The following is a 226,092-nucleotide window of genomic DNA, read 5'->3' as shown; positions in this document are numbered from 1 at the left end:
ATTTTCGTCCCGATGATCCCGGCCATGCTGGCCGGCGTGGTGGCGATCCTGGCGATCGCCTATCTGTACGGCAAACGTGAGCGCGCACGCCTGGGTGAACTGCACCTGGCGGGCGATGAGATCGACCACAGTGAAATCAGCGTCTCGCAGTACCCCGACGCTCGTCGTCCGAAGCTGATCTGGTTCAACGGTGCTCTGACCTTCGCCCTGATGTGCGCGCTGATCGCCGGGCTGCTGCCGTTACCGGTACTGTTCATGGTGGCCTTCAGTATTGCCATGATCGTCAACTACCCCTGCCTGCAGCAGCAGAAGGACCGGGTTGCGGCCCACGCCGGCAGCGTGCTGGCAGTGGTCGGGCTGATCTTTGCTGCCGGTATCTTCACCGGCATCCTGTCCGGTACCGGCATGGTCGACGCCATGTCCAAGAGCCTGCTGGCAGTGATCCCTGACGCCCTGGGTCCCTATCTCGCAGTGATCACCGCGCTGGTGAGCATGCCGTTCACCTTCTTCATGTCCAACGACGCCTTCTACTACGGCGTATTGCCGGTGCTGGCAGAAGCCGCCAGTCATTACGGCATCACGGCGGTGGAAATGGCCCGCGCGTCGATCGTCGGCCAACCGGTGCACTTGCTCAGCCCGCTGGTACCCTCGACCTATCTGTTGGTGGCCCTGGCCGGCATCGAGTTCGGCGATCACCAGCGCTTCACCCTCAAGTGGGCAGTGCTGGTCTGTCTGTGCATAATGTTCGCCGCTTTGCTGATGGGGATTTTTCCGCTGTTCAGCACTCTATAAAAGCAATGATTCTTCGCTCGGGCCGGCTTCCCGGCCCGGGCCATAACAACCGCTCAAAGGAATACACATGGAATGGCTGACCAACCCGGAAATCTGGGTTGCCTTCTTTACCTTGACCGCCCTGGAAATCGTCCTGGGCATCGACAACATCATCATGATTTCGATCCTGGTCAGCCGCATGCCCAAGCACATGCAGGCGCGCACGCGGATCTTCGGTCTGGCGCTGGCCATGGTCACGCGGATTCTGTTGCTGCTGTCGATCACCTGGGTCATGCGCCTCACGGCCGACCTGTTCGTGGTCTTCGGCCAAGGCATTTCCGGACGAGACCTGATTCTGTTCTTCGGCGGCCTGTTCCTGCTGTGGAAAAGCTCCCAGGAGATGTACCACGCCCTGGAAGGTGAAGACGAAACCCTGGATGAACCCAAAGGCAAGGGCGGCAACTTCCTCTACACCATCATCCAGATCGCGATCATCGACATCGTCTTCTCCCTGGACTCGGTCATCACCGCGGTGGGCATGGTGTCCCATGTACCGGTCATGGTGGCGGCGATCATCGTCGCGGTCCTGGTGATGATGCTGGCGGCCGGCACCATCAGCGAATTCATCGACAAGCACCCGTCGCTGAAGATGCTCGCGCTGTCGTTCCTGCTGGTAGTCGGTACCGTACTGATCGCCGAGGCCTTCGAAGTGCACGTACCAAAAGGCTACGTCTACTTCGCCATGGCCTTCTCCCTGGCGGTGGAAGCCATCAACATCAAGATGCGCACCGCCATCGCGAAGAAGAAAAAACAGCAGGACCCGGTAAAACTGCGCAAGGACGTTCCTGGTCAATAAACCGCGAACGCACTCAAGCAAAAGGGGCTTTCGGGCCCCTTTTTCACGTCTGCAGGCAGCTGTTTTCATGACAGTTTTGTTTCAATCACCGGTTTAGCTATGCGATGCTGGCGTCCTGTGCGTTAGCCAACTACAGCTTAAATACATAACGTAGAACCTCGCGCAACAACGTCCACTGGCCCCGCTTGGGGCTCTTCACCCCAGGGGGGGCCTCTCATGCTGACCCTGCTCAATCTGCTTTCCGCCGTGGCCCTGCTGATCTGGGGCACGCACATCGTCCGTACCGGCATCCTGCGGGTCTACGGCTCCAACCTGCGCCACGTGATCGGTCAGAACATGGCCAGGCGACCGCTGGCCTTCGTCGCCGGCATCCTGGTGACCGCCATGGTCCAGAGCAGCAACGCCACGGCGATGCTGGTGACCTCCTTTGTCGGCCAGGGCCTGATGGCACTGACCCCGGCGCTGGCAACCATGCTGGGTGCCGATGTCGGCACCGCATTGATGGCCCGGGTGCTGACCTTCGACCTGTCCTGGCTGTCGCCGCTGCTGATCTTCCTCGGGGTGATTTTCTTCCTGTCGCGCAAGCAGACCCGCGCCGGTCAGTTGGGCCGGGTTGGCATCGGCCTGGGCCTGATCATCCTGGCCCTGCAACTGATCGTCGAAGCCGCAGCGCCGATTACTCACGCTCAAGGGGTGAAGGTGCTGTTCGCCTCGCTTACCGGCGACATCCTCCTGGATGCGCTGATGGGCGCGGTGTTCGCCATGGTGTCCTACTCCAGCCTGGCAGCGGTGCTGCTGACCGCCACCCTGGCCGGGGCCGGAGTGATCAGCCTGCCGGTGGCCATCGGCCTGGTGATCGGCGCCAACATCGGCAGCGGGGTGCTGGCCTTCCTCAGCACCAGCATGCAGAACACTGCCGGACGCCAGGTGGCGCTGGGCAGCCTGCTGTACAAGCTGATCGGCCTGCTGCTGATCATTCCGGTACTCGACCCGCTGGCCCACTGGATGGACAGCCTGGACTTCAGTCCCCAGGAAGTGGTGATCGGCTTCCACCTGTTGTACAACACCGCCCGCTGCCTGTTGCTGCTGCCCACTGTCGGCCCCATGGCGCGATTCTGCGCGTGGCTGATGCCCGAGCGCCCCCAGGACAACGGCCGTGCACGACCACGGCACCTCGATCCCACTGCCCTGGCCACCCCGAGCCTGGCCCTGGCCAACGCCGCCCGGGAAACCCTGCGCATCGGCGACCTGATCGACAATATGCTGGAAGCCATGCGCGATGTGCTGCGTGGCAAGCAGACCGCCATTACCCAGGAAATGCGCGCCCTGAGCGACGATGTCGAAGCACTGTACAGCGCTATCAAGCTGTACCTGGCGCAAATGCCCCGGGAAGACCTCAGCGAGCAGGACAGCCGGCGCTGGGCGGAAATCATCGAACTGGCGATCAACCTCAAGCTGGCCAGCGACCTGATTGAACGCATGCTGCGCAAGGTCCAGCAGCAGAAAACATCGCAACGCCGCTCCTTCTCCGAAGTGGGTCTGGAAGAACTGACCGGGCTGCACGCGCAACTGATCGCCAACTTGCGCCTGGGGCTCTCGGTATTTCTCAGCGCCGACCCGGAAAGCGCCCGCCAACTGCTGCGGGAGAAACGCCGCTTCCGCGCCCAGGAACGGCGTCTGGCCCACGCCCACGTCAGCCGGCTGCAGCGCAAGATCGTCCAGAGCATCGAGACCAGCTCCCTGCACCTGGAACTGATTGCCGATATGAAGCGTCTCAACTCGCTGTTCTGCAGCAGCGCCTATGTGGTCCTGGAAACCTCGGATACCGGGGCGCTGGAAGTCGAGGACATGGCTGACATCACCCATTCACCCTGAACGTCCAGCGTTATCTGAAGTCTCTAAAACTTACGCACGCCGTAAGGAAGCTTGTTATGCGTTGTCTGTTATTCGCCTGCCTGTTGCTGGGCAGTGCACAAGGATGGGCCCTGGATCGCTTCCAGGTCGAAGGCTACACCCTGCCCAACGGCCTGCAGCTGCTGCTCAAGCCCGGCAGCGAACGCGGCCACGTGGCGATCCGCCTGGTGGTGGGCGTCGGCCTGGACGATTTCGCCTGTGCCGACAAGGAACTGCCGCACCTGCTTGAACACTTGCTGTTCAGCGGCATCGACGCCGACGGCGAAGGCGGCCTGGAAGAGCGCATGCAAGCCTTGGGCGGCGAATGGAACGCCTATACCAGCAATGCCGACACCACCTTCGTCATCGAAGCCCCGGCGAAAAACCAGCGCAAGGTCCTCGACCTGCTGCTGTCATTGCTCACCCGCACCCGCCTTGACGACAACGCCGTGGCCGCCGCCAAACAGGTGGTGGAGCGCGAAGACGGCGGTCATTACTCGCACCTGCAGCGCTGGCTCGACCGCCAGGACCTGGGCCACAAGGCCGGCAACCAGTTGGCGGTGGAACTGGGGCTCAAATGCGCCGAGCGCGCCGAAGTCGAGCACCTGACCCTGGCCCAGCTGGAGCAAGTGCGCAAAGACTGGTACGCCCCCAACAACATGACCCTGATCGTCGTCGGCGAACTGGATCGCCTGTTGCCAGCTTATCTGGAGCGCACCTACGGCGCCCTCGAGCCGGTAGAACCCAGCGAGCACCGCGAACTGCCGCAGATCCAGGGTACGGCCGCCGCCGAGCGCGACTTGATCCATGGCTGGGTAGGGCAGAGCGCACAATTGCACTGGCTGTTCCCCGAACCCCTGCTGGAACAGCAGCACGACGAGACCTTCGACCTGCTCAAGGACTATCTGGACTGGGCGTTGTACCGTCAGTTGCGCCTGGAGCATGAGCTGTCCTACGGTCCCTGGAGCGACCGTGAGGTGTTTGGCGGCGTCGGTTTTCTCAGCCTCAATGCCGACCTCGAACGCGATGACCTGCCCCAGGCCCGACAGGTGGTCGAGCAGCTCAAGGCGAAGCTGCTCAAGGACGGCCTCGACCCCGCGACTTTCGAGCGCCTGAAGCAGGCCGCCATCGATCGCCAGGCCTGGGCAGTTCAGGGCAACAGCGCCCTGGCGGACTACTACTGGAGCGCCCTCGGGGACTTCGACAACGGCCGTTTCAGCGACCCGGCCAAGCGTCTGCGGGCGGTGAGCCTGAAGCAGGCCAACCTGGCCCTGGGGCAATTGCTGCAGCAGCCGGGCTACGTGCGAATCGAAAAACCGCTGCTGGGGGACGAGCAACTGCTCTGGCTGACCGGCGGCCTGCTGGCCCTGATCGTCCTCGGCAGCCTGGGCGGCTACCTGCTGCACCGCCGGCGTAACCTCTAGCCGGTGTGGCGAGGGAGCGTGCTCCCTCGCCACAGGCAGCGGCCAACAGGTATCCTGTCGCGGTTTTTTCCTGCCAAGACTGTGACCCCACCCGATGCCTAACCTGACCCACTATATTCAGCGCATTCTGGAACTGATGAAGCGCTACCCGGGGGTCATTGCGCTCGGCGGTTTCATCTCTGGAGTCGGCAGCTTCATCCTGGTGGATCGGCAACAGAGCCTGGCCTCGTGGATCGCCGTGATCCTGCTGGTGAGCTGGGTCTGGCTGATGCTGGAAAACAGTCTGACCCAACTGTTCACCAAGGTCTTCAAGCGCGAGATCCCGCAACCGCTGCTGCGCTACGCGACGCAAATGATCCACCAGGAAAGTCTGTTCTTCGTCCTGCCGTTCTTCTTCATCACCACCAGCTGGAACAGCGGCCAACTGGTGTTCACCGGGCTGCTGGGAGCGGCGGCGCTGATTTCCATCACCGACCCGCTGTACTACAAGTGGCTGGCGCCGCGGCGCTGGCTGTTCCTCGCCCTGCACACCCTGACCCTGTTCGCCGCCTTGCTCACGGCCCTGCCGCTGATCCTGCACCTGACCACGGCCCAGAGCTTCAAGCTGGCCCTGGGCATCGCCATGCTCCTGTCCTTCCCGAGCCTGGCGTCGATCCTGCCGATCCGCAGCGTGCGCAGCGCACTGGCGGTGCTGTGCATCACCCTGGCCATTGGCAGCACCGGCTGGCTGCTGCGCTCCTGGGTGCCGCCGGCCACTCTGTGGTTGACCGAGGACGCCATCAGCACCCAACTCCAGGACCGCACGCCCGGGGACAGCCTGGAGCAGTTGAGCGCCAGCCAGGTACGCAGCAACGGTTTGTACGCCTACACCGCGATCAATGCACCCCGGGGCCTGGACGAGCGCATCTATCACGTCTGGCAGTTCAACGGCAGCGAAGTGGACCGCATCGCCCTGGATATTCATGGCGGACGCAAGGAGGGTTACCGCGCCTGGTCGCACAAGCAGAATTTTCCCGGCAACCCAGCGGGAAAATGGCAAGTGCGGGTGATCACCGAGGACGGCCAGGTAATTGGCGTGTTGCGCTTCGAGATCACCGATCCAGATCAAGACGCCGCCAAGAGCGGCGAGGCAAAGTAGTCGGGATCGTGCTATTACGTAGCACTGCGTAATCGCCACACAAGCTCGGAGCTTATGACTACCAGCGTGACGCCCGGCACCGCTCAACTGGACCTTGCCCTCTCCCCGGCGCAACTGCGCATCTCCGGGGACTGGACGCTGGCGCACTACGGCGAGCTCAAGCGTCTCAGCCAAACCCTCAGCGGCCGCTATGACAGCAGCACCCACATCGACCTCAACGGCCTGGGAGCCCTGGACACCGCCGGCGCCTCGCTGCTGGTAGAACTACTGGGAGCCGAACGCCTGGGGCGATCCGCCGAACACCCTGATTGCACCCTGTCCGCCGCCGACCGCGCGTTGCTGCATACGGTCTACAGCTCGCTCAACGATTTCTGTGTACCGGTCAAGGAACCGGAGATTTCCGTCAGCGTGCAACTGCTCTCACGCATTGGCAGTGCGGTCTACACCGTCTGGCAAGACAGTCTGAAAGTCCTCGGCTTTATCGGCCTGATCCTCGAAACCCTGGCCCGGGGCCTGCTGCACCCCAAGCGCTGGCGCATCACCCCGGTGGTGGCGCATATCGAGCAGACCGGACTAGATGCCGCGCCCATCGTTGCCCTGCTGACCTTCCTGGTGGGGGCGGTGGTGGCCTTTCTCGGGGCCACGGTACTGGCCAACTTCGGGGCCAGCATCTTTACCGTCGACCTGGTGGCGTTTTCCTTCCTGCGGGAATTTGGCGTGCTGCTGACCGCGATCCTCATGGCCGGGCGCACCGCCAGCGCCTTCACCGCGCAGATCGGCTCGATGAAGGCCAACGAAGAGATCGACGCCATTCGCACCCTGGGCCTGGACCCGATGGAGTTGCTGGTGCTGCCCCGGGTGCTGGCCTTGCTGGTGGCGCTGCCGATGCTGACCTTTCTGGCGATGCTCTCCGGGATCATCGGCGGCGCCGTGGTCTGTGCCCTGTCCCTGGATATTTCCCCGGCGATGTTCCTTTCGCTGCTGCATTCGGACATCGGCGTTAAGCACTTTCTGCTGGGCCTGGTCAAAGCGCCGATCTTCGCTTTCCTGATCGCCGCCATCGGCTGCCTGGAGGGTTTCAAGGTCAGCGGCAGTGCCGAGTCGGTGGGCGCCCACACCACGTCCAGCGTGGTGCAGTCGATCTTCGTGGTGATCGTCATCGACGCCGTGGCCGCGCTGTTCTTCATGGAGATGGGCTGGTGAGCCGCCCGACGCGCCCGCCTGCCGAGGCGGTGATCGAAGTCCGTGGCCTGTGCAACCGCTTCGGCAAGCAGAGCGTGCACGAAAACCTCGACCTGGACGTGTACAAGGGCGAGATCCTCGGCGTGGTCGGCGGCTCCGGTAGCGGCAAGTCGGTGTTGCTGCGCAGCATCGTCGGCCTGCGTCAGCCCAGCGAAGGCTCGGTGCGGGTTTTCGGCCAGGACCTGCCAAGCCTGCCGGAGCAGCAACGCTCACTGATTGAACGGCGCTTTGGCGTGCTGTTCCAGAAGGGCGCGCTGTTCACCTCGCTGACGGTGACCGAAAACGTCGCCCTGCCGCTGATCGAGCATGCGGGCCTGTCCCGCAGCGACGCCGAACACCTGGCGGCGGTGAAACTGGCCCTGGCCGGATTGCCCCTGTCGGCAGCGGACAAGTACCCGTCCTCGCTCTCCGGCGGCATGATCAAGCGTGCGGCCCTGGCCCGCGCCCTGGCCCTGGACCCGGACATCCTGTTTCTCGACGAACCCACCGCCGGCCTCGACCCGGTGGGGGCTGCAGCCTTCGACCAACTGATCCTGACCCTGCGCGATGCCCTGGGCTTGAGCGTGTTCCTGGTCACCCACGATCTCGACACCCTCTACACCATCACCGACCGGGTGGCGGTACTGGCGCAGAAAAAGGTGCTGGTGGCGGACGCCATCGACATCGTCGCGCAAACCCCGGACGAATGGATTCACCAATACTTCCATGGCCCACGCGGCCGCGCGGCCTATCAGGCCGCTACACAGACCAACGAGGGATGACATGGAAACCCGAGCCCATCATGTACTGATCGGCCTGTTCACCGTGATCGTGGTGGCCGGCGCCTTGCTGTTCGGCCTGTGGCTGGCCAAGTCCAGCGTCGACAGCGCCTTCCAGGACTATCAGATCGTGTTCAATGAAGCGGTCAGCGGCCTGTCCAAGGGCAGTGCCGTGCAGTACAGCGGGATCAAGGTCGGCGACGTAGTCAATCTGCGCCTGGACCCCAAGGACCCGCGCCGGGTACTGGCGCAGATCCGCCTGGGCAGTGAAACCCCGATCAAGGAGGACACCCAGGCCAAGCTGGCCCTGACCGGCATCACCGGCACCTCGATCATCCAGCTCAGCGGCGGTACACCGCAAAGCCCGGTGCTCAAGGGCAAGGACGGCCAACTGCCGACCATAGTCGCCTCGCCATCGCCCATTGCCCGCCTGCTGAACAACAGCAATGACCTGATGACCGGAGTCAACCTGCTGCTGCACAACACCAACCGCATGTTTTCCCCGGACAACGTGGAGCGGGTCAGCAGCACTCTGGATAACCTGCAGAAGACCTCGGCCAGCATCGCCGGACAACGTGACGATCTGCGCCAACTGATGCAGCAACTGGGTTCTATCAGCAAGCAGACCAGCGCCATGCTGGAACAGACCACCGCGCTGATGCGCAATGCCAACGGCGTACTCAACGACCAGGGTAAGCAGATGTTCGGCAGCGCCGAGCACGCCATGCGCAACCTGGAACAGAGCAGCGCCACCCTGAACAAACTGCTGAGCGACAACCAGGACTCGCTGAACAATGGCATGCAAGGGCTCAACGGCCTGGCGCCGGCGGTGCGCGAGCTGCGCGAGACCCTGAGCTCGCTGCGAGCCATCACCCGTCGCCTCGAAGCCAACCCTGGCGGTTACTTGCTGGGTAACGAGAAGAACAAGGAGTTCACGCCATGAAGCGTGTCTGTCATCTGCTGGCGCCACTGGCCCTGGGGACCGCCCTGGCCCTGACCAGTGCCTGTTCGATCCTGCCCAAGGGCGAACCATTGGATATCTATCGGCTGCCGGTGAGCCAGAGCACGCCCCCCGCCACGGGCCAGGCGCTGTCGTGGTCGCTGCAGTTGCTCAAGCCCCAGGCCGGCGATGCCCTGAACAGCGCGCGAATCGCGGTGATTCCCCAGGGCAACCTGATCAGCAGCTACAAAGCTTCGCGCTGGAGCGACCCGGCACCGATCCTGCTGCGCAACCGCCTGCTGGACGGCTTCCAGCGCGATGGCCGGGTGCAGCTATTGAGCACCGACGACAGCAACCTGCAGAGCGACCTCGCCCTGGGCGGTGACCTGCAGGCCTTTCAGACCGAGTATCAGGGCTCTGACGCCCAGGTGGTGATTCGCCTGGATGCGCGACTGATTCGCGGCTATGACCAGAAGATCCTCGCCAGCCGACGCTTTGAAGTGCGCCAGCCATTGGCGCAAACCCAGGTGCCGGCGGTGGTGACAGTATTTGGCCAGGCCAGCGATGCGCTGACCCGGCAGGTGGTGGATTGGGCAGTGGGGCAGGGCAACCTGGCGCTGAAACATTGAGGGCCCTTTTGCCGGCAAGCCGGCTCCTACAACGTCTGTAGGAGCCGGCTTGCCGGCGAAGGCTCGGTCAACTCAACCAAAGAACCAGTAGCAAACCGCAATCGCCGCCACCACCCCGGCGAATTCCGCCAGCAAGGCACAGCCCACAGCGTGCCGCACCCGCTGGATACCCACCGCACCGAAGTAGACCGCCAACACATAGAAGGTGGTCTCGGTGCTGCCCTGGATGGTCGCCGCCGCCAGGGCCGGGAAGCTGTCCACGCCTTGGGTCTTCATGGTCTCGATCAGCATCGCCCGGGCCGCACTGCCGGAGAACGGCTTGACCATGGCGGTGGGCAGGGCGTCGACAAAGCGCGTATCCCAGCCGGCCCAGGCCACCAGATGACGAATCCCGTCGAGGCCAAAATCCAGGGCCCCGGAAGCCCGCAACACACCAATCGCGCAGAGCATGGCCACCAGATACGGCAAGAGGTTCTTGGCGACGTCAAAGCCCTCCTTGGCCCCTTCGACAAAGGCCTCGTAGACCTTGACCTTGCGCAGCGCACCGATCACCAGGAACAGCATGATCAGACCGAACAGGGTGAGGTTGCCGAGGATCGATGACAGCGACGCCAGGGCCGTGGCCGACAGGGTCGCCAGCAGTGCCATGAAGGCGCCCAGCGCCAGGGCCCCGGGAATCAGATAGGCCAGCACTACCGGGTCCCAGAGACGCAGGCGCTGCATCACCGCCACCGACAGCAAGCCCACCAGCGTCGAGGCACTGGTCGCCAGGAGGATCGGCAGGAACACCAGGGTCGGGTCCGCCGCGCCTTGCTGGGCGCGGTACATGAAGATAGTCACCGGCAGCAGGGTCAGGGACGAAGCGTTGAGCACCAGGAACAGGATCTGCGCGTTGCTGGCGGTGGTGGCGCTGGGGTTGAGTTCCTGCAGGGCGCGCATGGCCTTGAGGCCGATCGGCGTGGCGGCGTTGTCCAGGCCCAGGCCGTTGGCGGCGAAGTTCAGGGTGATCAGCCCCAAGGCCGGGTGCCCTGGCGGCACTTCCGGCATCAGGCGCTTGAACAGCGGCCCCAGGACCTTGGCCAGCCAATCGACGATGCCGGCCTTTTCGGCGATCCGCAGAAAGCCCAGCCACAGGGTCAGGGTGCCGAACAACAGCACCATCACCTCCACCGACAGCTTGGCCATGGCGAAGATGCTTTCCACCATGGCGGCGAAGATCCCGGCGTTGCCGCCCACCAGCCACTGCGCCAGGGCGGACACGGTCGCTACGATAAAGAAGCCAAGCCACAGGCCATTGAGCATCGGTCATATCCCTCGGAAGATGCGGCGAATGATAGCGGGGCGGGCAGAAACGACAAACCCCGGATTAACCGGGGTCTGTCATCTGTAGGAGCCGGCTGGCCGCCGAAGGCGCGTCTGAGCCGTGTAGAGGACTTGAGGGTCTCTTCGCTGGCAAGCCAGCTCCTACGTAGTAGGCGCTTAGCCTTTGGAAGCTTCGCCAGCCGGCAGCTTCTCTTTGCTGCGCCAGTGCGGCAGGGAATTCCAGTAGCGCTGGCCCTTGGCATCGTCGTACATGCCTTCCCAACGGGAGATGACCAGGACTGCCAGGGCGTTGCCGATGACGTTCAGGGCGGTACGCGCCATGTCCATCACACGGTCGACACCGGCGATGAAGGCCAGGCCTTCCAGGGGAATGCCCACGCTGCCCAGGGTCGCCAGCAGGACCACGAAGGACACACCCGGAACCCCGGCGATGCCTTTGGAGGTGACCATCAGGGTCAGCACCAGCAGCAGTTGCTGGCTGATGGACAGGTCGATGCCGTACAGCTGGGCGATGAAGATCGCCGCGATGCTCTGGTACAGGGTCGAGCCGTCAAGGTTGAAGGAGTAGCCAGTGGGCACCACGAAGCTGCAGATGGCTTTCGGCGCACCGTAGGCTTCCATCTTCTCGATCACCCGCGGCAGCACGGTTTCCGAGCTGGCGGTGGAGTAGGCGAGCACCAGCTCATCCTTGAAGATGCGCATCAGCTTGATCACCGAGAAGCCGAACAGGCGGGCGATCAGGCCGAGGATCACGAAGGCGAAGAAGGCGATGGCTACGTACACCAGGATCACCAGCTTGGCCAACGGCAGCAAGGAGGCGAAACCGAAGTTGGCGACGGTCACCGAGATCAAGGCAAACACACCAATCGGCGCGTAGTTCATGATCATGTGGGTGACTTTGAACATGCTTTCCGAGACGCCCTGGAACATCTTCACCAGCGGCTCGCGCAGATCCGACTGCAGGCTCGACAAGCCCAGGCCGAACAGCACCGAGAAGAAGATGATCGGCAGCATCTCGCCACGGGCCATGGCCGCGAAGATGTTCGATGGGATCAGGTTGAGAATGGTCTCGATGAACGCGTGTTCATGCTGCACTTCGGCGGCGGTGGCCTGGTACTTGGAAATGTCCACGGTCCCCAGGGTGCTCATGTCGATGCCCGCACCCGGATGGAACAGGTTGGCCAGCAGCAGGCCCACGACGATGGCGATGGTGGTGACGATTTCGAAGTAGATGATGGTCTTCAGACCAATACGGCCAAGTTTCTTGGCGTCGCCGACACCGGCAATGCCGACGATCAGCGAGGAGATGACGATCGGGATCACGATCATCTTGATCAAGCGGATAAAGATATCGCCTGCAGGTTGCAGAACGTTGCTGATCCACCAGGCCTTTTCAGCACTGAAATGATTGAGCAGCGCGCCAATCGCAATCCCCAGGACCAGACCGATGAGGATCTGCCAGGCGAGGCTTAATTTTGCCTTCTTCATATCATTACCCTTACTTCAGTTGGACTCGGGCTGATGCGCGAACTGGAACGCTCAATGGCGGAAAAGTTTGTGCATCGGCCCCCGTATAAGGTCATCCCGAACGAGCATTTACGGCTCTCTGCGGGCGAAAAAAGGCGCAACTATTCCGATGCAAGGGAGGCGCGTCTAATGCCGTAAACGCCTACCCTATGCCGAATCGGCATGAGTTTTTACAAACAAAACGAGCGTCCCAACCGGTTCGAATACGACATTTCGGCAGGCAAAAATGCCGTGAAACGGCCATTTCAGGCGGTGTGCAGGCTTGTCGGAAGGGTCAGGAAAAAGTCTAAAAAAGTTTAGGATTGCTCTGATTCGGGCGCCCGGAAAGGTTGCGCAAGTGGCGCAAAGTTTCTCGATATACGGTCGCAGAGAAACACTAGGAAACGTTTGACCGGAGTCAAAGGAAGATTTTTTCCTGGGGGAGTCACGAAAATGACGGACGGATGGCTCTAGGACAAGACTTTGCTCTTCAAGCACGCCGCAAGCTCGTCAAGTCGATGCTCGACCTGGGAGCTTACGCCGCAGCTCTTTCCTGACCCGGCCCTTGCGGAGGCACTCCCTGTACCCCTAGGTCACTCCGATCATCAGTGGATCAGAACGTCCCGACCCCATGGTCATGCACTCACCCTCCTCGGGTGGTGCAACAGTCGAAAGCGCCAGGGCGGCCCTTTCTCCTATCTGTTATGCAGTATCGGCACCTCGAACTCAGTACCAGTTCGGATCTTTGCGCAACTGCTCCTGAAGCAACGCCTGCATCCCTTCATCGGGTTTGCCGAGGAAGCGGTAGTTCGCGTGACGGGTCGGTGACTTGTCCGCAGGCAAGCCCACAGGCACCTCCACCAGCATCGCGTAGGCATGCTTCTTGTCGAAGCTGAAGGCCAGGATCAGGCGCTGGTTCTGGCAACTCTGCGCAGTCTCGCAAAGTGGTCCCACCAGGTACTGATCGCCGTCTTCAGTCACTGCATTCATCTGTTGCTGAGCATCGCCCGACAAGTCCATCACCCATTCGGGCAAGCGCTCTTCCTTGTGCACAACCCCCTGCCAGGTTTCACGAAACTGCGGGTCCGAACTCAGCAGTTGGTTGGCACGTGCCTGGCCATCATTGGCCGCCGACGCCAGGGCGCTGACGCCCAGCAGCAGCGTGGCAGCCAATGTCTTCAACGAAAGACTCATGGTCAGCCTCGGCCACGACGGCCAAAGAAGAACGAAGCAATGAACATCACCAGGAACACGACAAAGAGAATCTTGGCGATACCCGTGGCGGTGCCCGCGATACCACCGAAGCCCAGGACCGCAGCGACAATGGCAATGATCAGGAATGTGATTGCCCAGCTCAGCATGATGATTCTCCTTACTCTTCTATTAGTGGTGCTGCCTATGAAGCCGGCCGTGCGCCGCCGAATGCGGGCCAGGCCTTGGTGCCTAGAACACCCAGCGTTCCTGACGCGGCGCTTCAAGCGCCGGCTGTGCCTGATCGACGGCCATCAGTTGCACTGGTGTTGCATCGTTGAGCTGACTGCTCACCGAACTGAAATGGGTCTGGGTGAAGTGATGAGCCGGTACGCGCGGGGCGGGCACCTGGCTATCCTCCCAACGCTGCAACTGCTGCCCGGCGATCAGGGTGACCAGTAACGCCAGGCTGGCGAACAGGCCTTGCTGGAGATGCAGTGGCGCGATACGCAATTGGGCAAGACCTTGGCGATTCATCCTGAAACTCCTCCCACACTGTGGTGATGTTGTTATGGAAGCCCTGAGTTGCGCTTCACGATGAGAGGGTTATTGCAGTCTGCATGCCAGCTTTTAAACAGACTATAAACTCAATAAAATCAATGACTTAAAACAATACAAAAACACTGACTCATACGCATCCTGCACGATGCCCCCCAGTCAACCGTGCGAAATGCACGATCGGACCGGCCAGCGTCCATGGCTTTTTGATCGGAGGGGGAACTTTGCCCAGTGACGGACAGCCTGATACAGACCCATTCAAGGACTAGCCTTGGCAAAACATTTGGGATTTCAGTCTGTTAGCCATTTCCGGCGGAGATATCTAACCTTCAAGCCGTGGAATGGATCAGAATCAACCTTGCAACTTGCCCGATTTATCCGGGACTAAATAAGATCATTCATTAAAGGAGCCTGGGAAATGGAGTCAGCGCCGGAGAATCAAGGCCGCATCCTTCTGGTGGATGACGAATCCGCCATCCTTCGCACCTTCCGTTATTGCCTGGAAGACGAGGGCTACACCGTAGCCACCGCCAACAGCGCGGCACAGGCCGATGCCCTGTTGCAACGCCAGGTGTTCGACCTGTGTTTCCTCGACCTGCGCCTGGGGGAAGACAACGGCCTTGATGTGCTGGCCCAGATGCGTACCCAGGCGCCCTGGATGCGGGTGGTGATCGTCACGGCCCACTCCGCCGTGGACACGGCGGTGGACGCGATCCAGGCCGGTGCCGCCGATTACCTGGTCAAGCCCTGCAGCCCCGACCAACTGCGCCTGGCCACCGCCAAGCAACTGGAAGTGCGCCAGCTCTCGGCGCGCCTGGAAGCCCTGGAAGGTGAAGTGCGCAAACCCAAGGACGGCCTGGACTCCCACAGTCCGGCGATGAAAGTGGTATTGGAAACCGCCCGCCAGGTGGCCAGCACCGATGCCAATATTCTGATCCTCGGCGAGTCGGGTACCGGCAAGGGCGAACTGGCCCGGGCCATCCACGGCTGGAGCAAACGGGCGAAAAAGTCCTGCGTGACCATCAACTGCCCATCGCTAACCGCCGAACTGATGGAAAGCGAGCTCTTCGGCCACAGCCGCGGCGCTTTTACCGGGGCCAGCGAAAGCACCCTGGGCCGGGTCAACCAGGCTGATGGCGGCACCCTGTTCCTCGATGAAATCGGCGACTTCCCCTTGACCCTGCAGCCCAAGCTGCTGCGCTTTATCCAGGACAAGGAATACGAGCGCGTCGGCGACCCGGTGACTCGCCGTGCCGATGTCCGCATCCTCGCCGCCACCAACCTCAATCTCGAGGACATGGTGCGCGACGGGCGCTTCCGTGAAGACCTGCTGTACCGCTTGAACGTGATTACCCTGCACCTGCCGCCCTTGCGCGAACGCAGCGAAGACATCCTGACCCTGGCCGACCGCTTTCTCGCACGCTTCGTCAAAGAGTATTCGCGGCCGGCCCGAGGCTTCAGCGACGACGCCCGGGAAGCACTGCTCAACTACCGCTGGCCGGGCAACATCCGCGAGCTGCGCAACGTGGTGGAGCGGGCGAGCATCATCTGTCCCCAGGAACGGGTGGAAATCAGTCATCTGGGCATGACCGAGCAGCCCACCAACAATGCCCCGCGAATCGGTGCCGCGCTGAGCCTGGATGAGCTGGAAAAAGCCCATATCGGCGCCGTCCTGGCCACCAGCGATACCCTGGACCAAGCAGCCAAGACCCTGGGCATCGACGCTTCGACCCTGTACCGCAAGCGCAAACAGTACAACCTGTGAGCATCACCCTATGAAGTTAGCGATGAAACTGCGGACCCGGCTGTTTCTGAGCATCTCGGCCCTGATCACCGTGGCCCTACTGGGGCTGGTGCTCGGGCTGGTCAGCGTGATGCAGATGGCCAGTACCCAGGAATCGCTGATCCGCAACAATTTCATCACCCTGGACCTGGGGCTAAAGCTGCGCCAGACCCTGGGTGATCAGTTGATCATCATGCTCAGCAACAAGCCCGACCCCGCGGCCCTGGAAGCCTCGCGGCAGCGCTATCTGGACCTGCTCGACGAGGGCATCGTCCACGAACAGCAGAACCCGTCCGTGGGCGGTTTCAAGCAGGCCCGCAGCGATTACCTGAGCTTCTACCAGGCCTTCGAGCACAGCAACACCGCCGCCAGCCTGAATAACAACGAGGCGCTGACCGAGCGTTTCAATACCTTGCGCAACGGCCTGATCAATGAACACAAGCGCGCCCTGGACAACATCAGCCAGGTCGAGCGCCAGGCCCGGGACCGCGCCTTGCTGGTGGCCGGCTTGCTGGGCCTGGTCGGCCTGGCGGTGCTGATCATCGGCTTCATCACCGCCCATGCCATTGCCCGGCGCTTTGGCGGACCGATCGAAGCCCTGGCCAAGGCCGCGGACAAGATCGGCCAAGGCAATTTCGACGTCACCCTGCCGATCTCGGCAGCAGCGGAAATGAACCTGCTGACCCGACGCTTCGGCATCATGGCCGAAGCCCTGCGCCAGCATCAGGCGACCAATGTCGACGAACTGCTGGCTGGCCAGCAGCGCTTGCAGGCGGTGCTCGACAGCATCGACGACGGCTTGTTGATGATCGACCGCCAAGGCCGCCTGGAACACCTAAACCCCGTGGCCCAGCGGCAGTTGGGCTGGGATCAGGAGCGCCTCGGCCAGGGCCTGGGCAGCGCTCTGCAACGCCCGGAGCTGGATGAACAGCTGCAGCTGGTTCTGCGTGGCGGCACCCTGGAACGAGCCCCGGAAGACCTGAATATCGAGGTCGACGGCGAATCGCGCCTGCTGACCTATAGCCTGACCCCGGTGAGCCACACCCAGGGCCATATTCTCGGCGCGGTGATGGTGCTGCATGACGTCACCGAGCAGCGGGCATTCGAGCGGGTGCGCAGCGAGTTCGTATTGCGCGCCTCCCACGAGCTGCGAACACCTGTTACCGGCATGCACATGGCCTTCGGCCTGCTCCAGGAACGCCTGCACTTCGCCGAAGAGTCCCGGGAAACCGACCTGCTCAATACGGTCAACGAAGAAATGCAGCGGCTGATGCAACTGATCAACGACCTGTTGAATTTTTCCCGTTATCAGAATGGCCTGCAGAAGCTCACACTCGCGCCCTGCCCCCTGGAAGAGTTGCTGGAGCAGGCCCAGGGCCGCTTCAACGAACAGGCGCAGCGGCAGGACATCAGCCTGCTGCTGGAGATCCAGGCGCCACTGCCGCGCCTGCACGCCGACCGACCGCAACTGGAACGGGTCCTGGACAATCTGATCGACAACGCCCTGCGCCATACCGCCAGTGGCGGCCAGATCCGCCTGCAGGCGCGACGCCATGGCGAACGGGTGATTGTCAGCGTCGAGGACAATGGCGAGGGCATCGCTTACGGTCAGCAGGGTCGAATCTTCGAACCCTTCGTTCAGGTCGGACGCAAGAAAGGCGGTGCCGGGCTCGGACTGGCCCTGTGCAAGGAAATCGTCCAGCTCCACGGTGGACGCATGGGCGTCTACTCAAGGCCGGGGCAGGGCACCCAGTTCTATCTGGCCCTGCCGCTCTAGAGGTTCACGCCTCATCATCCAGGCGCCGGGCCACCAGACGCCGACCGCGGGTGATCAGCTCGGTGAACTGCAACGCACTCAGGGCGTGGGCAAACAGCCAGCCCTGACCGAAGTTCACCCCCTCGCTGCTAAGCAGCGAGGCCTGGTCCTCGAACTCGATGCCCTCGGCGATCACCTTGAGCTTCAAGGCGTGGGCCATGCGAATGATGTGGGGCGCCACGCCACTGCTGGCAGCATCGTGGCCTAGGGCGTCGATAAAGGCCTTGTCGATCTTCAGGCAATCCACCGGCAGGCTTTGCAGGTAGGCCAGGCTGCAGTAGCCGGTGCCGAAGTCATCGATCAGCACCTGATGCCCGACATCCCGCAGGGCCTGCAGGTTGTCGCGCGCCACCACCACGTCGATCAGGCCGCGCTCGGTCACCTCGAAGGCGATCTGTCGCGCCGCCACCCGATGCAACGCCAGGAGCCGGGCCATGACCAGGCCGATCCGCGGCACCATGACATCGCAGGCCGCCAGGTTGACTGATATGTACAGCTGGGGATTGGCTCGCAGCACGTGTCCCAGTTGCTCCAGCAGGCGTTGCAGGACGAAGTCGGTGATCTGGCGAATCTGTCCGGTGTTCTCCGCCAGGGGGATGAACAGATCGGGGCTGGTCAGAGTGCCGTCCGGACGCCGCCAGCGCAGCAAGGCTTCGGCCCCGACACAGAGCCTGCTGTTGAGGTCGAAGATCGGCTGGTACAGCACCTGCAGCTCACCGCGTCGCAGGGCCCCTTGCAGCTCTGCTCCCAACGACTGGCGCTGCCGCACCAACTGATACACCAGCCCGCCGATAAACAGCGCCATTAGCAGGCTGACCGGCAACAACCACCACCAGCCATCGAGCATTTCCGCCTGCATGCTGGCCCGGGGGCTGATCATCACCAGTTGGTATTCGGGGTTACGGGTCGGCATGCGATAGATCAACAGATCCTGGGTGACCTGCAAGGGACCGTCACGGCCGGCCCGCCAAGGTTCCACCGGTGGCCAGGCCCGAGCCTGACCCAGTACCGGAATCGCCCGAACACCGTGGTCGACCACCACCATAAGGCTGCCACCGGCCGGCAGGTCGACCACGTCGGTCAAGTGCCCACGGGAGGTGGCCACGCGAAAATTGCCTCGTCCCAGCATCAGAGCGGCGAGATTTTCGTTGGGTTGGGTCGAGGTGTTGAGCCAGTAGCTGTAGGTCGGCCCACGGATATCCGGAGCCCTGGGCGAAGGCAGGAGATTCTGCTGCGGCCAGTTTGAGCAGGTCTGGGTGGCATCCATATAGGCCGCTTCATAAATGAAGCGATAGCTGTAGCTAACCTGCTGCAGGGCAGCGATCAGCTCGGCGCTGCACTCGCGCAGCGGCTGGGCCTCCAGTACATCCAGGCCCTCACGCAGTTGCCCGAACAGTTGCTCCAGACGTTCCAGGAAACGCTGGCCCTGGGCGTTCATCTGTTCGCTTTCTCGCTGCTGGACCTGATGCATGGCCACTCCGGCACTGCCCAGCAACAACACCGCCGCGCTCAGCGCAGCCGCCAGCATCGCCAGCAACCAGGGGCGATGGAACCAGGTGCGCAGGGTCTGGCGAGCGGCCGGCATCATGAAAGATCCGAAGGATTACCAATGAGTTATAGCAACTGATTGAGTAATCGGCCCGAACCGTCCGGCGGCGTCATTATTTTGTCTGGTTGAGCACCTGGAGCATGGCTGCGCTTTCTGCGTCCGGGGTGCCGTCGAAACGACCCGGGCGATAGTGCATCTGGAAGGCCGCCAGCACATGGCGGGTAGCCGCATCCAGTTCACCAGTCTGCGGCGTGGCATAGCCCAGGACCGCTAACTGTTGCTGGAACCAGCTGATGCTCGGCAGGCTCGCGGCAAAAAACGCCTGCTGGCGTGCCACAGCCTGAGCGTTTGGCCACAAGCCGAGTCCGGCGTCGGCCAGGCGCTTCCAGGGGAACAGCGGACCCGGGTCCAGCTTGCGCTGGGGAGCAATGTCGCTATGGCCGATGATGTGGCGCGGGGAGATGTTGTTGCGCTTGCTGATGTCCTTGAGCAGCACGATCAGATTCTGGATCTGCGCCTCGCTATAGGGATACCAGAGTCGTCCGCTGGGGCCATCACGAAAGCCCGGGTTGACGATTTCAATGCCGATAGAGCTGGAGTTGAGCCAGGTCCGGCCCTGCCACTGGCTCTCGCCGGCGTGCCAGGCGCGGTATTGCTCGTCCACCAGTTTGTAGACAGTGGCGGACTTGTCGTCGCCGATCAGGTAATGGCTGCTGACCTGACCGTGGGTCAGCAAGGCCAGGGAGCGTTCCAGGGATGCCGAGGTGTAGTGGACGATGATGAACTGGGCGCGCTGGTCGTAGTTGACCGAAGGGTGACTGGTGTCGATGCGCGGACCGCTGGCACAACCGGCGAGGACCAGGAGCGAAAAAGCAAGAGCAAGGAGTTTCATGGCAAAGGGCAATACGCTGATGAAAAGAATGCAACAGTGTAACGTACTGCTCCCAACGCCATGGGCAAAACCGAGGTTTCAGACAGGAATCGGCAAGCGTCTCAGCCTGCCTCTACCCGGTTGCGACCCGCATCCTTGGCCCGGTACAACGCCTGATCGGCTCTTTTTATCACCAGATCGCTGCGATCACCGGCCTTGAAGGCGCTCAGTCCGACGGACACGGTAATGGTCACTGGCTCGCCCTTGAAGTGGAACGGACATGCCTCGACCGCCGCTCGCAGCGCTTCCACTATCCGCGCGCCCGCTGGCAACGGGGTATTGGGCATCAGCAGGACAAACTCCTCGCCGCCGAAACGCGCGATAAAGTCGCTGCCACGCAGGCGCTTGCGCAACACGTTGGCGATGATCTTCAACACCTTGTCCCCGGCCAAATGGCCGTAGTTGTCGTTGATCCGCTTGAAGTGATCGAGATCGAGCATGGCCAGCAGCAGACTATTGCCATGTTGCTGCCATTGGCCGACCTCGTGTTCCAGACGCTCGGTCCAGGCGGCGCGGTTCGGCAGGCCGGTCAGCGGATCGATCAGGGCCTTTTGCCGTTGTTCTTCCAGGTGCTCACGGTAGCCCTGGGCCTCCTGCTCCATGCTCGAAACGCGTTCTGCCAGACTTTGCAGGCGGGCCGCCACTTCCTTCTCACGCTCATCGCGCTGTTTCTGGTGGTGGTCCATGGTACCCAGCAGGCCTTCCAGGTGGCTTTCCAGCACCTGCTTGAGGTCATCCAGGTCTGCCGCCTCCTGCACGCTGCTCTGCAGGCCATCGACCTGCTCACGAATCTGGGAGTCCATGGCCCGTGCCGCCGAGCTGCTGTCGGCGTGGCCATCACTGGCCGCCTGCAGATTGCTCTGGAAGGCCTCGAGGCGCTCGTTAAGCTGTTTGAGGTACGTCTCGAACTCATGCTGGCCCGAATCGGTAATTGCCAGCATCAGCACTGCCAGGTCATCGAGGATTGGCAGCAACTCGTACCAGTTCAGGCCATGTTGCAGACGATCACGCATGGCTTCGGCCTGAGGCCGATGGCGTTCCGGCAGACTCAGGTCATCGAGCAGCCCCAGCAGGGTGTGCTCGATATGCTTGGCCACCGAGCTGTAGGAGGGCTCGGGAGAGTCCGGCAGGGCGTAAAGCACATCGTGCTCGGATTGCTCCGGATCGATGGCCGCCAAAGCCTCGGCCATGACCGGCGGCAAGGGCAGGCTGTCGAGCAGCACTGCCGGGGAAACCGCGGGAAGCGGCAGCAACTCATCGGGGTTGAGCGGGACGGGCTTGCTCTGAAGTGCGGCAGGCACTTCTGCCGACGGCTCCGGGGGCGCTAGCGGTAAAGCATCGACAGGTGCAGAGGCAGGAGGCGCGACCTCGACCTCGGTCGGAGCCGGAGCCGGAGCCGGAGCCGGAGCCGGAGAGTCAATCTCGACCTGGGGCACTGGCTCAAGGGGTTTTTCCTGCGCCAGGACTGGCGGCACGAATGCCGTCACCGACGGCGGGACCGGTACGCTGCCGGCTTCGGGCTCAACCTTGGCCGGGGCCTCGGAAACGGGCGGCGCAACGGGAGCTGGCTCGGGCTTGGCCGGTGTCACGGCGACGGTCGCCGGAGGGACCTGGGCGACTTCCGGCAAGTCAGTGGTAGGGGTCTGATAATGCTCGCGAACCACTTCGTCCGCTTCTGCGACCTCTTCAACCTGGGGACGGGAATCCACCGCGGGAACGGGGCCAGGGACCGCAGGCGTAACCGCTTCTGCCTGGGGAACATCGGCGGCGTCACGGGCCCCGAACAGGCGCTGCAGCAGACTCGGGCGACCTGGCTCGGCAGGGGTTTCCAGCTGGCTCAGGGCCTTGCCCTGGAGATTGCTCAGCTCACCCAGCAGCAGGGGGATCTCTCGCGCCTGACTGACCCGGCCGTCCAGTTGCTTGGCGAAGGCCTTCAACGGGCGACTGACTTCCCGGGGCAGGGGCAGGGATTGCAATTGAGTGACCAGTGCCGTCAAGGCGCTGCTCATCTGGTCGACCCGGGTTTCACGCCGCTGCTCGGAGTCCAGCACGGCTTTTTCCAGGCGGGGCAGCAGCGCCGCAAGCCCAGCATCCATGTCATCGGTGCGCACGACCTCGCGCATCTCCTTCATGCACTGGTCGACCGCGCGATCGGTGCCCTCCGCCGCCAGGGTGCTACGCACCAGGCCACGACGCAGCAAGTCCAGGCGAGCGGCCCAGCGGCGCTCAAGCTTTTCCTGCTGTTCGATGCTTTTGAGGTATTTCTCTTTCCAGCGTTGGGCGTCGTCGCTCATTCATCGGTTCCGCGAGGTGCAGGACTCAACGCGGGCAATGCATCGGCCGTGAGCGAACCCGGCAGACGAATCTCTACCGCGACCGGCAGGTGATCGGATATGGGTTGGGCCAGGACTTCGACTCGCTCCAGGGTCAGGCTGGGGCTGAGCAGGATATGGTCCAGGCAGCGTTGCGGACGCCAGCTGGGGAAGGTCGCCTGCAGTTGCGGCGCCAACAGGCTGAGGTCACGTAAAGGGGAGTGCTCCAGCAGATCGCTGGCGTGGGTGTTCATGTCTCCCATCAGCACTTGATGCTTGTAGCCACCGATCAACTCGCGGATGTAAGCCAGTTGCCGGGTTCGGGCCCGGGCGCCAAGCGCCAGGTGCATCATCACCACCACCAGCGCCTCGGGGCCTTCGCCAAATCGCACGAGGATTGCGCCGCGCCCCTTGGGGCCGGGCAATGGATGGTCTTCGATGGCCCAGGGGCGCAAGCGACTGAGCACACCATTGCTGTGCTGAGCCAGGCGTCCCAGATTGCGATTGAGCTGTTGGTACCAGTAAGGGAAGGCGCCCAATTGGGCCAGGTGTTCCACCTGATTGACGTAGCCTGAACGCAGGCTGCCACCATCGGCTTCCTGCAGGGCTACTAGATCGAAGTCCCCCAGCAGATTGCCGATTTTCTGCAGGTTGTCCGCACGCCCGTTATGGGGCAGCAGATGCTGCCAGCCACGGGTCAGGTAATGGCGATAACGCTCGGTGCTGATGCCGACCTGAATATTGAAACTGAGCAAGCGCAGGCGACTGTCCGCCGGCAGGCCGGTCGACGCCAAATGGTGCTCGTTGACCTGCGGATCATGCAGGCCAACGATGCGTTCCGAGCCCCAGCGCGGCATGGCGGCGGCGCTTACTTGGCTGCGCGCTCTTTGGCGATCAACTGGTCGGCGACGCTCAGCGCGCCTTCAGGACCACCGGCGGTACCCAGGTCGAAACGGTACTTGCCGTTGACCACCATGGTCGGTACGCCAGTGATCTGATAGGCCTGAGCCTTCTTCTTGGCATCTTCGACCTTGCCTTTGACGGCGAAGGAGTTGTAGGTGCTCAGGAACTTGTCCTTGTCGACGCCTTCGGCTACCAGGAATTCGGCCATCTCTTCTGGAGTGGCGAGTTTCTTGCCGCTATGGATGGCTTCGAATACGGCCTTGTGAACCTTGTGCTCTACGCCCATGGCTTCCAGGGTGATGAACAGTTGGCCATGAACGTTCCAGATACCGCCGAACATCGCCGGGATACGCACAAAGTTGACATCGCTAGGGAGTTTTTCAACCCAGGGATTGATGGTCGGCTCAAAGGCGTAGCAGTGCGGGCAGCCATACCAGAACAGCTCCACCACCTCGATCTTGCCAGGCACGGCAACCGGAACGGCGCTGCTCAACTCGACATATGTTTTACCGGCTTCAAGCGGTTCGGCGGCTTGAGCGGTCACGCCAAACAGGCTGGCGGTGACGAGAGCGGCGCTGAGAATCAGATTACGCATGCTTTACTCCTGGACAATTTTGGCGCCTCGCGCGACCTGAATTCAGACAGATCATGGCGGGCTTGAGTTCGCTAGTGTAGCGGCAGACGCCATAAAAAAGGGCGGCCTGAGCCACCCTTTATGCTTGCACCGTCAGATTAATCGATCATTAACGTTGCCGCGGCTCAACACCCTCGGCAGCTTGATCGAGCTGGCCTTAGTGCAGGCCCTGAATATAGCTGGACACCGCCTCGATGTCTTTGTTGCTCAGCTTGCCGGCGATGCTGCGCATGACCATGGTATCGCCGTCGTTGGTGCGATTGCCTTCGCGGAAGTCGGTCAACTGCTTGGCCACATATTGTGCGTGCTGCCCACCCAGATGAGGGAAGCCGGCCGCTGCGTTACCCGCGCCATTTGGCGAGTGGCAGCCGGTGCAGGCAGGCATGCCCTGGTCCAGTTTGCCGCCACGGAAGAGTTCTTCACCACGGGCCACGACTTTAGGATCGGCGGCGCCGACGCTGCCTTTCTGGCTGGCGAAGTAGGCGGCGATGTCAGCCAGGTCCTGATCGCTCAGATTGGTCAGCAGACCGGTCATTTCCAGCACTTGCCGCTTGCCGGACTTGATATCGTGCAACTGCTTGTCCAGGTACTTTTCCCCCTGACCCGCCAGCTTGGGAAAGTTTGGCGCCATGCTGTTCCCATCAGGGCCGTGGCAAGCGCCACATACTGCGGCTTTCGCCTGACCGGCAGCAGCGTCGCCTGCGGCATGGGCGACACCTGTGATGCCCAAGGTCAACAGCAGACTCACGAGTAATTTGTTCATCAGCTAATCCAACTACGGCTAAGGGTTAAGAGTTATGGACCGGGATCACTCGCTCATCCAATGGATGATGACTCGGTAATCCTCGGCACTGCAGTCCATGCACAAACCACGCGGCGGCATCGCCTTGAAACCCTGGGTCACGTGTTGCACCAGCGTCTCCATACCTTGCGCCAACCTCGGCGCCCAAGCTTCCTGGTCGCCCTTGCGGGGCGCCGTGGGTAGTTGGCCGGAATGACAAGCCCCACAAACACGGTTGTACACAGCTTCCGGATCCTGTGTAGCCTGAGCGCTGTAAAGCGGCATCAAGACACCGGCAGCTAGCAGCCATTTCGTCATAAAACGACCTTTTCAGGGTTGAGAGCGTGCTGCGTTCTAATGCGCATTCAAGGTTTATCGCTCTCGTGAACTTCATCCTACGCTGGGACAAAGCGCACACAAAATCTGCGGCATTATATACTGGCGTTACTGAAACGGAAACGACACCGCTCGCCGCGTCCACTCTCGGCATCGCCCCTATCGGAAATCCCATGCAACTCAAGAACCCCATCCTCGGTCTGTGCCAACAGGCTACGTTCATGCTCAGCGCCGCCAAAGTCGATCAATGCCCTGACGATGACGGCTTTGAAGTGGCCTTTGCCGGGCGCTCCAATGCCGGTAAATCCAGCGCCCTGAACACCCTGACCCACGCCAGCCTGGCCCGTACCTCGAAAACCCCGGGTCGCACGCAGTTGTTGAACTTCTTCAAGCTAGACGACGATCGCCGTCTGGTCGACCTGCCGGGCTACGGTTACGCCAAAGTACCGATCCCGCTGAAGCAGCACTGGCAGCGTCACCTGGAAGCGTACCTGGGGAGTCGCGAGAGCCTCAAAGGCCTGATCCTGATGATGGACATCCGTCATCCGATGACCGACTTCGACTTATTGATGCTGGACTGGGCGGTAGCCAGCGGCATGCCGATGCACATCCTGCTGACCAAGGCCGACAAGCTGACCTACGGCGCGGCCAAGAACACCCTGCTCAAGGTGCAGTCGCAGATCCGCAAGGGCTGGGGCGAAGCGGTCACCATCCAACTGTTCTCGGCCCCCAAGCGCATGGGCCTGGAAGAGGCCTACACCGTGCTGGCAGGCTGGATGGAGCTGGCCGACAAAGGCGCTGAAATCGAGGCCTGAGGGACGTAGGGAAAACTGTCTGGGGGTTGATCAGGCAAGGCAAAAGCGCGGTGCGAAAACGGAGTTTACTGGCTGTAAATGAGCATTTCGCGCCGCGCTTTTAACGCCGCATGATCATTTCCCAGGCAATTTTCAGGCAAAAAAAACCCCGGACTTCGTATGGGGAGGGGGAAGTTCGGGGTTCAAGTTCTAGACCGCTAGGGCGGGGTCCAGATATCTGCCAACACTTAACACAACATAGGAGCATCGAAGGGCTTCACCAGCCATTCAGTAACTCTGAGTGGGCTTTCACCGATTTAGTTCCGGCGCGTTGCAAAAACTATTGGCAATAATCGATGAAATTTTCTGTGCTAATAGCCCCTCGCCAGCTTTTACCGCGACACTATGCCGCGGCAAAAACCGCTTAAAAGAGCCCTTAGTGGGCCTCATCCCAGTTATTTCCCACCCCGACTTCAACCAATAACGGCACATCCAGGGTTGCGGCGCCGCTCATGTGCCCGCGAATCTCGTCACGTACTTGGTCCACCAGGTCCTCACGCACCTCCAGCACCAGTTCGTCGTGTACCTGCAGAATGACCCGTGCATCCAGACCCGAGGACTCCAGCCAGTTGTCCACCGCCACCATGGCCTTCTTGATGATATCCGCCGCCGTGCCCTGCATCGGCGCGTTGATCGCGGTGCGCTCGGCTCCGGCACGCTCTTGCGGCTTGTTGGAGTTGATCTCCGGCAGGTACAACCGGCGCCCGAAGATGGTCTCTACATACCCTTGGTCCGCCGCCTGGGCACGGGTGCGGTCCATATATTCGCGAACACCCGGATAGCGGGCGAAATAGGTATCGATGTAGGCCTTGGCCTGCTTGGTATCGACGCCGATATCCTTGCCCAGCTTCTGCGCGCCCATGCCATAGATCAGGCCGAAGTTGATGGCCTTGGCACTGCGACGCTGATCGGACGTAACGTCCTTGAGCTCCACCTTGAACACTTCGGCAGCCGTGGCGGTGTGCACATCCAAGTTGTTGCGGAAGGCATTGAGCAGACCTTCGTCCCGCGACAGGTGCGCCATGATCCGCAACTCGATCTGCGAATAGTCCGCTGCCAGCAGCTTGTAGCCGGCCGGGGCGATAAAGGCCTGGCGAATACGCCGACCTTCCGCGGTGCGCACCGGAATGTTCTGCAGGTTCGGATCGCTGGAGGACAAACGCCCGGTAGACGCCACGGCCTGATGATAGGAGGTGTGGATACGCCCCGTGCGCGGGTTGATCTGCTCCGGCAGGCGATCGGTGTAGGTGCTTTTCAGCTTGCTCATGGAGCGGTACTGCATCAACACCCGAGGCAGCGGATAGTCATCTTCCGCCAGCTTGGCCAGCACCTCTTCAGCGGTGGAAGGTTGACCCTTGGCAGTCTTCTTCAGCACTGGCAGGCCAAGTTTGTCGTAGAGGATCGTCCCCAATTGCTTGGGCGAACCCAGGTTGAACTCCTCACCGGCGATCTCGAAAGCCTCGCGCTCAAGGGCAACCATCTTGTCCCCCAATTCGATGCTCTGAACCCCCAGCAGCTTGTCGTCCACCAGAGCACCCTGACGCTCGATCCGCGCCAGGACCGGCACCAGCGGCATCTCGATATCGGTCAATACGCTGGCCAGGCTCGGAATGGCTGTCAGTTTCTCGAACAGCACCTGATGCAGACGCAAGGTCACATCGGCATCTTCAGCAGCATACGGCCCCGCCTGCTCAAGGGGGATCTGATCGAAAGTCAGCTGTTTGGCGCCCTTGCCGGCGATGTCCTGGAAACTCACGGTGCTGTGGTCCAGGTACTTCTGCGCCAGGCTGTCCATGTCATGGCGAGTGGCGGTGGAGTTGAGCACATAGGATTCGAGCATGGTGTCGAAGGCAATGCCGCGCACGGTGATGCCGCTGGCCTGATCACCACCTATGGCGCAATTGGCCAGGATGTTCATGTCGAACTTGGCGTGCTGACCGACCTTGAGCAGTTTGGGATCTTCCAGCAACGGCTTCAAAGCCAGCAGCACAGTGTCGCGATCCAGCTGCTCCGGAACACCCATATAGGAGTGGGTCAACGGAACGTAGGCCGCTTCCCCGGCCTTGACCGAGAAGGACAGCCCCACCAGTTGCGCCTGCTGTGCATCGATACCGGTGGTCTCAGTATCGAACGCCATCAGCTTGGCGTTTTTCAGTTTCTCCAGCCAGACCGCAAAACGCTCCTGGTCGAGGATGGTTTCGTACTGCAACTCAAGTGGCGCCTGCTCCGCTGCTGCCGGTTGCTCTGCCACCGTCTCAGGCGCCTCGGCAGCGCTGAGCTCGACGCGCTTGGCGTCACGCTGCAAATCATCGAGCCAGCTCTTGAATTCCAGCAGGCTGTAGAGCTCCGCCAGTTTCTCGCGGTCGGGCTCGCGCAGGTGCAGGTCATCCAGCCCCACATCCAGGGCCACATCCACCTTGATGGTCGCCAACTGATAGGAGAGAAAGGCCATCTCCTTGTGCTCTTCAAGCTTGGCCGGCAAGGTCTTGGCGCCGCGAATCGGCAGGGTCGGCACGATATCGAGCTGCTCGTAGAGCTCCTTCAGGCCGCCATTGACCCCAACCAGCAGCCCGGAAGCAGTCTTCGGACCAATACCCGGTACGCCCGGAATGTTGTCGGAAGAATCGCCCATCAGTGCCAGGTAATCGATGATCTGCTCGGGAGCGACGCCGAATTTCTCCTTCACGCCCTCCACATCCATGCTGCTACCGGACATGGTGTTGACCAAGGTAATGTGCCCGTCGACCAACTGGGCCATGTCCTTGTCACCGGTGGAAATCACCACCGGGCGATCCGCCGCCGCGCTGCTGCGGGCCAGGGTGCCGATCACGTCATCGGCCTCGACCCCTTCCACACACAGCAGCGGGAAGCCCAGGGCGATCACACTGGCGTGCAGCGGCTCGATCTGCACCCGCATATCGTCGGGCATGCTCGGGCGGTTGGCCTTGTATTCGGCGTACATGTCATCGCGGAAGGTCCCGCCCTTGGCATCGAAGACCACCGCGAACGGGCTGTCCGGGTACTGCTTGCGCAGGCTCTTGAGCATGTTCAACACGCCCTTGACCGCGCCAGTAGGCAGGCCTTTGGAGGTGGTCAGAGGTGGCAACGCGTGAAACGCGCGGTACAGATATGAAGAACCGTCCACCAGGACGAGGGGGGCTTGGCTCATGAGCGCGATCAACCTTTTCGGCGGGTCCGGCGCTAGAATAGCGGGACCGTTGACGACAAAGGGACAAGGTTATCATGCGCACACTAAATCGCTTGCTGCTGACCGGCTTGATTGCAATCGCTCCATTGGCCGCGATCGCCGCAGAAGATGCGCCATCCGCGGACCCGGAAGTGACCATTCGCACGGAAGGCGACAAGACCATCCAGGAATACCGGCAAAATGGCTTTCTGTACGCCATCAAGGTCACGCCCAAGGGTGGTAAACCCTACTTCCTGGTGCGCGCCGATGGCTCCGACGGCAACTTCATCCGTTCGGATCAGCCGGATATGCTGATCCCTTCGTGGAAAATCTTTGAGTGGTAAACCACTCCGACTTCAACTCAATGGCGCTGGCTGGATAGCGGCGCCCGTACTGGCAGTTTTTAACCATGTCTGTGTTCACCCCCCTGGCTCGGCCCGAGCTGGAAACCTTTCTCGCCCCTTATGGGCTCGGCCGCCTGCTTGACTTCCAGGGGATCGCCGCTGGTAGCGAAAACACCAACTTCTTCATCAGCCTGGAACAGGGCGAGTTCGTCCTGACCCTGGTGGAGCGCGGCCCGGTCCAGGAAATGCCATTCTTCATCGAACTGCTGGACGTACTGCACCAGGCCGACCTGCCGGTGCCTTATGCACTGCGCACCACAGACGGCGTGGCCCTGCGGGAACTGGCATGCAAGCCGGCGCTGCTGCAACCGCGCCTGGCGGGCAAGCACATCAAGCAAGCCAACGCCCAGCATTGTGCTCAGGTGGGTGAGTTGCTCGGGCATCTGCACGTGGCGACCAAGGACAACATGATCAAACGCAAGACCGATCGTGGCCTGGACTGGATGCAGGAAGAGGGCACCCAGCTGCTGTCGCACCTCGATGCTCGCGCTCAGAACCTGCTGCAGCGGGCGCTGGATGAAATCACCGAGCAGAAGATCAGGATCCTCGCCCTGCCTAGGGCCAACATCCACGCCGATCTGTTTCGCGACAACGCGATGTTCGAAGGTACCCACCTGACCGGCCTGATCGATTTCTACAACGCTTGCTCGGGGCCGATGCTCTACGACGTGGCCATTGCCTTGAACGACTGGTGCTCCGACGCCGAAGGCGTGATCGACGGCTCGCGGGCCCGGGCCCTATTGGGCGCCTATGCGGCACTGCGGCCATTCACTGCCGCCGAGGCAGAACTCTGGCCGACCATGCTGCGGGTGGCCTGCGTGCGCTTCTGGCTGTCACGGCTGATTGCCGCCGAAAGTTTCGCCGGGCAGGACGTACTGATTCACGATCCGATGGAGTTCCAGCAGCGCCTGGCACAGCGGCAACAGGTCAGCCTCACGCTGCCGTTCGCCCTGTAAACCCTTCGCGGGCAAGCCCGCTCCTACAGAGCGAACCTGTAGGAGCGGGCTTGCCCGCGAAAAACACCCCGCAACAATCACTGCTTAAAGCTGCTCCAGACAGCCCGCCAGATCGTTCCCCAATTTCTCCAGCACCTGCTCATAGCCCTGAGCGGTCGCGGGCGTATACCCGCCCAGCGCGTCGAGCTCCGCCAGCGTCACCGGCAAGCCGGCCACCAACGTCTCGGCCAGCCGTGGACGCAGAGGTGGCTCGCTGAACACACAGGTCTTGCCCACCTGCTGCAAACGCGCGCGCATGGCCGCCACGTGCTGCGCGCCCGGCTGCACTTCCGCAGCAACGCTGAACACCCCGGTGTGCTTGAGGCCATAAGCGTCCTCGAAGTAATCGAACGCCTCGTGGAACACGAAGTAGGGCTTGCCGGCGATCCCCGCCAGGCGAGCCTTCAAGCGAGTATCCAGGGCATCCAGACGCTCAGTGAACGCTTTCAGGTTGCTCTGGTAACGGGCAGCGTTGGCCGGGTCGGCAGCACTCAAGTCCGCAGCGATACGCGTCGCGATCACCCGGGCATTCAACGGCGACAGCCACAGGTGGGCATCCAGGGTCCCCGGGCGATGATCGTGATCATGTTCGTCGGCTTCTTCGGAATGCGAGTGGCTATCCTCGGCGAAATGGCGAAGCTTCATGCCCGGTAGATCCTGCACCGCCACCGACGGCAGGCTACGGCCCTTCAATACCCGCGGCAGAAAACCCTCCATGTCCGGGCCGATCCAGTACAGCAGGTCCACACTCTGCACCTTGCGTACGTCCGACGGGCGCAGTGCATAGTTGTGCGGCGAAGCGCCCGGCGGCAGTAGCACCTCGGGAATGGCCACGCCATCCTGCACCGCCGCAGCGATCAGTTGCAGCGGCTTGATACTGGTGAGTACCCGGACTTCGGCCTGGGCCGAGCCGATCGCGAACAAGCTGAAGGTAAAAGCGACAAAAAGGCGAAAAAGTGTGGGCACGATGGACACTCGAAGAGGCGAGAACGGGTAACATAATAACGTCTCTCACAAACCTCGTCGCCGCTCATGCCTAAAACACCCCTTGCCAGCCGTCCACACGACCACTCTCACTGCGTACACAGCGCACTGTCTGAGGCCGACGCCCTGTGCGCACGGCAAGGCCTGCGCCTGACCGCCCTGCGTCGGCGGGTGCTGGAGTTGGTGTGGCAAAGCCACAAGCCCCTGGGGGCTTACGACATTCTCGCCGTACTCAGCGAGCAGGACGGTCGTCGCGCCGCCCCGCCAACGGTTTACCGGGCCCTGGATTTCCTCCTGGAAAACGGCCTGGTACACCGCATCGCCTCGCTTAACGCCTTCGTCGGCTGCAACCACCCGGAACACGCGCACCAGGGTCAGTTCCTGATCTGCCGCGAATGCCACGCCGCCATCGAGCTCGAACAGAAATCCATCAGCGACGCCATCGTCACCAGCGCCCGCGACGTCGGCTTCGTGGTCGAGGGCCAGACCGTCGAAGTGGTCGGGCTCTGCTCGGGCTGCCAGGGGGCTTGATGAGCACTGCGTTGATCCGCCTCGAGCAGGTCGGGGTGACCTTTGCCGGGCAGAACGTGCTGGACAACATCCAGCTCAGCGTCGAGCCCGGGCAGATCGTGACCCTGATCGGCCCCAACGGTGCCGGCAAGACCACCTTGGTGCGTGCCGTACTGGGCCTGCTCAAGCCCGACAGCGGCAGCGTCTGGCGCAAGCCCAAGCTGCGGGTCGGCTACATGCCGCAAAAGCTCCATGTCGACCCGACCCTGCCCCTGTCAGTGCTGCGCTTTCTGCGCCTGGTACCGGGCGTGGATCGCAGCCGAGCCTTGGCTGCCCTCAAGGAAGTCGGCGCCGAGCAGGTGATCGACAGCCCGGTGCAAAGCATTTCCGGCGGCGAAATGCAGCGCGTGCTGCTGGCCCGGGCATTGCTGCGCGAGCCTGAACTGCTGGTACTCGACGAGCCGGTACAAGGTGTTGACGTCGCCGGCCAGGCCGAACTCTACAGCCTGATCACCCGCCTGCGGGACCGTCATGGCTGCGGCGTACTGATGGTCTCCCATGACTTGCATCTGGTGATGAGCACCACTGACCAGGTGGTCTGCCTCAACCGCCACGTCTGCTGCTCCGGCCACCCCGAACAGGTCAGCGGCGATCCCGCCTTCGTCGAGCTGTTCGGCAAGAACGCGCCGAGCCTGGCGATCTACCACCACCATCACGATCACGCCCATGACCTGCATGGCTCGGTGGTCACCCAGCCCGCCGCGGGCCACCCCCATGTCCATGGAGAAAACTGCAAGCATGGCTGATTTTCTGCTCTACGCCCTGCTCGCAGGTTTGGCCCTGGCGGTGGTTGCCGGCCCCTTGGGGTCCTTCGTGGTCTGGCGGCGCATGGCCTACTTTGGCGACACCCTGTCCCATGCTGCGCTCCTGGGGGTCGCCCTGGGTTTTCTGCTGGATGTCAGCCCCGCGGTGGCAGTCACCGTAGGCTGCCTGTTGCTGGCGGTGCTGCTGGTGACCCTGCAACAACGCCAGCCCCTGGCATCCGACACGCTGCTGGGGATTCTTGCTCCCAGCACCCTGTCCCTGGGCCTGGTGGTACTAAGCTTCATGCATGAAGTGCGAATCGACCTCATGGCCTACCTGTTCGGTGACCTGCTGGCGATCAGCCCTGGCGATCTGGCGTGGATTCTCGGCGGCAGCGCAGCGGTGCTGTTGCTGCTGGTGGCACTGTGGCGCCCCTTGCTGGCAATCACCGTGCACGAGGAGCTGGCCAAGGTCGAAGGCCTGCCCGTGGCTTCGCTGCGCCTGGCGCTGATGCTGTTGATCGCTGTAGTGATCGCGGTGGCGATGAAGATTGTCGGGGTATTGCTGATTACCTCGTTGCTGATCATTCCGGCCGCTGCGGCACAGCGTCACGCCCGTTCGCCCGAGCAGATGGCCCTGGGCGCAAGCCTGCTAGGCATGCTCGCGGTGTGCGGCGGGCTGGCGCTGTCCTGGTTCAAGGACACCCCGGCCGGGCCGTCGATCGTGGTCACGGCCGCCGCACTGTTTCTGCTGAGTTTTGTTCTGCCCCGTCGAGGGGTGTAGACTTGCTCGCTTTTTGCGCAAATAGAGAGTCGCAGGAATGAAGCCGTTCGCCTCCCGTTATCTGCTCCTTGTCGCATTCTCCCTGCTGCTGGGGGCCTGCCAAAGCACGCCACCGGCGACCACCGAGGTCCCCGATGCGCGGGCTACGGCCATCGCGCAGCTGGAACAAAACATTGCCAGCAGTGAGCTGGCCACCGCTGAAGACCAACTCAGTGCATTGCAGGCACAAACGCCTGACGACCCACAGTTGGTGCAATACCAGCGGCAGATTGCCGAAGCCTATCTGCAGCGCAGTCAGATCGTCCTGCAAAAGGGTGACGTGAATGCCGCCGCCACTGCCCTGAGTCGCGCCCGGGCGCTGATGCCCAAGGCACCGGCGCTGACCGGCGGAGTCAACAACGCCATCGCTCATGCACGCAAGGCCGAGCTGGACCAGGCCGAAGCCGCCTTGAAGGCCGCCGAGGCGCGCCCACCGGCCAAGTTGATCGATCCTGCGGCCCCGAGCACCACCATCGCCTTGAACGTCACCGATATCCGCAAGCTGCGTCATCAGCTCGATGCCCTGGCCGCCGATGTGGTGAATTATCAGTGCGACGTGAGCATCCAGGTGCCGCGCACCGAGGATTATCCCTGGCTGTCGACCTTGCTCGGCAAGCGGGTGAAGAAGCTCGACCCGGACTTTGAACAGAAGATCAGCCGGCAGATCGTGCGCCACGTGCCGGCGCAGATGGTGCTGACTCCGCGCAAGGCGCAGTAAACCTTCGCCGGCAAGCCGGCTCCTACGGGGGGAGCCGGCTTGTCGGTGAAGGTGTGTTCAGGCCGGGATTGCCTTGGCCTTTTCCTCCCGACTCCAGACCCGATGCTGAGCGATGGCAGCAAAGAACGCCTTCAGCGCCTTGGCATCCGTCCCCAGGATCAAGCCTTCATCCGCCTCCAGTCTGAGGTTGTGCAACAGCTCCCGGGCCTCACCGTGCAAGGCAATCGCCTTGAGGTGCTTGTACGCCTCCAGCAGGTAATGCAGCGCCACGCCATTGCCGCTCAGGGTCTTGATCGACTGCACGCCTCCCGGCACGAACACCGCGTCGAACGCCACTGACGGCAAGCCTTCCATGGAAGCATCCACCGGCAGGCGCTTGCCATCCGCGGTGGTAACCGGTGCCGAGGTTGGCCCCAACAGCTTGGCGTGTGCCCCTTCGGCCTTGAGAGCCTTCTTCAGCGCATCAATCGCGGCACCATCGACGCCGTTGGCCGCAAGGATTGCCACTTTCCGCGTTTTGATATGACCCGGCAGCAGGTTCGCCTGACTCAGGGCCGGCGAGCGTGTCAGCGACGTCTTGCGCTCTGCCACAGTGGCTTTCGTCGGCGCGGCCAAGCCCAGGTTCTCGGCCACGCGCCCGGCCAGGTGCAGATCGATATTGGCGAGGATCTCATTCACTTGCCGCTCACGAATCCACTGCCGCTCGACCTTGCCCAGCTCGAAGCTGTAGGCCGCGATGATGTGTTCCTGCTCGTGCTTGCTCATGCTGTTGAAGAACAGCCGCGCCTGGGAGAAATGATCGCCAAACGACTCGCTGCGCTGACGGATCTTGTGGGCATCGATACGCTCGTTATAACTCTCGAAACCACCATCCTGAGCCGCCGGCGGGGTTTCTTTCGGCCAGCCCCCATCAATGGAGTTCGGCTCATAGGCAGCCCGCCCCCTGTCGATGGTGGTGCGGTGCATCGCGTCACGCTGACCATTGTGCAAAGGGGTCAGTGGTCGGTTGATGGGCAGCTCATGAAAGTTCGGCCCACCCAGGCGACTGATCTGGGTATCGGTGTAGGAAAACAGCCGCCCTTGCAGCAACGGATCGTTGGAAAAATCGATCCCCGACACGATGTGCCCCGGGCAGAAGGCCACCTGCTCGGTTTCGGCAAAATAGTTGTCCGGGTTGCGGTCGAGCACCATCTTGCCCAGAGGCGTGATCGGCACCTGCTCCTCGGGAATCAGCTTGGTGGGGTCGAGTATGTCGAAGTCGAAGCTGTGCTCGTCTTCCTCGGCGATGATCTGCACGCCGAACTCCCACTCCGGGTAATCGCCGGCCTCGATGGACTCCCACAGGTCGCGACGGTGGAAGTCGGTGTCCTTGCCCGCCAGCTTTTGCGCTTCATCCCAGACCAGGGAACAAGTACCGGCAGTGGGTCGCCAGTGAAACTTGACGAAGCTCGAACGCCCCTCGGCGTTGATCAACCGAAAGGTGTGCACGCCAAACCCCTGCATGCTGCGCAGGCTTTTCGGAATGGCCCGGTCGGACATGGCCCAGATCACCATGTGCGCCGACTCCGGCTGCAGGGAGACGAAGTCCCAGAAGGTGTCGTGGGCCGAACCGCCGGTGGGGATCTCGTTGTGGGGTTCGGGTTTCACCGCATGCACGAAGTCGGGGAACTTGATGGCGTCCTGGATGAAGAACACCGGCATGTTGTTGCCCACCAGGTCGAAGTTGCCCTCGTCGGTGAAGAATTTCACCGCAAAACCCCGTACATCGCGCACGGTATCGCCGGAACCTCTCGGCCCCTGGACCGTGGAAAAACGCACGAACACCGGAGTCTTTTTCCCCGGGTCACGCAGGAAACCAGCCTTGGTCAGGGCCGAATGATTGTCGTAGCTCTGGAAGTAGCCATGGGCGCCGACGCCCCGGGCGTGGACGATGCGCTCGGGAATCCGCTCATGGTCGAAGTGGGTGATCTTCTCCCGCATGATGAAGTCTTCCAGCAGCGAAGGACCACGAGCGCCCGCCTTGAGACTGTTCTGGTTGTCAGCGACTTTCACCCCCTGGTTGGTGCGCAGGGCCTGGCCCGTGGCGTCGGAGCGGAACGGCTCCAGGCTCTGCAACTTACTGTTGCTGTTGCCTCGGTCCAGGGTATCGGTCCCCGCCATCTGGCTTTTCGGGGTACTGGTTTTTTTCGTACTCATCAGACAAAAACTCCTCGTTGGCGAAATCCCTGGCGTGCCCGGGGCTTCGTGAGCAAAGGCTCCCGGGCACGGCACCTGGGAGCTTTCGAGTGGCTTAAGTAGTGACTGACGAGGAACAGGCACCGTTCCTTTTTTATGACCTTTGATCGCGTTATTGCCAAATGGCAGGATGATTGCGAAATAAATGCTAAGAACCTCTATACGGACAGGCTAAAATGCGCGCCCGGCTAACCGCTGATCCTTTTCTAACGCGCCCCACAAGGTTCGCTACGTGATCGAGTTTCAAAACGTCCATAAAACCTACCGGGTCGCCGGTAAGGATATTCCCGCCCTGCACCCGACCAGTCTTCGGGTCGAGAATGGCCAGGTGTTCGGCCTGATCGGACATTCCGGCGCGGGCAAAAGTACTCTGCTGCGCCTGATCAACCGCCTGGAAAACCCCAGCGGCGGTACGATCATCGTCGACGGCGAAGAAGTCACCGCGCTGGACGCCAACGGCCTGCGCCGCTTCCGCCAGCAAGTCGGGATGATCTTCCAGCACTTCAATCTGCTGTCCTCCAAGACTGTGGCCGACAACGTTGCCTTGCCGCTGACCCTGGCCGGCCAGCTGTCGCGCAGCGACATCGAACGCCGTGTGGCCGAGTTGCTGGAGCGGGTCGGTCTGTCCGACCACGCCAAGAAATACCCGGCACAGCTGTCCGGCGGCCAGAAGCAGCGCGTCGGCATCGCCCGCGCCCTGGCCACCAAGCCGAAGATCCTGCTGTGCGACGAAGCCACCAGCGCGCTCGATCCACAGACCACGGCGTCGGTCCTGCAACTGCTGGCCGAGATCAACCGCGAGCTGAACCTGACCATCGTCCTGATCACCCACGAGATGGACGTGATCCGTCGCGTCTGTGACCAGGTGGCGGTCATGGACGCCGGCCAGATCGTCGAACAGGGCTCGGTGGCCGAGGTGTTCCTGCACCCCAAGCACCCGACCACCAAACGCTTCGTCCAGGAAGACGAGCAGATCGACGAAAACGAGCAACGCGACGACTTCGCTCATGTGCCGGGCCGTATCGTGCGCCTGACCTTCCAGGGCGATGCCACCTACGCACCGCTGCTGGGCACTGTGGCCCGGGAGACCGGGGTCGATTACAGCATCCTCGCCGGACGCATCGACCGCATCAAAGACACCCCTTACGGGCAACTGACCCTGGCCATCACCGGCGGTGACATGGAAGCGGCCTTCGCCCGCTTCACCGCGGCGGATGTCCACATGGAGGTGCTGCGCTAATGAGCGGCTTACTGCATTACTTCGACAACGTTGACTGGGCCGATATCGGGGTGGCGACCAGCGACACCATGGTCATGCTCAGCACGTCCCTGGTATTCACCGTACTGGTCGGCCTGCCGCTGGGGGTCTTGCTGTTCCTGTGCAGCCCAAGGCAGTTGCTGGAACAGAAAAATGTCTATTCGGTCCTGGGCTTTGTGGTCAACGCCATCCGCTCGCTGCCGTTTATCATCCTGCTGATTGTGATGATTCCGACCACTATCCTCATCACGGGCACCTCCCTGGGTGTGGCGGGCGCCATCCCACCGCTGGTAGTGGGCGCTTCCACCTTCTTCGCGCGCTTGGTAGAAACCGCTCTGCGTGAAGTGGATCGCGGCATTATCGAGGCCACCCAGGCCATGGGCGCCACGACCCGGCAGATCATCATGAACGCCCTGCTGCCCGAGGCCTGCCCCGGTATCATCGCGGCGATCACGGTCACCGCCATCGCCCTGGTCGGCTACACCGCCATGGCCGGTGTCGTGGGTGCAGGCGGCCTCGGCGACCTGGCCATTCGTTATGGTTACCAGCGTTTCCAGGACGATGTGATGGTGGTTACCGTGGTGATGCTGATTGTGTTGGTTCAGGTTCTGCAAACCGTTGGCGATAAGCTGGTGGTGCACTTTTCCCGCAAATAATTGCAATCGCCGGCCCTGGCCGGCAGGCGCCCGGGGTCGGGCGACTTACAAGGAGCTTGTTCGATGAAAAAACTACTCGTCGCTTTCGCAGCCGTTGCCGCGTTCTCCGCGCACGCCGCCGAAACCCTGACCGTGGCCGCCACGCCGGTGCCCCACGCCGAGATCCTGGAATTCGTCAAACCGGCCCTGGCCAAAGAAGGCGTGGACCTGAAGGTCAAGGTCTTCACCGACTACGTGCAGCCCAACGTGCAAGTGGCCGAGAAACGCCTGGACGCCAACTTCTTCCAGCACCAGCCGTACCTGGATGAGTTCAACAAGGCCAAGGGTACCCACCTGGTAAGCGTGGCCGGCGTGCACCTGGAACCCCTGGGCGCCTACTCCAGCAAGTACAAGCAACTCTCCGAGCTGCCAGGCGGCGCCACCGTGGTGATCCCCAACGACGCCACCAACGGCGGTCGCGCCCTGTTGCTGCTGGACAAGGCCGGCCTGATCAAGCTCAAGGATTCCAACAACATCCTGGCCACCATCAAGGACATCACCGAGAACTCCAAGGACCTGAAGTTCCGTGAACTGGAAGCCGCCACCATCCCCCGCGTGCTGACTCAGGTCGATCTGGCCCTGATCAACACCAACTACGCCCTGCAGGCCAAGCTCGACCCTTCCAAGGATGCCCTGGTGATCGAAGGCAAGGATTCGCCTTACGTGAACATCCTGGTAGCCCGTCCTGACGACAAGGATTCGGACGCCATGAAGAAACTGGTCGCCGCCCTGCACAGCCCGCAAGTGAAGCAATTCATTCTCGAGAAGTACAAAGGCGCCGTGCTGCCAGCGTTCTGATCGACTGCAGAAATGCAAACGGGGCGCCTTTGGGCGCCCCGTTTCGTTTCAGATGCTCCTACAACACACCGTAGGAGCCGGCTTGCCGGCGAAGAACCACAACCCGCCCCGTCCTTACGGACGCTGCAACATCAGCGGCAGCTGGGCCACCAGCTTCTGGTTGTTCAGCGGTGCCCGGATAAAGCCACGCTGGCTGCCATCCGGACCGATCACTGCGAGGTTGCCACTGTGATCCACGGTGTAGTTGGGCTTGCTGGTGTCTGCCGGAATGAAGGGGATGCTCACGGCGTTGGCGAGTTTCTGCAGGTCTTCCACCGAGGCGGCGGTCAGGCCCTTGAAGTCCTTGTCGAAGTAGCCCAGGTATTGCTTGAGCTGCTGCGGCGTGTCGCGGTTGGGATCGACGCTGACCAGGATCACCTGCAGCTTGTCCACCGCCTCCTTGGGCAGCTCGCTCTTGATCTGCCGCAGTTGCGCCAGAGTGGTGGGGCAGATGTCCGGGCAGAAGGTGTAGCCGAAGAACAGCAGGGACCATTTGCCCTTCAACTCGTCGATCACCACGGGCTGGCCGTCCTGATCGAGCATCTTCACCGCGGGCAGGGTGCGGCTCTGGGGCAGGAGGATGATGCCGGCGTCGATCAATGCGGTGGGATCGCCCTGACCCTTGCCGGACAGTACTTTGTTGACGGTCAGCCCCAGGACCAGGGCCACCAGCGCAACGAGAATAAAGACGGTTTTCTGAGTTCGAGTCATAGGTTCAACAATAGGTAGTGGTCTACGAGCAGGGCGATGAACAGCAGGAACAAGTAATAAATAGAGTACTTGAAGGTGTTGATCGCCGCGTGCGGCCGAGTGCCACGGTACAGCACCCAGGCCCATTGCAGGAAGCGCCCGCCCAGGGCCAGGGCGCACACCAGATACAGCACGCCGCTCATGTGGATGGCATAAGGCAGCAGGCTCACCGCCAGCAAGGCAAAGGTGTAGAGCAGGATATGCACCTTGGTGTAGTGCTCGCCGTGGGTCACCGGCAGCATCGGGATATCGGCCTTGGCGTACTCCTCCTTGCGATGGATGGCCAGGGCCCAGAAGTGCGGCGGAGTCCAGGCGAAAATGATCAGTACCAGCAGCAGCGGCTCGGCGCTCAAGTGCCCGGTAGCAGCAACCCAGCCCAGCAGGGGCGGCGCCGCACCCGCCAACCCGCCGATCACGATGTTCTGCGGCGTCGCGCGTTTCAGAAAGCCGGTATAGACCACCGCGTAGCCCAGCAGGGAGGCCAGGGTCAGCCAGGCCGTGAGCGGATTGGTGAAAGCCAGCAGTAACGCTTGCCCAGCCAACGCAAGCAACAGGGCGAACACCAAGGCCGCCCGGGGCGAAACCCGGCCTTCGGCCAGGGGCCGTTTGTGGGTACGGGCCATCAGCGCGTCGATGCGCCGGTCCACCACATGGTTCACCGCTGCCGCTCCACCCGCGCACAGGGCAATGCCCAGGTTGCCAAACACCAGCACCGTCCACGGAACCCCGGCGCGGGTGGCGAGGAACATGCCCACCAGGGAGGTGATCAGCATCAGCACCACCACCTTGGGTTTGGTCAGCTCCAGGTAATCGCGCCAGATGGCCTGGGGATGCTGACGTTCGCCAATCAGAGTCGCCATGGCATCTCTCCTTTGATGGTGATGGGACCCGCCATCTGTTTGCGCGGGCTGAGGCGCCAGCCCAGGGGCAGGCGATCCCGGGCCTGTACCAGGCTGGTACGGGCGTGATAGTTGACCAGCACCAGGGTCAGCAGCAGCGCCGCCCCCCCGGCGTTATGCGCCACCGCCACCGGCAGGGGCAAATGGAACAGCACGTTGCTCAGGCCCAGGCTGATCTGCGCCGCCAGCGCCACCAGCACCAGGCCGGCCAGACGGGTCATGCCGGTTTGCCGCAACTGCCAGGCCAGCCCCAGCAATACCAGGGTCACCAGCACCGCGCCCACCCGGTGGGTCATGTGGATGGCGGTGCGGGCGTCACTGTCCAGTTGCCCACCCAGGTAGTTGGGGCCGATGTGCTGAGTCAGGTGAAAGCCGTTGGCGAAATCCATGTTCGGCCACCACTGGCCATGGCAGGTGGGCAGGTCGATGCAGGCCACGGCGGCGTAATTGGAGCTGACCCAGCCGCCCAGGGCGATCTGCCCGATCACCAGTACCAGCCCGGCCGTGGCCCAGTATTGCAGGCGGCGCGGCACGATCAGCGCCGGCAGCACGCCGGACAGGCGCAAGGTCAGCAGGAACAGCAGGCTCAAGGTGGCGAAGCCCCCCAGCAGGTGCGCCGTAACCACTTGCGGCCAGAGCTTGAGGGTGACCGTCCACATGCCGAAGGCCGCCTGGGCAAACACCACCGCCATCAGGAACAGCGGCAGCTTCAGGGGCTGCCCGGGATGCCGCCGATGGGTCCAGGCTCGGGCCGCCAGCAGCACGATCAACAGCCCCAGAGTGCCGGCGAAATAGCGGTGGATCATTTCGTTCCAGCCCTTGTGGGCTTCCACCGGGGTGTCGGGAAAATGCAGTTCGGCATGGGCCAGTTGGGCTTCGCTTTTCGGCACGCTGATAAAACCGTAGCAGCCGGGCCAGTCCGGGCAGCCGAGGCCGGCGTGGGTCAACCGGGTGTAAGCGCCCAGCAGCACCACGATCAGTGCCAGCAAGGTGGCAAACAACGCGAGGCGAAATCCAGGTTTGGCCATGACGATGCCCTTATCCGATGTTCGACAGTTTCAGCAGGTGCCGCAGGTCGTTGAGCAGATCCTTGCCCTTGACCCGAGCGTCGTAGCGCAGCACCAGATTGCTGTGGGGGTCGACTATCCACAGCTGCGGCGCATCCTTGTCGTTGGCGCCTTTGACAAAGGTCCCCAGGTCCAGGGGGTAGCGTTGCAACTGCGGGTACTCGCGCTGCAGCCTGGCTTCGTATTCGGCGCTCAGCGGCTGGGCGCTGGCCAAGGCATGGCTGGCCCGCGAAGCATCGCGGCCCAGGGCCACCTGGATCTGCCGCGCCAGGTACACCAGTTGCTGGCAATCGGCATCGCACGCCTTGGGGGCCGTGACCAGGATCTGCCAGCGATCCTCCTCGGACTGCACACCGATCTGCGCCCGGGTCTGGCCGTTGCCGATCAGCTCACCGTGATAACTACGGCTTTCCGGCACCCAGAACTGCAGCTTGTACATGCCCGTGGCAAGGATCATCGGACCGATCACCATCAGCAGGATCAGGATCAGTTGCCAGCGGCCGCGACGCCGGTTGGGCACCTGGGCGTCAGAGATGTTGGGTGGATTCATGGCCGTTCCCATGGCGTTTCTCCCGTGCGTTGTGCCAGCCGAAATAGAGATAGAGGAGCAGCAGGGCCAGGGCCATGGCGAACCACTGCACGGCATAGCCCAAGTGTTTTTCCGGCCCCATGGCCACCACCGGCCACGCGGTGAGGTAGGCGCCAGCACCGGACTCCTGGCGCACTTCATGGTTGAAGCCGCTGCGGCCAAGCTCGGCCCAGAGTGCCTCCGGGGCCACCGCGGTGATCAATCGTGGCCAGCGAGCACCGGCCGGGTCGGCATGCAGCTGGAACGCCGCGCCCGGAGAAACGTAGACCCAGGCATCCAGGCTGAGGCTCTGCTCCGGGGTGCTGAATGCCGGCGGCGTGCGCCGATCGGGCCAGGGCAGCCAACCGCGATTGACCAGCAACCAGCGCCCGCTGGCCTGATCGAGGAAGGGTTGCAACAGCTCGACCCCGACCTTGCCGTCGTGCAGGCGGTTGTCCAGCAACAGGCTGTGATCGGCATCGAAATGACCGTGCAGGCGCACCCGGCGAAAGGAAGGGTCCTCGACCGCCAGCAACTCGAACAAAGGCACCGGCTCGGCCACGCGGCGCTCGGCGTAACTGGCCAGCAGTTGGCGCTTCTGCTCGCCACGGCTCAGTTGCCAGCAGCCCAGGGAAACCAGCACAGGCAGCAGCAACAGCACCACCAGGGTCGGTACGACTCCTGGCCGGAAGCCTTTCATGACCGGCCCGCCAGGCTGAGAAATCCACTCGCTATACTGCTGTACATCGCGTTTCCCCCGGAGTCCCACCATGCTCAAAGCAGCCATCGTCCTGACGCTGATTGCCACGGTTATCAGCCTGTTCAGCGGCCTGTTCTTTCTGGTCAAGGACGACAGCCAATCCAAACGCCTGGTGACCGCCCTGAGTATTCGGGTGTGCCTGGCCGCGATCACCGTGGGCTTGATCGCCTGGGGTTTCTTCAGCGGCCAGCTGGTGTCCCACGCGCCCTGGTAGGGCGCAGCAGGTCATCAGAGCACGTAGACAAAAACGAACAGACCGATCCACACCACATCGACGAAGTGCCAGTACCAGCTGGCCGCTTCAAAGCCGAACTGATGTTCGGCGTCGAAATGCCCACGCATGATGCGCATCAGCATCACGAACAGGATCAAGGTGCCGATGGTCACGTGGGCCCCGTGGAAACCGGTGAGCATGAAGAAGGTGGCGCCGTAGATCCCCGAGCCCAGGGTCAGGCCCAGCTCGTGATAGGCGTGGATGTACTCTTCGGCCTGGAAGCCGAGGAAGGCGCACCCCAGCAGCACGGTCAGCGCCAGCCAGATCTTCAGCGCACCACGATGGCCTTTCTTCAAGGCATGGTGGGCGATGGTCACGGTGACACTGGAACTCACCAGCAGCACGGTGTTGAGCAGCGGCAAGCCCCAGGGGCTGATGGTGCCCTTGGGCGATGGAAAGAGTTTTGGATCGGGGTTGTTGAGCAGGGGCCAGACGAACTCGAAGTTCGGCCAGAGCATATGGGCGATGCCCTTGTGCCCCTCACCACCGAGCCAGGGTCCGGACAGGTGCCGCACATAGAACAGCGCGCCGAAGAAGGCCAGGAAGAACATCACTTCGGAAAAGATGAACCAGCTCATGCCCCAGCGGAACGAGCGGTCGAGCTGAGCGCTGTACAAGCCGGCGCGGCTTTCCTTGATCACCGCGCCAAACCAGCCGAACAGCATGTAGGCCAGCAGCAGGCCGCCGACGAAAAAGATCAGCGGGCCATGGGATTCCGGGCGCGCCGCCTTGAGGTCGTTGAACCAGGTCGCCAGGCCGAACACGGTGACGAACATGCCCACCGTCGCAATGATCGGCCACTTGCTCTGGGCAGGAACGTAATAGTGCTCATGAGTCGCCATGGGTTGTTCTCCTTATCGGGCACGCCAGATCGTCTATCCCCCGGTCTTGGCGGTAGCCGCCACCGGTGGATGACGCGCGGTGATATCGAACAGCGTGTAAGCCAGCGTCAGGTGCTTCACATCCTTGGGCATGTCGCGGTCAACGATGAAACGCACCGGCATCTCGATCTTCTCCCCGGGCTGCAGCACCTGCTGGGTAAAGCAGAAGCACTCGGTCTTGTGGAAGTACATGGCCGCGCTGCTGGGGGAAATGCTCGGAATGGCCTGGGCGCTCATCGGGTGATCGCTGGGGTTGCGGGCGATGAAGACCATCTCGTTAACCGCCCCCGGGTGGACCACGATGTCATCGGACTTGGGGTAGAACTCCCAGACCATGTCGATGGCATTGGTGGACAGGAACTGCACCCGCACCTGGCGCGAAGCATCGATCTGCTGCCCCTGGTCCGCGTACTGCCCGCCGGTCTTGCCATTGATGCCCAAGGCCTTGCACATCACGTCGTAGATCGGCACCAGAGCAAAGCCGAAGACGAACATCGCCACCACCACCAGCAACAGGCGGGTGACCAGCTTCTTCAGCGAGACATCGGCCATCTCAACGTCCTCCCGAACCTGTAGGAGCCGGTTTGCCGGCGAACCGGACACCACCTTCTGGCGCCTTCGCGAGCAAGCTCGCTCCTACAACACAGATGTTCATTTCACTTCCGGTGGCGTGACGAAGGTGTGGTACGGCGCCGGCGATGGAATGCTCCACTCCAGCCCCTCGGCCCCTTCCCACGGTTTGGCCGGGGCCGGTTTGCCGCCGCGAATGCACTTGATGACGATGAACAGGAAAAAGATCTGCGTCGCGCCAAAGGTGAAGGCACCGATGGAGGACACCATGTTGAAGTCGGCGAACTGCAGGTTGTAGTCCGGAATCCGTCGCGGCATGCCCGCCAGCCCGACGAAGTGCATGGGGAAGAAGGCCATGTTCATGCCAACGAAGGACAGCCAGAAGTGCAGCTTGCCCAGGGTTTCGTCGTACATGTGACCGGTCCACTTGGGCAACCAGTAATAGGCCGAGGCGAAGATCCCGAAGATCGCCCCCGGCACCAGCACGTAGTGGAAATGCGCCACCACGAAGTAGGTGTCCTGGTACTGGAAGTCCGCCGGGGCGATGGCCAGCATCAACCCGGAAAAGCCGCCAATGGTGAACAGAATGACAAAGGCCACGGCGAACAGCATCGGCGTCTCGAACGTCAGCGCGCCCTGCCACATGGTGCTGACCCAGTTGAACACCTTGACCCCGGTGGGCACGGCAATCAGCAGCGTGGCGTACATGAAGAACAGTTCGCCCACCAGCGGGATGCCCACCACGAACATGTGGTGCGCCCAGACGATGAACGACAGGAAGGCAATGGCCCCGGTGGCATAGACCATCGAGGTGTAGCCGAACAGCGGCTTGCGGCTGAAGGTGGGGATGATCGAGCTGACGGCGCCGAAGGCCGGCAGGATCATGATGTACACCTCGGGGTGGCCGAAGAACCAGAACACGTGCTGGAACAGGACCGGGTCACCACCGCCGGCGGCGCTGAAGAAGCTGGTGCCGAAGTGGATGTCCATCAGCATCATGGTCACGCAACCGGCCAGCACCGGCATCACCGCGATCAGCAGGAAGGCGGTGATCAGCCAGGTCCAGACGAACAGCGGCATCTTCATCAGGGTCATGCCCGGGGCACGCAGGTTGAGGATGGTGGCGATCACGTTGATCGCCCCCATGATCGAACTGATGCCCATCAGGTGGATGGCGAAGATGAAGAAGGTCACGCTTTCCGGGGCGTAGGTGGTGGACAGCGGGGCGTAGAAGGTCCAGCCGAAGTTTGGCCCGCCACCTGGCATGAACAGGGTCGAGACCAGCAGCAGGAAGGCCGCCGGCAGCAACCAGAAACTGAAGTTGTTCATCCGCGGCAGGGCCATGTCCGGCGCGCCGATCATCAGCGGGATCATCCAGTTGGCCAGGCCGACAAAGGCCGGCATCACCGCGCCGAAGACCATCACCAGACCGTGCATGGTAGTCATCTGGTTGAAGAACGCCGGCTCGACGATCTGCAGCCCGGGCTGGAACAGCTCGGCGCGGATCACCATGGCGAACGAACCACCGAGCAGGAACATGCAGAAGCTGAACCACAGGTACAGGGTCCCGATGTCCTTGTGGTTGGTGGTCAGCACCCAGCGCATCAGGCCCTTGGCCGGGCCATGGGCGTGGTCATCATGGCCGGCGTGGCCGTGGTCATCGATCACTGCACTCATGCCCTGTCTCCTGCAAACGGGTGGGCTGGACGCTCAGGGACACTGCACCCCGAGCGGTTGCGGAAATACCCAATAAGCCGGCTCATTTGCTTTCCGCCTGTTTCAGCGCCAGCACTTCTTTTGGCGTGACCATGTCGCCCTTGTTGTTGCCCCAAGCGTTGCGCTCGTAAGTGACGACCGCAGCGATGTCGACTTCCGACAGCTGCTTGCCGAAGGCGGCCATGGCGGTACCCGGCTTGCCGTGGAACACCAGGCTCAGGTGAGCCTCCTTGGGTCCGGTGGCGATCTTCGAGCCCTTGAGGGCCGGGAACATCGGCGGCAGGCCCTGGCCTTCCGCCTGGTGACAGGCGACACAGGTGGTGTGGTAGATCTTGTCGCCACGGGCCACCAGTTCATCGAGGGTCCATTCCTTGCTGGTGAGCTCCTTGAGCTTGGCGGCCTCGGCCTTGCGCTCGCCCATCCAGGTGTCGTAGTCGGCCTGACTCTTGACCTCCACCACGATCGGCATGAAGCCGTGGTCCTTGCCGCACAGTTCAGCGCACTGGCCGCGGTAGATGCCGGGCTTGTCGACCCGGGTCCAGGCTTCGTTGACGAAACCCGGGATGGCATCACGCTTGACCGCAAAGGCCGGCACCCACCAGGAGTGGATGACATCGGCAGCGGTCACCAGGAACCGCACCTTGGCCCCCACCGGCAGCACCAGGGGCTGGTCGACTTCCAGCAGGTAGTGCTCGCCCTTGACGCTCTTGTTGTGGATCTGCTCGGCGGGGGTGGCCAGGTTGCTGAAAAACTCCACATCCTGGCCGAGGTATTTGTAGTGCCACTTCCACTGGTAGCCGGTGATCTGGATGTCCACATCCGGCTCGCTGGTGTCGTACATCTTGATCAGGGTCGCTGTCGCCGGTACGGCCATGGCCACCAGGATCAGGAAGGGGATGATGGTCCAGAGGATTTCCACGGTGGTGCTTTCGTGGAACTTGGCCGGGACCTGGCCGGTGGAGCGGCGGTGAACGATCATTGACCAGAACATCGCGCCGAAGACGATGACGCCGATCACCACACAGATCCAGAAGATGGTCATGTGCAGGTCGAATACCGCGTGGCTTATCTCGGTAGCCCCAGGCGTCATATTCACCGTCCAGGCGGCTTGCGCCTGGCTGAATATCGACCACAACAGGAGGCCCATCCAGACATGTGGATGTCGCATCATTGCGGGTTCCCCTTATCGTTCTTGTTATCCCGCCGGCTTAACACCTGCGGCAAGGGAGCGGCTGCCTAGACTACGAACTTAAACCGGCCGGGCCTCGCTGCATTTGCAGTCGGGCGTCATCAGCTAACTTCATACAATGGCGAGTATAGACAGCGACTCTCACCTCGCAACGCGAGGGCGTAAATCAGCTGAAACACTGGAAAGGAGGTTTGCAGGCCACGGCACAAAAGGGATCGAGTGCGCTGGATGGCGAAACGATATAACCGTGGTGACTAAGCATGAAATAATTATGACAAATGCGTCTTAAGCATTTTCGTAAGCAGGCTAACTTATGTTCTCCCTATTCAACTGCCCTTGTTCCCTGGAGTTTTCATGAACACCGCCGCATTGCGCGAGCAGATCCAACTGGCCCGGCAACACGAAGCCAGCACAGGCCTTCTGACCCGTCAGTTGGAAACGCAACTGCCTCACCTGCACCCCGCCATCCAGCTGCCCGAAGTCGACGCCAAGGGCGTCATGACCCGTTTCGTCAGCGCCTACATTGACCAGGTTCCGGACCTGCTGGACGCCGCCAATGCGGTGGCCCGTGAAGCCGGCATCGAATCGCAGATCAAACCGGTACTGAAGATCGCCGAGCAATTTTTCCTCCAGCCACCGGCCATCATGGACGGCCACATCGGTCTCGACAGCCTGCTGGACGAAGCCTACCTGGCACTGCGCCTGGTGGAAGAGGTCAACGACCTGTACATCAAGCACTTCGGCCGTCCGCTGATCCCCCTGGACATGACGGTTGCCAATCTCATCGCCCACCAACTGATCGGCGAAACCTTCGCCAACCAGCTGGACGAAGCGGTGCACCACGCGGTCGACGCCATGCTCGACGAAGAAAGCTTCGCTCTGGAATCGGTAGAAGCCTACCGCGACAAACTCAACAGCCCGGACACCGAGGCCGCCTGGAAACGCTGGCCCTGCCTGTCCCGCCAGCTGGGCGTGGAACTGGAGCTCGACCAGCCCGCCGCCTGACCCCACTCCTCGCCAGCAAGGCTCGCAACGAGCCTTGTGGCGAAGGGGCCAAGCCCCGCCCCCGATATCAGACTCTTGCCGACGCCACTCCAACCCCGCCACCGCTACTCAAACGCCCCTCCAGGCGACGCTTCAAGCCCCGCGCCTCGATCACCAACCGCGAACCCTTGGCCTGATTGGCCCGAGTCCATTCCTCCAGCAGTTCCAGGCAGGCGTGATCGATGTAACTGAGGTGGTTGAGAGGCACATGCACCGTCGTCGCCGGTGGAATGCTCGCCAGAACCCGAGTCAGAGCCGGCACCTTGAGAAAGGTCGCCGCCCCCATCAGACGCAACTCCATCTCGCCGGCCGCGGGAAGGTCGATCAGGCTGATCTTCAAGCGCGAGGCCTTGAACGCCAGCTTGGCCAGCGTCAGGGCAAAGCCAATCAGCACCCCGGTCAGCAGATCGCTGAAGACAATCGCCAGGGCAGTCACCGCGTAAGTCAGCATCGGCATCCGCCCGTAGCGCCCGAGGCCGCGAAAGACTTTCAGGTCCACCAGCTTGAAGCCGGTATAGACCAGCACGCCGGCCAGGCTCGCCACCGGAATGCTCTGTAGCACGCTGGACAGCAGCAGGACAAAACCCAGCAGCCAAACACCATGGAAGATCGTCGAATAGCGGGTCTGGGCCCCGGCCTGGACATTGGCCGAGCTGCGCACAATGACCCCGGTCATCGGCAAGGCCCCAAGCAGGCCGCAGAGCATATTGCCCACGCCCTGGGCCGACAGTTCACGATCGAAGTCCGAACGCACCCCGCTGTGCATGCGATCCACCGCGGCGGCCGACAGCAAGGTCTCGGCGCTGGCAATAAAGGCCACGGCGAAGGCCGCGATCAGCAGATTGGGGTCCGCCAGATTGAGCAGATCGGCGGGGCGCAGCCAGTCGATGGCCTCGCTCAGGTTGGCCGGCACCTCGACCCGCTTCACCTCCAGGGCCAGGAACAGGCTGGCCAGGGTCGCCAAGCCCACCCCCAGCAAAGCCCCGGGAATGAAGCGCAGCGATTGCGGCCGCCACTTGTCCCAACCCCACATCACCGCGATGGTCGACAACCCCAGCAAACCCGCCTGCCAACCCAGGCTCGGCAAGGCCTGGGCCAGCGCCTGAGGGAAACCGACAAGGTTAGCCAGCCCCGAGGCCTGGGGCGCGGCATCGAGCATCACATGCATCTGGGACAGCACGATCAACACACCAATCCCGGCCAGCATGCCGTAGACCACCGCCGGCGCCGTGACCCGGAACCAGCACCCCAGGCGCAGACGCCCGGCCAGCAATTGCAGCAGCCCCGCCAACAGCAGGATCGGCCCGAGCATGGCCACACCGTGCTGGCGCACCAGTTCGAACACCAGCACCGCCAGCCCCGCGGCCGGACCGCTGACCTGCAACGGCGAGCCCGCCAGCCAGCCCACCACCAGGCCGCCGATGATCCCGGTGATCAGGCCCTTGGCCGGCGGCAGGCCCGAGGCGATGGCAATCCCCATGCACAGGGGCAGGGCCACCAGGAACACCACCACGGAGGCCAACAGCTCCCGGGGCAGGACATTTTTCAGCTGTGCTGCACGCATGACTTTTCTCCCGACATTTTCTTCAGGCGTGGCAAAGCCGGGCCGCGCGAACGGCGGCCCTGACCACAACCTCACAGGGGTTTAGGAGGATTCAGAAGCGCGCTTTGGGCGTCGCCACGGGGATCGGATGAGTGCCATCGAGCGGCAGGAAACAGCCCTTGTCCGCGTCGTAGGCCTTGATCGAACTGGTCTCGATGTCATAGACCCAGCCATGGATGAACAATTGGCCGTTGGCCATGCGCGAAGCCACGGAAGGGTGGGTGCGCAGGTGCTGCAACTGGGCGATGACGTTCTCCTCGGTCAGCACATGCATGCTGGAGGATTCGTCGGCGCAGTCGCAGTTCTCGTGGACCATGGTCCGCGCCACTTCGGCATGCCGCAGCCAGGCCTTGACCGTGGGCATCTTCTCCAGGCTTTGCGGATTGAGCACCGCACGCATGGCACCGCAGTCCGAGTGCCCGCAAACGATGATGTGGTGCACCCCAAGGGCCAGCACCGCGTATTCGATCGCGGTGGAAACGCCGCCGTTCATCTGCCCATAGGGCGGCACCACGTTGCCCACGTTGCGGGTCACGAACAGGTCGCCGGGAGAGCTCTGGGTGATGAGTTCGGGAACGATGCGCGAATCCGCGCAAGCAATGAACATCGCCCGTGGCCGCTGGGCGGTGGCGAGTTTCTTGAACAATTCTTCCTGCTGCGGGAAGACTTCATGATGAAAATGCAAAAAGCCGTCAACGATATGCTGCAGCGCTGCATCGGCAGTTTCGGCAACCTCGGTGGGTGCGGGAGCCGACGCAGCCAACGGCTGTTTATCCTTGTCACTCATGATTCAGCCTCTCTGTCGGATTTGGTGAATTTTCCAGAATTATCCGGCACGACGCCAGTAATCGATTAAAAAATAACCGGGCCGCCAACCGCGACCCATCGGTCACTTGATGGACAAGGTAGCGGTAAAAACTTAACTCAAACTGAATGGAACGCTCTAGAACGCCACTATGGTCGATGTCAAAAGGTGACCAGCGTACCTGCGCCAGCAACATCCGCTAGTCAACCATAGGCCAATGTTTCTCACAGCAACGACATCTGCCCACCCGGCGGACAAAAGGCCGAGCAATCCAGATCGAAGCCTTCGCGCCGATCGAGCCCCAGGCGCTTGAGCGCCTTGGCGAAACGCTGGGCCAGCAGATCGGCGAAGGGCCCTTCACCGCGCATGCGGCTGCCAAAACGGCTGTCGTAGAGCTCACCACCCCGGCTCTGGCGGATCAGGCTGAGCACATGGGCGGCCCGCTTCGGGTAATGGGCCGCCAGCCACTCCTCGAACAGCGGCGCCACTTCCAGGGGCAACCGCAGCATCATGTAGGCCGCGCTTTGCGCCCCGGCGGCATGGGCCTCACTGAGCAGGCTTTCCAACTCGCTGTCGTTGATCATCGGAATCATCGGCGAGCACAGCACCCCCACCGGGATGCCCGCTGCGCGCATCACCCGGATCGCCCGCAAACGCGCCTTGGGCGCCGCGGCCCGGGGTTCGAGAATGCGCTTCAACTCATCGTCCAGGGTGGTCAGGCTGATCATCACCGCCACCAGCCGCTGCCGGGCCAGCTCGACCAGCAGGTCCAGGTCCCGCAGGATCAGCGAGCCCTTGGTGACGATGGTCACCGGGTGCCGATAGCGCAGCAGCACTTCCAGGGTACGTCGGGTCAGTTGCTGCTCGCGCTCGATGGGTTGGTAGGGGTCGGTATTGGACCCCAGGTTGATCGGTGCGCAACGATAGCCGGGCTTGGACAGTTGCTGCTCCAGCAAGGCCGCGGTGTTGCTCTTGGCGATCAGCTTGGTTTCAAAGTCCAGCCCGGGAGACATATCCCAATAGGCATGGCTGGGCCGCGCATAACAATAGATGCAGCCGTGCTCACAACCGCGATAGGGGTTGATCGAGCGATCGAAGGGCAGGTCCGGCGAACTGTTGCGGGTAATGATGGATTTCGCCGTTTCAAAACGTACCTCGGTGCCCTGGGTCAGCGGCACCTCCTGGTACCAACCGTCATCCTCGGCCACCGAACGATTGGGCGCGAAACGATTGTGCGGGTTGCTCGCGGTACCGCGACCACGGGGAGGCAAGGGGGTGGACATGGGAGCGCTCCATTACTGTATGAACACACAGTAATGGAGTCGGATTTATCTGGCCAGCACCGCCGGACCGAAACCCACCCCCGCAAGTGAACGCTCCCCAGCGCGACGCAGGCCGCACCTTCGCCGGCAAGCCGGCTCCTACAGTTTTGTGGCGTTGGGGTATAAGGCAGGCTCAAAGAACAGGAGCGCAAACATGCCCAGGACACTTGGCAGGCTGGAAAAGATCTTCTACGCGGCGGATGCCTACCTCCCCAGCTACGAACAAGGCGCCGACCTGATCATCGTCAGGGCGCCCGATGGCCAGCTCTGGGGCCTGGCCTGTGAATTCGAGCTGTGCACCCAGGACATCGAAAAGGCCGCGGTGAGCGGCCAGCACCCCTTCGATGAAGCGGACCCGAAGTTCGCCGAGGTGTGCTGGAGCCCCTACCACGACGGCATCGGCCTGCTCCCCGCAAGCTGGGAGGACCTGACGAATGCAGGTCTGGCGGACTGCATCGCCGGCTATCAGCTGGAAAGCCGCTTGGGCATCCAGCGCTTCACCCAGGGCTGAACAGCCACCCCGGGCCGGCGCCCGCGCCGAGCGCCGGCCTTGGGGCTAGTGGCGGGTGACCTGCCCCAGATCATCATTGGAGGTGCTCTGCAGGTCGCCATTGCGCAGCGCCGCCACATCCCCGGGCTTCACCGCCGAACCCTGGTTGCCCCAGCTGCCGCGAATGAAGTTGACCACATCGGCCACCTCCTGGTCCGACAGGCGCCAGGCAAAGGGCGGCATGGTGAAGGTCGAAGGCGCGCTGTGGGTAGCCGGCAAGGTGCCGCCCTTGAGCACGATGTTGATCAGCGAGGTGGCATCCGCCGATTGCAGCACCGGGTTGCCCGCCAGCGCCGGGAACACCCGGGTGTAACCCTGGCCGTCGGTACGGTGGCAGGCTGCGCAGTTGTCGATGTACACCGCCGCGCCCGGCTGGCTGTCGTCACCTTTCCACAGGGCCTCGGCCACCTGCTTGTCGTACGGGTGCGGCTGGTCCTGGGGATCATTGGCCGGCAGGGACTTGAGGTAGCGGGCGATTGCCGTCAGATCGTTCTCGCTCATGTACTGCATGCTGTGCACCACCACATCGCTCATGCCGCCAAACACCGCACTGCGATCACTGCGGCCGGTCTTGAGGAACTGCACCAGCTGCTCTTCGCTCCAGCTGCCCAGGCCATCCTTGTGGTCACCGCGCAGGCTCTTGGCGATCCAGCCCTCCAACGGTGCGCTGCCGGAGAGGAAGGCGCTGCCCTCGCTGGCGCTCAGGGCCTTCTCCTGCATGGTCAGGGCCCGTGGTGTATGGCAGGCGCCGCAGTGGCCCAGGCCCTCCACCAGGTAGGCACCGCGGCTGATCACCGGATCGCTGCCGGTCGCGAGCGCCGGGGTCTCCACACTTGGGGCGAACATCCAGCGCCAGATCGACAGCGGCCAGCGCATGCTCAGGGGCCAGGGAATGTCGCTGTCCTGGTTGTCCCTGACCACTGGCGCCACACCTTTCATGAAGTAGGCGTACAGCGCCTGCATGTCGGCGTCGCTGACCCGGGCATAGGACGGGAAGGGCATGGCCGGATACAGGGTGCTGCCGTTCTTGGCCACGCCATGGCGCACGGCCTGGTCGAAGTCCTCGAAGCTGTAGTCACCGATGCCGGTCTTGTCGGGGGTGATATTGGTGGAATAGATCACCCCGATGGGGGTTTCCATCGGTAGCCCGCCGGCGAACGGCTTGCCGTCCTTGGCGGTGTGGCAGGCCACGCAGTCACCGGCACGGGCCAGGTATTCGCCCTGCTGCACCAGCGCTTGCTGATCCACTTCGGCGGCGTTGACAGAGACGCTGCCCAGCAGCGCCAGGGTAGCGATAACGAGTGCTTTCATGGTCATCGCTCCTTATGCCTGAACCAGCGGGCCGGGGTTTTTCAGGTACTGCTCGCGGATCGCCCGGGCCGACCAGTAGGTCAGCGCCGCCACCAGGCCCGTAGGGTTGTAACCCAGGCCCTGAGGAAAGGCCGAAGCCCCGGGAACGAAGACGTTGTGCACGTCCCAGCTTTGCAGGTAGCGGTTCAGGGCGCTGGTCTTGGGGTCGGTGCCCATGATCGCGCCACCGTTCAAGTGGGTGGTCTGGTAGGACGCGGTGTTGAAGTGCTCACCGACCTTCTTGCCCAGTAAGGCAATGGCCTTGGGGTTCATCGCCTCGGCGATCTTGCCCATCTTCTCGACCATGAAACGGTTCATCTTGATGTCGTTTTCCTGCCAGTCGAACGTCATCCGCAGCAGAGGCAAACCGTAGGCATCGCGGTACACCGGGTCCAGATCCAGGTAGTTGCCACGGTAGGACTGATGCGCTCCGTGAGCGTCCATGGATACCTGATGGGTGTAGTAATCGGCGGTGGCCTTCTTCCAGGCGCTGCCCCAGGTCGGGGTGCCCGGCGGGTTGGAAGTCCCGGCGATGGGCCGGCTGCCGGCCTGGTTGACCCAGAACGGCGAACCACCGACGAAACCATGGGGACCGTGGTCGAAGTTGTCGGCGTTGAAGTCGTCCACCGCCACACCGTTGCCGCCGGCGCCGATGAAGTTGTTGGTGTGCACGTCCTTGTCGAAGTAGGCCTTGATGGTGGCCATGTTCTGGTAGGCGAAGTTCTTGCCCACCACACCTTCACCGGTGATCGGGTCGTAGGGCTTGCCGATGCCCGACAGCAGCATCAGGCGCACGTTGTGAAACTGGAAGGCGCCGAGGATCACCAGATCCGCCGGCTGTTCGATCTCCCGGCCCTGGCCATCGACGTAGGTCACGCCAGTGGCGAGGGTCTTGCTGCTGTCGAGATTGACCTTGAGCACGTGGGAATTGGCACGCAACTCGAAGTTCGGCAGCGGTTTGAGGGCCGGCAGAATGTTCACGTTGGGCGATGCCTTGGAATACATGTAGCAGACATAGCCACTGCAGAAACCGCAGAAGTTGCACGGTCCCATCTGCGCGCCATAGGGGTTGGTGTAAGGCCCCGAGGTATTGGCCGACGGCAGGTTGTAGGGTTTGTAACCCACCTCATTGGCTGCTTTCTGAAACAGCTGTGCGGAATAGGTGTTCTTCTGCGACTCCAGGGGGAAGTGGTCCGAGCGATCCGGCGCATAAGGGTTGCCGCCCTTGCCGTCGCCCACCAATTGGCCCTTCACTGTCCAGGCCTGACCCGAAGTGCCGAAGACCTTTTCCGCATAGTCGAAGAACGGCTCCAGCTCTTCATAGCTGACGCCGAAGTCCTGGATGGTCATGTCCTTGGGAATGAAGTTCTTACCGTAGCGTTCTTCGTAGTGGCTGCGCATGCGCAGCTCGATGGGGTCGACCCGAAAGTGCACGCCGGACCAGTGCAGGCCGGCGCCGCCCACACCATTGCCCGGCAGGAAGGCGCCAAGTTGCCGGTTGGGCAGGGCCACGTCGTTGACGCTGTGGCGGATGGTCACCGTCTCTTTGGAAATGTCCTGGAAGAGTTTCTTGCGCACGCTGTAGGTGAGTTCGTCGATCACCTGGGGATAACTGCCGTCGGGGTAGGTGTCCTGCATCGGCCCGCGCTCCAGCGCCAGCACGTTGAGCCCGGCTTCGGTCAGCTCCTTGGCCATGATCGCGCCGGTCCAGCCAAAACCGACGATCACTGCGTCGACCTTCTTCATCACTGTTGCCATGCTCAAGCCCTCTCGCCGCGAATCGATACTGCCGGGAAGGGGTATTGCTCGTTGCGTTCCACCCAATCCATGAAATCGGCGCGAGCGCCGGGAAAGCCGATCAGGGTCCAGCCCACCAGGCCTTTATTGCCACCGTGGATCGGATCGCTGAAGAAGCCTTCCTTGGTGTTCTGCAGCAGCAGATTGAAGAAAAGCTTGGCCGGGAGCGCATCGAACTGCGGGGTTCCGGCCTCCAGCTGCTTGAGCAAAGCGTCTCGGGTAGCGCTGTCTTGCGCAGCAAAAACATGACCTTTGAGGTCTTTGCACCATGCATCCACAGCGGCAATGCCCAGGCGATAGATCTCCTTGGGCACCAGCTTGCTCTGCCAACCCATCTCCGGCGCGGCGTCGGCCTTGAACGGGCCTTGCATGTACCACAGGGCGCCGGCGGCGTAGGGCGTGTTCATTTGTCGGTCGATGTACTCCGGCACCCCGGCTTCCAGGGCACCTGGCCCCATTTCGTCCGCCGGGATCAGGCGTTCCACCGCCGCCTTGATGAAGGCCCACTCTTCGGCACTGAAGTAACTGGGCTCATAGTTCTGGCTGCCGCTGGGCAGCTTGCCCGACGCCACCGGCCTGGCAGGGGCGGCAGTCTCGGGGGCGGCCGCCAGCATGGAACTGCCCAGGCCGGTACTGGCGACAGTGACCACAGGGATCAAGGTCAAGGATTTACGCAAAAACTCACGCCGCGGGTTGTCTCGATCTTGATCAGACATGGGTGCACCTCATCAGGCATTGATGGAATGGTCAGCCGCGTCATGGCGCGACTTTGTGTTTTGGCAACGCAGAAAGCCGGGCAAGACCCGGTTTTTATCAACACATCAGCAAAATTTGGTTACAAATGGTAGCAGGCTAAGCATTCGGATAAATCGTTTCAGGCGAAAAAAAGATCAGAAGCGGCGGAAAATCACGTATCAGCTTCACGTTTCTTTGACAGTGGGCTCACGGGGCTTTGACCGGACGGACACGACACTGCAGGGCATCGTCCCCCCTCATCAGTGACCCCCGCACATGTCGAGAACCCGCTTCATTCCTGCACTTTGCCTGTCGTTGCTGGCGCTGCTGGCCGGCCCACAGACGCAGGCCGCCGATGCCCCTTCCAGCCGCCCGGGGCAATGGGCCCAGCCCGTGGAGAAGCAGTACAACCTGTACCAGATGTCACCGACCCTGTACCGCAGCGCCCTGCCGGACAAAGATGCCGTGCCGCTGCTGGAACAACTCAAGGTAGGGACCGTGATCAACTTCCTGCCGGAGTCCGACGCCAGCTGGCTGTCAGCCCCCGGCATCCATCAAGTGCAGTTGCCTTATCGCACCAACCATGTGGACGACGCCGACGTGCTCAAGGCCCTGCGCGCGATCCAGAGCGCCGAAGCCCAAGGCCCGGTGCTGATGCACTGCAAACATGGTTCGGACCGCACCGGCCTGATGTCCGCCATGTATCGAGTGGTGGTCCAGGGCTGGAGCAAAGAGGAAGCGCTGAATGAGATGACCCAAGGCGGGTTTGGCGACAGTTCCCACTTCAAGGACGGCATTCGCTACATGATGCAGGCCGATGTCGACAAACTGCGCACCGCGCTGGCCAACGGTGATTGCAGCACCAGCGTGTTCGCCACCTGTTCGGTGAAGAGCTGGTTCGAGACGGTGGGGGTCAGCAAACCGCTGAGCCACTGAGCACAACAGCCTGTGTAGGAGCGAGCGTGCTCGCGAAAGCGCAGGGGACGAGGGAAGGGGGCGAGTCGATTCGCCGGCAAGCCGGCTCCTGCAGGGGAGCCGGTTTTTTCTTGCGTGGTCAGTCGGTTTTTTTCTTCAACTTGGGGTTGGGGAAGAACTGCACCGATTGCACCTTGGTGTCAGCCACCTTGGGCGTCGCGCTATTGACCCGAGTCCCGAGTTCCTTGGGCACCGACAGGCCCTGCTCGTTGAGGGTGTCGGAGTAGCCACAGGCCACGCACTCGCGATGGGGTACGTCGTCCTCACTCCACATCATCAGCTTGTCCTGCTCACTGCACGCCGGGCACACCGCCCCGGCGATAAAGCGTTTCTTGGTCTTCACGGGTGCGTCACTCATGCTGCCGCGTCCTCGCTGAGGCCGCTGTGGCGCAAGAGTGCGTCAATCGACGGCGCCCGTCCGCGGAAATCGACGAACAGCACCATCGGCTCCTGGGAGCCGCCACGGGCCAGGATCGCCTCACGGAACGCTCGCCCGGTGGCCGGGTTGAGCACACCGTCTTCCTCGAACTTGGAGAAGGCATCGGCCGACAGCACTTCCGCCCACTTGTAGCTGTAGTAACCCGCGGCATAACCGCCAGCGAAGATGTGGGCGAAGCTGTTGGGAAAGCGGTTGTAGGCCGGCGGACGCATCACCGAAACCTCATCGCGCACGGTTTCCAGCACTTGCAGCACGCTGCGGCCGTCGCCGTGGGTGGCGTGCAGTTCGAAGTCGAATAGGGAGAACTCCAACTGGCGCACCATCATCAGCCCGGACTGGAAGTTCTTCGCCGCGAGCATCTTCTGCAGCAGGTCCTGGGGCAGCGGTTCGCCGCTTTCGTAGTGGCCGGAAATCAGTGCCAGGCCTTCCGGCTCCCAGCACCAGTTCTCCATGAACTGGCTCGGCAGTTCTACCGCGTCCCAGGCCACGCCGTTGATCCCGGAGACACCGGCATGCTCGACCCGGGTCAGCAGGTGGTGCAGGCCGTGACCGAACTCGTGGAACAGGGTGGTGACTTCGTCGTGGGTCAAGAGTGCAGGCTTGCCGCTATCGGCCGGGGTGAAGTTGCACACCAGGTTGGCCACCGGGCTCTGCAACACACCGTCAACCGTGCGGCGACGGTCGCGGGCACCGTCCATCCAGGCACCGCCACGCTTGTTGGAGCGGGCATAGAGGTCGAAGAAGAAGCGGCCGACGTGCTGGCCGTTTTCCTTGATTTCGAACAGCCGTACATCCGGGTGCCAGCTGTCGAAGCCTTGCTGCTCGGCAATCTCGATGCCGTACAGGCGCTGGACAATGGCGAACAGGCCGCCGAGCACCTTGTCGATAGGGAAGTAGGCCCGCAGGGCTTCCTGGGACACGCTGTAACGTTGTTCCCGCAGCTTCTCGCCGTAGAAGCCACTGTCCCAGCTTTGCAGGTCAGCGCAGCCCTGTTCGGCGGCATAAGCCCGCAGCTGTTCCAGGTCCTGGGCGGCAAACGGCTTGCTGCGCTTGGCCAGGTCCCGCAGGAAACTCAGCACCTGATCGCTGGACTCGGCCATCTTGGTGGCCAGGCTCAGCTCGGAGAAGCTGGCAAAACCCAGGAGTTTGGCCAATTCCTGACGCAGGTCGAGGATCTCTTCCATCACCGGGCCGTTATCGTTCTGACCGGCATTAGGGCCTTGGTCCGACGCTCGGGTGCAGTAGGCGGCATAGACTTCTTCGCGCAGGGCACGGTCCTGGGCGTAAGTCATCACCGCGTAGTAGCTGGGGAATTCCAGGGTGATCAGCCAGCCATCCAGGCCTTTGGCCTGGGCCGCGGCGGCCATCTGCGCCTTGGCCGAATCGGTCAGCCCGGACAGGGCCGCTACGTCGGTGATGTGCTTGGTCCAGGCCTGGGTAGCGTCCAGCAACTGGTTGGAGAAACGGCTGGCCAGCTCCGACAGCTTGCTCTGCACCTCGGCATAACGCTTTTGCTGCTCGGGCGGCAGGTCGATGCCCGACAGGCGGAAATCCCGCAGGGAGTGTTCGAGGATGGTCTTCTGAGCCACGTCGAAACCGGCAGCTTCCGGGCTCTTGGCCAAGGCGTCAAAGGCCTGGAACAGCTCGCGGTTCTGGCCCATTTCCGTGGAGTAGGCGCTCAGAGCCGGCAGGCAGGCCTCGTAGGCTTCACGCAGTTCGGCGCTGTTGCACACCGCGTTGAGGTGGCTGACCGGGCTCCAGGCAGCACCCAGGCGATCATTGAGTTCGTCCATGGCCAGCACCAGGCCGGCCCAGGTGGGCTGGGTAGCCTGGGTCTTGAGGATCTCAGCGATAGCGGCGCGGTTGTCAGCCAGGATCTGTTCGATGGCAGGCTGCACATGCTCGGCGCGGATCGCCGAGAACGGCGGCAGGTCGTAGGGCTGCAGAAGAGGGTTGTTCACACTCACGGTGGGCACCTTGGCTGGAAGAAACATTGAGCCATCTTAATTACAATCGACAGCCACCGCAGCTATAGCCCCCATTAATAAATCTCAGAGAGGCATTTGCACTTGGCCATTCGCAGCTACCAGAACCACACCCCGAACCTGGGCGAACGGGCCTTTGTCGACCACTCGGCCGTGGTCATCGGCGATGTCGAGATCGGCGCCGACAGCTCGGTCTGGCCCCTGACCGTGATCCGCGGCGACATGCACCGCATCCGCATCGGCGCGCGCACCAGCGTGCAGGATGCCAGCGTGCTGCACATCACCCACGCCGGCCCCTTCAACCCCGAGGGTTTCCCGCTGCTGATCGGCGATGACGTGACCATCGCCCACAAAGTCATGCTCCACGGTTGCAGCATCGGCAGCCGGGTGCTGATCGGCATGGGCAGCATCGTCATGGACGGCGCGGTGGTGGAAGACGATGTCATCGTCGGCGCTGGCAGCCTGGTACCGCCGGGCAAGCGCCTGGAAAGCGGCTTTCTCTACGTCGGCAGCCCGGTGAAGCAGGCGCGTCTGCTGACCGACAAGGAGCGCGCCTTCTTCATCTACAGCGCCGCCAACTACGTGAAACTCAAGGACCTGCACCTGGCCGAAGGCTACGACCGTCCCTGATCTGCTACTGACTGCCGAGGAATTGCCATGCATTACCAAACCGTCCTGTTCGACCTCGACGGCACCCTGACCGATCCCCGCGAGGGCATTACCCGCTCGATCCAGTTCGCCCTGGGCAAGCTGGGGATCGACGAGCCGGACCTGACCAAGCTCGAGCACTTCATCGGCCCGCCACTGTTGCAGGCCTTCATGCAGTTCTATGGTTTCGACGAAGCCCGGGCCTGGGAGGCGGTGAACTTCTATCGCGAACGCTTCAAGGTCACCGGCCTGTATGAAAACCGGGTCTTCGACGGGGTCGCGCCGCTGCTGGAAACCCTCGGCGGGCAAGGGCGCCAGCTGTACATCGCCACTTCCAAGCCCTGGGTGTTCGCCCGGGAAATCGCCCGCCACTTCGACTTCGCCCGCCACTTCAAAGTGATCTACGGCAGCGAACTGGACGGTACCCGCACCGACAAAGTGGAGCTGATCGCCCATTTGCTGGAGCAGGAACAACTGGACCCCGCCAGCACCCTGATGATCGGCGATCGCAAGCACGACCTGATCGGCGCCAAGCGCAATGGCCTGGATGCGGCGGCGGTGGGGTATGGATTCGGCAGCCGTGAGGAGCTGAGTGCAGAAGCTCCGGCCTATCATTTTGAGACGCTGGCCGAGTTGCATCAGGCGTTTTTGCGGCGTTAGAACCGCTGTTCGCCGGCAAGCCGACTGCTACAGCTCCGGTGTGGGTGCCGGCTTGCCGGCGAAGGCGCTCTGCAGCTTCAGCAAATCAGCCTTGCGCTGCGCGGCCGGCAGGCGCCCCAGCTTCTCCACTGCAAGGAAGAACGCCGGCCAGTCGCCATTCACCGCCTTGAACAGCGTGGCAAACGCCGGCACCCATTGGTCGTACAGACCGAAGGGCAGCAGCCGGGCGTTGTTCAACGGTGCGTTGATCCAGGCGTCATAGCGCTTGGAGCCGGCCCACTCGCGGTCCCGCAACTGCCGATAATCCCGGCGCAGCACCTCGAATTCCTGGGCCTTGCGCTGGCGCATCTGCTCGGCGGACAAGGGTTGGGCATACAGCTGCTCCAGGCGTTTGCGAGCCTCCAGTAACAGCTGGATGAACTGATCCCGTTGACGAACATCGGCGTCGTCCTGGGGCGGCAGCCCACGATAGGCCCGCCACTGTCGGGTGCCTTCCTGCTCGACGAAGGTAGCGAAGGACTCATTGAACTCGGTGTCGTCCTTCACATAGAAGCGCTGGTGCGCCAGCTCATGAAAGATCAGGGTCGCCAGACGCTCATCGCCCCAATGCATCATCGAGCTGATGATCGGGTCATCGAACCAGCCCAGGGTCGAATAGGCCTCCACACCGCCGATCGCCACATCCATGCCTTTTTGCTGCTGCAACGCCGCCTCGCCCCGAGCGGCGCCCTGGCTGTAGTAGCCGCGATAGGCCACGCACCCGGCAATGGGGAAGCAATGGGTTTGCGGGCTCAGGGAAAACTCCGGGGTAGCGAACACGTTCCACACCACATAGGGCCGGCCGATGTCGACGTACAGCCGGTAGCTGTTGTTATCCGGCAGGTGCAGATGCTGGCTGGCAAAGGTACGGGCCTGTTGCGACTGGGCCAGATGGGCCCGCAGGGTCGGGTCGCGGGTGGGGTCGGCGACCACCTGGGCCACCGGGGTGCGAGCCCGCAACAGCTGCATCTGGCCACTGGCCAACTGGCTGTAATAGGCAACGCTGCTGCAACCGTTGAGCAGCAAAAGCGTCAGGGCCGAAAACAAAAAGCGCAAAAGAGGATCAAGTAACCCATGGCTTGAACGCGGCCTATTCAATTGGAATCATCCACAGAGAGTCTGCCCGCAAGACTATCTCGCCAGCCTGGAGTTTCGCCATGCGCGTGTTGCTGCTCACTGCCGGAGCCGGCGCAAGCCTGGATCAACCTCACGCCGTCCCAGGACAACCACCTGCAAGCTGATGAGCAGCACACCCTGCCGGGCAAAGCCCAGCAGACGGGCTGCCAGCGCAGTTGATCGGCGTTATGCTGAGGGCCTTTCGCTGATTCGGCCTCCCTCATGCGCCCACTTCTGCTGATCCTTGCCCTTGCCACCCTCAGTGCCTGCAGCACGCCCCTGCCCAGCGTCGATCCGCAACAGGCCTGGATCGACCTGGCCACGCCGACGCCGGGGGGCAAGCTGGTCATGGCCGAGCGCCTGGACAACCAGCGCCTGCAAGACGGTCGTTTCTTCCAGGTCAGCCCCGGCAGCCACGAGCTGATGGTGCGTTTCGACTTCGAAGTGTTCGGCGGCGGCATGGGCATGACCACCGATCCCCAGGAGCGACTGTGCTACCTGAGCCTGCGCTACGACCATTTTGAAGCCGGCCAGCGCTATCGTCTGGAAGCGCGCAACCTGGCGTTCACCCCCAGCGCCCGGCTGTACAACGCCAGGCGCGAGATCGTCGCCGAGGAGCGCATGGTCAACTGCGTGCCCTGACAGGGCTCAGCGATCATTCTTTTGATAGATGATCTTCTTCGTGCCGTTTTCACAGCTGCCGACCACCATGTTGTTGTCATGGACCTCGTCATTGGTGACGATTTCCAGCGTGTAGGAGGCAACGCCCTGGGCCTGGATCTTGGCTTCGATCTCGGCCTTGAGTTCCTCGCAGTGCTTGGGGGCGGCGAAGGTCGATGTGGCCAGCGCACAACAAACAACCGCCAAGGCAAAACGTTTCATGATCTCAAGCTCCCTTGCTACGGCGCGCACGAGCGTGCGCTGAAGCCGCAGTCGCGTATTCGACCACAGGTTCTTGTCCGCCGCACAGACGCATTCGCCGGCAAGCCGGCTCCTACCAACTGAAGCAGGAGCCGGCTTGCCGGCGCAACGATCAACCCAGCAGCGTCGCTTCCAGGCTGATCTTGGCGTTGAGCACCTTGGACACCGGGCAACCCTCCTTGGCCTTGTTGCTCAGCTCCTCGAACTGCTGCTGGCTGGCACCGGGGATCTTCGCCTTGAGGATCAAGTGCACCGCCGTGATGGCGAAGCCGCCATCGACCTGGTCCAGGGTCACTTCTGCCTGGGTATCGATGCTGTCCGCCTTGAGCCCGGCATCACCGAGAATCATCGAAAACGCCATGGAGAAGCAGCCTGCATGGGCCGCGCCGATCAACTCTTCCGGATTGGTGCCCTTGCCACCTTCAAAACGTGCCTTGAAGCCATAGGGCGCCTCGCGCAATACCCCGGTTTCGGTCGAGATCGAGCCGATGCCGGTTTTCAGATCACCTTCCCAATGAGCCGAGGCTTTCTTTTTGATACTCATCTCTTTCTCCTCAAGAACCGGTGCGAAGGGTCGCACCGCGCTTGTTTCTGTTGCCTAAGGGTTCTGAGGATAGATCCGACGGCAAAGTTCAGCCGGTGTGCGCGACGTCTATTTACCCGACAAATTCACTCTGACTATTGAAACTCGGGTATATGCCCACATTGCATGAGTCTGACTTACAGACTTCGGCAGGTTTTGGCTCATGACAAAGGCCTGCACCCCTATGGAGAAGCAGGCCTATGAAACCGCTGTCCGCTGTTAAATTCTCGACCCTCGATCTGGTGCCCGTCCGTGAAGACGGCAGCCCGGCGCAATCCCTGCGCAATTCCCTGGACCTGGCGCAGCACGTGGAAAAGTTCGGCTACACCCGCTTCTGGGTCGCCGAACACCACAACATGGATGGCATCGCCAGCTCCGCCACCTCAGTGTTGCTGGGTTATCTGGCCGGCGGGACATCGAGCATTCGCGTCGGCTCCGGCGGGGTCATGCTGCCCAACCACGCACCGCTGGTGATCGCCGAACAGTTCGGCACCCTGGAAAGCCTGTACCCGGGACGCATTGACCTGGGCCTGGGTCGCGCCCCGGGCTCCGACCAGATGACCGCCCGCGCCTTGCGCCGGGAACGCTCCGGCAGCGCCGACGATTTCCCCGAGGACGTGGCGGAACTGATGGCCTACCTGGGCCCGCGTACTCCGGAGCAACGGGTGATCGCGGTGCCGGGCACCGGCACCAACGTACCGGTGTGGCTGCTGGGCTCCAGCCTGTTCAGTGCGCAATTGGCCGGAGAACGCGGTTTGCCCTACGCCTTCGCCTCGCATTTCGCACCGCGCTACATGCATGAGGCGATTCGCGTCTATCGCAATCACTTCAAGCCTTCCGCGGTGCTCGACAAGCCTTACGTGATGCTGGGTGTGCCTCTGGTAGCGGCGGATACCGATGAACACGCAGATTACCTGGCCACCTCGGTGTTCCAGCGGATTCTCGCCCTGATGCGCGGCCAGAGCCTGGTCCAGCGCAAACCGGTCAACAGCATGGACGGCCTGTGGCTGCCCCATGAGAAGGAGGCGGTGTCGAGTTTCCTCGGGTTGGCGATGATCGGCAGCCCAGCGAAGATCCGCGCCAAACTGGAGGTGCTGATCGAGCAGACCGGTGCCGATGAACTGATCTTTACCTGTGACCTGTACGAACACGCCGATCGCCTGCACTCCTATGAGTTGCTGGCACAGGTGATGAAGGGCTAAGGCGGCTTTCGGGCACAAAAAAGCCGACGCTGATGCGTCGGCTTTTCAATGGGCTTCTACAAAGGCTCAACCGCGCTTGTAGACAATCTCCTTGGTGCCGGCTTCGCAGGAGCCAACCACTTTGCCGTCAGCCGCCGCGCCTTTGTCGACCACTTCCAGCGAATAATGGGTGGCGCCCTTGGCATCGATCTTCGCGGCGATCTCGCTTTTCAGCTCTTCGCACGGCTTGCCGGCGGCAAGGGCAGTTCCCGCAAGACTCAACAAAGCAGCAGCTAATACTAGTTTTTTCATCGGTCACATTCCCTGGTCGGATCAAAAGAGGCGGCGTTGAAGCCAGCCTGACAGAGGCTCAAGACAGTTGTAGCGCTTTGCCACTTCCTATGGCACTCGGCCAGCGCACAAGTTCCAGAGCCTAGCCCAAGCTTTCAACTATTGGCAATCCGGAAACCTACCTTGAGGGTGACCTGGAAATGCGCCGCTTTACCGTCCTTGATATGACCCCGGGTTTCGGTCACTTCGAACCACTCCAGGTGCTTGATGCTCTTGTGCGCCTCGGCCAGCGCGTTGTTGATTGCCTCTTCGATGCTGTTCGGCGACGAACCCACCAGTTCGACTTTCTTGTAGGTGTGATGATCGGTCATGGCGCTCTCCTTTTTAGCTGTGAAATACAGCCTAGCAGTGATTTTTCTTATTACTTGGGGCGCCAATGCCAAGGGGTAAGTTCAGATTTTCTGCACTTTCCCAACAGGCCGCAGTCGGAACCTACACAGCCTATTCATCACCCCGCAGGAGAGCCGACATGGCCAACACCTCGTTACGCAAAGCCTCACTGGAAAGTATGGAAGCCGAGATCGAAAGCCTGCTCAAATCCCTGGAAAGCCTCAAGGACGATGCGACTGACGAATCGCGCAAAACCCTCAAGGCCCTCAAGGGCAACGCCGAGAGCGCGCTGAAGCACTCGCGCAGCCTGCTCAGCGATGCCTATGAAGAAGTCAAAGTCAAAACCCGTGAAACCGGGATCGCCACCCGCGACTACGCCCAGGAACATCCCTGGACCACCGCAGGTGTGGCCGTCGGCGCCATTGGCCTGTTGGCTGCCTACCTGCTGTGCAAGCGCGGCAACTAAAGCGCCTGGCGCAGTTCGTTTTTCAACCACTGCGCCAATTGCCGGGCGCGCCCATCGGCGGCGCGCTTGGGTAACCACAGCGCCAGTTGCCCCGGGGTGTCGGAAAACCCCCACGGGGCAACCAGCCTGCCCGCCAGCAAGTCTTCAGCCACCAACGGCTCTGGAGCGATTGCCACGCCCAGCCCGGCCACGGCCGCTTCCAGCAAGTAATACAAGTGCTCGAAACCCTGCCCGTACTTCAGCCCCTCGGCGCTGATTCCGTTGTGCCGTGCCCAACTGGGCCAGGCCTGTGGGCGCGAGGTGGTGTGCAGCAACGATTCTGCCGCCAGGGCCGCCGCCGGCGCTTCGCGCAAGCGCGAATAACCGGCATAGCGCGGGCTGAGCACCGGCCCGATTCGCTCGCTGGCCAGCTCATAGACCTGCATGTCCGCCGGCCAGGGGGGCTCGGCAAACACCAGCAAGGCATCCAGGCCCGGGCGCCGGGGGTCCAGGTCTCCTTCACCGGCGGAGAGGTGCAGGCGCAGGTCTGGCAAGTCGGCGTTCAGGCGCCCCAGGCGCGGAATCAGCCAGCGCGCCAGCAGGCTGCCGGAGCAGCCGAGAACGAAGGGGGCATCGGCACTGCCCCGTGTCAGTTCGCCACAGACGTCCCGCAGACGCTCGAAGGCCTCGCTGCTGGCATCGCGCAGGCGAATCCCAGCATCTGTGAGTTTAATGCCACGGCCATCCTTGACGAAAAGGCTCAGGCCCAGGTGCTCTTCCAGCACCTTCAACTGCCGGCTGACCGCGCCGTGGGTCACGTGCAGTTGTTCGGCAGCCTGGCTGACACTGTTGAACCGGGCAGTGGCTTCGAAGGCCCGCAGGGCATTCAGGGGGGGCAGGTCGCGGCTCATGGAATAGGTGAGTTTTCCTGACAAGTTGCGGCGATCTTATCGGTTTTCAGGGTCCAGTGTCAGGGGTAGAGTGGGCTCCATTGTCCTTCCACGATTTTGTCATTCCACACACTTCCCCGGGAGCGCTCCAATGACCCAGTCCCAATTGCGTAATGGTCCTGACGACAACGGCCTGTTTGGCGCGTTCGGCGGCCGTTATGTGGCAGAAACCCTGATGCCGCTGATCCTCGACCTGGCCCGTGAATACGAAAAGGCCAAGCAAGATCCCGAATTTCTCAAGGAACTGGCCTACTTCCAGCGCGACTACGTCGGCCGCCCGAGCCCGCTGTACTTCGCCGAACGCCTGACCGAACACTGCGGCGGCGCGAAGATCTACCTCAAGCGCGAAGAGCTGAACCACACCGGCGCGCACAAGATCAACAACTGCATCGGCCAGATCCTCCTGGCCCGGCGCATGGGCAAGAAACGCATCATCGCCGAGACCGGCGCCGGCATGCACGGCGTGGCCACCGCCACCGTGGCCGCGCGTTTTGGCCTGGATTGCGTGATCTACATGGGCACCACCGACATCGAGCGCCAACAGGCCAACGTGTTCCGCATGAAGCTGCTGGGCGCCGAAGTGATCCCGGTCGTGGCCGGCACCGGCACCCTGAAAGACGCGATGAACGAAGCCCTGCGTGACTGGGTGACCAACGTCGACAGCACCTTCTACCTGATCGGCACCGTGGCCGGCCCGCACCCGTACCCGGCCATGGTCCGCGACTTCCAGGCAGTGATCGGCAAGGAAACCCGCGAGCAGATGCAAGCCCAGGAAGGCCGCCTGCCGGACAGCCTGGTGGCGTGCATCGGCGGCGGCTCCAACGCCATGGGCCTGTTCCATCCGTTCCTCGACGATAAAAGCGTGCAGATCATTGGCGTTGAAGCCGCCGGCTACGGCATCGAGACCGGCAAGCACGCCGCCAGCCTGAACGGCGGCGTACCGGGCGTGCTGCACGGTAACCGCACCTTCCTGCTGCAGGACGACGATGGCCAGATCATCGACGCCCACTCGATTTCCGCCGGCCTCGACTACCCCGGCATCGGCCCGGAACACGCCTGGTTACACGACATCGGCCGCGTCGAATACACCTCGGTGACCGACGACGAAGCCCTGGCCGCATTCCACCAGTGCTGCCGTCTGGAAGGCATCATCCCGGCCCTGGAAAGTGCCCACGCCCTGGCCGAGGTCTTCAAGCGCGCACCGACCCTGCCCAAGGATCACCTGATGGTGGTCAACCTCTCGGGCCGTGGCGACAAAGACATGCAGACCGTCATGCACCACATGCAACAGTCCCAGCAGGAGAAACACTGATGAGCCGCCTGCAAACCCGCTTTGCCGAGCTGAAACAACAGAACCGCGCCGCCCTGGTGACCTTCGTCACCGCGGGTGACCCGAACTACGACACCTCCCTGGCGATCCTCAAGGGCCTGCCCGCGTCGGGTGCCGACGTGATCGAACTGGGCATGCCCTTCACCGATCCGATGGCCGACGGCCCGGCGATCCAGCTGGCCAACATCCGGGCCCTGGGGGCCAAGCAAAACCTGGCGAAAACCCTGCAGATGGTCCGCGAGTTCCGCGAAGGCAACCGCGACACGCCGCTGGTGCTGATGGGCTACTTCAATCCAATCCACCACTACGGCGTGCCGCGCTTCATCGCCGACGCCAAGGCAGCCGGTGTCGATGGCCTGATCGTGGTGGACATGCCGCCGGAACATAACAGCGAGCTGTGCGACCCGGCCCAGGCCGCCGGCATCGACTTCATCCGCCTGACCACCCCGACCACCGACGATGCGCGCCTGCCGAAGGTGCTCGCCGGCAGCTCCGGTTTTGTCTACTACGTCTCGGTAGCCGGGGTCACCGGTGCCGGTGCCGCCACCCTGGAGCATGTGGAAGAGGCCGTGACCCGCCTGCGGCGCCACACCGACCTGCCGATCAGCATCGGTTTCGGCATCCGCACCCCGGAGCAGGCCGCCGCCATCGCCCGTCTGGCAGACGGCGTGGTCGTGGGCTCGGCGCTGATCGACCACATCGCCAATGCCGAGTCTTCCGAGCAAGCGGTGGATGGCGTCCTGAGCCTGTGCGCAGCCCTCTCCGAAGGCGTACGTCAGGCTCGGGTCAGCTGAAGGTAAAGACCAAACCGCAAGATCAGGGGGGGCGCAACCAAGGTTGCGCCCCCTTTTTGCATTGTGTGCACGAGGAATCACCGGCCCCTTAGAACCCCGTCAGATCCAGCGACCGCATGGCCCCCATCCAGATCGCATGATCGGTGTGATCCAGCAAATCGTCCCCGGTATCCGGGTGCAGGAACACCACCAGCCCCTGGCGATTGAGGGCCAGCCACGGCACTACCTGGGCAAACACCTCGGGGGCGAACGCCAACTGGCAACTCCAGTCTGGATGGGGCCCCACCGGCCGCTCGTGGACCCGGCCCATTTTCAGGTCAAACAGCTGCGCGGCCTGCTCGCACAAGGCCCGCGCCTGGTCGATGGTGCTGGCGTCAAAGTAGACGTGGGCGTGATAGCCCTTGATCCGTTGCATGCAAACCCTCGCGATAAAAGACGAACCCTGAAGGTTCCCTGCCAATGACCAGCGCTGCCTGTGCCAGAAAGACCGAGCGCCATGAAAACACCCTAAACCGCTGATCGAGCGAAGGCGCCATGGTGCCACGACTCCTCCAGGATCGGTTGCGCCAAGGCCGCCTACAAGGCAATGGACGGCAACGACAGCCCCTTGAGGGATTGGGCGCTGCCGGCCTGCTCGCTCATCAGCCAGTCGACGAAACGCTGGATCAACGGGCCACGGCGCTTACGCTGGGGCAGCACCACGTAGTAGCCATAGCGGGAGATCAGGGTCTCGGCGATGGGCCGGCACAGCAGGCCCTGCTCCAGCAGGTTGTCCACCAGATGACGCCAGCCAATGGCCACGCCCTGGCCGCCGATGGCCGCCTGGATCAGCAAGGTGTAGTTGTCGAAACGCAATTGCCCGGGGGCCGGGGCGCTGGCCAGGCCCAGCTCGCGAAACACCCCGCTCCAGTCGAACCAGTGGCTGCTGTTCTCGCCCCGCAGGTGCAGCAGTGGCAACTCCGGCAGGGAATGCACAGACAAGGGCGCGGCGCGGTCCCTGAGCAGCAACGGGCTGCACACCGGAAACACTTCTTCGCTGAACAGCCAGCGACTTTCGCCGTGCTTGAAACGCCCATCGCCGAACAGCACCGCCACGTCGATATCGCTGCGCAGCATGCTGTGACTGCGTTCACTGGTCACCAGGCTGACGTCCACCTGGGGGTTGGCCTGATGAAAGCGATGCAGGCGCGGCATCAGCCAATAGGCGGCAAAGGCGAAGTCCGTGGCCACCTGCAGCACCTCGTGCTGATGCTGCTGGCTGAGGGCACTGAGGCCGGCATCGATGCTCTGCAAACCAAGCTGCACCTGTTCCAGTAGCAAGGCGCCGGACTCGGTCAGTTCGATACCGCGGTAGATCCGGTCGAACAGGCGCACGTTCAACCGCTCCTCCAACCGTTTGATCTGCTGGCTGATGGCCGGCTGGGTCGTACCCAGTTCCACCGCTGCAGCGGTGAAGCTGCGCAAACGGGCCGCTGCTTCAAACACCCGGAGCAGGTCCAGGGACAGGTCACCAAGGGCTTCATACATAAGCTGTGCTTATCCTAGTCATTGCCGTGCATGGGCTTTACCGCCAAAGACATGGAATCCATGCTCGATTGCAGCACTTTCGCATAACCATCGACTATGGAATGCCGCGAATCCATGAAGCGCAAGAACATTCTTTTCATCATGGCCGACCAGATGGCCGCGCCCTTGCTGCCGTTCTACGGTTCATCGCCGATCAAGCTGCCGCACCTCAGCCGCCTGGCCGCCCAGGGCGTGGTGTTCGATGCCGCCTACTGCAACAGCCCGCTGTGCGCACCGTCGCGCTTTACCCTGGTCAGCGGGCAGTTGCCGAGCAGGATCGGCGCCTATGACAACGCCGCGGACTTTCCCGCCGACGTGCCCACCTACGCCCACTACCTGCGGCGCCTGGGCTACCGCACCGCGCTGTCGGGCAAGATGCACTTCTGCGGCCCGGATCAGTTGCACGGTTATGAAGAGCGCCTGACCACCGATATCTACCCCGCCGACTACGGCTGGGCAGTGAACTGGGATGAGCCCCAAGTGCGTCCCAGCTGGTACCACAACATGTCCTCGGTGCTGCAGGCCGGGCCCTGCGTGCGCACCAACCAGCTGGATTTCGATGAAGAGGTGGTGTTCAAGGCCCAGCAGTACCTGTTCGACCATGTCCGCGAGGACGGCGACCAGCCGTTCTGCCTGACGGTGTCCATGACCCACCCCCACGATCCCTACACCATTCCCAAGGCCTTCTGGGACCTGTACCGCGACGACGAAATCCCACTGCCCCAGACCCCACCGCAAAGCGAACTGGACCCACACTCCCAGCGCCTGCTCAAGGTCTACGACCTGTGGGGCAAGCCTCTGCCTGTGGATAAGATCCGCGATGCGCGACGGGCCTACTTCGGCGCCTGCAGCTACATCGACAGCAACGTCGGCAAACTGCTGCAGACCCTGGAAGACACCGGGCTGACGGACGACACCCTGATCGTGTTTTCCGGCGACCACGGTGACATGCTCGGAGAGCGTGGCCTCTGGTACAAAATGCACTGGTTCGAAATGGCCGCTCGGGTGCCGCTGTTGATCTGCGCACCGGGGCAGTTCGCCGCCGGGCGAGTCAGCGCGGCCGTCTCCACCGCCGACCTGCTGCCGACCCTGGTGGAACTGGCCGGCGGCCGCGTAGAGGCGGACCTGCCCCTGGACGGCCGCTCCCTGGTCCCCCATCTGCTGGGGCAGGGCGGCCACGATGAGGTGTTCGGCGAATACATGGCCGAAGGCACCATCAGCCCGCTGATGATGATTCGTCGGGGCGCCTACAAATTCATCTACAGCGAAGACGACCCCTGCCTACTCTTCGATGTAGCCAACGACCCGCAGGAGCACCGCGACCTCAGCCAGTCGGCCGAGCATCGAGCACTGTTCGACGCTTTCCTCGCCGAAGCCCGGGCCAAGTGGAACATCCCCACCCTTCACCAACAGGTCCTGGCCAGCCAGCGCCGGCGCCGCCTGGTGGCCGACGCACTGGGCCGGGGCACGCGCAAGAGCTGGGATCACCAGCCGCTGGTAGATGCCAGTGCGCAATACATGCGCAACCACATCGACCTCGACGATCTGGAGCGCAAGGCTCGTTATCCACAACCCTGCCAAAACCAATAATCCAAGGGGAAGAGCATGCAAAAGTTATCCACAGCGCTGGCAGTCGGGTTCCTGGCTCTGGGCAGCACAACCGTCTGGGCCGACTCGTGCGCAACCGTGAAGATGGCCGATCCGGGCTGGAGCGACATCGCCGCCACCAACGCCATCGCCAGCTTTCTGCTAGACGGCATGGGCTACAAAGCCAAGATCGACACCCTGGCGGTGCCGATCACCTACGGCGGCCTCAAGGACGGCCAGGTGGATGTGTTCCTGGGCAACTGGATGCCGGCGCAGCAGGGCTTCTACGACAAGTTCGTGGCCAATGGCGAGGTGATCCAGCTGGCGAAGAACCTGGAAGGCACCGAGTTCACCCTGGCGGTTCCGGACTACGTGTGGGACGCCGGGGTGCATGACTTTGCCGACCTGAGCAAGTTCGCCGACAAGTTCGACAAGAAGATCTACGGCATCGGCTCCGGTGCTCCGGCCAACCTGTCGCTGCAGGAGATCATCAAGCACAACGAGTTCAGCCTCGGCCAGTGGAAGCTGATCGAATCCAGCGAGCAGGCGATGCTCGCCGAAGTGTCCCGGGCCACGAAAAAACAGCGCTTCGTGACCTTCCTCGGCTGGACCCCGCACCCGATGAACGTGCAGCTGAAAATGCATTACCTGACCGGGGGCGAGAAGTACTTCGGCGCCAGCGGCAGCGTCTTCACCCTGACCCGCAAGGGTTATGCACAGGCCTGCCCGAACGTCGGCAAGCTCCTGGCCAATCTGCGGTTCACCCAGGACATGGAGAACGCCATCATGGCCGAGGTGGTGAACAAGAAGGTCAGCAACGCCGACGCCGCCAAGGCCTGGATCAAGGCCAACCCGGCGGTGCTGGAACAGTGGCTGGAAGGGGTCCGGACCATCGATGACAAAGAGGCCCTGGCGGCGGTGAAGAGCAAGCTGTAGCCCGAGGTGCCCCGGCCATTCGCCGGCAAGCCGGCTCCTACGGGATGAGGGGCCGGCCTCGCCACATGCCCAAGGCTGGACAATGCTTTACCCTGACCCCCCCTGAATCTACCCACCCGTGAGGAACCATGGCCTGGCCCAACCGCCATTCACTCCTGCCCTTTCTGAGCTGGCTGCCACGGCAGACCCGGGCCAGCGTTGGCCGGGATCTGCTGGTGGGCCTGAGCGGCGCGATTCTCGCCCTGCCGCAATCCATCGCCTATGCGCTGATCGCCGGCCTGCCGCCGGAGTACGGGCTGTACGCGGCCATAGTCCCGGTGCTGATCGCCTGCCTCTGGGGCTCGTCCTGGCACCTGATCTGCGGGCCCACGGCAGCGATCTCCATTGTTCTGTATGCCAGCGTCAGCCCTCTGGCGGTGCCGGCATCCGAGGACTACATCACCCTGATCCTGCTGCTGACCCTGCTGGCGGGGATCTTCCAGTGGCTGTTGGGGCTGCTGCGCTTCGGCGCCCTGGTGAACTTTGTCTCGCATTCGGTGGTGCTGGGCTTCACCCTCGGCGCAGCGGCGGTGATCGCCCTGGGGCAATTGCCCAACCTCCTGGGCCTGGACCTGCCGAACCAGGCCACCGCCCTCAATAGCCTGACCTCACTGCTGGAACACCTGGACGCTGTGGACAAGCCTTCGCTGTTGCTGGGGCTGGGCACGCTGATCGTCGGCCTCGGCCTGAAGCTGCTGGCGCCACGCTGGCCCAGCCTGTTGCTCAGCCTGGTCCTCAGTGCGCTGGTGGTCTGGCTGCTGCCGGGGGTGTTCGGCCACGTCAAGCTGGTCAGCGCCTTCGTGGGCCGGCTACCGCCCTTGAGCCCGTTGCCACTGGACCTGGAACTGATCCTGCGGCTGCTGCCCAGTGCCGTGGCGGTGGGGATGCTGGGGCTGGTGACCAGCCTGTCGATTGCCCGCTCACTGTCGGCACGTTCGGAACAACTGCTGGACGCCAACCAGGAAGTCCGCGCCCAGGGCCTGTCGAACATGCTGGGGGCATTTTTCTCCGGCTACCTGTCCTCCGGCTCCTTCACCCGCTCGGGCTTGAGTTATGAAGCCGGTGCCCGCTCGCCCCTGGCCGGGGTGTTCTCGGCGCTGTGGGTGGCGCTGTTCGCGGTGGCCGGCGCCGGGCTGATCGCCCATATCCCGATTCCGGCCATGGCCGGGAGCATCCTGCTGATCTGCTGGGGCCTGGTGGATCATCGGGGCATTCGCGCGCTGTTCCGGGTCAGCCGCGCCGAATTCGTGGTAATGAGCCTGACCTGCATCGCCACCTTGCTCCTGGAGTTGCAGACGGCGATCTATGCCGGGGTCCTGGCGTCGCTGTTCTTCTACCTCAAGCGCACCTCCCAACCCCGGGTGCAGCATTCCAGCGAGGGCGATGAAGACATCCTGCGGGTGGGCGGCTCGATCTTCTTTGGCGCCAGCCATTACCTGCAGGTGCGCATGCAACGCTGCCACGCACCGAAACTGGTGATCGACGCCCGGCAGATCAACTTCATCGACTATTCAGGGGTGGAGATGCTGCATCAGGAGGCGCGCCGACTGAAACGCCAGGACCGCAGCCTGACCCTGCGCCGGGCACGGCAGACGGTGAAAGAGGAGCTGATCAAACTCGAAGGGCCGGAGCACTGCCCGATCCACTTCGAAGACTGAACCCGCAGGCGCCTTGCCCACGGTCGACGTAGGAGCCGGCTTGCCGGCAAAGAGGACCTTGAGCCTGGCGCCAGCCCTGAAGCCGCTTTCGCTGGCAAGCCAGTTCCTACGCGGGGGTTACTGCGCCAACTGGCGACGCAGTTCGGCCAGCACCGGGGCGCTGTCCGGGCGCACGCCACGCCACAGGTAGAAGGCTTCCGCCGCCTGTTCGGCCAGCATGCCCAAGCCATCCAGCACCAACGCCGCGCCATGTTCACTGGCCCAACGGCAGAACGGCGTCGGCTCCTTGGCGTACATCATGTCGTAGCACACCGTCTTGCCCGGTTCGATCAGGCTGCTGGCAATCGGCGGCAAGTCCCCCGACAGGCTGGCGGAAGTGGCATTGATGATCAGGTCCACCGACTCCTCCAGCCAGTCAAAGCCGCTGGCCGACACCGGCCCCAAATCGGCGAACAGTTCCGCCAGCAACTCGGCTTTTTCCACGGTGCGGTTGGCAATCACCACCGACGCTGGCCGCTGCGCCAACAGGGGCTCCAAGGCTCCACGCACGGCGCCACCGGCCCCCAGCAGAAGGATGCGCTTGCCTTTGAGGCTGACCCCGGCGTTCACCGTCAGGTCGCGTACCAGACCGGCACCGTCGGTGTTGTCCCCCAACAGGCGGCCGTCGGCCTGCTTGCTCAGGGTATTCACCGCACCAGCCCGCTGCGCACGCTCGGTCAGGCTGTCGCACAGGCGATAGGCGTCTTCCTTGAACGGCACTGTGACGTTGGCACCACGGCCCTGGACGAAGAAACTGCGGGCAGCGCCGGCGAAGTCGTCCAGGGGCGCCAGCAGGGTGTTGTATTCCAGCTGCTGGCCGGTCTGCTGGGCGAACAGCCGATGAATCAGCGGCGACTTGCTGTGGCCGATCGGATTACCAAAGACAACGTACTGATCCATCTCTCATCCCATTTGCTCAACACACACTGCCAGGAACCGCGTCCGCCTTGAAGGCCTCTTCGCCGGCAAGCCGGCTCCTGCACAGCGGGTGCGGTTTAGTTGCTGGCCGCCAGCCAGTCGCGGTCTTGCAGGAAGTACTCGGTCAGGCGCGCCTCTTCTGTGCCCGGCTCGGCCTTCCAGTCGTAGCCCCAGCGCACTTGCGGCGGCAGCGACATGAGGATCGATTCGGTGCGACCGCCCGATTGCAGGCCGAACAGGGTGCCACGGTCGTAGACCAGGTTGAACTCGACGTAGCGACCGCGGCGGAACTCCTGGAACTCGCGCTGCTGCTCGGTGTAGGCGGCAGCCTTGCGGCGCTGGACGATGGGCAGATAGGCCTCGATGTAGGCATCGCCGATGGCGCGCATGAAGGCGAAGCTGGTGTCGAAGTCCCATTCGTTGAGGTCGTCGAAGAACAGGCCGCCGATGCCCCGCGGTTCGTTGCGATGCTTGATGTGGAAATAGCTGTCGCACCAAGCCTTGTAGCGTGGATAGACGTCGGCACCGAACGGCGCACAGGCGCGCTCGGCAACCCGGTGCCAGTGCACGCAGTCATCGATGTTGCCGTAGTAGGGGGTCAGGTCGAACCCGCCACCGAACCACCAGACCGGCTCTTCACCTTCCTTCTCGGCGATGAAGAAACGTACGTTGGCGTGGGAAGTCGGCACATGGGGATTGTGGGGGTGGATCACCAGGGACACGCCCAGGGCCTCGAAACCCCGGCCGGCCAGTTCCGGACGGTGGGCACTGGCCGAAGGTGGCAGACCGCTGCCGAACACATGGGAAAAGTTGACCCCGCCCTTTTCGATCACTGCACCGTCGCCGATCACCCGGGTGCGTCCGCCACCGCCGGCAGGGCGGGTCCAGGCGTCCTCGATAAAGCGTGCGCCGCCGTCTTCGGTTTCCAGTGCAGCGCAAATGCGGTCTTGCAGGTCGAGCAGGTAGGCTTTTACGGCCTCGGTGCGGGTAGTCATGGCATCACCTTGAATCGGGCAAAGCTACGCGGCGCTAGGGATGGAGCAGGGGACGCGCGCAAATGGGCGCGTAGCATAACACCGCGTCGGGGCGCTCCGCAGTTGACGAAGGTCAAGCACAGGAGTCCGATAGAGCACTTTCACGACACGACCAAGGAGAGAGTGCAGATGGCCAAACGTATCCAGTTCCGCGCCCATGGCGGCCCCGAAGTACTCGAGTATGTGGATTACCAGCCCGGCGAACCTGGACCACAACAGGTTCGCGTCAGCAACAAGGCCATCGGCCTGAACTTCATCGACACCTATTTCCGCAGCGGCCTGTATGCCCCGCCGGCGCTGCCGTCCGGCCTGGGCGCCGAAGGCGCCGGGGTGGTGGAGGCCGTGGGCAGCGCGGTGACGCGCTTCAAGGTGGGTGATCGCGTGGCCTATGGCAGCGGCCCACTGGGCGCCTACAGCGATGTGCATGTACTGCCGGAAGCCAACCTGGTGCACCTGCCGGAGGCCATCAGCTTCGAGCAGGCGGCCGGGGTGATGCTCAAGGGACTGACCGTGCAGTACCTGCTGCGCCAGACCTATGAACTCAAGGGTGGCGAAACCGTACTGTTCCACGCCGCAGCGGGGGGCGTCGGTTCCCTGGCCTGCCAGTGGGCCAAGGCCCTTGGGGTAAAACTGATCGGTACCGTCAGTTCACCGGAAAAGGCCGCCATCGCCAAAGCCCTCGGCGCCTGGGAAACCATCGACTACAGCCACGAAGACGTAGCCAAGCGCGTGCTGGAACTGACTGATGGCAAGAAATGCCCGGTGGTTTACGACGGTGTCGGCAAAGACACCTGGCTGACCTCCCTGGATTGCCTGGCACCGCGCGGGCTGATGGTCAGCTTCGGCAACGCCTCGGGAGCGGTGGACGGGGTGAACCTGGGGATTCTCTCGGCCAAGGGTTCGCTGTACGTGACCCGGCCGACCCTCGCCAGCTACGCCAACAATGCCGAAAACCTGCAGCTCATGGCCGACGATCTGTTCGGCATGATTGCCAGCGGCAAGCTGAAGATCGAGATTGGCCAGCGCTTCGCCCTGGCGGACGCGGCCAAGGCCCATATCGAGTTGTCGGCACGGCGTACGACCGGCTCGACCGTGTTGTTGCCTTAAACGCTTTCGCCGGCAAGCCGGCTCCTACAGATCATCGTGGGAGAGGGCTTGCCGGCGAAGCGGTTCAGGAAGGCCGCACCACCTTGCCGGTGGCCAGATCCCGAATCAGGCTCGGGTTCTTGCGCCCGCCCAGGCTGCCGGTGAGCACCAGATCCAGTTGCCCACGGAAGTACTGCTCGATACGAAGCCGCGTACGCGCCGCCGGCCGTCCCTGGGGATTGGCCGACGTGGAAATCAACGGCCCCACCAAGGCGCACAGTTCACGTACCAGCGGATGGTCGCTGACCCGCAGCGCTACCGTGTCATGGACCCCGGTCACCCACTCCGGCAGCAGGTTCTGATGGGGCACCAGCCAGGTATTGGGCCCCGGCCAGGTGCTGGCCATGCGCTCGATCCAGGTATCCGGGAAATCCTCGAAGAGGAAATCGAACTGGTGGATGTTGTCGGCGATCAGGATCAGGCCCTTGTCCACCGACCGTGACTTGATTGCCAGCAGGCGATCCACCGCCTCTTCATTCCACGGATCGCACCCCAGGCCCCAGACCGCTTCGGTTGGATAGGCAATCACCGCCCCTGCGCGAACCTCTCGTGCGGCTTGCTGCACACGCCAACTGCTGACCATTGCCGAATCTCCAGATAAAAGCTGTGCGCAGTTTACCGATCCTGCCTATAAAACCTAGCTCAGACGCGCAAACCAGCGGCCGTTTTCATTGACTGCCCGAGCCTCGATTTCAAGCTCAGTCAGCGCCGCCAACACCCGGGGCAGGGACCAGCCGCTGGCAAGCGCCAGGGCCTCGCTGCTGTGGGGGGCCGCCTGGAGCAGGGCCAGCAGCGGATGTTCACTGACCTCCACCGGCGCCGCAGCGGGCGGCGGCAGGTGTTGCCAGCCTCGCAGGGTTTCCAGGATGTGCTGCACGCTTTCCACCAGCACCGCGCCGTCACGGATCAGTTGGTGACAGCCTCGGGCACCGGGGTGATGAATCGAACCGGGGATCGCGTACACCTCGCGGCCCTGCTCGGCCGCCAGACGGGCGGTGATCAGCGAGCCACTGGCGACACTGGCTTCCACCACCAGTACCCCCAGGGACAGGCCACTGATGATCCGATTGCGCCTGGGGAAGTGCTCCGGACGTGGTCCGGTGTCCAGGGGGAACTCGGAAATCACTGCGCTGCCCTGGTCGATCATCGCCCTGGCGAGGGCCCGATGCCGCTGTGGATAACAATTTTCCAGGCCCGTGCCCAACACGCCCACAGTACGCCCCCCAACGTCCAGGGCCGCCTGGTGCGCAGCGCCATCGATTCCCAGGGCCAGGCCGCTGGTGATTACGAATCCGGCGGCGGCCAGACTCCGGGAAAACGCTGCGGCCGTGTCCAGTCCCGGACGCGAAGCCCGACGGCTGCCCACCAGCGCCAGCTGCGGCCGTTGAAGAATCGACGGATCGCCGGCCACGAACAACAGCGGTGGCGCATCCTCCAGTTGCGCCAGCAGCGGGGGATAGTCGGGCTGGTCCCACATCAGCAAATGCTGGGCCTGGTTGTCTATCCAGGCCAGTGCGCGGCGGGCGCCCTCCCGGACTTCGACGCTGCGCCGGGCATCGCTACAGGCCGTCGGCAAACCCAGGGAGTGCCAGGCGCGGGCCGGCGCACTGAGGGCCTTGGAGGCTGAACCGAAGGCCTGGAGCAAACGCCCAAAGCGCATGGCCCCCAGGGCGGGCAGGCCATGCAAACGTAAACGGGCTTCCAGTTCCGCGGGGGAAATGGCAGCACTGATCGAGTGCGACATGGATCATCCTTGATCGTCATCGGTCCGGCGAAAGCCGGAACAAGCTGTGGATAAGTCTGTTGGTAACTTGTTGAGGAAAGGTGTGTTGCTGCACCGTGGGCGCGATCTATCAACCTCGGCCATGCTCTGCCCGGCAATCCGTGCAGCCAACCGCAAGCCCGCCAATCAGGCCTGACGCAGCCGCTTGCAGGTCCGACCGATGGCGGTCCAGCCCAAGAGCAGCAAGGCGAACAGACATTTCCTCAGGGGCTGAATCCCTTTATTATGTGCGTTCGCGTAAAACGCCAGAGCCTGCACGGCTCGCTCCTTTGCAGAGCACGTTTTGCATCGGCGGCCCAGGTCCAGGACCTGCCAGGACGCCGACTCCGCCCTTACTTCACACGTGTAGCAATTACGCTTATGGCCATTTTAAACATCCTCGAATTCCCCGATTCGCGCCTGCGCACTATCGCCAAACCAGTGGCCGTAGTGGACGACGAAGTGCGTCAGTTGGTCGATGACATGTTTGAAACAATGTATGAGGCCCCAGGCATTGGTCTGGCGGCGACCCAGGTCAACGTGCACAAACGCGTCGTGGTCATGGACCTGTCCGAAGATCGCAGCGAGCCCCGGGTGTTCATCAACCCCGAGTTCGAAGCCCTAACCGACGAGATGGACCAGTACCAGGAAGGCTGCCTTTCGGTACCGGGTTTCTACGAGAACGTCGACCGTCCGCAGCGGGTCAAGATCAAGGCTCTGGACCGCGACGGCCAGCCCTATGAGCTGATCGCCGAAGGTTTGCTGGCGGTGTGCATCCAGCACGAATGCGACCACCTGAACGGCAAGCTGTTCGTCGACTACCTGTCCACGCTCAAGCGTGACCGGATCAAGAAGAAGCTGGAAAAGCAGCATCGCCAGCAGGCTTGATGACCGTCTTGCAAAGGCTTGCTACGGCAAGCCTTTTTCTTTTCCGCATGTTTAACATCGAGAATTCCCATGACTGAGCCACTGCGCATCGTCTTTGCCGGCACCCCCGAATTCGCCGCCGAACACCTCAAGGCCCTGCTCGACAGCCCTTACCAGATTGTCGCGGTCTACACCCAGCCGGACCGTCCGGCGGGGCGCGGGCAGAAGCTGATGCCAAGCCCGGTCAAACAGCTGGCCCTGGAGCACCAGATCCCGGTGCTGCAACCGCCCACCCTGCGCAATGCCGAGGCCCAGGCCGAACTGGCGGCGCTCAAGCCGGACCTGATGGTGGTGGTGGCCTACGGCCTGATCCTGCCTCAAGTGGTGCTGGATATTCCGCACCTTGGCTGCATCAACAGCCACGCCTCCCTGCTGCCGCGCTGGCGCGGTGCCGCGCCGATCCAGCGCGCCGTAGAAGCCGGTGACGCGCAAAGCGGGGTGACCGTGATGCGCATGGAAGCCGGCCTGGACACCGGGCCGATGCTGCTCAAGGTCAGCACCCCGATCAGTGCCCAGGACACCGGCGGCAGCCTGCACGACCGTCTGGCCGAACTGGGCCCGCCCGCGGTGCTGCAAGCCATCGAAGGCCTGGCCGCCGGCACCCTGGAAGGCGAAGTCCAGGACGACAGCCTGGCCACCTACGCCCACAAGTTGAACAAGGACGAAGCGCGCATTGACTGGAACCGTCCAGCCGTAGAGCTGGAGCGTCTGGTCCGGGCCTTCAATCCCTGGCCGATCTGCCACAGCATGCTGAATGGCGAAGCCCTGAAAGTCCTGGCCGCCACTCTGAGCGAAGGCACAGGCGTCCCGGGGGAAATCCTCGGCGCCAGCAAGGACGGCCTGATCGTCGCCTGCGGTGAACAGGCGCTGTGCCTGACCCGTCTGCAACTGCCCGGGGGCAAGGCGCTGAACTTCAGCGACCTGTTCAACAGCCGCCGCGAGAAATTCGCCATCGGCACCGTCCTCGGCCAGACGGCGGACGCCCAATGAACCCGCGCCTGGCCGCCGCCAAGGCACTGACTGCGGTCCTCAACGGCAAGGCCTCGCTCAACAGCTCGCTGCCGATCCAGCTGGACAAGGTCGAGGTCCGTGATCGCGGCTTCACCCAGGACCTGGCGTTCGGCACCGCACGCTGGCAGCCCCGGCTGTCGGCGCTGGCGACCAAGCTGCTGCAGAAGCCGTTCAAGGCCGCCGACGCCGATGTCGAGGCGCTGCTGCTGGTGGGGCTCTATCAGTTGCTCTACACCCGAGTGCCGGCCCACGCCGCCATCGGCGAAACCGTGGGCTGCGCCGACAAATTGAAAAAACCCTGGGCCAAGGCCCTGCTCAACGCCGTGCTGCGCCGTGCCCAGCGTGAAAGCGAGTCCCTGTTGGCCGAGCTGGAACATGATCCGGTGGTGCGCACCGCCCACCCACGCTGGCTGCAGAAATCCCTCAAGGCCTTCTGGCCCGAGCAGTGGGAGGCCATCTGCGCCGCCAACAACGCCCACCCGCCGATGATCCTGCGGGTCAATCGCCGTCACCACTCCCGGGATGCCTACCTGAAGCTGTTGAGCGAAGCCGGGGTTGCGGCCAAGGCCTGCGTCTACAGCCAGGACGGTATCGTCCTCGACGAAGCCGGTGATGTGCGCAGCCTGCCAGGCTTTGCCGAAGGCTGGGTCAGCGTCCAGGACGAAGCCGCACAACTGGCTGCCGATCTGCTGGAGCTGGCCCCGGGGCAACGGGTGCTGGACGCCTGCTGCGCTCCGGGCGGCAAGACCTGTCACATCCTTGAAGTGCAGCCGGAGCTGGCCGCTGTGGTGGCAGTGGACCTGGAAGCCAAGCGCCTGGTGCGGGTGCGGGAAAACCTCGACCGCCTGGGGCTCGATGCCCAACTGATCGCCGCCGACGGCCGGGATACCCAGGCCTGGTGGGACGGCAAGCCGTTCCAGCGCATCCTGCTGGACGCTCCCTGCTCGGCCACCGGGGTGATTCGTCGCCATCCGGATATCAAGCTGACTCGCCAAGCCGAAGACATCGCCGCCCTGGCGCAATTGCAAGGCGAACTGCTGGACGCCATGTGGCAAGCCCTGGAAGTGGGCGGCATCCTGCTCTACGCCACCTGCTCGACCCTGCCCACCGAGAACACCGAAGTGATCGAGGCCTTCCTGGCCCGCACCCCGGGTGCTCGTGAATTGGACATCGGCGGCCAACTGGGGCAGCCTGCGGCCGGCCTCAAGCAGCCTCACGGGCGCCAGTTGCTGGCGCAAGAAGGCGGCCACGATGGCTTCTACTACGCCAAGCTGATCAAGATCGCCGCGGCTCGCGGCTAAACGGTTTTAAGGGAGTGACTGGATGAAAATCATCATCCTCGGCGCCGGGCAAGTGGGCGGCACGCTGGCGGAACACCTGGCCAGCGAAGCCAATGACATCACCGTGGTGGACACCGACGGCGAACGCCTGCGCGACCTCGGCGATCGCCTGGACATCCGCACCGTGCAGGGCCGCGCCTCATTCCCGACGGTGCTGCGCCAGGCCGGCGCCGACGACGCCGACATGCTGGTGGCGGTCACCAACAGCGACGAAACCAACATGGTCGCCTGCCAGGTTGCCCACACCCTGTTCCACACCCCGACCAAAATCGCCCGGGTACGCGAGGCCGCCTACCTGACCCGCGCCGGGCTGTTCGACAACGACGCGATCCCGGTGGACGTGCTGATCAGCCCCGAACAGGTGGTGACCAACTACATCAAGCGCCTGATCGAACATCCCGGCGCCCTGCAGGTGATCGACTTCGCCGAGGGCAAGGCGCAACTGGTGGCGGTCAAGGCCTACTACGGCGGCCCGCTGGTGGGCCAGCAATTGCGCCAGTTGCGCGAGCACATGCCCAATGTCGATACCCGAGTGGCGGCGATCTTCCGTCGCGACCGGCCGATCATGCCCAAGGGCGATACGGTGATCGAGGCCGACGACGAAGTGTTCTTCATCGCCGCCAAGGCCCACATCCGCGCGGTGATGAGCGAGATGCGCCGTCTCGAAGAGTCCTACAAACGCATCGTCATCGCCGGTGGCGGGCAGATCGGCGAGCGCCTGGCCGAGGCCATCGAAAGCCGCTATCAGGTGAAGATCATCGAGATGAACCCGGCCCGCTGCCGCTACCTGTCCGACACCCTGGACAGCACCGTGGTGCTGCAGGGCAGCGCCTCGGACCGCGATCTGCTGCTGGAAGAGAACATCGCCGACGCCGACATCTTCCTGGCGCTGACCAACGACGACGAGGCCAACATCATGTCCTCGCTGCTGGCCAAGCGCCTGGGGGCGAAGAAGGTCATGACCATCATCAACAACCCGGCCTATGTCGACCTGATCCAGGGCGGCGATATCGACATTGCCATCAGCCCGCAACTGGCCACCATCGGCACCCTGCTGGCCCACGTGCGCCGCGGCGATATCGTCAGCGTGCACTCCCTGCGGCGCGGTGCGGCGGAAGCCATCGAGGCCATCGCCCACGGCGACGCCAAGTCGAGCAAGGTGATCGGCCGCGCCATCGAGAACATCGGCTTGCCACCAGGGACCACCATCGGCGCGATCATTCGCGATGAAGAAGTGCTGATCGCCCACGACGACACGGTGATCGAAGCCGGCGACCACGTGATCCTGTTCCTTGTGGATAAAAAACACATTCGCGACGTGGAGAAACTGTTCCACGTCGGCCTGAGCTTCTTCTGACGCGCTGCGCCAGCCAACGATGAGGAATCGCTGATGCTTGAATCGCTGGAAAAAATGCTCGCCAAGGGTGTGGATAACGCCCTGCTGCGCTTTGGTCTGGGCAAGGGCTATCTGGATCAGGCCGAGTACGCCAAGGCTGTTGAGCATCTGCAACGCTGTGTGGCCTTCGATCCCAAGTATTCAGCGGCCTGGAAGCTGCTGGGCAAGGCTTGCCAGGGGCAGGGCGACCTTCAAGGGGCGCGCCAGGCCTGGGAGCAGGGGCTGGAGGCCGCCCGCGGCCATGGCGACAAGCAGGCGGAAAAGGAAATGACCGTGTTCATCAAGAAGCTCGAGCGCCAAGCCGGGGCCTGAGCACCAGTCGCTCCTGCTCAGAGATAGCGCAGGGCGATCCCTTCCGCATCCACTTGCACCACTTCCATGCGCACCCGTGGCGCGATCACCGGCAGGCCTTGCACCTGGCCATAGACCACCGCGCCCTTGGGCAGTGTTGCCAGGGCCGGGCTTTGCACATAGACGCCGCTGGCAGACAGGTTGCGGGTCTGCCCCAGGCATTCGCCGATGCTCTCGTGGGAAATCTTGATACGGAACGACTTGCGGTGCTCGGACATCATCTGCGCCCTTGTTCTGTGTGCTGTGGATAACGCCCTACGCGAGGTTATCCACAGATCGTGCCAGCTCAGTCAGTACCAGCGCGCCTCACCCGGCGGGCGCTTCTTGAAGCGTTTCATGCTCCACATGTACTGGCTCGGGTACGCCCCGACATAGCGTTCGACCACCTTGCTCATGGCCGCACAGGAGGTTTCGGTGTCGGTGCTGTACATGTCTTCCGGGGCCGCTTCGAGGATCACCTTGTAGCCCGAACCGTCCGGCAGGCGCAGGGCGTGAAGGAAAACCCCCACCGCCTTGCCGCCGGCCAGCATGTTCGGCACGAACTTGCTGGTGAGCGCCTGGGTGGCGAAGAAGGGGACGAAGATCCCCGCGGATTCGGCCGGTTCCGGGTCGGCGGGAATGCCCACCGCACCGCCTTTGCGCACTTCCTTGATGACGCTGAGGATGCCTTCCTTGGTGGAGGCCGCCACGCGGTTGCCCAGTTGGACCCGCTGCTTGCGCAGCAACTCGTCCACCGCCTTGAGCTTGGGCGGACGATAGAAAATGATCGGTTTGCACTGGCTGCAATAGAAGTGGTTGAGCACTTCCCAGTTGCCCAGGTGGCTGGTGATGCCGACCACGCCCTTGCCCGAGGCCAGGGCATCCTTGAGTACGTCCAGGCCCTCGACCTCGCGCACCAGGGCGATGGAGCGCTCCGCCGGCCAGATCCAGGCGCAGGCGCTTTCGGTCAGGGACTTGCCGATGTCTTTCAGGCTCTGGCCCACCAGACGCTCGCGCTCGGCGGGGTCCATCTGTGGAAAACACTTGGCCAGGTTGATGCGCACTACGTCGCGGGAACGGTTGGGGGTCTTCCACATGATCCAGCCGATGGCCGCGCCGACCGCCTGCACCGCGCGCCAGGGCAGCAGGGCAAACAACCGCAGAGCACCCACCAGCAGGGCGCCTTTGAACTTATCCACAAATGACTCCTGATCTGTCGGTCATGACCTAGTCGCAGCCGGCTATTCTAACCGCGCGTTGGCGAGGATGGCGTAGCGATCACAATCCTGCGTGTGATCCATGACCATGCCCGAGGCTTGCATCAGCGCGTAGCAGATGGTCGGGCCAACGAAGGTGAAACCGGCTTTCTGCAGGCCGCGGCTCATGGCTTCGGCCTCCGGGGTCACCGCCGGGACTTCGCTGCGGTCGCGGAAATGATTGATCTTGGGCACGCCGCCGACGAAGGACCAGAGAAAGGCCACCGGGTCTTCCAGCTCCAGCCAGGCCTGGGCATTGCGCCGGGCGGCGTTGAGCTTGAGGCGGTTGCGGATGATGCCCGGGTCCTGCATCAGGTCCTCGATCTCGGCATCGCTCATCTGCGCCACGCGCTGCACATCGAAGCCAAACAGCACCTGGCGATAACGCTCGCGTTTCTTCAGTACGGTGATCCAGGACAGGCCGGCCTGGAACCCTTCGAGCAATAACAACTCGAACAGACGCTGCCCATCGCGCAGCGGCACGCCCCACTCCTGATCGTGATAAGCCATGTACAGCGGATCTTCGGAACACCAAAAGCAGCGTGGCATAAGGCTCCAGGGGGCGTGCGCAGGACTGAATCGGGTATACTCCCGCTCCTTAAATCGCAGCCCAAGTAACAGGTGAATTTCGTGAGCCAGCCTACGCCAGCCGTGCGTACCTTCCAAGACTTGATCCTCGCCCTCCAGCAATACTGGGCCGAGCAAGGTTGTGTGGTACTTCAGCCCTACGATATGGAAGTAGGCGCCGGCACTTTCCACACCGCAACCTTCCTGCGGGCCATCGGCCCGGAAACCTGGAACGCCGCTTATGTGCAGCCCAGTCGTCGCCCGACTGACGGCCGCTACGGCGAAAACCCCAACCGCCTGCAGCACTACTACCAGTTCCAGGTGGTCTTGAAACCCAACCCGGAGAACTTCCAGGAGCTGTACCTGGGTTCCCTGAAGCACGTGGGCCTGGACCCGCTGGTGCACGACATTCGCTTCGTCGAGGACAACTGGGAATCGCCGACCCTGGGCGCCTGGGGCCTGGGCTGGGAAGTCTGGCTCAACGGCATGGAAGTGACTCAGTTCACCTACTTCCAGCAAGCCGGTGGTATCGAGTGCTACCCGGTGACCGGCGAGATCACCTACGGCCTGGAACGCCTGGCCATGTACCTGCAGGGCGTGGATTCGGTGTACGACCTGGTCTGGGCCGACGGCCCGTTCGGCAAGGTCACCTATGGCGATGTGTTCCACCAGAACGAAGTGGAGCAGTCGACCTACAACTTCGAACACGCCAACGTCGAGAAGCTGTTCGAACTGTTCGATTTCTACGAAAGCGAAGCCAAGCGCCTGATCGAACTGGATCAGCCGCTGCCGTTGCCGAGCTATGAAATGGTGTTGAAGGCCTCCCATACCTTCAACCTGCTGGATGCCCGCCGTGCCATCTCGGTTACCGCGCGCCAGCAATACATTCTGCGTGTCCGCACCCTGGCGCGTTCCGTTGCGCAAGCCTACCTGCTGGCCCGTGCCAAGCTGGGCTTCCCGATGGCGACCCCGGATCTGCGTGATGAAGTGTTGGCTAAGCTGGAGGCGGCACAATGAGTGCGCAAGATTTTCTGGTTGAACTGGGCACTGAAGAACTGCCACCCAAAGCCCTGAACACCCTGGCCGAAGCCTTCCTGGCCGGCATCGAGAAAGGCCTGCAGAGCGCCGGCCTGAGCTTTCAGGCCAAGCATGTCTACGCCGCGCCACGGCGCCTGGCGGTGCTGATCACCCAGCTGGACACCCAGCAGCCGGATCGCAGCATCAACCTCGACGGCCCGCCACGCCAGGCGGCCTTCGACGCTGAAGGCAACCCGACCCAGGCAGCCCTGGGCTTTGCCAAGAAGTGCGGCGTCGAACTCAGCGAGATCGACCAGAGCGGCCCGAAACTGCGCTACAGCCAGAGCATCAAGGGCAAGCCGACCGCCAGCCTGCTGCCGACCATCGTCGAAGACTCCCTGAACGACCTGCCGATTCCCAAGCGCATGCGCTGGGCCGCGCGCAAGGAAGAGTTCGTGCGTCCGACCCAATGGCTGGTGATGCTGCTGGGTGACGACGTCATCGACTGCACCATCCTTGCCCAGAAGGCCGGCCGCGACTCCCGTGGTCACCGCTTCCACCACCCGGACAGCGTGCGCATCACTTCGCCAGCGAACTACCTCAACGACCTGCGTGCCGCCTACGTGCTGGCCGACGCCAACGAGCGCCGCGAGCTGATCAGCAAGCGCACCGCGGAACTGGCAACCCTGCAAGAAGGCACGGCGATCGTCCCGGCAGACCTGCTGGACGAAGTCACTGCTCTGGTGGAATGGCCGGTGCCGCTGGTGTGCTCGTTCGAGGAACGCTTCCTCGAAGTGCCGCAAGAAGCCCTGATCACCACCATGCAGGACAACCAGAAGTACTTCTGCCTGCTGGACGTGGACGGCAAACTGCTGCCGCGTTTCATCACCGTGGCCAACATCGAGAGCAAGGACCCGCGCCAGATCATCGAGGGCAACGAGAAAGTCGTGCGCCCACGCCTGACCGACGCCGAGTTCTTCTTCAAGCAAGACAAGAAACAGAAGCTCGAAGACTTCAACCTGCGCCTGCAGAACGTGGTGTTCCAGGAAAAACTCGGCAGCGTCTACGACAAGGCCGAGCGGATTTCCAAGCTGGCCGCCTTCATCGCGCCGCGCATTGGCGGCGACGCTCAGCGCGCAGCCCGTGCCGGCCTGCTGTCCAAGTGCGACCTGGCCACCGAGATGGTCGGCGAGTTCCCGGAGATGCAAGGCATCGCCGGCTACTACTACGCCCTCAATGACGGCGAGCCGGAAGATGTGGCCCTGGCCCTCAACGAGCAGTACATGCCACGTGGCGCTGGCGCCGAGCTGCCAAGCACCGTGACCGGTGCCGCCGTGGCCATCGCCGACAAGCTGGACACCCTGGTGGGGATCTTCGGCATCGGCATGCTGCCCACCGGCAGCAAGGACCCCTACGCCCTGCGTCGCGCGGCCCTAGGCGTGCTGCGTATCCTCATCGAGAAGAAGTTCGACCTCGACCTGAACGACGCCGTGGCCTTCGCCGTCAGCGCCTTCGGCAGCAAGGTCAAGGCCGCCGGCCTGGCCGACCAGGTGCTGGAGTTCATCTTCGATCGTCTGCGTGCCCGCTACGAAGACGAAGGCGTGGATGTGGCCACCTACCTGTCGGTACGTGCCCTGAAGCCGGGCTCGGCCCTGGACTTCGACCAGCGCGTGCAAGCCGTGCAGGCCTTCCGCAAGTTGCCGGAAGCCGCCGCCCTGGCCGCCGTGAACAAGCGCGTGTCGAACCTGCTGAGCAAGATCGAAGGCAATGTGCCGACCACCGTCGAAGCCAAGTACTTCGACAACGCCAACGAGTTCTCCCTGTACTCGGCGATCCAGCAGGCGGACCAGGCGGTACAGCCCATGGCCGCAGCTCGTCAATACAGCGAGACCCTGGCCCGCCTGGCCGCCCTGCGCGAACCGGTGGACGCCTTCTTCGAAGCGGTGATGGTCAATGCCGAGGACGCCAAGGTGCGGGCCAACCGCTATGCGCTGCTGGCGCGTTTGCGGGGCCTGTTCCTGGGTGTGGCGGACATTTCGGTACTGAGCTGATCAGGTAAGGAACTGCTGTGAAACTGCTGATACTCGACCGTGACGGCGTGATCAATCACGACTCCGATGCCTACATCAAATCGGTGCAGGAGTGGATTCCACTCCCCGGCTCGATCGAAGCCATTGCGCAGTTGAGCAAGGCCGGCTGGACGGTGGCGATCGCCACCAACCAGTCCGGCATCGCTCGCGGCTACTACGACCTGGCCACCCTCGACGCCATGCACGCGCGCCTGCGCGAGCTAGTGGCGGAGCAGGGCGGCGAGGTCGGGCTGATCGTCTATTGCCCCCATGGCCCCGACGAAGGGTGCGCCTGCCGCAAACCGAAACCGGGCATGCTGCGAACCATTGCCGAGCATTACCAGGCAGATCTGACAGGTCTATGGTTTGTCGGTGACAGTCTCGGTGACCTGGAGGCCGCAAAAGCCGTCGACTCTCAGCCAGTATTGGTAAAGACCGGGAAAGGCGAAAAGACTCTGGGGAAAACCCTGCCGGTAGGCACCTTGATTTTTGACGACCTGGCGGCCGTTGCCGCTGAACTTATCCACAATTAGGCCCCTTCTGGCATCCTGACCAAGGACTGTTCGGGAGAGCGCTTTTTAACAGGCGGGCAAGCCCGCAATGGTAAATGCCGCTATGTCGATCCTGCAGGCCATCAGAACCTTCTTCTTTTACCTGCTGTTGGGCACCAGTTCCTTGCTGTGGTGCTCCCTGAGCTTTTTTATCGCGCCGTTCCTGCCATTCAAGGCGCGCTACCGCTTTATCAACGTCTACTGGTGTCGCTGCGCGCTGTGGCTGACCAAGGTATTTTTGAACATTCGCGTGGAAGTGAAGGGCGCTGAAAACGTCCCCGAGCGGCCATGCGTGATCGTCTCCAATCACCAGAGCACCTGGGAGACCTTCTTCCTCTCGGCCTACTTCGAGCCGCTGAGCCAGGTCCTCAAGCGTGAGTTGCTGTATGTGCCGTTCTTCGGCTGGGCCATGGCCATGCTGCGCCCCATCGCCATCGACCGGGACAACCCCAAGGCGGCCCTCAAGCAGGTGGCAAGCAAGGGCGACGAGCTGCTCAAGGACAATGTCTGGGTGCTGATCTTTCCGGAAGGCACCCGCGTGCCCTATGGCACCGTCGGCAAGTTCTCCCGCAGTGGCAGCGCCCTGGCGGTGAACGCCGACCTGCCGGTGCTGCCAGTGGCCCACAACGCCGGCAAGTTCTGGCCGAAGACCGGCTGGGCCAAGCGGCCCGGTACCATCACCGTGACCATTGGCGCCCCCATGTACGCCGAAGGCAGCGGCCCGCGAGCCATCGCCGAGCTTAACGACCGGGTAGCCGCCTGGAACGAACAGGCCCAGCGGGATATGGGCTCATTGCCACCATTGGCGACTTCCACGGATAAGATTGCTGTATGAGCTTCTGTGGATAACCTGTGTACGACTATTCGTACAACGGCTGAAATCGACGTATAAATCACTGATTTATATGTATATTTCCTAAGCTAATAAAATGTGGAAAAACGTGCATAAGTTTTACCGCTACCCAAAAAACCGGCCTTGATGCCGGTTTTTTTTCGCCTGGAATATCCCCGCGCTCTTATTCCTCCAACAAGGGCAGCTCAAGGATGAAACATGAGCCCTGGCCCACCTCGCTGCGGCAACTGATCCGCCCTTGATGCCGGTCCACCACCGCCTTGACCATGGACAGTCCCAGGCCCAGGCCATCGATGCCCTTGGCTGAGGCAAACCGCTGGTACTGACCGAATAGCAGGGGCAGGTCCTGGGCCGCAATGCCCCGGCCCTGGTCGATGATTTCGCAACGCAGCCAGCCCTCGGCACAACTCACCTGAACATTGACGGTGGAATTCGCCGGGCTGTACTTGATGGCGTTTTCCAGCAGATTGAACAGGGCCCGGGTCAGCAGCGACTGATCCGCCAGGATCATGCTCTCGCCTTCCTCATCGAGATCGTGCACCAGGTGGATATTCTTCAACTGGGCCAGGGTCGTGGCCTGGTCGAAGGCATCCAGGACCAGCATGGCAAACATGCTCGGTGCAAACTGATAGGCCTCCGACTCGGCCTTGGCCAATTGCACGAATGCCTCGGTCAGCCCCAGGGCTCGACGCACCTGTTGCTCGATCTGGCTGTAGACCTGCCTGGGCGGCGAAGGCTGGCGGCTCTGCACGTCCAGCAGCGCGAGGATCGCCGAATGGGGCGCGCGCAGATCATGGGATAGAAATCGCAGCAGTACGCCACGTTGCTGTTCGGCGTCCCGCTCGACGCTGAGGTCGGTGAAGCTCAATAACCAACCGATGGCGTTGTCACTGTCCACCGGCAACAGCGGCGCCAGTTCCATGCGCAGGCTACGTTGCTGGATGTCGCGAAACTCCAACGCCGTCAGTTGCTCAAGACTGGGATACAGCGCAGGTTCGGTCAGGCCTGGATAGCCCAGGGCGGCCAATTGCGCGATCAAGGGCTGCCCGACCAGTGAGTGGGCGAACACTTCCCGGGCATTGCGGTTGGCCAGCAGAATCTTGCCGTCCGGATCGCTGATCAGGGTTGCCACCGGCAGGTATTCCAAGCCATCGGCGATAAAGCGCCGGGTATCCCGGGTCCGGCTCAGGGCCTGTTCCAGAGCAACGATCTGCCCTTGCAGCACATCACCGACAGGGGTCTGGCTACGACGGCGCTCCGGCAACACCTTGGGCTCGCTGTCCAGGCGCTCCAGCTCCCAACCGAAATAGGCCAGGATCACGCTGAGCCGACGCCAGTTCCAGATCAGGTACGCCAGCAGCATGCCCAGCAGGCTGGCCACCGGCGACCACCAGTAGCCCAAACGCAGCATCAGCACCGATCCCAACAGGGCCAGGCCCATGCAACCCAGGGTTATCCACAAGGCGTGGCGCGGACGCCACAGCAACAATCCGAGCAAGGCTGCGGTCAGGGCCATGGACCACAGCATCCCCGACCACTGGCCCAGGGCGACGATGCTGCGATGCTGCAACAGGCCATTGAGCAGGTTGGCCTGGATCTCCACGCCCGGGGTGGTGCCCTGACTGCCGGATTGCGGGGTGACGTAACGGTCGCCCAGCCCCGGTGCGGTGGACCCCACCAGGATCAACCGGTCACGCAGCAACTCGGCCGGCACTTCGCCACGCAGCACGCTGACATAGGGCACGCTGGGAAAACCCGCCGCCTTGTCGATAAAGCCAATACGTACCGGGTTGGCTCGCAGCCAGCCCCTGGCGATCTGCGCAGTTCCGGGGCCCGGCATCAGCGGCGACAGCGGGTCGGCTTCGGTGAGCTGGTAGAGCAACCAGGTCAGCTGCGCTCGCGGCGCCTGCTGCGGACCTTCCCGCAGGTAGACACTGCGCACCGTACCGTCGGCATCCGCTTCAGCGTTGATGTGCCCCAGGCCCCGAGCACAGTGGCGCAGCACCGGCACCGGAGGGATCTCCTCCAGGTCCTGGCCGTAACGAGCGGCACCCTCGCGCAGCACCGGCAGGAACACCGTGCCGGCGCGACACAGGGCGGCGGCCAGCCGCGTGTCGTTTTCCACAGTGCTGCCGGGCTCGCTGAGGATTACATCAAACAACACGCCTTTGACCTTGGCGTCCGTCAGCCGGTCCAGCAACTGTCCATGGATCGCCCGCGGCCAGGGCCAACGTCCCAATTGCTGCAGGCTGTAGTCGTCGATGGTCACCAACAGAATGCGCGGGTCTACCGGCAGCGGGGTAAAGCGTCGCAGGTTGTCATAGAACAGGTTGTTCAAAGCCAGGCCGTGGCTCAGGGACAGTACAGCGGTCAGGGGCAGAAGAATCAGGCCAACCCACAACCATTCACGTACCAGGCGGCGAAACAGGCGCTGGGCCTGGGTCGGTTCACGGCCGTTGGCCCGTTGCTTCCAGAGACTCATCGACGGCCCGCCGACGGGTTATTGAACACGAGTGGTCCTGGGGTAGTAGAAGATGTCATAGACCCCGGTTTCTCCTTCCAGGCCATGCTCGTCGAATGCCGAGAGCCGTACATGATAGAAAAACGCCTTCAGGCCAGTGAAGTTCACTTCCGGGGTGCTGGAGAACTGTTCCTGCTTGATGTTCAGGAAATCCTTGTCCGTGGCCACCTGTGCCCGATAGCGACGGGCGCCCGGCAAAGGTTGCAGGATCAGTTGCCAGACGGGCAGGGCGCCGGTTTGTCCGGCCTGTCCCAGCAGCCGGGGCGCGGCTAGCAGTTCCACCGGTTTGAGGTCGCCCTGCTTCTGAATGCGCAATCCCTGGCGTGCCATGACCTGGACTTCCCCCGGCAGCGGACCTGCCGGTTTATCCACAGCGCGCTTGCCGGAACGCCGAGCTGCCTTGCTCGGCGGCTCGTCTTCGCGGCTCACCGCCACCTGACCGTTGAGCACCTCCACCAGGGATTGCTGATCATCATTACGCACCCGGAAGTGCGTACCCCGTACCCCCAACACGCCTACGGGGGTCACAATCTGGAAGCGGTCGTGGTCGCTGTTGCGCTTGATCACATAGGATTCGATCTGGCCTTGTTCCAGGACCACCTGAGGAATGCTGTATTGCGTATTCAGTTGCAGGGTGACCTGGGAACTGGAGGGCAACACCACTCGCGAACCATCGCCGAGGGACAGGCTGACGAAAGCCGATGGCGAGGTTTTCACCCCTTCTTTCTCATCGATGCTCATGCCTTCTTCCAGGGCCACCTCGCGGCCCTTGGCATCCAGTTTCCAGGCGTCACCGGTCAGGTGCTCGACGGTAGCCGGCAAGGGCTGGCCACGGCATTGCTGGTTGTCATCTATATAGGGAAGGCGTTGCGGGGCGGCCTGCACGGCACTCAGTGGCAGGCTCAGGCCCACTAGCAGCAATGCGGCGCACGCCACCTGCAACCGGCCAACGGACGGAGAAGGGCAGAGGTCATTCATGAATATGCTTTGAGCCTTTGGGGAAACCACGGCGAAATCCTACGCACCATACCTGAGGCAGCGCATGGGCAGAAAGCCGGACGCTGCGGGGCGTCGCCCAAGGAGAGGGGGCGAGTCGGAACCGGGAGGGAAGAACACAGGGACAGAAGAAAGTGACACGTCCCTGTGTCGGAACCGAGGCGACAGGTCGCCCGGCCCAAAGTCCTGAGGAGGCACTCCCTGTATTCCCCTTCAACGACGCACGCAAGCGCGCGTTGTGCCGCCAGCCTGGCGGTTGACACTCCCTGTGTCGGAGCACTTCCAGGTGCCCCCGTGTGCCACTCAGCGGGAGGCAATGTAACGCTGGCCGGGAGGCTGCGACGGATTTGCAATATTTGTTCAGAATCATCGCCGTGCCCTCTTAGAAGACCCACCGCGGCGCGGGTTGCTGCTGACCCGAAGGTAGCGCTATCCGTCCTATAACCGGTTCGGCGTCCAGGGTCAGGGTCGATTCACTGCTGATGGGCAAGACTGTCGTCGGGTGGTAGCCCTCGACGCTCGGTGCCTGATAGCGAGCATTGGTCAACGAAGGCAATGCACTGGCACTTATCCCCAGATAAGCAGCCAGCATCAAGCTGAAGAGGCGCACCGGGTCGTCGCCACTGAACATTCTGACAAGCGCGACCTGGCCTTTCCTGAGCATGTTCCCCATGGTTCTTTTCCTTGCTTGTGCGAGCCGGTATCGTGCTGTTGCAGTAGCCCGCAGGCACCCATGCTCCGGGTGCCTTACCGGCTATTTGATATCAGCGTACCGAGGGACCAGGGGCTCAAGAGCAATTCGCCACAATTGTTCAGAATCAGGCAAGGCGCCTAAACTTCCCCTCTGCCTGAAGCGCACAAGCGGCTGCTTCGGGCACTCTCGAACCATAAGGAACAGCCTCGCATGCGTGTCGCAATACTGGATGACGAACCCGCAGAACTGGCACGGGTGGAACAGACACTGCGAGAAATTCCCGGCCCGGGCGAACAGTCCTGGACCCTGCACAGTTTCGAACGGGGGGAGGACCTGTTACGCCAACTGCGGCGGGAAACCTTCGACCTGCTGATTCTCGACTGGCAAGTGCCGGACCTCAGCGGCCTGTCGTTGCTGCGCTGGACCCGGGAGCACATGGACTCGCCTCCGGCGGCCATCATGCTCACCAGCCGTGATGCCGAGAGCGATATCGTCCAGGCCCTGAACACCGGCGCCGATGACTACCTGAGCAAGCCTTTTCGTCCCAACGAACTCAAGGCCCGGGTCAATGCGGTGCTGCGCCGCCACGGCCTGCAGCGCAGCAACAGCGAGGAGGTCCTGACCTTCAATGACCTGAGTTTCGATGACGCCGAACTGACCGTCACTCGTGCCGGTGCCCCCATCAGCCTGACCGAGCGCGAATACCGCCTGGCCCGCTGCCTGTTCGCCAACCTGGGTCGCCCGCTGTCACGGGAGTACCTGTACGAGCGTTTCTGGACCCACGAGGAAATCGTCTCCTCACGGCCCCTGGATACCCACATCTACCGTCTGCGCAACAAGCTCGGACTGACCGCGGATCGTGGCTGGCAGTTGCTGACGATCTACGGCTACGGCTACCGGCTGGAAAGTGTCACGTCGCCTGACGAGCAGGGTAACTGACTGCTTGCCGTCAAAAGCGGCTTGATGTCATTGCGGGTCCTGCCAGACATCTTCATAGCCGGCGCGGTCGATGATGAAACGCGTCCCGCTCGGCAGATACAGGTAATCGATCACCTCCGGCAACAGCTCGAGCAGATGCTCGGCGCACAGAGGCTGGTAGAAATCCACGGCTGTGGAATGTTCGCCGCAGTGGATAAACCAACTGACCGTGCCGTTCTCCGGCAACTCGATCCGGGTGCCATAGATGGGCGACTGCGCAAGGGAGCGGGTGGCCAGTGCAATCATCGGCTCCGGTGCCTGGGGAGCAAGGTCGTAGCGTTCACAGATAAGCTGCTGTCTTTCGTTCATTGGGCCAGCCACCAATTGAGCAAGGTCTCGTCATCGGTGTCATCGAGGTTTTTGTAGATGTTGGCGTAGTACCACTCGATGCCCGTGGTCTCGCGGAAGCGGTTGAAGAACAGGGCGATGTTGTCCATGCCGTTTCGCGCCGGCACCGACAATGTCAGATTGCCCTTATGGCGCCCGTCGAGCATGCCGCCCAATTCGCTCGCCACATCCGCCGCCAGGGCAACTATGTATTCCTCAGGGATGTGATCCGCATAAATATGGATGCAGAAGTTGCCGCCACGCTTGAGCACCACGGCGGGGGCCTGCGGGTCCTTGATCGAGATAATGTCGCCCTTGGCCAGGTTCAGCGTCAGCCCTGGTGAATAGAGAATCTCGTAACTGTCTTCATCGATCCGCCGTACATGCAGCGGCTCATAGACCGGGCCGTGGCTGTTCTGCCCCGCAACAACCCGGATCGATATTTCCTGGTTTTCATCATCCATAACAAATTTCCGAGCGATTGCTGTTTTTACCAAGGGTGAAAAGAGCCGAGTCGGGCTCAGCCGCGTAGCGGGGTCAACGGCCCGACAAACACGTCTCGAAGCATGTGCTGCTGTCGAGTCTCCATCCCATCTCACAAAGGCGCCGCCATGGGCCTCACAAACTGTCCGTAAAAGAGGTTTTCCTCGAAGGAAAACATGACCTCTGCACTGCCCGGCATGACCAGGGCCGTATTCTCATCGGACGGATAGAAAAAGTCGTCCCAGCATTTTATAAAAATATCCCTGGGCACCTGTGCTGCGCAGCACCTGCCCCAGAACAGCCAGAACAGCCAGAACAGGCCTGCCTCCGGGCTTAGCCGCCGCTCGAAGAACAATGACGACTCACCGCGCTGGGCAAAATCCAGCGTGGTTTTTTCATGGCATTGAAACAGGCTGGGCAACCCAGTGATCAGACTGGGCACTGGAATGAACCGGTCCCACAGCACCTGTGACTCTGCCTGATCAAACAGCACAACGCGCTGTTTGTCGTCAGCACTCAGACCACAATCTGTGGCATTGAACCGCCAGGCGATGGGGAAGCGTGCTTCATCGAATAGGTGGCTGCTTGTACCTGCCAAGGTCAACGTCCTTATTGTCCAGTTAGCTTTCCACTTCCCAGGCCAGATCGGGATCAGCCGAGCCGTAGGCCGAGAAATAAGCCAGGGCCTGTCTCGCTCGCTCTTTAACCACACACTGATACCGAGGGTAACTGCCGGACTGGCCGCCTGCGACCAATTCAACCCGCTGATCGTCAGGACTGTCTGCGCTGAGCAGGGTCTGCAACGATTGGTCGACGTCCTGGGCGATAAAGACCACATACTGATCGGCAGCACCGCCTCCGATATGCATCAGGGTCTCGTCGCTGAAGAAAAAAACCGTCGAGCTGAAAGCCTTTCCGTCCAGGCGGTTGAGCGCGGACAGCACCTGCGTCGAATCGGGGTTCAACCACTCATGAGTGTGGCAACGATTACCGGCATATTCATCTTCAATGATTTTCTTGAGCATTCGCCATGACTGCCTTGTCCGGATAAAAACGTAAATCGTTATGGATGAGGGATTGAACAATCTGCCAATAAAAAAGGCCAACGCAAGCGTCGGCCTTTTTATTTTCAGCTGTGTCCCTGGGTCAGAAGTCCAGGTTGGACACCGCCAGGGCATTGCTTTCGATGAAGTCGCGACGTGGCTCGACCGCATCACCCATCAGGGTGTTGAAGATCTGGTCGGCGCCGATGGCGTCTTCGATGGTCACCTTGAGCATGCGGCGCATGCTTGGGTCCATGGTGGTTTCCCACAGCTGCTCAGGGTTCATCTCGCCCAGACCTTTGTATCGCTGGATGGTGTGACGCTTGGTGCTTTCCGCCATCAGCCAGTCCAGGGCTTCCTTGAACTCGGTCACGGCCTTCTTGCGCTCGCCGCGCTGAACATACGCGCCCTCGTCCAGCAGGGTGCTCAATTGAGCGCCCAGGGAGACCACGGTCTTGTAGTCGTTGCTGCCGAAGAAGTCGCGGTTGAAGGTGACGTAGTTGGACAGGCCGTGGGAGATCAGCTCGACCTCTGGCAGCCAGACATTACGCTCACGGTCTTCCCGCAGGCTGGCCTTGTAGACCAGGCCCGACTTCTCGGAGGTGCGCAGGCGGGCGTCGTACTTGGCCAGCCAATCCTGCATGGCGGCGTGATCGGACAGTTGCTCCATGGTCACGGCCGGCAGGTAGATGAAGTGCTCGGTCAGTTCCTGCGGGTACAGGCGCGACAGGCGTTTGAGGGTTTTCATTACCATGCGGAAATCGTTGACCAGACGCTCCAGCGCCTCGCCGGAGATCCCCGGAGCTTCGTCGTTCAGGTGCAGGCTGGCATCTTCCAGAGCCGACTGGGTCATGTAGTCTTCCATGGCCTCGTCGTCTTTGATGTATTGCTCTTGCTTGCCTTTCTTGACCTTGTACAGCGGAGGCTGGGCGATGTAGATGTAGCCGCGCTCGATCAGCTCCGGCAGCTGACGGAAGAAGAAGGTCAGCAGCAAGGTACGGATGTGCGAACCGTCGACGTCAGCATCGGTCATGATGATGATGTTGTGATAACGCAGCTTGTCGATGTTGTACTCTTCGCGGCCGATGCCGCAGCCCAGTGCGGTGATCAAGGTGCCGACCTCTTGCGAGGAGATCATCTTGTCGAAGCGAGCTTTCTCTACGTTGAGGATCTTGCCCTTGAGTGGCAGGATCGCCTGGGTCTTGCGGTTGCGTCCCTGCTTGGCGGAGCCGCCAGCAGAGTCACCTTCCACCAGGTAGAGTTCGGACAGGGCAGGGTCCTTTTCCTGGCAGTCCGCCAGTTTGCCCGGCAGGCCGGCGATATCCAGCGCGCCTTTACGACGGGTCATTTCACGGGCTTTACGCGCCGCTTCACGAGCACGAGCAGCGTCGATCATCTTGCCCACCACCAACTTGGCTTCGTTGGGGTTTTCCAGCAGGAAGTCGGAGAAGTACTTGCCCATCTCCTGTTCAACAGCGGTCTTCACTTCGGAAGAGACCAGCTTGTCCTTGGTCTGGGAGCTGAACTTAGGGTCCGGCACCTTCACCGAGATGATCGCGGTCAGGCCTTCACGAGCGTCGTCACCGGTGGTGGCAACCTTGTGCTTCTTGGCCAGGCCTTCGGCTTCGATGTAGGTGTTCAGGTTACGAGTCAGAGCAGAACGGAAGCCCACCAAGTGGGTGCCACCATCGCGCTGTGGAATGTTGTTGGTGAAGCACAACAGGTTCTCGTTGAAGCTGTCGTTCCATTGCAGGGCGATTTCCACGCCAATGCCGTCTTCACGCTGGATGTTGAAGTGGAACACCTGGTTGACCGCTGTCTTGTTGGTGTTCAGGTATTCAACAAACGCCCGCAGGCCACCTTCGTACTTGAACAGCTCTTCCTTGCCGCTGCGCTCATCCTTGAGGATGATGCCGACGCCGGAGTTGAGGAAGGACAGTTCACGAATCCGCTTGGCCAGGACGTCCCAGCTGAAGTGGATGTTCTTGAAGGTTTCAGCCGAAGGCTTGAAGTGGATCTGGGTACCGGTGGTTTCGCTGTCGCCAACGATCTTCATCCGCTCTTGCGGAACACCGTGGACATAGGTCTGTTCCCAGATCTTGCCGCTGCGGCGCACAGTGAGGATCAGCTCTTCGGACAGGGCGTTCACTACCGACACACCTACGCCGTGCAGACCGCCGGAGACCTTGTAGGAGTTATCGTCGAACTTACCGCCAGCGTGGAGCACGGTCATGATGACCTCTGCCGCCGAGACGCCTTCTTCTTTATGCACATCGACCGGGATGCCGCGACCATTGTCGCGAACGGTGATGGATTCGTCCGGGTGGATGATGATGCTGATGTCGTCGCAGTGGCCGGCCAGCGCTTCGTCGATGGAGTTATCGACCACCTCGAACACCATGTGGTGCAGACCGCTGCCGTCATCGGTGTCGCCAATGTACATACCGGGACGTTTGCGTACGGCATCCAAACCTTTCAGCACCTTGATGCTGGTCGAGTCGTACGTATTTTCTTCGCTCATGCCTTCACTCCCGATGGTCGTGGGTCTGGGTGATACGGCCTTGTTCCACGTGGAACAAAGCGACTGGCGTTTCCGTCTGCCAGCCTTCCCTCAATAATTCGTGGTCTACACAGGTGATAAACACCTGGCAGCGTAAGTCTTCCAACAAGCGACAAAGTGCGCGGCGATGCTGCTCGTCCAACTCGGACGGCAAGTCATCCACCAGATAAATACACTGACCGCGACGGGCCTGGCTCACCAAGTGCCCCTGGGCAATGCGCAAGGCACAGACCACCAACTTCTGCTGGCCACGGGACAAGATGTCCGCGGCGTTGTGTCCGCCTAAGCGCAGACGCAAATCAGCACGTTGTGGACCGGCCTGGGTATGACCCATTTGCTGATCGCGGTGCAGGGCGGTCGCGAGGACTTCACTGAGCTCTCGTTCCTTGTCCCAACCGCGGTAATAGCTAAGCGTCAGGCCCTCGAGCTGCAACAACTCGCCCAAGGTCCGCTCAAAGACTGGTTTCAAGGCTTTGATGTATGCGCGGCGGTATTCATCGATTTCAGCGCTGGCCTGACACAGTTCCCGGTCCCAGGCCGCTTGCGAAGCGGCGTCAAGTGTACCATGCCGCAGCCATGAGTTCCGCTGCCGCAGGGCCTTCTGCAAGCGCTGCCAGGTGGACATGAAGCGAGGTTCCACATGGAACACTCCCCAGTCCAGGAACTGCCGGCGGATCTTTGGAGCGCCTTCCAGCAGGCGAAAGCTGTCCGGGTTGATCAGTTGCAGCGGCAGGATCTCTGCCAGCTGCGCCGCGCTGCGGGCATTCTGACCGTCGATACGGATCTGGAACTCCCCCTGACGATCCCGAGATATCCCCAGGCTACTGTGCCCACCCTGGGCCAACTCCACCTGGCCGAAGACCGTACAGGCCAGCTGTTCATACTGGATCACCGGCAACAGGCGGGCACTGCGAAACGAGCGGGCAAGCCCCAGCAGATGGATGGCTTCCAGCACGCTGGTTTTGCCACTGCCGTTGGCGCCATAGAGAAGGTTGATGCGGGGAGAGGGGGAGAAGGTCACCGGGTGCAGATTGCGCACCGCGGTGACCGAGACGCGACTGAGGGACATCTAGCTTCTGCTGAGCATGATTACAGGCGCATCGGCATGACAACGTAAGCCGAGTCGTCGTTGTCGGATTCCTGCACCAGCGCACTGCTGTTGGAGTCGGAAAGAATCAGGCGCACCTGTTCGGTGGTCATCACCCCCAGCACGTCCAGCAGGTAACTGACGTTGAAGCCGATTTCCAGCGAGCCGCCGTTGTACTCCACGCCCACTTCTTCTTCCGCTTCTTCCTGCTCCGGGTTGTTGGCCTGGATCTTCAACTGACCATTGGCCAGTTGCAGACGGATGCCGCGGTACTTCTCGTTGGACAGGATCGCGGTACGGCTGAAGGCTTCACGCAGGGCCTGACGGTCACCCAGTACCAGCTTGTCACCGCCTTTTGGCAGCACGCGCTCGTAGTCAGGGAACTTGCCGTCCACCAGCTTGGAGGTGAAGGTGAACTCGCCGGTAGTGGCGCGAATGTGGTGCTGACCCAGGACGATGCTGACGTTGCCATCCGGCTCGGTGAGCAGACGGGCCAGCTCCAGGATGCCTTTACGCGGCACGATCACCTGGTGGCGATCCGGCTGGCCGATATCCGCCTGCATCGAGCACATGGCCAGACGGTGACCATCGGTGGCCACGGCGCGGATGATACCGGCGGACACTTCCAGCAGCATGCCGTTGAGGTAGTAGCGCACGTCCTGCTGGGCCATGGCGAAGCTGGTGCGTTCGATCAAGCGACGCAGACGGCTTTGCTCCAGCTGGCAGGTCAGCGAGCCAGGGCCTTCTTCCACGGTAGGGAAGTCGTTGGCTGGCAGGGTCGACAGGGTGAAGCGGCTACGCCCGGCCTTCACCACCAGTTTCTGCTCGTCGACCTTGATATCGATCAGCGCGTCGTTGGGCAGGCTCTTGCAGATATCCATCAGCTTGCGCGCGGGAACGGTGATTTCCCCCGGCTCTGCAGGCTCTTCAAGTTGCACACGACCGACCAGCTCGACTTCCAGGTCGGTACCGGTCAGCGACAGTTGCTGGCCTTCGACAACCAGCAGCACGTTGGAAAGTACCGGCAAGGTCTGACGGCGTTCGACGACGCCGGCGACCAGTTGCAGGGGTTTCAACAGGGCTTCGCGTTGAATGGTGAAATGCATGGTCTAGTCCCTTGCCTTAATAAGCTGCGTTGGAGTCATCAAGTGGTCAGAGTACGCAGCAGGTTCTTGTAGTCCTCGCGGATGTCCGCGTCGGATTCCTTAAGTTCATTGATCTTGCGGCAGGCGTGCAGAACCGTGGTGTGGTCGCGACCGCCGAACACATCGCCGATTTCCGGCAGGCTGTGGTTGGTCAGCTCCTTGGACAGGGCCATAGCCACCTGACGTGGACGAGCCACCGAACGCGAACGTCGCTTGGACAGCAGATCGGAAATCTTGATCTTGTAGTACTCGGCGACGGTGCGCTGGATGTTATCCACAGACACCAGTTTATCCTGCAGGGCCAGCAGGTCCTTCAGGGATTCGCGAATCAGCTCGATGGTGATGTCGCGCCCCATGAAGTGCGAGTGGGCGATGACCCGCTTGAGTGCGCCTTCCAGTTCACGGACGTTGGAACGAATCCGTTGAGCAATGAAGAACGCCGCATCGTGGGGCAGTTCGACCTTGGCCTGGTCGGCCTTTTTCATCAGGATCGCCACCCGGGTTTCCAGTTCCGGAGGTTCTACCGCTACCGTCAGGCCCCAGCCGAAGCGGGACTTGAGGCGTTCTTCCAGGCCTTCGATTTCCTTCGGATAACGGTCGCTGGTGAGAATCACCTGCTGGCCGCCTTCGAGGAGGGCGTTGAACGTATGGAAGAACTCTTCCTGGGAACGCTCCTTGCGGGCGAAGAACTGGATGTCGTCGATCAGCAATGCGTCGACCGAACGATAGAAACGCTTGAATTCGTTGATGGCGTTGAGCTGCAGCGCCTTGACCATGTCCGCAACAAAACGCTCGGAATGCAGGTACACGACCTTGGCATTCGGATTCTTCTTTAATAGGTGGTTACCCACGGCGTGCATCAAGTGGGTCTTACCCAGACCGACGCCGCCATAAAGGAAGAGCGGGTTGTAGCCATGCTTGGGGTTGTCCGCCACCTGCCAGGCCGCAGCCCGGGCCAGTTGGTTGGACTTACCCTCAACGAAGTTTTCAAAGGTGAAGGTGCGGTTCAGGTAGCTGGTGTGCTTGAGCGCACCTTCTACCTGGACGGTACGCTGCTCGGCGCGTACCGGTGCCTGCTGCGAGCTGGCGCCCGCCATCGGGTCGAAGCTGTCACGAGAGGGTTCTTCACTGACTTCGGCTGCCTTCTGCGCCGCGGCTTTCTTGGCCGGGGCAGAGCTGGTGGCCTGAGTCGGCGCGGGAGCGGCCGGGACTGCATTGGCGGCCGCTGCCTGCAACGCCTGGGAGGCGGCTGCGGCCAGCGGCGCATTAGGCGCGGCTCGCGGCGCCGAACTGCGTTTGCTGCCTATTAATAAGGAAAGAACCGGCGCCGTGCCATTGCCGTGTTCATCCAGCAGCTCGAGCACGCGGCCCAGGTACTTTTCGTTGACCCAATCGAGAACAAAACGATTCGGTGCGTAAACACGCAACTCGTCGCCTTCGGCTTCGACCTGTAGCGGACGGATCCAAGTGTTGAATTGCTGGGCAGGCAGCTCATCACGCAGAAGCTCCACGCACTGCTGCCAAAGTTCCACTGACACGGATATCCCCTAAGTTGAAAGCCGGTGAGGCAAAAACAAGCGGCCATTGTAGCGATCAGCCGTCCACTTATCCACATGTAGCGTGCCCTGAGGACACTAAGAATCAACGCCTTACCCCGAATAAACACGACCAATGGTATGTGCATAAGCTCTGTGGATAACCCCACTTGAGGTCGTTGTACAACTCGGGGTGAAACTCAGTGGATAACTCGCCTGTGGATAACCTACCTTTCCACACACAGCTTTTCCGATAGCGCAGCACAGGCAGAGCACGGCTTCTCAACCGTGTTGTCATTCTCTGTACAGCACGGAATATAAGGGCTAAAGGCAGTTATCCACAGAAGGTAGCGTCCCTAGCCTTTATAAGCTTTACAGAAAAGCTTTAAATACTTTCCTTCTTTATTTTTATATCTAGCCAACCCTGAGTCACAACCCTGGACCCGGACATACATAGATAAAGGAAAAGCTGGTTGGAAATTGACCTAGAGGCTTGCTTTCTCTAGAATCGCCGGTCTCTTAAAACGGGGGCCATTCCGGCCCGTTGTGGACGAACCAGGTAACACGACATGAAACGTACTTTCCAACCAAGCACTATCAAACGCGCTCGTACCCACGGTTTCCGTGCTCGCATGGCTACCAAGAACGGTCGTGCCGTCCTGTCGCGTCGTCGCGCCAAAGGTCGTGCGCGTCTGGCAGTTTGATAATCCGGCACTGGAGGTGAGTCAGGACTTCAGTCGGGAAAAGCGTCTGCTTACCCCCCGGCACTTCAAGGCGGTCTTTGACTCCCCTACCGGCAAGGTTCCGGGGAAAAATCTCCTGCTCCTTGCGCGCAACAACGATCTTGATCATCCCCGTTTGGGGCTCGTGATCGGGAAAAAGAGCGTAAAACTCTCCGTTGAGCGCAATCGCCTCAAGCGTCTGATGCGCGAATCGTTTCGTCTCCACCAGGACTCACTGGTCGGATGGGATATCGTTATCGTCGCGCGTAAAGGTTTGGGCGATGTAGAAAACCCCGAATTGATTCAGCATTTCGGCAAACTCTGGAAACGTCTGGCGCGCAACAAGCCGGAACCAGCAGTCAAATCCGAAACTGTAGGGGTAGACAGTCCCGATGCGTAAACTGGCCCTCGTTCCGATCCAGTTTTACCGCTATGCCATTAGTCCTCTGATGGCCAATCACTGTCGTTTCTACCCCAGTTGTTCCTGCTACGCGTTGGAAGCCATCGAAAATCATGGCCTTCTACGCGGTGGCTGGCTGACCTTTCGTCGTTTAGGTCGCTGTCATCCGTGGAATCCCGGTGGTTATGACCCGGTTCCACCTATCCCTACCTCCCGTTCTTCTTCGATGGCCGAGTAATCATGGATATCAAACGCACGATCCTGATCGTCGCCCTGGCAATCGTGTCCTATGTCATGGTTCTTAAATGGAACCAGGATTATGGCCAGGCTGCCCTGCCGACTCAGAATGTTGCTTCCAGCACGACCGCTCCGGGCTTGCCGGATACGCCAACTGGCACTCCCGCTGCCAACGACGACATTCCACGCGCCGCAAGCGATACCACTGCACCCGCAGAAGCGCCGGTTGCTGCAAGCAAAGATCTCATTCAGATCAAAACGGATGTGCTCGACCTGGCTGTCGATCCACAAGGTGGGGATATCGCGCAACTGCGTTTGCCACTGTATCCACGTCGTCAGGACCACCCGGAAATTCCTTTCCAGCTGTTCGATAACGGCAACGAGCGGACTTATCTGGCACAAAGTGGCTTGATTGGCAGCAACGGCCCGGACGCCAACCCGGCCGGTCGCCCGATCTACTCGGCAGAGAAGAAAAGTTATCAACTGGCTGAAGGTCAGGACCAATTGGTCGTCGACCTGAAGTTCAGCAAGGACGGCGTCAACTACATCAAGCGCTTCACCCTGAAGCGTGGCCTGTATGACATCACCGTTTCCTACCTGATCGATAACGAAAGCGCGCAACCTTGGACCGGTGCGATGTTCGCCCAGCTCAAGCGCGATGCCAGTTCCGATCCGTCCTCCAGCACCGCCACCGGCACCGCGACTTACCTGGGCGCAGCCCTGTGGACAAGTTCCGAGCCGTACAAAAAAGTGTCCATGAAAGACATGGACAAGGTGAACGAGGATAAATCCAAGGCCCCAATCACCGAAAACGTTCAGGGTGGCTGGGTAGCTTGGCTGCAACACTACTTCGTGACGGCCTGGATTCCGCCAAAAGGCGAAAATAACCAGGTCCTGGCGCGTAAAGACAGCAAAGGCAACTACATCATTGGCTACACCGGCCCTTCGATGACTGTTGCTCCAGGTGCCAAGGCTGAAACCAGCGCCATTCTGTACGCCGGTCCGAAAAGCCAGGCCGTGCTGAAAGAGTTGTCCCCAGGTCTTGAACTGACTGTGGACTACGGTTTCCTGTGGTTCATCGCCCAACCCATCTTCTGGCTGCTGCAACATATCCACAGCCTGGTGGGTAACTGGGGCTGGTCGATTATTTTCCTGACCATGCTGATCAAAGGGATCTTCTTCCCTCTGTCGGCCGCCAGCTACAAGTCCATGGCACGTATGCGTGCAGTGGCACCTAAACTGGCCGCGCTGAAGGAAAAATTCGGCGACGATCGTCAGAAAATGTCCCAGGCGATGATGGAGCTGTACAAGAAAGAGAAGATCAATCCGCTGGGTGGCTGCTTGCCGATCCTGGTGCAGATGCCGGTCTTCCTGTCCCTGTACTGGGTACTCCTGGAAAGCGTGGAAATGCGCCAGGCACCGTTCATGCTGTGGATTACCGACCTGTCGATCAAGGATCCGTTCTTCATCCTGCCGATCATCATGGGCGCCACCATGTTCATCCAGCAGCAGTTGAACCCGACTCCTCCGGATCCGATGCAGGCCAAGGTGATGAAAATGATGCCGATCATCTTCACCTTCTTCTTCCTGTGGTTCCCTGCAGGTCTGGTGCTGTACTGGGTAGTGAACAACTGCCTGTCGATCGCACAACAGTGGTACATCACTCGTAAGATCGAAGCGGCTACCAAGAAAGCAGCTGCCTGACCTACGCTGTGGATAACCACACAAGACGCCCCCTAGTGGGGCGTTTTGCTATCTGTCACTTTTGTCTGGATGTCGGGTTATGAATGTCCCTCGTGAAACCATCGCCGCTGTCGCCACTGCCCAAGGTCGCGGTGGCGTGGGCATCGTACGGATTTCCGGGCCCCTGGCGAGCCTGGCCGCCAAGGCCATCAGCGGCCGCGAATTGAAACCGCGATTCGCGCATTACGGCCCCTTTCTCAGTGAACAGGGAGATGTGCTGGATGAAGGCATCGCCCTGTATTTCCCTGGGCCGAACTCCTTCACCGGCGAAGATGTGCTGGAGCTCCAAGGCCATGGCGGCCCCATCGTTCTCGACATGTTGTTGCAGCGTTGCCTGGAGCTGGGCTGCCGCCTGGCCCGACCTGGAGAGTTCAGCGAGCGAGCCTTTCTCAATGACAAGCTCGACCTGGCCCAGGCCGAAGCCATTGCCGACTTGATCGAAGCCAGTTCCGCACAGGCAGCGCGCAATGCCTTGCGCTCGTTGCAGGGGGCATTCTCCCAGCGTGTGCATAACTTGACCGAACAGCTGATTGCCCTGCGGATCTATGTCGAAGCGGCGATCGATTTTCCCGAGGAGGAAATCGACTTCCTCGCCGATGGCCACGTGTTGAGCATGCTCGATGCGGTACGCGACGAGTTATCCACAGTACTGAGGGAAGCCGGGCAGGGCGCCTTGCTCCGTGACGGCATGACGGTGGTGATCGCTGGCCGCCCGAACGCCGGCAAGTCCAGTCTGCTCAATGCCCTGGCCGGGCGCGAGGCGGCCATCGTCACCGATATCGCCGGCACCACTCGAGACATACTCAAGGAACATATCCACATCGACGGCATGCCGTTGCACGTGGTGGACACCGCCGGCCTGCGGGACACCGAGGATCAAGTGGAAAAGATCGGCGTCGAACGTGCGCTAAAAGCCATCAGTGAAGCCGACCGGGTATTGCTGGTGGTGGACGCCACTGCAGCAGAGGCGGCTGATCCCTTCGCCCTGTGGCCAGAATTTCTTGAGCAGCGTCCGGACCCGGCCAAGGTGACCTTGATCCGCAACAAGGCCGATCTGACTGGCGAGCCCATCGCTCTGGAAACCTGTGACGATGGTCACGTCACCATCAGCCTCAGTGCCATGTCCGCGGGTGTTGGCCTGGACTTGTTGCGTGAGCATCTCAAGGCTTGCATGGGTTATGAACAGACTTCCGAAAGCAGCTTCAGTGCTCGCCGCCGGCACTTGGAGGCCCTGCGCTATGCCAGTGCCGCACTGGAACACGGCCGGGCCCAGCTGACCCTGGCCGGTGCCGGAGAGCTGCTGGCCGAGGATCTGCGCCAGGCACAGCAGTCCCTGGGAGAAATTACCGGGGCATTCAGCTCCGATGACCTGTTGGGACGGATCTTTTCCAGCTTCTGCATCGGCAAGTAGCTGACGATCGACCCCGGTGCTCGGCGCCGGGGCGATTGGCCTGTGGGTAACTCCTGTCAACGCAGGGCTTTCAGCCGTTACCTTTATCCCCCCCGCCATGGATCTGCGACCTTGGGTAACAGCTTCAAGTTGCAGATCGTCAATTTATCGTTATCAAAGCGATAGATAGCGGCTATATCGCCGAAGTTAACCGAATTCGAAAAGTGGTTCCTGATTTGCATCGATGATTCTGTACAGGTTCGTACATCTGGGGAAACTGACCTTGATGTGCGGCCTGGGCCGGATGATGGACGCCGGCTGATCCCGATGAATCTGCATTCAAGGAACAGACATGACAAACGCGGGCTCTGCTTTACACCGTGGCTTGAGCACTCGGCACATCCGCTTCATTGCTCTGGGTTCAGCCATAGGCACCGGGTTGTTCTACGGCTCGGCGGCCGCTATCCAGAAGGCTGGCCCCTCGGTCCTGCTGGCTTACCTGATTGGCGGCGCGGCAATCTACCTGACCATGCGCGCCTTGGGTGAAATGGCTGTCAGAACCCCGGTTTCCGGCTCCTTCGGGTATTACGCCAGCCACTATCTGGGGCGCTACGCCGGGTTTCTCACCGGTTGGAGCTACGCCTTTTCAATGCTCATGGTGTGCCTGGCGGACGTCACCGCCTTTGGTGTCTACATGGGCCTTTGGTTTCCCGATACACCGAGGTGGATCTGGGTACTGAGCATTGTCCTCGGCATCGGCGTCTTGAATCTGTGCAGCGTGCGGGTATTTGGCGAGATGGAGTTCTGGCTGTCGCTGCTCAAGGTCTGCGCCATCCTCGCCATGATCGTTGGCGGCTTTACTCTGTTGTTCTTCGGTATCCAACTGGGAGAGGGCCAGGCCAGCATGGGAGCGAGCAACCTCTGGGAGTACGGCGGCTTCTTCCCCAATGGCCTGGAGGGAATGATCGCCTCCTTCACCATCGTCATGTTCGCTTTCGGCGGCATCGAGGTGATCGGCATCACCGCCGGCGAGGCCAGGGACCCGCAGCGCATGATTCCCAAGGCCATCAACTCGGTGCCGCTGCGGATCCTGATCTTCTATGTCCTCACCTTGCTGATCCTACTGATGTTGCTTCCCTGGTCGAGCGTCGGTAGCCAGGGCAGTCCATTTGTGCAGATTTTCAGCAGCCTGGGGATAGGTTCGGCGGCCACAGTGCTGAATATCGTGGTGATCTCAGCGGTGGTTTCGGCGATTAACAGCGATATCTTCAGTGCCGGCCGCATGATGTATGGCATGGCCGCCATCGGTCAGGCGCCGGCCATTTTTGCCAGCACCTCGCGATTCGGCGTGCCCTGGATGACGGTGCTGGTGATGTCTGTGGCATTGCTGCTCGGGGTGCTTCTCAACTACTGGGTACCGGAAGAGCTGTTCCTGATCTTTGCCTCTCTGGTGACCTTTTCGGTGGTCTGGGTCTGGCTGATGATCCTGTTGTCGCAGATGGCCATGCGTCGGGCCATGACAGCCGAAGAGATCCAGGCGCTGCACTTTCCGGTTCCCCTGGGGAATGGAGGCCAGCTCTGCGCAGCAGTCTTCATGTTGTTCATCTTCGGCGTATTGGGCGCATTTCCCGATACTCGCCTGGCATTGTATGTGGGGTTGGGTTGGCTAGCGTTGTTGTCGTTGGCCTATTGGATATGGATCAGACCAGGTTCCTTCAGCAAGGCAGGGATCGAGCCCGGTATTGAAGCTCATGAAAAAGGATAAGCCCATGGGATCGTTCGAGTTGCCGTTATCTACCGTCGAAGCCTTCCAGCGCGATGGCGCGGTGTGCATTCGCCAATTGTTCAGTGCTGCTGAAGTTGCCTTGCTGGAGCAGGGCATCGAACGCAACCTGGCGCAACCCAGTGAACGGGCCAAGGTCGCCAGTGGCCCTGATGATCCGGGTTGGTTCTTCGAGGACTTCTGCAACTGGCGTGAGAATCCCGACTATCGACGGTTCATCTTCGAAAGCCGAGTCGGCCATGTCGCCGCGCAACTGATGGGCAGTGCGCAAGCGCAGCTGTATCACGACCATCTGCTGGTCAAGGAGCCCAATACCCGGCAGCGCACACCCTGGCATCAGGATCAGCCTTACTACAACGTTGAGGGGCGGCAGAACTGCAGCATGTGGATGCCCGTGGACCCGGTTGCCCGGGAGTCGACCCTGGAGTTCGTCGCCGGGTCACACCTGGGGCCCTGGTTGATGCCCCGCACCTTTCTGGATAACCAGGCCAAGTGGTTTCCGGAAGGCAGCCTGGCGGATCTTCCGGACATCGAGGCCGATCGCGGGGAGTGGAACATTCTTGGCTGGGAGCTGCAGCCCGGCGACGCCGTGTTTTTCCACATGCTGACCTTGCACGCCGCCGGTGGCGTCAGCGGAGATCGGCGGCGGCGGGCCTTTTCCCTGCGCTTTCTGGGGGAAGACATGCGACATGCACCAAGGCCCTGGCGAACATCTCCCGAGTTCCCCGGCTTGAGCGAGCAACTTCCGGCCGGTGCGCCTTTGCAACATGAGTTGTTTCCACAGCTCTGGCCTCGGCAACGGACCTGAGCAAAGGTTATCCACAGTTCGGTTCGGGGCTCTCGGACCGCTGTGGACAAACAGCCCAGTCGCAGGAGTATCCATCGTGTTTCAGGCTTGAAAATCAGACGTATCCGATATGCCTTCCCTGAAAAGCAGACCACCATTGCCGGTTGCTGTATTTGGATGGACCCGCGCTCAGCCGGAAGTAGTGTCCGGATGAATCTGTCGCCGGCCAGTGTATGAACCAACTGTGTGGGAGGTGTTTATGCGCTTCAGTCGTTGTGTCGCAACCTTTGGTCTGGTCCTTGTATGGCAAGGCGCCCTGGCCCAAACCTCGCCCGAACAGGTGTCGATGCCGGAGCGCGGCAATGTCTTCGAGCAGGCCAGCCGCTCCGCAGTCGTTGGCCCGGCGAGCATCGAGCTGCTGGGCAAGGCGACTCTGGAACTGGCCCAGGACTATGTTTTCGTTGGACCGCCGGAAGCCTTTCGGATTCTGCAGACGTTCGACTCCAGTGCGCTAGCCTCCGAAGTCCTGGGCCTGGTGTTTCCCAAAGATCATTCCCAACAGTGGTTCGTTTCGGTGGATGCCCATGATCCACAGGGAACCGCCTACAACGCTGGTCATGTCCAGGCCAGCAATGCCCAGGAATTGGGTTTTACACCTCTTCAATCATCACATTGGATAAATGAGTCCGGCGCTGAAGCGAGAAATCCCATAGTGGCTCTGCTACAGGGTGACAGCTCGGTCGACAGGCCTTTCGCGTTGAGCGTTACAGCAACGGCTGCCGGCAATGATTCCGGCCGGCTCAATGCTCAAGCGCTGGCCAATGCCTTTGAGTACACCCAACGCAGCCTGCCGGAGACTGGTATCGCATTGTTGAAAAGGTACTGGATCGCCCTGGCAGTGTTGCTACTGGGACTGAGCTGGTGGATTCAGGGACGGCTGACACGCATCGCCTCATAAACCCGCTTAAGTCCGCTCGATTATCCACAGACAGGTCTGCTGAGGCCTGTCTGTTTCGCTTATCAGATATTTTTTGATTGCACCTTTGCCGGAATCGACTCCAGCGAAGAGCTTCTGCGTGGGCGTCTTTTAGCCAAGGCTACGGATTTCTGTGGATTAAGCCCTGTGAATAACTGGCCCTCAGCTCAGTTGATAACCGGGCTTCAAAGCTGAGGAAAACCACGTCTGTGGATAACCACCTCATTAATCCACAGGTTTAAAGCGCTTATCCAAGGGCCTCACGGGCACCTAACCACAGAGTTTAAAACCTCTGTACATATTGAATATAAAGGCCTGTAGCAATCTATCCACAGAAGTGGTGCTGCATAAGAATAAACATAAAAACAAAGATTTAATAAATTTCTCTCTTTTAATTTCTATTGTCCGTCAGTCATCCACAGCTGGTTAAATTTTGTGCAAAGGGTTCTTTAGAAAGGTCGAAGTCCCTATACTTGCCGCCTTGGTCCAAAAACCAACCCGACAACTACTCCTAATTACTCCTACTTGAAGCAGGCACGAGGTGCGTGGTGGATTTCCCTTCCCGTTTTGAAGTGATCGTCATCGGCGGCGGTCATGCCGGTACCGAGGCAGCACTTGCATCAGCACGCATGGGGGCAAAAACCCTGTTGCTGACGCATAACGTGGAAACCCTCGGAGCAATGAGCTGCAACCCCGCGATTGGTGGGATCGGCAAGAGCCATCTGGTCAAGGAAATCGATGCCCTGGGCGGCGCGATGGCCATGGCTACCGATAAAGGTGGTATTCAGTTTCGTGTCTTGAACAGTCGTAAAGGCCCAGCCGTGCGTGCTACTCGCGCCCAGGCCGACCGCGTTCTGTATAAGGCCGCTGTTCGCGAGATTCTCGAGAACCAGCCCAACCTGTGGATATTTCAGCAAGCAGCCGATGACCTGATCGTCGAGCAGGATCAGGTGCGAGGCGTGGTGACTCAAATGGGTCTGCGGTTCTTCGCTGAATCCGTGGTCCTGACGACAGGGACCTTTCTCGGCGGACTTATCCACATCGGGATGCAGAACTATTCCGGTGGTCGAGCCGGCGATCCACCTTCGATCGCCCTGGCCCAACGTCTACGGGAGCTGCCGCTGCGCGTTGGTCGGTTGAAAACCGGTACTCCACCGCGTATCGATGGCCGTTCTGTGGATTTCTCGGTGATGACCGAGCAGCCAGGAGATACACCTATTCCGGTGATGTCGTTCCTGGGCTCGAAAGAACAGCATCCACAACAGGTCAGTTGCTGGATTACCCACACCAACGCCCGCACCCACGAGATCATTGCCTCGAACCTCGATCGTTCGCCGATGTATTCCGGGGTAATCGAAGGCATCGGCCCGCGTTACTGCCCGTCGATCGAAGACAAGATCCACCGCTTCGCCGACAAGGAAAGCCATCAGGTGTTTATCGAACCCGAAGGCCTGACCACTCACGAGCTGTATCCGAACGGGATATCCACATCCTTGCCGTTCGACGTGCAGTTGCAGATCGTGCAATCGATCCGCGGCATGGAAAACGCTCATATCGTGCGCCCGGGTTATGCCATCGAGTACGACTACTTCGATCCGCGGGACTTGAAATACAGCCTGGAAACCAAAGTCATCGGCGGCTTGTTCTTCGCCGGTCAGATCAACGGCACCACCGGGTACGAAGAAGCTGGTGCCCAAGGTTTGCTGGCCGGTGCCAACGCCGCACTGCGTGCCCAGGGCAAAGACAGCTGGTGCCCGCGCCGCGATGAAGCCTATATCGGTGTGCTGGTCGATGACCTGATTACTCTTGGCACCCAGGAACCGTACCGGATGTTCACTTCCCGGGCGGAATATCGCTTGATCCTGCGTGAAGACAACGCCGATCTGCGTCTGACCGAAAAAGGTCGCGAGCTGGGTCTGGTGGATGACGTGCGCTGGGCCGCCTTCTGCAAGAAACGCGAAGGTATTGCCCAGGAAGAACAGCGCTTGAAGTCGACTTGGGTTCGGCCTGGAACCGAGCAGGGCGATGCGATTGCTCAGAAATTCGGCACCCCGCTGACTCACGAGTACAACCTGCTGAACCTGCTGAGCCGTCCAGAAATCGACTACGCTGGTCTGGTCGAAGTGACCGGGCATGGCGCTGAAGATCCACAAGTCGCGGAACAGGTCGAGATCAAGACCAAGTACGCAGGCTATATCGATCGCCAGCAGGACGAAATTGCTCGTCTGCGGGCCAGCGAAGACACCAAGTTGCCTGTGGATATCGATTACACCGGCATTTCCGGGTTGTCGAAGGAAATCCAGAGCAAGCTTGGCGCGACTCGTCCGGAAACCCTGGGCCAGGCATCGCGAATTCCCGGCGTGACCCCCGCGGCAATTTCCCTGTTGATGATTCACTTGAAAAAACGCGGCGCGGGCCGTCAGTTGGAGCAAAGCGCTTGAGTTCTATGGTCACCCCACAACACGCGGATGAGTTATCCACAGGCGCTCGCCAGCTCGGTGTCAATCTGAGCGCAACCCAGCACGAATTGCTGCTGGGTTACCTGGCCCTGTTGATCAAGTGGAACAAGGCTTACAACCTGACGGCGGTGCGCGACCCGGATGAAATGGTCTCCCGCCATCTGCTCGATAGCTTGAGCGTAATGTCGTTCATCGAAAACGGCCGCTGGCTGGATGTCGGCAGCGGTGGCGGGATGCCGGGGATTCCCCTGGCGATCCTGTTTCCCGAGTCGCAAGTCACCTGTCTGGACAGCAATGGCAAGAAAACCCGTTTCCTGACCCAGGTAAAACTCGAACTCAAGCTGGATAACCTGCAAGTTATCCACAACCGGGTCGAAGCCTTCACCCCTGAGCTGCCATTCAATGGGATCATTTCCCGGGCGTTCAGCAGCATGGAGAACTTCACCAGTTGGACCCGCCACCTGGGCGACCGCGATACACGCTGGCTGGCAATGAAGGGCGTCCATCCCTCTGATGAGCTGTTAGCATTGCCGGCAGACTTCCACCTCGATAGCGAACACGCCTTGGCCGTACCCGGTTGCCAAGGCCAACGCCATCTGCTGATACTGCGCCGCACGGCATGATTGGGAACACAAGCAAGAATGGCTAAGGTATTCGCGATAGCGAACCAGAAAGGTGGCGTGGGCAAGACCACCACCTGCATCAACCTCGCAGCATCCCTGGTAGCGACCAAGCGCCGGGTGCTGTTGATCGATCTCGATCCACAGGGCAACGCCACCATGGGTAGCGGTGTGGATAAACACGGTTTGGAAAACTCGGTCTACGACCTGCTGATCGGCGAATGCGACCTGGCCCAGGCCATGCACTTCTCCGAGCACGGCGGTTATCAATTGCTGCCGGCCAACCGCGACCTGACGGCCGCGGAAGTGGTGCTGCTGGAAATGCAGATGAAGGAAAGCCGTCTGCGCAGCGCCCTGGCACCGATCCGTGAAAACTACGACTACATTCTGATCGACTGCCCGCCGTCGTTGTCGATGCTCACACTCAATGCCCTGGTGGCCGCCGATGGGGTGATTATCCCCATGCAGTGCGAGTACTACGCATTGGAAGGCTTGAGCGACCTTGTGGATAACATCAAGCGCATCGCTGAACTGCTCAATCCGCAGCTCAAGATCGAAGGCTTGTTGCGCACCATGTTCGACCCGCGGTTGAGCCTGATGAACGATGTTTCCGCCCAGCTCAAGGAACACTTCGGTGAGCAGCTTTACGACACCGTGATTCCGCGCAACATCCGTTTGGCCGAGGCGCCGAGCTACGGCATGCCGGCATTGGCGTACGACAAACAATCCCGTGGCGCGCTGGCCTATCTGGCCCTGGCGGGCGAGATGGTTCGCCGGCAACGTAAACAATCCCGCGTCGCAGCCGCCCAGCCAACTTAAGGAATCCCCATGGCCGTCAAGAAACGAGGTCTCGGACGTGGACTGGATGCACTGTTGAGTGGTCCGACTGTCAGTGCCCTGGAAGAACAAGCGGTGCAGGCCGACCAGCGTGAGCTGCAGCACCTGCCCCTGGACCTGATCCAGCGCGGCAAGTACCAGCCGCGCCGGGATATGGACCCACAGGCGCTGGAAGAGTTGGCGAACTCCATCAGGACCCAGGGCGTGATGCAGCCGATCGTGGTGCGCCCCATTGGTGGTGGGCGCTTTGAAATCATCGCCGGTGAACGCCGCTGGCGTGCCAGCCAGCAGGCTGGCCAGGAGACCATCCCGGCGATGGTCCGCGATGTGCCGGATGAAACCGCCATCGCCATGGCGCTGATCGAGAACATCCAGCGCGAAGACCTCAATCCCATCGAGGAAGCGGTGGCTCTGCAGCGCCTGCAGCAGGAATTCCAGTTGACTCAGCAACAGGTCGCCGAAGCAGTGGGCAAGTCCCGTGTCAGCGTGGCCAACCTGCTGCGCCTGATTGCCTTGCCTGAGGTGATCAAGACCATGTTGTCCCACGGCGACCTGGAAATGGGTCATGCCCGTGCTTTGCTCGGATTGCCGGAAAATCAACAGGTTGAAGGGGCGCGACACGTTGTCGCACGAGGCCTCACTGTGCGTCAGACCGAGGCACTGGTTCGCCAGTGGCTGAGCGGCAAACAGGAGCCTGCTGAACCGGTCAAGCCGGACCCGGATATCGCCCGTCTCGAGCAGCGCCTGGCTGAGCGCCTGGGCTCTGCGGTGCAGATTCGCCACGGGAAGAAGGGCAAGGGACAGCTGGTGATCGGCTATAACTCCCTGGATGAGCTGCAAGGCGTCCTCGCTCACATCCGCTGAAACATTTCCTTATGTAGCGCGCAGTCGGAAATCACTACCCGGCAGTTGAATAGGGGCTGAACCGCCCCTATACTCTGCGCGCATTTTGTCGGCACAAATTATGCCAAGTTATTGAATTCTGGCAGCCGACCCTTGAGGAGCAAGAGCGATGGAAACCCGCACGCCAAACCGCTTGCCGTTTCATCGCTTGGCGGTTTTTCCGGTTTTACTGGCTCAGTTGGTCATTCTACTGATAGCCGCTCTGGCGCTTTGGCAATGGCGTGGAGTCGTTGCCGGATACTCAGGCCTTTGCGGAGGACTGATAGCCTTGCTACCCAATGGGTATTTCGCTCACAGGGCATTTCGGTTTTCCGGCGCCCGAGCAGCCCAAGCCATCGTCCGGTCTTTTTATGCCGGCGAGGCGGGCAAACTGATTTTGACGGCGGTGCTGTTTGCACTGACGTTTGCAGGTGTGAAGCCATTGGCGCCGCTGGCTGTATTCGGCGTCTTCGTGCTGACCCAACTGGTCAGCTGGTTCGCTCCCCTGCTAATGAGAACAAGACTTTCGAGACCTTAGGGCGTTTGAGGCAACCATGTCAGCAGAAACAACCGCTTCGGGCTATATCCAGCACCACTTGCAGAACCTGACCTTCGGTCAGCTACCCAATGGGAGCTGGGGCTTTGCCCACTCCGCAGCAGAAGCCAAGGAAATGGGCTTCTGGGCATTCCACGTCGATACCCTCGGCTGGTCTGTCGCACTGGGTGTGATCTTCATTCTTCTGTTCCGCATGGCGGCCAAGAAGGCGACTTCCGGCGTGCCGGGCGCTTTGCAGAACTTCGTTGAAGTCATGGTTGGCTTCGTCGATGGCAGCGTGAAGGACAGCTTCCACGGCCGCAGCCCGGTGATCGCACCGCTGGCGCTGACCATTTTCGTCTGGGTGTTCCTGATGAACGCCATCGACCTGGTACCGGTGGACTGGATTCCGCAACTGGCCATGTTGATCTCGGGCGATCCGCACATTCCATTCCGTGCCGTTTCCACCACTGACCCGAACGCCACCCTGGGCATGGCCCTGTCGGTGTTCGCGCTGATCATTTTCTACAGCATCAAGATCAAGGGCATCGGCGGCTTCATCGGCGAACTGACCCTGCATCCGTTCGGCAGCAAGAACATCTTCGTTCAAGCGCTGCTGATTCCGGTGAACTTCCTGCTGGAGTTCGTGACCCTGATTGCCAAGCCGATCTCTCTGGCACTGCGTCTGTTCGGCAACATGTATGCCGGCGAACTGGTGTTCATCCTGATCGCTGTGATGTTCGGCAGCGGTCTGCTGTGGCTCAGCGGCATGGGTGTGGTTCTGCAATGGGCGTGGGCTGTGTTCCACATCCTGATCATCACCCTGCAGGCCTTTATCTTCATGATGCTGACCATCGTCTACCTGTCGATGGCGCACGAAGAGAACCATTAAGACCAGTCTCGACTAGTCTGATGTCCCTCTCGTTGCGGCGAGAGGGAGCCCGTCTCGGGCTCGATGAAACGATTTGTTTTACCGCTTTAATCTAAAAAACCTAAACCATACGACGTAAAAGTCGGGAGGAAAGATGGAAACTGTAGTTGGTCTAACCGCTATCGCTGTTGCACTGTTGATCGGCCTGGGCGCACTGGGTACCGCAATTGGTTTCGGCCTGCTGGGCGGCAAGTTCCTGGAAGGCGCTGCGCGTCAACCAGAAATGGTTCCAATGCTGCAAGTTAAAATGTTCATCGTTGCCGGTCTGCTCGACGCCGTAACCATGATCGGTGTTGGTATCGCTCTGTTCTTCACCTTCGCAAACCCCTTCGTTGGTCAACTCGCTGGCTAATCACTCGAGTATTCGAGTTGATTGGTGTGACGGACAACGAACGAGCGAGGTGTTGGCGTGAACATTAATGCAACCCTGATTGGCCAGTCCGTTGCGTTCTTAATTTTTGTATTGTTCTGCATGAAGTTCATTTGGCCTCCGGTCATTGCTGCTTTGCACGAACGTCAAAAGAAGATCGCGGATGGACTGGACGCTGCCAGCCGAGCAGCTCGTGACCTGGAACTGGCCCAAGATAAAGCGGGTCAGCAACTGCGCGAAGCTAAAGCTCAGGCAGCTGAAATCATTGAGCAAGCCAAGAAGCGCGGTTCTCAGATCGTCGACGAAGCCCGTGAACAGGCTCGTGTCGAAGCTGAACGTGTGAAGGCTCAGGCTCAGGCCGAGATCGAACAGGAACTGAACGGTGTCAAAGACGCGCTGCGTGCCCAACTGGGTAGCCTGGCAGTCAACGGCGCAGAGAAGATCCTGGGTGCCACAATCGATCAAAACGCGCACGCAGAGCTGGTTAACAAACTGGCTGCTGAAATTTAAGCGAGGGCGATCATGGCAGAACTGACCACGTTGGCCCGACCTTACGCTAAGGCGGCCTTCGAGCACGCTCAGGCCCACCAGCAGCTGGCCTCTTGGTCAGCCATGCTCGGCCTGGCTGCAGCGGTGTCACAAGATGACACCATGCAGCGCGTGCTTAAGGCCCCGCGACTGACGAGCGCAGAAAAGGCCAGCACTTTTATCGAAGTGTGTGGCGACAAGTTTGATGCACAGGCACAGAATTTCATTCACGTTGCCGCCGAAAACGACCGTCTCCTGCTGTTGCCGGAGATCTCCGCTCAGTTCGACCTGTACAAGGCCGAGCAAGAGAAATCGGTGGATGTGGATGTAACCAGTGCGTTCGCATTGAACCAAGAACAGCAAGACAAACTCGCCAAGGTTCTCAGTGCACGGCTCGGCCGGGAAGTGCGACTGCACGCTGCGGAGGATGCCAGCCTTATTGGTGGCGTCGTAATCCGCGCCGGCGACCTGGTTATCGATGGCTCGATTCGCGGCAAACTCGCGAGCCTTGCCGAAGCATTGAAATCTTGAGTTTGAAGGGGCAGCAGAGCAATGCAGCAACTCAATCCTTCCGAAATAAGTGAAATTATCAAGGGCCGCATCGACAAGCTCGATGTGACCTCCCAAGCCCGTAACGAAGGCACTGTCGTCAGCGTATCTGACGGCATCGTGCGGATTCACGGTCTGGCCGACGTCATGTACGGCGAGATGATCGAGTTTCCGGGCGGCGTCTACGGTATGGCCCTCAACCTGGAGCAAGACTCCGTAGGTGCCGTTGTATTGGGCGCGTACACCAGTCTGGCTGAAGGCATGAGCGCCAAGTGCACTGGCCGCATCCTCGAAGTTCCTGTTGGTAAGGAACTGCTGGGTCGCGTAGTCGACGCACTGGGTAACCCAGTTGACGGCAAAGGTCCGCTGAACAACACCGAGACCGACGCGGTCGAGAAAGTTGCTCCAGGCGTGATCTGGCGTAAGTCGGTAGACCAGCCTGTACAGACTGGCTACAAGGCTGTCGATGCCATGATCCCAGTCGGCCGTGGCCAGCGTGAGCTGATCATCGGTGACCGTCAGATCGGTAAGACCGCTCTGGCGATCGACGCGATCATCAACCAGAAAGACAGCGGCATTTTCTGCGTCTACGTAGCGATCGGTCAGAAGCAATCGACCATCGCCAACGTGGTTCGCAAGCTGGAAGAAAACGGTGCACTGGCTAACACCATCATCGTTGCAGCGAGCGCTTCGGAATCTGCAGCACTGCAATTCCTGGCTCCGTACTCCGGTTGCACCATGGGCGAATACTTCCGCGACCGCGGTGAAGACGCGCTGATCGTTTATGACGATCTGTCCAAGCAAGCAGTGGCTTACCGCCAGATTTCCCTGCTGCTGCGCCGTCCACCAGGCCGTGAAGCCTACCCAGGTGACGTGTTCTATCTCCACTCCCGTCTGCTGGAGCGCGCTTCCCGCGTTTCCGAAGAGTACGTAGAGAAGTTCACCAACGGCGCAGTGACTGGCAAGACCGGTTCCCTGACCGCTCTGCCGATCATCGAAACCCAGGCTGGCGACGTTTCCGCGTTCGTTCCGACCAACGTGATTTCCATCACCGACGGTCAGATCTTCCTGGAATCGGCCATGTTCAACTCCGGCATCCGTCCGGCTGTGAACGCCGGTGTTTCGGTATCCCGTGTGGGTGGTGCCGCTCAGACCAAGATCATCAAGAAGCTGTCCGGTGGTATCCGTACCGCTCTGGCTCAGTACCGTGAACTGGCGGCATTCGCCCAGTTCGCTTCTGACCTGGACGAAGCGACCCGTAAGCAACTTGAGCATGGTCAGCGCGTTACCGAGCTGATGAAGCAGAAGCAATATGCGCCGATGTCCATCGCCGACATGTCCTTGTCCCTGTACGCCGCTGAACGTGGCTTCCTGACGGACGTCGAGATTGCCAAAGTTGGTAGCTTCGAACAGGCCATGATTGCTTACTTCAACCGCGATCACGCCGACCTGATGGCGAAGATCAACGTGAAGGGTGACTTCAATGACGAAATCGACGCTGGCCTGAAAGCCGGTATCGAGAAGTTCAAAGCCACCCAAACCTGGTAAGCCGCAGCGGGAGCCGCAAGGCTCCCGCTTGCTAACCTGATAGGTGTTACATGGCAGGCGCAAAAGAGATTCGCAGTAAGATTGCGAGCATCAAAAGCACGCAAAAAATTACCAGCGCCATGGAAAAAGTGGCGGTCAGCAAAATGCGCAAGGCACAAATGCGCATGGCTGCTAGCCGTCCTTATGCGGAGCGCATCCGCCAGGTTATTGGTCATCTGGCCAACGCCAACCCGGAATATCGTCACCCGTTCATGATCGACCGTGCTATCAAGCGCGTCGGTTACGTTGTGGTGAGCAGTGACCGTGGTCTGTGTGGTGGCTTGAACACCAACCTGTTCAAGGCCCTGGTCAAGGACATGGCGGTAAACCGCGAACAAGGCGTCGAGATCGATCTGTGTGTGGTCGGTAGCAAGGGTGCGGCCTTCTTCCGCAACTTCGGCGGTAACGTCGTTGCAGCTATCAGCCATCTGGGTGAAGAGCCGTCGATCAACGATCTGATCGGCAGCGTCAAGGTGATGCTGGATGCGTACCTGGAAGGCCGGATTGACCGCCTGTCCGTGGTATCCAACAAGTTCATCAACACCATGACCCAGCAGCCGACCGTGGAGCAGTTGATTCCACTGGAGGCAACCCCGGATCAAGAACTCAAGCACCACTGGGACTATCTCTACGAACCGGATGCCAAGGAGCTGCTGGACGGCTTGATGGTCCGTTACGTGGAGTCGCAGGTCTACCAGGCGGTGGTCGAGAACAACGCAGCTGAACAAGCGGCGCGGATGATCGCAATGAAGAACGCTACCGACAACGCCGGTGATTTGATCAGCGATTTGCAGCTGATCTACAACAAGGCGCGTCAGGCTGCGATCACCCAAGAGATCTCGGAAATCGTCGGCGGCGCTGCCGCGGTTTAACGGTTCAAATATTCAGAGGATCCAGCTATGAGTAGCGGACGTATCGTTCAAATCATCGGCGCCGTTATCGACGTGGAATTTCCACGCGACAGCGTACCGAGCATCTACGACGCCTTGAAGGTTCAAGGCGCCGAAACCACTCTGGAAGTTCAGCAACAGCTGGGCGACGGCGTGGTGCGTACCATTGCGATGGGCTCCACCGAAGGCTTGAAGCGCGGTCTGGACGTCAACAACACTGGCGCAGCCATCTCCGTACCGGTCGGTAAAGCGACCCTGGGCCGGATCATGGACGTACTGGGCAACCCAATCGACGAAGCCGGTCCTATCGGTGAAGAAGAGCGTTGGGGCATTCACCGTCCAGCGCCTTCCTTCGCAGAACAGGCAGGCGGCAACGACCTGCTGGAAACCGGGATCAAGGTAATTGACCTGGTTTGCCCGTTCGCCAAGGGCGGTAAAGTCGGTCTGTTCGGTGGTGCCGGTGTAGGCAAGACCGTAAACATGATGGAACTGATCCGTAACATCGCCATCGAGCACAGCGGTTATTCCGTGTTCGCCGGTGTGGGTGAGCGTACTCGTGAGGGTAACGACTTCTACCACGAGATGAAGGATTCCAACGTTCTGGACAAAGTGGCACTGGTCTACGGCCAGATGAACGAGCCGCCGGGAAACCGTCTGCGCGTAGCCCTGACCGGCCTGACCATGGCCGAGAAGTTCCGTGACGAAGGTAACGACGTTCTGCTGTTCGTCGACAACATCTACCGTTACACCCTGGCCGGTACCGAAGTATCCGCACTGCTGGGCCGTATGCCTTCCGCAGTAGGCTACCAGCCGACCCTGGCTGAAGAGATGGGCGTTCTGCAAGAACGTATCACTTCGACCAAGCAAGGCTCGATCACCTCGATCCAAGCGGTATACGTACCTGCGGACGACTTGACCGACCCGTCGCCAGCGACCACCTTCGCCCACTTGGACGCCACCGTCGTTCTGTCCCGTGACATCGCTTCCCTGGGTATCTACCCAGCGGTAGACCCACTGGACTCGACTTCCCGCCAGCTGGACCCGAACGTGATCGGCAACGAACACTACGAGACCGCTCGCGGCGTTCAGTACGTACTGCAGCGTTACAAAGAGCTGAAGGACATCATCGCGATCCTGGGTATGGACGAGCTGTCGGAAACCGACAAGCAGTTGGTATCCCGCGCTCGTAAGATCCAGCGCTTCTTGTCGCAGCCGTTCTTCGTGGCTGAAGTCTTCACTGGTTCTCCAGGCAAATACGTTTCCCTGAAAGACACCATCGCTGGCTTCAAAGGCATCCTCAACGGTGACTACGACCACCTGCCAGAACAAGCGTTCTACATGGTCGGCGGCATCGACGAAGCGATCGAGAAAGCCAAGAAACTGTAATCCCGGCGCCCGGCAACGGGCGCTAATTTAGGTTGAGGCAAGCAGATGGCTATGACAGTCCATTGCGATATCGTCAGCGCGGAAGGGGAAATCTTCTCCGGTCTGGTGGAGATGGTGGTTGCGCACGGTGAACTGGGTGATCTTGGTATCGCTCTGGGTCACGCACCGCTGATCACCAACCTGAAGCCAGGTCCGATCCGCTTGATCAAGCAGGGCGGGGAAGCCGAGGTGTTCTACATCTCCGGTGGTTTCCTCGAGGTTCAGCCGAACATGGTCAAGGTTCTTGCCGACACCGTGCAACGTGCTGCCGACCTGGACGAAGCCTCCGCTCAGGAAGCCGTCAAGGCTGCTGAGAAGGCCCTGAATGAAAAAGGCGCAGATTTCGACTACGGTTCTGCTGCTGCACGTCTGGCCGAGGCCGCAGCTCAGCTGCGTACCGTCCAGCAGATCCGCAAGAAGTTCGGCGGCTAAGCCGCAGGCTTTCTGTGTGATTGATTAAAAAGGGTAGCCTCGGCTACCCTTTTTATTTTCCGCCATTCACCCCCTCTGGTCGCAGTCGCCGACCACCCAGGATTGGTAGCCAGTCATGTCTCTCGAAATCGTTATCCTCGCCGCGGGTCAAGGGACTCGCATGCGCTCGGCGCTGCCGAAGGTGCTTCATCCGGTCGCCGGCAATTCCATGCTCGGGCATGTTATCCACAGCGCCCGGCAACTTGATCCACAGCGCATCCACGTGGTGATCGGCCACGGTGCGGATGCGGTGCGTGAGCGTTTAGCGGCCGATGACCTGAATTTCGTGTTGCAGGACAAGCAACTGGGCACCGGCCACGCGGTAGCCCAGGCCGTACCTTTTATCACGGCTGACACAGTGCTGATCCTCTACGGCGATGTACCACTGATCGAAGTCGAGACCCTGCAGCGCCTGCTCAAGCAGGTGGGACCGGAACAACTGGGTCTGTTGACCGTCGAGCTGGACGACCCCACCGGTTACGGTCGCATCGTCCGCGACGCAGCCGGCAAGGTGAGCGCTATCGTCGAGCAGAAAGATGCCAATGAAGCCCAGCGCGCCATTACCGAAGGCAACACCGGAATCCTCGCGGTGCCCGGCAAGCGCCTGGGCGACTGGACCGGCCGTCTGTCCAACAACAACGCCCAGGGCGAGTATTACCTGACCGACGTGATCGCCATGGCGGTCAGCGACGGCCTGATCGTCGCCACCGAGCAGCCCCATGACGCCATGGAAGTGCAGGGCGCCAACGACCGCAAGCAGTTGGCGGAACTGGAGCGTCACTACCAGCTGCGCGCGGCGCGCCGGCTGATGGCCCAGGGCGTGACTCTGCGCGACCCGGCACGCTTCGACGTGCGCGGTGAGGTCACCGCCGGCCGCGACGTGCTGATCGACATCAATGTGATTCTCGAAGGCCGAGTGGTGATCGAGGACGACGTGATCATCGGCCCCAACTGCGTGATCAAGGACAGCACCCTGCGCAAGGGTGTGGTGATCAAGGCCAACAGTCACCTCGACGGCGCGGTAATGGGTGAGGGCAGCGATGCCGGCCCGTTCGCCCGCCTGCGTCCCGGCACGGTGCTGGAAGCCAAGGCCCATGTGGGTAACTTTGTCGAACTGAAGAATGCCCACCTGGGGCAGGGCGCCAAGGCCGGTCACCTGACTTACCTGGGCGACGCTGTGATCGGCGCCCGCACCAACATCGGCGCCGGGACCATCACCTGCAATTACGACGGGGTGAACAAGCACAAGACGGTCATGGGTGAAGACGTGTTCATTGGTTCCAACAACTCCCTGGTGGCCCCTGTGGATATCTTGTCCGGTGCCACCACGGCCGCCGGTTCCACCATCACCCAGAACGTGGCGCCCGCCCAACTGGCGGTAGGTCGGGCCCGGCAGAAGAACATCGACGGCTGGAAGCGGCCGGAGAAGATCAAGAAGGACTGAGGTTATCCACAACCGTGGAACCCTGTTCGTCGGCAAGCCGGCTCCTACACCCATCGGTAGGAGCCGGCTTGCCGGCGATTTTTTTCACTTCCCCCGCTTGACGAAGTTTCGATCATAGGTTTTTATTGCGCCTGTTATCTTTCGAATCGAAACTTAAGCCGCCATGTCGAAGCGCAACACTCCCCAACGTCGCCACAACATCCTTGCCTTGCTCAATGAACAGGGCGAAGTGAGCGTTGATGCCTTGGCCAAGCGTTTCGAAACCTCTGAAGTTACGATTCGAAAGGACTTGGCCGCACTGGAGAGCAATGGCCTGCTGCTGCGGCGTTACGGCGGCGCCATCACCATGCCCCAGGAACTGGTGAGCGATCTTGGCCAGCCTGTGTCCCTCTACAAGCAGGCGATTGCCCGGGCCGCAGTACAGCGCATCCGTGAACACGCACGGATCATCATCGACAGTGGCAGCACCACCGCCGCCATGATTCCCGAACTGGGCCAGCAACCGGGCCTGGTGGTCATGACCAACTCCCTGAATGTGGCCAACGCCCTGAGCGAGCTGGAGCATGAGCCGGTGCTGTTGATGACCGGCGGCACCTGGGACCCCCATTCCGAGTCCTTCCAGGGCCAGGTGGCTGAACAGGTTCTACGCTCATACGACTTCGACCAGCTGTTTATCGGTGCCGACGGTATCGATCTGGCCCGCGGCACCACCACCTTCAACGAATTGCTAGGGTTGAGCCGGGTCATGGCCGAAGTGGCTCGTGAAGTGGTGGTGATGGTCGAATCCGACAAGATTGGCCGCAAGATTCCCAACCTGGAGCTGCCATGGAGCAGCGTCCATACCCTTATTACCGATGATCGCCTGCCCTTTGAGGTCCGCGACCAAATCCAGGCCCGCGGCATAACTCTGATTTGCGCGGCTGTCAGCTAGGAGAGAAACCATGTGTGGAATTGTTGGCGCCGTTGCTGAACGCAATATCACCGCCATTTTGCTGGAAGGCCTCAAGCGCCTCGAATACCGCGGCTACGACAGCGCCGGTGTAGCGGTCTACACCAACGCCGGCAAGCTTGAGCGCATGCGGCGCCCGGGCAAGGTCAGCGAACTGGAACAGGCCCTGGCCAGCGAGCCGCTGGTCGGCCGTCTGGGCATCGCCCACACCCGCTGGGCCACCCACGGCGCCCCGTGCGAGCGTAACGCCCACCCGCATTTCTCCGGCGACCTGGCGATTGTGCACAACGGCATCATCGAGAACCACGAAGCACTGCGCGCGCAGCTCAGCGCCCTGGGCTACGCGTTCACCTCGGACACCGACACCGAAGTCATCGCCCACCTGCTGAACCACAAACTCAAGGACCTGGGCGACCTCACAGTGGCTCTCAAGGCCACGGTCAAGGAACTGCACGGCGCCTATGGCCTGGCCGTGATCAGCGCCAGCCAGCCGGATCGCCTGGTGGCAGCCCGCAGCGGCAGCCCGCTGGTGATCGGTCTGGGCCTGGGGGAAAACTTCCTCGCCTCCGACCAACTGGCCCTGCGCCAGGTCACCGACCGCTTCATGTACCTGGAAGAGGGCGACATCGCCGAGATCCGCCGCGACAGCGTGCAGATCTGGGACATCGACGGCCAGGCCGTCGAGCGTGAAGCGGTGCAGTACCGCGACGGCGCCGAAGCAGCGGAGAAGGGCGAGTTCCGTCACTTCATGCTCAAGGAAATCCACGAACAACCTTCCGTGGTACAGCGCACCCTGGAAGGTCGCCTGAGCGCCAATCAGGTGTTGGTCCAGGCCTTCGGTCCACAAGCCGCCGAGCTGTTCGCCAAGGTGCGCAATGTACAGATCGTCGCCTGTGGCACCAGCTATCACGCCGGCATGGTCGCCCGTTACTGGCTGGAAGAACTGGCCGGTATTCCGTGCCAGGTGGAAGTGGCCAGTGAGTTCCGCTACCGCAAGGTGGTGGTGCAGCCCGACACCCTGTTCGTGACCATCTCCCAGTCCGGCGAAACCGCCGACACCCTGGCCGCCCTGCGCAATGCCAAGGAATTGGGCTTCCTCGCCAGCCTGGCCATCTGCAACGTCGGCATCAGCTCCCTGGTGCGTGAGTCCGACCTGACCCTGCTGACCCAGGCCGGTCGCGAAATCGGCGTGGCCTCCACCAAGGCCTTCACCACCCAACTGGTGGGCCTGCTGTTGCTGACCCTGTCCCTGGGTCAGGTACGTGGCACCCTGGCCGCCGGCGTCGAAGCCGAGCTGGTGGAAGAACTGCGCCGCCTGCCGATCCGCCTGGGCGAAGCCCTGGCCATGGACGGTGTGGTGGAGAAGACCGCCGAGCTGTTTGCCGACAAGCACCACACCCTGTTCCTCGGCCGTGGCGCCCAGTACCCGGTGGCAATGGAAGGCTCCCTCAAGCTCAAGGAGATCTCCTACATCCACGCCGAAGCCTACCCGGCTGGTGAGCTCAAGCACGGTCCGCTGGCGCTTGTGGATAACGACATGCCGGTGGTCACCGTGGCGCCGAACAACGAGCTGTTGGAAAAACTCAAATCCAACCTTCAGGAAGTGCGTGCCCGTGGCGGCGAGCTGATCGTGTTTGCCGACGAACAAGCCGGCATGACCAATGGCGAAGGCACCCACGTGATCCAGATGCCGCACATCCACGACATCCTCTCGCCGATCCTCTACACCATCCCGCTGCAGTTGCTGTCCTACTACGTCGCCGTGCTCAAGGGCACCGACGTCGACCAGCCGCGCAACCTGGCCAAGTCGGTGACGGTGGAGTGAGTTATCCACAGCGGTCCGCCGGGCGGCTGTGAACCCATCCCCCAGAAAGTCCCGGCTTGTGCACAGGCCGGGGCTTTTTTATTGAGCTGTGGAAAACCTATGAAGCTGCGCTTGATTCATGGATGGACGATTGTCCTGATGCTGCTTGTCCTGCTGCTGGGCGGGCTGACCCCGGTGCTGTCCAATAGCCTGTTGCTGCTGAAGGACCGGGCCAACTTCATTCCCGCCGAATCCTCCATCTGGACCTTTGAACCGACCCTGATTAATCAGGGTTCTTCTTCCTATTGGTTGTACGGGGAAGATCGGCATTACTACTTCTATTTTTCCTACGCCGAAGATCAGCCCTACCGGCTGATTGCCAAGAACAACCCGTGCCCGGGATTCGATCGGCATGACGTCGGCACCTGGTGTATCCCCTGAAGCCAGGCCCCTGGATTATGCTGCTGGCTCGCGGCGCTCACCGGGCAGGCGCCGGCAGCTGAGGTAGGGCATGGACAGGTTCCAGGAAATGCAGGTGTTCGTTTGCGTCGCTCAGGAGCAGGGCTTCGCTGCTGCCGCCCGGCGCCTGAGCCTGTCGGCCGCCAGCGTGACCCGAGCCGTCGCCGCGCTGGAGCAGCGCATCGGCACTCAGTTGTTGATCCGTACCACCCGCAGCGTGCACTTGAGTGAAGCCGGGCAAGGCTACCTGGAGGATTGCCGGCGCATTCTGGCCGAGGTCCAGGACGCCGAGGCTTCGGCCGCCGGCATCCATGCCCAGCCCCGGGGCCAACTGACCCTGACCGCGCCGCTGTTGTTCGGTGACCTTTTCGTCACCCCGCTGCTGGTGCGCTACCTGCAACGTTATCCACAGGTCAGCGTCAACGCGCTGCTGCTGGACCGGGTGGCGAGCATGGTGGAGGAGGGGATCGACGTGGCGATACGCATTGGCGAGTTGCCCGACAGCGGCCAGCACAGCGTCCGAGTCGGCGAGGTGCGCCGCGTGGTCTGCGCCGCGCCGGAGTTTCTTGCCGTCCATGGACGTCCCCAGCATCCCGATGGCCTGCGCCAGGCGCCAGTGATCGCACCGTCGTCCGTTGGCCAGGCGCGTAACTGGCAGTTCAACGATGCCGGTCGGCCCTTGAGCATTCGTCCCGAGCCGCGGTTGCTGGTGAGCGCCAACCAGGCGGCCATCAGCGCTGCCTGTCTGGGGTTGGGCCTGACCCGGGTGCTGTCCTATCAGGTCGCCGACCAGGTCGCGGCCGGGCAGTTGGAAATTGTCCTCCAGGCCTTCGAGCTGGCGCCCTTGCCGATCCATGTGGTGTACCAGGGCGGGCGCAAGGCACCGGCGCGGGTGCGTAGCTTCGTCGACTTCGCGGTGCAGGCCCTGCGAGAGCATCCATCGCTCAATCCTTGATCAGCGTTATTGCGCAGGATGAAATGATGGATTGCGATTTCTGGTGATTCTGTTGTTTTTCCCCAGGGATCAAGATGGGGCTCCCAGCGCGGCACTTCGACCGCGCTCCTGCTCGCGGAGTCCACCATGTCCCTGCTGCCCATCAAGTTCTACAACTTTCCCCGTTCCGGGCATGCCCATCGGGTCGAGCTGATGCTGTCCCTGCTGGACCTGCCCAGCGAAACCATCTTTGTCGACCTGGCCAAGGGCGCTCACAAGCAGGCGGATTTCCTGGCCCTCAACCCCTTTGGCCAGGTGCCGGTGATCGATGACCAGGGCGTGGTGGTGGCGGACTCCAATGCGATCCTGGTGTATCTGGCGCAACGCTACGGTCGTGGCCGCTGGTTGCCCACCGACCCGGAGGGGGCAGCCCAGGTACAGCGCTGGCTGTCGGTGGCGGCGGGGCCGATTGCCTTCGGGCCGGCAGCTGCGCGGCTGATCACGGTGTTTGGTGCCTCCTTTAATGCCGAGGAAGTCATCGCCCGTTCCCATGTGCTGCTCAAAGTCATGGACCAGGAGCTGGCCAGCCGGCCCTTCCTGGTGGGGCAGCAGGCGACCATCGCCGATGTCGCGGGCTACAGCTACATCGCCCACGCTCCGGAGGGCAATGTGTCCCTGGCCGATTACCCCCATGTACGGGCCTGGCTGGAGCGTATCGAAGCCTTGCCCGGCTTTGTCCCCATGCCATCCACGGCGGCGGGTTTGAAAAGCGCCTGAAGAACCACTCAGCGGAGGCCGCCACATGAGCACCCATTCACCTTGGCATGCCGGGGAACGGCAACTGCAGATCCAGGCAGGGGTGGCCGAGCGCATGGAGGCCTTCGGCGCCAAAGTCATTCGCCCGGCCATGCCCGAGCAGCACCAGCAGTTCTACGGGCAACTGCCGTTCATCCTGGTGGGCGCGGTGGATGCCCAGGGCGATCCCTGGGCGAGCCTGCTTGAAGGTCCGCCCGGTTTTGCCTGGGCCCCGCAAGCCACCCTGTTGCGCCTCGACAGCCTGCCGGCCGCCGATGATCCGCTGCAGTTGCAGGAAGGCGCGGCTGTGGGCCTGTTGGGGATCGAGCTGCATACCCGGCGACGCAATCGTCTCAACGGCCGCATCGGCGGGCTCGATAGCCGGGGCTTTGGCGTCAGGGTGCAGCAGTCGTTCGGCAACTGCCCGCGTTACATCCAGTTGCGCGATCTGCAGCGGGTGCCCTTGAGCGATCCGGCCAGCCGCCCGGCTCAGCACCGGCAGGACCTGGACCCGGCGGCCCGGGCCCTGATCGGCGCCGTCGATACCTTCTTCGTCGCCAGCTATGTCGATGTGCAAGGCCAGCGTGCGGTGGATGTCTCCCATCGTGGCGGCCCGGCCGGGTTCGTTCGGGTCGAAGGCAACTGCCTGATCATCCCGGATTTCGCCGGCAACCTGCACTTCAATACCCTGGGCAACCTGCTGCTCAATCCCCGGGCGGGTTTGCTGTTCATCGACTTTCACAGTGGCGAGTTGCTGCAACTCAGTGGGCGCACCGAGATCATCTTCGACGGCCCGCTGGTCCACACCTTCCAGGGGGCCGAGCGCGTATGGCGCTTTACCGTGGAGCAGCTGGTGCGGCGGCCGGCTGCCCTGTCCCTGCGGGGCTTGTAACGGGCCCTGGGCGCCTGCAGAAAAAATCGCTCGCCAGCGATTGCCGCCAGCCTCGGCCCTGCGTAGGCTGGCGCGATCTCAAGGCTGATCATCTGCAGAGCGCCCGGCATGCCAGGGCTGTGTTGCGTTAAAGGGAATCAACGATTCATGCTGCCCCGGGTCTTGCTCCGCCTCTTCGCGTTATTGCTCTGCCCGGTGCTGCTCAGCGCCTGCCGCAACCAAGACGCTCCCCCCCTGGATCAACAACTCTACATCTGGCAACGCCAGTGGACTCCGGCCCACGCCGACGCCCTGGCAGGCTCGCGGGCCGACTTTTCCACCGTCCGGGTCCTGGCCCTGCAGGCTTTTCCACAGGCCGGCTGGAGCCGCGCGCGGATCGACGCCGCCTTGCTCAAGCAGGATGCTCGTCCGCTGATTGCGGTGATCCGCCTCGATGGGCAACTGCCGTCCCTGGATCAGGACGAGATCATCCGTCAGGTCCAGCAACTGCTGGCGCACTGGCAGGAGCAGGGCCTGACCCTGGCCGGGATCGAGATCGACCACGATGCCGGCACCGCGCGATTGCCCGCCTACGCCACGCTGCTTGAGCGCTTGCGGGCTGTGCTGCCGAGCCAACTGGCCCTGAGCATCACCGCCTTGCCGGCCTGGCTCGACAGTCGCGAGTTGCCGGGCCTGCTGGCCAAGGTCGATAGCAGCGTGCTGCAGGTGCACGCCGTGAGTGATCCTCGGCACGGCCTGTTCGATCCGCAACAAGCCGAGCAATGGGCCAGGCGTTGGGCGCGCGTCAGCGACAAACCCTTCTATCTGGCCTTGCCCGCCTACGGCGTCGCCTTGCTCCCCGGTACCGAAGGCGCGCCCCTGGTGGAAAGCGAGGCGCCGCTGCGACGGAGCGGTCAGCGCCAGGAGCTGATGGCCGACCCCGAGCAACTGAGCCAGTTGGCCAGGACCTTGCGCAACGACCCGCCGCCGCATCTGGCCGGCCTGATCTGGTTTCGCCTGCCTCTCAAGGGCGATCTGCGGGCCTGGAGCCTGGACACCCTGCGGGCGGTGGCCCGGGGAGACGTCCTGGCCGGCCGGCTGGACATCCGCCTGGAGGAGCAGGACGGCCTCGTGGATATCCGCTTGAGCAACGCGGGCAACCTCGATCGGCCCCTGCCTGAACAACTGACCCTGGCCGTTGCCCAATGCGACGGATTCGACGGGCTGGGCGGTTATTCTGCACAGCTGCGCGACGGCCAACTGCTGTTGACCCGCCAACAGACCGGCCGCCTGGCCGCAGGCGCCAGCCGTGCCGTGGGCTGGGCCCGCTGTACAAAAATTGACCAAGGAGCTGCGCATGTTCGTCCCTAGATCCCGTCACCTGCTGTGCCTGAGCCTGTGCCTGCCCCTGGCTCCGGCCCTGGCCTGCGGACCGTCTTTCCCCATGCGCCTGCTGAACGACCGTCCACAGACTCTTGCGCAGTTGCCCGAAGGCAGTTTCCAGTTCGAAATCAGCCGCCTGGGTCAGCCCATCGCCGGGCTCATGCCGGTCGCCGACAACGGCTTCAGTGTCGATTACAGCCTGCCTGACAGCTACTCGGTGCAAGAGCGTAACTGGGCCGAACAGCAAGGGCTGGATCAGGCTCAGCAAACCCTGGTCGGCCAGTTGCGCAAGCTCAACGACGCACGCGTGGCGGAGCAACAAGGGGCCAGCCTGCCGCTGGAAATCAACCTCTACACCGCGGGCGCCGTGGCTTTCAGCGCCGGGGATCATGAGCTGGCGGCGGAGTATTTCCGCAAGGTGCTGGCGCTGCCTGCCGAGCAGCGCGCCTTGCGCAGCACCTGGGCTGCCTATTCCCTGGGGCGGGCTCTGTCCTTTATCAGCGAGCAAGCCAACGAGCTGGACGACCAGGGGCGGAGCGACATGCGACAGGCGGCGCGCCAGGCATTCGCCCAGACCCGTCAGCTGAGCATCGACGCCTTCAGCGACCCCCTGAGCCTGGGCGTCGCCAGCCTGGGAGAGGAGGCCCGCATCCTCAAGGATCAGAACGACTGGAGCCAGGCCATCGATCTGTATGCCATCCAGAACCAGCTGGGTTCGGACGTCGGCTACAGCTCACTGAAGCAGGTGGTGGGCGAACTGAGTGGCCTGCCAGCCGCGCAATTGCTGGAGCAGCTCAAGCATCCTTCCGTAGCCCGCTTGCTCACCGCCTCGTTGATCTCGCACCAGGCCTGGTCCTTTGGCGAGCGGCCCGAGTCCGAGGTGAAACTGATCAAGCTGCTGAGCCAGGGCACTGCGGGCAGCTTCGACAACGCCGACCGGCTGGCGGCACTGAATTACCAGAATGGCGATTTCACCACCGCCAAGCAGCTGCTCGAGCATGCCGACGATGGCGGCCTGGCCTGGTGGCTGCGGGCCAAGATGGCCCTGCGTGATGGCGACAAGGTCGCCGCCGCCGCGGCTTATGCCAAGGCTGCCGGCGCCTTTCCCCGAGACGAGAGCTGGGGCTTTCGCGGCGACTATGACGGTAACTATGAAGACCTCAAGCCCGGTTGCCGGGTAGAAGGCGAAAGCGCCCTGCTGGCCCTGGATCGGGGCGACTATGTGCAGGCGTTCGAGCTGCTCTACCGCAGTGGCGAGATCTACTGGCACGACGCGGCCACGGTGGCGGAGCGGGTGCTGACCCTGGATGAACTCAAGCAATTCATCGATACCCAGGTACCGGCGCCGCCGCCGACGCCCAAGCCGGAATACTCCTACTACGAGAGCCTGCCGCTCGCCGCCCAGCTGCGTGAAGTGCTGGGTCGCCGCCTGCTGCGCGAAGGCCGCTACGAAGAGGGTTGGGGCTACTTCGACAGCCCGGAGCGCAAGGCCATCGCCAAGGCTTACGGCGAATACCGGCGCAGTGCCGAGTCGGCCTGGCTGCCCACACGCCGGGCGGAGGCCTATTACCAGGCCGGCAAGCTGGCCCGTGCCTCGGGGATGGAGATCCTGGGTTACGAAATGGGCCCGGACTACCACAGCCTCTGGGGCGCTTACAGCCTGGAGGTCCCACCGGTGCAGGTCGGGCCCTTTATCAGTGCCGACGAAGTGCAGCGTCAGCAAGCCACCAGCGCCGAGCCCGACGTGCGTTACCACTACCGCTACCTGGCCGGAGAACTGGGCAACCAGGCTGCGGACTTCCTGCCTCACACCAGCCAGGCCTATGCCGCGGTGCTGTGCAAGGCGGCGCGCTGGACCCGTGGCAGCGATGCCGAGATCGCCTACTACCAGCGCTACGTGAAAAACGGTCCCTTTGTGGAATGGGCCGGCAACTTTGGTATGAATTGCCAGGAGCCGGACTTCGCCAGCGCCAACAAGCGCTACCTGACCCAGTGGCTGGACGCATCCCGTTCGGCCCTGGTGCAGCACAAGCTGGCAGCGGCCGGTGGCGCTGGCGTCCTGCTGGCTGGCGCCTACCTGCTGTGGCGCCGACGCCGAACGGCCTGATGGTGCCTCGGGGGCTTTCAGTGGCGCGCGCGCCACTGAGGTGGGGCTGGGCTCAGGCCTGCTGGACGAAGGTCAGGCGCAAAGCAAAGCCGATCAGCAGGCTGCCGAACAGCCATTGTTGCAAGCGCTGGGCCGAGGGGCTGCGCTGCATCCAGCGGCCCAGCCCGGCACCGGCCAGGGCGTAGCAGCAGTCGAACAGTCCGCCCACCGCCACCAGCAGCACACCCAGAGTGACGAATTGGGGGGCTACCGCGCCGGCCAGGGGATCGATGAATTGCGGCAGCAGCACCGAGCAGAACAGCAGCGCCTTGGGGTTCAGCAGGTTGGTCAGCAGGCCGCGCTGGATCGCCTGGCGCCAGCGCAGGGGCGTGGCCGCCGTGCTGGCGCTGTCGAGGTTGGGCAACAGGTTGGCCCGCAGGCACTGGATACCGATCCACAGCAGGTAGGCGGCGCCCGCCAGGCGTACCACATCGAAGGTCCAGGGCGCGGCCTTGAACAGCGCCGCCAGGCCCAGGGCGGCCAGGGCCACATGGCAGCCGCGGGAGACAGCCAGCCCCAGGGCCGTGGCCAGCGCCTGGGCCTTGCCCTGGCGGGCACCGGTCTGCAGCAGCAGGATCATGTCGGGCCCGGGCAGCAGGTAGACCACCGCCAGAGCCAGGAAATACATCCACAGTTGCGCCACCTTGCACCCCATTCGTTGTCGAGTCGGTGCGCCCAGTTTAGAGCCGCAGGGGCGAGCAGGTGCTTGCGTAATCAACCAGCAAGACGGTGGAAATTGGCATAATCTTCCAACTTTCAATGGACTGACCCTGCAGATATGCCAAACATGAAACTCGATGCCTACGACCGCAAGATCCTCGCCGCCCTGCAGCGCGACGGCCGCCTGAGCAATGTGCAGTTGGCGGAGGAAATCGGTCTGTCGCCGTCACCCTGTTTGCGCCGGGTGCGGATGCTGGAGGAGGCCGGGGTGATCCGTGGCTATCAGGCGACCCTGGACCGGGATGAAGTGGGGTTGGGGCTGACGGTGTTCGTCGGGGTCAAGGTGGAGCGGCACAACGACGCCGAGGCCGAAGCCTTCCGCCGGGCGGTGTTGCAGTTGCCGGAGGTGATCTCGGCGTTCCTGGTGTCCGGCGAATCGGATTTCCTGCTGCAGGTGGTGGTCCCGGACCTGCGCGGTTACGACCGCTTCCTGACCGGCCACTTGCTGAAGATCCCCGGGGTCAGCGATATCCGCAGCAACTTCGCGATTCACACGGTGAAAACCCCGGGCCCCCTGCCATTGGGGCACCTGCCCAACTGAGGGGCTGTTGTGGCGAGGGAGCTTTCCCGCTCGGTCGGCTGGCGCGCAGCGGGCGCAGAACCAGGCTACGCAGTGTGTCAGGCACTCAGTGCTGGCAGGTTTTGGGGCTGCGTTGCAGCCCAGCGCGAGCAAGCTCGCTCGCCACGGTGGGTCAGGTCCACCAGTAGCGCACGAGGTGGAAGAAGATCGGCGCGGCGAAGCACACCGAGTCCAGGCGATCGAGCATGCCGCCGTGGCCCTCGATCATGTGCCCCCAGTCCTTGACCCCGCGATCGCGCTTGATCGCCGACATGACGATGCCGCCGGCAAAACCCAGGAGGTTGATCAGCAGGGCGATCAGGAACGACTGCCAGATGTTGAACGGGGTGATCCAGAACAGCGCGCCGCCGATCAAGGACGCCAGGAGGATGCCGCCGACAAAGCCCTCGACAGTCTTGGACGGCGACAGGTTGGGGGCGATCTTGCGTTTGCCGAAGAGTTTTCCACAGACGTACTGCAGCACATCCGAGAGCTGCACCACGATCACCAGATAGGCGATCAGCAGCAGGTTGCGGCCTTCGTAGCCGGCGATGTCCAGGGTCAGCAGGGCCGGCACGAAAGACACGCAGAACACCGCGATCATCAGCCCCCACTGGACCTTGGAGGCCCGTTCCAGAAAGTGCGTGCTGTCGCCCCCCAGGGACGCCAGGATCGGCAGCAGGAGGAATACATAGACCGGGATGAAGATCGAGAACAGTCCGTACCAGTCGGAGTAGATCAGCAGGTACTGCAGGGGCAGGGCCAGGTAGAAGGCTGCCACCAGGGCCGGGTAGTCGCTGCGCCGGGTCGGGGTCAGGGTGAGGAACTCGCGCAGGGCGTAGAACGACACCGCGTAGAACAGCAGGATCACCGCCGCCGTGCCGAGCCAGAAGGCGATGCCGATCACCAGCACCATCACCCACCAGGCATTGATTCGCGCATTGAGGTTGTCGATCACCGGGTTGGGCGCGCCGCGGGTGCGCCACTTGAGGATGAAACCGATCAGCGAGGCCAGCACCAGAATGGCGCCGATGCCGCCGAACAACATCAGGGTCTGCTTATCCATTTCAGCTGTGCTCCGGAGCCATGGCCAGCAGCGCGGCGCGGCTGCGTTCGAGGAAGTGTTCCTTGCTTTCATCCTCTTCCAGGGTCAGCGGTGCACCAAAGCGTGTGGTGCACAGCAGCGGCAGGGGCAGGAAGCGACCCTTGGGCATGACCCGATTGAGGTTGTCGATCCACACGGGAATCACTTCCACCTGTGGATAACGTTTGGCCAGGTGATAGATCCCGCTCTTGAACGGCAGCAGGCCGTCCTCCGGGTTGCGCGTGCCCTCCGGGAAGATGATCAGCGAGTCGCCGTTCTCCAGGGCATCGAGCATCGGCTGCAAGGGATTGTTATCCACAGCCTCCTTGCGCTCGCGGTCGATCAGCACCCCATGGAACACCCGGTTGATGATGTAGCGGCGCAGGCCGCTTTTCTGCCAGTAGTCGGCACCGGCCACGGGCCGGGTCAGCTTGCGCAGGGCCGGTGGCAACGAGGCCCAGAGCAGCACGAAGTCGCCGTGGCTGCTGTGGTTGGCGAAGTACATCCGTTGCACCGGCTGGGGTGTCGAGCCGAGCCACAGGCTACGGGCGCCAGTGATGCTACGGGCGGCGGAGGTGATGAGATTGGCAACCAGGGGTTCGAACATGGGCATTCCTTATCCGGCGAAGGTCAGCCAGGGGCTGGCCAGGATCAAGCTCAACAGCACCAGCACTTGTGCCGCCAGCAGCAACGCCTGGCGGCGCAGCAGGCCAAGGGCACCGCGGCTGCGTTCGTTCCAGGGCCGGCCGCCACGCTGCGCAGGCTGCAGGCCGAGCGCACTCAGGGCCTGATCCAGGGCCTGGGTGCTGTGTTCAAGGGGCACAGGCGCATCGGCCACTCGTTGAAACAGGTCAGCGTCGAAGGCCACCCGCAGCGCCAGGTACTTTTCCACCAGCCCCAGCAGCACCAGGGCGAGGCTGACGATCAGGCCCCCCAGGCTGACACTGGCCAGCAGGTACTGGCCCAGGCCATACAGGGCACCCAGCAGGGTCAGGCCTGTGGATAACTGATCCAGGGCCCGGCCCCGACGCAGCAGACTGGCGACGCTGTACAGCTGCATCTCACTGGACATGGGCCGGCCTCTTGGCGCGGATCAGGGTTTCCAGTGCCTGCCGATGGGCCGCTTGCAGGACGATCTGCGGGCGTGCCCGCTGGATCTGAACCACGGCCGCGTCCACCGTGGCGGCGCGGCCGCTGTGCAGCAGCCAGGCGGCAATGGCCGTGGCACTGCGGGAATAGCCGAGGGCGCAGCACACCAGCAGCGGGCCTTGCTGGCGCAGGCGTTCAACGGCTTGCGCCGCGGCCAGGCACTGCTCCGGGCTCGGAGCGCACAGATCCAGCACCGGCAGGCTCTGGTAGCCCTGCAGGCCACGGCTGTCCAGGGACAGTTCGGCGCACAGGTCGAGCACCGCGACAAACGGGCTGTCCTTGAGCTGTGCCGGGGTTGGCAGGCGGCCGAGCCAGACGTTATCCACAACCTGATCCGGTTGTGGATGTTTTTTTGTCCACAGCCGTGAGTTGATCCAGGCCGCCGCCAGATAGGGCGCCAGCAACCAGCGGGCGGCCGGGCTCAGGCGTCCGTCCTCGCGCTTCTGGAACCCTGCGGCGCCCAGCAGCCCGTAGTTCAGGGCCACCAGCAGCAGGGCCACCGCAGGCCAGATCAGCCACAGCCCGGTGCCGCCCCAGCTGAAGGCGGCCAGCGCCAACAGCGCCGCTCCCAGGCCGTAGCGCCAGGCCAGCTGACGGCGCCGCGGGTCTTGGGCTTGTTGTGCGCTGAACAGCGGGCTGGGGCGATCCAGCGGCCACAGCCAGACGCACAGCCAACCGGCCAGGGCGCCGGTGGGCACATCGACAAAGTGGTGTTGATAAGTGGTGAGTACCGAAACCCCGATCAACCCGAACCAGCCATGCACCAGCCAGCGCCAGAAGCCCTGGCTATGCCGTGCGTAGCAGACCCAGAGCACCACCAGCAGGGCGATGTGCAGGGAAGGGGCCTGGTTGAAGGGTTTGTCGAAGCCGGCCAGCACCTCGAACAGCCAGCCGAAAACCCCGTCCAGCTCCGGCCGGGGGAAGGTGAAGCGCAGCGGCCAGAGCAGGAAGCAACTGACCGCGATCACCTGGGCGGTGAGCAGGCGCAGGGCGTGGCGCTTGAGCTCGTCCCGGCTGCGGGGCAGCAGCAGGGAGAAGCCGTAGAGCAGGTCGATGGACCAATAGGGCACGATGGTCCAGGCCCAGAACGGCATGTGCCGCTCCCAGTCGAAGACCAGGCTGCCGACGTCGTCGCGCTGGGCAGTGACCCAGGTGGCGAAGCCGTAGGTGCTGAAGAACAACGGTGCCAGCAACAGCAGCCAGAGCACCGCGGGCTTGAGCAGGCCCGACTCCCGCGCCAGCAAGGCGCCAGCGGCCATCATTGCACCCGTTGCGCCAGGGACACGCTGAAGATCCCCCATTCATCCACCCGCATGGTGATCTTGCGAAAGCCTGCGGCCTCCACTAACTGATCCATTTCCGCCTGAGTCCGGCGGCGCATGACCCAGGCCTGGCCTTCGCGGTGGCTGGTCAGGGCGCGAGCGATCAGTTCCAGTTGCGGGTGCCACGGCTGGCCGGTGTACACCAGGTAGCCGCCGGGTTCCACGGCGCTGGCCAGGCCGGCCAGGGAGCCGCCGACCATCTGGTTGTCGGCGAACAGTTCATAGAGCCCGGAGACCACCGCCAGGGTCGGCTTGGGATCAAGGGCGGCGAGGTCCTCGCGGTCGAAGGCGTTGCCTTTGACGAAGCGGGCGATGTCACCCAGGCCTTTCTCCTGGATCAGGGCACTGCCGTCGCGCACGTTGATGTCGCTGTAGTCGCGCAGCAGGATCGACTCCGGCAGCGGGCTGACCCCCTGCAGGGCTTCGAGGATATAGCGGCCATGGCCGGCGGCGATGTCGACGATGCGTACTGCGCTGTCCTGCTCACGGAGCTTTTCCATGGCCTGGCGCAGCAGCTCTTCCACGTGCAGCTTGCGCTGGCGAATGCCGCGCCAGCCGATGGAGTTCAGGTAGTTCTGGTTGATCATCCGACCCAGGGCGGAGTGCCCGGTGGGCTGGTTGCGGTAGACGTAGTCCAGGGTGCTGCCGGAGTCGAAGCCGGTGTCGAAGCCCAGCTTGACCCCCGCCGACAGCTGGCTGCCCAGGCGCATGCTGGCGCGGGTGGCGCGCCAGTACAGGTCGCGCAGGGAGTTGTGGGGCAGTGGCGCGGCCAGGGCCTCGGATTCGGCGCACGTCACGCCCAGGCGGTCGGCATCCAGCAGAGCAGGGCGGTTCAGCGGGCGTGCGAAGTTCTGCAGGATGAAGCGGCGGATGCTGGCCATGGCCGGCGCCCGGTTCTTTTCCCCCAGGGTGTCGTGGAAGAAGCCCGGAAGGATGTGTTTTTCCTTGTGCAGGCTGCCCAGGCGTTCGAAGAACTGCTCCTGGGGCTTGCGGTGCACCACGAAGTCCGAGCCGGAGATCAGCAATTGGGTCGGCACCTGGATGGCCTGGGCGTCGGCCACTACCCGGTCGGCGGCTTCATACAGGCCCAGCAGCACGTTGACCGAGATGGCCTTGGTGATCAGCGGGTCGGCGTCGTAGCTGTGGACCCGTTCCGGGTCGTGGCTCAAGAAGCGCGCCTTGACGTAGCTGTTGACGAAGAAGTTGCCGCGAAAACGCCGCATCAGGGCCAGGCCGGGGCGGGCGAAAGGTACGTACAGCTTGACCTTGAACGCCGGGGACGCCAGCACCAGGGAGCGAATCCTTGGGGCGTAGTCGTGGACCCAGGTGGAGGCGATCACCGCGCCAACGCTCTGGGCCACCACGGCGATGTTTTCTTCGTCGATCTGGTGAGCGCTGCCCAGGTGGTCGCAGAAGGTCTGCACGTCACGCACGCTGGTGGCGAAGCTCGGGCTGTCGCCCCGGGCGCCCGGCGATTGGCCGTGGCCGCGAGCGTCCCAGGCGAAGAAGTCGAACTGCGGCAGGTTCAGCTCGTCCACCAGATGGGCAATGCGCCCGGAGTGTTCGTGACCGCGATGGAACAGCATCACCACCTGACGCGGTTCGCCAGGGACCACTTCAGTGGCCGGCCAGTGGCGGTAAAACAGTTCGACGCCGTCATGGGTCCGGAACGTCTGGTGTTGAGCGTCGCGCATTACCATTTCCTTATGCAGAGGGAGCGTTGTGCTGAACTTCTTCTTTGAGGCCCTGGCGGACCCGATTGATCAGGGTGTAGACCAGCAGTGCGGCGACCAGCGCCAGCACGCCGTTTATCCACAGGGCGCTGAGCCAGCCCAGGGCGATGCCGGTGGCCAGCACGCCGAGGATGAAGGCCCGGTCGCTTTTGCCCATGGGGCCGTCGTAGCGCCGCGAGGCCCCAACCATCGGCCCGAGCACTCCGGCGTATTCGCTGAACAGCGCCAGCAGGGTCACCGCCAGCACCAGCAGCAGGCTGACGCCGGGGAGCAGGGCGAAAGGCAGGATCAGGGCGCTGTCGGCGATCACGTCGCAGAGTTCATTGAGGTAGGCGCCCAGGCGCGATTGCTGGCCGAATTCCCGGGCCAGCATGCCGTCGATGGCGTTCAGCGCCATGCGCAGGATCATCCACAGGGGGATCAGGACGAAGAGCCAGGTGTGGCTGGCGAACAGGGCGATCAGGGCGCCCACCAGCAACGAGATGACGGCGGCCAGCACGGTGATCTGGTTGGCCGTGGTGCCGTTGTCGTACAAGCGCTGCACCAACGGCCGCAGCAAGTTCTGAAAGCGCGGTTTGAGCTGGTAAATCGAGAGCATGATGGGACCGTTCCTTGTCGCACGCGGTGAGCAGGGCTGGATTATTGCCTTAAATGCCAGGGGGCTGACATCAGAAGTTTTTGCACAGATCAAACAGCTGTCTCTGTGTCTACGACGCACGCACCGGATGAAAAGGCATGGAGTGCGACAAAAATTTCACCTGCTGCGTTATAAAGTAACGAATTATTTCGATTTTCTTCGGCCGCGGATTTATCCACAGGGCCGGACTAGAGCGGCGGGGTGGTATGCAAGTCGATCTTGAGACGCAAGGGGCCGAAGTGGCGACCTTGCCACGGTTTCAGCGGGCGGCGTTCCACGCCGGTCGACTACAGCGCTGGGGGACGGTCTTGCTCGGGCTGGCGGTGCTGGGGCTGGTGTCGGCGGTGTTTGTCGACCTGTTCGCGGCGCTGACGATCTGGCCGGCGGTGTTGGTGAACCTGTCCTGTGCCTTGCTGGTGGCGGTGGCAGGCCTGCAATCGGCCTGCTGGGTCAGTCGCTGGCGGGAAGAGGCGATCAACCCTTCACCGGCGCTGGCGCCACCGACTACAGAGCCGCCGCACGAAGGACTCTCGGCAGCCCTGGCTGTGCGCTGGCGCCGCGTGTTGCAGCAGATCGGTGCACCGACCTTGTGGCTCGCCGGCTGGTCGCTGCTGATCCTCTACAGCGTGGTGCAGGTGTTCAACCTGGCGTTGCCGGCCGCTGGCCTGGGTTTGAGTGCCAGTGTCGCGGCGGTGCTGGGGTTGCTGCTGGCCTTCGCCCTGCTGGTGCTGGAGCGTCAGTTGGCTCAGGAACACTCAGGGGCGTGGCCGGAAGCCGCGGCCCTGGCGCAACTGTTGCGGGTGGCCATTGTGTGTTTGCTGGTCAGTGCCCTGTGCCTGTTGTTCAGCAGTGAGACGGCGCTGTGGCCGGCGCGCCTGGCGGTATTGATCGGCGTGCTGCCGGCGCTGGTGGCGGGTGAACTGCTGTTGCGCGCACTGTTGTCGCTGTTCAGCCCCCAGCGGGAACAGCTTGAGCCGCGCTTGCTGGCCCACAGTTTTATCGCCGATATGTTGCGTTGGCCGCCCCAGCCCCTGCTCAGCCTGCAACACGAATTGCACAACCGGTTCGGCATCGACTTGCGGCAGATCTGGGCCTTTGCCTATATGCGCCGGGCCTTCGCCCCGGTATTGGCCCTGGTGCTGCTGGTGGGTTGGCTGTTGACCGGTGTTCATGAGTTATCGATGCAAAATCGTGGCATTTACGAGCGCTTTGGCAAGCCGGTCGAAGTCTTCGGTCCCGGCTTGCATGTGGGGCTGCCCTGGCCTTTGGGGCGGGTCTTGAGTGTGGAAAACGGGGTGGTTCACGAGCTGGCCACCAGCGTTGCCGAGAGCCCGCAACCGCTGCAGCCGGCCTCGGCCGAAGGCCCCGCCCCCTCGATTGCCAATCGCCTGTGGGACGCCAGCCATGTGAATGACAAATCCCAGGTGATTGCCAGTGGTAGCGCCCAGCAACAGAGCTTCCAGATCGTCAACATGGACGTGCGCTTCGTCTATCGCATCGGCCTGGACGATCAGGCGGCATTGGCCGCCACCTATAACAGCAGCGATGTGCCGACCCTGATTCGCAGCACCGCCAGCCGGGTACTGGTGCACGACTTTGCTTCGCGCACCCTCGACGGTTTGCTGGGCGCGGATCGCACGGCGTTGGCGGACGACATCGGCAGGGCCGTGCAGACCGATCTGGCCAGGCTCGACAGTGGCGTGGAGATTCTCGCCACGGTGGTGGAGGCCATTCATCCGCCGGCCGGCGCCGCCAACGCTTACCACAGCGTGCAAGCGGCACAGATTGGCGCCCAGGCGCTGATTTCCCGGGAGCGCGGCGCCGCCGCCGAACAGACCAACCAGGCGCAGTTGCAGGCCAGCGTTGTCAGCGACAAGGCCCGGGCCGCTGCCCGGGAAGTGCAGGCCACCGCCGAGGCCGCCGACCTGCGTTTTGCTGCCGAGCAAAAAGCCTATGCCAGCGCAGGGCAGGCCTTCGTCCTGGAGCAGTACTTGAGCCAACTGAGCCAGGGCCTGAGCCGGGCCAGATTGCTGATCCTCGATCACCGTTTGGGGGGCGACAGCGCGCCGACCCTCGACCTGCGTACATTTACCTTGCCGGCCGACCCGTTGGCGCCGCGTAACGCCGCTCAGCCAGGAGCCGTCCATTGAGCCAGTCTTCTCACTCTCACGATCACGCCGCTCACGACCATGGGCATGGCCATCATCACCATCACGGGCATCACCACCATCATCAGGGTGCGCCGGCCGAGGCGGGGCCTTTTCCCTGGCGGCGCATGGGCTGGGCGTTGCTGCTGGTGCTGTTTGCCGTGGCAGCCGCCAGCCTGGTGCAAGTGCGCTCGGGCGAGGCCACGGTGATCACCCGCTTTGGCAACCCGGCGCGAGTGCTGCTGGAGCCGGGCCTGAGTTGGCGCTGGCCGGCGCCTTTCGAGGCGGCGATTGCGGTGGATCTGCGCCTGCGCACCACCTCCAGCGGTTTGCAGGATGTGGGCACCCGCGACGGTTTGCGCATCATCGTCCAGGCGTATGTGGCGTGGCGGGTACAGGGCGATCCGGACAACGTGCAGCGCTTTATGCGCGCTGTGCAGAACCAGCCCGACGAAGCGGCGCGGCAGATTCGCACCTTTGTCGGCTCGGCCCTGGAAACCACCGCCAGCAGTTTCGATCTGGCCGATCTGGTGAACACCGATGCCGGCAAGGTGCGGATTGCCGATTTTGAAGCGCAACTGCGCAAACAGATCGACCAGCAATTGTTGGCCACTTACGGCGTGCGAGTGGTGCAGGTGGGCATCGAGCGTCTGACCCTGCCGTCGGTGACACTGACCGCCACCGTGGACCGCATGCGCGCCGAGCGGGAAACCATCGCCACTGAACGTACCGCCATCGGCAAGCGCGAAGCGGCGCAGATCCGCTCTGCCGCTGAACGCGACGCGCGAATTGTCCAAGCCGATGCCACGGTGAGGGCTGCGGACATCGAAGCGCAATCCCGGGTGGAAGCGGCGCAGATTTACGGTCGCGCCTACGCCAGTTCACCCCAGCTGTATAACCTGCTGCGTTCCCTGGACACCCTGGGAACCGTGGTCACTCCGGGCACCAAACTGATCCTGCGCACCGACGCGGCGCCGTTCCGGGTGCTGGTGGATGGCCCGCCGAGCCTGCCGAACAAAGCATCCGGATCGCAACCATGAGTAAGGTTCCACGTGGAACAAATGAACTCAGTAGCCCGTGGATTCAGGCCGGTCGTCTGGCATTTATCGCTCTGTACGCGGTTACGGTAGTGGCTGCGGTGGCGTGGGCATTCTCCAACGTGCGGCAAATCGATCCGCAGAATCGGGCACTGGTCCTGCACTTTGGCGCGTTGCAGCGCGTGCAGGACGCTGGGTTGCTGCTGGCCTGGCCCCGTCCTTTTGAACAGGTGGTATTGCTGCCGGCAGCCGATCGGGTTTTAGAGCGCCGGATTGAAGGCTTGTTGCGTTCCGACGCCGCTCTGGAAGGGGACCGGGTGGCCACGCTGGCCACCCCCTTGAACGATGCTCTGGCCGGGTCGGGTTACCTGCTCACCGGTGACGCCGGGGTGGTGCAGTTGGATGTGCGGGTGTTCTACAAGGTCAGCGAGCCTTACGCCTATGTGTTGCAGGGCGAGCATGTGCTGCCGGCCCTGGATCGCCTGGTGACCCGTAGTGCCCTGGCCCTGACTGCCGGTCGGAATCTGGACACCATTCTGGTGGCCCGTCCGGAATTGATCGGCAGTGACAATCAGGCTGCTGAACGTCGTGAACGGCTGCGGGGCGATTTGCTGCAAGGCATCAATCAGCGCCTGGCGGACCTCACCGCCAGTGGCCAGGGAATGGGTGTCGAAGTGACGCGGGTGGATGTGCAGTCGAGCCTGCCCGGCCCGGCAGTGAGTGCCTTCAATGCGGTGTTGACCGCCAGCCAGCAAGCCGACAAGGCGGTGGCCAATGCCCGTACCGAGGCGGAGAAACTGACCCAGGGCGCCAATGAGCAAGCTGACCGCAGCCTGCAAGTGGCCCATGCCCAAGCCAGCGAACGACTGGCCCTGGCTCAGGCCCAGACGGCCACCGTGCAGAGCCTGGCCCAGGAGCAGCGCAACGGCACCGATCCGCAAATGCTCCTGCGCATCTACCGCGAGCGCTTGCCGAAGATTCTCGGCCAGGCCGGTTCGGTGACCACGGTCAACCCTAAAGACGATTCCCGCCTGATCATTCAGGGAGCCGAACAATGACTGCTTCTACCCAGGCTGCGGCCCCCGCCAGCATGCTGACCAGCGCCGAGCAACGCAGCGCTGCGCGCCAACTGACCCTGGCCATGCTGGCCCTGGGGTTGCTGGGTCTTGGATTGGTGTGGCGCTGGCTGGCCCCGGAGCAGGTGGGCGTCAGCCAATTGCTGCTGGGCGTGGCCTCGCTGCTGGTGGCCGTGCCGGTGATGCGTTCGGCCTGGTTCAGCCTGCGTTACCCCAGCCTGCACGGCATCACCGACCAATTGATCGCCCTGGCCATGCTCGGCGCCTGGGCCACCGGTGATCTGCTGACCGCCGCCTTGTTGCCGATCATCATGATCTTCGGCCACGTGCTGGAGGAGCGCAGTGTGATTGGCTCCCAGGAAGCCATCGATGCTCTGGGCCGATTGACCCGCAGCCTGGCGCGTCGGGTCCAGGCCGATGGCAGCGTGCTGGAGGTGGACAACGCGAGCCTCAAGGCCGGGGATCGGGTGGAGGTGCGCGCCGGTGATCGGGTGCCCGCCGATGGCCTGGTGATCTCCGGCCAGGCAAGCCTGGACACGGCGCCGATCACTGGCGAGTCGGTGCCCTTGGAAGCTTCAGTGGGCATGCAGGTGTTTGGCGGGGCGATCAACCTCGATGGCTTGCTGCGGTTGCAAGTGACCCGCACGGGCGAAGAGTCGACCCTGGGCAAAGTGATCGCCCTGATGCAAAGCGCCGAACGGGCCAAGCCGCCCATCACCCGTTTGCTGGAGCGTTATGCCGGCAGCTATCTGGTGCTGGTGCTGCTGTTGGCGGCGGTGACCTGGTTCATCACCAACGATGCCCAGGCCATGCTGGCGGTGCTGGTGGCGGCGTGTCCCTGTGCTCTGGTGCTGTCGGCTCCGGCCACCGCCATCGCCGGGATCGCCGTGGCCGCACGCCACGGCATTCTGATCCGCAGCTCGGCGTTCCTCGAAGAGCTGGCGGACCTGACCTCCCTGGTGGTGGACAAGACCGGCACCCTGACCTTTGGCACCTTGCGTCTGCAGGCCATCGACAGCCCCCTGGACGATCAGCGGGGCATGCTCAGTCTTGCCGCCAGCCTGGGCTCCGCCAGCAGTCACCCGGTGAGCCGGGCTTTGGCGGGGCTGGTGCCCCAGGAGGCGCAATGGCCGTTGAGCGACATCCATGAGCGTCAGGGCCTGGGGGTGGTGGCGCGCACCGCAGAAGGTGAGGCGGCATTGGGCCGACCGGAGCTGTTCGCTCTGTTGCGGATCACTACCGGTCCGGTGCCCAGCCATGACGGGCCGATTGCCGGCCTGGCGCTCAATGGCGAGTTTCTCGGCTGGCTGCTGCTGGCGGACAGCGTCAAACCCGAGGCCCATCAAGCGCTGGAGGAGTTGCGCGAACTGGGGCTGGGTCGTCAGTTGCTGCTGACCGGCGACCGCCAGAGCGTGGCGGACAGCTTGGCTCTGGAGGTGGGCATCAGTGATGTCGAGGCCCAGGCCTTGCCGGAAGACAAGCTCAAGCGCGTGCTGGGGGAGATCGACAAGGGGTTCCGGCCGATGGTGGTGGGGGACGGCATCAACGATTCCCTGGCACTGAAAGCCGGGGTCGTGGGGGTGGCCATGGGCGCCGGTGGTGCGGACATCGCCCTGGCATCGGCGGATGTGGTGCTGATCGGCAGCGACCTGCGGCGCCTGGGCACCTGTGTGCGCTTGAGCCGCGAGTGCCGGCGGACGTTGCAGGTCAATGTGATCATCGGCCTGGGCTGGACTTTGGCCATCGTCGCCTTTGCCGCCTTTGGCTGGCTGGGGGCGGCGGGGGCGATGATCGCGGCGCTGCTGCATAACTTCAGTACGCTATTGGTGCTGGGCAATGCCGGACGTCTGCTGCGGTTCCAGGAGCCGCTGTTGAAGCTGTAGGCGCCGGTTTGCCGGCAAAACCCGGCTGCGCAGATATTTTTCATCCCGGCTGTAACGCCGGGATGGCTCCTCTCTCTAGTGCTATGACGGGATTGCACACGCCTCCCGTCTCCCCCTGCGACTATTGAGGAACAAAACATGAACATGAAGAAAACCGCTGCCGGTGCTGCCCTGGCTTTCGCTGCCGCTACGCTGTTTGCCGGTGTTGCCACTCAGGTGTCGGCGGCCGATGCCCAGGTTCATTGTTACGGCGTCAACGGCTGCAAAGGCCAGAACGACTGCAAGACCAAGGATCACGCCTGCAAGGGCATGGGCGCCTGCAAAGGCCAGGGCTTCAAGGCCATGACCCAGTCGGCGTGCGAAAAGGCCGGCGGCAAAGTCGGCGAGTAAGCGGCGAATCCGTGCTGCCGCAGTGGGGCTGACGACCACTGCGGCTACTTTGCGAGGAGTTCGCGATGTCTGACCATTCTTCCTGTCTGGGCTACGGCCTGGGTTTGCGCAGTGCCTACTATCAGCAGATTCTCGATGAAGCGCCGGACGTCGACTGGTTTGAAGTGGTGTCCGAGAACTTCATGGTCGAAGGCGGCAAGGCTCTCTATTACCTGGACGCCATTGCCGAGCGCTACCCCATCGTGATGCACGGGGTGTCGTTGTCCATTGGTGGCCCCCATGCCCTGGACCTGGACTACCTCAAGCAGCTCAAACAGTTGGCCCGGCGGGTCGGTCCGGCCTGGGTCTCCGATCACCTGTGCTGGAGCCGGGGCAACGCTCATCAGTTGCACGATCTGCTGCCCTTGCCCTACACCGAGGAAAGCCTGGAATACGTGGCAGGCCGGGTGCGCCAGGTGCAGGAGGTGCTGGAGCGTCCCCTGGTGCTGGAGAACGTCTCCAGCTATGTACGGGCCGCGGCGGATCAGTTCAGCGAGTGGGAGTTTCTGGCCGCCTTGAGCCAGCTCAGTGGCTGCGAGCTGTTGCTGGACGTGAATAACGTCTACGTCAGTTCGCGCAATCACGGTTTCGATCCCTGGCAGTTCATCCAGGGGCTGCCGGCGCAACGGGTGCGGCAATTGCACCTGGCCGGGCATCAGGATCATGGCGACTATGTGATCGATACCCATGACCAGCCGGTGTGCGATCCGGTCTGGGAGCTGTACCAGCGCACCCTGCAACACCTTGGGCCGGTCGCGACCTTGCTGGAACGTGACGATCATTTTCCACCGTTGAGCGAACTGCTCGGCGAACTGCACAAGGCTCGCGCACTCGGACAGCGGACGCTGTCCGGGAGGCTGCAATGCGCCTGAACGAATGGCAGCTGGCCTTTGAGCGCTACCTGTTGGCCGAGCAGCCCCAGGCCGATAGCCTGCTGGGCAACAGCCTGATCGGCGGGCCGACCCTGAATGTCGCCACCGGTCTGGCGATTTACCACAACGCCTACCAGGCGCGGCTGCTGGAAGTCATGGTGGCGGACTTTCCGACGATCCTGCATTGGCTCGGCGATGAGGAGTTCGCGTCACTGGCCGCGGCTTATATACGCCAATCCCCCTCCCGGCATTTCAGCCTGCGCTGGTTGGGGCAGGGCTTTGCTGAATTCATCCAGGGCCATCTGGTGCCGGAGCAGGGCCAGCCCCTGGCGGAACTGGCGCGCCTGGAGTGGGCGTTCACCCTGGCCTTCGACGCTGCCGAGGCCGAGGTGCTGACGGTGCCGGACATGGCGGGCCTGGACGCCGAAGAGTGGCCGCAGCTGCAATTGCAGCTGGCCCCTTGTGTGCAGTGGCTGGACTGCCGTTACAACAGCGTCGCCCAGTGGCGTGCGGTCAAGGATCAGGTGGACTTCCCCGAGAGTGCTTTACTCGAACAAGAGCAACCTTGCCTGGTATGGCGGGTGGATCGGGTCTGCCGCTATCGCAGCCTGTCGGTAGCAGAAGCCCGAGGCCTGCAAGGCATGATCGAGGCGCAGTGGAGTTTCGCGGAACTCTGTGCCGAGCTGGCCGTCACTTACTTTGAGGGGGCCCCGTTGCAGGCCGTTACCTGGCTCAAACAGTGGGTCGAAGACGGCCTGGTGGTACGCCGCGAGTCCTGGAAAACCGCTGGAAATTCGATAGCCAGCTAATTTTCCAAGATGGTCTACCCTCATTTCAGACGTCTGAAACAGGGGGGATTTTCCATGCTCGCGCAACTTCCACCGGCCTTACAGAATCTGCATTTACCCTTGCGCCTGCGGCTCTGGGATGGCCATGAGTTCAATCTTGGGCCGGAGCCCAGCGTCACCATTGTGGTCAAGGACCCGCAACTGGTCGCGCAATTCACCCGTCCCAGCCTGGACGCTCTGGGGGGCGCCTTTGTCGAGGGCAAGCTGGAACTTGAAGGTTCCATCAGTGAAGTCATCCGGGTGTGCGATGAACTGAGCCAGGCCTTGCTGGATGACGATGACGACGATCAGCCGGTGCGCACGCAGCACGACAAGGCCACGGACGCGGCGGCCATTTCCTACCATTACGACCTTTCCAACGCCTTCTATCAGCTCTGGCTCGACAGTGACATGGCCTATTCCTGCGCCTACTTCGAGACCGGCAGCGAATCACTGGAACAGGCCCAGCAAGCCAAGTTTCGTCACCTGTGCCGCAAGCTGCGCCTGCAACCGGGGGATTACCTGCTGGATGTCGGTTGCGGCTGGGGCGGGCTGGCCCGCTATGCCGCCCGCGAGTTCGGCGCCAAGGTATTGGGCATTACCTTGAGCAAGGAACAACTGGCCCTGGCTCGTGAACGAGTCAGTGCCGAAGGCCTGGACGATCTGGTGGAGCTGCAGCTGCTGGATTATCGCGACCTGCCCCAGGATGGTCGCTTCGACAAGGTGGTCAGCGTCGGCATGTTCGAGCATGTGGGCCATGCCAATCTGCCCGAATACTGCCGGACCCTGTTCAATGCGGTGCGCGAGGGCGGCCTGGTGATGAACCACGGCATTACTGCCAAGCACATCGATGGACGGCCCGTGGGCCGGGGCGCCGGGGACTTCATCGAGCGTTATGTGTTCCCCAATGGCGAGTTGCCGCACTTGGCGATGATTTCGGCGCAGATCAGCGAGGCGGGGCTGGAAATCGTCGATGTTGAAAGCCTGCGCCTGCATTACGCCCGCACACTGGATCACTGGAGCGAGCGCCTGGAGGACAACCTGGAGGCGGCCGGTCAGCAGGTTGCGCCGCAGGCACTACGGATCTGGCGGCTGTACCTGGCAGGTTGCGCTTATGCGTTTGCCAAGGGCTGGATCAATCTGCACCAGATCCTCGCGGTCAAGACCCATGCCGATGGCAGTCATGAGTTGCCCTGGACCCGGGACGACCTCTATCACCCCTAGGCCCGGCGCGCTTTCCTTCAGACCTTGAGTGGGTCCCTACAGAATCGGTGAAATCAGCCGCGCGACCCGCATGCCCAGTTGTTGCAGGCGGTGGGTCTGGCGGCTTTCTTCCCGGGCGATTTCCCGGGCCTTGGCGAAGTCGGCTTCCAGCATCTGTTCCACCTCGGTGGCGAAGTCGTCATCCACGGTCAGCAGCATCACTTCGAAGTTCAAGCGAAACGAACGGTTGTCCAGGTTGGCGCTGCCAATGGCGCTGATCTCGTTGTCGATCAACACCACCTTTTGATGCAGGAACCCCGGCTGATAACGGAAGACCCGGACCCCGGCGCGCACCGCCTCGAAGGCGTAGAGGCTGGAGGCGGCGTAGACGATGCGATGGTCCGGGCGCGACGGCAGCAGGATGCGCACGTCCACGTCCCGCAACACGGCCAGGCGCAGGGCGGCGAACACCGCTTCATCGGGAATGAAATACGGACTGGTGATCCACACCCGTTCGGTGGCGGCGTGGATCGCCTCGACGAAGAACAGCGAGCACGTCTCGTAGGCATCGGCGGGGCCGCTGGCCAGCAATTGGCAGAGCACGCCGTCATCCGGGTAGGTATCGGGAAGGATCAGCGGCGGCAGTTCCCGGGCCGCCCAGAACCAGTCTTCGGCAAAGGACTCCTGCAGGCAGGCCACCACCGGGCCGCTGACCTGGACGTGGGTATCGCGCCACGGCGCCAGGGGCGGTTTCTTGCCCAGGTATTCGTCACCGACGTTGTGCCCGCCGACAAAACCGAGCAAACCGTCCACCACCACAATCTTGCGGTGATTGCGGAAGTTCACCTGGAAGCGGTTGAGCCAGCCGCTGCGAGTGGCGAAGGCATGCACCTGGACCCCGGCGTCACGCAGGGTCTGCACATAACCGGCGGGCAGGGAGTGGCTGCCGACGCGGTCGTAGAGCAGATGGATGGAGACGCCTTCGGCGGCCTTTTCCAGCAGCAGGCGTTGCAGGCGCCGGCCCAGCTCGTCGTCGTGAATGATGAAGAACTGGATCAGCACCGCCTTGTGGGAACGGCGGATGGCATTGAAGATCGCTTCGAAGGTGGCGTCGCCGTTGACCAGCAGGCGCACCTGATTGTTGGCCAGGCATGGCATGCGTCCCAGCTTGGGCATGGCCCGCAGCGAGGCATAGGCCTGGGAGGCGCGGGCGGTGAGCGCCTCTTCGACCCAGGGCCGCCAGTTCAGCTCATTGATGGCCTTGTGCATTTCCACGTTGGCCTGGCGCCGGGCCTGGATGTAGGCATCAAAGGTGCTGCGGCCGAATACCAGATAGGGAATCAGGGTCAGGTAGGGCATGAACATCAGCGACAGGGCCCAGGCAATGGCGCCTTGAGCGGTCCTGACGGTGAGCACCGCGTGGATCGCGGCGATCAGCCCGAGAAAATGCAACAGCGCAATGAGATAGCCGAAGATGTGCGGGCCAAAATAATCCATGGGGCAACCTTGCTCCTGAAGATTCAATGCCTAACAGACCATGTTCCACAGCGAATGTCGCTATTTTATTCTGCATGCAACGCCGTGCCTTGGCCGAAGTCTAACGGCCACTATTGTCTAGGAGTCATTCGATGAAACTTCGTTTACTGGGTTGTGCCTTGGCGGTGGGATTGGCGCTGCCGCTGGCTGCGCAGGCGCAGATGCTGCAACCGGGCTTGTGGGAACTGACCAGCAGCAACATGAAGGTCGATGACCAGAACTTGCCGGACCTGTCGCTGATTCTTGGCCAGTTGCAGCAACAGATGACCCCGGAACAACGGGCGATGCTGGAGAAACAGGGCGTGACCATGGGTGGCAAGGGTATTCGCGTGTGCTTGACGCCGGACCAGGTGAAATCCGACACCATTCCGCTGCAGGACCCGCAATCGGGTTGCCAGCAGCAGGTCACCGAGCGCAACGGCAATCAATGGAAGTTTCGCTTCAGTTGCCCCAAGGCTCAGGGCAACGGGGTGGCCAAGTTCATCAGTGATCGCGAGTTCACCACCAACGTGATCGGCACCTTCAATGCCACCGGCATGCAGCAGAAGGGCAGCATGGACACCCGCGCCGTATGGCTGGGCCAGGACTGCGGCACGGTCAAACCCCGCGCCTCCTGACCGACCTTGTGCGCTTGTCGGCGAAGCGGCCCTGCAGACACCAGGGCTTTCGCCGCCAGGCCCGGGCACCGGCTAGGCAATCCGTTCCACTGCCTGCTCCAGCGTCAGCTGTCCCAGATCCTCACCATTTCTGCTGCGCAGGCTGACGTAGCCTCCCGCTTTCTCCTTGTCCCCGATTACCAGCAGGTAGGGCACTTTCTGCAGGCTGTGCTCACGGATCTTGTAGCCGATCTTTTCGTTGCGCAGGTCGGCACTGGACCGCAGCCCCTGACGGCGCAGGCGCTCGCTGATTTCCCAGGCATAGTCCGCCTGAGCCTCGCTGATGTTGAGCACCACCACTTGTTGCGGCGCCAGCCACAAGGGCAGGGCGCCGCCATGGTGCTCGATGAGGATGCCGATGAAGCGCTCCAGGGAACCGAACAGCGCGCGGTGCAGCATCACCGGTTGCCGGCGTTCGCCGTTGTCGGCGATGTAGCTGATGGCGAAGCGCTCGGGGAGGTTGAGATCCACTTGCAGGGTGCCGCACTGCCAGTCGCGGCCGATGGCGTCGCGCAGCACGAACTCCAGTTTCGGACCGTAGAAGGCGCCTTCTCCCGGGTTGAGCCGATAGTCGATCTGCATGCTCTGCAGGGCACCGACCAGGGCGCTTTCCAGCTGATCCCAGACCTCGTCGCTGCCGATGCGATTGGCCGGGCGCGTGGAGAGCTTCACCGCCACCTCGTCGAAACCGAACTCCTTATAGATGTCGAACACCAGGGCGATGGTGCGGGCGCATTCGTCCTGCATCTGTTCCGGGGTGCAGAAGATGTGGGCGTCGTCCTGGGTGAAGTGGCGTACCCGCAGCAAGCCGTGCAGTGCCCCTGAAGGTTCGTAGCGATGGACCTTGCCGAACTCGGCGATGCGCAGGGGCAGGTCGCGGTAGCTCTTCAAGCCGTGGCCGAAGATCGCCACCGCGCCGGGGCAGTTCATGGGCTTGAGGGCGAAGGTGCGCTGGTCCTCGGTGCTGGTGGTGAACATGTGGTCGCGGTAGTTCTGCCAGTGCCCGGAGGTTTCCCAGAGGCTGCGGTCCATCACATCCGGGGTGTTCACTTCCTGGTAGCCCGCCTGTTCCTGACGCTGGCGCATATAGCCGATCAACTGCTTGAACAGGGTCCAGCCCTTGGCGTGCCAGAACACCGACCCCGGCGCGCAATCGTCGAAGTGAAACAGGTCCAGTTGCTGGCCCAGCTTGCGGTGGTCGCGCTTGGCGGCCTGTTCCTGACGAAGCAGATGAGCGTCCAGATCCTGGCGGGTGGCCCAGCAGGTACCGTAGATCCGTTGCAACGGTGCGTTGCTGGCGTCGCCGCGCCAATAGGCGCCGGCCACCTTGGTCAGCTTGAAGGCCCGCAATTGGCCAGTGGTACGCACGTGGGGGCCGCGGCACAGGTCTTCGAAATCGCCCTGGCGGTACAGCGACAGCACAGCCTCCGGGGGCAGGTCGCGGATCAGCTCGACCTTGTAGTGCTCGCCCTGGTCGGCAAAGTGTTCCAGTGCCTGCTCCCGGGACAGCTCGCGGCGGCGCAAGGTGTGGTTGGTGGCGGCAAGGCTGTGCATGCGCGCCTCGATCAGTTCCAGATCCTCGGGGGTGAAAGGGCGCTCGTAGGCGAAGTCGTAGAAGAAGCCGTCCTCGATCACCGGGCCAATGGTGACCTGGGCCGAGGGGTACAGCTGCTTCACCGCCATGGCCAGTAGGTGGGCGCAGGAGTGACGCAGGATTTCCAGGCCATCGGGGTCGGTCGCGGTGACGATACTCAGGCGGGTGTCGCTGTCCAGCAGGTAGTCACAGTCCACCAGCCGGCCATCGACCCGCCCGGCCACGGCGGCTTTGGCCAGGCCGCTGCCAATGCTGGCGGCCACCTCGAACACGGACAACGGCTGGTCGTACTCACGGCACGCGCCATCAGGCAGGGTGATGCGGATCATCTTCGGTGGTCCTTGGTCAGGCTTGGGGATTAGCGGTTGAAGCGCAGGGGCAGGCCCTGACAGTGGTCGTACAGACGCCCCCGGTGCCAGGCGAGTTGGCCCGATACCAGGGTGGTGGCGACGCTATGGCGAAAGCGCTGGCCGGCAAACGGGGTCCAGCCGCATTGGGCAAGAATCGGCTGGCGGTCCACGGGCAGGCCTTCGGGCTCGGCACGGATCAGCACCAGATCGGCCCAGTAGCCTTCGCGCAGGTAGCCGCGGTCGGGGATGGCGAACAGGTCGGCCACCCGGTGGCTGGTCTTGGCCACCAGGGTGGTCAGGGGCAGGACCCGGTCCGCCACCAGTTCCAGCAAGGCCGGCAAGGCGTGCTGCACCAGAGGCAGGCCGGCGGGCGCACGGGTGTAAGGCTGCTGTTTCTGCTCCCAGGTGTGGGGTGCGTGGTCGCTGCCGATGATGTCCAGGCGCTGGCTGTTGAGAGCCTGACGCAAGGCATCGCGATCGGCCTGGGTCTTGATGGCCGGGTTGCATTTGATCAAGTGACCGAGGCGCGGGTAGTCGCGGTCATCGAACAGCAGGTGGTGCAGGCAGACTTCGGCGGTGATGTGTTTCTCGACCAGGGGCCGGTCCTCGAACAGGGCCAGTTCCCGGGCGCTGGTCAGGTGCAGGACGTGCAGGCGGGTGCCGTGTTTCTTCGCCAGTTCCACCGCCAGGGACGAGGAGCGGTAGCAGGCCTCGGCATCGCGAATGCGCGGGTGAGCCGCGGCGGGAATCTGATCGCCATAGAGTTGCTGCCAGCGTTGCTGCTTGAGCTGGATGCTCGGGGTGTGTTCGCAGTGGGCCAGGAGGATGGTCGGTACCTGGCGAAACAGCCGGTCGAGCACCTGGGGGTCGTCCACCAGCATGTTGCCGGTGGAGGCGCCCATGAATACCTTGACCCCGGCGACCTCGCTGGGATCGAGGGCGGCGACGGTGTCGAGGTTGTCGTTGCTGACGCCGAAGTGAAAGCCGTAGTTGGCCACCGAGGCGACGGCTGCGCGGCGTTTCTTGTCGGCCAGAGCGGCCAGGGTCAAGGTCGCCGGCGAGGTGTTGGGCATGTCCATGAAGCTGGTGATGCCACCGGCCACTGCGGCGCGGGACTCGCTATGGATGCTGCCTTTTTCCGGGGCGCCGGGATCGCGAAAGTGCACCTGGTCGTCGATCATCCCCGGCAGCAGCCATTGGCCCTGGGCGTCGATTTCCAGTTCGGCGCTGAGGTGGTCGAGGCTGCCGATGGTCTCGATTCGGCCCTGATTGACCAGCAGGTCGGCGTCGAACTCGCGTCCTTCGTTCACCAGGCGGGCGTTGCGGATAAGGATTCGGCTCATGCTCAAAACTCGTTCTGCAGGGCCTTGTAGCCGCGGACCAGATCGACGTTGGTGCGGGCCACGTCTTCGGAAAACTCCGAAGCGCTGATGCTCACCGGAGGGAACTGCGCCAGGTCGGTCTTGGGGCCGATGCGGGTGGTGGAGGGCACGTAGAAGCCTGGTGGCAGGTCACGACCGTCCACTACTGAGTTGTGTCGGACCACGCTGCCGTCACCCACCACGCAGTTGAACAGCACGCTGTTGAAACCGATGAACACCCGGTCGCCGACCACGCAGGGGCCGTGGACGATGGAGCGGTGGGCGATGGAGGTGTGCTGGCCGATGGTGACGGCGGCACCGGATTTGGAGTGGATCACCACGCCGTCCTGGATATTCGAATTGGCGCCGATGGTGATGGCTTCCATCTGGCCGCTGGCGTCGACCTCGTCGGCGCGGATCACCGCGTAGGGGCCTACGAACACGTTGTCGCCGATCACCACCTTGCCGCAGATGATGGCGGTCTTGTCCACGTAGGCGGATTCGGCGATTACCGGCAGATCGCCGGAGGGGTTTTTACGAATCATGGCGCGAGTCCTTCAAGGGGGAACTGATGACTTCCACCGCGCCATCGCGAATGGCGTTGTAGAAACAGTTGGGGCGACCGGTGTGGCAGGCGGGGCCTTGTTGCTCCACTTGCAGCAACACCGCGTCGCCATCGCAGTCCAGGCGCGCTTCGATCAGACGCTGGCGATGCCCGGAGCTTTCGCCCTTGCGCCACAGGCACTGGCGCGAGCGCGACCAATAACAGACCTGGCCGCTGGCCAGGGTTTCGGCCAGGGCCCGGCGGTTCATCCAGGCCAGCATCAGCACCTCGCCGCTGTCGTGTTGCTGGGCAATGGCGGCGATCAGTCCGTCGCTGTTCCAGGGCAGGGCGTCGAGCACGGCGGTCAGCGGCCAACGACTGCCCAGGGCGGCGGTTTCCAGGTCCAGCAGCGACAGCGGCGGGCGCTGGATCATGGTCGGCTCAGAGCGTCGTACAGGGTGTTGAGGTTGTATTCGAACAGCCCGATGAAGGTGCTGGCCGGGCCCGTGGCCGACAGGGCATCGGAGTACAGGGTGCCGCCAATATGAGCGCCGCTTTCCTCGGCGATCTGCTTGAGCAGGCGGGCGTCCTTGATGTTTTCCATGAACACCGCCTTGACCTTGGCGTTACGGATCTGGGTGATCAGCGCCGCGACTTCGGCGGCTGAGGGCTCGCGTTCGGTGGACAGGCCTTGGGGCGCCATGAAGTCGATGCCGTAGGCCTGGCCCAGGTAGCCGAAGGCGTCGTGAGAAGTGACGATCTTGCGGTTGCCCGGAGGCAGGGCGCCGAGCTTGGTCTTGGCCTCGGCCAGCAGGCGGTAGATCTGTTGCAGGTAGGCCTGGCTGTTGCGCTGGTAGTCGGCCTGGTGAGCCGGGTCGGCGGCAATCAGCGCCTTGGTGATGTTGTTCACATAGAGTTCGCTGTTGGCCAGGTTGTGCCAGGCATGCGGGTCGGGCACCTGTTCGCCGTCCTCGTCCAGGGTCCGTGGAATCACCCCGCGACTGGCGGTGATCACTGGCGTCTTGGTGGCCGAGCTGGCGACCAGACGATCCAGCCAGGGTTCGAAGCCCAGGCCGTTCTTGATGATCAGCCGGGCTTTGAGCAGGGCTTTGGCATCGTCCGGTGTGGGTTCGTAGGTGTGGGCGTCTTCGTCGGCGCCTACCAGGTTGGTGATCTGTACATGCTCGCCGCCGACCTGGCGGGTCATGTCGGCGAGGATGCTGAAGCTGGTGACCACCGCCAGCTTGTCCGCGGCCTGGGCGGTGGACCACGACAGGGGCAGCAGCAGGCTGAACAGCACGAGTAGAACGCGCATCGGGAAACACCTCATGGGGATGTGAGCAAAGGCGGGCGGTGCAACAGGCCGTGCACCGGCCCGAACACCACGGAGAGCAGGTACAGGCTGCCCGCCACCAGCACGATGGCCGGTCCGCTGGGCAGCGAGTAATGGAACGACAGCAACAGGCCGAGCCAGACCGAAAGACAACCCAGCAGCGCAGCGATGCCCATCAACCGCGGCAGCCGACGGCTCCAGAAGCGCGAGGCGGCGGCCGGCAGCATCATCAGCCCCACCACCATCAGGGCGCCGATGGCCTGGAAACCGATCACCAGATTGAGCACCACCAGGGTCAGGAACAGGCCGTGGGCCAGGGGACCCAGGCGGCTGACGCTGTGCAGGAACAGGGGGTCGAGGGTGTCCAGCAGCAGGGGTTTGTAGATCAGGGCCATGGCCAGCAGGCTGAAGCCCGAGACCAGGAGCATACCGTTGAGGGTCGGGCCGTCCACCGCCAGGGCCGAGCCGAACAGCAGGTGCAGCAGGTCCAGGCGTTTGCCCGCCAGCCCGAGGATCAGGACGCCGCTGGCCAGGGAGATGGGGTAGATCGCCGCGATGCTGGCGTCTTCCCGCAGGCCGGTGCGGCGGGTGATCCAGGCCGCGAGACCGGCCATGCCCAGGCCGGCGCCCAGACCGCCGAAGGTCAGGGCCGGCAAACTGAGACCGGCGAACCAGAAGCCCAGGGCCGCGCCGGGGAGGATGCCGTGGGCCACCGCATCGCCGATCAGGCTCATGCGCCGCAGGATCAGGAATACGCCCAGGGGAGCCGTGCTGCAGGCCAGTACCAGACCGCCGAGCAAGGCCCGACGCATGAACACGAATTCGCTGAAGGGTTGCCAGAAATGCGCGGCGAACTGCATCAAGCCACCTGCGTCCGGGATGGTGGGGCGATCAGTTCCCGGCTCTGGCCCAGGACACAGCCGCTGCTTTTGATCCACAAGGTCTGGGGGATGTGCTGGTGCACGGCGGCCAGGTCATGGCAAACCACCACCAGGGTCCGGCCCTGGGCGTGCCAGCTGTGCAGGTGTTGCCAGAGCAGGCTCTGGCCTGCTTCGTCGAGGGCGGCGTGGGGTTCGTCCAGGAGCAGCAGCGGTGCTTCGGTCAGGCTCAGTCGGGCCAGCAGCGCGCGCTGCAATTCTCCACCGGAAAGGGCCATCAACGGGCGACTTTCCAAGCCACTCAAATGCCAGTCTTCGAGCACCGCCTGCAGTTTTTCTGCCCGGGCCCTGGCCGTTTCGCACTTGCCCCAGAAGCCACCGGCCACCAGCGCTTCCAGGCTGATGGGGAACTGGCGATCGAGGTGTTGCTGTTGCGGCAGAAACGAAAAGCCGCCCCGTTTGGGCGCCGCCAGATCGACCTTGCCGGCCAAGGGTTTTTGCAGTCCGGCCAGGACTTTCAGCAGGCTGCTTTTGCCCGAACCGTTGGCGCCGATGACGGCGCTCAGGCTGCCGCTGGGCAGGTGCAGATCCAGGGCCGGAGTCAGGGGTTGGCCCGGCGCGCCCCAGCGTAAACCTTGGCAACGGATCATCAGGCCTCCCAGTTCCAGCGGCTTTGCGCCACGGCGTCGTGGGCGTGCAGGCTTTCCGCATGCACAACCCGCAGTTGGAAGGCGTTGACGCCAGGAGAGCGGCGCAGCGCCAGGTTCAGGCGGCGGGCGGCGTCTTCGCAAAACATCAGGTTTTGTCCGTTGGCCAGAGCGAAGGCCTGCTCATCGGCGCGCTTGACCGCCGTTTGCACGGCGGTGCCCAGGGCACTTTCAGCGTCGTTGATCAGGGCAATCAACGGCAGCTCGTCGAGGAGTTCGTCCAGGCGCAGGTGCAGTTCGGCGTTGCTGCGTTGGCTATGGGGCGTGGCGACTATGCCTTGGGTCGAGCCCAGCCAAGCCAGAATGTCGGCGTGCTGCAGTGGTTGGTTGGCGAAATCGTTGACGAATTGCTGTTGGATCAGTTGACGGGAAAGGGCGGCCGAGCAAGGGCAGGTTGAGGAATAAGGCACGACGATTTTTAGTTCCACGTGGAACATCGCATTTTTCAGCCGCGCTTCAATGCTCAACGGATAGCTCTTCCAACCGGCCAAAGGACTGACCAAGGCCGGACGTTTGAGCAGCAGATCGAAGTGCAGCCGTAGGTAGGCGCTGTGGGCCAGGCCCTCGTGACTGTCGAGAAAGCGCTGTAGCACCTGGCGCAGCAGAGCAGGCGTGAGGTTGTCCTGTTCGAGCATTTCCAGGGCCAGATACAAGCGCGACATATGAATGCCTCGCGCTTCGCCATCGTCGAGGCTGACTCCGGCATCGGCTTTGGCAGCGATCCGTTGGCTGTCCATCACTACAGGTAAGGCAATGCCGCACATGCCCACCCATTCCAGGGGCAAGGCTTGGCGTGAGGCCTGCGCGGCGATATCCGGCAGAGTCAGCGCGTTCATGAACAGGTCCGTCGTTAGGAATATTCCGACATGTTATATTATAACAATACATCCGATGAAACATTTTTCCTCGGCGGTTCTCTGGCCTGTTCTTGTGAGTACGGACACTCCCTTCACTGCGGTATTTGTCATGCACAGACGTCAATTGCTCAACCTGCTGTTGGCCGGCACGGCCCTGATGTTGCCCTGGACTGTTTCCGCCGCGCAGATCCGTAATGCGCGGCTGTGGAAAGACGCCGACAAGCTGCGGCTGGTGCTCGATCTGAGTGGGCCGGTGCAGTACAAGACCTTCACCCTGAGCGCGCCGGAGCGCTTGATCATCGATGTGAACGGCGCTCGCCTGAGTGGCGATTTCAGTCAGTTGCCCCTGGCCCATACGGTGATCCGCGCGATCCGCTCCGGGCATTTTGGCCAGGGCGATACGCGGATCGTCCTCGACCTGAACAAGCCGGTGCAGCTCAACAGCTTTCTCCTGCCGCCCCAGGATGGACAGGGCCACCGACTGGTGCTGGACCTGTCCGAGGCCGGCAAGGCGCCGCTGCAGATCGCCGCGGGCGCTGCGCCTCTGGCCAAGCCCGAGGCGTCGCCGGGCAAGCCCCATCCCAAGCGCGACATCATCGTGGTAGTGGACCCCGGCCACGGTGGCAAGGACCCGGGCGCCGTGGGGGCCAAGGGGGAACGGGAGAAGGATGTGGTGCTGTCCATCGCCCAGTTGCTGGCCAAGCGGCTCAAGCGCGAGAAGGGGTTTGACGTGAAGCTGGTACGCAACGATGACTTCTTCGTGCCGCTGCGCAAGCGGGTGGAGATCGCCCGCAAGCACAAGGCCGACATGTTCATCTCGGTGCACGCCGATGCGGCGCCGCGTCTTACCGCCTCCGGTGCCTCGGTGTATGCCTTGTCCGAAGGCGGGGCGACTTCGGCCACCGCGCGCTTCATGGCCCAGCGGGAGAACGATGCCGACCTGCTGGGGGCCAGCAGCCTGCTCAATCTCAAGGACAAGGACCCGATGCTGGCGGGGGTGATTCTCGACATGTCGATGAACGCCACCATTGCTGCCAGCCTGCAGCTAGGGGGCACGGTGCTGGACAGCCTGTCGGGGATTACCACCCTGCACCAGAAGCGCGTGGAACAGGCCGGATTCGCGGTGCTCAAGTCGCCGGATGTGCCATCGATCCTGGTGGAAACCGGCTTTATCTCCAACAGCCGCGACAGTCAGCGGCTGGTCACGACGCGGCATCAGCAGGCGATTGCCGACGGCCTGTTCAAAGGCTTGCAGCGCTACTTCGAAAAGAACCCGCCAGCCAACAGCTACATGGCCTGGCTCCAGGAAACCAGGAACAACCGCGCTGTGTAGCCGCCGGCGCCTGCACCGGGCGCGGTGTTGGCGCGTCTAGCAGCCGCTGATACGGCTGCAGGTGAACTTGGCGCTGCTGCCGCCGGAGCTGGAGAAGCGATTGCGGGTGGTCCAGCCCACGCGCTGGCTGTAGCCCACCCAGGCTTCGCCGTCGGAGGCCAGGCCGGTGAAGAAGGTCAGTTGCCCGTAGCGACTGTTGGTCTGCGCCCAGTAGCGTTTGCCGATTACCTCGAACCCGCGCAAGTAAGTGGTGCTGCCCGCCGTGGCGACGCTGTAGGCGTTGCCCAAGGGATCGACACAGGCCAGCAGGGTGGCGCTGCGGGTGCAGGTGGCCAGGGTGCTGGGCACGCCGGCTGTGGCGTGGCCGGCCAGCAGCATCAGGCTTGAAAGCAGGGTGGGAAGGACAAGGCGCATGGCAGTTCTCGTGGCGACAGGGGCGCAGCATCGCGCCCTTCGTCGTGGGCGGCAAGGGAGTATTGGCTAATGTGCATTGTTATAATATAACATCAAATAAAGCCTGACCCGTGACCCCGCCATGACTGAACAAGAGCTCCTCGCCGAACCCCCGGCGCATTACATGAACGACGCCCAACAGGGCTTCTTCCGCGATCTGCTGCTGGCCCAGCGCAGCGAATTGCAGGAGCGCATTGCCGTTGAGTTCGACCAACTGCGCGAGCAGGAACCCCACAGCGACCCCGCCGACATCGGTAGCGCCGAAGAACAGCGGCAATGGCAACTGCGCCTGCTGGAACGGGAAAAGAAGCTCCTGGACAAGATCGACGAGGCCCTGGAGCGCCTGGCCCGGGGCGAGTACGGCTGGTGCCGCGACACCGGCGAGGCCATCGGCCTCAAGCGCCTGCTGCTGCGGCCCACCGCCACCCTGTGTATCGAAGCCAAAGAACGCCAAGAGCTGCGCGAACGCCACCAACGGGCGCTTTGACCCAGCCGCGAACCTGATGAGGACCCCCCATGACCCAGCGTCTTCCCGTTACCGTGCTGTCCGGCTTTCTTGGCGCCGGCAAAAGCACCCTGCTCAATCACATCCTGCGCAACCGCGACAACCTGCGGGTAGCGGTGATCGTCAACGACATGAGCGAAATCAACATCGACGGCAGCGAGGTGCAGCGTGATGTCAGCCTCAATCGTGCCGAAGAGAAGTTGGTGGAGATGAGCAACGGCTGCATCTGCTGCACCCTGCGCGAAGACCTTCTGGAGGAGGTGGGCAAGCTGGCCCGCGACGGGCGCTTCGATTACCTGCTGATCGAGTCCACCGGCATCTCCGAGCCGCTGCCGGTGGCGGAAACCTTCACCTTTCGCGATGAGGCCGGGCAGAGCCTGGCGGACATCGCCCGCCTCGATACCATGGTCACCGTAGTCGACGGCATGAACTTCCTGCTGGACTACCAGGCCGCGCAAAGCCTGGCCTCCCGGGGTGAAACCCTGGGCGAGGAGGACGAACGTTCGATCACCGACCTGCTGATCGAACAGGTGGAGTTTGCCGACGTTATCCTCATCAGCAAGATCGACCTGATCAGCAGCGCCGAGCGCCAGGAGCTGATGGCGATCCTGGCGCGGCTCAACGCCCAGGCAGAGATCGTTCCCATGGTCATGGGCCAGGTGCCCTTGGCCAAGATCCTCAACACCGGACGCTTCGACTTTGAACGCGCGGCCCAGGCGCCGGGCTGGCTGCAAGAGTTGCGCGGCGAGCACGTGCCGGAAACCCAGGAGTACGGAATCGCCTCGACCGCCTATCGAGCGCGCCGCCCCTTTCATCCCCAGCGTTTCTTCAACTTCATCAACCGGCCCTGGGTCAACGGCAAGCTCCTGCGCTCAAAAGGCTTCTTCTGGCTCGCCAGCAAGTACCAGGAGGCGGGCAGTTGGTCCCAGGCCGGCGGTTTGATGCGCCATGGCTTTGCCGGGCGCTGGTGGCGCTTCGTGCCCAAGCAGCACTGGCCCCAGGACGAGGAAAGCACGGCGGCGATTCTGCACAACTGGACCCCGGCCACGGGTGACTGTCGTCAGGAACTGGTGTTCATCGGCCAGAACATCGACTTTACCCGGCTCAGTGCCGAGCTCGACCTGTGCCTGCTGGATGACGATGAAATGGCCCTCGGTGTCGAGGGCTGGAGCCTGATGACCGACCCTTTCGGTTCCTGGCATGAAGAGGAGGCGGCCTGATGCTGACCCTGAGTTCCCCGGTGACTCCACTGAGCATTCCATTGACGGCCAAGTGCTTGCTGCTGCCTTGTGCGGTGCCGCTGGTTTCCCGGCGCGCGGCCATTGGCCAGGCCCCGGCAGTGCTGGCCGAGGTGCTGGACGATGAGGTCAACCTCGGTCTCTGGCAGCGCCAGTTGCCGGCGCACATCGAGGACTTCGGCGAGTTGCTGTTGTCCCTCAATGAGCCCTTGGCGGAGTCCCTGTCCCTGGAGTTGCCGGATGAGGATTGCCCGCCGAACCTGCGGGGTTTGGCCGCGCGCTTCAGCGACTTGCAGGGTTATGACGGCTTTATCGCCGACGTTTCCTGGTTGGTCAGTGCCTTTGCCTGCCTGTTGGGCGCCAAACGCGTGGGCTTGCGCTTACGGGTGCTGGACAAGGCCATGTGCCCGCGGTTTCACGTCGACCATGTGCCGGTGCGCCTGATCACCACCTATGCCGGGATTGGCAGCCAGTGGTTGCGGGAAGGGGCGATGGACCGTCGGCAGTTGGGGCAGGCTGCGGCCGAACCTCGGGAATCAGAGCTGATCCAGCAGATTGGCCGCGGTGAAGTGGCGCTGTTCAAGGGTGAGAAATGGCATGGCAACGAGGGGTTTGGTCTGATTCATCGTTCGCCGCAGCCGGCGCCGGGGGAGCGGCGTTTGATACTGACTCTTGATTGGCTGGGGTGAGCGGCGAGCGTTCGCGGGCAAGCCCGCTTCTACGGCGGTCGGCGGATTTTCGTCGCGACGGGGAAGGGCGTAGCATCAGCGCACAAGCTTGCGGAAATCCTTCCATGCTGCAGAACATTCCTACCCATGTGATCGCCGGCCCTCTGGGGGCCGGCAAGACCAGCCTGATCCGTCATCTGCTGAGCCAGCGCCCGGCCCATGAGCGCTGGGCGGTGCTGATCAATGAGTTCGGCCAGATTGGCCTGGACGCGGCCTTGCTGGCTCGGGATGACGACGGCATCGCCCTCGGCGAAGTGGCCGGCGGCTGCCTGTGCTGTGTCAACGGCGCACCGTTTCAGGTGGGTTTGGGGCGTCTGCTGCGCAAGGCCAAGCCGGATCGTTTGTTCATCGAGCCGTCCGGCCTTGGTCACCCGGCGCAATTGCTCAAGCAACTGAGCGTTGCGCCCTGGCAGGGGGTACTGGCGTTGCAGCCCTGCGTACTGGTGCTCGACGCCCAGGCCCTGGCGGCCGGCAAGCCGCTGCCCCAGGCCCAGCAGGATGCCCTGTCCAGCGCCGGCTTGCTGGTGTTGAACAAGGACGAACTGCTCAGCGACAGCGATCGACTGCGGGTGCTGGAGCAGTTGCCGGACCTGCCCTTGTTCTGGACGCGCCATGCCGCCTTGCCCTTGGCCGAGCTACCGGGTCTGGAGGCCAGTGCCGGGGCGGCGCTGGAGCAACTGGATGTTCCCCAGGGCTTGGCACAGTTGCCGGCAGTGTGGAGCGATCCGGCGCTGCCGATCTGCCTCAGTCAGTCTCAGGAGGAGGGCTGGAGCATCGGTTGGCGCTGGCACCCGAGCCAGCAGTTCGACCTGGCCCGGGTGGATCACTGGTTGCAGAACCTCGACTGGCGTCGGGCCAAGCTGGTGATCCACTGCGATGAGGGCTGGCGCTCGGGCAATGGCTTGGATAATTCACCGCTGAACTGGCTGCCCAGCGAATGGCGACGGGATTCGCGCCTGGAATTGATTTTCAGCGCCCCGCAGGACATGGCCGCCCTGCAAGCCAGCCTCAGCGCTTGCCGCCTGTAGGCGCAGGCTTGCCTGCGCATTTCACGGCTTGAACTTGCGGTGCTCTTCGCGCCACTGACTCAGTTCGATCACCTCGGCGCTGGGCAACGGCTCTTTCACTTCGAATGGGTAGGGCGCCAGCTCGATGTGCGCGCTGTGGGCTCCAAACTGAGTGATGGTCCCGGCGTGGCGGGTTTCACCGGTCACGGTGAATTCGAAGTTGTAGATTCGCGCCAGGCGCCGGCGACCGTTGGCGTCCTTGACCAAACCGATGCGCTTGAGTGCGACGTTGCCGTCCAGCAGCTCGATGTCGAGCCGTGCGCAGTGCTGCTTGACCCGCTCCAGCGCCCGCTCCCGCAGGCCGTGGTTGTGCCATAGCCAGGCGGCGCCGGTCGCCAGCAGCATCAGCACAAAGATGTTTCCAAGGGTCAGCATGAAGGTTTGCTCCAACGAAGTGGCGTCAGCTTAACTGCGTCTCCGGTCTGTCGTACAGGCTGCGTTTAGTCGCATACTGCGCGGCTTGAATTCCACCGGTTTTATGGAAAATCCTGCATGAAACGTACGCCCCACCTGCTTGCGATCCAGTCCCATGTGGTTTTCGGCCACGCCGGTAACAGTGCTGCGGTGTTTCCCATGCAGCGGGTCGGGGTGAATGTCTGGCCCCTGAATACCGTACAGTTCTCCAACCACACTCAGTATGGTCAGTGGGCCGGAGAAGTGTTGGCGCCCCATCAGATTCCCGAGCTGGTAGAAGGCATCGCCGCCATCGGCGAGCTGGGCAACTGCGACGCGATTCTCTCCGGTTACCTGGGCAGCGCGGCCCAGGGCCGGGCGATTCTCAGTGGCGTGGCGCGGATCAAGGCGACCAACCCCAAGGCCTTGTACCTGTGCGACCCGGTGATGGGCCATCCGGAGAAGGGCTGCAGCGTGCCGGCGGAGGTCAGCGACTTCCTGCTGGATGAGGCGGTGGCCATGGCCGACTTCCTGTGCCCCAACCAGCTGGAGCTGGACAGCTTCTGCGGACGCAAGCCGCAATCATTGTTCGATTGCCTGGGCATGGCTCGCTCGTTACTGGAGAAGGGCCCCAAGGCGGTGCTGGTCAAGCACCTGGACTACCCGGGCAAACTGGCGGAAGGCTTCGAGATGCTACTGGTGACCGCCGAGGGCAGTTGGCACTTGCGCCGCCCGTTGCTGGCGTTCCCGCGGCAGCCGGTGGGGGTGGGCGACCTGACGTCGGGTCTGTTCCTGGCGCGGGTGTTGTTGGGCGACAGCCTGGTGGCGGCGTTCGAGTTCACCGCCGCCGCAGTGCATGAAGTGCTGCTGGAAACCCAGGCCTGCGCCAGCTACGAGCTGGAACTGGTGCGGGCCCAGGACCGCATTGCCCATCCACGGGTGCGGTTCGAAGCCACGCCGATCGGCTTCTGAGGGCGACCGGCGTGCAGTGACTCAGGCCTGCTCGGAGAACTGCACCGTCGGCGCCTGCTGACTAAAGCCCCGGGTGTGTATGCCCAGGTACACCAGGCCCAGGGCGAACCAGGCCAGACCAATCCCCAGGGTCAGGGCCGAGAGGCTGGTCCACAGCCAGACGATCAGACCGAAGCCGATCAACGGCAGCAGGCCGTACTGCAGCAGTCGCGCACTCGTGCGCGGCTGGCCCTGTCCCAAGTGACTCTTGATCACCGCCAGGTTGACCACCGAGAACGCCACCAGCGCGCCGAAACTGATCATCGAGGCCAGGGTGGTGAGGTCGATGACCACCGCCAGCAAGGACACCAGCGACACCAGGACAATGGCGATCACCGGGGTTTTGTAGCGCTCCGACAGGGTGCCGAACACTCGCCGTGGCAGGATGCCGTCGCGACCCATGCTGAACAGGATGCGCGACACCGAGGCCTGTGACGCCAGGGCCGAGCCCGCAGCGCCGGCGACATAGGTGGCGGTGAAGAACATCTCCAGGAAACGCCCGCCGGCATGTAGCATCACTTCGCTGGCTGCCGAGTCGGCGTCCTTGAAACTGCTGCCGGGGAAGGCCAGTTGGCTGGTCATGGCCAGCAGGATGAACAGCAGCCCTGCGCCCAGGGTGGTGATGACAATGGCCCGTGGGATGTCCCGGCGCGGGTCACGGGTTTCCTCGGCCAGGGTCGACACCGCGTCAAAGCCCAGGAACGACAGGCACAGCACCGCGGCCCCAGCCATCAATGGCAACAGTCCGCTCTGGCTGCCGTCGCCGACCCAGGGTGCACTCAGGTCCAGGCTTGCGGCCCCGGCCAGCTGGCGAATCACCAGGGCTACGAACACCACCACGAACACCATCTGCGCGCAGACGATCAGGTTGCTCATGCTCGACACCGAACCGATGCCGCGAATGTTCAGCAGCGTCACCAGGCTGATGGTCGCCACCACGAAGACCCAAGCCGGCACGGCGGGAAAGGCCAGGTTGAGAAACAGGCCGATCACCAGGTAGTTGATCATCGGCAGGAACAGGTAATCCAGCAGCAGCGACCAGCCGGCGAGAAAGCCGATGCCCGGTCCGAAACTGAGGCTGGCGTAGGAATAGGCCGAGCCGGCAATCGGGTACTTCCTGACCATGACGCTATAGGACAGGGCTGTGAAGATCATGGCCAGCAGGGTCACGACATAGGCTGCGGCGGTACGCCCCCCGGTGATCTGGGTGACCACGCCGTAGGTGGTGAACACGGTCAGGGGCACCATGTACACCAGGCCGAAGAACACCAGGGCCGGCAGCCCGAGGATGCGTCGCAGGGAGGTGCCTTGGGCGCTGTGGGTGAAGTCGCCGGAGGCGAGGGCGGGACTGTCGGACAGAGTATTGGCGCTGGGCATTGTTATTGTTCTCACGCGTTCGTTGGCTCGAAGGCTCCCCGGACGGGGAGTGCGTTTGTGCCTTGCTCAATGATTCTGGCAGCGGTGCCCCCTGGGCATAACTCTCTATGTGGTCAAAAAGGGATGAATCCGGCCAATCGGGATGACCGCAGAAGACTGCCTGGAGCGGCGGGGGGAGAGGCTGGTCGAGCGCGCAAGGCGCTGCCGGGGCGTGGCGAGGGGACCGTCCGTGGTCCTGCTGAATCAGCGTATCTGCCTGAGGATCAAGGGCCGTCGGCCTTGATTTCCTGGTAGCGCTTTTCCAGCTCCTGGCGGATCTGCCGGCGCTGCTGGGCTTGGATATAGCGGCGCTTGCCGTCGGCAGTCTCGGGTTGCAGCGGCGGCACCTGGGCCGGTTTGCGCTGGTCGTCCACCGCCACCATGGTGAAGAAGCAACTGTTGGTGTGGCGCACCGAGCGTTCGCGGATGTTCTCGGTCACCACCTTGATGCCCACCTCCATGGAGGTGTTGCCGGTGTAGTTGACCGAGGCCAGGAAGGTCACCAGTTCGCCGACATGCACCGGCTCGCGGAAGATCACCTGATCCACCGACAAGGTCACTACGTAGCGGCCGGCATAACGGCTGGCGCAGGCATAGGCAACTTCGTCGAGGTACTTGAGCAGGGTGCCGCCGTGGACATTGCCAGAGAAATTGGCCATGTCAGGGGTCATCAATACCGTCATCGACAGCTGGGCGTTTCCGGGTTCCATAGCACACTCACGGTTCAAGGCAGGGGTTGCTTGAGCACCTCTGCGGGTGCTGGTTTCAAGGATTTTCAAACCATCGATAACGGGACGCCGGGCCGCGTCGTGCCGTCACGCTCCGGTGGATCTGTTTCCTAATATTGCACCGCCTTTCTGCCGGAAGTCCCGGTGTTAACCTGCAAAACACCCGTTCCAGGGCTTTTTCCGCTCCTATTTTTGGATATTTCTTTGTACTGATCAGATTTTTCTTTTTAGGCGATCTGCGCCGCCCAGCTTTCAAGGAGAACCCCGGCCATGCATGCCATCAGTTTCATTCAGGACCTGGCCGTGATCATGCTGGTCGCAGGCGTCGTGACCATTCTCTTTCACCGACTCAAGCAGCCGGTGGTGCTGGGCTACATCGTCGCCGGCTTCATCATCGGCCCCCACACGCCGCCGTTCGGCCTGATCCACGACGAACAGACCATCAAGACCCTGGCCGAGCTTGGGGTGATTTTCCTGATGTTCTGCCTGGGGCTGGAATTCAGCCTGCGCAAGCTGTTCAAGGTGGGTGCCACGGCGTTTATCGCGGCCTTCCTGGAAATCGTCCTGATGATCTGGATCGGCTACGAGATCGGTCGCTGGTTCGATTGGAACACCATGGATTCGCTGTTCCTCGGGGCGATCCTGGCCATCTCCTCCACCACCATCATCGTCAAGGCGCTCAACGACCTGAAGATGAAGAACGAGCGCTTCGCCCAGCTGATCTTTGGTGTGTTGATCGTCGAGGACATTCTCGGCATTGGCATCATCGCCTTGCTGTCGAGTATTGCGGTCAGTGGCACCGTGAGTTCCGGCGAAGTGTTCTCCACCGTCGGCAAGCTTTCGCTGTTCATGATCGTGGCGCTGGTGATCGGCATTCTGCTGGTGCCGCGCCTGCTGGCCTACGTGGCCAGGTTCGACAGCAACGAGATGCTGCTGATCACTGTGCTGGGGCTGTGTTTCGGCTTCTGTCTGCTGGTGGTGAAGCTGGAGTACAGCATGGTCCTGGGGGCCTTCCTGATCGGCGCGATCATGGCCGAGTCCCGTCAGTTGCTGAAGATCGAGCGGCTGATCGAGCCGGTTCGTGACCTGTTCAGTGCGATCTTCTTTGTCGCCATCGGCCTGATGATCGACCCGCAGATCCTTCTGCAATACGCCTGGCCCATCGCTGTGATCACCGTGGCAGTGGTGCTGGGCAAGATGTTGTCCTGCGGCATGGGTGCCTTTATCGCCGGCAACGATGGACGGACCTCTCTACGAGTCGGGATGGGCCTGTCACAGATTGGCGAGTTTTCGTTCATCATCGCCGCCCTGGGCATGACCCTGCAGGTCACCAGCGATTTTCTCTATCCGGTCGCGGTTGCCGTGTCGGCGATCACCACTTTGCTCACGCCCTATCTGATTCGCGCGGCCGATCCTTTGTCGCACAAGCTGGCCGGGGTTTTGCCTCAACGTCTGAGCCGGGTGCTGGGCATGTATGGGGAGTGGTTGCGCAGTATCCAGCCTCAGGGCGAGGGTGCGTTGCTGGCGTCGATGATCCGCAAGATCCTGCTGCAGGTGGGAGTGAATCTGGCGCTGGTGGCGTCGATCTTCTTTTCCGGCGGCTATTTCGCCAAGCGCATCGGCGCTTATCTGGAGGACTGGGTCAGTGATCCGAGCTGGCAGAAGGCACTGATCTGGGGTGGAGCGCTGCTGCTGTCGCTGCCATTCCTGATTGCCGCCTACCGCAAGCTCAAGGCGCTATCGATGCTGCTGGCGGAGATGGGGGTCAAGGCGGAAATGGCCGGGCGCCACACCCAGCGGGTACGTCGGGTGATCGCCGAGGTGATTCCGATCCTGTCGCTACTGGTGATCTTTCTGCTGTTGGCGGCGCTGTCGTCGAGCATCCTGCCGACCCTGGAGTTGCTGGTGCTGATTGCCGTGGTGGCGGCTGTGGTGGCTGCGGTGTTGTGGCGCTGGTTCATCCGCGTGCACACGCGGATGCAGGTGGCGCTGATCGAAACCTTCGAGCACAGCAAGGACAACGGCGGGCATTGACCTTGCCGCTCGCCAGCAGGGCGCTGGCGAGCCGGTTGCAACGTCGGGAGTTGGCTCAGCTTTCCAGCCAGACGTCCCGCGCCCAGTGCCACACCGATTCCCAGGACTCTTCGGTGATCAGCTCTTCTTCGCCGGACCACAGCACCACGGTGCCGTCTTCCTCGACGCAGTAGTAGTCGTCGCCGTCCTGGCAGATCGGGATCAGCTCGCGAGGCACGCCCAGGTCCCAGGCGGTCGCGGCCACTTCCGGCAGGTAGGTGTGGGATTGCGGGTCGGTGACGGTGACCGGCTCCAGGCTGCCGTAAACCACGTCGCTGACCGTCAACAGGAACTCTTTGAAGACGAACGGAATATTGATGAACAGCTGTTCTTCAATTTCCACCAGTTGGTCTTCGTCCGGCAGTTCCAGGGGGACGGGTACCGGTTCGTTGGCTTCTCGGAGTTGTTCGATGACTTCTTCCACGGCCTGGGTCCTCTTAGCTCTATGGCGCGGTTGTTTGACGGCGGTTTATACAGTAGCTCGCTATAAGTGCAATCGTGAAATGCAAAACCCCGACTTGAGTCGGGGTTTTGCCTTACTGCTGTGACAACGGCATGAATCAACCGTTCTGGCGGATACCTGCCACCAGCCATGGCTGGTTGTCGCCCTGGGCGCGTTCCATGTTCCAGCTTTCGCTGAACACTTCGCCCTGGTCGAAGCGCGAGGTCTTCGATACACCGCTGAAGGTCAGGGTGGCGATGGTCTTGTCGGCACGGTCATCCACGCCTTCAAGCTGCACTTGCAGGTTGTCGATGTAGGTGGACTGGAAGCCGTCGCCCAGATCGGCACGTTCCTGTTTCAGGAACTGCAGCATCTGCGGGGTGACGAATTCGGCGATCTTGTCCATTTCGTTGGCGTCCCAGTGTTGCTGCAGGGACTGGAAGTGGCTGCGCGCCGCTTCAATGAAGCGCTCTTCGTTGAACCAGGCCGGAGCGTTGATCACAGGACGCGCGGCAGGTGCTGCCGAGCCACCGAAGATCGAACCGCCAGCCGGTTGCTGAGGCTCGAAAGCCTCACGCTGCATTGGCGCGTGGCCCGCTGGAGCGAACTGCTCCTGCTGCTTGCGACGGCGCGCGGCGATGAAGCGGAAGATCACAAAGGCGATGACTGCCATGATCAGGATGTCGAAGATCTGCATGCCCTGGAAGCCGCCGCCCATGAACATGGAGGCCAGCAGGCCACCGGCTGCGATGCCGGCCAGAGGGCCGAGCCAGCGCGAAGCACCACCGGCCTTGGCCGCGGCACCTGCAGCACCGGCTGCGCCAGCGGTGGCCGCAGCGGCAGGAGCGCCCGGAGCGGTTGGCGCCGCCTGGCGAGTTTGGTGGGTCGGGGCAGCGCCGGCGCTTTTGCCGCCACCGAAGCGCTTGGCGTTGGCGTCGAGGCTCATCGTCAGGCCGATGCACAGCGCCATGGCGATGCTAAGAAAACGTTTCATAAAGGGGGTTCCCATTTGTGGATGGCACGCGCGCCATATTGCACAGGTGAAGTGTCAGTGGCGAGCGGCATAATGTTTCGGGCTTTTGCCTGACAGGCTTGATTCAGCTCTGCCCGCAATCATGCTCGCCGATAGGGTTTTTGTCTGTAAGGACGCGGCTTTGGTTCAATCCCCAAACCGTTCAGCGACGCAGTGCCAGCAGCACCACGCCAGCGGTGATCAGACCGATTCCGCCCCATTGGCGCAGATCGAGTTTCTCCCCCAGCAATGCCACGCCGATGAGGGCGACGAACACCACGCTGAGCTTGTCCACCGGCGCCACCAGCGAGGCGGGGCCGAGTTTCAGGGCGCGGAAATAGCATAGCCAGGAAGCCCCGGTGGCCAGCCCGGACAGCAGCAGGAACAGGTAGCTCTTGGGGGAAATTGATCCCAGGGACTGATATTGGCCCGTTGCGTACAAAATCAAGGCCAGACTGACCAGGACCACCACGGTGCGCAGCAGGGTGGCGAAGTCTGAATTGAGGTTTTCTATCCCCACTTTGGCGAAGATCGCCGTTAAAGCAGCGAAAACTGCCGACAACAGGGCCCAGAATGTCCACGAGGAAAAAAAGCCTGTGCCCATGTTCGCCCTGCCTTCTCTGCACTGGCCTGTAGGAGCCGGCTGGCCGGCGAAGAGGCCCTTGAGCCGGTCTTCGCCAGTGAGATTCGCTGGCAAGCCAGCTCCTACACACGCCAAGCGTGGGTGGTTAGATGGCTTCCAGCTTGGCGTAGCCGAGCATCAGCCATTTGCTGCCTTCACTGAAGTTGACCTGGACCCGCGCCTGGGCGCCGGCACCTTCGAAGTTGAGGATCACCCCATCGCCGAAGACCGAGTGGCGCACGGCCTGACCCAGGCTCAGGCCGGTGTCCGGAATCTCGCTGCCGCCGAACAGGCTGCTGGTGCTTTGCGACTGGCCGCCACCGAAAGGCCGGCTGACGCTGTTGGACAGGCGCACTTCCTGAATCAGTCCCTTGGGCACTTCACGTACGAAGCGCGACACCTTGTTGTAGGTTTCGCTGCCATATAGACGACGGGTCTCTGCATAGGTCATCACCAGGTTCTGCATGGCCCGGGTAATGCCCACGTACGCCAGGCGGCGTTCTTCCTCAAGCCGACCGGGTTCTTCCAGGCTCATCTTGTGGGGGAACAGGCCTTCTTCCATGCCCACCAGGAACACGTAGGGGAACTCCAGGCCCTTGGCGCTGTGCAGGGTCATCAGTTGCACACTGTCTTCATGTTCGTCGGCCTGGGTATCGCCGGCTTCCAGGGATGCGTGGCCGAGGAAGGCCGCCAGGGGCGTCAGGTCCTCGTCTTCTTCGCTGTTCTCGAAGTTGCGCGCGGCGCTCACCAGTTCCTCAAGGTTTTCCACCCGGGCCTGGCCCTTCTCGCCTTTTTCCGCTTCGTGGTAGGCAATCAGCCCCGACTGCTCGATCACCGTCTGGGTCATCAGGTGCAGGGGCATTTCCAGGGTCTTGGCCGCCAGGTTCTCGATCAGCTCGATGAAGGCGCCGAGGGCGCTGGCCGCACGACCGGTCAGGCCTTTATTGGCCACCAGTTGGCGCATGGCTTCCCACATCGATACATCGCTGTGGCGCGCGTGCTCGCGGATGGCTTCGACGGTCTTTTCGCCGATGCCCCGGGCCGGAACGTTGATCACCCGTTCCAGGGCCGCGTCGTTGCCACGGCCTTCCAGCAAGCGCAGGTAAGCCATGGCGTTCTTGATCTCGGCCCGCTCGAAGAAGCGCTGGCCGCCATAGATGCGGTATGGAATGCGCTCGCGCAGCAGGGCTTCTTCCAGCACCCGGGACTGGGCGTTGGAGCGGTAGAGAATGGCGATGTCGCTGCGGGCCATGCCGGTCTTCAGCGCGCTCTCGATGGTTTCCACGACATAGCGGGCTTCATCGTGCTCGTTGAAGGCGGCGTACAGGTTGATGGCTTCGCCTTCGCCGCCATCGGTCCACAGCTCCTTGCCCAGGCGCCCGGTGTTGTTGGCGATCAGGGCGTTGGCAGCCTTGAGGATACCGGCGGTGGAGCGATAGTTCTGCTCCAGGCGGATCACTTCGGTGTCCGGGAAGTCGGCGGAATACTGATGGATGTTCTCGATTTTCGCCCCGCGCCAGCCGTAGATCGACTGGTCGTCGTCGCCCACTACCATCAGGCTGTCACCGCCCTGGGCCAGCAGCCGCAGCCAGGCGTATTGCACGGCGTTGGTGTCCTGGAACTCGTCCACCAGCACGTGGCGGAAACGCTTCTGGTAGTGCGCCAGCAGGCCCGGGTGGTCGCGCCACAGGTCCAGGGCGCGCAGCAGCAGTTCGGAGAAGTCGATGACTCCGGCGCGCTGGCAAGCGGCCTCGTAGGCCTCATAGATGCCGCGCATGGTGGCCAGGAAAAGATCGCCGCTGGCCTGGATATGTTGCGGCCGCAGGCCTTCGTCTTTCTGACCGTTGATGAACCACTGAGCCTGGCGGGCCGGCCAGCGTTGTTCGTCCAGGCCCAACTCGCGGATCACCCGCTTGACCAGGCGTTGCTGGTCGTCGCTGTCGAGAATCTGGAAGGTCTGGCTCAGGCCGGCTTCCTGCCAGTGGGCCCGCAGCAGGCGGTGTGCCAGGCCGTGGAAGGTGCCGACCCACATGCCTGCCGGGTTGATACCCAGCAATTGCTCGATGCGGTGACGCATCTCGGCGGCAGCCTTGTTGGTGAAGGTCACCGACAGGATCGAGTGGGGCGAGGCGTTCTCGACCTGGATCAACCAGGCGATACGGTGCACCAGCACACGGGTTTTGCCGGAGCCAGCACCGGCCAGGACCAACTGACGACCCACGGAGGCAGCTACGGCCTGGCGTTGGGCATCGTTGAGGGAGTTCAACAGGAGGGAGAGATCATCGCGCATCGGGGCATTCTAGGGGGCCGCGTCACCCCGGGCAAACCCGGCATTGCATTAGCCGATAAAACAACGGCCGGGGACGACCGGTTGGTCACAGGCCGCAGCCATTGACGTCTCTCGCCCGCACACTTTCACGGCGGAATACGGCGGGATTTGTTTTATCGATTTTATGATCTGGAGCAGTTTGGCTCGGGCTTGCGCTTGTGTATGCTCCGCCGACGTTTCGGGCTCAACCATTATAAGAATACTGCCTATGACACTTAACCCCGACCCGTCCGGGCCCTTCATGGCGCCGCGGGTCATCCGCCAGCATTACGCCGTCGAGATGGCAGTGGAGCGCACGCGCCTGCTGTATCAGGGCTCGCTGCTGCCGACCCTTTTCATGCTGCTCAACGGTCTGGTGTGCACCTGGTTGCTCTGGAGTCCGGCGCGCTATCTGTTGCTCAGCGTGTGGATGGTCTGGCTACTGGCCCTGGTGGCCTTGCGGGTGATCCAGGTGGCGGCGTTCGACTCGGCGATTCCCAGTCGTCAGGCGCAGCCCATCTGGCAGCGCATGTTTCTTCTGGGGTCGGCAGTCAGTGGCCTGACCCTGGCCTGTGCCGGCATCGCCCTGGTGCCCACCGACAGTTTTTTGCAGCAGGCCTGGGTTTTCGGCCTGATCGGCGCGGCGATTCTTTCCGCCAGCGTGGCCTACGCGGTCAGCCTGCAGGCCTTTCTCTCCTTCACCTTGCCCTGCCTGTTGCCGGCCATCGCCTATCTGTTCTGGGGCGGAGACGATCAGCAGCGAGGCTGGGGCTGGCTCGGGCTGATTCTCCTGGTATCCCTGAGCGTGGTGGCCTGGCAGGTCAACCGCCTGATTCAGCGCGGACTGTTGCGGCGCTTTCAGAATCAGGCGCTGATCGAGCATCTGCAGGACGCCCAGAGCCGCAGCAGTCAGCTCAACCGCGAGCTGGCCCGTGAGATCGAACAGCGCCGACGGGCCGAAGACCAATTGCGTGAAGCCCAGGCCGGGCTGGAGCAGCGGGTGGCCCAGCGCAGCCTGGAGCTGGACGAGGCCAACCAGGCCCTGAGCAAGAGCGAGGCGCGTCTGGCCCTGGCCCTGAACGCCAGCGAGCTGGGGCTCTGGGACTGGAACCTGCAGACCGACGAAATCCATCACACCCAGATCAAGGAGCTGTTCGGCCTGGAGCCCGAAGATGTCACCGCGATGCTCAGTCATCTCAAGCCGCGCCTGCACCCCGAGGATTTGCCGCTGCTCAAACGTGCCCTGGTGGAGCACCTCAAGGGCCGCAGCGAGGATTATCAGGTGGAGTACCGGGTGCGCCATGGCGATGGCCACTGGGTGTGGATCGAGGACCGGGGCAGGGCGGTGGAGCGCAGTCCTGCTGGGAGGGTGTTGCGCATGGTGGGCACGCGGCGGGATATCAGTGCCGACAAGGAAGTGGAAGTGCAGCGCAATCTGGCGGCGACGGTGTTCGAGGCGGCCAGTGAAGGCATCGTCATCCTCGACCCCGAGTACGCCCTGATCGCCGCCAATCAGGCCTTCAGCCAGGTCACGGGCTACCAGATCGAGGACATGCTCGGACGCAATGTGGTGGAGCTGTCCTGCAGCCGCGATGCCCGCCGGCATTACCCATTGATTCATCAGGCTCTGGAGCAGTACGGCAGTTGGCAGGGCGAGTTGGTGGAAACCCGCAAGAACGGCGAACTCTATCCGCAGTGGCTGCAATTGAACGTCGTGCGGGATAAGCGGGGGAAAATCCGGCATATCGTAGGCTTTTTCGCCGATCTATCGGCTCGGCGCGAATCCGAGGAGCGCATGCGCTACCTCACTCACTACGACGAGCTCACCGGGCTGGCCAACCGCTCTCTGTTTCGCGAGCGCCTGGCCGAGGCCCATCAACGGGTGCGCCAGGGCGGCCGCAGCCTGGCCTTGCTGCACATCAATCTGGATCGCTTCAAGTTGCTCAACGACAGCCTCGGCCATGAAGTGGCCGACCAGTTGCTGCAGAAGATGGCCAGACGACTGGTCAATGCCCTGCCGGAAGCCGACACCATCGCCCGGTTGTCCGGGGATGAGTTCGCCGTGCTGTTCGACGCCTACGGCAGCCTGTCGAGCCTGACCCGGGTGGCGACCCGGCTGCTGAGCAAGCTGCGCCTGCCGATCACCGTCGATGGCCATGAACTGGTGGTCAGCGCCTCCATGGGCATCAGCATGCTGCCGGACAGCGCCCGGGAGATTGCCGCCCTGGTCAGTCAGGCGAACATGGCCATGGCCCATGCCAAGCACCTGGGAGGCAACAACTTCCAGTTCTATACCGAGAGCCTGCAGGCCAGCACCCTGGAGCGTCTGCAACTGGAGAACCAACTGCGCAAGGCCATCGAAGAAGGCCAGTTGATGGTGTTCTACCAACCCAAGCTGTGCCTGGCCACGGGCCGGCTGAACGCCGCCGAAGCCCTGGTGCGCTGGGATCACCCGACCATGGGGCGGGTGCCGCCGGGAGACTTTATTGGCCTGGCGGAAGAGACCGGGCTCATCGGCCCCATCGGCGAGTTTGTGTTGCGCCAGGCATGCCGCCAAGCCTGCGAATGGCAGCGCCAGGGGCTGGAGCCGATTCGGGTGTCGGTCAATCTGTCGGTGTATCAGTTGCGCCAGGGCAAGCTGGTGAGCCTGGTGCGCCAGGTATTGGAAGAAACTGGTCTGGAGCCGCACTTCCTCGAGCTGGAACTGACTGAAAGCCAGCTCCTGGACAGCGTCGAGCACATCATCGCGACCTTCCAGCAACTGCGTGATCTGGGGGTGAAGCTGGCCATCGACGACTTCGGCACGGGGTACTCGTCCCTGAGCTACCTCAAGCGCATCCCGGTGGACTACGTGAAGATCGACCAGGCCTTTATTCGTGGTCTTGCCGACGGTGGCGAGGATGCGGCGATTACCCGGGCAATCATTGCCATGGCTCACGGGCTGTCGCTGAAAGTGGTGGCCGAGGGGGTCGAGGATCCTGCCCAGCTGACCTTCCTGCGGGCTGAACACTGCGATGAAGTTCAGGGCTACCTGATCAGTCGCCCGGTGAATGCCGAGGCGCTCGCGCAGCTGTTGCAAGCCCAGACTCGCTAATGGGCGGCGGCGCCTGCCACAACGGCTACATAAGTCGTACCCGGCTGAAAATGGGGGGCAGGCCGGCAACTTCATGATGCATTGAACAGGCAAAAAGACGATTCCTGTAGTATAACTACAAGCTTGCTACATCCCCGGCGTCAGCCAATAACAATGAGTCCAGCCCTTTGAACCTGTTGCAGCACATCGCCCAGTCACGTCATTTGTTACGCAAATCGGAACTCAAGGTCGCCGATCACGTGCTCCTTGATCCTGCGGCCGTGATGCACAGTTCCATGGCGGACCTGGCCCACAGCGTGGGCATCAGCGAACCGACCATCGTGCGCTTCTGCCGTGCCATCGGTTGCTCCGGCTTTCAGGATCTGAAGCTCAAGTTGGCCCAGAGCCTTGCTGCCGGTGCCAGCTTTGGCCAGTTCGCGATCCATGAAGACGATTCTGTCGCTGACTACAGCCTGAAGATCTTCGACACCACCCTGCATACCCTGATGGAAGTTCGCGAGAAGCTCGATCCGGTGGCCCTGCAGCAGGCGGTGACGGCCATGTCCCAGGCCCAGCGCGTGGAGTTCTACGGCTTTGGCGCGTCGGGCGCGGTGGCGGCGGATGCCCAGCACAAGTTCTTTCGCTTGCTGCTGACCGCGGCGGCCTATTCCGACCCGCACATGCAGGCGATGTCGGCGGTGACCTTGAAGCCTACCGACGTGGCCATCTGCATTTCCCAGTCCGGCCGTTCCAAGGACCTGCTGATCACCGCCAATCTGGTGCGTGAAAGCGGCGCCTCGCTGATCACCCTGTGCCCGAGCCAGACGCCGTTGGCCGAGCTGTCCACGGTCAACCTGGCCATCGACGTGCACGAAGACACCGAAATCTACACCCCGTTGACCTCGCGTATCGCCCACCTGGTGGTGATCGACGTGCTGGCGATGGGCGTGGCCATGGCCCGCGGCCCGAGCCTGGTGAATCACCTCAAGAGCGTCAAGCGCAGCCTTCGCAGCCTGCGTCTGTCGCCCAAGTCGGTGAAAGCTCTGGACGACTGAGTCTCTCTGGCCGGTGATGCGGCCTCTGGATTGTGCATCGCTCTGACGGACGCCTTCGCTGGCAAGCCAGCTCCTACAGATAGGTAGGCGCTGTGAATGTTCATCGTCCTGTAACCGACCCGCCGCCAAACCGTAACCGCCGACGTCCATCGTGAAGCTCCCGTACTCGCATTGGGAGACTCGAAATGGCCCGGCCTTACGAAGAGAGCAACAGCGCAGTCAAGACCCGTCGTCAGCAGGAAGACCAGCGCCGCATGGAATTTCGTCGTGCGATCGAACACCGCTTCGAGCTGCGTCAGTTGCAACAGCAAATCAACGATTACCCCGAGCTCGAGGCCGTCAATTACTGGCAGGCGGCACCCGTGGCTTCCCGTCGAAGCGTTCAACCAGCCCGCTGATCTGCACGCGTTCGCTGCGGATGAATCCCAGGAACGCATGCGCTACCGGTGACAGGCGTTTGGCTTTGGCTTGCACCAGGCACCAGCTGCGAAGCAATGGCAGCTCTTCGACCGGCAACTCGATCAAGCCGCCGGTCGCCAACTCAAGGTTCAGGGCGTGGCGCGTCAGCAAGGCCACGCCCAGACCCGCCCGCACGCACTCACGCTGAGCTTCCGCCGACGACACTTCGAGGATCTGGGTGAAGTGCACGCGCTTCTCCTTGAAGTACTCCTCGCAGGCCAGGCGCGTGCCCGAACCCTGTTCCCGCAGCACCAGGGTGTAGGGCTCCAGATCCTGCAGGCGCAGCGCCCCCATATGGCTCAGCGGGTGGTCCGGCGGCGCCACGGCGACGATGGGGTTGTTGAGGAAGGGCAGGAACTCCAGCTCCATGTCCTGGGGCACCATGGACATGATCACCAGGTCGTCGCGGTTGTCCGAGAGGCGGCGGATCACCTGGGAGCGGTTGACCACGGTCAATTGCAGGTGGACTTCCGGATGCTGGCGCTTGAAGGCGGCGAACAGGTGCGGGACGAAGTACTTGGCGCTGGATTCCACCGCCAGCTTGAGCTGGCCCTGCAGCGAGCCCTGCATGTCGGAGAGCTGCATGTCGAGGTTTTCCAGGCGCCCGAAAATGTCGCGGCTGGCCCGCTGCAGGGCTTCGGCGGCTTCGGTCATGTAGAGCTTCTTGCCCACGTAATCGAACAGTGGCTGGCCGATCAGCTCCTCCAGCTGGCGAATCTGCAGGCTGACGGCGGGCTGGGTGAGATTCATTTCATCGGCAGCGCGGCTGTAGGAGCGTAGATCGCAGACTTCATTGAAAATCTGCAACTGACGTAATGTCAGTCTCATCAAGGACTTACGCATTGTTCGAGTGCTCGCGCCAAGGGCTGGTGGCACGACTATAAGTCTTTACTTATGCCCAACCCAATAATTATTGATTTTTGTTAATCCCTCTGCAGAGCTAGTGTGACGCGGCGACTGACTTGAAACATTTGGTCACGCGCCGACTCGGTCTAGCGGGTCGTTTGTTCCAACGGCTCAAGGGAACCTCCAAGTGATAAAAAAGATCCTGATCGCCAACCGTGGTGAGATTGCCGTACGAATCGTGCGTGCCTGCGCCGAGATGGGCATCCGTTCGGTAGCGATCTTCTCCGACGCCGATCGCCATGCCCTGCATGTAAAGCGCGCGGATGAGGCCCACAGCATTGGCGCCGAGCCGCTGGCCGGCTACCTGAACCCCCGCAAGCTGGTGAACCTGGCGGTGGAAACCGGCTGCGATGCCCTGCATCCCGGCTATGGCTTCCTTTCGGAAAACGCCGAACTGGCAGACATCTGCGCCGAACGTGGAATCAAGTTCATTGGCCCGTCGGCGGAAGTCATCCGTCGTATGGGCGACAAGACCGAAGCCCGTCGCAGCATGATCAAGGCCGGCGTGCCGGTGACCCCGGGCACCGAAGGCAACGTTGCGGATATCCATGAAGCCCTGACTGAAGGCGACCGCATCGGCTACCCGGTGATGCTCAAGGCCACCTCCGGTGGCGGCGGCCGCGGTATCCGTCGCTGCAACAGCCGTGAAGAGCTGGAGCAGGCGTTCCCCCGAGTGATTTCCGAAGCCACCAAGGCCTTCGGTTCGGCGGAAGTGTTCCTGGAAAAATGCATCGTCAATCCCAAGCACATCGAAGCGCAGATCCTCGGTGACAGCTTTGGCAATGTGGTGCACCTGTTCGAGCGCGACTGCTCGATCCAGCGCCGCAACCAGAAACTCATCGAGATCGCCCCGAGCCCGCAGCTGACCCCGGAACAGCGCGCCTACATCGGCGACCTGTCGGTGCGCGCGGCCAAGGCCGTGGGCTACGAGAACGCCGGCACCGTGGAGTTCCTGCTCGCCGAGGGCGAGGTGTACTTCATGGAGATGAACACCCGGGTGCAGGTGGAACACACCATCACCGAGGAAATCACCGGCATCGACATCGTTCGCGAGCAGATCCGCATCGCCTCGGGCCTGCCCCTGTCGGTGAAGCAGGAAGACATCCATCACCGTGGTTTTGCCCTGCAGTTCCGGATCAACGCCGAGGACCCGAAGAACAACTTCCTCCCCAGCTTTGGCAAGATCACCCGTTACTACGCGCCCGGCGGTCCCGGCGTGCGCACCGACACGGCGATCTACACCGGCTACACCATTCCGCCGTTCTACGACTCCATGTGCCTGAAACTGGTGGTCTGGGCGCTGACCTGGGAAGAGGCGATGGACCGTGGCCTGCGCGCCCTGGACGACATGCGTCTGCAAGGGGTCAAGACCACCGCCGCCTACTACCAGGAAATCCTGCGCAACCCGGAATTCCGTAGCGGTCAGTTCAACACCAGCTTCGTTGAGAGCCATCCGGAACTGACCAACTACTCGATCAAGCGCAAACCCGAAGAGCTGGCCCTGGCCATCGCCGCCGCCATCGCCGCCCACGCAGGCCTGTGAGGAATAAAACAATGTCCAAGAAGATTCATGTAACCGACACCATCCTGCGCGACGCCCACCAATCGCTGCTGGCGACCCGCATGCGCACCGAAGACATGCTGCCGATCTGCGACAAGCTCGACAAAGTCGGCTACTGGTCCCTGGAAGTCTGGGGCGGCGCGACCTTCGACGCCTGCGTGCGCTTTCTCAAGGAAGACCCCTGGGAGCGCCTGCGCAAACTGCGCGCCGCGCTGCCCAACACCCGTCTGCAGATGCTCCTGCGTGGCCAGAACCTGCTGGGCTACCGCCACTACAGCGACGACGTGGTCCGGGCGTTCGTGGCCAAGGCGGCGGTCAACGGCATCGACGTGTTCCGCATCTTCGACGCCATGAACGACGTGCGTAACCTGCGGGTGGCCATCGAAGCGGTGAAGGCCGCCGGCAAGCACGCCCAGGGCACCATCGCCTACACCACCAGCCCGGTGCACACCATCGAGGCCTTCGTCGCCCAGGGCAAGCAGATGGAAGCCATGGGTTGCGACTCCATCGCGATCAAGGACATGGCCGGCCTGTTGACCCCTTATGCCACTGGCGAGCTGGTCAAGGCGCTGAAGGCCGAGGTGTCGTTGCCGGTGTTCATCCACTCCCACGACACCGCCGGCCTGGCTGCGATGTGCCAGCTCAAGGCCATCGAGAATGGCGCCGACCATATCGACACCGCCATCTCCAGCTTCGCCTGGGGCACCAGCCACCCGGGCACCGAGTCCATGGTCGCAGCCCTTAAAGGCAGCGAGTTCGACACCGGCCTGGACCTGGAGTTGCTGCAAGAAATCGGCCTGTACTTCTATGCCGTGCGCAAGAAGTACCACCAGTTCGAAAGCGAATTCACCGCGGTCGACACCCGGGTGCAGGTCAACCAGGTGCCGGGCGGGATGATTTCCAACCTGGCCAACCAGTTGAAAGAGCAGGGCGCCCTGAACCGCATGGGCGAAGTGCTGGCGGAGATCCCGCGGGTGCGTCACGACCTCGGTTACCCGCCGCTGGTGACCCCGACCTCGCAGATCGTTGGCACCCAGGCGTTTTTCAACGTCCTGGCCGGCGAGCGCTACAAGACCATCACCAACGAAGTGAAGCTCTATCTGCAAGGCGGCTACGGCAAGGCCCCGGGTCAGGTGGACGAAAACCTGCGGCGCCAGGCCATCGGCAGCGAGGACGTGATCGATGTGCGTCCGGCCGACTTGCTGAAACCGGAAATGACCAAGCTGCGCGGCGAAATCGGTGCCCTGGCGCATTCCGAAGAAGACGTGCTGACCTACGCCATGTTCCCGGACATCGGGCGCAAGTTCCTCGAAGAGCGTGAGGCCGGCACCCTGGTTCCAGAAGTGCTGCTGCCGATCCCCGAAGCCGGTGGCGTCAGCAAGCCGGGCGGCGAAGGCGTGCCCACCGAGTTCGTCATCGACGTGCACGGCGAGACCTACCGCGTCGACATCACTGGCGTCGGGGTCAAGGCCGAAGGCAAGCGTCACTTCTACCTGTCCATCGACGGCATGCCGGAAGAAGTGGTGTTCGAGCCGCTCAACGAGTTCGTTGGCGGCGGCACCAGCAAGCGCAAGCAGGCCAGTGCCCCGGGCCATGTCAGCACCACCATGCCGGGCAACATCGTCGATGTGCTGGTCAAGGAAGGCGACGTGGTCAAGGCCGGCCAGGCGGTGCTGATCACCGAAGCCATGAAAATGGAAACCGAAGTCCAGGCCGCGGTGGCCGGCAAGGTGGTGGCGATTCACGTGGCCAAGGGCGACCGGGTCAACCCGGGCGAAATCCTGATCGAGATCGAGGGCTGAGTTCAGGCCCTCATCTGCAACTGTTTACCTCGGGGGAGCTGCGGCTCCCCTTTTTTTTGCTTTTTTGAAGTGTTATTTAATGCATTTTTTGGGTCTGATAGTTTATAAAAATGCATTTAGATGCACTTATTGGTTCGGCAGCTTGGGGTAGCTGCAATATAATGCATGTATTATTGAGGCGGAACCTCTATTGAAGTGCAGCAAATTACAGGTACCCCAATGCTCCGGCTGACGTTGCAGCTCTACGGTGCAGGGGCGTGGGCCGATGCCATGACCCTGAGTTTCGACAACCCTGAAGAGGGCTTTGCCAGCCCTTGCAGCTTTGGTTATGTCCCGCAGTATCTGGTGGACAACCTGGAAGCTGTTGCCAGCCCGCTGAGTCGTTCGGTCAGTGCACAGATACCTTTGGGTTGGCAGCCCTGGCGAGAAGACCGGGCTCCGGCCTTTCTTTATGACCTGGTCGCCACGCCGGCGGCGCGGCGCTTTTTGCTCCGGCAGATCGGCCATGAGCGGCCCGATGGCATGGGCAGCGAGTTGTTCCTCCTGGCCCGAAGCACCGCCGCGCCCATTGGCCATCTGCGGATCAAGGAATCCCTGGCAGGGCTGCACAGGCGTCCGACCCTGGGCTTCACCCGGGAGCAGGTGGCGACCCTGGATAACCGTTTTCTTGAATACGCCCATGAGCAGGCGGCGGCTTTTGGTGGCACGGCGAGCATCGGCGACGAAGCGCCCAAGCTGTTGCTGACAGAAAACCGCGAGGGCTTGTTGTACCCCGATGCGCTGCTCGATGACGCCGCGGCAGCGCGTCACTGGTGGGTCAAGTTCCCCCGTAACCCGGCTTCGCCCAATGACTGCGACATCCTCAGGAGCGAGTTTCATTACTACCGGGCGCTGCAGCAGTTGGGTATCGAGACCTTGCCGGCTCACGGGCTGGCTCTGGAAGAGGGGCGTCGGCCAAGCCTGTGGATGCAGCGTTTTGACCGTCGGCGGACGGCCGCTGGAGTCGAGCGTCTGGCGGTGGAGTCGATCTATTCCCTGGCCGGGCTGGTGGGCCATGGCCAAGGCATGCGCCATACCGAGGTACTGGGGATCCTCGCCGAACTGTGGCGCGCCACCGGCCAGGAGGCGTCTATCCCCGAGTTAGTGGCGGACTACCTGCGGCGCGATCTGCTCAACAGGATCCTCGGCAACACCGACAATCATGGCCGCACGCTTTCGGTGGTTCGCACTGATGCTGGGGTGCATCTGGCCCCGATCCATGACCTGGCGCCCAAGGTCATGGATGACCAGGGGATTGCCCGCACCACCAAGTGGCCCGGGCGCATGGAAGTGGCCGGTGACGTCGACTGGCGCCTGGTGTGCGCCAGTCTCAAGCCGCTGCTCGACCCCGAGGCCGCCCTCACTCGCCTGCGCGCCGATGCCGAACAACTGCGGGCCCTGCCGGACCTGCTGAGTGCCGGCGGCTTGCCCGAAGCCACCTTGAATCATCCGCGTATTCACTTGCGCCACCTGGACCGACGCCTGCAGGAGTGGGGATTGCGATGAACATGACGCTGGAAGAACGCGGGGCCCTGATCGACAACATCCAGCAGGAAATGGCTGGCGGTCGCTTGCCCATTGGCGATGCGGTCAAGCGTCTGCGCACCGAAGTCACGGGGCTGCATCAGAGCCAGTTCGCCAGGATGTGCCGGATTTCCCTGCGCACCCTGATCCATATCGAACACGGTGACGGCAACCCGACCCTCAAGTCACTGAATGCGGTGTTCAAGCCTTTCGGCCTGCAGATGGGGGTGGTGAAAGTGCAGAGAACCAGCCGCGCCCGTTCGCTGCTCGATGAGCTTGAGCGTTCGGAAAGAAGCCCGGGTGCCCCCGGGCCCTCGCTTGAACCTCAACCGCGTTTGGCGTAGCCCTTGCCGTAATGCTTTTCCATCCGTGCCTGGATCAGTTCCAGGCCGATGGACAGCAGCCAGTAGATCAGCGCCGCGGTGCTGAGCATTTCAATGTAGCGGTAGCTGGAGCGGCCGTAGGACTGGGCCAGGAACATCACTTCCCAGACCCCCATCACCGAGATCAGCGACGAGTCCTTGAGCATCGAGATGAACTGGTTGGTGGCCGGCGGGATGATGGTGCGCATGGCCTGGGGCAGAGTCACCTGCCAGAAGATCACGCTGTCGCTCATGCCCAGGGCCAGGGCGGCCTGGCGTTGGCCGTGGGGTACGCCAAGGATACCGGCACGGAAAATCTCGCTGAGGTAGGCGCCGTAGTTCAGCGACAGGGCGATGATCCCGGCGGTAATGGCGCCCGGCACCACCCCCAGTTGCGGCAGGCCGAGGTAGATCAGCAGGATCTGGATCAGCAGCGGCGTGCCGCGAAAGAACGAGGCGTAGAAGCTGGCAATCCCGAAAGCCACGGCGCTTGAAGACAGGCGTGCCAGGGCGGTGATGAAGCCCAGCAGCGACGAAGCGATGATGGAGCAGGCGCAGAGGAACAGGGTCAGTGCCGCGCCCTGGAGAAAGCCGCTGGGGGACAGGTGCAGGCCCAGCAGGTTCGGCAGCTTGTCGAGAATGATCGAGAACTTCAGGTCGAAGCTCAGGAAGAAGCTGGCGAACAGCACCAGCAGGGTCGCCCAGGTCAGGTACAGGCGGCTGCGAAAACCCAGCAGGCGCTTGAGCAGCGGTTCAGCCACCGATTGGGGTGGCTGAGGCGGTGGCGTGTAGGCAGTCATTGGCTGATATCGGCGCCGATCCATTTCTGCGAGAGCTTGCTCAGGGTGCCGTCCTGCTTCAACTGGGCGAAGACTTCACGCACCTTGGCGTTCCACTGGGCATCGCCTTTCTCGATGGCCACCGAGTTGGGTTCGGCATACAGCGCCTCGCCGGCCAGCTTGAAGCGCGAATCCTGAGTCAGCCGTGGTTGCGCGGTGACCAGGTTGGTGAGAATCGCATCCAGGCGCACGCCCGGGCCCAGACCGAGGTCCTGGAAGGCCACGTTGTCGGTATCGTAGGGGGCGATTTGCACGTTCTCGAAGGGATATTGCAGGTGGGTGTCTTCAGCGCCTTCGATCACCAGATTCTTGTTCAGGTAGCTCTCGTAGCTGGAGGCGGCAGTCAGGCCGACCTTCTTGTCGCTCAAGTCCTTGGCGCCGTGGATACGATCATCCTTGGCGTTGACCACGATCACCGCCGGCGAGGCGTAGTACTGTACTGGGAAGTCGAAGACTTCGGCGCGGGCCTTGCTCGGGGTCATGGAGCAGATGCAGATGTCGTAGCGTCCGCTCCAGCGTCCGGCGGCGATCACATCCCAGGACGGGGTTTCCAGGCGCAACTTGACGCCCAGCTTGTCGGCCACGGCCTTGGCCACGTCGACGTCGAAGCCGTCCAGCTGGTTCTGGTCATTGAGGAAAGAGAAGGGCGGGTAGCTTTCCATCAGCACCCCCACCAGCTCCTTTTTCTGCTCGATACGCTCCAGGGTGGCGCCGGCGAAGGCTTGGGAAGAGGCGGCGAGAAGGGTCAGGCCGAGGGCCAGCAGCGGTTGGAAATTCATCGGGATCCTGACTGAAAAAGAGTTGTTATTAACCGAATGGTGCGTATTTAATAGTTATAAGAACGACTCCGGTAGTGAGTTATTTTCATAAGCATATGAGTAAAAAGCATATGGGCGCAGGCAATACGGTAATTCTCGATGGCGGTATGGGGCGTGAACTGCAGCGTCGCGGGGCGCCGTTCCGGCAGCCTGAATGGTCGGCCCTGGCCCTGAGCGAGGCGCCCCAGGCAGTGGAGGCGGTGCACGCGGCCTATATCGACAGCGGTGCCAACGTAATCACCAGTAACAGCTACGCGGTGGTGCCGTTTCATATCGGCGAGGAACGTTTTGCCGCTGAAGGCCAAGCCCTGGCGGCTCTGGCCGGTGAGTTGGCGCGCCGCGCGGTAGAAGCCTCCGGCAAGTCGGTGCGGGTGGCGGGTTCGTTGCCGCCGCTATTCGGCTCCTATCGCCCGGATCTGTTCGATGCGTCCCGGGTCGAGGAAGTGCTGAGCCCGCTGGTCAAGGGGCTGGCGCCTTTCGTGGACCTGTGGCTGGCGGAAACCCAGAGTTCGATTGCCGAGGCGCGGGCCATCCACGCCGGCTTGCCCAAGGACGGCAAGCCGTTCTGGCTGTCCTTCACCCTGAAGGATGAAGAAGTCGATGAAGTACCGCGCCTGCGTTCCGGCGAGCCGGTCGCAGAAGCGGCGGCAGTGGCGGCGCAGTTGGGCGTGCAGACTCTGCTGTTCAACTGCAGCCAGCCGGAAGTGATTGGTGCGGCGGTGGATGCGGCCCGTGAAACCTTCGAGCGCCTGGGGGTGCAGATCCATATCGGCGTGTACGCCAACGCCTTCCCGCCGCAGCCCGAGGATGCCACCGCCAACGATGGCCTGTGCCCGCTGCGCGAAGACCTGGACCCGCCGGGTTATCTGCACTGGGTGGCGGACTGGCACCAGCGCGGTGCCAGCCATGTGGGCGGTTGCTGCGGCATCGGGCCGGAGCATATTGCGGTGTTGGCGCAGAAGCTCGGTTGAGTCCTTTGCTGGCAAGCCAGCTCCTACACAGGCCTGTAGGAGACGGCTTGCCGGCGAAACCCCCCGCTTAGCCGCGACACTCCGCCAGGGACTTGAGCTGCCCCGAGCCGCTCTGGTTCTCATCGCTGAGCCATTGCTCGAAGCCCTTGGCGATGGCCGGCCATTCCCCATCCAGGATCGAGAACCACGCGGTATCGCGGTTCTGCCCCTTGGCTACCATGTGCTGGCGAAACACCCCCTCGAAGCTGAAACCCAAACGTTCCGCGGCGTAGCGCGAGCGGGCGTTGGCGTTGTTGCACTTCCATTCCAGGCGCCGGTAACCCAGGGCGAAGGCTTCCTTGGCCAGCAGATACACCGCTTCAGTGCTCTTTGGCGAACGTTGCATCGGTGCACCGAAGGTCACGTGGCCGATCTCGATACGACCCTGGGCCGGGACGATGGACATCAGGCTGATGAGGCCCTGGGCCTGGCCGCTGGCGCGGTCGATCACGGTAAAGAAGTACGGGTCGCTGGCGACGGCGTGGTTACCGAGCCAGGCATCGAACGTCGCGCGCTCGGGGAAGGGGCCATAAGGCAGGTAGTTCCACAGTACGGGGTCAGCGCCAGGGCCTTGCAGCACCTGGAACAGATCGTCGCCATGGCGCGCCGGGTCGAGCCTTTCCAAGCGGATGAAGCGCCCTTCAAGCAGGGTGGCCGAAGGGGCGGGAACGCCTTTCCAGTCGGCGAGAGAAATCGACATGCAGTGGCTCCTTGCGGGTTCAGAGGGGTTTGCGGAACTGGATGAAGCCGGGGCGCTCGGCAATGCGCTCATACAGCTGGATGGCCGTGGCATTGGTTTCGTGGGTCAGCCAGTGCACCTTGGCGCAGCCGTCCTGTTTCGCCTGGGCGTAGACGAACTCGATCAGCTGGCGGCCGACGCCGGTACCGCGCTGGTCCTGGGTCACCAGCAGATCCTGCAGGTAGCACGAATTCTCGATGCTCCAGTTGGAGCGGTGGTAGATGAAATGCACCAGGCCCACGGCGCGCTCGCCGTCCCAGGCCAGGGCCGCGTGGGTCGGCTCGCCGGCATCGAGAAAACGCTGCCAGGTACTTTGGGTCACGGCGTCCGGCAGTTCGGTTTCGTAGAAGCGCAGGTAGGTCTGCCACAAAGGCAGCCAGGCGCCATGGTCGGCAGCGGTGACGGGGCGGATCTGGATCTGGCTCATGAAGGCTCCTTTATTGTTCTGTACGCAAAATGTTCTGTACGCAAACCTAACCCATCAGCCGGGACAGCTGCTGGTCGCCCAGGTCGGCGCTGGCCGCCAGGCCTTCGCGTACCCCGGCAATATCTTCGGCATTGCGGTTCTGGCTGAGCTTGCGCTTGCCTTCCAGGCGCTGGATCGGCAGGGCAAAACCGACAATCGCCCGCAGCATGCTGTCGAGGTAGTCGGCCGGGGCGTCAGCCACCTTCCACGGCTGGGGCCGGCCGGCTTCGTGACGCTCGGTCAGGCCCTCGACCACCTTCAGCAGCCGCTGCGGGTCGGTGAATACTTCGGGCTGGCCGTAGGCGTGCACCGCCACGTAGTTCCAGGTCGGCACTACTTTGCCGTGTTCGGCCTTGCTCGGATAGAACGACGGGCTGACGTAGGCGTCTTCGCCGGTGAAAATCACCAGGACCTCGGCGCCGCTGGCCAGCTCGGCGCACTGTGGGTTGGCCTTGGCCAAGTGCCCGTAGAGGGTGCCATTGGGGCCCTGTTCGGGGCTCAGCAACAGTGGCAGGTGACTGGCCTGCAGGCCCAGGGCGCCCCAGGTCACCAGGGTCGCCAGACGGCTGTGCTGCATCAGCCCGTGCAGGCGGGTGAGGTCTTCATCGACGAAAGCGCGAGGTAGGTACATAGAAAAAATCCTTGGCGAGTGGCTGCATCCTAGGCAGGCTAATGGTTCGTTGTAAGAGCCATCTGTGATCTATTTCATAGGTCCAATTCCCTGGGTATACCCTGATGAACAGTGCTTTGCCTCCGCTGTCTTTCAACCCTGCCGGTATCGAACTGGATCGTCGCCAGGGCCTCAGTCGCCAGCTGTACCAGGCCCTGCGCATGCGGGTGCTGGACGGGCGTCTGGCCAGTGGTACGCGCTTGCCGGCCAGCCGTGATCTGGCAGCGGCATTGGGGATTTCCCGCAACAGCGTGGTACGTGCCTATGACCAGCTGTATGCCGAGGGTTTTATCGAAGGCCGGGTCGGCGATGGCACCTATGTGGCCCAATTGCCGGAAACCCGGCTCCCGGTCAAAAAACTATCCACAAAAGTATCCACAGGGTTTTCAACAGGCTTACCCACAGGTTTATCCACAAAATCAGTGGATTTACCTGGGATTACATCCAGTAAAGTTATCCACAGCAGTGGTTTGCAGCGCTTGCAAAAGCACCATTTGAGCACGCCGCCCAGTGGTCCGCCGCGGGCATTTCGGGTCGGCGTGCCGGCTTTCGATCTGTTCCCGTTCGAGGTCTGGGCCAAGCTGAATGCGGCTTTCTGGCGCAGGCCGGACCTGCGTCAGCTGTGCTACGGCGATTCCGCTGGCGATTCGCGGCTACGCAGCTTGATCGCCGCTTACCTGCGCAGTGCCCGTGGACTGCAATGCAGCGCTGAACAAATTGTGATCACCAGTGGCGCGCAGCAGGGCATCAGCCTTTGTGCACAGTTGCTGGTGGAGCCCGGCGACAACGTGGCTGTGGAAAACCCCGGCTATCGGGCTGCCGGTCACGCCTTCGCCGTGGCTGGGGCACAGTTGCAGGGCGTGGCGGTGGATCAGGAAGGCATCGACTGCCGTCAGCTGGAGCAACTGCACAACTGCCGCCTGGCCTATGTCACCCCGTCCCACCAGTACCCCACCGGGGTGATCATGAGCCTGGCTCGGCGCCTGGAACTGCTGGCCTGGGCCGAGCGCAGCCAGGGCTGGATCGTCGAGGACGACTACGACGGCGAGTACCGCTACAGCGGCGCGCCCCTGGCTCCGCTGGCGGCGCTGGACCGGCAGGGGCGGGTGATCTACGTCGGCACCTTCGGCAAGGTGGCGTTCCCGGCCTTGCGCCTGGGTTATCTGGTGCTGCCGCCGAATCTGGTACAGGCCTTCGCCCAGCGCCGGGCGGTGGATGTGCGCCATTCCGAGGTCAGCACCCAGGCGGTGATGGCCGAGTTCATGGCGGCCGGGCATTTCCAGCGGCATATCCGCCGCATGCGTCGGGCCGCTCTGAGTCGGCGCAACACCTTGCTCGCCGGCTGGCCCCAGACCATCGAAGGGGTCGGGCCATTGCCCACCGTGGCAGCCGGGCTGCACCTGACATTGCGCGTGGACAGCCTGGCCCGCGAGCAGGAACTGGTGGCGCAGGCGGCCAGCGTCGATGTCGAGGTCAACGGCCTGAGCACTTACTGGTTGCCGGAAACCCGGTTGCCCGAGGACCAGCGGGCCGGGCTGGTGCTGGGCTTCGCTGCGGTGCCTGAGGCCGATATCCAGGCAGCCCTGGGCCGCCTGCATCAGGCCTGGCGGGTCTGACGGGGTATACTCGCGGGCCTTTTCCTGCCCGAGAGCCCTCATGAGCCAGACCCTCTCCCTGGCGCCTGAACGCAAGTTCGGCGCTCCGCTGTTCGCCCTGTTGCTCCTGGTGGGCGGTGCCCTATTCCTGCAGACCCAGGTGGGGGCGCGACAGGTGCTGCTGTTGCTGCTGGGCACCGCCCTGGGGCTGACCCTGTACCACGCCGCCTTCGGTTTCACCTCGGCCTGGCGGGTGTTCATCCGCGATCGGCGCGGCGCCGGCCTGCGGGCACAGATGGTCATGCTGGCCCTGGCGGTGTTGCTGTTTTTCCCGGCGCTGGGGGCGGGCAGCCTGTTCGGTCAGCCGGTGGTCGGGTTGGTGGCGCCGGCCGGGGTTTCGGTGATCTTCGGTGCCTTCATTTTCGGCATCGGCATGCAACTGGGGGGCGGCTGCGCTTCGGGCACCCTGTTCACCGTCGGTGGCGGCAATGCGCGGATGCTGGTGACCCTGGCGTTCTTTATCTGCGGCTCGCTGATTGCCACCCATCATGTGGACTGGTGGTTTGCCTTGCCGTCGCTGCCACCGATCTCCATCGTCCAGAGCTTCGGCTTCGGCGTCGGCCCGGCCCTGGGCTTGAGCCTGTGCCTGTTCGCGCTGATCGCCTTGCTCACCCAGACCCTGGAAAAGCGCCGCTACGGCAGCCTTGAAGCGCCGGTGGCCAGCCAGCACCAGGGCTGGCGTCGACTGTTGCGCGGTCCCTGGCCGCTGGTCTGGGGCGCAGTGGCCCTGGCGTTGCTCAACTTCGCCACCCTGGCCCTGGCGGGGCGGCCATGGGGCATCACCTCGGCCTTTGCCCTGTGGGGCGCGAAAGTCGCCAGCGGGCTGGGTGTGGACGTGAGCAGCTGGGTGTTCTGGCAGGGCGCAGCGAACGCCAAGGCCCTGGCCGCCCCGGTGTGGCAGGACATCACCAGCGTCATGGACATCGGCATCGTCCTGGGCGCCTTGCTGGCAGCGGGACTGGCGGGGCGCTTTGCCCCGAGCCTGAAGATCCCCACCCGCTCCCTGGTGGCGGCGGTGATTGGCGGGCTGTTGCTGGGCTACGGCTCGCGCCTGGCCTACGGCTGCAACATCGGCGCCTACTTCAGCGGCATCGCCTCTGGCAGCCTGCATGGCTGGCTGTGGCTGGTGGCGGCCTTCATCGGCAATGGCGTCGGCGTGCGCCTGCGGCCGTGGTTCTTCACCGAAGAGCGCACCCCCCAAGGCCTCACCGGCTGCTAACTGCCACTGTGTAGGAGCCGGCTTGCCGGCGAACAGCGGCGACGCGGTCCATCATCCACCGCGTCCCGCCGCCCACCCGAATACCGCCCGTGCGCTCCCGGCCAATCAGGTCCCGGACTTGATCTTGGTCCAGGCCCGGGTGCGTGCCCGTTCCGCATCACGAGGCAGCGGCTGCAGGGTATACAGGGTGCTCATCGCCGCTTCTGTCGGATACAAGTTGGGGTTGTTGCGGATCGAAGGGTCCACCAGCTCGGTGGCGTCCTTGTTCGGGTTCGGGTAACCGACAAAGTCGCTGACCGGGGCAATCACCTGAGGTTGCAGCAGGTAGTTGATGAAGGTGTAGGCATCTTCCTGGTCCTTGGCGCCTTTGGGGATCGCCAGCATGTCGAACCAGATCGGCGCGCCTTCCTTGGGCAGGCGCATGTCCACGGTCACGCCGTTCTTGGCTTCCTTGGCGCGGTTGGCGGCCTGGGAGAAGCTTCCCGAATAGCCCACCGCCACGCAGATATCGCCATTGGCGATGTCGGCCATGTACTTGGACGAGTGGAAGTAGGTGATGTACGGCCGGATCTTCATCAGCAGCGCTTCAGCCTTCTCGTAGTCCGCCGGCTTTTTGCTGTTGGGGTCCAGGCCCAGGTGCTGCAGGGCCAGGGGCAGGATTTCCGATGGCGAATCCAGCAGGGCCACGCCGCACTGCTTGAGCTTGCTGATGTTCTCTTCCTTGAAGATCAGGTCCCAGCTGTCCACCGGCGCCTGGTTGCCGAGGGCGGCCTTGACCTTGTCCGGGTTGAAGCCGATCAGGATGGTGCCGTACATGTAGGGCACGGCGAACTGGTTGCCCGGGTCGTTGGCCTCGATCAGCTTCATCAGCTTGGGGTCCAGGTGGTTCCAGTTGGGTAGCTTGCTACGGTCCAGGGGCTGGAACACCCCGGCCTCGATCTGCTTGGCCAGGAACACGTTGGACGGCACCACCACGTCATACCCGGAGTTGCCGGTCAGCAGCTTGGCTTCCAGGGCTTCGTTGGTGTCGAAGATGTCGTAGACCAGCTTCACCTGGCTGTTCTGAGCCTTGAAATCCTCCAGGGCCTTGGGGGTGATGTAGTCGAACCAGTTGTACACCCGTAGCGTGCGTTCTTCGGCGTGGGCGGCGGTACCCAGCAGGCTGGCGCACAGGGCTGGAACGATAAAGCGTTGGAGTCTTTTCATGATGCGAATCCCTCAATGGGCGCTTTGAAAACCTTCGAGAACGTTCACGGCGTTGATGCCGATTTCCTCTACCGCGTAACCGCCTTCCATGACGAACAGCGTCGGCTTGCCGAGGGCGGCGATGCGCTTGCCCATGGCCAGGTAATCCGGGCTGTCGAGTTTGAATTGCGAGATCGGGTCGTCCTTGAAGGTGTCCACGCCCAGGGACACCACGATGATGTCGGCGTCATAGCTGTGGATCTCGTTGCAGGCCTGCTCCAGGGCTGCGCTCCACACATCCCAGCCGCTACCGGCGGCCAGCGGGTAGTTGAAGTTGAAGCCTTCCCCGGCGCCTTCGCCGCCTTCGTCGGCATAGCCCAGGAAGAATGGGAACTCGGCTTCCGGGTGGCCGTGGATCGAGGTGAAGAGCACGTCGCTGCGTTCGTAGAAGATCGACTGGGTGCCGTTGCCGTGGTGGTAGTCGACGTCGAGGATCGCGACTTTCCTGTGGCCCTGATCGAGGAACGCCTGGGCGGCGATGGCCGCGTTGTTCAGGTAGCAGTAGCCGCCCATCAGGTCGCCGGCCGCGTGGTGTCCCGGTGGACGGCACAGGGCAAAGGCGCTGCGGGCACCGCGCTGGATCACCGCCTGGGCGGTGAGGGCAACTTGCGCCGCGCTATAGGCCGCCTGCCAAGTGCCGGCGGTGATCGGCGCGCCGCCGTCGAAGCTGTAGTAGCCGAGCTGGCCATGGAGGCTGGTGGGAATCACGCTGCGCAGGGTGCGTGCGGGCCAGGTGTAGGGCAGCAGGTCGCCGTCGATGCCCTGTGCCGCCCAGCGCTCCCAGGCGCCTTTGAAGAAGTCCAGGTAGGCCCGGCTGTGGACGCGCTCAATGGGCCCCAGGCCGAAGTCCTTGGGCGCCTCTACCGGGCCAAGGTTGCGGTATTTCACCCGGTCCAGCACATGGTCGGCCCGGGAAGGCATTTCGAAACAGGGCATCAGTTGCCCGTCGATAAGTTCACAACGGCCGTGGTGCAGGTGGTGATCGTCCGAGTAGATCGTCAGCATTTTCTTGTTCTCCGCAGGCTGATTCGGTGGATCACAGTCTTGCGGGGCGCGGGGTTTGGGAGAACGGCAGGAGCGGCCAAAAGGGGATTTATGCGGCCAAAGTGTTTGACCGAAATTCGCCCCTTAAAGAGGCATGACGCCCCGTTACGGGGCGCCGTCCTGTTCAGCTGGCGGGCGGGGCGGGAACGAAGCGCTGCAGTACCTTGAGCATGTCCTCGCGTTTTTTCCGGGCGATGGCTTCCAGCAATAGCGCGTAGCCCTTTTTCTCGCAGTGCTGGCCGACATTGGGATCGGCACCTTTTTCCAGCAGCAGGCTGAACAACTCCAGGGTGTCCTGCTGGCTGACGTAGGGGGACTTGTCGTCGGCGGAGGTCTTGTCGGCGACCAGGGTCAGCAGGCTCTCGCCGACGGGCTGGTTGTAGCAGGTGCCACGGCCGTAGCTCAGGTTGAGGTTGGCGCCGGCCTCTATCAGCTGCTTCATGGCCACGTAGTTGTTGCCGGAGAAAGCCCGGTACAGCGCGGTTTCGCCATCACTGGTTTTGCGCAGGTCGAGGTTTTGCGGGTACTGCATCAACCAGCTGAAGCCTTGCAGGCTGCGCTTGTTCTCGGCCATCTGCATCAGTGGCGTCTGGCCCTGGCTGTCGGGCTCGTCGATGGCAACCCCGGCCTCGATGAGAAACTTCAAACGCCCGCCCTGGCTCAGGTCGGGGCTGTCGCCCAGGTCGCGGCGCATGGCCAGGGTCGCCAGGGTGGTCCAGTTGTACAGGCCGCTGGTGTGGGCGCCGTGCGCCAGCAGCAACCGGGCGATGTCCAGGCGCGGTGTGTCCAGGGCATGCAACAGGGCGCTGCGGCCATCGTCGGCCATGACCTCGCCGCTGATGCCAGTGGCCAGCAGGCGCTGCACTTCGGCCAGGTTGCCGGCATCCACGGCGTCCACCAGGGGCCAGAAGGCCTGGCAGGCTTGCGGGTTGGCGGTTTTCAGGCCCAAGCGCTGCAGCACCCGGGGCGGGATGCTCATCTGGCGTTGCAGGCGCAGGCCGCAATACACCCGGTAACCCTCGATGGCCCGGCCCTGGTGAATGTTGTCCAGGGTTCGCTGTTGGTAGATCGCCCAGTCCAGGTCGGCCAGGTTGAGGTAGGTCGGCATGCGCCCGGGGTCGCGGCGCAGCACTTCCTTGAGCCAGGGGCGGGCGGTTCTCAGGCGCCCGGCTTCGCTGGTCCAGTAGGCGATGTCGTTGAGCAGGCCGGGGTATTCACGGCGGTCGCTGGCGATGCCGCGAAAGTCATGAATGACGAAGAAGTCCTCCACCTGGTTGATGCCCGCTTGCTTGTCCTTGGCGGTGCGCAGTTGCTCGTGCAGCGCGCGGAACTGCTTCCAGACGCTGTCCGGGTCCGGAGCCTGCTCTGGTACATGGGGGTTGAGGGTGATCGGCCCAGTGCCGCGGGTGAAGGGCCGGAACCACGGCGGGAATGTCTGCAGCGCCTGTAACCATTGCTGCCCGGTTTCCTCGCTGATGGGTTGCAGCGGGGTGAACTCCAGCTGGCTCAGGTCCCGGCGGTGACTGATCGCCAGCAGCGGGTGCTGCGGGTCGCGCTGGTCGATCAGTAGGTAGCGCTGGCTGAGCTGCCAGTCACTGGGCTCCTTGCAGTTGAAGTCGAGCGAGGTCAGGGTGATGCCGGTGTCCAGGGTATTGGTTGCCGGCCAGTTGTCGGCGACCTGGACCGGATTCTCCGGGGACACGCAGGCCCGCAGCTCGGCGGGGCTGAACAGGGTAATGGGCGGCGATTTGTAGACCCGATGCTGGTACTCCAGGTCCTGATAGGCGTTGAGATAGAACAGCCCGCGGTACTGGGTCAGGATGATCCGCGCTGGCACCTTCGCCAGGCCCGGCAAGGGGAATGGCTTGATCTGCAGGGCGGCGGTTTCCGGATAGTCGATGACGAAGTGGCGAGCCATTCCCGACCATTTGATCGCGCCCAGGTCCAGGTCGAATGCTTGGGCGGCGGGTGCGCCCGCCAGGAGCACCAGCGCCAGGCCAAGCCCGCGAATGCCGATGCGCCGGGCGTTGGCGCCTGAGAATAGGTTCAACGTTGCAGTCCCTTGCCGGTAGAAAGGTCGGCAATGTAATGCAATCGGCGGCTTTCTGCCGGGCTTTGTCTCAGGCTCGGCGCCACGCCTCAAAGACGAAACGCTGTCGCCGGCGGTGGCGGCGCAAAACCTTGCAGCACCTTGAGCATGTCGTCGCGCTTGCGCCGGGCCATGATCTCCAGCAGCCAGGTGTAGCCGTTGTTCTTGCAGTAGCGGCCGACATTGGGGTCGGCGCCACGTTGTAGCAGCAGGGTGAACATGTCCAGGCTCTCTTGCTGGCTGACCCAGGGCTTGATGACCTCGGGCGAACCCTGTTCGGCCACGATCATCAGCAGGCTTTCGCGAATCGGCTGCTGTGCGCAGATATCGCGGCCGTAGCTCAGGTTGAGGTTGGCACCGGCCTCTATCAGTGGCCTGGCAGCGGCGTAGTTGCCGCCCTTGAGCGCCAGGAACAGCGCGGTCACGCCGTCTGGCCCGCTGCGCTTGTCGAGGTCCTGGGGGTGTTGCAGCAGCCAGTTGAAGCGCTCGATGTCCTCGCGGTTTTTCGCCATTTCCTGCAGCGCGGTGCCGCCCTGTGCATCCTGTTCATCGATGGCGGCGCCGGCCTGCAGGAGGAAGTTCAGGCGCTTGGCCTGGCTCAGGTCGGGGTTGTCCTTGAGGTCGCGGCGCATGGCCAGGAACACCTGGGTGCGGCCGTTGTACTGACCCTGGGGGCGGGCGCCATGAACCAGCAACAGCCGGGCGATGTCGAGGTCGGGTTTATCCAGGGCGTGCAACAGCGCCGGGCGCCCATCGGTGGCTATGACGTCGCCGCTCAGGCCGTTCTCCAGCAGGCGCCGGACTTCGCCCGCGTCACCCTGGTCCACCGCCGTCACCAGCGGCCAGGCGCTTTGGCAGGCCGGTTCGCTGGGTGCCTCAAGGCCCAGGCGCTGGGTGACCCTGGCGGGGACCCCCAGCTGGCGTTGCAGGCGCAGCCCGCAGTACAGCCGATAGTTCTCCATGGCCCGGCCCCGGTGCCGGGTGTCCGCGGGCTGCTGTTGGTACAGGCGCCAATCCAGGTCCGCCAGATTGAGGTAGGTCGGCATGCGCCCCGGGTCGCGACGCAGCACGTACGCCAGCCACGGCCGGGCGCTCTGCAACTGGCCGGCCTCGGTGGCCCAATAGGCGATGTCGTTGAGCAGGCCCGGGTAGGTGCTGCGCTCGGGGGCGATCGCGCGAAAGTCATGACGGGTGAAGAAGGCCTCCACCCGGACGATGCCCGGAGCCTTGTCTTTGGCATCGCGCAATTGCGCGTGCAACTGGCGAAACTCTGTCCAGACCTGCTCCGCGCTGGGCTGCGGCGCATAGGGCTTGACGCGCAGCTGGCCGCTGCTGGCGTCAAAGGGCTCCAGCAACTTCGGGTATTTGTGCAGGGCCTGTTGCCATTGCTGCTGCAGTTCGGGGCTGATCGGTTGCTGCGGGGTGAAGTCGATCTGTGCCTCGCCCTGGCGCTGACCGATGGCCAGCAATGGCCGTTGGGGATCGCGGCTGTCCACCAGCAGATAGCGATTGCTCAACTCCCAGCCTGGGCTCTGGCAGTCGAAACTCAGTTTGGTCAGGCTCAGGGCGGATTCCAGCTGCTTGCTCGACGGCCAGTTGTCCGTGGCCCCAACGGGTTGCTGCTCGGGCACGCAGGCCTGTAGTTCCTGGGCGTTGAACAGCGGCATGGGCGGCGACTTGTAGACCCGCTGCCGGTACTGCCCATCCGCATAGCCGTTGAGATAGAACAGGCCGTGGTATTGGCTGAGGATCACTCGGGCCGGCGCCTGGGCCAGCCCGGGCAGGGGAAAGGGTTCGAGTTGCAGCGTGGCGGTTTCCGGATCGTCCAGGAGGATGCCACTCTGCATTTCCCACCAGCGGATTTTGGACAGCTCGAAGGCCTGGGCGAGGGGGATGCCGGCTAGCAGCACCAGCGCCAGGCACCCCCCGCGAATACCGATGCGCCGGGCGATGGCGCCTGTGATTAGGTTCAAGCTTGCAGTCCCTTGCTGGTGTCAAAGGTCGGCAATGTAATGCAATCGGCGGCTTTATGCCGGGGTTTGTCTCAGGGCCGGAACTGGCTCGGCGCCACACCGCTCCAGCGGATGAAGGCATGGCGAAAACTCGCGGTTTCACTGAAGCCCAGGGCTTCGGCAATCCGGTAGATGGGCATCTGGTCTTCGCAGAGCATCTGTTTGGCCCGCTCGAAACGCAGCTCGTCCAGCAGTTCCTGATAACTGCAACCCAGGTCCCGCAGGTGGCGGCGCAAGGTCCGGGCCGAGCAGTTCATCTGTTCCGCCAGCCCCTCCAGCCCCGGCGCGGCATCCAGCTGCGCTGCCAGCAGCTGGCGGATGCGTCCGAGCCAGGCCTGGCGCCCGGTGAACTCGGTGTTCTGCTTGCGGCAGCGCTCGGCCATGGCCTGGTGGGTGATTGCATCCGCCAGGGGCAGCGGCTGGTCGAGCCAGTGCCGGTCGAAGGCGAAGGCATTGCGATCGGCGTCGAATTGCAGTGGGCAGTTGAAGGACTCGCGGTAGCGCCGTTGATAGTCCGGCGCCGGATAGTCGAAGCGCGCGCCCAACAAGGGCAAGGCGTGGCCCAGCAAGTCGTCGCAGATGACCTTCATCGACACCAGGCAGAACTCGGTGTTGAATGCGGCCAGGGCCGGGCATTCGCGATAGTCGGCGGCAGTCAGCCAGATGCGCGAGCCGTCGGTTTCCAGGCTGAGTTCGAAAAGTGTTCCCATCAGCGCCGGATAACGCAGCGCCAGGCGCAAAGCGTCACCTAAGGTGGCACTTGTGAGCAGCGCATAGCCGAGCATGCCGTAAGAGGAAACGTGCATGCGCCGGCCCAGCTCCAGGCCGATATCCCGCTGCAGGGCCACGGCGTTGGCACACACCAGCATCTCTTGGCTGGTGGTGATGCGGGTGTCGGCGCGGCTCAGGTCGGCGGCGTTTATACCGCTGCCGGCCAGTAGCGCGTCGCTGTCCTGGCCCTGCTCCTTGAAGGTGTTGAGGACCAGTGAAACTGCATTGAGGGTGGTGAGGTGCGAGTGCAGCATGCGCAGATTCCAGCCTGGGAAAGACCGGGAACAGGAGCAATTTGCATGCCGCCCGCGATCAGACCGCGGTTTACCGGCCGGTGGGATGTGGCATTCCGGGCGTTGTGTAGCTAGTGACTTGGCGCTTTGATTGGTGCAACCTGCCTGCCATTCACCGCCTGAGTTGGCGGAGTAGCAACCCCGATAAAGGACTATGTATGACCCTTACTCCTGCGCGTTCCCTGCTTCTGGTGTCCGGCTTGCTCCTGAGTTCGCTGTGCCTGGCCGAGGCTGAGCCAAGCAGCGAAAGCACCATCAAGGACTCTGCCAAGTCCGCCGTCTCGTCAGCCATTTCGGCAGGCAAGAACCTCTTGGGCGGCGTCAGCGAAGGCGTGCTCGATGGTCGCCAATCGGCGCAAGGCGTCGACGGTGCCTCGATCATTTCCTCCCGTGAGCAAATGAAAGGCCGCGTCGAGGTCCAGGTGTTGAAGACCGAAGCCGCCGGCGACAGTTTCAACGTCACCCTGGGTTTCAAGAACAGCAGCGACAGCCAGTTGCGGCTGATCAACCTCAAGCAGACCGGCGCCCTGCTGGCGATCGACCAGGACGGTTACGCCAACAACCTGACTGTCAGCCTCGACAACCCGGACGAAGTCACCATCCCGGCCAAGGCGGCAGTGCGGCAGAAGTTCGTGTTTGAAGGACCGATCGAGAGTTCGAGTTCGGTGCGGGTCTGGGGCCAGGATTACTCGGTCAAAAAGTAACCTGACAGCCACCCTCTGCTCGTCGTCGAGCCGGCAGCTACCGCAGTAGCCACCGGCTCCCGAGCGCGAGCTTCAGCTCAACTCGCCACACAGATCGAGTTCCACCAGGCGCCGCACTTCGGCGCTTTCCAGCCCGGCACCGAGCAGCGCATTGAGCTTGCCGAACGCCGCCTCCCGGGTCATGCCGCCACCGGACAGCACGCCCACGCCGCGCAGGCGGCTGCCGGCTTCGTAGATATCCAGCTCGACGCCGCCTTCATGGCACTGGGTCACCGCCACTACGACGATGCCTTGCTCCTGTGCGCGCTTGAGGCTGGCCAGAAACGCCGGGTTGTCGCTGGGCCCGGTGCCGCTGCCGAAACACTCCAGCACCAGGGCCTGGATGCCGCTGTCGAGCACGCCGTCCAGCAGCTCGGCGCCGATGCCGGGGAACAGCGGCAGCACGCCGACCTTGGCCAGTTGCTTGGCCTGGCGGTAATCCAGCGCTGACGGAATCGCTTCGGCCTTGGCGCCGCCGCCATTGCGTTGCAGGGCGGCGAACGGATGGCGGCCGAAGCTGCGGATCTTCGCGCAGCGGGTCGGTGCCAGCAGTTCGCCGTGGAAGTACAGGTGCACCCCCGGTGCCAGGCCCTGGCCCAGGGCCAACAGGGCGCCACTGAGGTTTTCCCAGGCGTCGCTGTCGGGCACGCCGGCCGGCAGCATCGAACCGGTGAACACCACAGGCGCGCGCAGGCCCAGCAATTGGAAGCTCATGGCGGCGGCGCTGTAGGCCAGGGTGTCGGTGCCGTGGAGGATCAGCACGCTGTCGCAGCCCTGCACCTCAACGGCTTCGACCACCGCTTCACGCAGGCGCTGCCAGTAGTCGGGGGTCATGTTGGCGCTGTCGATCAGTGGCGCCATCTCGCGAAAGCGCCAGGCCGGCACCACCAGCTCGGGCTGGCTGTCGAGGTAGGCGCGCATCCGCACGTCGAAGCCGGAGGCCGGGGCCAAGCCGTCGGCGCTGGCCTGCATGCCGATGGTGCCACCGGTGTAGAGCACCATGACGTGCTGGGCGGCAGGGTAGGTCGAAGGGTTCATGGGATTCTCCGAAACGGTGAGTTCCTGTGGGAGCGGGCAAGCCCGCTCCGACATTTATCGCACTGTAACCGACGGGTGCAGAGGATGCGCCCGTCGTTCACCCGTCAGCGTTGCGCTGCGGGCACGCCTTGCGGCTCGGCCTGGGCGGGGGCCGAAGGTTCGGCGGGCCAGGCCTTCAGGTCCAGGTCCAGATCGGCGAATTTGCGCGAGTCGAACACTGGCTGGTCGACGCCGGCGCGGCGCTGCTCGTCGTAGTCGCGCATCACGCGCAGGCCGACCTTGAACAGCATGGCCAGGGCCACCAGGTTGACGAAGGCCAGGCAGGTCATGGTGATGTCGGCGAAGGCGAACACGGTCGAAAGGTCCTGCATCGAACCCCATACCACCAGCGCCAGCACCAGGCCGCGGAATAGCATCAGCACGGTGCGGTTGCGGGTGAGGAACTGCAGGCTGTTCTCGCCCAGGTAGTAGTTGTAGAGGATGCAGGTGAAGACGAACAGCGACAGCGCGACGCTGACGAACAGGCGACCCCAGTCACCGACCACGGCGGCCAGCGAGTTCTGGGTCAGGACGATGCCGTCGCCTTCGAAGCCCGGGGTGTAGAAGCCCGACAGCAGGATCAGCAGCGCGGTGCAGGTGCAGATCACGAAGGTGTCGAGGAACACGCTGAAAGCCTGGACCACGCCCTGGGCGCCCGGATGCTTCACGGAGGCCACGGCGGCGACGTTCGGTGCACTGCCCAGGCCCGCTTCGTTGGCGAACACGCCACGCTTCACGCCCATGACGATGGCGCTGCCGAGCAGGCCGCCGAAGGCCGGGTCGAGACCGAAGGCGCTCTTGATGATGGTCTCCAGCATGGCCGGCACTTGTTCGATCTGGGTGCCGATCACGTACAGGGTCACGGCGATGTAGGCCAGGGTCTTGATCGGGACCAACAGGTCGGACACTGCGGCGATGCGCTTGATGCCGCCGATGAAGGTAATGGCCAGCAGCACCGCCAGGACGATGCCGGTGTGGCTTGGGTCGAAGGCAAAGGCGTCCTGCAGCGAGTGCGTCACGGTGTAGGACTGCAGGCCGATGAAGGCGAAGCCGTAGGTGACCAGCAGCAGGATGGAGAACACCACCGCCATGCCTTTGCGCTTCAGGCCGTGCTGGATGTAGTAGGCCGGGCCGCCGCGGTACAGGCCGTCGCCGTCGGCGCGTTTGTAGACCTGGGCCAGGGTGCACTCGAAGAAGCTGCTGGACATTCCGACCAGTGCGGTCACCCACATCCAGAACACCGCGCCAGGGCCGCCCAGGGTCACGGCGATACCGACACCGGCGATGTTGCCTGCGCCCACCCGGCCGGCGAGGCTGAGCATCAGCGCCTGGAACGAGCTGAGCTGACCGCCGCTGCTTTTCAGGCTGTCGCGGAACACCGCGAACATGTGGAGGAAGTGGCGCAATTGAACGAAACGCGAGCGGATCGTGAAGTAGCTGCCGAGCCCGACAATGAGCACGATCAGCACTTTCCCTGAGAGGAAGTCGTTGATGACTTCGAGCATGGATTATTCCTCGCTGTTTTTTGTGTAGGCAAAAGCAGAGCGGACGGAAACATTCTGTTACACCGCTGATTGCACGCACGGCAAAGCGGTGGGGCGATTGTTCGTCCCGGTTCTCTATTCGCGGGTTGTTATTAGTTCGGGTTTCCCGTGGGTTTGAGCCTTGTTACCGACGGCTGTCCACGTGAAGAGGGGGCGCACTATACCGGTGCGCGGGCTCGCCGTCTGCATGTAGCGCGTCGAGCCGAGGAACGGCAGGCGGGGAGGGAGGCTGAATCGGTTCTTGTCACGCCCCGCAAAACCCCGCGAACAGGGGCCCCAAGGGGCCCGCATAACCCCCGCGATACTGCTGCCCGCCGTAGGCGCTGGCTTGCCAGCGAATGGGCCCGTTTGAACGGCGCCGGTCTTGAGGTCTGGTTCGCCGGCAAGCTGGCTCCTTCGGGATTACAGCCAGAATTCCTCTCGGCGTTCTTGGAAGTTGTTCAGTTCACCTTGTTCCAGCAACTGGCGAATCCACGGCCCCAGCAGATCCAGCGAGCTGTCCAGTGGGGTGGGCCGCTGCCAGCGCAGCGGCACCTGGGCAAAGTGCTGCTGGTTGGCGCTGACTTTTTCCAGGATCTGCCGGTCCTGTTTCAGGATCACCTTGAACAAGGGCTGCAGCACAGCGCGCTTGAGCCAGCCCGGCAGGTGCCCGTGGGCCGTGGCGATGCGGGCGAACAGGCGCAGTTCGCCCTCGGCGGCCGGGCTCAGCCAGGCGCTGACCAGCAGGTTGAGCCGGCCCTGACGGTCGCGGTATTCGATTTCCGCCAGCCCCGGCAGGCGAAAGCGGCCCATGCTGAGGCCGCGCTCGCCTTCGAACAGTCGGGAGATCAGTCCGGATTGGGTGCCTTCCTCGCTGTACTGCGCTTCGACCCCGTCTTCCAGACGATGCACCCAGGCGCGAATGCGCTGGCGCTGGCGGTCGTGGCGAATCCATCCGGCGTGTACGAAGTGGGTGTGGAAGCCGTCGAGGAAGTTCTCCGCGGCGTCCTGCAAGCTGCACTGCACCCGGTCGCTGATCCAGAACACATCCAGGGCCTGGGCCTGCTCGGCGGCGGCCACCGGGGGCTGATTCGGCCGCTCGCTGGCGAGGCTGGCCCACACCAGCCCCTGGGTTTCGCAGCTGTGCAGGGGTTGCAGCAAGGGTTGGCTGCAACGCTGCTGCTCTTGGCCGGGCAACTGAGTGCAACGGCCCTGGGGATCGAAACGCCAGCCGTGGTAGGGACACTGGATCTGCCCGTCGCGCACCCGGCCGGCGCTCAGCGGCGCGAAGCGATGAGGGCAACGGTCCGGCAGCACGGCGGCGGCGCCGTCGGCGTCGCGAAACAGCACCAGCGGTACGCCGTGCAGGGTGCAGGCCAGGGGTTTACGTTGCAGCTGCCGGCTCTGGGCGACGGGCCACCAGCCCGAGTGACTGTTCACAATTTGAGCTTCCTCATCAGCGGTACACCGATCCGTTGCAGCAGCAGGCCCATCAGTTGCCACACCAGGCGCCGCGACCAGGGCAGGTGGGCGACGTGGATCAGGCTGTATTCGATTTCGGGCTGGCCGCCGCGCAGGCGCTTGAAGGCCGCCGCGCCGGAGCTGAAGTTGAGCACCTGACGACGGTTCGCCGCCTCTTGCAGGCACAGCCTTGTCAGTTGCCGGTACAGGCCGGTGCGCTGGGGCAGGGCGGTGTCGTAGCCGACGATGGGGGTGCTGATCAGGGCGCTGTTGGCGAACCAGCCCAGGGCGCCGTCGATGCGCCCTTCGGCGTTGCGCAGGGCACGCACTTGCAGCCAGCCCTCGGCCTGCCCGCGTTGTAGCCATTGGGCGCTGTAGTGGGGGTTCAGGCGGCTGTATTTGTCCAGGTAGAGCAGGTTGTACAGCTGCTCGATGCGCTGGAAGTCGGCCTCGCTCAGCTCGCTGCCGGGCACCACCGTATACGGGCTGCGGCGCAGCAGGGTGGCGTCCAGGCGGGTGTTGTGGTGGCGCAGGAAGGCTGAATCCTCGCCGTCGCGGCCGTCGAACAGGTACACCTGACGGCTGGGAATCGCCAGGTAGCCCAGGGCTTGCAGGCGCTTTCGCAGTTCGAGGTTGCTGAAGTCGTTGAGCGAGCGGAAACCGAAGCCGTGGTCGGGAAATTCCCGGCGCAGCAGTTCGGTGAGCGCCGGGAGCTCGGCGCCATCCCAGTCGGCCGGGTAGAGGTTGGTCGACAGCAGCCAGTTGTTGACCTGCACCAAACGGTCGACCTTGGCCGCGCTCAGCAGCCGGTCCACGCCCTGGGTCAGCAGCTTCAGCGGCCAGGCCAGCCAGGGCCGTTGCAGACGCTGCAGTTCTTCCCGGGCGTAGCCGCTGTAGGCGGTTTGCGGCGACACCACGTAGCAGTTATCCACAGGGTCGTGGCCGTGGTTGATGCTCACCGGGAACTGCTGGCGGCCGGTATCCAGCAGAGCCAGGGCGGTGCTGACGTTGCCGATCAGCGCGCCGCCGGCGCAGGTGCGCACGTACTGCCGGGCGTGGCTGTCGCCGGTGCTCGGGGGCTCAAGGGCCAGTTGCTCGGGCATCAACAATTTCATGGGCGCGGCGCCCCCAGAGGCTGGCCGTTCCACTCGATGTCGGCGGTGGAGGCGGCCAGCAGCCCGCAGCGCCGGGTCAGGGCGCGGCCGATGATTTCCGTCAGGCTCAGCAGCTGGGCGGTCAGTGGGCCGCGATCGCCGTCCTGGACGATCACGTCCCGAGCTTGTCGGTAGTCGCGCCAGAACTCCCGGCTCAAGGCCCGTTGCGGCGCGGCCAGAAGCAGCATGGCCAGGGCGATCATCCGTGGTTCCAGGGTGGCCTGCAGTGCTGCGTCGGCCTGGCTGCCGAGTGCCGCTACCAGTTGCACGCGCTGATCGTCGAACAGGTGCACGCCACTGGTGGCCCTGGGGTTGCACTCCAGGACATGGAAGCGGCCCTGTTGGTCCTCGATGAAGTCAAAACCCACTTGCCCGGTGTAGCCGGTGGCCTGGCCGAACTGTTCCAGGAACGCACGGATCGGCGCCGGGGCGCAGCTGTGGAAGTAGATCCCCGAGCCGCGCCCGACCCGGTAGCGCGGCTGGTAGCTGCTGTGGGCGCGCAACTGGCCGTCCACCAGCACGCTGAAGCTGCAGTATTCCTGACCGGGGACAAAGCGCTGGGCCACCCAGGGCGCATCGCTACTGGGCCGGACTTTCGCCAGTTGCGCCGGGCTCGGGCGGATCAGGGTCTGGGAGGCGAAGCGCGAATAGGCCGGCTTGAACACCAGGGCATCGTGCTCTGCCGCCAGTGCTTGCAACGCGGCCGGGTCATGCAGCACCTGAGTCGGCGGCGCGGCTACGTCCCAGCCCTGGGTCATGGCAGCAAAATCGCCCTTGTGATGCAGGCGGTGCAGCAGGTCGAAATCGCTGGTGAACACCCGGCACAGCGGGCGCAGGCGCTCCAGGCCGTGGGCCAGGTAGAACACCTCTTCGCAGGTGGGCAGCAGCAGGTCGATGGCCTGTTGGCGGATGACCGCGGCCAGGGCCTCGATCCAGGCTTGGGGGTTGTGGCGCGGCTCCGGCAGGCGCACGAAGTGCTCGGCGGCGCGGCTGAAACGGCTCAGGGGCTGGGCCAGGGAATCGGCCACGGTCACCGTCCAGCCGGCTTGGCTGAAGGCCCGGGCCCACTCCAGGCAGGCCGGGGCCCGGGCGCCGAGAATCAATACACGCATGGCAGTCCCTCGGGAAGTTGCAGCATCAGCAGGCGGCGTCTTTTCGTCTGTGGCGGCGGCGCCTGCCAGTGGCCGAAGCTCAGCTCCGGCATCTGCAGACCTTGTTGCGCGCAGAGCTCGGCGAGGGCCTCGCTCAAGCGCTGGCACAGCCCGTGGTAGTCGCCGCGGGTGTGCAGGTTGATCTGCCAGAGCAGCCCGCGCTGGTGGATTTGGTATTCCTCAAGCGCCGCCCCAAGCATCAGCAGGGCCCGGCGCAATACGTCGGGGTAGAGCGGTGCCAACTGCTGGCCGTCGAGCCGCGGCAGCCAGAGGATTTCGTCGGCGCGGCCTTCCACGGCGGCGATGGCCCGCTCCGCACGGCCACAGGGGCAGGGCGCGCTGGCCACCCGCAGAATGTCGTTGAGGCGATAACGCACGATCAGCTGCGTACGCCGGGAAAAGTCGGTGATGATCGGCTGGAAGCGCGTGTGCTCAGGGTCCAGCCATTGCGGCTCGATGTGCAGGTGGCTTTCATTCAGGTGCAGGGTGCCGGCCTCGCAGGTGTAGCCGAGGAAGCCTTCGCTGGCCTGATAGATCTGCTGCGGCTTGCGCCCGAAGGCTTGCTGCACCCGCTCGGCGTCAGTGCTTTCCAGCACTTCGGCCACCGACAGGATGTGCCGTGGGCGGATCGTCAGCTGCCCGGCCAGGGCCGCCTGGGCCAGCCCCCGCAGCACTGTGGCCGGGGCCACCAGCACGTCCGGGTTCTGTTGGTTGAGGCGTTCCAGGGAGGCGGCCAGGCCCAGGGTCAGGTCATGAAAGGCGAAGTCGATGCGGCGGCTGGCCAGGGTGGTGTACAGGCGGCTGTTGGCCCGCAGGAAAAAGGCGATCCGCAGCGGCGCCAGCCAGGGGCATACCAGCCGCGGCAGCAGGGCCCGGGGCAGGGTGCGCGCCAGCAGGATGCCGGCCCAGCGTTGGCGTTCCACGCTGCTGACCAGGAACACCCCCTGGGCCCCCGAGGTACCGCTGGACAGGCCCACGGTGATGTCCCCCAGGGTCGGGCTGAAGTCCCGGGAACGTTCCGCCTGCAGGGCCACCGGCAACACTTGTTCCAGGCCCAGGGCGCGGGTGTTGAAGCCGGCGAAGTCGCTCATCAGCGCTGCCTTGTCCATGATCGGCAGGCGGTGCAGGTCGTCGTGGGTCAGCCCCTTGAAGCGCTGGCCACGGGGCATGACCCGGGCCATGAAGTGCCGCAGGCGCCGGGCCTGCCAGGCTTCCAGCCGCTCGCGACGGCGAAAGCGCAGGGCGTAGCGGCTGAACACGAAGGCGCCGATGCTGCGCAGGGTGCCCACAAGACGCTCACTGTTCATTGCTGAACGCCTCCCAGGCCTGGGTGCAATGGGACGGCAGCACCGCTACCGCCGGTTCGCGGCGGATCAGTTGGCCCAGGCCGCTGTAGGTACGTACGTATTGCTGGCGGTCGGCGCTGGCAAACCACAGTGCCGGTGCAGCTGGCAGGCGCTCGGCGCGGCAAGCCGGCACCGACCAGCAGGCGTCGGCCACCAGGAACACCGGCCGGCCCTGGGCGTCGGGGATGAACAGGCCTAACTGGCCTTCGCTGTGCCCGGGCAGCGGCACGCCGATCAGGCTGCCATCGCCGAACAGGTCCAGGCCCTGCTCGAAGGGCGCCATCCAGCCCGGCAGCGCACAGCTGGGGCTGGCTTCAGCCAGGCGTAGACGGGCGCTGAAGTCGTCCGGCAGCAAGCCCGGCAGATGGCCGCCAAGGGTGGCGCGCCAACGCTGACCGCGCAGGCTGTCGATATGTCGGTAATCGGCCTCCAGGGCGATAAAGCGCGCATTGGCAAAATCCCGCAGGCCGGCGATATGGTCGGCGTGGAAGTGGGAAATGATCACGTAGCGGATATCCCCCGGGCCGATGCCCAGCTCATGCAACTGCGCGCCCAACTGCTCGACCACCGGCAACTGCACCGGCACCGCGCTGCGGTACAGGCGCTCGGGCAGGGCGCGGGTGGCCTGGAAGAAGTGCTCGGCGTAGCCGGTGTCGTACAGAATCCAGCCGTGGTCCGGGTGCTGGATCAGCCCGCACAGCGCCGGAAACTGCACCGGCGCCAGGCGCCCGCCGCGGTCGGCCATGCATTCCAGGTGCTGACACCAGCCGGCCCGCAGGATCTTCAAGCTCACGCGGCGGCTCATGGTCTTTGCCTCTGTTGGGCCAGCCACCATTGGGCGTGCTGGGCGATGCCCTGTTCCTGGCTGATCACCGGGCGGTAGCCCAGCTCGCGCTGGATGGCGCTGATGTCCAGGGTCTGGCTGAAGGCCAGGACGCCTGCGCCGTAGCGGGTAATCAAGGGTTCGGCACCGTTGCCCAGGCGCGCCTTGAGCTCCAGCAGGCGCGCCACGCCATGCACCAGAGGCCAGGGCAGGCGACGGGTGCGCAGGGGCAGGCGGAAGTGCTCGGCCATCTGTTGCAGCAGGTCCTTGAAGGCCAGGGGCGTGCCGTTGCTCAGGTTGTAGACGCACAGCGGGCGCGGCAGGGGCCGGGTCAGCGCCAGCCACACGGCGTGCACCAGATTGTCGACGCAGGTCAGGTCCAGCTGTGCCTGGCCGCCGCGCATCAGCGGAATCGCCCCGCGCTGCATCACCCGCAGCAGGCGCGGCATCAGGGTCGCGTCCCAGGGGCCGAACACCGCCCGGGGCCGCAGGATCACGCATTCGGGCAACTTGGCGTCTGCCAGCAGGGTTTCGGCCTGGGCCTTGCTGCGGGCGTAGTCGTTCACCGGGGCTGGCAGCGGCTGGTCTTCGCGGATACCCAAGCGGTCGCTGAAGTTGAAGTACAGGCTCGGGGTGGAGATATGCACCAGCCGCGCAATGCGGTTCTTGCTGCAGGCGTGGATCACCTCGGCGGTGGAGTCGAGGTTGGCCCGGGCAAACGCCTGGGGCGAACCCCAGGGCGAAGACAGCGCAGCGCAATGGACGATGGCGTCATGCTCGCGGCTGGCATCGGCCAGCAGGCGTTTGGCCAACGGGCTGCCGTGCTCCAGGGGTAGCCAGCGCACGGGCGCCGGGCTGTGGGCAATGACTTGCGCCGCCGCCTCGGGGTTGCGCCCGCTGAACTGCACCTCGCAGCCTTCGGCGGCTAGCTTCCAGACCAGATGCCGTCCGATAAAACCGGTGCCGCCGGTGACCAGGATCTTCATCAAAACTCCAGGATCATGCCGCCGAGGGACAGGCCCGCGCCGGTGCCGATCAGCATCAGGGTTTGCCCGCGTTGAATGCGCCCGTCGCGCACTGCGATGTCCAGAGCGGTGGGCAGGGACGCCGCCACCTGATTGCCATGCTGGGCAAAGATATCGATGACCTTCTCCGGCCCCAGGCTCAGGCGCTTGGCCGCATGCTGCATGGCTTGCTGGCTGGCTTGATGGGGGATGATCCAGTCGATCTGCGCAAGGGGCAGTGCGGCTTGCTGCAGCAAATCGTCCATCAGTTCGGGCAGGTACTTGGCCGCGAGGCGGAACACGCCTTTGCCCTGCATGGCGAAGCTGGTCAGGGGCTCGAACGGCACCTGGATGCGCCGCGGATGAAAGCGCGAACCGCCGGCGGGGATCTGGCACAGCGCGGCGCCTTCGGCGTAGGTCTTGAGGCGCGAGGCGAGGATCTTCGGGCCGCCGTCGCCCGCTTCCAGCACTACCGCTGCCGCACCGTCGCCGAAGATGCCGCAGACTTCCACCTGCTGCCAGTCCAGGCCACAGGAGGCGATGTCGGCGCACACCAGCAGTACGCGCCGGTAATGCCCGGCCTGGATCGGCCAGGACAGGGTGTCCAGGGCGGCAATAAAGCCCAGGCAACTGGCGTTGATGTCCATGGCCGGAATGCCCGACTGCCCCAGGCCCAGCTCTCGTTGCAGCAGCGCCGCATTGCAGGGCATGCCCTGGTCCATGGTGCCGCTGGCGCAGACGATCAGGTCCAGCTGATCCAGCTCCAGGCCCGCCGCGTGCAGGGCCTGGAGCGCGGCGCTGGCGCCGAGGCTGGCGGCAGTGTCCGCGGGGCCGGCGACGTGGCGCTGCTGCACTCCGCTGATGCGCGCTACGCTGCCGGTTTCCAGGCCGAGCTGGCTGTCCAGTTCAATACTGGTGACCACCTGCTGCGGCAGGGCGTGGCCAGTGCCGAGGATGGCCAGCGCGCGGGCAGGGCGGGGGGAGGACGCTGATGTGTGCATGCAAATTCCGTTTGTGGGGCGTCGAGGGGGCGTTGCGAGGTGTGCTCAGTGGGCTGACGGCGCCACTGGGCATTTGCTCAGAAACCCCTGCAGCTTTTGCTGGTATTCCTCGACCGGCATCAGGTCACTGTGTTTGGCGATGAAACAGGCCATGCCCTCGCGGGCCATATCGGCGTCAGCCACGAGGTAGAAATCCGTTATTTCCTGCACATGCACAATCTGCTTCCAGGCCAGGCTGCTCTGACCTCCGCGGGCGTTGAGCAGGGTGAAGCCCTGATCGTCGAAATTCAGGTAATAGGTGCCTTTGACGGCCCGCAACCGGGTTTCGATCAGGCGCTGACTCAACCCGCGCAACGGCGCTTGGGGTTTGATCGGGGTGGCGGCAATACGGGCTTGCAGGTGCTTGATCCAGCGCCCGGAAAAGCGCCACCACAGGGGGATGAAGATCAACGCGAAGGCCACCATGGCGATGACCTTCTCCGGGGTGAAGTTGCGCTCGGGGAAGTAGATCGACAGGCAGCCGCCGACCAGGCACAGGGTGAACATCACGGGACCGATAAAGCGGCTTTGCCACCGGGCAAATGTGGTCATGGCCCGGACATGCTGCTGATCATCCTTGAGCAGTTCCTGCTTCAGCGGTTCGGCAATCCAGGCGTCGGTGTGGGCGGGGGTGATGCTGTAGTGCAATTCCATGGGGGCTGAATCCGAGGTCCGTGTTCGGTGAGGGCGGCAGTCTACCGGCTTCTGGGGTGTGACGAGGAGTGGCGTGAGCAGCGACCGTGCCGCTCAGGCGGGAAATGCTTGCTGATGCAGTACCACCCACTCCAACAGACGCTCGTCGAGCTGGGATCGATGTTGGCGGTAGCTGTCCTGGCAACGGTTGAAGAGCGGGTCCTGATTGACCCGAGCCGCCAGCTCGGTGGCGCTGTCGCTTGCGCCCTGCGCGGAGCGCAACTGTTGCTGGCGTTGATCGGCCTGTTCCAGGGTGTCTGCCAGGGCGTCCAGTTGCAGGAGCCTGAACTGAGCGATCGCCTGGGGCAGGTGAAAGTGCAGGGCGCTGTCGAAACCCTCCCAGTCCTCGAAGGCCAGCCACTCGTGGAGCACCATGAAGCAACGCGGTGCCGGGGGCAGTTGTTCCAGACGTTCGAAATCCAGCCAGTACTGGCGCGGCAGTTGCTCGGTGGTTTCGATGGCCTGAGCGATCAGGTCCAGGGCCTGGCCTTTGTTTCGGTGATGCTTGCGCAGGATGCGCTGGGTCAGGGTGAAGCGCGCTTCTTCTATAGCGTGCAGGGCGCGGTTCAGGTCGTAGCCGGCGTTGAGCAGGTATTCCCGGGCTTGTTCGGGGGGCAAGCCGGATTTGTCTACCAGCACCTGCAACAGCTCGGCTTTGTAGAGCTCGGCGGCTTGCTGCGGATCGCCTGCGCAGCGTTCCAGCAGGGCCTGGGCGTGGCGCAGGCCGATGGGGATCAGCTTGCGTAGCTGTTGCAGGGCTTGGGTGTGCGTCGGGTCCATCGACTGCGGTGCCTCGGGGATGGCGGATGTTTGGGAGGGGCGATTATCCACCTTGGGCGATGGATTGTGCTGGTTTAAAACAAGGGCCCCACGATGTTCGCAAGACCTGTAGGAGCCGGCTTGCCGGCGAAAGCGTCAGCCGGAATGCCGCTGAAGGCAGGGCCGGCCTCTTCGCTGGCAAGCCAGCTCCTACGGGGCGGTGTTTTAGGCGGGGCCGGGGCGGGCGCCGTCGAGCAGGGCGTCAACCACGGCGCGGGCCATTTCAACCGAGTGCACCATGGACCAGATCAGTCCGCGTTCGATGCCGCTGGCCCGTTCGGTGATTTCATCGGACACCTCTTCGGCGCATTTGAGCAGCAGGGAGACGTGCATCAGGGCGTCTTCGGCATTCACCTGGGGTTGCACGGCGAACAGCGGATGGCCTTGGCCATCGCGCAGGCCGAAGGGGCGATGACGGGTGCCGTGCAAGGCGGCCAGCAGGTTGGCGTTGGCGCGGTCCAGCTCCGGGTCACGGCGTGGATGATCGGTAGACAAGGGTGGATCGGGGACGAGCTTTTTCATGAGACTGATTCCTTTAGCGTTTAAGAAACCGCCGGATCTCACTTCCACATGAGAGGGTGGCAGCCGTGCGCAGGTGTGGAAGACCGGGCTAAAGGAACCGGCGCACCCGAGGGTGCCCTACGCACAGCCGCCATAGATCGAGTTCACTCAAGCCGCATCGGCAAGGGTGTTCGAATGAGACGACTGCACGTCCTTTATCCCAGACTTCCACATCCGGGCCGCTGATTTGGCAGCGGCACCGGGAGACTGCCTGATCGTTCGAAGGGGTACAAGGCGCTCAAAGGCGTGGGGGATTCTCTCGGATTTGCCCTACAAAACAAAGCGAATCTGCTTCGATGCTGGGCGGCATCCCCTTACAAACTCTGCTTTTCTCCAGGCAAAAAAAAGGGCCTGGAGACGAAGCTCCAAGCCCTCAAAAGGTGAGAGGTGTCTAGTCCCTCAACCTGGTGAGCGGTGTTGCATGTTTCGGTGTCGCGGTGGTTACGCTTTCAGCGGAACCAGGCGCGGGGCAATCATGTTTTCCGGACGCAGGATGTCGTCGAGCATGGCGTCGTCCAGCAGGCCTTCTTCGCGCACCAGTTCCAGTACGCCACGGCCACTTTCCAGGGCGATGCGGGCGATACGGGTGGCGTTTTCATAGCCGATGTACGGGTTCAGCGCGGTGACCAGGCCGATGGAGTGTTCCACCAGTTCGCGGCAACGGGTTTCGTTGGCGGTGATGCCGGTGATGCAGTGCTCGCGCAGCATGTCCATGGCGCGTTGCAGCAGGCGGATCGAGTCGAAGATCTTGAAGGCGATCAGCGGCTCCATCACGTTCAGTTGCAGTTGGCCGCCTTCGGCCGCCATGGTCAGGGCCAGGTCGTTGCCGATAACTTGGAACGCTACCTGGTTCACGGCTTCCGGGATCACCGGGTTGACCTTGCCGGGCATGATCGAGCTGCCTGGCTGGCGCGCTGGCAGGTTGATTTCGTTGATGCCGGTGCGTGGGCCGCTGGACAGCAGGCGCAGGTCGTTGCAGATCTTCGACAGCTTCACGGCGGTACGCTTGAGCATGCCGGAGAACAGCACGAAGGCGCCCATGTCGGAAGTGGCTTCGATCAGGTCGGCAGCTGGAACAACCGGCTGGCCGCTGATGACGGCCAGGCGTTGCACGGCCAGGGCCTGGTAACGCGGGTCGGCGTTGATGCCGGTGCCGATGGCGGTGCCGCCCAGGTTGACTTCGGTCAGCAGCTCGGGGGCCAGGGTCTTCAGGCGCGCCAGGTCTTCACCCAGAGTGGTGGCGAAGGCGCGGAATTCCTGGCCGAGGGTCATCGGCACGGCGTCTTGCAGCTGGGTACGGCCCATCTTCAAGACGTGGCTGAACTCGACGCCTTTGGCGGCGAACGACTGGATCAGGCTGTCGAGGCTGGCCAGCAGGGCGTCGTGACCCAGCAGCAGACCCAGGCGGATCGCGGTCGGGTAGGCGTCGTTGGTGGACTGCGCCATGTTCACGTCGTTGTTCGGGTGCAGGTACTGGTATTCGCCCTTGCTGTGGCCCATGGCCTCCAGCGCGATGTTGGCGATGACTTCGTTGGCATTCATGTTGGTTGAAGTGCCAGCGCCGCCTTGAATCATGTCCACCACGAACTCATCGTGGAAATCGCCGCGGATCAGACGGGCACAAGCTTCGCTGATGGCAGCGTGCTTGGCTTCGCTGAGCTGACCCAGCTCGCGGTTGGCGTCAGCAGCTGCCTGCTTGACCATTGCCAGGCCGACCACCAATTTCGGGTAATGCGAAATCGGAACACCGGAGAGGCGGAAGTTGTTCACCGCTCGCAGGGTCTGGATGCCGTAATACGCTTGAGCGGGTACTTCGAGTACGCCAAGCAGGTCTTTTTCGGTGCGGAATGATGCAGCGGAGGACATGACGAAGATCATCTCGGTAGGGACCCGGTCTGTGCCGGGAACGCTGCGAATCCTAGGCCGAAGGGAATTTTTGGGCCAATGCTGTTAAACACTGGGCTATGCATATTCGGCATAATAGCGGTGTGACGCCGGGTTGCCGGCGAGCGTGTGACCTAAAATGGTGCGTGTCCGGGAGGACGTGATGAATCTGGAAAGCAAATGGCTCGAGGACTTCAGTGCCCTGGCCGCCACCCGCAGCTTTTCCCAGGCTGCCGAGCGACGTTTCGTGACCCAGCCGGCGTTCAGTCGGCGCATCCGCAGCCTGGAAGCGGCCCTGGGCCTGACCCTGGTCAACCGCTCGCGCACGCCGGTGGAACTGACGGCGGCAGGGCAGTTGTTCCTGGTCACCGCGCGCACCGTGGTCGAACAGCTCGGCGAGGTGGTACGCCACCTGCACCATCTGGAAGGCGGGCAGGGTGAGGTGATGCAGGTGGCGGCGGCCCACTCCCTGGCGCTGGGCTTCTTCCCGCGCTGGATTGCCCAGTTGCGCAATGAAGGACTGAATATCGCCACGCGGCTGGTGGCCACCAACGTCGGCGATGCGGTGCACGCCCTGCGCGAAGGCGGCTGCGACCTGATGCTGGCCTTCTACGACCCGGACGCCGCCTTGCAGATGGATTCGGAAATCTTCCCCTCGCTGCACCTGGGGCACACCGAGATGCTCCCGGTGTGTGCCGCCGACCCCCAGGGCAAGCCGCTGTTCGACCTGGAAGGCGAGGCCAGCGTGCCGCTGCTGGCGTACAGCGCCGGGGCCTTTCTCGGGCGTTCGGTGAATCTGCTGCTGCGCCAGCGCAACCTGCGTTTCACCACGGTTTATGAGACCGCCATGGCCGACAGCCTCAAGAGCATGGCATTGGAAGGGCTGGGCATCGCCTGGGTGCCGCAGTTGAGCGTGCGTGCCGAACTGGCCCGAGGTGAACTGGTGGTTTGCGGCGGCGCGCAATGGCATGTGCCGCTGGAGATCCGCCTGTACCGCTGCGCCCTGGTGCGCAAGGCCAACGTGCGCTTGCTCTGGCGCAAGCTGGAAGGCGCCGCCGCACAAGCTGCGGCCACCTAGGAGCCGGCTTGCCGGCGAAGGCGTCGGCCGGGAGGGTGGTGATCGCAGGGTGGGTCTCTTCGCTGGCAAGCCAGCGCCTGCGAGGGGGACGGGATTGACCTGGGAGTCAATAAAACCGGGGTTTTGCGCCGGAAATACTTTGTTCGACAGATGGTCGGCGAAAGTGCGTTTAGCGCGGCTTTTTCGGTATACTGCGCGGCCTTCGGCCGGTTCGTCCGGCCATAATTCGTACAGTCAAGCCACGCATTTTCGCGTGGCTTGTTGTTTTTGACGCGCCTGCGGGCGCCCAGAGAGAAGAGGCACGACGATGAGTGCACTGGTTGGCGTGATCATGGGCTCCAAGTCCGATTGGTCCACCCTTAGCCACACCGCCGATATGCTGGAAAAGCTCGGCATCCCTTACGAGGTGAAGGTGGTTTCCGCACACCGCACCCCGGACCTGCTGTTCCAGTACGCCGAAGAGGCTGAGGCGCGTGGCATCGAGGTGATCATCGCCGGTGCCGGCGGCGCGGCGCACTTGCCGGGCATGTGTGCGGCCAAGACCCACCTGCCGGTGCTGGGCGTGCCGGTGCAGTCGTCGATGCTCTCGGGCGTGGATTCGCTGCTGTCCATCGTGCAGATGCCGGCCGGCATCCCCGTGGCCACCCTGGCCATCGGCAAGGCGGGTGCGATCAACGCGGCCCTGCTCTCGGCGAGCATCCTGGGCGCCAAGCACCCGCAGTTCCACGCGGTGCTGAAAAAATTCCGTGCTGAACAGACAGACAGCGTCCTGGACAATCCAGACCCGCGCGTCGCCTGAGGTTGTTGACGATGAAGATCGGTGTAATCGGTGGCGGCCAGTTGGGCCGCATGTTGGCCCTGGCGGGGACTCCGCTGGGAATGAACTTCGCTTTCCTCGACCCGGCGCCGGATGCTTGCGCCGCTGCCCTGGGCGAACACCTGCGGGCCGACTACGGCGACCAGGATCACCTGCGCCAGCTGGCCGATGAAGTGGATCTGGTGACCTTCGAATTCGAGAGCGTGCCGGCGGAAACCGTGGCCTTCCTCTCGCAGTTCGTGCCGGTCTACCCGAGCGCCGAAGCCCTGCGCATCGCCCGCGATCGCTGGTTCGAGAAGAGCATGTTCAAGGACCTGGGGATTCCTACCCCGGAGTTCGCCGACATCCAGTCCCAGGCGGATCTCGACGCTGCCGTGGCGCGCATCGGCCTGCCTGCCGTGCTCAAGACCCGCACCCTGGGTTACGACGGCAAGGGCCAGAAGGTCCTGCGCAGCGCCGCCGACGTCGAAGGCACCTTCGCCGAACTGGGTAGCGTGCCTTGCCTGCTGGAAGGCTTCGTGCCGTTCACCGGCGAAGTCTCGCTGATCGCCGTGCGTGCCCGTGACGGGGAAACCCGTTTCTACCCGCTGGTGCACAACACCCACGACAGCGGCATCCTGCGTCTGTCGGTGGCCAGCAGCGATCACCCGCTGCAGGCCCTGGCCGAGGATTACTCCAGCCGCGTGCTCAAGCAGCTGGATTACGTCGGCGTCATGGCCTTCGAATTCTTCGAAGTCGACGGTGGCCTCAAGGCCAACGAGATCGCTCCGCGGGTGCACAACTCCGGGCACTGGACCACCGAAGGCGCCGAGTGCAGCCAGTTCGAAAACCACCTGCGGGCGGTGGCCGGCCTGCCCCTGGGCTCCACCGCCAAAGTCGGCGAGAGCGCCATGATCAACTTCATCGGTGAAGTGCCGCCGGTGGACAAAGTCATCGCCATTGACGACTGCCATTTGCATCACTACGGCAAGGCCTTCAAGGTCGGGCGCAAGGTCGGCCACGCCAACCTGCGCTGCGCCGATCAGGCGACCCTGCAAGCGCAGATCCTCAAGGTGCAAGCGCTGATCGCCGAGTAACAAATCCTCCGGCTGGCGGGAACCTTCGTTTCCCGCCGTTCTCTGATAGCAGGATGCCAAAGTGCTGACTAGGCTTTGGCTTGATCCCCCCTACAGAGGAACAGCCATGGGCATTATTGGAACCATTTTCATCGGCTTGATCGTTGGTCTGCTGGCGCGTTTCCTCAAACCGGGAGACGACAGCATGGGCTGGATCATGACCATCCTGCTGGGCGTTGCCGGCTCCTTTGCAGCCACTTATGGTGGCCGTGCTCTGGGTCTCTATGAGGTTGGCCAAGGTGCCGGTTTCATCGGTGCGCTGGTGGGCGCGATTGTCCTGCTGGTGGTCTACAGCTTTATCAAAAAAAGCTGATCCAGCCTGCAAGCCCCCTCTGCCGCTCGTGCGGAGGGGAGCCCTTTTCTTCATCTGAAACTTCAACGCAGCCGACGGTTTGGGCACTAGAATGCCCGGGTTTTCACGTCCTTCCTTTTTGACCGAGCCACCCTCTCATGCGCCGTCTTCTATTGACCTTTGTTCTGCTGGGCTGTGGCCTGGCCCAGGCTGGCGAACTGCCGGAAACCGACTGGCTGGAGCTGATGCCCAAGTCGGACCAGAAGGCCCTGGAGCAGATGCCGGAAATCGACCACAACTCCCCCGAAGCCAACGGCACCTTCACCGACAAGGGTGGCCTGAAGCAAAGCAAGGGCTTGCCGGCGGTGATGTATTCCACCAAGACCGTACCAGCGATGAACGACAAGCAGATCCGCCTTGGCGGTTATCCGGTGCCACTGGAAGCCGATGCCAAGGGGCGCAGCACGCTGTTTTTCCTGGTGCCGTATCCGGGCGCCTGCATCCACGTGCCGCCACCGCCGCCCAACCAGCTGGTGCTGGTGCGCTTTCCCAAGGGCGTGAAGCTGGATGACATTTACACGCCGCTGTGGGTGACGGGCACCTTGAAGATCGAGAAGGTCAGCAATGACCTGGCCGACGCGGCCTACGCCCTGGATGCGGCGAAGGTGCGGGTGGTTCAGGAGTCGGATCTCTGAAGCGGCGCATTTGAACGCCGTTGAGCGGTAGGAGCCGGCTTGCCGGCGAAAGCGGTCCTGAGGGCCTCTTCGCTGGCAAGCCAGCTCCTACGGAGCAGGCGGGGTCAGAGCGGGGTGCCGCTGATGCTCACGCTCAGGGTGTGGCGGGCGCCGGGGGCCAGGGTGACGATGTCGTCCATCACGTTGGCGGTCTCGATGCACAGCATGCGCTGCCAGCCGTCGTTGGCCATGTCGCTGAATTGCGCGGCGCGGTCGATCCAGGGGTTCCAGATCACTGCGGTGCGCGAGCCTTCACTGTTCAGGCGAATCCGTCGTTGCCACTGCGGGTCGACGATCTCCAGCTGCGCCGGAACATTCAGGTAGATGCGGTCGGTCTCGCCGCTAAAGCGCAGGGCGCCGTTCTGCACCTTGGTTTTCCAGTCTTCCAGGGTTTCGATGTAGTTCAGCCCGTCCACGCCCTCCACCTGCACCTTGCGCACATCGCTGACCGCGAAGTAGCTGTGCAGTGCCTGGCTGATGCTCACGCTTTCAGTGCCCAGGTTATGGCTGCTAAGGCTGATGTGCAGTTGCTCGTCGAGGCGGATGCTCAGGCTCGGTTCCACTTGATGGGGCCAGCCGGGGAAGCCGCCTGCGGGGCAGGGCAGGCGCAGATGCACCAGCAAGCTGTCGCCTTCACTCTCGATGCCTTGCAGTTCCCAGTCGCAGGCCCGCACCAGACCGTGGGCCGGTGCCGGTTCAGCGCTTTGGCGCATGGCCTGCACGCTTTGCGGGTTGCGCGCAAAGTTGCCGAACCAGGGCCAGCACACCGGAACCCCGGCGCGGATGCTTTTGCCTGTCTTGAACTGCGCCTCGTCGTTGAGCCAGATCAGCGGCTGTTGCCCGGCCACTTGATAACTGAGGATGTGCGCGCCTTGCTGGGCCACCAACAGTTCGGCGTCACCGTGGCGAATGCGCCAGCAGTTCAGTTCATCCAGTTTCACCGTTTCAACGTGGGGCGTAGGCATGCTGCTGATCTCGTTCGCAAGGTTTGGGCTGTTATGGACCGCATAACAGCCTCCAGGTTTAACGCGCGCGGGGCGGGACCGAACGGGTGCGGCCGCTGCCGTCGATGGCGACGAATACGAACACCGCTTCGGTGACCTTGCGCCATTCGCTGGACAGGGGATCGTCGCTCCACACTTCCACCATCATCTGGATCGAGCTGCGGCCGATCTCCAGGGTCTGGGTATAGAAGGACAGCTGCGCGCCCACTGCCACTGGCACCAGGAACGCCATGCGATCGATGGCCACGGTGGCCACCCTGCCACCAGCAACGCGACTGGCCATGGCGGTGCCCGCCAGGTCCATCTGCGCCACCAGCCAGCCGCCGAAAATATCGCCAAAGCCGTTGGTTTCACGGGGCAAAGCGGTGATTTGCAGGGCCAGGTCGCCTTGCGGGATTGGATCTTCTTGTTCGAGTTCTATCATGCCGGGGGGCCTCTGACCCGTGACGCTTCATGGGTACTTCAGGTGAATAGCCGTCTTCAGGAAAAACGATTCAGCCCGAACATACTACGTTCGTCACGTTCTTTCTAAGGCGTGCTAAAGAGAAACTCTGCGAAATCGACTGGCACTATCCATGGACTGGGGCGCGCAGCAGCGCTTTCGCACAGCAACCCTTGCCAGAAGCGGCTTTGCGCTTCGAGGTTTGCGAGTATATCGGTCGATAGACTCCGCGACGACCCACTCAGTTCGCAAATTTGTGAGTCATTTGTGCGCCGCTGTGTACGCATTCGAACAATTTGCTATCGTGCCGAACCTGCCAGGCCCCAACCAGCGCTGTTGCGGCTTCCAGAACCGACTAATAAGAGAAGCCCTTGCCATGACCACTGTGCCCTCGAGCGCCGCGCAGCCAGCGCAGCCCGCCCGTCCCTTGACCCGAAGTGACTACAAGACCCTGTCGCTGTCTGCCTTGGGCGGTGCGCTGGAGTTCTACGACTTCATCATCTTCGTGTTCTTCGCCACCGTGGTCGGCAAGCTGTTCTTCCCGGCGGACATGCCTGAGTGGCTGCGCCTGATGCAGACTTTTGGCATCTTCGCCGCCGGTTACCTGGCGCGGCCCCTGGGCGGGATTGTCATGGCCCACTTCGGCGACCTGCTGGGGCGCAAGAAGATGTTCACCCTGAGCATCTTCATGATGGCGGTGCCGACTCTGATCATGGGCCTGCTGCCGACCTACGCGCAGATCGGCCTGTGGGCGCCGATCCTGTTGCTGTTGATGCGGGTGATCCAGGGCGCGGCCATCGGCGGTGAAGTGCCCGGCGCCTGGGTATTCGTTTCCGAACACGTGCCCCAGCGGCATATCGGCTATGCCTGCGGCACCCTGACCTCGGGCCTGACCGCCGGGATTCTCCTGGGCTCGCTGGTGGCCACCGCGATCAACAGCATCTATACCCCGGTGGAAGTGGCGGACTACGCCTGGCGTATCCCGTTCCTGCTGGGCGGGGTGTTCGGTCTGTTCTCGGTGTACCTGCGCCGTCTGCTGCACGAAACCCCGGTGTTCGCCGAACTGCAACTGCGCAAGGCCCTGGCCGAAGAGCTGCCGCTGCGGGCGGTGCTGCGCGACCACCGTGGCGCCATCGTCATTTCCATGCTGCTGACCTGGCTGCTGTCCGCCGGGATCATCGTGGTGATCCTGATGACTCCTACGGTGCTGCAGACCGTCTATAAATTCCCGGCCATCACTGCCTTGGAAGCCAACAGCCTGGCGATCGTGTTCCTGAGTCTGGGTTGCGTCGCCTCCGGAGCCCTGGCGGACCGTTTCGGTGCCGGCAAGGTCTTCGTCTTCGGCAGCGCCTTGTTGCTGGCCACCTCCTGGACC

At 62.8% G+C, this 226,092-nt stretch carries 216 protein-coding genes and 2 pseudogenes (2 of these 218 cut by a window edge); 110 read left to right on the top strand and 108 right to left on the bottom strand.

Annotation, left to right across the window (positions count from 1 at the left end; all coding sequences use genetic code 11):
* From FW796_RS13680 to FW796_RS13640, 9 genes are all read left to right on the top strand, one after another.
* Window positions 1–792: the 3' portion of a CitMHS family transporter gene (locus FW796_RS13680; protein ID WP_123723794.1), read on the top strand. Its footprint begins 516 nt before the window's first position; the window shows 792 of its 1,308 coding nt (coding positions 517–1,308); its start codon lies off the left edge, out of view; it ends in the stop codon at window positions 790–792.
* 67 nt (window positions 793–859) lie between these two features.
* Window positions 860–1,627: a TerC family protein gene (locus tag FW796_RS13675; protein ID WP_123723793.1), complete on the top strand. Its 768-nt coding sequence runs from the start codon at window positions 860–862 to the stop codon at window positions 1,625–1,627.
* A 216-nt stretch (window positions 1,628–1,843) separates the two neighbouring features.
* Entirely contained in the window at window positions 1,844–3,502 is a 1,659-nt protein-coding gene (locus FW796_RS13670) for a Na/Pi cotransporter family protein (protein ID WP_346634634.1), read from the top strand.
* A gap of 56 nt (window positions 3,503–3,558) precedes the next feature.
* On the top strand, window positions 3,559–4,944 hold the full coding sequence (locus FW796_RS13665; RefSeq protein ID WP_404937997.1) for a M16 family metallopeptidase: 1,386 nt from the start codon (window positions 3,559–3,561) through the stop codon (window positions 4,942–4,944).
* A gap of 94 nt (window positions 4,945–5,038) precedes the next feature.
* A complete protein-coding gene (locus tag FW796_RS13660; RefSeq protein WP_446439464.1) occupies window positions 5,039–6,082 on the top strand; it encodes a DUF5924 family protein in 1,044 nt (347 codons plus the stop codon).
* Window positions 6,083–6,136: 54 nt separating this feature from the next.
* The gene (locus FW796_RS13655) at window positions 6,137–7,285 is read left to right on the top strand and encodes an MlaE family lipid ABC transporter permease subunit (protein WP_446439463.1); all 1,149 of its coding nucleotides are present in this window, start codon (window positions 6,137–6,139) and stop codon (window positions 7,283–7,285) included.
* Window positions 7,282–8,085: an ABC transporter ATP-binding protein gene (locus tag FW796_RS13650; protein ID WP_346634638.1), complete on the top strand. Its 804-nt coding sequence runs from the start codon at window positions 7,282–7,284 to the stop codon at window positions 8,083–8,085. The genes FW796_RS13655 and FW796_RS13650 overlap by 4 nt, the downstream gene beginning before the upstream one ends.
* A 1-nt stretch (window position 8,086) precedes the next feature.
* On the top strand, window positions 8,087–9,025 hold the full coding sequence (locus FW796_RS13645; protein WP_346634639.1) for an MlaD family protein: 939 nt from the start codon (window positions 8,087–8,089) through the stop codon (window positions 9,023–9,025).
* Window positions 9,022–9,651, top strand: a complete 630-nt coding sequence (locus FW796_RS13640) for an ABC-type transport auxiliary lipoprotein family protein (RefSeq protein WP_446439462.1) — start codon at window positions 9,022–9,024, stop codon at window positions 9,649–9,651. Before FW796_RS13645 ends, FW796_RS13640 begins: the two co-directional genes overlap by 4 nt.
* A 72-nt stretch (window positions 9,652–9,723) precedes the next feature.
* On the opposite strand, the gene FW796_RS13635 is transcribed toward FW796_RS13640, so the two are convergent.
* From FW796_RS13635 to FW796_RS13615, 5 genes are all read right to left on the bottom strand, one after another.
* Window positions 9,724–10,953, bottom strand: a complete 1,230-nt coding sequence (locus FW796_RS13635; RefSeq protein ID WP_123723788.1) for a nucleoside recognition domain-containing protein — start codon at window positions 10,951–10,953, stop codon at window positions 9,724–9,726.
* A 177-nt stretch (window positions 10,954–11,130) separates the two neighbouring features.
* A complete protein-coding gene (gltP, locus tag FW796_RS13630) occupies window positions 11,131–12,462 on the bottom strand; it encodes a glutamate/aspartate:proton symporter GltP (protein ID WP_346634641.1) in 1,332 nt (443 codons plus the stop codon).
* 744 nt (window positions 12,463–13,206) lie between these two features.
* Entirely contained in the window at window positions 13,207–13,674 is a 468-nt protein-coding gene (locus FW796_RS13625; protein ID WP_446439461.1) for an inhibitor of vertebrate lysozyme family protein, read from the bottom strand.
* A 2-nt stretch (window positions 13,675–13,676) separates the two neighbouring features.
* Window positions 13,677–13,841, bottom strand: coding sequence for a DUF1328 domain-containing protein (locus FW796_RS13620; protein WP_003170804.1), 165 nt, complete (start codon window positions 13,839–13,841; stop codon window positions 13,677–13,679).
* Window positions 13,842–13,923: 82 nt separating this feature from the next.
* The gene (locus tag FW796_RS13615) at window positions 13,924–14,208 is read right to left on the bottom strand and encodes a hypothetical protein (RefSeq protein ID WP_346634643.1); all 285 of its coding nucleotides are present in this window, start codon (window positions 14,206–14,208) and stop codon (window positions 13,924–13,926) included.
* Between the two features lie 439 nt (window positions 14,209–14,647).
* Between FW796_RS13615 and algB the strand changes: the two genes are divergently transcribed.
* Window positions 14,648–15,994: a sigma-54-dependent response regulator transcription factor AlgB gene (algB, locus tag FW796_RS13610; protein ID WP_346634644.1), complete on the top strand. Its 1,347-nt coding sequence runs from the start codon at window positions 14,648–14,650 to the stop codon at window positions 15,992–15,994.
* Between the two features lie 10 nt (window positions 15,995–16,004).
* On the top strand, window positions 16,005–17,789 hold the full coding sequence (locus FW796_RS13605; protein WP_346634645.1) for a KinB sensor domain-containing domain: 1,785 nt from the start codon (window positions 16,005–16,007) through the stop codon (window positions 17,787–17,789).
* A 4-nt stretch (window positions 17,790–17,793) separates the two neighbouring features.
* Here the strand turns inward: FW796_RS13605 and FW796_RS13600 are convergent, their stop codons facing one another.
* The 7 genes from FW796_RS13600 to FW796_RS13570 form a co-directional block, all read right to left on the bottom strand.
* On the bottom strand, window positions 17,794–19,413 hold the full coding sequence (locus tag FW796_RS13600) for an EAL domain-containing protein (RefSeq protein ID WP_346634805.1): 1,620 nt from the start codon (window positions 19,411–19,413) through the stop codon (window positions 17,794–17,796).
* Between the two features lie 76 nt (window positions 19,414–19,489).
* Entirely contained in the window at window positions 19,490–20,269 is a 780-nt protein-coding gene (locus FW796_RS13595) for an N-acetylmuramoyl-L-alanine amidase (protein ID WP_446439460.1), read from the bottom strand.
* 101 nt (window positions 20,270–20,370) lie between these two features.
* A complete protein-coding gene (locus tag FW796_RS13590; RefSeq protein WP_446439459.1) occupies window positions 20,371–22,602 on the bottom strand; it encodes a diguanylate cyclase in 2,232 nt (743 codons plus the stop codon).
* Window positions 22,599–23,477 carry an endonuclease/exonuclease/phosphatase family protein gene (locus FW796_RS13585; protein WP_346634648.1) on the bottom strand — a complete coding sequence of 293 codons (879 nt, stop codon included), beginning with the start codon at window positions 23,475–23,477 and terminating at the stop codon, window positions 22,599–22,601. Before FW796_RS13585 ends, FW796_RS13590 begins: the two co-directional genes overlap by 4 nt.
* 11 nt (window positions 23,478–23,488) lie before the next feature.
* On the bottom strand, window positions 23,489–24,118 hold the full coding sequence (locus FW796_RS13580) for a thiol:disulfide interchange protein DsbA/DsbL (protein WP_346634649.1): 630 nt from the start codon (window positions 24,116–24,118) through the stop codon (window positions 23,489–23,491).
* Between the two features lie 196 nt (window positions 24,119–24,314).
* Window positions 24,315–24,920, bottom strand: a complete 606-nt coding sequence (locus tag FW796_RS13575) for a c-type cytochrome (RefSeq protein WP_346634650.1) — start codon at window positions 24,918–24,920, stop codon at window positions 24,315–24,317.
* 45 nt (window positions 24,921–24,965) lie between these two features.
* Window positions 24,966–25,256 (bottom strand): c-type cytochrome, encoded by a 291-nt coding sequence (locus FW796_RS13570; RefSeq protein WP_025132045.1) that lies wholly within the window; start codon window positions 25,254–25,256, stop codon window positions 24,966–24,968.
* Between the two features lie 191 nt (window positions 25,257–25,447).
* Between FW796_RS13570 and yihA the strand changes: the two genes are divergently transcribed.
* Window positions 25,448–26,089 (top strand): ribosome biogenesis GTP-binding protein YihA/YsxC, encoded by a 642-nt coding sequence (gene yihA, locus FW796_RS13565; RefSeq protein WP_123723777.1) that lies wholly within the window; start codon window positions 25,448–25,450, stop codon window positions 26,087–26,089.
* Window positions 26,090–26,504: 415 nt separating this feature from the next.
* On the opposite strand, the gene polA is transcribed toward yihA, so the two are convergent.
* Entirely contained in the window at window positions 26,505–29,297 is a 2,793-nt protein-coding gene (gene polA / locus FW796_RS13560; RefSeq protein ID WP_404937993.1) for a DNA polymerase I, read from the bottom strand.
* A gap of 74 nt (window positions 29,298–29,371) precedes the next feature.
* Here polA and FW796_RS13555 point away from each other — a divergent pair, with 74 nt between their 5' ends.
* The gene (locus tag FW796_RS13555; RefSeq protein WP_346634652.1) at window positions 29,372–29,659 is read left to right on the top strand and encodes a DUF2782 domain-containing protein; all 288 of its coding nucleotides are present in this window, start codon (window positions 29,372–29,374) and stop codon (window positions 29,657–29,659) included.
* 65 nt (window positions 29,660–29,724) lie between these two features.
* Entirely contained in the window at window positions 29,725–30,675 is a 951-nt protein-coding gene (locus tag FW796_RS13550; protein ID WP_446439458.1) for a homoserine kinase, read from the top strand.
* Window positions 30,676–30,759: 84 nt separating this feature from the next.
* Here the strand turns inward: FW796_RS13550 and FW796_RS13545 are convergent, their stop codons facing one another.
* Window positions 30,760–31,689 carry a zinc ABC transporter substrate-binding protein gene (locus FW796_RS13545; RefSeq protein ID WP_346634654.1) on the bottom strand — a complete coding sequence of 310 codons (930 nt, stop codon included), beginning with the start codon at window positions 31,687–31,689 and terminating at the stop codon, window positions 30,760–30,762.
* Window positions 31,690–31,746: 57 nt separating this feature from the next.
* On the opposite strand from FW796_RS13545, the gene zur reads away from it, so the two are divergent.
* Genes zur through FW796_RS13525 form a run of 4 tightly spaced genes read left to right on the top strand, consistent with a single transcriptional unit; the run spans window position 31,747 to window position 34,552 of the window.
* Window positions 31,747–32,229 (top strand): zinc uptake transcriptional repressor Zur, encoded by a 483-nt coding sequence (gene zur, locus FW796_RS13540; protein WP_016963931.1) that lies wholly within the window; start codon window positions 31,747–31,749, stop codon window positions 32,227–32,229.
* The gene (gene znuC / locus FW796_RS13535; RefSeq protein ID WP_123723772.1) at window positions 32,229–33,014 is read left to right on the top strand and encodes a zinc ABC transporter ATP-binding protein ZnuC; all 786 of its coding nucleotides are present in this window, start codon (window positions 32,229–32,231) and stop codon (window positions 33,012–33,014) included. The genes zur and znuC overlap by 1 nt, the downstream gene beginning before the upstream one ends.
* A complete protein-coding gene (gene znuB, locus FW796_RS13530) occupies window positions 33,007–33,795 on the top strand; it encodes a zinc ABC transporter permease subunit ZnuB (RefSeq protein WP_102862489.1) in 789 nt (262 codons plus the stop codon). Before znuC ends, znuB begins: the two co-directional genes overlap by 8 nt.
* Before the next feature lie 37 nt (window positions 33,796–33,832).
* Entirely contained in the window at window positions 33,833–34,552 is a 720-nt protein-coding gene (locus FW796_RS13525; RefSeq protein ID WP_346634655.1) for a PA5502 family lipoprotein, read from the top strand.
* A gap of 57 nt (window positions 34,553–34,609) precedes the next feature.
* Here FW796_RS13525 and katE read toward each other — a convergent pair whose 3' ends face one another.
* Complete coding sequence (gene katE / locus FW796_RS13520) at window positions 34,610–36,823, bottom strand: catalase HPII (RefSeq protein ID WP_446439457.1); 2,214 nt, start codon at window positions 36,821–36,823, stop codon at window positions 34,610–34,612.
* Between the two features lie 196 nt (window positions 36,824–37,019).
* Here katE and FW796_RS13515 point away from each other — a divergent pair, with 196 nt between their 5' ends.
* The 3 genes from FW796_RS13515 (at window position 37,020) to FW796_RS13505 (ending at window position 39,538) form a co-directional block, all read left to right on the top strand.
* On the top strand, window positions 37,020–38,027 hold the full coding sequence (locus tag FW796_RS13515; protein WP_346634657.1) for a methionine ABC transporter ATP-binding protein: 1,008 nt from the start codon (window positions 37,020–37,022) through the stop codon (window positions 38,025–38,027).
* Window positions 38,027–38,701 (top strand): methionine ABC transporter permease, encoded by a 675-nt coding sequence (locus FW796_RS13510; RefSeq protein WP_346634658.1) that lies wholly within the window; start codon window positions 38,027–38,029, stop codon window positions 38,699–38,701. The genes FW796_RS13515 and FW796_RS13510 overlap by 1 nt, the downstream gene beginning before the upstream one ends.
* A gap of 63 nt (window positions 38,702–38,764) precedes the next feature.
* Window positions 38,765–39,538, top strand: coding sequence for a MetQ/NlpA family ABC transporter substrate-binding protein (locus tag FW796_RS13505; protein WP_346634659.1), 774 nt, complete (start codon window positions 38,765–38,767; stop codon window positions 39,536–39,538).
* Between the two features lie 114 nt (window positions 39,539–39,652).
* Here FW796_RS13505 and FW796_RS13500 read toward each other — a convergent pair whose 3' ends face one another.
* From FW796_RS13500 to FW796_RS13480, 5 genes are read right to left on the bottom strand one after another with little or no spacing between them, the layout of a single operon-like run.
* The gene (locus FW796_RS13500) at window positions 39,653–40,288 is read right to left on the bottom strand and encodes an SCO family protein (protein WP_346634660.1); all 636 of its coding nucleotides are present in this window, start codon (window positions 40,286–40,288) and stop codon (window positions 39,653–39,655) included.
* Entirely contained in the window at window positions 40,285–41,187 is a 903-nt protein-coding gene (gene cyoE / locus FW796_RS13495) for a heme o synthase (RefSeq protein WP_404937989.1), read from the bottom strand. Before cyoE ends, FW796_RS13500 begins: the two co-directional genes overlap by 4 nt.
* Window positions 41,175–42,254, bottom strand: coding sequence for a COX15/CtaA family protein (locus tag FW796_RS13490; protein WP_346634662.1), 1,080 nt, complete (start codon window positions 42,252–42,254; stop codon window positions 41,175–41,177). Before FW796_RS13490 ends, cyoE begins: the two co-directional genes overlap by 13 nt.
* A gap of 10 nt (window positions 42,255–42,264) precedes the next feature.
* Window positions 42,265–42,855: a hypothetical protein gene (locus tag FW796_RS13485; RefSeq protein WP_346634663.1), complete on the bottom strand. Its 591-nt coding sequence runs from the start codon at window positions 42,853–42,855 to the stop codon at window positions 42,265–42,267.
* On the bottom strand, window positions 42,821–43,561 hold the full coding sequence (locus FW796_RS13480) for an SURF1 family protein (protein WP_404937988.1): 741 nt from the start codon (window positions 43,559–43,561) through the stop codon (window positions 42,821–42,823). Before FW796_RS13480 ends, FW796_RS13485 begins: the two co-directional genes overlap by 35 nt.
* A 70-nt stretch (window positions 43,562–43,631) precedes the next feature.
* Between FW796_RS13480 and FW796_RS13475 the strand changes: the two genes are divergently transcribed.
* Window positions 43,632–43,835: a twin transmembrane helix small protein gene (locus FW796_RS13475; protein WP_346634665.1), complete on the top strand. Its 204-nt coding sequence runs from the start codon at window positions 43,632–43,634 to the stop codon at window positions 43,833–43,835.
* Window positions 43,836–43,849: 14 nt separating this feature from the next.
* Here FW796_RS13475 and FW796_RS13470 read toward each other — a convergent pair whose 3' ends face one another.
* The 4 genes from FW796_RS13470 to coxB form a co-directional block, all read right to left on the bottom strand.
* Window positions 43,850–44,737 (bottom strand): cytochrome c oxidase subunit 3, encoded by an 888-nt coding sequence (locus FW796_RS13470; protein ID WP_346634666.1) that lies wholly within the window; start codon window positions 44,735–44,737, stop codon window positions 43,850–43,852.
* A gap of 33 nt (window positions 44,738–44,770) precedes the next feature.
* The gene (locus FW796_RS13465) at window positions 44,771–45,328 is read right to left on the bottom strand and encodes a cytochrome c oxidase assembly protein (RefSeq protein WP_346634667.1); all 558 of its coding nucleotides are present in this window, start codon (window positions 45,326–45,328) and stop codon (window positions 44,771–44,773) included.
* A 99-nt stretch (window positions 45,329–45,427) separates the two neighbouring features.
* Window positions 45,428–47,023 (bottom strand): cytochrome c oxidase subunit I, encoded by a 1,596-nt coding sequence (ctaD, locus tag FW796_RS13460; protein WP_060836864.1) that lies wholly within the window; start codon window positions 47,021–47,023, stop codon window positions 45,428–45,430.
* Between the two features lie 82 nt (window positions 47,024–47,105).
* Window positions 47,106–48,233 (bottom strand): cytochrome c oxidase subunit II, encoded by a 1,128-nt coding sequence (gene coxB, locus FW796_RS13455; RefSeq protein ID WP_346634668.1) that lies wholly within the window; start codon window positions 48,231–48,233, stop codon window positions 47,106–47,108.
* 372 nt (window positions 48,234–48,605) lie between these two features.
* On the opposite strand from coxB, the gene FW796_RS13450 reads away from it, so the two are divergent.
* Entirely contained in the window at window positions 48,606–49,256 is a 651-nt protein-coding gene (locus FW796_RS13450) for a hypothetical protein (protein ID WP_346634669.1), read from the top strand.
* 67 nt (window positions 49,257–49,323) lie between these two features.
* Here the strand turns inward: FW796_RS13450 and FW796_RS13445 are convergent, their stop codons facing one another.
* From FW796_RS13445 to FW796_RS13435, 3 genes are all read right to left on the bottom strand, one after another.
* Entirely contained in the window at window positions 49,324–50,859 is a 1,536-nt protein-coding gene (locus FW796_RS13445; protein WP_404937987.1) for a SulP family inorganic anion transporter, read from the bottom strand.
* A 91-nt stretch (window positions 50,860–50,950) separates the two neighbouring features.
* Window positions 50,951–51,685: a carbonic anhydrase gene (locus FW796_RS13440; protein WP_102862473.1), complete on the bottom strand. Its 735-nt coding sequence runs from the start codon at window positions 51,683–51,685 to the stop codon at window positions 50,951–50,953.
* A gap of 242 nt (window positions 51,686–51,927) precedes the next feature.
* Window positions 51,928–52,986 (bottom strand): PA0069 family radical SAM protein, encoded by a 1,059-nt coding sequence (locus FW796_RS13435; RefSeq protein ID WP_446439456.1) that lies wholly within the window; start codon window positions 52,984–52,986, stop codon window positions 51,928–51,930.
* Between the two features lie 193 nt (window positions 52,987–53,179).
* Here FW796_RS13435 and FW796_RS13430 point away from each other — a divergent pair, with 193 nt between their 5' ends.
* Window positions 53,180–53,536 carry a hypothetical protein gene (locus FW796_RS13430; RefSeq protein WP_346634672.1) on the top strand — a complete coding sequence of 119 codons (357 nt, stop codon included), beginning with the start codon at window positions 53,180–53,182 and terminating at the stop codon, window positions 53,534–53,536.
* A 45-nt stretch (window positions 53,537–53,581) separates the two neighbouring features.
* On the opposite strand, the gene FW796_RS13425 is transcribed toward FW796_RS13430, so the two are convergent.
* Genes FW796_RS13425 through FW796_RS13415 form a run of 3 tightly spaced genes read right to left on the bottom strand, consistent with a single transcriptional unit; the run spans window position 53,582 to window position 57,438 of the window.
* A complete protein-coding gene (locus FW796_RS13425; RefSeq protein WP_446439455.1) occupies window positions 53,582–54,886 on the bottom strand; it encodes a c-type cytochrome in 1,305 nt (434 codons plus the stop codon).
* A gap of 12 nt (window positions 54,887–54,898) precedes the next feature.
* Entirely contained in the window at window positions 54,899–56,683 is a 1,785-nt protein-coding gene (locus FW796_RS13420) for a GMC family oxidoreductase (RefSeq protein WP_346634674.1), read from the bottom strand.
* A 2-nt stretch (window positions 56,684–56,685) separates the two neighbouring features.
* A complete protein-coding gene (locus tag FW796_RS13415; RefSeq protein ID WP_346634675.1) occupies window positions 56,686–57,438 on the bottom strand; it encodes a gluconate 2-dehydrogenase subunit 3 family protein in 753 nt (250 codons plus the stop codon).
* A gap of 295 nt (window positions 57,439–57,733) precedes the next feature.
* On the opposite strand from FW796_RS13415, the gene FW796_RS13410 reads away from it, so the two are divergent.
* Window positions 57,734–58,393, top strand: a complete 660-nt coding sequence (locus tag FW796_RS13410) for a phosphatase domain-containing protein (RefSeq protein WP_346634676.1) — start codon at window positions 57,734–57,736, stop codon at window positions 58,391–58,393.
* Window positions 58,394–58,511: 118 nt separating this feature from the next.
* On the opposite strand, the gene FW796_RS13405 is transcribed toward FW796_RS13410, so the two are convergent.
* Together FW796_RS13405 and prlC are read right to left on the bottom strand one after the other, a co-directional pair.
* Window positions 58,512–58,790, bottom strand: coding sequence for a YheV family putative zinc ribbon protein (locus FW796_RS13405; RefSeq protein ID WP_047290196.1), 279 nt, complete (start codon window positions 58,788–58,790; stop codon window positions 58,512–58,514).
* On the bottom strand, window positions 58,787–60,865 hold the full coding sequence (prlC, locus tag FW796_RS13400; RefSeq protein WP_404937984.1) for an oligopeptidase A: 2,079 nt from the start codon (window positions 60,863–60,865) through the stop codon (window positions 58,787–58,789). Before prlC ends, FW796_RS13405 begins: the two co-directional genes overlap by 4 nt.
* Window positions 60,866–60,940: 75 nt before the next feature.
* On the opposite strand from prlC, the gene FW796_RS13395 reads away from it, so the two are divergent.
* Window positions 60,941–61,486 carry a gamma carbonic anhydrase family protein gene (locus FW796_RS13395; protein WP_446439454.1) on the top strand — a complete coding sequence of 182 codons (546 nt, stop codon included), beginning with the start codon at window positions 60,941–60,943 and terminating at the stop codon, window positions 61,484–61,486.
* 27 nt (window positions 61,487–61,513) lie between these two features.
* Window positions 61,514–62,164 carry an HAD family hydrolase gene (locus FW796_RS13390; protein ID WP_346634678.1) on the top strand — a complete coding sequence of 217 codons (651 nt, stop codon included), beginning with the start codon at window positions 61,514–61,516 and terminating at the stop codon, window positions 62,162–62,164.
* Window positions 62,165–62,191: 27 nt separating this feature from the next.
* Here the strand turns inward: FW796_RS13390 and FW796_RS13385 are convergent, their stop codons facing one another.
* Window positions 62,192–63,259 (bottom strand): aminopeptidase, encoded by a 1,068-nt coding sequence (locus tag FW796_RS13385; protein WP_404937982.1) that lies wholly within the window; start codon window positions 63,257–63,259, stop codon window positions 62,192–62,194.
* 282 nt (window positions 63,260–63,541) lie between these two features.
* Between FW796_RS13385 and FW796_RS13380 the strand changes: the two genes are divergently transcribed.
* Window positions 63,542–63,961, top strand: a complete 420-nt coding sequence (locus FW796_RS13380; protein WP_346634680.1) for a PA0061/PA0062 family lipoprotein — start codon at window positions 63,542–63,544, stop codon at window positions 63,959–63,961.
* 6 nt (window positions 63,962–63,967) lie between these two features.
* Here FW796_RS13380 and FW796_RS13375 read toward each other — a convergent pair whose 3' ends face one another.
* Together FW796_RS13375 and FW796_RS13370 are read right to left on the bottom strand one after the other, a co-directional pair.
* Entirely contained in the window at window positions 63,968–64,201 is a 234-nt protein-coding gene (locus FW796_RS13375) for a DUF1161 domain-containing protein (protein ID WP_446439453.1), read from the bottom strand.
* A gap of 151 nt (window positions 64,202–64,352) precedes the next feature.
* Window positions 64,353–64,784 carry an OsmC family protein gene (locus tag FW796_RS13370; protein ID WP_123723742.1) on the bottom strand — a complete coding sequence of 144 codons (432 nt, stop codon included), beginning with the start codon at window positions 64,782–64,784 and terminating at the stop codon, window positions 64,353–64,355.
* A gap of 239 nt (window positions 64,785–65,023) precedes the next feature.
* Between FW796_RS13370 and FW796_RS13365 the strand changes: the two genes are divergently transcribed.
* Window positions 65,024–66,025, top strand: coding sequence for an LLM class flavin-dependent oxidoreductase (locus tag FW796_RS13365; RefSeq protein WP_346634681.1), 1,002 nt, complete (start codon window positions 65,024–65,026; stop codon window positions 66,023–66,025).
* Between the two features lie 66 nt (window positions 66,026–66,091).
* Here FW796_RS13365 and FW796_RS13360 read toward each other — a convergent pair whose 3' ends face one another.
* Together FW796_RS13360 and FW796_RS13355 are read right to left on the bottom strand one after the other, a co-directional pair.
* Window positions 66,092–66,316, bottom strand: a complete 225-nt coding sequence (locus FW796_RS13360; RefSeq protein WP_102862460.1) for a DUF1161 domain-containing protein — start codon at window positions 66,314–66,316, stop codon at window positions 66,092–66,094.
* 134 nt (window positions 66,317–66,450) lie between these two features.
* Window positions 66,451–66,666 carry a dodecin gene (locus FW796_RS13355; RefSeq protein WP_016965134.1) on the bottom strand — a complete coding sequence of 72 codons (216 nt, stop codon included), beginning with the start codon at window positions 66,664–66,666 and terminating at the stop codon, window positions 66,451–66,453.
* Between the two features lie 158 nt (window positions 66,667–66,824).
* On the opposite strand from FW796_RS13355, the gene FW796_RS13350 reads away from it, so the two are divergent.
* Window positions 66,825–67,151: a DUF883 family protein gene (locus FW796_RS13350; RefSeq protein WP_346634683.1), complete on the top strand. Its 327-nt coding sequence runs from the start codon at window positions 66,825–66,827 to the stop codon at window positions 67,149–67,151.
* Here the strand turns inward: FW796_RS13350 and FW796_RS13345 are convergent.
* Entirely contained in the window at window positions 67,148–68,041 is an 894-nt protein-coding gene (locus tag FW796_RS13345) for a LysR family transcriptional regulator (RefSeq protein WP_446439452.1), read from the bottom strand. The two genes, FW796_RS13350 and FW796_RS13345, sit on opposite strands and share 4 nt — an antisense overlap.
* 130 nt (window positions 68,042–68,171) lie before the next feature.
* Here FW796_RS13345 and trpB point away from each other — a divergent pair, with 130 nt between their 5' ends.
* Both trpB and trpA read left to right on the top strand, forming a co-directional pair.
* A complete protein-coding gene (trpB, locus tag FW796_RS13340; RefSeq protein ID WP_346634685.1) occupies window positions 68,172–69,392 on the top strand; it encodes a tryptophan synthase subunit beta in 1,221 nt (406 codons plus the stop codon).
* A complete protein-coding gene (gene trpA / locus FW796_RS13335; protein WP_446439451.1) occupies window positions 69,392–70,204 on the top strand; it encodes a tryptophan synthase subunit alpha in 813 nt (270 codons plus the stop codon). The genes trpB and trpA overlap by 1 nt, the downstream gene beginning before the upstream one ends.
* Window positions 70,205–70,292: 88 nt before the next feature.
* On the opposite strand, the gene FW796_RS13330 is transcribed toward trpA, so the two are convergent.
* Entirely contained in the window at window positions 70,293–70,619 is a 327-nt protein-coding gene (locus tag FW796_RS13330) for a DOPA 4,5-dioxygenase family protein (RefSeq protein WP_346634687.1), read from the bottom strand.
* Window positions 70,620–70,780: 161 nt separating this feature from the next.
* Window positions 70,781–71,731, bottom strand: a complete 951-nt coding sequence (locus tag FW796_RS13325; RefSeq protein ID WP_346634688.1) for a choline sulfate utilization transcriptional regulator — start codon at window positions 71,729–71,731, stop codon at window positions 70,781–70,783.
* Window positions 71,732–71,845: 114 nt separating this feature from the next.
* On the opposite strand from FW796_RS13325, the gene betC reads away from it, so the two are divergent.
* The 3 genes from betC (at window position 71,846) to FW796_RS13310 (ending at window position 75,990) form a co-directional block, all read left to right on the top strand.
* Window positions 71,846–73,360, top strand: coding sequence for a choline-sulfatase (gene betC / locus FW796_RS13320; RefSeq protein ID WP_446439450.1), 1,515 nt, complete (start codon window positions 71,846–71,848; stop codon window positions 73,358–73,360).
* Between the two features lie 15 nt (window positions 73,361–73,375).
* Entirely contained in the window at window positions 73,376–74,293 is a 918-nt protein-coding gene (choX, locus tag FW796_RS13315; protein ID WP_446439449.1) for a choline ABC transporter substrate-binding protein, read from the top strand.
* 128 nt (window positions 74,294–74,421) lie between these two features.
* The gene (locus FW796_RS13310; RefSeq protein ID WP_446439448.1) at window positions 74,422–75,990 is read left to right on the top strand and encodes a SulP family inorganic anion transporter; all 1,569 of its coding nucleotides are present in this window, start codon (window positions 74,422–74,424) and stop codon (window positions 75,988–75,990) included.
* A gap of 117 nt (window positions 75,991–76,107) precedes the next feature.
* On the opposite strand, the gene aroE is transcribed toward FW796_RS13310, so the two are convergent.
* On the bottom strand, window positions 76,108–76,929 hold the full coding sequence (gene aroE / locus FW796_RS13305; RefSeq protein WP_346634692.1) for a shikimate dehydrogenase: 822 nt from the start codon (window positions 76,927–76,929) through the stop codon (window positions 76,108–76,110).
* A 95-nt stretch (window positions 76,930–77,024) separates the two neighbouring features.
* Entirely contained in the window at window positions 77,025–77,942 is a 918-nt protein-coding gene (gene hemF, locus FW796_RS13300) for an oxygen-dependent coproporphyrinogen oxidase (RefSeq protein WP_346634693.1), read from the bottom strand.
* A 168-nt stretch (window positions 77,943–78,110) separates the two neighbouring features.
* Here hemF and FW796_RS13295 point away from each other — a divergent pair, with 168 nt between their 5' ends.
* Entirely contained in the window at window positions 78,111–79,088 is a 978-nt protein-coding gene (locus FW796_RS13295) for an NADPH:quinone reductase (RefSeq protein ID WP_346634694.1), read from the top strand.
* Window positions 79,089–79,152: 64 nt separating this feature from the next.
* On the opposite strand, the gene FW796_RS13290 is transcribed toward FW796_RS13295, so the two are convergent.
* Both FW796_RS13290 and dprA read right to left on the bottom strand, forming a co-directional pair.
* Window positions 79,153–79,710: an L-threonylcarbamoyladenylate synthase gene (locus FW796_RS13290; RefSeq protein WP_446439447.1), complete on the bottom strand. Its 558-nt coding sequence runs from the start codon at window positions 79,708–79,710 to the stop codon at window positions 79,153–79,155.
* 54 nt (window positions 79,711–79,764) lie between these two features.
* Window positions 79,765–80,871 carry a DNA-processing protein DprA gene (dprA, locus tag FW796_RS13285; RefSeq protein WP_446439446.1) on the bottom strand — a complete coding sequence of 369 codons (1,107 nt, stop codon included), beginning with the start codon at window positions 80,869–80,871 and terminating at the stop codon, window positions 79,765–79,767.
* 399 nt (window positions 80,872–81,270) lie between these two features.
* Between dprA and def the strand changes: the two genes are divergently transcribed.
* The 5 genes from def (at window position 81,271) to FW796_RS13260 (ending at window position 85,875) form a co-directional block, all read left to right on the top strand.
* The gene (gene def, locus FW796_RS13280) at window positions 81,271–81,777 is read left to right on the top strand and encodes a peptide deformylase (RefSeq protein WP_102862442.1); all 507 of its coding nucleotides are present in this window, start codon (window positions 81,271–81,273) and stop codon (window positions 81,775–81,777) included.
* Between the two features lie 69 nt (window positions 81,778–81,846).
* Window positions 81,847–82,806: a methionyl-tRNA formyltransferase gene (fmt, locus tag FW796_RS13275; protein ID WP_404937972.1), complete on the top strand. Its 960-nt coding sequence runs from the start codon at window positions 81,847–81,849 to the stop codon at window positions 82,804–82,806.
* The gene (gene rsmB, locus FW796_RS13270) at window positions 82,803–84,128 is read left to right on the top strand and encodes a 16S rRNA (cytosine(967)-C(5))-methyltransferase RsmB (protein ID WP_404937971.1); all 1,326 of its coding nucleotides are present in this window, start codon (window positions 82,803–82,805) and stop codon (window positions 84,126–84,128) included. The genes fmt and rsmB overlap by 4 nt, the downstream gene beginning before the upstream one ends.
* Window positions 84,129–84,150: 22 nt before the next feature.
* Window positions 84,151–85,524 carry a Trk system potassium transporter TrkA gene (gene trkA, locus FW796_RS13265; RefSeq protein WP_011058408.1) on the top strand — a complete coding sequence of 458 codons (1,374 nt, stop codon included), beginning with the start codon at window positions 84,151–84,153 and terminating at the stop codon, window positions 85,522–85,524.
* Window positions 85,525–85,554: 30 nt separating this feature from the next.
* The gene (locus tag FW796_RS13260) at window positions 85,555–85,875 is read left to right on the top strand and encodes a tetratricopeptide repeat protein (protein WP_167365710.1); all 321 of its coding nucleotides are present in this window, start codon (window positions 85,555–85,557) and stop codon (window positions 85,873–85,875) included.
* 17 nt (window positions 85,876–85,892) lie between these two features.
* On the opposite strand, the gene FW796_RS13255 is transcribed toward FW796_RS13260, so the two are convergent.
* From FW796_RS13255 to tag, 3 genes are all read right to left on the bottom strand, one after another.
* On the bottom strand, window positions 85,893–86,132 hold the full coding sequence (locus FW796_RS13255) for a PilZ domain-containing protein (RefSeq protein ID WP_346634699.1): 240 nt from the start codon (window positions 86,130–86,132) through the stop codon (window positions 85,893–85,895).
* Window positions 86,133–86,204: 72 nt separating this feature from the next.
* Entirely contained in the window at window positions 86,205–87,092 is an 888-nt protein-coding gene (locus tag FW796_RS13250; protein WP_123723722.1) for a lysophospholipid acyltransferase, read from the bottom strand.
* A gap of 42 nt (window positions 87,093–87,134) precedes the next feature.
* The gene (gene tag / locus FW796_RS13245; RefSeq protein ID WP_123723721.1) at window positions 87,135–87,698 is read right to left on the bottom strand and encodes a DNA-3-methyladenine glycosylase I; all 564 of its coding nucleotides are present in this window, start codon (window positions 87,696–87,698) and stop codon (window positions 87,135–87,137) included.
* 81 nt (window positions 87,699–87,779) lie between these two features.
* Between tag and glyQ the strand changes: the two genes are divergently transcribed.
* The 4 genes from glyQ (at window position 87,780) to FW796_RS13225 (ending at window position 92,188) form a co-directional block, all read left to right on the top strand.
* Window positions 87,780–88,733, top strand: a complete 954-nt coding sequence (gene glyQ, locus FW796_RS13240; protein ID WP_003177094.1) for a glycine--tRNA ligase subunit alpha — start codon at window positions 87,780–87,782, stop codon at window positions 88,731–88,733.
* Window positions 88,730–90,784 (top strand): glycine--tRNA ligase subunit beta, encoded by a 2,055-nt coding sequence (gene glyS / locus FW796_RS13235; protein WP_123723720.1) that lies wholly within the window; start codon window positions 88,730–88,732, stop codon window positions 90,782–90,784. The genes glyQ and glyS overlap by 4 nt, the downstream gene beginning before the upstream one ends.
* Window positions 90,785–90,801: 17 nt before the next feature.
* The gene (gmhB, locus tag FW796_RS13230) at window positions 90,802–91,335 is read left to right on the top strand and encodes a D-glycero-beta-D-manno-heptose 1,7-bisphosphate 7-phosphatase (protein WP_346634700.1); all 534 of its coding nucleotides are present in this window, start codon (window positions 90,802–90,804) and stop codon (window positions 91,333–91,335) included.
* Window positions 91,336–91,417: 82 nt separating this feature from the next.
* Entirely contained in the window at window positions 91,418–92,188 is a 771-nt protein-coding gene (locus FW796_RS13225; RefSeq protein WP_102862434.1) for a lysophospholipid acyltransferase family protein, read from the top strand.
* 181 nt (window positions 92,189–92,369) lie between these two features.
* Here FW796_RS13225 and FW796_RS13220 read toward each other — a convergent pair whose 3' ends face one another.
* The 3 genes from FW796_RS13220 to FW796_RS13210 all read right to left on the bottom strand — a co-directional run bounded on the left by FW796_RS13220 (window position 92,370) and on the right by FW796_RS13210 (window position 96,396).
* A complete protein-coding gene (locus FW796_RS13220; RefSeq protein ID WP_446439445.1) occupies window positions 92,370–94,688 on the bottom strand; it encodes a CHASE2 domain-containing protein in 2,319 nt (772 codons plus the stop codon).
* A gap of 18 nt (window positions 94,689–94,706) precedes the next feature.
* The gene (locus tag FW796_RS13215) at window positions 94,707–95,705 is read right to left on the bottom strand and encodes a FecR family protein (protein ID WP_346634702.1); all 999 of its coding nucleotides are present in this window, start codon (window positions 95,703–95,705) and stop codon (window positions 94,707–94,709) included.
* Between the two features lie 400 nt (window positions 95,706–96,105).
* A complete protein-coding gene (locus tag FW796_RS13210; protein ID WP_346634703.1) occupies window positions 96,106–96,396 on the bottom strand; it encodes a hypothetical protein in 291 nt (96 codons plus the stop codon).
* Window positions 96,397–96,627: 231 nt separating this feature from the next.
* Between FW796_RS13210 and FW796_RS13205 the strand changes: the two genes are divergently transcribed.
* Complete coding sequence (locus FW796_RS13205; RefSeq protein WP_446439444.1) at window positions 96,628–97,356, top strand: response regulator transcription factor; 729 nt, start codon at window positions 96,628–96,630, stop codon at window positions 97,354–97,356.
* Between the two features lie 27 nt (window positions 97,357–97,383).
* Here FW796_RS13205 and FW796_RS13200 read toward each other — a convergent pair whose 3' ends face one another.
* From FW796_RS13200 to dnaA, 8 genes are all read right to left on the bottom strand, one after another.
* A complete protein-coding gene (locus FW796_RS13200) occupies window positions 97,384–97,704 on the bottom strand; it encodes an immunity protein Imm33 domain-containing protein (RefSeq protein ID WP_446439443.1) in 321 nt (106 codons plus the stop codon).
* Window positions 97,701–98,186, bottom strand: a complete 486-nt coding sequence (locus FW796_RS13195; RefSeq protein WP_346634706.1) for a DUF4265 domain-containing protein — start codon at window positions 98,184–98,186, stop codon at window positions 97,701–97,703. The genes FW796_RS13200 and FW796_RS13195 overlap by 4 nt, the downstream gene beginning before the upstream one ends.
* 131 nt (window positions 98,187–98,317) lie before the next feature.
* The gene (locus FW796_RS13190) at window positions 98,318–98,803 is read right to left on the bottom strand and encodes a hypothetical protein (protein WP_446439442.1); all 486 of its coding nucleotides are present in this window, start codon (window positions 98,801–98,803) and stop codon (window positions 98,318–98,320) included.
* A gap of 22 nt (window positions 98,804–98,825) precedes the next feature.
* Window positions 98,826–99,230, bottom strand: a complete 405-nt coding sequence (locus FW796_RS13185) for a histidine kinase (RefSeq protein ID WP_346634708.1) — start codon at window positions 99,228–99,230, stop codon at window positions 98,826–98,828.
* Window positions 99,231–99,351: 121 nt separating this feature from the next.
* Window positions 99,352–101,769, bottom strand: a complete 2,418-nt coding sequence (gyrB, locus tag FW796_RS13180; protein ID WP_446439441.1) for a DNA topoisomerase (ATP-hydrolyzing) subunit B — start codon at window positions 101,767–101,769, stop codon at window positions 99,352–99,354.
* A gap of 4 nt (window positions 101,770–101,773) precedes the next feature.
* A complete protein-coding gene (gene recF, locus FW796_RS13175) occupies window positions 101,774–102,877 on the bottom strand; it encodes a DNA replication/repair protein RecF (protein ID WP_123723707.1) in 1,104 nt (367 codons plus the stop codon).
* A 20-nt stretch (window positions 102,878–102,897) separates the two neighbouring features.
* Window positions 102,898–104,001, bottom strand: a complete 1,104-nt coding sequence (gene dnaN, locus FW796_RS13170; RefSeq protein ID WP_011058392.1) for a DNA polymerase III subunit beta — start codon at window positions 103,999–104,001, stop codon at window positions 102,898–102,900.
* 38 nt (window positions 104,002–104,039) lie between these two features.
* A complete protein-coding gene (gene dnaA, locus FW796_RS13165; protein WP_346634710.1) occupies window positions 104,040–105,578 on the bottom strand; it encodes a chromosomal replication initiator protein DnaA in 1,539 nt (512 codons plus the stop codon).
* A 566-nt stretch (window positions 105,579–106,144) separates the two neighbouring features.
* Between dnaA and rpmH the strand changes: the two genes are divergently transcribed.
* The 30 genes and pseudogenes from rpmH to FW796_RS13015 all read left to right on the top strand — a co-directional run bounded on the left by rpmH (window position 106,145) and on the right by FW796_RS13015 (window position 136,443).
* Window positions 106,145–106,279, top strand: coding sequence for a 50S ribosomal protein L34 (rpmH, locus tag FW796_RS13160; protein WP_003213577.1), 135 nt, complete (start codon window positions 106,145–106,147; stop codon window positions 106,277–106,279).
* Between the two features lie 16 nt (window positions 106,280–106,295).
* Complete coding sequence (rnpA, locus tag FW796_RS13155; protein ID WP_197662869.1) at window positions 106,296–106,697, top strand: ribonuclease P protein component; 402 nt, start codon at window positions 106,296–106,298, stop codon at window positions 106,695–106,697.
* Window positions 106,690–106,935, top strand: a complete 246-nt coding sequence (gene yidD, locus FW796_RS13150; protein WP_003213574.1) for a membrane protein insertion efficiency factor YidD — start codon at window positions 106,690–106,692, stop codon at window positions 106,933–106,935. Before rnpA ends, yidD begins: the two co-directional genes overlap by 8 nt.
* 2 nt (window positions 106,936–106,937) lie before the next feature.
* Window positions 106,938–108,638 carry a membrane protein insertase YidC gene (gene yidC, locus FW796_RS13145; protein ID WP_041120515.1) on the top strand — a complete coding sequence of 567 codons (1,701 nt, stop codon included), beginning with the start codon at window positions 106,938–106,940 and terminating at the stop codon, window positions 108,636–108,638.
* Between the two features lie 79 nt (window positions 108,639–108,717).
* The gene (mnmE, locus tag FW796_RS13140) at window positions 108,718–110,088 is read left to right on the top strand and encodes a tRNA uridine-5-carboxymethylaminomethyl(34) synthesis GTPase MnmE (protein ID WP_346634711.1); all 1,371 of its coding nucleotides are present in this window, start codon (window positions 108,718–108,720) and stop codon (window positions 110,086–110,088) included.
* Window positions 110,089–110,419: 331 nt separating this feature from the next.
* Window positions 110,420–111,832: an amino acid permease gene (locus tag FW796_RS13135; RefSeq protein WP_446439440.1), complete on the top strand. Its 1,413-nt coding sequence runs from the start codon at window positions 110,420–110,422 to the stop codon at window positions 111,830–111,832.
* 4 nt (window positions 111,833–111,836) lie between these two features.
* Entirely contained in the window at window positions 111,837–112,658 is an 822-nt protein-coding gene (locus FW796_RS13130) for a phytanoyl-CoA dioxygenase family protein (protein WP_346634713.1), read from the top strand.
* 238 nt (window positions 112,659–112,896) lie between these two features.
* Window positions 112,897–113,595, top strand: a complete 699-nt coding sequence (locus FW796_RS13125) for a DUF2167 domain-containing protein (protein WP_346634714.1) — start codon at window positions 112,897–112,899, stop codon at window positions 113,593–113,595.
* Between the two features lie 566 nt (window positions 113,596–114,161).
* Window positions 114,162–116,054: a tRNA uridine-5-carboxymethylaminomethyl(34) synthesis enzyme MnmG gene (mnmG, locus tag FW796_RS13120; protein ID WP_170001381.1), complete on the top strand. Its 1,893-nt coding sequence runs from the start codon at window positions 114,162–114,164 to the stop codon at window positions 116,052–116,054.
* A 5-nt stretch (window positions 116,055–116,059) separates the two neighbouring features.
* Window positions 116,060–116,695, top strand: a complete 636-nt coding sequence (gene rsmG, locus FW796_RS13115; RefSeq protein WP_346634806.1) for a 16S rRNA (guanine(527)-N(7))-methyltransferase RsmG — start codon at window positions 116,060–116,062, stop codon at window positions 116,693–116,695.
* A gap of 18 nt (window positions 116,696–116,713) precedes the next feature.
* Window positions 116,714–117,511, top strand: a complete 798-nt coding sequence (locus FW796_RS13110; RefSeq protein ID WP_317070754.1) for a ParA family protein — start codon at window positions 116,714–116,716, stop codon at window positions 117,509–117,511.
* A gap of 9 nt (window positions 117,512–117,520) precedes the next feature.
* A complete protein-coding gene (locus FW796_RS13105; protein WP_047306723.1) occupies window positions 117,521–118,393 on the top strand; it encodes a ParB/RepB/Spo0J family partition protein in 873 nt (290 codons plus the stop codon).
* Window positions 118,394–118,541: 148 nt separating this feature from the next.
* On the top strand, window positions 118,542–118,949 hold the full coding sequence (locus FW796_RS13100; protein ID WP_446439439.1) for a F0F1 ATP synthase subunit I: 408 nt from the start codon (window positions 118,542–118,544) through the stop codon (window positions 118,947–118,949).
* 16 nt (window positions 118,950–118,965) lie between these two features.
* Window positions 118,966–119,838, top strand: coding sequence for a F0F1 ATP synthase subunit A (atpB, locus tag FW796_RS13095; protein ID WP_102862414.1), 873 nt, complete (start codon window positions 118,966–118,968; stop codon window positions 119,836–119,838).
* A gap of 133 nt (window positions 119,839–119,971) precedes the next feature.
* Window positions 119,972–120,229 (top strand): F0F1 ATP synthase subunit C, encoded by a 258-nt coding sequence (atpE, locus tag FW796_RS13090; protein WP_002555987.1) that lies wholly within the window; start codon window positions 119,972–119,974, stop codon window positions 120,227–120,229.
* A gap of 57 nt (window positions 120,230–120,286) precedes the next feature.
* Complete coding sequence (locus tag FW796_RS13085; RefSeq protein WP_011064385.1) at window positions 120,287–120,757, top strand: F0F1 ATP synthase subunit B; 471 nt, start codon at window positions 120,287–120,289, stop codon at window positions 120,755–120,757.
* Between the two features lie 12 nt (window positions 120,758–120,769).
* The gene (locus tag FW796_RS13080; protein WP_346634715.1) at window positions 120,770–121,306 is read left to right on the top strand and encodes a F0F1 ATP synthase subunit delta; all 537 of its coding nucleotides are present in this window, start codon (window positions 120,770–120,772) and stop codon (window positions 121,304–121,306) included.
* A 21-nt stretch (window positions 121,307–121,327) separates the two neighbouring features.
* Window positions 121,328–122,872 (top strand): F0F1 ATP synthase subunit alpha, encoded by a 1,545-nt coding sequence (gene atpA, locus FW796_RS13075; protein ID WP_102862412.1) that lies wholly within the window; start codon window positions 121,328–121,330, stop codon window positions 122,870–122,872.
* A gap of 50 nt (window positions 122,873–122,922) precedes the next feature.
* Entirely contained in the window at window positions 122,923–123,783 is an 861-nt protein-coding gene (gene atpG / locus FW796_RS13070) for a F0F1 ATP synthase subunit gamma (RefSeq protein WP_011064382.1), read from the top strand.
* Between the two features lie 27 nt (window positions 123,784–123,810).
* A complete protein-coding gene (atpD, locus tag FW796_RS13065) occupies window positions 123,811–125,187 on the top strand; it encodes a F0F1 ATP synthase subunit beta (protein WP_011064381.1) in 1,377 nt (458 codons plus the stop codon).
* Window positions 125,188–125,232: 45 nt separating this feature from the next.
* Window positions 125,233–125,658 carry a F0F1 ATP synthase subunit epsilon gene (locus FW796_RS13060; RefSeq protein WP_011064380.1) on the top strand — a complete coding sequence of 142 codons (426 nt, stop codon included), beginning with the start codon at window positions 125,233–125,235 and terminating at the stop codon, window positions 125,656–125,658.
* A gap of 115 nt (window positions 125,659–125,773) precedes the next feature.
* Window positions 125,774–127,141 (top strand): bifunctional UDP-N-acetylglucosamine diphosphorylase/glucosamine-1-phosphate N-acetyltransferase GlmU, encoded by a 1,368-nt coding sequence (gene glmU / locus FW796_RS13055; protein ID WP_346634716.1) that lies wholly within the window; start codon window positions 125,774–125,776, stop codon window positions 127,139–127,141.
* Window positions 127,142–127,304: 163 nt separating this feature from the next.
* Window positions 127,305–128,072 carry a DeoR/GlpR family DNA-binding transcription regulator gene (locus tag FW796_RS13050; protein ID WP_102862410.1) on the top strand — a complete coding sequence of 256 codons (768 nt, stop codon included), beginning with the start codon at window positions 127,305–127,307 and terminating at the stop codon, window positions 128,070–128,072.
* Window positions 128,073–128,082: 10 nt separating this feature from the next.
* Complete coding sequence (gene glmS / locus FW796_RS13045) at window positions 128,083–129,915, top strand: glutamine--fructose-6-phosphate transaminase (isomerizing) (protein ID WP_102862409.1); 1,833 nt, start codon at window positions 128,083–128,085, stop codon at window positions 129,913–129,915.
* Window positions 129,916–130,014: 99 nt separating this feature from the next.
* Window positions 130,015–130,335 (top strand): hypothetical protein, encoded by a 321-nt coding sequence (locus FW796_RS13040; protein WP_346634717.1) that lies wholly within the window; start codon window positions 130,015–130,017, stop codon window positions 130,333–130,335.
* A 70-nt stretch (window positions 130,336–130,405) separates the two neighbouring features.
* Window positions 130,406–131,308: a LysR family transcriptional regulator gene (locus tag FW796_RS13035; protein ID WP_446439438.1), complete on the top strand. Its 903-nt coding sequence runs from the start codon at window positions 130,406–130,408 to the stop codon at window positions 131,306–131,308.
* Between the two features lie 126 nt (window positions 131,309–131,434).
* A complete protein-coding gene (locus tag FW796_RS13030) occupies window positions 131,435–132,064 on the top strand; it encodes a glutathione S-transferase family protein (RefSeq protein WP_404937961.1) in 630 nt (209 codons plus the stop codon).
* A gap of 25 nt (window positions 132,065–132,089) precedes the next feature.
* Window positions 132,090–132,965, top strand: a pseudogene (locus FW796_RS13025) (FAD-binding oxidoreductase); the annotation flags it as partial.
* A 156-nt stretch (window positions 132,966–133,121) separates the two neighbouring features.
* The gene (locus tag FW796_RS13020) at window positions 133,122–134,324 is read left to right on the top strand and encodes a DUF3142 domain-containing protein (protein ID WP_346634719.1); all 1,203 of its coding nucleotides are present in this window, start codon (window positions 133,122–133,124) and stop codon (window positions 134,322–134,324) included.
* Window positions 134,311–136,443 carry a hypothetical protein gene (locus FW796_RS13015; RefSeq protein ID WP_446439437.1) on the top strand — a complete coding sequence of 711 codons (2,133 nt, stop codon included), beginning with the start codon at window positions 134,311–134,313 and terminating at the stop codon, window positions 136,441–136,443. Before FW796_RS13020 ends, FW796_RS13015 begins: the two co-directional genes overlap by 14 nt.
* A 52-nt stretch (window positions 136,444–136,495) precedes the next feature.
* Here FW796_RS13015 and FW796_RS13010 read toward each other — a convergent pair whose 3' ends face one another.
* On the bottom strand, window positions 136,496–137,137 hold the full coding sequence (locus FW796_RS13010; protein ID WP_446439436.1) for a LysE family translocator: 642 nt from the start codon (window positions 137,135–137,137) through the stop codon (window positions 136,496–136,498).
* A gap of 132 nt (window positions 137,138–137,269) precedes the next feature.
* Here FW796_RS13010 and FW796_RS13005 point away from each other — a divergent pair, with 132 nt between their 5' ends.
* Window positions 137,270–137,743: an Lrp/AsnC family transcriptional regulator gene (locus tag FW796_RS13005; protein ID WP_446439435.1), complete on the top strand. Its 474-nt coding sequence runs from the start codon at window positions 137,270–137,272 to the stop codon at window positions 137,741–137,743.
* Window positions 137,744–137,894: 151 nt separating this feature from the next.
* Here the strand turns inward: FW796_RS13005 and FW796_RS13000 are convergent, their stop codons facing one another.
* Genes FW796_RS13000 through FW796_RS12975 form a run of 6 tightly spaced genes read right to left on the bottom strand, consistent with a single transcriptional unit; the run spans window position 137,895 to window position 143,647 of the window.
* A complete protein-coding gene (locus tag FW796_RS13000; RefSeq protein ID WP_102881378.1) occupies window positions 137,895–138,827 on the bottom strand; it encodes a phosphatidate cytidylyltransferase in 933 nt (310 codons plus the stop codon).
* 1 nt (window position 138,828) lies between these two features.
* Window positions 138,829–139,452 carry a lysophospholipid acyltransferase family protein gene (locus FW796_RS12995; protein WP_346634721.1) on the bottom strand — a complete coding sequence of 208 codons (624 nt, stop codon included), beginning with the start codon at window positions 139,450–139,452 and terminating at the stop codon, window positions 138,829–138,831.
* Between the two features lie 9 nt (window positions 139,453–139,461).
* Window positions 139,462–139,917 carry a hypothetical protein gene (locus FW796_RS12990; RefSeq protein WP_346634722.1) on the bottom strand — a complete coding sequence of 152 codons (456 nt, stop codon included), beginning with the start codon at window positions 139,915–139,917 and terminating at the stop codon, window positions 139,462–139,464.
* A complete protein-coding gene (locus FW796_RS12985; protein ID WP_446439434.1) occupies window positions 139,907–141,253 on the bottom strand; it encodes a phosphatase PAP2/dual specificity phosphatase family protein in 1,347 nt (448 codons plus the stop codon). Before FW796_RS12985 ends, FW796_RS12990 begins: the two co-directional genes overlap by 11 nt.
* A complete protein-coding gene (locus FW796_RS12980; RefSeq protein ID WP_446439433.1) occupies window positions 141,253–143,010 on the bottom strand; it encodes a bifunctional alpha/beta hydrolase/class I SAM-dependent methyltransferase in 1,758 nt (585 codons plus the stop codon). The genes FW796_RS12985 and FW796_RS12980 overlap by 1 nt, the downstream gene beginning before the upstream one ends.
* A gap of 10 nt (window positions 143,011–143,020) precedes the next feature.
* Window positions 143,021–143,647 (bottom strand): CDP-alcohol phosphatidyltransferase family protein, encoded by a 627-nt coding sequence (locus FW796_RS12975; protein ID WP_346634725.1) that lies wholly within the window; start codon window positions 143,645–143,647, stop codon window positions 143,021–143,023.
* 245 nt (window positions 143,648–143,892) lie between these two features.
* Here FW796_RS12975 and hflK (FW796_RS12970) point away from each other — a divergent pair, with 245 nt between their 5' ends.
* The 8 genes from hflK (FW796_RS12970) (at window position 143,893) to cfaB (ending at window position 153,181) form a co-directional block, all read left to right on the top strand.
* Window positions 143,893–145,836, top strand: coding sequence for a protease modulator HflK (hflK, locus tag FW796_RS12970; protein WP_446439432.1), 1,944 nt, complete (start codon window positions 143,893–143,895; stop codon window positions 145,834–145,836).
* Window positions 145,833–146,873, top strand: coding sequence for a protease modulator HflC (hflC, locus tag FW796_RS12965; protein ID WP_346634727.1), 1,041 nt, complete (start codon window positions 145,833–145,835; stop codon window positions 146,871–146,873). The genes hflK (FW796_RS12970) and hflC overlap by 4 nt, the downstream gene beginning before the upstream one ends.
* Window positions 146,870–147,928: a protease modulator HflK gene (gene hflK / locus FW796_RS12960; RefSeq protein ID WP_446439431.1), complete on the top strand. Its 1,059-nt coding sequence runs from the start codon at window positions 146,870–146,872 to the stop codon at window positions 147,926–147,928. Before hflC ends, hflK (FW796_RS12960) begins: the two co-directional genes overlap by 4 nt.
* Window positions 147,925–149,829: a heavy metal translocating P-type ATPase gene (locus FW796_RS12955; protein ID WP_446439430.1), complete on the top strand. Its 1,905-nt coding sequence runs from the start codon at window positions 147,925–147,927 to the stop codon at window positions 149,827–149,829. The genes hflK (FW796_RS12960) and FW796_RS12955 overlap by 4 nt, the downstream gene beginning before the upstream one ends.
* Before the next feature lie 138 nt (window positions 149,830–149,967).
* Window positions 149,968–150,219, top strand: coding sequence for a BufA2 family periplasmic bufferin-type metallophore (gene bufA2, locus FW796_RS12950; protein ID WP_123723679.1), 252 nt, complete (start codon window positions 149,968–149,970; stop codon window positions 150,217–150,219).
* A gap of 65 nt (window positions 150,220–150,284) precedes the next feature.
* Entirely contained in the window at window positions 150,285–151,130 is an 846-nt protein-coding gene (gene bufB, locus FW796_RS12945) for an MNIO family bufferin maturase (RefSeq protein ID WP_404937951.1), read from the top strand.
* Window positions 151,121–151,939: an HvfC/BufC family peptide modification chaperone gene (locus FW796_RS12940; RefSeq protein ID WP_446439429.1), complete on the top strand. Its 819-nt coding sequence runs from the start codon at window positions 151,121–151,123 to the stop codon at window positions 151,937–151,939. The genes bufB and FW796_RS12940 overlap by 10 nt, the downstream gene beginning before the upstream one ends.
* Window positions 151,940–151,993: 54 nt before the next feature.
* The gene (gene cfaB / locus FW796_RS12935; protein ID WP_446439428.1) at window positions 151,994–153,181 is read left to right on the top strand and encodes a C17 cyclopropane fatty acid synthase CfaB; all 1,188 of its coding nucleotides are present in this window, start codon (window positions 151,994–151,996) and stop codon (window positions 153,179–153,181) included.
* 36 nt (window positions 153,182–153,217) lie between these two features.
* Here cfaB and cls read toward each other — a convergent pair whose 3' ends face one another.
* A complete protein-coding gene (gene cls, locus FW796_RS12930) occupies window positions 153,218–154,657 on the bottom strand; it encodes a cardiolipin synthase (RefSeq protein WP_346634733.1) in 1,440 nt (479 codons plus the stop codon).
* Between the two features lie 131 nt (window positions 154,658–154,788).
* Between cls and FW796_RS12925 the strand changes: the two genes are divergently transcribed.
* Window positions 154,789–155,313, top strand: coding sequence for a DUF3617 domain-containing protein (locus FW796_RS12925; protein WP_346634734.1), 525 nt, complete (start codon window positions 154,789–154,791; stop codon window positions 155,311–155,313).
* Between the two features lie 72 nt (window positions 155,314–155,385).
* Here the strand turns inward: FW796_RS12925 and thrS are convergent, their stop codons facing one another.
* The 8 genes from thrS to folE2 are packed head-to-tail and all read right to left on the bottom strand — an operon-like array spanning window position 155,386 to window position 162,955.
* Complete coding sequence (gene thrS, locus FW796_RS12920) at window positions 155,386–157,275, bottom strand: threonine--tRNA ligase (protein ID WP_404937948.1); 1,890 nt, start codon at window positions 157,273–157,275, stop codon at window positions 155,386–155,388.
* A 29-nt stretch (window positions 157,276–157,304) separates the two neighbouring features.
* Window positions 157,305–158,639, bottom strand: coding sequence for a dihydroorotase (locus FW796_RS12915; protein WP_446439427.1), 1,335 nt, complete (start codon window positions 158,637–158,639; stop codon window positions 157,305–157,307).
* A 2-nt stretch (window positions 158,640–158,641) separates the two neighbouring features.
* Window positions 158,642–159,202 (bottom strand): gamma carbonic anhydrase family protein, encoded by a 561-nt coding sequence (locus FW796_RS12910; RefSeq protein WP_102862389.1) that lies wholly within the window; start codon window positions 159,200–159,202, stop codon window positions 158,642–158,644.
* A complete protein-coding gene (gene hisI, locus FW796_RS12905) occupies window positions 159,192–159,635 on the bottom strand; it encodes a phosphoribosyl-AMP cyclohydrolase (RefSeq protein ID WP_123723670.1) in 444 nt (147 codons plus the stop codon). The genes FW796_RS12910 and hisI overlap by 11 nt, the downstream gene beginning before the upstream one ends.
* Window positions 159,632–160,516: a metal ABC transporter substrate-binding protein gene (locus FW796_RS12900; RefSeq protein ID WP_404937946.1), complete on the bottom strand. Its 885-nt coding sequence runs from the start codon at window positions 160,514–160,516 to the stop codon at window positions 159,632–159,634. Before FW796_RS12900 ends, hisI begins: the two co-directional genes overlap by 4 nt.
* Before the next feature lie 11 nt (window positions 160,517–160,527).
* Complete coding sequence (locus tag FW796_RS12895) at window positions 160,528–161,394, bottom strand: metal ABC transporter permease (RefSeq protein ID WP_346634738.1); 867 nt, start codon at window positions 161,392–161,394, stop codon at window positions 160,528–160,530.
* Window positions 161,394–162,062, bottom strand: a complete 669-nt coding sequence (locus FW796_RS12890; RefSeq protein ID WP_446439426.1) for a metal ABC transporter ATP-binding protein — start codon at window positions 162,060–162,062, stop codon at window positions 161,394–161,396. The genes FW796_RS12895 and FW796_RS12890 overlap by 1 nt, the downstream gene beginning before the upstream one ends.
* Window positions 162,062–162,955, bottom strand: a complete 894-nt coding sequence (gene folE2, locus FW796_RS12885) for a GTP cyclohydrolase FolE2 (RefSeq protein WP_446439425.1) — start codon at window positions 162,953–162,955, stop codon at window positions 162,062–162,064. Before folE2 ends, FW796_RS12890 begins: the two co-directional genes overlap by 1 nt.
* Before the next feature lie 130 nt (window positions 162,956–163,085).
* Between folE2 and FW796_RS12880 the strand changes: the two genes are divergently transcribed.
* Window positions 163,086–164,309, top strand: coding sequence for an N-acetylmuramoyl-L-alanine amidase (locus FW796_RS12880; RefSeq protein WP_346634741.1), 1,224 nt, complete (start codon window positions 163,086–163,088; stop codon window positions 164,307–164,309).
* Window positions 164,310–164,345: 36 nt separating this feature from the next.
* Here FW796_RS12880 and FW796_RS12875 read toward each other — a convergent pair whose 3' ends face one another.
* Entirely contained in the window at window positions 164,346–164,723 is a 378-nt protein-coding gene (locus FW796_RS12875; RefSeq protein WP_446439424.1) for a glutamine synthetase, read from the bottom strand.
* Between the two features lie 121 nt (window positions 164,724–164,844).
* On the opposite strand from FW796_RS12875, the gene dksA reads away from it, so the two are divergent.
* The 4 genes from dksA (at window position 164,845) to FW796_RS12855 (ending at window position 168,261) form a co-directional block, all read left to right on the top strand.
* Window positions 164,845–165,249: an RNA polymerase-binding protein DksA gene (gene dksA / locus FW796_RS12870; protein ID WP_446439423.1), complete on the top strand. Its 405-nt coding sequence runs from the start codon at window positions 164,845–164,847 to the stop codon at window positions 165,247–165,249.
* Between the two features lie 29 nt (window positions 165,250–165,278).
* Window positions 165,279–166,487, top strand: a complete 1,209-nt coding sequence (gene zigA, locus FW796_RS12865; protein WP_446439422.1) for a zinc metallochaperone GTPase ZigA — start codon at window positions 165,279–165,281, stop codon at window positions 166,485–166,487.
* Window positions 166,487–167,194, top strand: a complete 708-nt coding sequence (locus FW796_RS12860) for a DUF1826 domain-containing protein (protein WP_446439421.1) — start codon at window positions 166,487–166,489, stop codon at window positions 167,192–167,194. The genes zigA and FW796_RS12860 overlap by 1 nt, the downstream gene beginning before the upstream one ends.
* Window positions 167,195–167,298: 104 nt before the next feature.
* A complete protein-coding gene (locus FW796_RS12855) occupies window positions 167,299–168,261 on the top strand; it encodes a CobW family GTP-binding protein (RefSeq protein WP_446439420.1) in 963 nt (320 codons plus the stop codon).
* A gap of 21 nt (window positions 168,262–168,282) precedes the next feature.
* Here FW796_RS12855 and FW796_RS12850 read toward each other — a convergent pair whose 3' ends face one another.
* On the bottom strand, window positions 168,283–168,675 hold the full coding sequence (locus FW796_RS12850) for a DUF3301 domain-containing protein (protein ID WP_123723660.1): 393 nt from the start codon (window positions 168,673–168,675) through the stop codon (window positions 168,283–168,285).
* A gap of 117 nt (window positions 168,676–168,792) precedes the next feature.
* Between FW796_RS12850 and pdxY the strand changes: the two genes are divergently transcribed.
* A complete protein-coding gene (gene pdxY / locus FW796_RS12845; protein WP_123723659.1) occupies window positions 168,793–169,665 on the top strand; it encodes a pyridoxal kinase PdxY in 873 nt (290 codons plus the stop codon).
* 21 nt (window positions 169,666–169,686) lie between these two features.
* Here the strand turns inward: pdxY and FW796_RS12840 are convergent, their stop codons facing one another.
* The gene (locus FW796_RS12840; RefSeq protein WP_346634747.1) at window positions 169,687–171,081 is read right to left on the bottom strand and encodes an APC family permease; all 1,395 of its coding nucleotides are present in this window, start codon (window positions 171,079–171,081) and stop codon (window positions 169,687–169,689) included.
* Window positions 171,082–171,344: 263 nt separating this feature from the next.
* Window positions 171,345–171,830 (bottom strand): acyl-CoA thioesterase, encoded by a 486-nt coding sequence (locus tag FW796_RS12835; RefSeq protein ID WP_102862374.1) that lies wholly within the window; start codon window positions 171,828–171,830, stop codon window positions 171,345–171,347.
* A 288-nt stretch (window positions 171,831–172,118) separates the two neighbouring features.
* On the opposite strand from FW796_RS12835, the gene FW796_RS12830 reads away from it, so the two are divergent.
* A complete protein-coding gene (locus tag FW796_RS12830; protein WP_446439419.1) occupies window positions 172,119–173,882 on the top strand; it encodes a cation:proton antiporter in 1,764 nt (587 codons plus the stop codon).
* Window positions 173,883–173,937: 55 nt separating this feature from the next.
* Here FW796_RS12830 and FW796_RS12825 read toward each other — a convergent pair whose 3' ends face one another.
* The 4 genes from FW796_RS12825 to uvrD form a co-directional block, all read right to left on the bottom strand.
* A complete protein-coding gene (locus tag FW796_RS12825) occupies window positions 173,938–174,345 on the bottom strand; it encodes an SMI1/KNR4 family protein (protein WP_102862372.1) in 408 nt (135 codons plus the stop codon).
* A 136-nt stretch (window positions 174,346–174,481) separates the two neighbouring features.
* Window positions 174,482–175,357: a Tim44 domain-containing protein gene (locus FW796_RS12820; protein ID WP_346634749.1), complete on the bottom strand. Its 876-nt coding sequence runs from the start codon at window positions 175,355–175,357 to the stop codon at window positions 174,482–174,484.
* 181 nt (window positions 175,358–175,538) lie between these two features.
* Window positions 175,539–175,979, bottom strand: a complete 441-nt coding sequence (locus FW796_RS12815; protein WP_446439418.1) for an EamA family transporter — start codon at window positions 175,977–175,979, stop codon at window positions 175,539–175,541.
* A 124-nt stretch (window positions 175,980–176,103) separates the two neighbouring features.
* The gene (uvrD, locus tag FW796_RS12810; protein WP_346634751.1) at window positions 176,104–178,287 is read right to left on the bottom strand and encodes a DNA helicase II; all 2,184 of its coding nucleotides are present in this window, start codon (window positions 178,285–178,287) and stop codon (window positions 176,104–176,106) included.
* A gap of 247 nt (window positions 178,288–178,534) precedes the next feature.
* Between uvrD and FW796_RS12805 the strand changes: the two genes are divergently transcribed.
* From FW796_RS12805 to FW796_RS12795, 3 genes are all read left to right on the top strand, one after another.
* Window positions 178,535–181,399 carry an EAL domain-containing protein gene (locus tag FW796_RS12805; RefSeq protein WP_446439417.1) on the top strand — a complete coding sequence of 955 codons (2,865 nt, stop codon included), beginning with the start codon at window positions 178,535–178,537 and terminating at the stop codon, window positions 181,397–181,399.
* Between the two features lie 167 nt (window positions 181,400–181,566).
* Window positions 181,567–182,433, top strand: a complete 867-nt coding sequence (gene hexR / locus FW796_RS12800) for a transcriptional regulator HexR (protein WP_011064325.1) — start codon at window positions 181,567–181,569, stop codon at window positions 182,431–182,433.
* A gap of 185 nt (window positions 182,434–182,618) precedes the next feature.
* Window positions 182,619–182,831, top strand: coding sequence for a PA3496 family putative envelope integrity protein (locus FW796_RS12795; RefSeq protein ID WP_346634753.1), 213 nt, complete (start codon window positions 182,619–182,621; stop codon window positions 182,829–182,831).
* On the opposite strand, the gene FW796_RS12790 is transcribed toward FW796_RS12795, so the two are convergent.
* Window positions 182,773–183,735 (bottom strand): LysR family transcriptional regulator, encoded by a 963-nt coding sequence (locus FW796_RS12790; RefSeq protein WP_346634754.1) that lies wholly within the window; start codon window positions 183,733–183,735, stop codon window positions 182,773–182,775. The two genes, FW796_RS12795 and FW796_RS12790, sit on opposite strands and share 59 nt — an antisense overlap.
* 190 nt (window positions 183,736–183,925) lie before the next feature.
* On the opposite strand from FW796_RS12790, the gene FW796_RS12785 reads away from it, so the two are divergent.
* The 4 genes and pseudogenes from FW796_RS12785 to FW796_RS12770 form a co-directional block, all read left to right on the top strand.
* Window positions 183,926–185,341 carry an acetyl-CoA carboxylase biotin carboxylase subunit gene (locus tag FW796_RS12785; RefSeq protein WP_025131542.1) on the top strand — a complete coding sequence of 472 codons (1,416 nt, stop codon included), beginning with the start codon at window positions 183,926–183,928 and terminating at the stop codon, window positions 185,339–185,341.
* Window positions 185,342–185,352: 11 nt separating this feature from the next.
* Window positions 185,353–187,161 (top strand): sodium-extruding oxaloacetate decarboxylase subunit alpha, encoded by a 1,809-nt coding sequence (oadA, locus tag FW796_RS12780; RefSeq protein ID WP_446439416.1) that lies wholly within the window; start codon window positions 185,353–185,355, stop codon window positions 187,159–187,161.
* Between the two features lie 270 nt (window positions 187,162–187,431).
* On the top strand, window positions 187,432–188,706 hold the full coding sequence (locus FW796_RS12775; protein ID WP_446439467.1) for a type II toxin-antitoxin system HipA family toxin: 1,275 nt from the start codon (window positions 187,432–187,434) through the stop codon (window positions 188,704–188,706).
* Window positions 188,703–188,969 (top strand): annotated as a pseudogene (locus FW796_RS12770) (helix-turn-helix domain-containing protein); the annotation flags it as partial. The gene FW796_RS12775 and the pseudogene FW796_RS12770, both read left to right, overlap by 4 nt.
* 80 nt (window positions 188,970–189,049) lie before the next feature.
* Here the strand turns inward: FW796_RS12770 and FW796_RS12765 are convergent.
* Both FW796_RS12765 and FW796_RS12760 read right to left on the bottom strand, forming a co-directional pair.
* Window positions 189,050–189,886: an amino acid ABC transporter permease gene (locus FW796_RS12765; RefSeq protein ID WP_446439415.1), complete on the bottom strand. Its 837-nt coding sequence runs from the start codon at window positions 189,884–189,886 to the stop codon at window positions 189,050–189,052.
* Complete coding sequence (locus tag FW796_RS12760) at window positions 189,883–190,704, bottom strand: ABC transporter substrate-binding protein (protein WP_346634756.1); 822 nt, start codon at window positions 190,702–190,704, stop codon at window positions 189,883–189,885. The genes FW796_RS12765 and FW796_RS12760 overlap by 4 nt, the downstream gene beginning before the upstream one ends.
* A gap of 110 nt (window positions 190,705–190,814) precedes the next feature.
* On the opposite strand from FW796_RS12760, the gene FW796_RS12755 reads away from it, so the two are divergent.
* The gene (locus FW796_RS12755) at window positions 190,815–191,714 is read left to right on the top strand and encodes a homocysteine S-methyltransferase family protein (protein WP_346634757.1); all 900 of its coding nucleotides are present in this window, start codon (window positions 190,815–190,817) and stop codon (window positions 191,712–191,714) included.
* A gap of 67 nt (window positions 191,715–191,781) precedes the next feature.
* Here FW796_RS12755 and FW796_RS12750 read toward each other — a convergent pair whose 3' ends face one another.
* The 3 genes from FW796_RS12750 to FW796_RS12740 are packed head-to-tail and all read right to left on the bottom strand — an operon-like array spanning window position 191,782 to window position 193,589.
* Window positions 191,782–192,453 carry a GNAT family N-acetyltransferase gene (locus FW796_RS12750; protein WP_346634758.1) on the bottom strand — a complete coding sequence of 224 codons (672 nt, stop codon included), beginning with the start codon at window positions 192,451–192,453 and terminating at the stop codon, window positions 191,782–191,784.
* A 19-nt stretch (window positions 192,454–192,472) separates the two neighbouring features.
* Window positions 192,473–192,919, bottom strand: coding sequence for a GNAT family N-acetyltransferase (locus tag FW796_RS12745; RefSeq protein ID WP_346634759.1), 447 nt, complete (start codon window positions 192,917–192,919; stop codon window positions 192,473–192,475).
* A gap of 46 nt (window positions 192,920–192,965) precedes the next feature.
* Complete coding sequence (locus tag FW796_RS12740; protein ID WP_446439414.1) at window positions 192,966–193,589, bottom strand: FMN-binding negative transcriptional regulator; 624 nt, start codon at window positions 193,587–193,589, stop codon at window positions 192,966–192,968.
* 104 nt (window positions 193,590–193,693) lie between these two features.
* Here FW796_RS12740 and pdxR point away from each other — a divergent pair, with 104 nt between their 5' ends.
* A complete protein-coding gene (gene pdxR / locus FW796_RS12735; RefSeq protein ID WP_404937935.1) occupies window positions 193,694–195,244 on the top strand; it encodes a MocR-like pyridoxine biosynthesis transcription factor PdxR in 1,551 nt (516 codons plus the stop codon).
* Window positions 195,245–195,284: 40 nt separating this feature from the next.
* Window positions 195,285–196,502, top strand: coding sequence for a YeeE/YedE family protein (locus FW796_RS12730; RefSeq protein WP_446439413.1), 1,218 nt, complete (start codon window positions 195,285–195,287; stop codon window positions 196,500–196,502).
* Window positions 196,503–196,607: 105 nt separating this feature from the next.
* Here FW796_RS12730 and FW796_RS12725 read toward each other — a convergent pair whose 3' ends face one another.
* The 5 genes from FW796_RS12725 to FW796_RS12705 form a co-directional block, all read right to left on the bottom strand.
* The gene (locus tag FW796_RS12725; RefSeq protein WP_446439412.1) at window positions 196,608–197,708 is read right to left on the bottom strand and encodes a polyamine ABC transporter substrate-binding protein; all 1,101 of its coding nucleotides are present in this window, start codon (window positions 197,706–197,708) and stop codon (window positions 196,608–196,610) included.
* Between the two features lie 12 nt (window positions 197,709–197,720).
* The gene (locus tag FW796_RS12720; RefSeq protein ID WP_446439411.1) at window positions 197,721–198,752 is read right to left on the bottom strand and encodes a histone deacetylase family protein; all 1,032 of its coding nucleotides are present in this window, start codon (window positions 198,750–198,752) and stop codon (window positions 197,721–197,723) included.
* 163 nt (window positions 198,753–198,915) lie between these two features.
* Window positions 198,916–200,841: an ankyrin repeat domain-containing protein gene (locus tag FW796_RS12715; RefSeq protein WP_446439410.1), complete on the bottom strand. Its 1,926-nt coding sequence runs from the start codon at window positions 200,839–200,841 to the stop codon at window positions 198,916–198,918.
* A gap of 89 nt (window positions 200,842–200,930) precedes the next feature.
* Complete coding sequence (locus tag FW796_RS12710; protein WP_404937930.1) at window positions 200,931–202,853, bottom strand: ankyrin repeat domain-containing protein; 1,923 nt, start codon at window positions 202,851–202,853, stop codon at window positions 200,931–200,933.
* A 71-nt stretch (window positions 202,854–202,924) separates the two neighbouring features.
* Entirely contained in the window at window positions 202,925–203,917 is a 993-nt protein-coding gene (locus FW796_RS12705) for an AraC family transcriptional regulator (RefSeq protein WP_210672039.1), read from the bottom strand.
* Between the two features lie 197 nt (window positions 203,918–204,114).
* On the opposite strand from FW796_RS12705, the gene FW796_RS12700 reads away from it, so the two are divergent.
* Window positions 204,115–204,660 (top strand): hypothetical protein, encoded by a 546-nt coding sequence (locus tag FW796_RS12700; RefSeq protein ID WP_210457850.1) that lies wholly within the window; start codon window positions 204,115–204,117, stop codon window positions 204,658–204,660.
* Window positions 204,661–204,732: 72 nt separating this feature from the next.
* Here FW796_RS12700 and FW796_RS12695 read toward each other — a convergent pair whose 3' ends face one another.
* The 13 genes from FW796_RS12695 to aspA form a co-directional block, all read right to left on the bottom strand.
* A complete protein-coding gene (locus FW796_RS12695) occupies window positions 204,733–205,737 on the bottom strand; it encodes an asparaginase (protein WP_346634766.1) in 1,005 nt (334 codons plus the stop codon).
* Between the two features lie 104 nt (window positions 205,738–205,841).
* A complete protein-coding gene (locus FW796_RS12690; protein WP_346634767.1) occupies window positions 205,842–207,281 on the bottom strand; it encodes an alanine/glycine:cation symporter family protein in 1,440 nt (479 codons plus the stop codon).
* 441 nt (window positions 207,282–207,722) lie between these two features.
* Entirely contained in the window at window positions 207,723–208,739 is a 1,017-nt protein-coding gene (locus FW796_RS12685) for a Rieske 2Fe-2S domain-containing protein (RefSeq protein WP_446439409.1), read from the bottom strand.
* Window positions 208,736–209,875: a hypothetical protein gene (locus FW796_RS12680; protein WP_446439408.1), complete on the bottom strand. Its 1,140-nt coding sequence runs from the start codon at window positions 209,873–209,875 to the stop codon at window positions 208,736–208,738. Before FW796_RS12680 ends, FW796_RS12685 begins: the two co-directional genes overlap by 4 nt.
* Window positions 209,872–211,026 (bottom strand): ATP-grasp domain-containing protein, encoded by a 1,155-nt coding sequence (locus FW796_RS12675; protein ID WP_404937927.1) that lies wholly within the window; start codon window positions 211,024–211,026, stop codon window positions 209,872–209,874. The genes FW796_RS12680 and FW796_RS12675 overlap by 4 nt, the downstream gene beginning before the upstream one ends.
* On the bottom strand, window positions 211,014–212,372 hold the full coding sequence (locus FW796_RS12670; RefSeq protein ID WP_446439407.1) for a F390 synthetase-related protein: 1,359 nt from the start codon (window positions 212,370–212,372) through the stop codon (window positions 211,014–211,016). Before FW796_RS12670 ends, FW796_RS12675 begins: the two co-directional genes overlap by 13 nt.
* On the bottom strand, window positions 212,362–213,216 hold the full coding sequence (locus tag FW796_RS12665; RefSeq protein WP_320335334.1) for an MBL fold metallo-hydrolase: 855 nt from the start codon (window positions 213,214–213,216) through the stop codon (window positions 212,362–212,364). The genes FW796_RS12670 and FW796_RS12665 overlap by 11 nt, the downstream gene beginning before the upstream one ends.
* The gene (locus tag FW796_RS12660; protein ID WP_346634772.1) at window positions 213,213–214,220 is read right to left on the bottom strand and encodes an NAD-dependent epimerase/dehydratase family protein; all 1,008 of its coding nucleotides are present in this window, start codon (window positions 214,218–214,220) and stop codon (window positions 213,213–213,215) included. Before FW796_RS12660 ends, FW796_RS12665 begins: the two co-directional genes overlap by 4 nt.
* Entirely contained in the window at window positions 214,220–215,239 is a 1,020-nt protein-coding gene (locus FW796_RS12655; protein WP_346634773.1) for a beta-ketoacyl-ACP synthase 3, read from the bottom strand. The genes FW796_RS12660 and FW796_RS12655 overlap by 1 nt, the downstream gene beginning before the upstream one ends.
* Before the next feature lie 45 nt (window positions 215,240–215,284).
* Window positions 215,285–215,932: a hypothetical protein gene (locus FW796_RS12650; protein ID WP_446439406.1), complete on the bottom strand. Its 648-nt coding sequence runs from the start codon at window positions 215,930–215,932 to the stop codon at window positions 215,285–215,287.
* Window positions 215,933–216,025: 93 nt separating this feature from the next.
* A complete protein-coding gene (locus FW796_RS12645; protein ID WP_446439405.1) occupies window positions 216,026–216,751 on the bottom strand; it encodes a hypothetical protein in 726 nt (241 codons plus the stop codon).
* 204 nt (window positions 216,752–216,955) lie between these two features.
* Window positions 216,956–217,312 (bottom strand): DUF6124 family protein, encoded by a 357-nt coding sequence (locus FW796_RS12640; RefSeq protein WP_346634776.1) that lies wholly within the window; start codon window positions 217,310–217,312, stop codon window positions 216,956–216,958.
* Between the two features lie 480 nt (window positions 217,313–217,792).
* A complete protein-coding gene (aspA, locus tag FW796_RS12635) occupies window positions 217,793–219,217 on the bottom strand; it encodes an aspartate ammonia-lyase (protein WP_025131510.1) in 1,425 nt (474 codons plus the stop codon).
* Between the two features lie 181 nt (window positions 219,218–219,398).
* Between aspA and FW796_RS12630 the strand changes: the two genes are divergently transcribed.
* The 5 genes from FW796_RS12630 to FW796_RS12610 all read left to right on the top strand — a co-directional run bounded on the left by FW796_RS12630 (window position 219,399) and on the right by FW796_RS12610 (window position 223,232).
* Window positions 219,399–220,313 carry a LysR substrate-binding domain-containing protein gene (locus FW796_RS12630; RefSeq protein WP_253128993.1) on the top strand — a complete coding sequence of 305 codons (915 nt, stop codon included), beginning with the start codon at window positions 219,399–219,401 and terminating at the stop codon, window positions 220,311–220,313.
* 307 nt (window positions 220,314–220,620) lie between these two features.
* Entirely contained in the window at window positions 220,621–221,112 is a 492-nt protein-coding gene (gene purE, locus FW796_RS12625; protein ID WP_016967060.1) for a 5-(carboxyamino)imidazole ribonucleotide mutase, read from the top strand.
* Between the two features lie 11 nt (window positions 221,113–221,123).
* Window positions 221,124–222,206, top strand: coding sequence for a 5-(carboxyamino)imidazole ribonucleotide synthase (locus FW796_RS12620; RefSeq protein WP_011064290.1), 1,083 nt, complete (start codon window positions 221,124–221,126; stop codon window positions 222,204–222,206).
* 106 nt (window positions 222,207–222,312) lie between these two features.
* Entirely contained in the window at window positions 222,313–222,558 is a 246-nt protein-coding gene (locus tag FW796_RS12615; RefSeq protein WP_446439404.1) for a GlsB/YeaQ/YmgE family stress response membrane protein, read from the top strand.
* 137 nt (window positions 222,559–222,695) lie between these two features.
* Complete coding sequence (locus tag FW796_RS12610) at window positions 222,696–223,232, top strand: DUF3299 domain-containing protein (RefSeq protein WP_346634778.1); 537 nt, start codon at window positions 222,696–222,698, stop codon at window positions 223,230–223,232.
* A 104-nt stretch (window positions 223,233–223,336) separates the two neighbouring features.
* On the opposite strand, the gene FW796_RS12605 is transcribed toward FW796_RS12610, so the two are convergent.
* Window positions 223,337–224,236 carry a D-hexose-6-phosphate mutarotase gene (locus tag FW796_RS12605; RefSeq protein ID WP_446439403.1) on the bottom strand — a complete coding sequence of 300 codons (900 nt, stop codon included), beginning with the start codon at window positions 224,234–224,236 and terminating at the stop codon, window positions 223,337–223,339.
* A gap of 58 nt (window positions 224,237–224,294) precedes the next feature.
* The gene (locus tag FW796_RS12600) at window positions 224,295–224,699 is read right to left on the bottom strand and encodes an acyl-CoA thioesterase (protein WP_003229628.1); all 405 of its coding nucleotides are present in this window, start codon (window positions 224,697–224,699) and stop codon (window positions 224,295–224,297) included.
* Between the two features lie 394 nt (window positions 224,700–225,093).
* On the opposite strand from FW796_RS12600, the gene FW796_RS12595 reads away from it, so the two are divergent.
* A protein-coding gene (locus tag FW796_RS12595) for an MFS transporter (RefSeq protein ID WP_015637502.1) crosses the window boundary here: on the top strand, window positions 225,094–226,092 show its 5' portion. It continues 300 nt past the right edge of the window; the window shows 999 of its 1,299 coding nt (coding positions 1–999); its start codon is at window positions 225,094–225,096; its stop codon lies beyond the right edge, outside the window.

It is taken from the genome of Pseudomonas sp. 910_21, assembly GCF_052850735.1.
This window is presented reverse-complemented; position numbering and strand designations above follow the sequence as displayed.

Bases quoted from the DNA above. Each gene is read 5' to 3' on its own strand.
- FW796_RS13215 (WP_346634702.1), bottom strand. From the start codon at position 95,705: ATGAATGACCTCTGCCCTTCTCCGTCCGTTGGCCGGTTGCAGGTGGCG.
- FW796_RS13080 (WP_346634715.1), top strand. From the start codon at position 120,770: ATGGCAGAACTGACCACGTTGGCCCGACCTTACGCTAAGGCGGCCTTC.
- FW796_RS13415 (WP_346634675.1), bottom strand. From the start codon at position 57,438: ATGTCTGATCAAGATCGAGACAACCCGCGGCGTGAGTTTTTGCGTAAA.
- FW796_RS13185 (WP_346634708.1), bottom strand. From the start codon at position 99,230: ATGCTCAAGAAAATCATTGAAGATGAATATGCCGGTAATCGTTGCCAC.
- FW796_RS12795 (WP_346634753.1), top strand. From the start codon at position 182,619: ATGGCCCGGCCTTACGAAGAGAGCAACAGCGCAGTCAAGACCCGTCGT.
- FW796_RS13445 (WP_404937987.1), bottom strand. From the start codon at position 50,859: ATGCGTGCAGCACAGCTGAAAAATGTCCTGCCCCGGGAGCTGTTGGCC.
- FW796_RS13040 (WP_346634717.1), top strand. From the start codon at position 130,015: ATGAAGCTGCGCTTGATTCATGGATGGACGATTGTCCTGATGCTGCTT.
- FW796_RS12880 (WP_346634741.1), top strand. From the start codon at position 163,086: ATGCACAGACGTCAATTGCTCAACCTGCTGTTGGCCGGCACGGCCCTG.
- FW796_RS13125 (WP_346634714.1), top strand. From the start codon at position 112,897: ATGCGCTTCAGTCGTTGTGTCGCAACCTTTGGTCTGGTCCTTGTATGG.
- FW796_RS13205 (WP_446439444.1), top strand. From the start codon at position 96,628: ATGCGTGTCGCAATACTGGATGACGAACCCGCAGAACTGGCACGGGTG.
- FW796_RS13590 (WP_446439459.1), bottom strand. From the start codon at position 22,602: ATGAGCGACGACGCCCAACGCTGGAAAGAGAAATACCTCAAAAGCATC.
- yihA (WP_123723777.1), top strand. From the start codon at position 25,448: ATGCAACTCAAGAACCCCATCCTCGGTCTGTGCCAACAGGCTACGTTC.
- atpD (WP_011064381.1), top strand. From the start codon at position 123,811: ATGAGTAGCGGACGTATCGTTCAAATCATCGGCGCCGTTATCGACGTG.
- FW796_RS13060 (WP_011064380.1), top strand. From the start codon at position 125,233: ATGGCTATGACAGTCCATTGCGATATCGTCAGCGCGGAAGGGGAAATC.
- rsmB (WP_404937971.1), top strand. From the start codon at position 82,803: ATGAACCCGCGCCTGGCCGCCGCCAAGGCACTGACTGCGGTCCTCAAC.
- FW796_RS12760 (WP_346634756.1), bottom strand. From the start codon at position 190,704: ATGAATTTCCAACCGCTGCTGGCCCTCGGCCTGACCCTTCTCGCCGCC.
- FW796_RS12720 (WP_446439411.1), bottom strand. From the start codon at position 198,752: ATGCTGACGATCTACTCGGACGATCACCACCTGCACCACGGCCGTTGT.
- FW796_RS13035 (WP_446439438.1), top strand. From the start codon at position 130,406: ATGGACAGGTTCCAGGAAATGCAGGTGTTCGTTTGCGTCGCTCAGGAG.
- FW796_RS12840 (WP_346634747.1), bottom strand. From the start codon at position 171,081: ATGCCCAGCGCCAATACTCTGTCCGACAGTCCCGCCCTCGCCTCCGGC.
- ctaD (WP_060836864.1), bottom strand. From the start codon at position 47,023: ATGAGTGCAGTGATCGATGACCACGGCCACGCCGGCCATGATGACCAC.
- FW796_RS13410 (WP_346634676.1), top strand. From the start codon at position 57,734: ATGTCGAGAACCCGCTTCATTCCTGCACTTTGCCTGTCGTTGCTGGCG.
- FW796_RS12985 (WP_446439434.1), bottom strand. From the start codon at position 141,253: ATGGCCGCTGGCGCCTTGCTGGCGCGGGAGTCGGGCCTGCTCAAGCCC.
- FW796_RS13365 (WP_346634681.1), top strand. From the start codon at position 65,024: ATGAAACCGCTGTCCGCTGTTAAATTCTCGACCCTCGATCTGGTGCCC.
- pdxY (WP_123723659.1), top strand. From the start codon at position 168,793: ATGAAACGTACGCCCCACCTGCTTGCGATCCAGTCCCATGTGGTTTTC.
- dksA (WP_446439423.1), top strand. From the start codon at position 164,845: ATGACTGAACAAGAGCTCCTCGCCGAACCCCCGGCGCATTACATGAAC.
- FW796_RS12875 (WP_446439424.1), bottom strand. From the start codon at position 164,723: ATGCGCCTTGTCCTTCCCACCCTGCTTTCAAGCCTGATGCTGCTGGCC.
- FW796_RS12690 (WP_346634767.1), bottom strand. From the start codon at position 207,281: ATGCTCGAAGTCATCAACGACTTCCTCTCAGGGAAAGTGCTGATCGTG.
- FW796_RS12890 (WP_446439426.1), bottom strand. From the start codon at position 162,062: ATGATCCGTTGCCAAGGTTTACGCTGGGGCGCGCCGGGCCAACCCCTG.
- fmt (WP_404937972.1), top strand. From the start codon at position 81,847: ATGACTGAGCCACTGCGCATCGTCTTTGCCGGCACCCCCGAATTCGCC.
- FW796_RS13470 (WP_346634666.1), bottom strand. From the start codon at position 44,737: ATGGCGACTCATGAGCACTATTACGTTCCTGCCCAGAGCAAGTGGCCG.
- FW796_RS13355 (WP_016965134.1), bottom strand. From the start codon at position 66,666: ATGACCGATCATCACACCTACAAGAAAGTCGAACTGGTGGGTTCGTCG.
- yidC (WP_041120515.1), top strand. From the start codon at position 106,938: ATGGATATCAAACGCACGATCCTGATCGTCGCCCTGGCAATCGTGTCC.
- purE (WP_016967060.1), top strand. From the start codon at position 220,621: ATGAGTGCACTGGTTGGCGTGATCATGGGCTCCAAGTCCGATTGGTCC.
- choX (WP_446439449.1), top strand. From the start codon at position 73,376: ATGCAAAAGTTATCCACAGCGCTGGCAGTCGGGTTCCTGGCTCTGGGC.
- FW796_RS12830 (WP_446439419.1), top strand. From the start codon at position 172,119: ATGCATGCCATCAGTTTCATTCAGGACCTGGCCGTGATCATGCTGGTC.
- pdxR (WP_404937935.1), top strand. From the start codon at position 193,694: ATGAACAGTGCTTTGCCTCCGCTGTCTTTCAACCCTGCCGGTATCGAA.
- FW796_RS13665 (WP_404937997.1), top strand. From the start codon at position 3,559: ATGCGTTGTCTGTTATTCGCCTGCCTGTTGCTGGGCAGTGCACAAGGA.
- FW796_RS13465 (WP_346634667.1), bottom strand. From the start codon at position 45,328: ATGGCCGATGTCTCGCTGAAGAAGCTGGTCACCCGCCTGTTGCTGGTG.
- FW796_RS13110 (WP_317070754.1), top strand. From the start codon at position 116,714: ATGGCTAAGGTATTCGCGATAGCGAACCAGAAAGGTGGCGTGGGCAAG.
- FW796_RS13555 (WP_346634652.1), top strand. From the start codon at position 29,372: ATGCGCACACTAAATCGCTTGCTGCTGACCGGCTTGATTGCAATCGCT.
- glyS (WP_123723720.1), top strand. From the start codon at position 88,730: ATGAGTGCGCAAGATTTTCTGGTTGAACTGGGCACTGAAGAACTGCCA.
- FW796_RS13405 (WP_047290196.1), bottom strand. From the start codon at position 58,790: ATGAGTGACGCACCCGTGAAGACCAAGAAACGCTTTATCGCCGGGGCG.
- FW796_RS12855 (WP_446439420.1), top strand. From the start codon at position 167,299: ATGCTGCAGAACATTCCTACCCATGTGATCGCCGGCCCTCTGGGGGCC.
- FW796_RS12655 (WP_346634773.1), bottom strand. From the start codon at position 215,239: ATGCACACATCAGCGTCCTCCCCCCGCCCTGCCCGCGCGCTGGCCATC.
- FW796_RS12815 (WP_446439418.1), bottom strand. From the start codon at position 175,979: ATGGGCACAGGCTTTTTTTCCTCGTGGACATTCTGGGCCCTGTTGTCG.
- FW796_RS12895 (WP_346634738.1), bottom strand. From the start codon at position 161,394: ATGCAGTTCGCCGCGCATTTCTGGCAACCCTTCAGCGAATTCGTGTTC.
- FW796_RS13015 (WP_446439437.1), top strand. From the start codon at position 134,311: ATGTTCGTCCCTAGATCCCGTCACCTGCTGTGCCTGAGCCTGTGCCTG.
- yidD (WP_003213574.1), top strand. From the start codon at position 106,690: ATGCGTAAACTGGCCCTCGTTCCGATCCAGTTTTACCGCTATGCCATT.
- atpB (WP_102862414.1), top strand. From the start codon at position 118,966: ATGTCAGCAGAAACAACCGCTTCGGGCTATATCCAGCACCACTTGCAG.
- FW796_RS13375 (WP_446439453.1), bottom strand. From the start codon at position 64,201: ATGAAACGTTTTGCCTTGGCGGTTGTTTGTTGTGCGCTGGCCACATCG.
- FW796_RS13105 (WP_047306723.1), top strand. From the start codon at position 117,521: ATGGCCGTCAAGAAACGAGGTCTCGGACGTGGACTGGATGCACTGTTG.
- FW796_RS12670 (WP_446439407.1), bottom strand. From the start codon at position 212,372: ATGAACAGTGAGCGTCTTGTGGGCACCCTGCGCAGCATCGGCGCCTTC.
- FW796_RS13620 (WP_003170804.1), bottom strand. From the start codon at position 13,841: ATGCTGAGCTGGGCAATCACATTCCTGATCATTGCCATTGTCGCTGCG.
- FW796_RS12995 (WP_346634721.1), bottom strand. From the start codon at position 139,452: ATGTTCGAACCCCTGGTTGCCAATCTCATCACCTCCGCCGCCCGTAGC.
- FW796_RS12620 (WP_011064290.1), top strand. From the start codon at position 221,124: ATGAAGATCGGTGTAATCGGTGGCGGCCAGTTGGGCCGCATGTTGGCC.
- FW796_RS13005 (WP_446439435.1), top strand. From the start codon at position 137,270: ATGAAACTCGATGCCTACGACCGCAAGATCCTCGCCGCCCTGCAGCGC.
- mnmE (WP_346634711.1), top strand. From the start codon at position 108,718: ATGAATGTCCCTCGTGAAACCATCGCCGCTGTCGCCACTGCCCAAGGT.
- FW796_RS13645 (WP_346634639.1), top strand. From the start codon at position 8,087: ATGGAAACCCGAGCCCATCATGTACTGATCGGCCTGTTCACCGTGATC.
- FW796_RS12745 (WP_346634759.1), bottom strand. From the start codon at position 192,919: ATGAGCCAGATCCAGATCCGCCCCGTCACCGCTGCCGACCATGGCGCC.
- FW796_RS12750 (WP_346634758.1), bottom strand. From the start codon at position 192,453: ATGTCGATTTCTCTCGCCGACTGGAAAGGCGTTCCCGCCCCTTCGGCC.
- FW796_RS13425 (WP_446439455.1), bottom strand. From the start codon at position 54,886: ATGAAAGCACTCGTTATCGCTACCCTGGCGCTGCTGGGCAGCGTCTCT.
- FW796_RS12765 (WP_446439415.1), bottom strand. From the start codon at position 189,886: ATGACTGCCTACACGCCACCGCCTCAGCCACCCCAATCGGTGGCTGAA.
- FW796_RS13605 (WP_346634645.1), top strand. From the start codon at position 16,005: ATGAAGTTAGCGATGAAACTGCGGACCCGGCTGTTTCTGAGCATCTCG.
- rsmG (WP_346634806.1), top strand. From the start codon at position 116,060: ATGGTCACCCCACAACACGCGGATGAGTTATCCACAGGCGCTCGCCAG.
- dnaN (WP_011058392.1), bottom strand. From the start codon at position 104,001: ATGCATTTCACCATTCAACGCGAAGCCCTGTTGAAACCCCTGCAACTG.
- FW796_RS12600 (WP_003229628.1), bottom strand. From the start codon at position 224,699: ATGATAGAACTCGAACAAGAAGATCCAATCCCGCAAGGCGACCTGGCC.
- FW796_RS13585 (WP_346634648.1), bottom strand. From the start codon at position 23,477: ATGCCGCGCTGGGGCTCGGAACGCATCGTTGGCCTGCATGATCCGCAG.
- FW796_RS13505 (WP_346634659.1), top strand. From the start codon at position 38,765: ATGAAAAAACTACTCGTCGCTTTCGCAGCCGTTGCCGCGTTCTCCGCG.
- FW796_RS12695 (WP_346634766.1), bottom strand. From the start codon at position 205,737: ATGAACCCTTCGACCTACCCTGCCGCCCAGCACGTCATGGTGCTCTAC.
- FW796_RS12955 (WP_446439430.1), top strand. From the start codon at position 147,925: ATGACTGCTTCTACCCAGGCTGCGGCCCCCGCCAGCATGCTGACCAGC.
- FW796_RS13480 (WP_404937988.1), bottom strand. From the start codon at position 43,561: ATGAAAGGCTTCCGGCCAGGAGTCGTACCGACCCTGGTGGTGCTGTTG.
- FW796_RS12860 (WP_446439421.1), top strand. From the start codon at position 166,487: ATGCTGACCCTGAGTTCCCCGGTGACTCCACTGAGCATTCCATTGACG.
- FW796_RS13640 (WP_446439462.1), top strand. From the start codon at position 9,022: ATGAAGCGTGTCTGTCATCTGCTGGCGCCACTGGCCCTGGGGACCGCC.
- FW796_RS12660 (WP_346634772.1), bottom strand. From the start codon at position 214,220: ATGAAGATCCTGGTCACCGGCGGCACCGGTTTTATCGGACGGCATCTG.
- FW796_RS13380 (WP_346634680.1), top strand. From the start codon at position 63,542: ATGCGCCCACTTCTGCTGATCCTTGCCCTTGCCACCCTCAGTGCCTGC.
- uvrD (WP_346634751.1), bottom strand. From the start codon at position 178,287: ATGCGCGATGATCTCTCCCTCCTGTTGAACTCCCTCAACGATGCCCAA.
- gyrB (WP_446439441.1), bottom strand. From the start codon at position 101,769: ATGAGCGAAGAAAATACGTACGACTCGACCAGCATCAAGGTGCTGAAA.
- aroE (WP_346634692.1), bottom strand. From the start codon at position 76,929: ATGGATCAGTACGTTGTCTTTGGTAATCCGATCGGCCACAGCAAGTCG.
- FW796_RS12675 (WP_404937927.1), bottom strand. From the start codon at position 211,026: ATGCGTGTATTGATTCTCGGCGCCCGGGCCCCGGCCTGCCTGGAGTGG.
- FW796_RS12640 (WP_346634776.1), bottom strand. From the start codon at position 217,312: ATGAAAAAGCTCGTCCCCGATCCACCCTTGTCTACCGATCATCCACGC.
- FW796_RS12900 (WP_404937946.1), bottom strand. From the start codon at position 160,516: ATGCGCGTTCTACTCGTGCTGTTCAGCCTGCTGCTGCCCCTGTCGTGG.
- FW796_RS13255 (WP_346634699.1), bottom strand. From the start codon at position 86,132: ATGTCCGAGCACCGCAAGTCGTTCCGTATCAAGATTTCCCACGAGAGC.
- FW796_RS13290 (WP_446439447.1), bottom strand. From the start codon at position 79,710: ATGGTCAGCAGTTGGCGTGTGCAGCAAGCCGCACGAGAGGTTCGCGCA.
- def (WP_102862442.1), top strand. From the start codon at position 81,271: ATGGCCATTTTAAACATCCTCGAATTCCCCGATTCGCGCCTGCGCACT.
- FW796_RS13050 (WP_102862410.1), top strand. From the start codon at position 127,305: ATGTCGAAGCGCAACACTCCCCAACGTCGCCACAACATCCTTGCCTTG.
- recF (WP_123723707.1), bottom strand. From the start codon at position 102,877: ATGTCCCTCAGTCGCGTCTCGGTCACCGCGGTGCGCAATCTGCACCCG.
- FW796_RS13670 (WP_346634634.1), top strand. From the start codon at position 1,844: ATGCTGACCCTGCTCAATCTGCTTTCCGCCGTGGCCCTGCTGATCTGG.
- FW796_RS12980 (WP_446439433.1), bottom strand. From the start codon at position 143,010: ATGCGCGACGCTCAACACCAGACGTTCCGGACCCATGACGGCGTCGAA.
- FW796_RS13500 (WP_346634660.1), bottom strand. From the start codon at position 40,288: ATGACTCGAACTCAGAAAACCGTCTTTATTCTCGTTGCGCTGGTGGCC.
- FW796_RS13615 (WP_346634643.1), bottom strand. From the start codon at position 14,208: ATGAATCGCCAAGGTCTTGCCCAATTGCGTATCGCGCCACTGCATCTC.
- FW796_RS13655 (WP_446439463.1), top strand. From the start codon at position 6,137: ATGACTACCAGCGTGACGCCCGGCACCGCTCAACTGGACCTTGCCCTC.
- atpA (WP_102862412.1), top strand. From the start codon at position 121,328: ATGCAGCAACTCAATCCTTCCGAAATAAGTGAAATTATCAAGGGCCGC.
- algB (WP_346634644.1), top strand. From the start codon at position 14,648: ATGGAGTCAGCGCCGGAGAATCAAGGCCGCATCCTTCTGGTGGATGAC.
- FW796_RS13030 (WP_404937961.1), top strand. From the start codon at position 131,435: ATGTCCCTGCTGCCCATCAAGTTCTACAACTTTCCCCGTTCCGGGCAT.
- bufB (WP_404937951.1), top strand. From the start codon at position 150,285: ATGTCTGACCATTCTTCCTGTCTGGGCTACGGCCTGGGTTTGCGCAGT.
- FW796_RS13450 (WP_346634669.1), top strand. From the start codon at position 48,606: ATGAACACCGCCGCATTGCGCGAGCAGATCCAACTGGCCCGGCAACAC.
- FW796_RS12820 (WP_346634749.1), bottom strand. From the start codon at position 175,357: ATGAAACGTTTTCTTAGCATCGCCATGGCGCTGTGCATCGGCCTGACG.
- FW796_RS13195 (WP_346634706.1), bottom strand. From the start codon at position 98,186: ATGGATGATGAAAACCAGGAAATATCGATCCGGGTTGTTGCGGGGCAG.
- FW796_RS12665 (WP_320335334.1), bottom strand. From the start codon at position 213,216: ATGAGCCGCCGCGTGAGCTTGAAGATCCTGCGGGCCGGCTGGTGTCAG.
- betC (WP_446439450.1), top strand. From the start codon at position 71,846: ATGAAGCGCAAGAACATTCTTTTCATCATGGCCGACCAGATGGCCGCG.
- FW796_RS13635 (WP_123723788.1), bottom strand. From the start codon at position 10,953: ATGCTCAATGGCCTGTGGCTTGGCTTCTTTATCGTAGCGACCGTGTCC.
- FW796_RS12725 (WP_446439412.1), bottom strand. From the start codon at position 197,708: ATGAAAAGACTCCAACGCTTTATCGTTCCAGCCCTGTGCGCCAGCCTG.
- FW796_RS13525 (WP_346634655.1), top strand. From the start codon at position 33,833: ATGAAGCCGTTCGCCTCCCGTTATCTGCTCCTTGTCGCATTCTCCCTG.
- FW796_RS12740 (WP_446439414.1), bottom strand. From the start codon at position 193,589: ATGTACCTACCTCGCGCTTTCGTCGATGAAGACCTCACCCGCCTGCAC.
- FW796_RS13550 (WP_446439458.1), top strand. From the start codon at position 29,725: ATGTCTGTGTTCACCCCCCTGGCTCGGCCCGAGCTGGAAACCTTTCTC.
- FW796_RS12915 (WP_446439427.1), bottom strand. From the start codon at position 158,639: ATGAGCCGAATCCTTATCCGCAACGCCCGCCTGGTGAACGAAGGACGC.
- FW796_RS12630 (WP_253128993.1), top strand. From the start codon at position 219,399: ATGAATCTGGAAAGCAAATGGCTCGAGGACTTCAGTGCCCTGGCCGCC.
- FW796_RS12775 (WP_446439467.1), top strand. From the start codon at position 187,432: ATGACCCTGAGTTTCGACAACCCTGAAGAGGGCTTTGCCAGCCCTTGC.
- FW796_RS12755 (WP_346634757.1), top strand. From the start codon at position 190,815: ATGGGCGCAGGCAATACGGTAATTCTCGATGGCGGTATGGGGCGTGAA.
- FW796_RS12700 (WP_210457850.1), top strand. From the start codon at position 204,115: ATGACCCTTACTCCTGCGCGTTCCCTGCTTCTGGTGTCCGGCTTGCTC.
- hflK (WP_446439431.1), top strand. From the start codon at position 146,870: ATGAGTAAGGTTCCACGTGGAACAAATGAACTCAGTAGCCCGTGGATT.
- FW796_RS13600 (WP_346634805.1), bottom strand. From the start codon at position 19,413: ATGCCGGCCGCTCGCCAGACCCTGCGCACCTGGTTCCATCGCCCCTGG.
- zigA (WP_446439422.1), top strand. From the start codon at position 165,279: ATGACCCAGCGTCTTCCCGTTACCGTGCTGTCCGGCTTTCTTGGCGCC.
- atpE (WP_002555987.1), top strand. From the start codon at position 119,972: ATGGAAACTGTAGTTGGTCTAACCGCTATCGCTGTTGCACTGTTGATC.
- FW796_RS13330 (WP_346634687.1), bottom strand. From the start codon at position 70,619: ATGCAACGGATCAAGGGCTATCACGCCCACGTCTACTTTGACGCCAGC.
- znuC (WP_123723772.1), top strand. From the start codon at position 32,229: ATGAGCACTGCGTTGATCCGCCTCGAGCAGGTCGGGGTGACCTTTGCC.
- FW796_RS13295 (WP_346634694.1), top strand. From the start codon at position 78,111: ATGGCCAAACGTATCCAGTTCCGCGCCCATGGCGGCCCCGAAGTACTC.
- FW796_RS13310 (WP_446439448.1), top strand. From the start codon at position 74,422: ATGGCCTGGCCCAACCGCCATTCACTCCTGCCCTTTCTGAGCTGGCTG.
- FW796_RS13100 (WP_446439439.1), top strand. From the start codon at position 118,542: ATGGAAACCCGCACGCCAAACCGCTTGCCGTTTCATCGCTTGGCGGTT.
- folE2 (WP_446439425.1), bottom strand. From the start codon at position 162,955: ATGAACGCGCTGACTCTGCCGGATATCGCCGCGCAGGCCTCACGCCAA.
- znuB (WP_102862489.1), top strand. From the start codon at position 33,007: ATGGCTGATTTTCTGCTCTACGCCCTGCTCGCAGGTTTGGCCCTGGCG.
- FW796_RS13510 (WP_346634658.1), top strand. From the start codon at position 38,027: ATGAGCGGCTTACTGCATTACTTCGACAACGTTGACTGGGCCGATATC.
- hflK (WP_446439432.1), top strand. From the start codon at position 143,893: ATGCAAGTCGATCTTGAGACGCAAGGGGCCGAAGTGGCGACCTTGCCA.
- trpA (WP_446439451.1), top strand. From the start codon at position 69,392: ATGAGCCGCCTGCAAACCCGCTTTGCCGAGCTGAAACAACAGAACCGC.
- FW796_RS13325 (WP_346634688.1), bottom strand. From the start codon at position 71,731: ATGTATGAAGCCCTTGGTGACCTGTCCCTGGACCTGCTCCGGGTGTTT.
- FW796_RS13675 (WP_123723793.1), top strand. From the start codon at position 860: ATGGAATGGCTGACCAACCCGGAAATCTGGGTTGCCTTCTTTACCTTG.
- FW796_RS13200 (WP_446439443.1), bottom strand. From the start codon at position 97,704: ATGAACGAAAGACAGCAGCTTATCTGTGAACGCTACGACCTTGCTCCC.
- FW796_RS13210 (WP_346634703.1), bottom strand. From the start codon at position 96,396: ATGGGGAACATGCTCAGGAAAGGCCAGGTCGCGCTTGTCAGAATGTTC.
- FW796_RS12790 (WP_346634754.1), bottom strand. From the start codon at position 183,735: ATGCGTAAGTCCTTGATGAGACTGACATTACGTCAGTTGCAGATTTTC.
- FW796_RS12680 (WP_446439408.1), bottom strand. From the start codon at position 209,875: ATGAAATTGTTGATGCCCGAGCAACTGGCCCTTGAGCCCCCGAGCACC.
- FW796_RS13225 (WP_102862434.1), top strand. From the start codon at position 91,418: ATGTCGATCCTGCAGGCCATCAGAACCTTCTTCTTTTACCTGCTGTTG.
- FW796_RS13020 (WP_346634719.1), top strand. From the start codon at position 133,122: ATGCTGCCCCGGGTCTTGCTCCGCCTCTTCGCGTTATTGCTCTGCCCG.
- FW796_RS13575 (WP_346634650.1), bottom strand. From the start codon at position 24,920: ATGAACAAATTACTCGTGAGTCTGCTGTTGACCTTGGGCATCACAGGT.
- FW796_RS13370 (WP_123723742.1), bottom strand. From the start codon at position 64,784: ATGAGTATCAAAAAGAAAGCCTCGGCTCATTGGGAAGGTGATCTGAAA.
- FW796_RS13625 (WP_446439461.1), bottom strand. From the start codon at position 13,674: ATGAGTCTTTCGTTGAAGACATTGGCTGCCACGCTGCTGCTGGGCGTC.
- oadA (WP_446439416.1), top strand. From the start codon at position 185,353: ATGTCCAAGAAGATTCATGTAACCGACACCATCCTGCGCGACGCCCAC.
- FW796_RS13595 (WP_446439460.1), bottom strand. From the start codon at position 20,269: ATGAAACTCCTTGCTCTTGCTTTTTCGCTCCTGGTCCTCGCCGGTTGT.
- FW796_RS13360 (WP_102862460.1), bottom strand. From the start codon at position 66,316: ATGAAAAAACTAGTATTAGCTGCTGCTTTGTTGAGTCTTGCGGGAACT.
- FW796_RS13475 (WP_346634665.1), top strand. From the start codon at position 43,632: ATGCTCAAAGCAGCCATCGTCCTGACGCTGATTGCCACGGTTATCAGC.
- trkA (WP_011058408.1), top strand. From the start codon at position 84,151: ATGAAAATCATCATCCTCGGCGCCGGGCAAGTGGGCGGCACGCTGGCG.
- FW796_RS12925 (WP_346634734.1), top strand. From the start codon at position 154,789: ATGAAACTTCGTTTACTGGGTTGTGCCTTGGCGGTGGGATTGGCGCTG.
- cyoE (WP_404937989.1), bottom strand. From the start codon at position 41,187: ATGGCGACTCTGATTGGCGAACGTCAGCATCCCCAGGCCATCTGGCGC.
- FW796_RS13130 (WP_346634713.1), top strand. From the start codon at position 111,837: ATGGGATCGTTCGAGTTGCCGTTATCTACCGTCGAAGCCTTCCAGCGC.
- FW796_RS13220 (WP_446439445.1), bottom strand. From the start codon at position 94,688: ATGAGTCTCTGGAAGCAACGGGCCAACGGCCGTGAACCGACCCAGGCC.
- atpG (WP_011064382.1), top strand. From the start codon at position 122,923: ATGGCAGGCGCAAAAGAGATTCGCAGTAAGATTGCGAGCATCAAAAGC.
- FW796_RS13570 (WP_025132045.1), bottom strand. From the start codon at position 25,256: ATGACGAAATGGCTGCTAGCTGCCGGTGTCTTGATGCCGCTTTACAGC.
- hemF (WP_346634693.1), bottom strand. From the start codon at position 77,942: ATGACTACCCGCACCGAGGCCGTAAAAGCCTACCTGCTCGACCTGCAA.
- FW796_RS12835 (WP_102862374.1), bottom strand. From the start codon at position 171,830: ATGGAACCCGGAAACGCCCAGCTGTCGATGACGGTATTGATGACCCCT.
- FW796_RS12910 (WP_102862389.1), bottom strand. From the start codon at position 159,202: ATGATTCGTAAAAACCCCTCCGGCGATCTGCCGGTAATCGCCGAATCC.
- FW796_RS13420 (WP_346634674.1), bottom strand. From the start codon at position 56,683: ATGGCAACAGTGATGAAGAAGGTCGACGCAGTGATCGTCGGTTTTGGC.
- FW796_RS12645 (WP_446439405.1), bottom strand. From the start codon at position 216,751: ATGGACCCGACGCACACCCAAGCCCTGCAACAGCTACGCAAGCTGATC.
- thrS (WP_404937948.1), bottom strand. From the start codon at position 157,275: ATGATCCGCATCACCCTGCCTGATGGCGCGTGCCGTGAGTACGACCAG.
- glmS (WP_102862409.1), top strand. From the start codon at position 128,083: ATGTGTGGAATTGTTGGCGCCGTTGCTGAACGCAATATCACCGCCATT.
- glmU (WP_346634716.1), top strand. From the start codon at position 125,774: ATGTCTCTCGAAATCGTTATCCTCGCCGCGGGTCAAGGGACTCGCATG.
- FW796_RS12650 (WP_446439406.1), bottom strand. From the start codon at position 215,932: ATGGAATTGCACTACAGCATCACCCCCGCCCACACCGACGCCTGGATT.
- FW796_RS12990 (WP_346634722.1), bottom strand. From the start codon at position 139,917: ATGTCCAGTGAGATGCAGCTGTACAGCGTCGCCAGTCTGCTGCGTCGG.
- trpB (WP_346634685.1), top strand. From the start codon at position 68,172: ATGACCCAGTCCCAATTGCGTAATGGTCCTGACGACAACGGCCTGTTT.
- FW796_RS13430 (WP_346634672.1), top strand. From the start codon at position 53,180: ATGCCCAGGACACTTGGCAGGCTGGAAAAGATCTTCTACGCGGCGGAT.
- FW796_RS12615 (WP_446439404.1), top strand. From the start codon at position 222,313: ATGGGCATTATTGGAACCATTTTCATCGGCTTGATCGTTGGTCTGCTG.
- FW796_RS12730 (WP_446439413.1), top strand. From the start codon at position 195,285: ATGAGCCAGACCCTCTCCCTGGCGCCTGAACGCAAGTTCGGCGCTCCG.
- FW796_RS13000 (WP_102881378.1), bottom strand. From the start codon at position 138,827: ATGGATAAGCAGACCCTGATGTTGTTCGGCGGCATCGGCGCCATTCTG.
- FW796_RS13490 (WP_346634662.1), bottom strand. From the start codon at position 42,254: ATGGCCAAACCTGGATTTCGCCTCGCGTTGTTTGCCACCTTGCTGGCA.
- bufA2 (WP_123723679.1), top strand. From the start codon at position 149,968: ATGAACATGAAGAAAACCGCTGCCGGTGCTGCCCTGGCTTTCGCTGCC.
- FW796_RS13135 (WP_446439440.1), top strand. From the start codon at position 110,420: ATGACAAACGCGGGCTCTGCTTTACACCGTGGCTTGAGCACTCGGCAC.
- polA (WP_404937993.1), bottom strand. From the start codon at position 29,297: ATGAGCCAAGCCCCCCTCGTCCTGGTGGACGGTTCTTCATATCTGTAC.
- FW796_RS13440 (WP_102862473.1), bottom strand. From the start codon at position 51,685: ATGAGTGACAAGGATAAACAGCCGTTGGCTGCGTCGGCTCCCGCACCC.
- coxB (WP_346634668.1), bottom strand. From the start codon at position 48,233: ATGATGCGACATCCACATGTCTGGATGGGCCTCCTGTTGTGGTCGATA.
- FW796_RS12705 (WP_210672039.1), bottom strand. From the start codon at position 203,917: ATGCTGCACTCGCACCTCACCACCCTCAATGCAGTTTCACTGGTCCTC.
- cls (WP_346634733.1), bottom strand. From the start codon at position 154,657: ATGGATTATTTTGGCCCGCACATCTTCGGCTATCTCATTGCGCTGTTG.
- FW796_RS13435 (WP_446439456.1), bottom strand. From the start codon at position 52,986: ATGTCCACCCCCTTGCCTCCCCGTGGTCGCGGTACCGCGAGCAACCCG.
- FW796_RS13390 (WP_346634678.1), top strand. From the start codon at position 61,514: ATGCATTACCAAACCGTCCTGTTCGACCTCGACGGCACCCTGACCGAT.
- hisI (WP_123723670.1), bottom strand. From the start codon at position 159,635: ATGATCCAGCGCCCGCCGCTGTCGCTGCTGGACCTGGAAACCGCCGCC.
- FW796_RS13660 (WP_446439464.1), top strand. From the start codon at position 5,039: ATGCCTAACCTGACCCACTATATTCAGCGCATTCTGGAACTGATGAAG.
- tag (WP_123723721.1), bottom strand. From the start codon at position 87,698: ATGCCACGCTGCTTTTGGTGTTCCGAAGATCCGCTGTACATGGCTTAT.
- dprA (WP_446439446.1), bottom strand. From the start codon at position 80,871: ATGTCGCACTCGATCAGTGCTGCCATTTCCCCCGCGGAACTGGAAGCC.
- FW796_RS13580 (WP_346634649.1), bottom strand. From the start codon at position 24,118: ATGCGTAATCTGATTCTCAGCGCCGCTCTCGTCACCGCCAGCCTGTTT.
- FW796_RS12605 (WP_446439403.1), bottom strand. From the start codon at position 224,236: ATGCCTACGCCCCACGTTGAAACGGTGAAACTGGATGAACTGAACTGC.
- FW796_RS13350 (WP_346634683.1), top strand. From the start codon at position 66,825: ATGGCCAACACCTCGTTACGCAAAGCCTCACTGGAAAGTATGGAAGCC.
- FW796_RS12975 (WP_346634725.1), bottom strand. From the start codon at position 143,647: ATGCTCTCGATTTACCAGCTCAAACCGCGCTTTCAGAACTTGCTGCGG.
- zur (WP_016963931.1), top strand. From the start codon at position 31,747: ATGCCTAAAACACCCCTTGCCAGCCGTCCACACGACCACTCTCACTGC.
- FW796_RS13345 (WP_446439452.1), bottom strand. From the start codon at position 68,041: ATGAGCCGCGACCTGCCCCCCCTGAATGCCCTGCGGGCCTTCGAAGCC.
- cfaB (WP_446439428.1), top strand. From the start codon at position 151,994: ATGCTCGCGCAACTTCCACCGGCCTTACAGAATCTGCATTTACCCTTG.
- FW796_RS13485 (WP_346634663.1), bottom strand. From the start codon at position 42,855: ATGGGAACGGCCATGAATCCACCCAACATCTCTGACGCCCAGGTGCCC.
- FW796_RS12805 (WP_446439417.1), top strand. From the start codon at position 178,535: ATGACACTTAACCCCGACCCGTCCGGGCCCTTCATGGCGCCGCGGGTC.
- FW796_RS12940 (WP_446439429.1), top strand. From the start codon at position 151,121: ATGCGCCTGAACGAATGGCAGCTGGCCTTTGAGCGCTACCTGTTGGCC.
- aspA (WP_025131510.1), bottom strand. From the start codon at position 219,217: ATGTCCTCCGCTGCATCATTCCGCACCGAAAAAGACCTGCTTGGCGTA.
- gltP (WP_346634641.1), bottom strand. From the start codon at position 12,462: ATGAAGAAGGCAAAATTAAGCCTCGCCTGGCAGATCCTCATCGGTCTG.
- FW796_RS13010 (WP_446439436.1), bottom strand. From the start codon at position 137,137: ATGGGGTGCAAGGTGGCGCAACTGTGGATGTATTTCCTGGCTCTGGCG.
- FW796_RS12610 (WP_346634778.1), top strand. From the start codon at position 222,696: ATGCGCCGTCTTCTATTGACCTTTGTTCTGCTGGGCTGTGGCCTGGCC.
- rpmH (WP_003213577.1), top strand. From the start codon at position 106,145: ATGAAACGTACTTTCCAACCAAGCACTATCAAACGCGCTCGTACCCAC.
- prlC (WP_404937984.1), bottom strand. From the start codon at position 60,865: ATGTTTCTTCCAGCCAAGGTGCCCACCGTGAGTGTGAACAACCCTCTT.
- FW796_RS12850 (WP_123723660.1), bottom strand. From the start codon at position 168,675: ATGCTGACCCTTGGAAACATCTTTGTGCTGATGCTGCTGGCGACCGGC.